General features: G+C 62.8%; 181 protein-coding genes, 4 pseudogenes and 1 riboswitch (2 of these 186 running past the window's edge). Of the genes and pseudogenes, 86 read left to right on the forward strand and 99 right to left on the reverse strand.

The window, feature by feature from the left end; genetic code table 11:
* Positions 1–271 carry the 5' portion of a tRNA (uridine(34)/cytosine(34)/5-carboxymethylaminomethyluridine(34)-2'-O)-methyltransferase TrmL gene (trmL, locus tag LIX93_RS11410; RefSeq protein ID WP_226504142.1) on the reverse strand. 185 nt of this gene lie to the left of the window's left edge, so only the first 271 of its 456 coding nucleotides appear in the window; the start codon lies at positions 269–271; the stop codon falls past the left edge of the window.
* On the opposite strand from trmL, the gene LIX93_RS11415 reads away from it, so the two are divergent.
* A complete protein-coding gene (locus LIX93_RS11415; RefSeq protein WP_226504143.1) occupies positions 270–722 on the forward strand; it encodes a hypothetical protein in 453 nt (150 codons plus the stop codon). The two genes, trmL and LIX93_RS11415, sit on opposite strands and share 2 nt — an antisense overlap.
* A gap of 931 nt (positions 723–1653) precedes the next feature.
* Here LIX93_RS11415 and ntrC read toward each other — a convergent pair.
* The 7 genes from ntrC to glnA all read right to left on the reverse strand — a co-directional run bounded on the left by ntrC (position 1654) and on the right by glnA (position 8487).
* Complete coding sequence (gene ntrC / locus LIX93_RS11420) at positions 1654–3090, reverse strand: nitrogen regulation protein NR(I) (RefSeq protein WP_226504144.1); 1437 nt, start codon at positions 3088–3090, stop codon at positions 1654–1656.
* Entirely contained in the window at positions 3087–4172 is a 1086-nt protein-coding gene (glnL, locus tag LIX93_RS11425; RefSeq protein WP_226504145.1) for a nitrogen regulation protein NR(II), read from the reverse strand. Before glnL ends, ntrC begins: the two co-directional genes overlap by 4 nt.
* 344 nt (positions 4173–4516) lie before the next feature.
* On the reverse strand, positions 4517–4909 hold the full coding sequence (locus LIX93_RS11430; RefSeq protein WP_226504453.1) for a cupin domain-containing protein: 393 nt from the start codon (positions 4907–4909) through the stop codon (positions 4517–4519).
* A 162-nt stretch (positions 4910–5071) separates the two neighbouring features.
* A complete protein-coding gene (locus LIX93_RS11435) occupies positions 5072–5740 on the reverse strand; it encodes a DUF4124 domain-containing protein (protein WP_226504146.1) in 669 nt (222 codons plus the stop codon).
* Positions 5737–6273, reverse strand: coding sequence for a DUF4124 domain-containing protein (locus LIX93_RS11440; protein ID WP_226504147.1), 537 nt, complete (start codon positions 6271–6273; stop codon positions 5737–5739). The genes LIX93_RS11435 and LIX93_RS11440 overlap by 4 nt, the downstream gene beginning before the upstream one ends.
* 97 nt (positions 6274–6370) lie before the next feature.
* The gene (locus LIX93_RS11445) at positions 6371–6922 is read right to left on the reverse strand and encodes a chorismate mutase (protein ID WP_226504148.1); all 552 of its coding nucleotides are present in this window, start codon (positions 6920–6922) and stop codon (positions 6371–6373) included.
* A 158-nt stretch (positions 6923–7080) separates the two neighbouring features.
* Positions 7081–8487 (reverse strand): glutamate--ammonia ligase, encoded by a 1407-nt coding sequence (gene glnA / locus LIX93_RS11450; protein WP_226504149.1) that lies wholly within the window; start codon positions 8485–8487, stop codon positions 7081–7083.
* 331 nt (positions 8488–8818) lie between these two features.
* Here glnA and thiI point away from each other — a divergent pair, with 331 nt between their 5' ends.
* Positions 8819–10273, forward strand: a complete 1455-nt coding sequence (thiI, locus tag LIX93_RS11455; protein WP_226504150.1) for a tRNA uracil 4-sulfurtransferase ThiI — start codon at positions 8819–8821, stop codon at positions 10271–10273.
* 135 nt (positions 10274–10408) lie between these two features.
* A complete protein-coding gene (typA, locus tag LIX93_RS11460; protein WP_226504151.1) occupies positions 10409–12229 on the forward strand; it encodes a translational GTPase TypA in 1821 nt (606 codons plus the stop codon).
* Between the two features lie 168 nt (positions 12230–12397).
* On the opposite strand, the gene LIX93_RS11465 is transcribed toward typA, so the two are convergent.
* The 3 genes from LIX93_RS11465 to LIX93_RS11475 all read right to left on the reverse strand — a co-directional run bounded on the left by LIX93_RS11465 (position 12398) and on the right by LIX93_RS11475 (position 15873).
* Positions 12398–13729, reverse strand: coding sequence for an MFS transporter (locus LIX93_RS11465; protein WP_226504152.1), 1332 nt, complete (start codon positions 13727–13729; stop codon positions 12398–12400).
* Positions 13730–13848: 119 nt separating this feature from the next.
* Complete coding sequence (locus tag LIX93_RS11470) at positions 13849–15189, reverse strand: amidase (protein WP_226504153.1); 1341 nt, start codon at positions 15187–15189, stop codon at positions 13849–13851.
* A gap of 6 nt (positions 15190–15195) precedes the next feature.
* On the reverse strand, positions 15196–15873 hold the full coding sequence (locus tag LIX93_RS11475; RefSeq protein WP_226504154.1) for a DUF2848 domain-containing protein: 678 nt from the start codon (positions 15871–15873) through the stop codon (positions 15196–15198).
* Positions 15874–16183: 310 nt separating this feature from the next.
* Between LIX93_RS11475 and LIX93_RS11480 the strand changes: the two genes are divergently transcribed.
* A complete protein-coding gene (locus tag LIX93_RS11480; RefSeq protein ID WP_226504155.1) occupies positions 16184–16870 on the forward strand; it encodes a GntR family transcriptional regulator in 687 nt (228 codons plus the stop codon).
* A gap of 209 nt (positions 16871–17079) precedes the next feature.
* On the opposite strand, the gene LIX93_RS11485 is transcribed toward LIX93_RS11480, so the two are convergent.
* Positions 17080–17490, reverse strand: a complete 411-nt coding sequence (locus LIX93_RS11485; RefSeq protein ID WP_226504156.1) for a YkgJ family cysteine cluster protein — start codon at positions 17488–17490, stop codon at positions 17080–17082.
* Positions 17491–17689: 199 nt separating this feature from the next.
* Here LIX93_RS11485 and LIX93_RS11490 point away from each other — a divergent pair, with 199 nt between their 5' ends.
* The 4 genes from LIX93_RS11490 (at position 17690) to LIX93_RS11505 (ending at position 26072) form a co-directional block, all read left to right on the forward strand.
* Positions 17690–20140, forward strand: coding sequence for a glycogen/starch/alpha-glucan phosphorylase (locus tag LIX93_RS11490; RefSeq protein ID WP_226504157.1), 2451 nt, complete (start codon positions 17690–17692; stop codon positions 20138–20140).
* 172 nt (positions 20141–20312) lie between these two features.
* Complete coding sequence (locus LIX93_RS11495) at positions 20313–23534, forward strand: DUF2339 domain-containing protein (RefSeq protein ID WP_226504158.1); 3222 nt, start codon at positions 20313–20315, stop codon at positions 23532–23534.
* Between the two features lie 8 nt (positions 23535–23542).
* Complete coding sequence (locus tag LIX93_RS11500; RefSeq protein WP_226504159.1) at positions 23543–24916, forward strand: DUF3999 domain-containing protein; 1374 nt, start codon at positions 23543–23545, stop codon at positions 24914–24916.
* A gap of 142 nt (positions 24917–25058) precedes the next feature.
* The gene (locus tag LIX93_RS11505) at positions 25059–26072 is read left to right on the forward strand and encodes a class 1 fructose-bisphosphatase (protein WP_226504160.1); all 1014 of its coding nucleotides are present in this window, start codon (positions 25059–25061) and stop codon (positions 26070–26072) included.
* A gap of 52 nt (positions 26073–26124) precedes the next feature.
* Here LIX93_RS11505 and LIX93_RS11510 read toward each other — a convergent pair whose 3' ends face one another.
* Complete coding sequence (locus LIX93_RS11510; protein WP_226504161.1) at positions 26125–28017, reverse strand: methyl-accepting chemotaxis protein; 1893 nt, start codon at positions 28015–28017, stop codon at positions 26125–26127.
* A 342-nt stretch (positions 28018–28359) separates the two neighbouring features.
* On the opposite strand from LIX93_RS11510, the gene LIX93_RS11515 reads away from it, so the two are divergent.
* Positions 28360–28614, forward strand: a complete 255-nt coding sequence (locus LIX93_RS11515) for an outer membrane protein assembly factor BamE (protein WP_226504162.1) — start codon at positions 28360–28362, stop codon at positions 28612–28614.
* A gap of 14 nt (positions 28615–28628) precedes the next feature.
* Positions 28629–29195, forward strand: a complete 567-nt coding sequence (locus LIX93_RS11520) for a lipocalin family protein (protein WP_226504454.1) — start codon at positions 28629–28631, stop codon at positions 29193–29195.
* Positions 29196–29241: 46 nt separating this feature from the next.
* Here LIX93_RS11520 and LIX93_RS11525 read toward each other — a convergent pair whose 3' ends face one another.
* Positions 29242–30606, reverse strand: a complete 1365-nt coding sequence (locus LIX93_RS11525) for a formimidoylglutamate deiminase (protein ID WP_226504455.1) — start codon at positions 30604–30606, stop codon at positions 29242–29244.
* A gap of 139 nt (positions 30607–30745) precedes the next feature.
* Here LIX93_RS11525 and hutC point away from each other — a divergent pair, with 139 nt between their 5' ends.
* The 11 genes from hutC to mdoH all read left to right on the forward strand — a co-directional run bounded on the left by hutC (position 30746) and on the right by mdoH (position 44172).
* A complete protein-coding gene (gene hutC / locus LIX93_RS11530) occupies positions 30746–31456 on the forward strand; it encodes a histidine utilization repressor (RefSeq protein WP_226504456.1) in 711 nt (236 codons plus the stop codon).
* On the forward strand, positions 31453–32040 hold the full coding sequence (locus LIX93_RS11535) for a HutD family protein (RefSeq protein ID WP_226504163.1): 588 nt from the start codon (positions 31453–31455) through the stop codon (positions 32038–32040). Before hutC ends, LIX93_RS11535 begins: the two co-directional genes overlap by 4 nt.
* Positions 32041–32367: 327 nt before the next feature.
* Complete coding sequence (gene hutU / locus LIX93_RS11540) at positions 32368–34050, forward strand: urocanate hydratase (protein WP_226504164.1); 1683 nt, start codon at positions 32368–32370, stop codon at positions 34048–34050.
* A 176-nt stretch (positions 34051–34226) separates the two neighbouring features.
* Positions 34227–35078, forward strand: a complete 852-nt coding sequence (locus tag LIX93_RS11545) for a proline/glycine betaine ABC transporter permease (RefSeq protein ID WP_226504165.1) — start codon at positions 34227–34229, stop codon at positions 35076–35078.
* Positions 35075–35896, forward strand: a complete 822-nt coding sequence (locus LIX93_RS11550; RefSeq protein WP_226504166.1) for a glycine betaine/L-proline ABC transporter ATP-binding protein — start codon at positions 35075–35077, stop codon at positions 35894–35896. Before LIX93_RS11545 ends, LIX93_RS11550 begins: the two co-directional genes overlap by 4 nt.
* Before the next feature lie 12 nt (positions 35897–35908).
* The gene (gene hutI, locus LIX93_RS11555; RefSeq protein ID WP_226504167.1) at positions 35909–37117 is read left to right on the forward strand and encodes an imidazolonepropionase; all 1209 of its coding nucleotides are present in this window, start codon (positions 35909–35911) and stop codon (positions 37115–37117) included.
* A 13-nt stretch (positions 37118–37130) separates the two neighbouring features.
* Positions 37131–37931 (forward strand): N-formylglutamate deformylase, encoded by an 801-nt coding sequence (gene hutG / locus LIX93_RS11560; RefSeq protein ID WP_226504168.1) that lies wholly within the window; start codon positions 37131–37133, stop codon positions 37929–37931.
* A gap of 112 nt (positions 37932–38043) precedes the next feature.
* On the forward strand, positions 38044–39015 hold the full coding sequence (pip, locus tag LIX93_RS11565) for a prolyl aminopeptidase (RefSeq protein ID WP_226504169.1): 972 nt from the start codon (positions 38044–38046) through the stop codon (positions 39013–39015).
* Positions 39012–39449: a D-aminoacyl-tRNA deacylase gene (gene dtd, locus LIX93_RS11570; protein WP_226504170.1), complete on the forward strand. Its 438-nt coding sequence runs from the start codon at positions 39012–39014 to the stop codon at positions 39447–39449. Before pip ends, dtd begins: the two co-directional genes overlap by 4 nt.
* Before the next feature lie 264 nt (positions 39450–39713).
* Positions 39714–41609 carry a glucan biosynthesis protein G gene (locus LIX93_RS11575; protein ID WP_346015221.1) on the forward strand — a complete coding sequence of 632 codons (1896 nt, stop codon included), beginning with the start codon at positions 39714–39716 and terminating at the stop codon, positions 41607–41609.
* Positions 41602–44172: a glucans biosynthesis glucosyltransferase MdoH gene (gene mdoH / locus LIX93_RS11580; protein WP_226504171.1), complete on the forward strand. Its 2571-nt coding sequence runs from the start codon at positions 41602–41604 to the stop codon at positions 44170–44172. Before LIX93_RS11575 ends, mdoH begins: the two co-directional genes overlap by 8 nt.
* Positions 44173–44276: 104 nt before the next feature.
* Here mdoH and LIX93_RS11585 read toward each other — a convergent pair whose 3' ends face one another.
* The 10 genes from LIX93_RS11585 to ubiE all read right to left on the reverse strand — a co-directional run bounded on the left by LIX93_RS11585 (position 44277) and on the right by ubiE (position 52393).
* Positions 44277–46193 (reverse strand): methyl-accepting chemotaxis protein, encoded by a 1917-nt coding sequence (locus LIX93_RS11585; RefSeq protein WP_226504172.1) that lies wholly within the window; start codon positions 46191–46193, stop codon positions 44277–44279.
* 107 nt (positions 46194–46300) lie between these two features.
* Entirely contained in the window at positions 46301–47008 is a 708-nt protein-coding gene (locus LIX93_RS11590; protein WP_226504173.1) for a 16S rRNA (uracil(1498)-N(3))-methyltransferase, read from the reverse strand.
* Positions 47005–47796 (reverse strand): twin-arginine translocase subunit TatC, encoded by a 792-nt coding sequence (gene tatC / locus LIX93_RS11595; protein ID WP_226504174.1) that lies wholly within the window; start codon positions 47794–47796, stop codon positions 47005–47007. The genes LIX93_RS11590 and tatC overlap by 4 nt, the downstream gene beginning before the upstream one ends.
* Positions 47793–48320 (reverse strand): Sec-independent protein translocase protein TatB, encoded by a 528-nt coding sequence (tatB, locus tag LIX93_RS11600; protein WP_226504175.1) that lies wholly within the window; start codon positions 48318–48320, stop codon positions 47793–47795. The genes tatC and tatB overlap by 4 nt, the downstream gene beginning before the upstream one ends.
* Positions 48321–48323: 3 nt before the next feature.
* Entirely contained in the window at positions 48324–48590 is a 267-nt protein-coding gene (locus LIX93_RS11605; protein ID WP_226504176.1) for a twin-arginine translocase TatA/TatE family subunit, read from the reverse strand.
* Positions 48591–48614: 24 nt separating this feature from the next.
* A complete protein-coding gene (locus LIX93_RS11610) occupies positions 48615–48950 on the reverse strand; it encodes a phosphoribosyl-ATP diphosphatase (RefSeq protein ID WP_226504177.1) in 336 nt (111 codons plus the stop codon).
* Entirely contained in the window at positions 48943–49344 is a 402-nt protein-coding gene (gene hisI, locus LIX93_RS11615; RefSeq protein ID WP_226504178.1) for a phosphoribosyl-AMP cyclohydrolase, read from the reverse strand. Before hisI ends, LIX93_RS11610 begins: the two co-directional genes overlap by 8 nt.
* A gap of 51 nt (positions 49345–49395) precedes the next feature.
* Positions 49396–51003 carry a ubiquinone biosynthesis regulatory protein kinase UbiB gene (gene ubiB / locus LIX93_RS11620; RefSeq protein ID WP_226504179.1) on the reverse strand — a complete coding sequence of 536 codons (1608 nt, stop codon included), beginning with the start codon at positions 51001–51003 and terminating at the stop codon, positions 49396–49398.
* Entirely contained in the window at positions 51000–51623 is a 624-nt protein-coding gene (locus LIX93_RS11625; RefSeq protein WP_226504180.1) for an SCP2 sterol-binding domain-containing protein, read from the reverse strand. Before LIX93_RS11625 ends, ubiB begins: the two co-directional genes overlap by 4 nt.
* Positions 51623–52393, reverse strand: a complete 771-nt coding sequence (gene ubiE, locus LIX93_RS11630; protein ID WP_226504181.1) for a bifunctional demethylmenaquinone methyltransferase/2-methoxy-6-polyprenyl-1,4-benzoquinol methylase UbiE — start codon at positions 52391–52393, stop codon at positions 51623–51625. Before ubiE ends, LIX93_RS11625 begins: the two co-directional genes overlap by 1 nt.
* 137 nt (positions 52394–52530) lie before the next feature.
* Here ubiE and LIX93_RS11635 point away from each other — a divergent pair, with 137 nt between their 5' ends.
* The 3 genes from LIX93_RS11635 (at position 52531) to LIX93_RS11645 (ending at position 54426) form a co-directional block, all read left to right on the forward strand.
* The gene (locus LIX93_RS11635; RefSeq protein ID WP_226504182.1) at positions 52531–52806 is read left to right on the forward strand and encodes a polyhydroxyalkanoic acid system family protein; all 276 of its coding nucleotides are present in this window, start codon (positions 52531–52533) and stop codon (positions 52804–52806) included.
* Between the two features lie 184 nt (positions 52807–52990).
* Positions 52991–53437 (forward strand): phasin family protein, encoded by a 447-nt coding sequence (locus LIX93_RS11640; RefSeq protein ID WP_226504458.1) that lies wholly within the window; start codon positions 52991–52993, stop codon positions 53435–53437.
* Between the two features lie 11 nt (positions 53438–53448).
* Positions 53449–54426, forward strand: coding sequence for a phasin family protein (locus LIX93_RS11645; RefSeq protein ID WP_226504183.1), 978 nt, complete (start codon positions 53449–53451; stop codon positions 54424–54426).
* Positions 54427–54616: 190 nt separating this feature from the next.
* On the opposite strand, the gene LIX93_RS11650 is transcribed toward LIX93_RS11645, so the two are convergent.
* The 10 genes from LIX93_RS11650 to LIX93_RS11695 form a co-directional block, all read right to left on the reverse strand.
* A complete protein-coding gene (locus LIX93_RS11650) occupies positions 54617–55228 on the reverse strand; it encodes a TetR/AcrR family transcriptional regulator (RefSeq protein WP_226504184.1) in 612 nt (203 codons plus the stop codon).
* 546 nt (positions 55229–55774) lie between these two features.
* The gene (phaC, locus tag LIX93_RS11655; RefSeq protein WP_226504185.1) at positions 55775–57457 is read right to left on the reverse strand and encodes a class II poly(R)-hydroxyalkanoic acid synthase; all 1683 of its coding nucleotides are present in this window, start codon (positions 57455–57457) and stop codon (positions 55775–55777) included.
* Between the two features lie 59 nt (positions 57458–57516).
* Positions 57517–58362 (reverse strand): poly(3-hydroxyalkanoate) depolymerase, encoded by an 846-nt coding sequence (gene phaZ / locus LIX93_RS11660; protein WP_226504186.1) that lies wholly within the window; start codon positions 58360–58362, stop codon positions 57517–57519.
* A gap of 52 nt (positions 58363–58414) precedes the next feature.
* Positions 58415–60094 (reverse strand): class II poly(R)-hydroxyalkanoic acid synthase, encoded by a 1680-nt coding sequence (gene phaC / locus LIX93_RS11665; protein ID WP_226504187.1) that lies wholly within the window; start codon positions 60092–60094, stop codon positions 58415–58417.
* Between the two features lie 235 nt (positions 60095–60329).
* The gene (locus LIX93_RS11670) at positions 60330–60707 is read right to left on the reverse strand and encodes a DUF971 domain-containing protein (RefSeq protein WP_226504188.1); all 378 of its coding nucleotides are present in this window, start codon (positions 60705–60707) and stop codon (positions 60330–60332) included.
* A 74-nt stretch (positions 60708–60781) separates the two neighbouring features.
* Positions 60782–62116 carry an ATP-dependent protease ATPase subunit HslU gene (gene hslU, locus LIX93_RS11675; RefSeq protein ID WP_226504189.1) on the reverse strand — a complete coding sequence of 445 codons (1335 nt, stop codon included), beginning with the start codon at positions 62114–62116 and terminating at the stop codon, positions 60782–60784.
* Positions 62117–62178: 62 nt separating this feature from the next.
* Positions 62179–62709, reverse strand: coding sequence for an ATP-dependent protease subunit HslV (hslV, locus tag LIX93_RS11680; protein ID WP_226504190.1), 531 nt, complete (start codon positions 62707–62709; stop codon positions 62179–62181).
* Between the two features lie 212 nt (positions 62710–62921).
* The gene (locus LIX93_RS11685) at positions 62922–63608 is read right to left on the reverse strand and encodes an SPOR domain-containing protein (protein ID WP_226504191.1); all 687 of its coding nucleotides are present in this window, start codon (positions 63606–63608) and stop codon (positions 62922–62924) included.
* 1 nt (position 63609) lies between these two features.
* On the reverse strand, positions 63610–65346 hold the full coding sequence (gene argS, locus LIX93_RS11690; RefSeq protein ID WP_226504192.1) for an arginine--tRNA ligase: 1737 nt from the start codon (positions 65344–65346) through the stop codon (positions 63610–63612).
* Between the two features lie 273 nt (positions 65347–65619).
* Entirely contained in the window at positions 65620–67839 is a 2220-nt protein-coding gene (locus LIX93_RS11695) for a primosomal protein N' (RefSeq protein WP_226504193.1), read from the reverse strand.
* Between the two features lie 285 nt (positions 67840–68124).
* Between LIX93_RS11695 and rpmE the strand changes: the two genes are divergently transcribed.
* Both rpmE and LIX93_RS11705 read left to right on the forward strand, forming a co-directional pair.
* Positions 68125–68346 carry a 50S ribosomal protein L31 gene (rpmE, locus tag LIX93_RS11700; protein WP_226504194.1) on the forward strand — a complete coding sequence of 74 codons (222 nt, stop codon included), beginning with the start codon at positions 68125–68127 and terminating at the stop codon, positions 68344–68346.
* Between the two features lie 314 nt (positions 68347–68660).
* The gene (locus LIX93_RS11705; RefSeq protein WP_226504195.1) at positions 68661–69929 is read left to right on the forward strand and encodes a malic enzyme-like NAD(P)-binding protein; all 1269 of its coding nucleotides are present in this window, start codon (positions 68661–68663) and stop codon (positions 69927–69929) included.
* Positions 69930–70400: 471 nt separating this feature from the next.
* Here LIX93_RS11705 and LIX93_RS11710 read toward each other — a convergent pair whose 3' ends face one another.
* The gene (locus tag LIX93_RS11710; RefSeq protein ID WP_226504196.1) at positions 70401–72878 is read right to left on the reverse strand and encodes a penicillin-binding protein 1A; all 2478 of its coding nucleotides are present in this window, start codon (positions 72876–72878) and stop codon (positions 70401–70403) included.
* A 182-nt stretch (positions 72879–73060) separates the two neighbouring features.
* Between LIX93_RS11710 and LIX93_RS11715 the strand changes: the two genes are divergently transcribed.
* The 11 genes from LIX93_RS11715 (at position 73061) to hemE (ending at position 88929) form a co-directional block, all read left to right on the forward strand.
* A complete protein-coding gene (locus LIX93_RS11715; RefSeq protein WP_226504197.1) occupies positions 73061–74128 on the forward strand; it encodes a pilus assembly protein PilM in 1068 nt (355 codons plus the stop codon).
* Entirely contained in the window at positions 74128–74697 is a 570-nt protein-coding gene (locus LIX93_RS11720) for a PilN domain-containing protein (protein WP_226504198.1), read from the forward strand. Before LIX93_RS11715 ends, LIX93_RS11720 begins: the two co-directional genes overlap by 1 nt.
* Positions 74694–75317 (forward strand): type 4a pilus biogenesis protein PilO, encoded by a 624-nt coding sequence (gene pilO, locus LIX93_RS11725; protein WP_226504199.1) that lies wholly within the window; start codon positions 74694–74696, stop codon positions 75315–75317. Before LIX93_RS11720 ends, pilO begins: the two co-directional genes overlap by 4 nt.
* Positions 75314–75841 carry a type 4a pilus biogenesis lipoprotein PilP gene (gene pilP / locus LIX93_RS11730; RefSeq protein ID WP_226504200.1) on the forward strand — a complete coding sequence of 176 codons (528 nt, stop codon included), beginning with the start codon at positions 75314–75316 and terminating at the stop codon, positions 75839–75841. Before pilO ends, pilP begins: the two co-directional genes overlap by 4 nt.
* 36 nt (positions 75842–75877) lie before the next feature.
* Positions 75878–77977 (forward strand): type IV pilus secretin PilQ family protein, encoded by a 2100-nt coding sequence (locus LIX93_RS11735; RefSeq protein ID WP_226504201.1) that lies wholly within the window; start codon positions 75878–75880, stop codon positions 77975–77977.
* Between the two features lie 4 nt (positions 77978–77981).
* A complete protein-coding gene (aroK, locus tag LIX93_RS11740; protein ID WP_226504202.1) occupies positions 77982–78500 on the forward strand; it encodes a shikimate kinase AroK in 519 nt (172 codons plus the stop codon).
* Between the two features lie 60 nt (positions 78501–78560).
* The gene (aroB, locus tag LIX93_RS11745) at positions 78561–79658 is read left to right on the forward strand and encodes a 3-dehydroquinate synthase (RefSeq protein WP_226504203.1); all 1098 of its coding nucleotides are present in this window, start codon (positions 78561–78563) and stop codon (positions 79656–79658) included.
* A gap of 16 nt (positions 79659–79674) precedes the next feature.
* A complete protein-coding gene (locus tag LIX93_RS11750; RefSeq protein WP_226504204.1) occupies positions 79675–81300 on the forward strand; it encodes an AAA family ATPase in 1626 nt (541 codons plus the stop codon).
* Positions 81301–81673: 373 nt separating this feature from the next.
* The gene (gene gltB, locus LIX93_RS11755) at positions 81674–86122 is read left to right on the forward strand and encodes a glutamate synthase large subunit (RefSeq protein ID WP_226504205.1); all 4449 of its coding nucleotides are present in this window, start codon (positions 81674–81676) and stop codon (positions 86120–86122) included.
* A 134-nt stretch (positions 86123–86256) separates the two neighbouring features.
* On the forward strand, positions 86257–87675 hold the full coding sequence (locus LIX93_RS11760) for an FAD-dependent oxidoreductase (protein ID WP_226504206.1): 1419 nt from the start codon (positions 86257–86259) through the stop codon (positions 87673–87675).
* 189 nt (positions 87676–87864) lie between these two features.
* Positions 87865–88929, forward strand: coding sequence for a uroporphyrinogen decarboxylase (hemE, locus tag LIX93_RS11765; protein ID WP_226504207.1), 1065 nt, complete (start codon positions 87865–87867; stop codon positions 88927–88929).
* A gap of 99 nt (positions 88930–89028) precedes the next feature.
* Here hemE and LIX93_RS11770 read toward each other — a convergent pair whose 3' ends face one another.
* Positions 89029–90306, reverse strand: a complete 1278-nt coding sequence (locus tag LIX93_RS11770; protein ID WP_226504208.1) for an MFS transporter — start codon at positions 90304–90306, stop codon at positions 89029–89031.
* A 120-nt stretch (positions 90307–90426) separates the two neighbouring features.
* Between LIX93_RS11770 and LIX93_RS11775 the strand changes: the two genes are divergently transcribed.
* Both LIX93_RS11775 and LIX93_RS11780 read left to right on the forward strand, forming a co-directional pair.
* Positions 90427–91314: a LysR family transcriptional regulator gene (locus tag LIX93_RS11775; RefSeq protein ID WP_226504209.1), complete on the forward strand. Its 888-nt coding sequence runs from the start codon at positions 90427–90429 to the stop codon at positions 91312–91314.
* A gap of 120 nt (positions 91315–91434) precedes the next feature.
* On the forward strand, positions 91435–92205 hold the full coding sequence (locus tag LIX93_RS11780; RefSeq protein ID WP_226504210.1) for a ParA family protein: 771 nt from the start codon (positions 91435–91437) through the stop codon (positions 92203–92205).
* Between the two features lie 12 nt (positions 92206–92217).
* Here LIX93_RS11780 and LIX93_RS11785 read toward each other — a convergent pair whose 3' ends face one another.
* The 26 genes and pseudogenes from LIX93_RS11785 to putA form a co-directional block, all read right to left on the reverse strand.
* Entirely contained in the window at positions 92218–92664 is a 447-nt protein-coding gene (locus LIX93_RS11785) for an excinuclease (RefSeq protein ID WP_226504211.1), read from the reverse strand.
* A gap of 32 nt (positions 92665–92696) precedes the next feature.
* Positions 92697–93923: a beta-ketoacyl-ACP synthase gene (locus tag LIX93_RS11790; RefSeq protein ID WP_226504212.1), complete on the reverse strand. Its 1227-nt coding sequence runs from the start codon at positions 93921–93923 to the stop codon at positions 92697–92699.
* A complete protein-coding gene (fabG, locus tag LIX93_RS11795; protein ID WP_226504213.1) occupies positions 93923–94651 on the reverse strand; it encodes a 3-oxoacyl-ACP reductase FabG in 729 nt (242 codons plus the stop codon). The genes LIX93_RS11790 and fabG overlap by 1 nt, the downstream gene beginning before the upstream one ends.
* Positions 94648–95115: a hotdog family protein gene (locus tag LIX93_RS11800; RefSeq protein ID WP_226504214.1), complete on the reverse strand. Its 468-nt coding sequence runs from the start codon at positions 95113–95115 to the stop codon at positions 94648–94650. The genes fabG and LIX93_RS11800 overlap by 4 nt, the downstream gene beginning before the upstream one ends.
* Complete coding sequence (locus LIX93_RS11805) at positions 95112–96296, reverse strand: beta-ketoacyl-[acyl-carrier-protein] synthase family protein (RefSeq protein WP_226504215.1); 1185 nt, start codon at positions 96294–96296, stop codon at positions 95112–95114. Before LIX93_RS11805 ends, LIX93_RS11800 begins: the two co-directional genes overlap by 4 nt.
* A complete protein-coding gene (locus LIX93_RS11810; protein WP_226504216.1) occupies positions 96293–96778 on the reverse strand; it encodes a hypothetical protein in 486 nt (161 codons plus the stop codon). The genes LIX93_RS11805 and LIX93_RS11810 overlap by 4 nt, the downstream gene beginning before the upstream one ends.
* Positions 96778–97515 carry a class I SAM-dependent methyltransferase gene (locus LIX93_RS11815; RefSeq protein ID WP_226504217.1) on the reverse strand — a complete coding sequence of 246 codons (738 nt, stop codon included), beginning with the start codon at positions 97513–97515 and terminating at the stop codon, positions 96778–96780. Before LIX93_RS11815 ends, LIX93_RS11810 begins: the two co-directional genes overlap by 1 nt.
* Positions 97512–98756, reverse strand: coding sequence for a tryptophan 7-halogenase (locus tag LIX93_RS11820; protein ID WP_226504218.1), 1245 nt, complete (start codon positions 98754–98756; stop codon positions 97512–97514). The genes LIX93_RS11815 and LIX93_RS11820 overlap by 4 nt, the downstream gene beginning before the upstream one ends.
* Positions 98743–99078, reverse strand: a pseudogene (locus LIX93_RS11825) (sodium:proton antiporter); the annotation flags it as partial. The pseudogene LIX93_RS11825 and the gene LIX93_RS11820, both read right to left, overlap by 14 nt.
* Entirely contained in the window at positions 99072–101411 is a 2340-nt protein-coding gene (locus tag LIX93_RS11830) for an MMPL family transporter (protein ID WP_226504459.1), read from the reverse strand. The gene LIX93_RS11830 and the pseudogene LIX93_RS11825, both read right to left, overlap by 7 nt.
* A complete protein-coding gene (locus LIX93_RS11835) occupies positions 101401–101994 on the reverse strand; it encodes an outer membrane lipoprotein carrier protein LolA (RefSeq protein ID WP_226504219.1) in 594 nt (197 codons plus the stop codon). Before LIX93_RS11835 ends, LIX93_RS11830 begins: the two co-directional genes overlap by 11 nt.
* Entirely contained in the window at positions 101991–102416 is a 426-nt protein-coding gene (locus tag LIX93_RS11840) for an acyl-CoA thioesterase (protein ID WP_226504220.1), read from the reverse strand. Before LIX93_RS11840 ends, LIX93_RS11835 begins: the two co-directional genes overlap by 4 nt.
* Positions 102409–103956 carry an aromatic amino acid ammonia-lyase gene (locus LIX93_RS11845; RefSeq protein ID WP_226504221.1) on the reverse strand — a complete coding sequence of 516 codons (1548 nt, stop codon included), beginning with the start codon at positions 103954–103956 and terminating at the stop codon, positions 102409–102411. Before LIX93_RS11845 ends, LIX93_RS11840 begins: the two co-directional genes overlap by 8 nt.
* The gene (locus tag LIX93_RS11850; RefSeq protein WP_226504222.1) at positions 103937–104872 is read right to left on the reverse strand and encodes a glycosyl transferase; all 936 of its coding nucleotides are present in this window, start codon (positions 104870–104872) and stop codon (positions 103937–103939) included. The genes LIX93_RS11845 and LIX93_RS11850 overlap by 20 nt, the downstream gene beginning before the upstream one ends.
* Positions 104869–105603 carry a glycosyltransferase family 2 protein gene (locus tag LIX93_RS11855; protein ID WP_226504223.1) on the reverse strand — a complete coding sequence of 245 codons (735 nt, stop codon included), beginning with the start codon at positions 105601–105603 and terminating at the stop codon, positions 104869–104871. The genes LIX93_RS11850 and LIX93_RS11855 overlap by 4 nt, the downstream gene beginning before the upstream one ends.
* On the reverse strand, positions 105596–107269 hold the full coding sequence (locus LIX93_RS11860; RefSeq protein WP_226504224.1) for an AMP-binding protein: 1674 nt from the start codon (positions 107267–107269) through the stop codon (positions 105596–105598). Before LIX93_RS11860 ends, LIX93_RS11855 begins: the two co-directional genes overlap by 8 nt.
* Positions 107266–107811: a hypothetical protein gene (locus LIX93_RS11865; protein ID WP_226504225.1), complete on the reverse strand. Its 546-nt coding sequence runs from the start codon at positions 107809–107811 to the stop codon at positions 107266–107268. Before LIX93_RS11865 ends, LIX93_RS11860 begins: the two co-directional genes overlap by 4 nt.
* Positions 107808–108062 (reverse strand): acyl carrier protein, encoded by a 255-nt coding sequence (locus tag LIX93_RS11870; protein WP_226504226.1) that lies wholly within the window; start codon positions 108060–108062, stop codon positions 107808–107810. The genes LIX93_RS11865 and LIX93_RS11870 overlap by 4 nt, the downstream gene beginning before the upstream one ends.
* A 9-nt stretch (positions 108063–108071) precedes the next feature.
* Entirely contained in the window at positions 108072–108344 is a 273-nt protein-coding gene (locus LIX93_RS11875; RefSeq protein WP_226504227.1) for a phosphopantetheine-binding protein, read from the reverse strand.
* Positions 108341–109138 (reverse strand): lysophospholipid acyltransferase family protein, encoded by a 798-nt coding sequence (locus tag LIX93_RS11880; RefSeq protein WP_226504228.1) that lies wholly within the window; start codon positions 109136–109138, stop codon positions 108341–108343. Before LIX93_RS11880 ends, LIX93_RS11875 begins: the two co-directional genes overlap by 4 nt.
* Positions 109114–109836, reverse strand: a complete 723-nt coding sequence (locus tag LIX93_RS11885; protein ID WP_226504229.1) for a beta-ketoacyl synthase chain length factor — start codon at positions 109834–109836, stop codon at positions 109114–109116. Before LIX93_RS11885 ends, LIX93_RS11880 begins: the two co-directional genes overlap by 25 nt.
* Before the next feature lie 266 nt (positions 109837–110102).
* On the reverse strand, positions 110103–110543 hold the full coding sequence (trxC, locus tag LIX93_RS11890; RefSeq protein ID WP_226504230.1) for a thioredoxin TrxC: 441 nt from the start codon (positions 110541–110543) through the stop codon (positions 110103–110105).
* Between the two features lie 311 nt (positions 110544–110854).
* Positions 110855–112318 carry a protein adenylyltransferase SelO gene (locus tag LIX93_RS11895; RefSeq protein WP_226504231.1) on the reverse strand — a complete coding sequence of 488 codons (1464 nt, stop codon included), beginning with the start codon at positions 112316–112318 and terminating at the stop codon, positions 110855–110857.
* A 104-nt stretch (positions 112319–112422) separates the two neighbouring features.
* Positions 112423–115812, reverse strand: coding sequence for a mechanosensitive channel MscK (gene mscK / locus LIX93_RS11900; RefSeq protein WP_226504232.1), 3390 nt, complete (start codon positions 115810–115812; stop codon positions 112423–112425).
* A gap of 39 nt (positions 115813–115851) precedes the next feature.
* Positions 115852–117594 (reverse strand): potassium/proton antiporter, encoded by a 1743-nt coding sequence (locus tag LIX93_RS11905; RefSeq protein ID WP_226504233.1) that lies wholly within the window; start codon positions 117592–117594, stop codon positions 115852–115854.
* Positions 117595–118153: 559 nt separating this feature from the next.
* Positions 118154–122107, reverse strand: coding sequence for a trifunctional transcriptional regulator/proline dehydrogenase/L-glutamate gamma-semialdehyde dehydrogenase (gene putA, locus LIX93_RS11910; protein ID WP_226504234.1), 3954 nt, complete (start codon positions 122105–122107; stop codon positions 118154–118156).
* A 281-nt stretch (positions 122108–122388) separates the two neighbouring features.
* Here putA and putP point away from each other — a divergent pair, with 281 nt between their 5' ends.
* Together putP and rlmJ are read left to right on the forward strand one after the other, a co-directional pair.
* Positions 122389–123873 (forward strand): sodium/proline symporter PutP, encoded by a 1485-nt coding sequence (gene putP, locus LIX93_RS11915; protein WP_226504235.1) that lies wholly within the window; start codon positions 122389–122391, stop codon positions 123871–123873.
* 75 nt (positions 123874–123948) lie between these two features.
* Entirely contained in the window at positions 123949–124785 is an 837-nt protein-coding gene (rlmJ, locus tag LIX93_RS11920) for a 23S rRNA (adenine(2030)-N(6))-methyltransferase RlmJ (RefSeq protein WP_226504236.1), read from the forward strand.
* A gap of 95 nt (positions 124786–124880) precedes the next feature.
* Here the strand turns inward: rlmJ and msrA are convergent, their stop codons facing one another.
* The 4 genes from msrA to aceE all read right to left on the reverse strand — a co-directional run bounded on the left by msrA (position 124881) and on the right by aceE (position 133915).
* The gene (gene msrA / locus LIX93_RS11925; RefSeq protein WP_226504237.1) at positions 124881–125531 is read right to left on the reverse strand and encodes a peptide-methionine (S)-S-oxide reductase MsrA; all 651 of its coding nucleotides are present in this window, start codon (positions 125529–125531) and stop codon (positions 124881–124883) included.
* A gap of 76 nt (positions 125532–125607) precedes the next feature.
* Complete coding sequence (locus LIX93_RS11930; RefSeq protein ID WP_226504238.1) at positions 125608–128301, reverse strand: GGDEF and EAL domain-containing protein; 2694 nt, start codon at positions 128299–128301, stop codon at positions 125608–125610.
* Between the two features lie 995 nt (positions 128302–129296).
* Complete coding sequence (gene aceF, locus LIX93_RS11935; RefSeq protein WP_226504239.1) at positions 129297–131258, reverse strand: dihydrolipoyllysine-residue acetyltransferase; 1962 nt, start codon at positions 131256–131258, stop codon at positions 129297–129299.
* Positions 131259–131269: 11 nt separating this feature from the next.
* Positions 131270–133915, reverse strand: a complete 2646-nt coding sequence (gene aceE / locus LIX93_RS11940) for a pyruvate dehydrogenase (acetyl-transferring), homodimeric type (RefSeq protein ID WP_226504240.1) — start codon at positions 133913–133915, stop codon at positions 131270–131272.
* A 382-nt stretch (positions 133916–134297) separates the two neighbouring features.
* Between aceE and glnE the strand changes: the two genes are divergently transcribed.
* From glnE to LIX93_RS11970, 6 genes are all read left to right on the forward strand, one after another.
* The gene (glnE, locus tag LIX93_RS11945) at positions 134298–137231 is read left to right on the forward strand and encodes a bifunctional [glutamate--ammonia ligase]-adenylyl-L-tyrosine phosphorylase/[glutamate--ammonia-ligase] adenylyltransferase (protein ID WP_226504241.1); all 2934 of its coding nucleotides are present in this window, start codon (positions 134298–134300) and stop codon (positions 137229–137231) included.
* 28 nt (positions 137232–137259) lie between these two features.
* Positions 137260–138309 (forward strand): lipopolysaccharide heptosyltransferase II, encoded by a 1050-nt coding sequence (gene waaF, locus LIX93_RS11950; protein ID WP_226504242.1) that lies wholly within the window; start codon positions 137260–137262, stop codon positions 138307–138309.
* Position 138310: 1 nt separating this feature from the next.
* A complete protein-coding gene (gene waaC, locus LIX93_RS11955) occupies positions 138311–139372 on the forward strand; it encodes a lipopolysaccharide heptosyltransferase I (protein ID WP_226504460.1) in 1062 nt (353 codons plus the stop codon).
* Positions 139372–140493: a glycosyltransferase family 4 protein gene (locus LIX93_RS11960; RefSeq protein WP_226504243.1), complete on the forward strand. Its 1122-nt coding sequence runs from the start codon at positions 139372–139374 to the stop codon at positions 140491–140493. The genes waaC and LIX93_RS11960 overlap by 1 nt, the downstream gene beginning before the upstream one ends.
* Complete coding sequence (gene rfaP, locus LIX93_RS11965) at positions 140490–141296, forward strand: lipopolysaccharide core heptose(I) kinase RfaP (RefSeq protein ID WP_226504244.1); 807 nt, start codon at positions 140490–140492, stop codon at positions 141294–141296. The genes LIX93_RS11960 and rfaP overlap by 4 nt, the downstream gene beginning before the upstream one ends.
* 63 nt (positions 141297–141359) lie before the next feature.
* Positions 141360–142796: a lipopolysaccharide kinase InaA family protein gene (locus LIX93_RS11970; protein WP_226504245.1), complete on the forward strand. Its 1437-nt coding sequence runs from the start codon at positions 141360–141362 to the stop codon at positions 142794–142796.
* 164 nt (positions 142797–142960) lie between these two features.
* Here LIX93_RS11970 and LIX93_RS11975 read toward each other — a convergent pair whose 3' ends face one another.
* Positions 142961–145009, reverse strand: a complete 2049-nt coding sequence (locus LIX93_RS11975) for a TonB-dependent receptor (RefSeq protein ID WP_226504461.1) — start codon at positions 145007–145009, stop codon at positions 142961–142963.
* A gap of 743 nt (positions 145010–145752) precedes the next feature.
* A complete protein-coding gene (locus LIX93_RS11980) occupies positions 145753–146589 on the reverse strand; it encodes a bacteriocin (protein ID WP_226504246.1) in 837 nt (278 codons plus the stop codon).
* Positions 146590–146985: 396 nt separating this feature from the next.
* On the opposite strand from LIX93_RS11980, the gene LIX93_RS11985 reads away from it, so the two are divergent.
* The 10 genes from LIX93_RS11985 (at position 146986) to LIX93_RS12030 (ending at position 159501) form a co-directional block, all read left to right on the forward strand.
* Positions 146986–148728 (forward strand): carbamoyltransferase, encoded by a 1743-nt coding sequence (locus tag LIX93_RS11985; protein ID WP_226504247.1) that lies wholly within the window; start codon positions 146986–146988, stop codon positions 148726–148728.
* Positions 148725–149633 carry a glycosyltransferase family A protein gene (locus tag LIX93_RS11990; protein WP_226504248.1) on the forward strand — a complete coding sequence of 303 codons (909 nt, stop codon included), beginning with the start codon at positions 148725–148727 and terminating at the stop codon, positions 149631–149633. The genes LIX93_RS11985 and LIX93_RS11990 overlap by 4 nt, the downstream gene beginning before the upstream one ends.
* A gap of 5 nt (positions 149634–149638) precedes the next feature.
* On the forward strand, positions 149639–151117 hold the full coding sequence (locus LIX93_RS11995) for a hypothetical protein (protein ID WP_226504249.1): 1479 nt from the start codon (positions 149639–149641) through the stop codon (positions 151115–151117).
* Between the two features lie 215 nt (positions 151118–151332).
* Positions 151333–153147, forward strand: a complete 1815-nt coding sequence (gene msbA / locus LIX93_RS12000; protein WP_226504250.1) for a lipid A export permease/ATP-binding protein MsbA — start codon at positions 151333–151335, stop codon at positions 153145–153147.
* A complete protein-coding gene (locus LIX93_RS12005) occupies positions 153141–154037 on the forward strand; it encodes a GNAT family N-acetyltransferase (protein WP_226504251.1) in 897 nt (298 codons plus the stop codon). The genes msbA and LIX93_RS12005 overlap by 7 nt, the downstream gene beginning before the upstream one ends.
* A 3-nt stretch (positions 154038–154040) precedes the next feature.
* A complete protein-coding gene (locus LIX93_RS12010; RefSeq protein ID WP_226504252.1) occupies positions 154041–155444 on the forward strand; it encodes a PIG-L family deacetylase in 1404 nt (467 codons plus the stop codon).
* 105 nt (positions 155445–155549) lie between these two features.
* Entirely contained in the window at positions 155550–156971 is a 1422-nt protein-coding gene (gene hldE / locus LIX93_RS12015; RefSeq protein WP_226504253.1) for a bifunctional D-glycero-beta-D-manno-heptose-7-phosphate kinase/D-glycero-beta-D-manno-heptose 1-phosphate adenylyltransferase HldE, read from the forward strand.
* Positions 156972–156996: 25 nt separating this feature from the next.
* A complete protein-coding gene (locus tag LIX93_RS12020; protein WP_226504254.1) occupies positions 156997–157974 on the forward strand; it encodes a glycosyltransferase in 978 nt (325 codons plus the stop codon).
* Between the two features lie 11 nt (positions 157975–157985).
* Entirely contained in the window at positions 157986–158657 is a 672-nt protein-coding gene (locus tag LIX93_RS12025; RefSeq protein WP_226504462.1) for a hypothetical protein, read from the forward strand.
* A gap of 40 nt (positions 158658–158697) precedes the next feature.
* Complete coding sequence (locus LIX93_RS12030; protein ID WP_226504255.1) at positions 158698–159501, forward strand: hypothetical protein; 804 nt, start codon at positions 158698–158700, stop codon at positions 159499–159501.
* An 8-nt stretch (positions 159502–159509) separates the two neighbouring features.
* Here the strand turns inward: LIX93_RS12030 and LIX93_RS12035 are convergent, their stop codons facing one another.
* From LIX93_RS12035 to LIX93_RS12050, 4 genes are all read right to left on the reverse strand, one after another.
* Complete coding sequence (locus tag LIX93_RS12035) at positions 159510–160475, reverse strand: metal ABC transporter ATPase (RefSeq protein ID WP_226504256.1); 966 nt, start codon at positions 160473–160475, stop codon at positions 159510–159512.
* Between the two features lie 41 nt (positions 160476–160516).
* Positions 160517–161329, reverse strand: coding sequence for an aldo/keto reductase (locus LIX93_RS12040; RefSeq protein ID WP_226504257.1), 813 nt, complete (start codon positions 161327–161329; stop codon positions 160517–160519).
* Positions 161326–162501 (reverse strand): FAD-dependent oxidoreductase, encoded by a 1176-nt coding sequence (locus tag LIX93_RS12045; protein ID WP_226504258.1) that lies wholly within the window; start codon positions 162499–162501, stop codon positions 161326–161328. Before LIX93_RS12045 ends, LIX93_RS12040 begins: the two co-directional genes overlap by 4 nt.
* Before the next feature lie 83 nt (positions 162502–162584).
* Positions 162585–162917 carry a multidrug efflux SMR transporter gene (locus tag LIX93_RS12050; protein WP_226504259.1) on the reverse strand — a complete coding sequence of 111 codons (333 nt, stop codon included), beginning with the start codon at positions 162915–162917 and terminating at the stop codon, positions 162585–162587.
* 112 nt (positions 162918–163029) lie between these two features.
* Here LIX93_RS12050 and LIX93_RS12055 point away from each other — a divergent pair, with 112 nt between their 5' ends.
* Positions 163030–163923: a LysR family transcriptional regulator gene (locus LIX93_RS12055; protein WP_226504260.1), complete on the forward strand. Its 894-nt coding sequence runs from the start codon at positions 163030–163032 to the stop codon at positions 163921–163923.
* Positions 163924–164011: 88 nt separating this feature from the next.
* Positions 164012–165283, forward strand: coding sequence for a lipid IV(A) 3-deoxy-D-manno-octulosonic acid transferase (gene waaA, locus LIX93_RS12060; RefSeq protein WP_226504261.1), 1272 nt, complete (start codon positions 164012–164014; stop codon positions 165281–165283).
* Positions 165284–165466: 183 nt separating this feature from the next.
* Here the strand turns inward: waaA and LIX93_RS12065 are convergent, their stop codons facing one another.
* Positions 165467–166912, reverse strand: coding sequence for a TolC family outer membrane protein (locus LIX93_RS12065; protein WP_226504262.1), 1446 nt, complete (start codon positions 166910–166912; stop codon positions 165467–165469).
* Between the two features lie 146 nt (positions 166913–167058).
* A riboswitch (TPP riboswitch) is annotated at positions 167059–167166 on the forward strand.
* Between the two features lie 147 nt (positions 167167–167313).
* On the opposite strand from LIX93_RS12065, the gene thiC reads away from it, so the two are divergent.
* Together thiC and cytX are read left to right on the forward strand one after the other, a co-directional pair.
* The gene (gene thiC / locus LIX93_RS12070; RefSeq protein ID WP_226504263.1) at positions 167314–169203 is read left to right on the forward strand and encodes a phosphomethylpyrimidine synthase ThiC; all 1890 of its coding nucleotides are present in this window, start codon (positions 167314–167316) and stop codon (positions 169201–169203) included.
* Positions 169204–169410: 207 nt separating this feature from the next.
* Complete coding sequence (gene cytX, locus LIX93_RS12075; RefSeq protein ID WP_226504264.1) at positions 169411–170700, forward strand: putative hydroxymethylpyrimidine transporter CytX; 1290 nt, start codon at positions 169411–169413, stop codon at positions 170698–170700.
* On the opposite strand, the gene LIX93_RS12080 is transcribed toward cytX, so the two are convergent.
* Positions 170669–171427, reverse strand: coding sequence for an RsiV family protein (locus LIX93_RS12080; protein ID WP_226504265.1), 759 nt, complete (start codon positions 171425–171427; stop codon positions 170669–170671). The genes cytX and LIX93_RS12080 overlap by 32 nt on opposite strands.
* Before the next feature lie 365 nt (positions 171428–171792).
* Here LIX93_RS12080 and LIX93_RS12085 point away from each other — a divergent pair, with 365 nt between their 5' ends.
* From LIX93_RS12085 to LIX93_RS12125, 9 genes are all read left to right on the forward strand, one after another.
* On the forward strand, positions 171793–172410 hold the full coding sequence (locus LIX93_RS12085; protein WP_226504266.1) for an NUDIX domain-containing protein: 618 nt from the start codon (positions 171793–171795) through the stop codon (positions 172408–172410).
* Positions 172401–172853, forward strand: a complete 453-nt coding sequence (locus LIX93_RS12090; RefSeq protein ID WP_226504267.1) for a DUF1249 domain-containing protein — start codon at positions 172401–172403, stop codon at positions 172851–172853. The genes LIX93_RS12085 and LIX93_RS12090 overlap by 10 nt, the downstream gene beginning before the upstream one ends.
* Positions 172854–172962: 109 nt before the next feature.
* Positions 172963–173775, forward strand: a complete 813-nt coding sequence (cpdA, locus tag LIX93_RS12095; RefSeq protein ID WP_226504268.1) for a 3',5'-cyclic-AMP phosphodiesterase — start codon at positions 172963–172965, stop codon at positions 173773–173775.
* Positions 173776–173878: 103 nt separating this feature from the next.
* On the forward strand, positions 173879–174490 hold the full coding sequence (locus LIX93_RS12100; protein ID WP_226504269.1) for a YqiA/YcfP family alpha/beta fold hydrolase: 612 nt from the start codon (positions 173879–173881) through the stop codon (positions 174488–174490).
* A 76-nt stretch (positions 174491–174566) separates the two neighbouring features.
* The gene (gene parE, locus LIX93_RS12105; protein ID WP_226504270.1) at positions 174567–176471 is read left to right on the forward strand and encodes a DNA topoisomerase IV subunit B; all 1905 of its coding nucleotides are present in this window, start codon (positions 174567–174569) and stop codon (positions 176469–176471) included.
* On the forward strand, positions 176471–177469 hold the full coding sequence (locus LIX93_RS12110) for an esterase-like activity of phytase family protein (protein WP_226504271.1): 999 nt from the start codon (positions 176471–176473) through the stop codon (positions 177467–177469). The genes parE and LIX93_RS12110 overlap by 1 nt, the downstream gene beginning before the upstream one ends.
* A 41-nt stretch (positions 177470–177510) precedes the next feature.
* Complete coding sequence (locus LIX93_RS12115) at positions 177511–177987, forward strand: TIGR02281 family clan AA aspartic protease (RefSeq protein ID WP_226504463.1); 477 nt, start codon at positions 177511–177513, stop codon at positions 177985–177987.
* 10 nt (positions 177988–177997) lie between these two features.
* A complete protein-coding gene (gene parC, locus LIX93_RS12120; RefSeq protein ID WP_226504272.1) occupies positions 177998–180262 on the forward strand; it encodes a DNA topoisomerase IV subunit A in 2265 nt (754 codons plus the stop codon).
* A 172-nt stretch (positions 180263–180434) separates the two neighbouring features.
* Positions 180435–181139 (forward strand): PqiC family protein, encoded by a 705-nt coding sequence (locus LIX93_RS12125; protein ID WP_226504273.1) that lies wholly within the window; start codon positions 180435–180437, stop codon positions 181137–181139.
* A gap of 217 nt (positions 181140–181356) precedes the next feature.
* On the opposite strand, the gene LIX93_RS12130 is transcribed toward LIX93_RS12125, so the two are convergent.
* On the reverse strand, positions 181357–182904 hold the full coding sequence (locus LIX93_RS12130; RefSeq protein WP_226504274.1) for an AhpA/YtjB family protein: 1548 nt from the start codon (positions 182902–182904) through the stop codon (positions 181357–181359).
* A 139-nt stretch (positions 182905–183043) separates the two neighbouring features.
* Between LIX93_RS12130 and serB the strand changes: the two are divergent.
* Positions 183044–183961 (forward strand): annotated as a pseudogene (serB, locus tag LIX93_RS12135) (phosphoserine phosphatase SerB); the annotation flags it as partial.
* A 160-nt stretch (positions 183962–184121) separates the two neighbouring features.
* Here serB and betA read toward each other — a convergent pair.
* The 6 genes from betA to LIX93_RS12165 all read right to left on the reverse strand — a co-directional run bounded on the left by betA (position 184122) and on the right by LIX93_RS12165 (position 191495).
* The gene (gene betA / locus LIX93_RS12140; protein ID WP_226504275.1) at positions 184122–185840 is read right to left on the reverse strand and encodes a choline dehydrogenase; all 1719 of its coding nucleotides are present in this window, start codon (positions 185838–185840) and stop codon (positions 184122–184124) included.
* A 143-nt stretch (positions 185841–185983) separates the two neighbouring features.
* Complete coding sequence (gene betB / locus LIX93_RS12145; RefSeq protein WP_226504276.1) at positions 185984–187456, reverse strand: betaine-aldehyde dehydrogenase; 1473 nt, start codon at positions 187454–187456, stop codon at positions 185984–185986.
* Positions 187457–187551: 95 nt separating this feature from the next.
* The gene (gene betI / locus LIX93_RS12150) at positions 187552–188154 is read right to left on the reverse strand and encodes a transcriptional regulator BetI (protein WP_226504277.1); all 603 of its coding nucleotides are present in this window, start codon (positions 188152–188154) and stop codon (positions 187552–187554) included.
* A gap of 300 nt (positions 188155–188454) precedes the next feature.
* The gene (gene choV / locus LIX93_RS12155; RefSeq protein WP_226504278.1) at positions 188455–189636 is read right to left on the reverse strand and encodes a choline ABC transporter ATP-binding protein; all 1182 of its coding nucleotides are present in this window, start codon (positions 189634–189636) and stop codon (positions 188455–188457) included.
* Positions 189633–190481: a choline ABC transporter permease subunit gene (gene choW, locus LIX93_RS12160; protein ID WP_226504279.1), complete on the reverse strand. Its 849-nt coding sequence runs from the start codon at positions 190479–190481 to the stop codon at positions 189633–189635. The genes choV and choW overlap by 4 nt, the downstream gene beginning before the upstream one ends.
* A 66-nt stretch (positions 190482–190547) precedes the next feature.
* Entirely contained in the window at positions 190548–191495 is a 948-nt protein-coding gene (locus LIX93_RS12165) for a choline ABC transporter substrate-binding protein (protein ID WP_226504280.1), read from the reverse strand.
* A 441-nt stretch (positions 191496–191936) separates the two neighbouring features.
* Here LIX93_RS12165 and LIX93_RS12170 point away from each other — a divergent pair, with 441 nt between their 5' ends.
* Positions 191937–193313 (forward strand): L-serine ammonia-lyase, encoded by a 1377-nt coding sequence (locus LIX93_RS12170; RefSeq protein WP_226504281.1) that lies wholly within the window; start codon positions 191937–191939, stop codon positions 193311–193313.
* 528 nt (positions 193314–193841) lie between these two features.
* Entirely contained in the window at positions 193842–194945 is a 1104-nt protein-coding gene (locus LIX93_RS12175; protein ID WP_226504282.1) for a GlxA family transcriptional regulator, read from the forward strand.
* 120 nt (positions 194946–195065) lie between these two features.
* Here the strand turns inward: LIX93_RS12175 and LIX93_RS12180 are convergent, their stop codons facing one another.
* From LIX93_RS12180 to LIX93_RS29720, 5 genes and pseudogenes are all read right to left on the reverse strand, one after another.
* Positions 195066–195326 (reverse strand): hypothetical protein, encoded by a 261-nt coding sequence (locus LIX93_RS12180; RefSeq protein ID WP_226504283.1) that lies wholly within the window; start codon positions 195324–195326, stop codon positions 195066–195068.
* Positions 195327–196107: 781 nt separating this feature from the next.
* The gene (locus LIX93_RS12185) at positions 196108–197532 is read right to left on the reverse strand and encodes an efflux transporter outer membrane subunit (protein WP_226504284.1); all 1425 of its coding nucleotides are present in this window, start codon (positions 197530–197532) and stop codon (positions 196108–196110) included.
* Positions 197516–198682: an efflux RND transporter periplasmic adaptor subunit gene (locus LIX93_RS12190; protein WP_226504285.1), complete on the reverse strand. Its 1167-nt coding sequence runs from the start codon at positions 198680–198682 to the stop codon at positions 197516–197518. The genes LIX93_RS12185 and LIX93_RS12190 overlap by 17 nt, the downstream gene beginning before the upstream one ends.
* Positions 198672–200339, reverse strand: a pseudogene (locus tag LIX93_RS29715) (efflux RND transporter permease subunit); the annotation flags it as partial. The gene LIX93_RS12190 and the pseudogene LIX93_RS29715, both read right to left, overlap by 11 nt.
* A 324-nt stretch (positions 200340–200663) precedes the next feature.
* Positions 200664–202214 (reverse strand): annotated as a pseudogene (locus LIX93_RS29720) (efflux RND transporter permease subunit); the annotation flags it as partial.
* 189 nt (positions 202215–202403) lie between these two features.
* Between LIX93_RS29720 and LIX93_RS12200 the strand changes: the two are divergent.
* On the forward strand, positions 202404–202814 hold the full coding sequence (locus tag LIX93_RS12200) for a hypothetical protein (protein WP_226504286.1): 411 nt from the start codon (positions 202404–202406) through the stop codon (positions 202812–202814).
* A 234-nt stretch (positions 202815–203048) separates the two neighbouring features.
* On the opposite strand, the gene LIX93_RS12205 is transcribed toward LIX93_RS12200, so the two are convergent.
* From LIX93_RS12205 to choX, 5 genes are all read right to left on the reverse strand, one after another.
* Positions 203049–203504, reverse strand: a complete 456-nt coding sequence (locus LIX93_RS12205; protein WP_226504287.1) for a thioesterase family protein — start codon at positions 203502–203504, stop codon at positions 203049–203051.
* Positions 203501–204466, reverse strand: a complete 966-nt coding sequence (locus LIX93_RS12210; protein WP_226504288.1) for an L-carnitine dehydrogenase — start codon at positions 204464–204466, stop codon at positions 203501–203503. The genes LIX93_RS12205 and LIX93_RS12210 overlap by 4 nt, the downstream gene beginning before the upstream one ends.
* A 165-nt stretch (positions 204467–204631) precedes the next feature.
* Positions 204632–205516: a 3-keto-5-aminohexanoate cleavage protein gene (locus tag LIX93_RS12215; RefSeq protein ID WP_226504289.1), complete on the reverse strand. Its 885-nt coding sequence runs from the start codon at positions 205514–205516 to the stop codon at positions 204632–204634.
* Positions 205517–205681: 165 nt separating this feature from the next.
* Positions 205682–206464, reverse strand: coding sequence for an RHS repeat-associated core domain-containing protein (locus LIX93_RS12220; protein WP_226504290.1), 783 nt, complete (start codon positions 206462–206464; stop codon positions 205682–205684).
* A gap of 188 nt (positions 206465–206652) precedes the next feature.
* A complete protein-coding gene (gene choX, locus LIX93_RS12225) occupies positions 206653–207600 on the reverse strand; it encodes a choline ABC transporter substrate-binding protein (RefSeq protein ID WP_226504291.1) in 948 nt (315 codons plus the stop codon).
* Positions 207601–207828: 228 nt separating this feature from the next.
* Between choX and LIX93_RS12230 the strand changes: the two genes are divergently transcribed.
* Complete coding sequence (locus LIX93_RS12230) at positions 207829–208764, forward strand: GlxA family transcriptional regulator (protein ID WP_226504292.1); 936 nt, start codon at positions 207829–207831, stop codon at positions 208762–208764.
* A gap of 27 nt (positions 208765–208791) precedes the next feature.
* Here LIX93_RS12230 and LIX93_RS12235 read toward each other — a convergent pair whose 3' ends face one another.
* Positions 208792–209208, reverse strand: coding sequence for a DUF3010 family protein (locus tag LIX93_RS12235; RefSeq protein ID WP_226504293.1), 417 nt, complete (start codon positions 209206–209208; stop codon positions 208792–208794).
* Entirely contained in the window at positions 209205–209630 is a 426-nt protein-coding gene (locus LIX93_RS12240; protein WP_226504294.1) for a lysozyme inhibitor LprI family protein, read from the reverse strand. Before LIX93_RS12240 ends, LIX93_RS12235 begins: the two co-directional genes overlap by 4 nt.
* Before the next feature lie 247 nt (positions 209631–209877).
* On the opposite strand from LIX93_RS12240, the gene LIX93_RS12245 reads away from it, so the two are divergent.
* The 7 genes from LIX93_RS12245 (at position 209878) to LIX93_RS12275 (ending at position 219355) form a co-directional block, all read left to right on the forward strand.
* Complete coding sequence (locus tag LIX93_RS12245; protein ID WP_226504295.1) at positions 209878–211377, forward strand: amidase family protein; 1500 nt, start codon at positions 209878–209880, stop codon at positions 211375–211377.
* Positions 211378–211535: 158 nt separating this feature from the next.
* Positions 211536–212513, forward strand: a complete 978-nt coding sequence (locus tag LIX93_RS12250) for a dipeptidase (RefSeq protein ID WP_226504296.1) — start codon at positions 211536–211538, stop codon at positions 212511–212513.
* Between the two features lie 84 nt (positions 212514–212597).
* A complete protein-coding gene (locus LIX93_RS12255) occupies positions 212598–213128 on the forward strand; it encodes a DUF5943 domain-containing protein (RefSeq protein ID WP_226504297.1) in 531 nt (176 codons plus the stop codon).
* Between the two features lie 15 nt (positions 213129–213143).
* A complete protein-coding gene (gene dgcA / locus LIX93_RS12260) occupies positions 213144–215204 on the forward strand; it encodes a dimethylglycine demethylation protein DgcA (RefSeq protein ID WP_226504298.1) in 2061 nt (686 codons plus the stop codon).
* A 179-nt stretch (positions 215205–215383) separates the two neighbouring features.
* Positions 215384–217330, forward strand: a complete 1947-nt coding sequence (gene dgcB, locus LIX93_RS12265; RefSeq protein ID WP_226504299.1) for a dimethylglycine demethylation protein DgcB — start codon at positions 215384–215386, stop codon at positions 217328–217330.
* Positions 217330–218550: an electron transfer flavoprotein subunit alpha/FixB family protein gene (locus tag LIX93_RS12270; RefSeq protein WP_226504300.1), complete on the forward strand. Its 1221-nt coding sequence runs from the start codon at positions 217330–217332 to the stop codon at positions 218548–218550. The genes dgcB and LIX93_RS12270 overlap by 1 nt, the downstream gene beginning before the upstream one ends.
* A gap of 34 nt (positions 218551–218584) precedes the next feature.
* On the forward strand, positions 218585–219355 hold the full coding sequence (locus LIX93_RS12275; RefSeq protein ID WP_226504465.1) for an electron transfer flavoprotein subunit beta: 771 nt from the start codon (positions 218585–218587) through the stop codon (positions 219353–219355).
* Between the two features lie 158 nt (positions 219356–219513).
* Here LIX93_RS12275 and LIX93_RS12280 read toward each other — a convergent pair whose 3' ends face one another.
* Complete coding sequence (locus LIX93_RS12280; RefSeq protein ID WP_226504301.1) at positions 219514–221523, reverse strand: acyltransferase family protein; 2010 nt, start codon at positions 221521–221523, stop codon at positions 219514–219516.
* Positions 221524–221884: 361 nt separating this feature from the next.
* On the opposite strand from LIX93_RS12280, the gene LIX93_RS12285 reads away from it, so the two are divergent.
* Positions 221885–222811 carry an RHS repeat-associated core domain-containing protein gene (locus LIX93_RS12285; protein WP_226504302.1) on the forward strand — a complete coding sequence of 309 codons (927 nt, stop codon included), beginning with the start codon at positions 221885–221887 and terminating at the stop codon, positions 222809–222811.
* A 49-nt stretch (positions 222812–222860) separates the two neighbouring features.
* Here the strand turns inward: LIX93_RS12285 and gbcA are convergent, their stop codons facing one another.
* Positions 222861–224156, reverse strand: coding sequence for a glycine-betaine demethylase subunit GbcA (gbcA, locus tag LIX93_RS12290; protein ID WP_226504303.1), 1296 nt, complete (start codon positions 224154–224156; stop codon positions 222861–222863).
* A 286-nt stretch (positions 224157–224442) separates the two neighbouring features.
* On the opposite strand from gbcA, the gene gbcB reads away from it, so the two are divergent.
* A complete protein-coding gene (gbcB, locus tag LIX93_RS12295; RefSeq protein WP_226504304.1) occupies positions 224443–225543 on the forward strand; it encodes a glycine-betaine demethylase subunit GbcB in 1101 nt (366 codons plus the stop codon).
* A gap of 162 nt (positions 225544–225705) precedes the next feature.
* On the opposite strand, the gene LIX93_RS12300 is transcribed toward gbcB, so the two are convergent.
* Positions 225706–227331 (reverse strand): methyl-accepting chemotaxis protein, encoded by a 1626-nt coding sequence (locus LIX93_RS12300; RefSeq protein ID WP_226504305.1) that lies wholly within the window; start codon positions 227329–227331, stop codon positions 225706–225708.
* A 307-nt stretch (positions 227332–227638) separates the two neighbouring features.
* On the opposite strand from LIX93_RS12300, the gene LIX93_RS12305 reads away from it, so the two are divergent.
* Positions 227639–227863 (forward strand): hypothetical protein, encoded by a 225-nt coding sequence (locus tag LIX93_RS12305; protein ID WP_226504306.1) that lies wholly within the window; start codon positions 227639–227641, stop codon positions 227861–227863.
* Positions 227860–228162: a cell division protein ZapA gene (locus tag LIX93_RS12310; protein WP_226504307.1), complete on the forward strand. Its 303-nt coding sequence runs from the start codon at positions 227860–227862 to the stop codon at positions 228160–228162. The genes LIX93_RS12305 and LIX93_RS12310 overlap by 4 nt, the downstream gene beginning before the upstream one ends.
* Before the next feature lie 174 nt (positions 228163–228336).
* Here the strand turns inward: LIX93_RS12310 and LIX93_RS12315 are convergent, their stop codons facing one another.
* The 3 genes in view from LIX93_RS12315 to LIX93_RS12325 are tightly spaced (at most 30 nt apart) and all read right to left on the reverse strand, a layout consistent with a single transcriptional unit that may run on beyond the window.
* Complete coding sequence (locus LIX93_RS12315; RefSeq protein ID WP_226504308.1) at positions 228337–229074, reverse strand: molecular chaperone; 738 nt, start codon at positions 229072–229074, stop codon at positions 228337–228339.
* A 30-nt stretch (positions 229075–229104) separates the two neighbouring features.
* The gene (locus LIX93_RS12320; protein WP_226504309.1) at positions 229105–229833 is read right to left on the reverse strand and encodes a molecular chaperone; all 729 of its coding nucleotides are present in this window, start codon (positions 229831–229833) and stop codon (positions 229105–229107) included.
* A gap of 30 nt (positions 229834–229863) precedes the next feature.
* Positions 229864–230686 carry the 3' portion of a hypothetical protein gene (locus tag LIX93_RS12325; RefSeq protein WP_226504310.1) on the reverse strand. Its footprint extends 419 nt past the window's final position, so the window shows 823 of its 1242 coding nt (coding positions 420–1242); its start codon lies beyond the right edge, outside the window; the stop codon is at positions 229864–229866.

The raw sequence follows: 230686 nt of genomic DNA on the forward strand, positions 1-230686 counted from the left end.
ACGCCACGTCGTGGAAGGGCTGCGAGCCCTTGGTGGTAAACGCGAACAGGCGCGGCTGGCCGAGGCTTTCGAGGCAGCTGGCCAGGTCGGCATGGCGCTTGAGCGGGGCGTATTCATGGTAATCGAGCCCGGCGCGGCGCAGGCGCTTGTCGTCCAGCTCGAAACCGATCGGCTCGATCAAGTGCAGGTGGCAGCCGCTGTTGGCGCAGAGCCTGATAATGTTGCCGGTATTCGGCGGAATCTCTGGTTGAAAAAGGATGACGTGAAACATGCACGGCTCCGAACTGAAAGACGGGCAGCATTCTACCCCTGATGAGCAAGACCCACGATCAAAACTCTGGCCCAAGTTCCTCGGCGCCATCGCCTTGTTCAGCCTGCTGGTGGGGATGATGATCGGTAAAGTCACTGCGCCCGAGCCGCGGGTGCTGGATCGGATCGAAATACAGCCGGCAGGCCTGGTGTTGTGGTTCAACGAGGAACCCAAGCTGCACGCCGAATTCACCAACGGCACCTTGGCGATCGTCTTCGATGCCCACGGGCGGCCCGGTGCGGGGCAGTTGCCGGTAGACGGGCGGCAAGCCAACTGGAGGGTGCAGCAGGGCGATCAGGGATTGTTGCTGACGGTGATCGCCGCTCGTGCATTGCAGGGCGATTGGTCCGGTGCCAAGGTCGACGGGCGGTGGCGTTTCGAAGTGAAGGTGCGCGAAGCGCTTGCCCCTTGAGGGGGGAGGTCGCGATGGGGGAGTTGACGGATAAAAGAGGGAAGCCCCGGCCTGCCTGTACCAAGGTCCCCGAAAAACGGGAGGAGCGGCGCGGGCTCTGGGCTGTCGCGTACTCGATGTCGATGTAAAGAAGGGTTCTCCGGCCTGCCTGTACCAAAGCCCCCAAAACTGTTGTGCATCCCCGGTGTAGCGGTCCGGCGGCTGCAGTGTTGCGGTGTAAAAGAGGGAATCTCCGGCCTGCCTGTACCAAAGCTCCCAAAAACTGTCGTGCATCGCCGATGTAGCGGTCCGGCGTTTGCGGTGTTGCGGTGTAAAAGAGGGAATCTCCGGCCTGCCTGTACCAAAGCTCCCAAAAACTGTTGTGCATCGCCGGTGCTGCGGTTCGGCGTCTGCGGTGTTGCGGTGTAAAAGAGGGAAGCCCCGGCCTGCCTGTACCAAGGTCCCCAAGAACTGCTGTGCATCGCTGGTGTTGTAGGCCAGCGTCTGCGGTGTAAAGAAGGGAATCTCCGGCCTGCCTGTACCAAAGTCCCTGAAACTGGGTGGAATATCGGGTCTTACCTGGGTGCCCGTACGTTCCGGTGTAAAGAAGGGGATTCCCGGCCTGCCTGTACCAAGACCCCCGAAACTGTGTCTTGCAAGGGTTATTGCAGGCGTCGTGCCAGTTTCGATCAAGGATGTAAAAAATTTTATCCAGATGTCCTGCTAGCCCTTGATTACAGGCCTTCAGCGCTTTCGAAGTGGGTGAATTCCACCTGCGGGGGTATTCGTTTGATACTTTCAGCTTTGTCCGTTTTGGTTCATAACGCCTTGCAGCGGTGCATTCGGGTGCAGGTGTGCACCAAAGCGCGGAGTTTGCGGTGTATCAAAAACAACTGTGGGAGCGAGCGTTGACGCCCGCTCCCACATGGAGTTGCGGTGTAGTCAGGGGTTATCAGGCGTCGTCGCCATCATCCTCATCGCCACCATCGATCTTCATGCCCAGCTCCTTGATCTTGCGCGTCAAGGTGTTGCGGCCCCAGCCCAGCAGCACTGCGGCATCACGGCGACGCCCGGCGGTGTGCTTGAGCGCGGTTTCGATCATGATCCGCTCGAAGCTCGGCACCGCGCTGTCCAGCAGGCTCGACTGCCCACGCGCCAGGGCCTGATCGGCCCACTGACGCAGCGCTTGCTCCCAATTGGTCACCGGCGCGCTGTCCTGCGGCAAGCTCAGCAGCTCTGGAGGCAGGTCGCTGACGTGCACTTCACGGCCAGACGCCATCACCGTGATCCAGCGGCACGTGTTCTCCAGCTGGCGCACGTTGCCGCCCCACGGCAGGTTCTTCAGGTATTCCTCGGTCTCGCTTTTGAGCAGCTTGGGCTCGACCGCCAGTTCTTGCGCGGCGCGGCTGAGGAAGTGCTTGGCCAGCGTCGGGATGTCTTCGCGACGGTCCGACAGGCGCGGGATATGAATGCGGATGACATTGAGGCGGTGGAACAAGTCTTCGCGGAACTTGCCGGCATGCACCAGGGTTTCAAGGTTCTGGTGCGTGGCGGCGATGATGCGCACATCGACCTTGACCGGCGTATGTCCGCCCACTCGATAGAACTCGCCATCGGCCAGCACGCGTAACAGTCGCGTCTGGGTGTCGGCCGGCATGTCGCCGATCTCGTCGAGGAACAGCGTGCCGCCATCGGCCTGTTCGAAGCGGCCACGGCGCAGGTTGGCGGCCCCGGTGAACGCGCCTTTTTCATGGCCGAACAGCTCGGACTCCATCAAGTCCTTGGGGATCGCCGCCATGTTCAAGGCAATGAACGGCGACGCCGCCCGCGGGCTGTGGCGGTGCAGTGCGTGTGCCACCAGCTCTTTACCGGTACCCGACTCGCCGTTGATCAACACGGTGATGTTGGAGTGGCTGAGGCGGCCGATGGCGCGAAAGACTTCCTGCATCGCCGGCGCTTCGCCGATGATTTCCGGGGTGCGTGTCAGGGCCGGCACTTCGGCCAGGCCTTGCTGTTCCTGGGCATGCTGGTTGGCACGCTTGACCAGCGACACTGCCTCGTCGACGTCGAACGGCTTGGGCAGATACTCGAACGCACCGCCCTGGTACGACGCCACGGCGCTGTCGAGGTCCGAATGCGCGGTCATGATGATCACCGGCAGGCGCGGATGCTGCTCGCGGATGCGCGCCAGCAAGTCCAGGCCACTGGCGCCAGGCATGCGGATATCGGAGATGATCACATCAGGTTGCTGGCGAGCCAGGCGACTCATGACGCCGTCGGCACTGTCGAAACTCTGTGTGGTCATGCCTTCTTGCTGCAAGGCTTTTTCCAGCACCCAGCGGATGGAACGGTCGTCATCGACGATCCAGACAGTTTCACTACGGCTCATGACGAAGCGGCTCCTTGTTCCAGCGGCAGGAAGATCGAAAATGTGGTGTGGCCAGGATGGCTTTCACACTCGATCAACCCTTGATGCTGACTGATGATGTTCTGGGTAATGGCCAGCCCGAGACCGGTACCGTCGGGCCTGCCGCTGACCATTGGATAGAAGATTGTTTCCTGTAGTTCGGCAGGAATGCCGGGACCGTTGTCGATGATCTCGATCTTGCTCACCAGGCGGTGGCGCGTATGGCCAATGGTGAACTGACGCATGGCGCGGGTGCGCAGGCTGATGCGGCCCAGGCGCAACTCGTTCTGGCCACTGATGGCTTGCATGGCGTTGCGCACGATGTTGAGCACGGCCTGGATCATCTGTTCACGGTCGATCAATACGTCCGGGATGCTGGGATCATAGTCGCGCACCAAGGTGATGCCACCTTGGGTTTCGGCGTCGACCAGGCTGCAGACGCGCTCCAGCACCTCGTGGATGTTGGTCATCGCCAGCGACGGCAGCTTGTTCGAGCCGAGCATGCGGTCGACCAGATTGCGCAGGCGGTCGGCCTCTTCGATGATGACGTTGGTGTAGTCCTTGAGGCTTTCTTCGGGCAGCTCGCGGGCCAGCAACTGCGCCGCGCCGCGAATGCCGCCCAGTGGATTCTTGATTTCGTGGGCCAGGCCGCGCACCAGCATCTTGGTGGTTTCCTGCTTGGACAGCTGCGCTTCCTCTTTGGTGATGCGCAGCAGCCGGTCGCGCGGGTGGACTTCGAGCAGCAGCAAGGTCGCGCCTTGGCTGAGGATCGGGGTCACGGCGTAGTCGACGGTCAGGGTCTGGCCGGTCAGCGCGGTGAGCATCGCTTCGCGCTTGGTGAAGGGGTGGGCTTTCTCGACCGCCTGGCGCAAGGAGCTCAGGGCTTCGGCCGACTCGGTGAACAGTTCGCTGATGAATTGCCCATGGCTGCGCTGGCCGCTGATGGCCAGCAGCATTTCGGCTGCCGGGTTCATGTACTCAAGGCGCAGATCGGCGTTGAGCAGAATAGTGGCAGTGGTGAGGTTGTCGAGTAACAGTCTGTGCAGTGCATCACTGATGGTCATTAGCTGTCGTTGACCCCTTTTGGCCCATTGCAAAGCCCGGCGTGTCCGGCTTGCGTGCGCGAATAGTCTGCTGATGCACTGAAACTGCAAAAACCAAACCAAGGCTCCGAAAAGAAGCGCTTATTTCTCGAAATAGTGCAAATACGGTCCATTTGGTGCCGCGTGATCGCTGGGAATGGCCTATCGCGAACCAAAATGGGCTAATTGGTGATCTGGCGCACAAAATTATGCACCAAAATGTTTCACTGTCGTTCAGGTTCGGCCGGGAGGAGAGTCATTTTGCGAAGGGCGTGGTGCCAAGGCGACCCGGCAGCATCAGTGCGATGCGCCGGGCGAGGAGAGGGTTACTCGGGTACAGGAACCGACAGCGGCATATCCTTGCTGCCGGCATAGAAGACGATCAGCTCGGTGGGTGTCGCGCCTGAAGTGCCACGGTGATGGCGTTCAACCATCTCTGCCAGTGCTTCGCCTTGGCCCAGTACCTTGCGCTGCTTGCCGTCCTGGGTTTCTACGGTCAATTCTCCGGACAGGACATACGCTGCATTAGGCATCGGATGCTTGTGCCAGGCGAGCGAGGTGTTAGCAGGGATGGTTATTTTGATCACCGAGAGCTCGGGCGCTCCGGCAGGGTAGGCGGCGTAGGACGTGCCCTCCCAAGAGGCCTCGCTCTTGACCAGGACTGAGGATTGCACTCCGGCCGGTTGACCGGCGCTGGCTTGAGAAGCCGCGAAAAGCATTGCAAGGGCTGAAGCGAGGCAGGTGATGGGACGCAACATAGGCTGTTTGCTCGATTGTCATTGTAATGAGCGGCGCAGCTTAGGAGGCGGATGGCGAGCATTTAACCCCCTTTCATTTCCCTTCGTGCGTGCAGCGGCCATCGCTTTGTTACAAGCTTTGACTCAGCTGTCTGTTGGCTTCATCGACAGTGGGCATTGCGGCCGGACGCCGTAGTCGTCCTTCTCGCACGGCTTGGCCGACAGCGGGCATTCGGGGCGCACACCCCAGTCGGCCTCCTCGCAGGGATCGTTGCGGCGTTTTTGCGCCAGGGAGATACGTTGCATGTTGAGCTTCTGAGGCGCCGTGCGCTCGACGGTCTCGCCGTCGCTGTCGATGATTTGCGCGGCCAGTTGGTGCAGGCCGCGGTCTACGGGCTTGATCATGATCACCGGGCTGGTGCCGGGTGAGCCGACAGGATTGCCATCCAGCAGGATCTGGTACTGGTCGCCCTCATACAACGCCGGATCGCTGGTGACCGTCACTACCAGTTCGCCGCTGCTCTGGTTGACCGTTCCATCGGGCTCCGGTGCAAGGATGCGCAGCATGTCGTAGTGCGTCACTACTTTTAATGGGGCTTTTTTGGCAGGCGTTGCCGGGCTCTTTTTTACCGTGAGCGGGGTCTGGTTGAGGTTGTTGCTGGGCGGTAACGGCACACGCTTGGCGTTCTTGCGCGGCTGGTCGGTGAACACCTGATTGCCCTGAGCGTCGGTGTAGGTGTAGACCTCGGCGCTGGCGCCGCTGGCCACGGTCAGCAACAAGCAGAGCAGCGCCGAAAGGGCAGTGCGCATCATGGCTTGGGCCGAGCCGGCGAGTTGACGCTGATGCGCTGCACCGTGAAGGTCTGCGTGGCGCTGGTCTGCAGGACCGTGCCATTGTTGAGCACCTGCACCGCAAGGCTGTGATCGCCGCGGTCGATGTCTACCAACTGCATGAAGGGGACATTGCTGGGTTGGCCATAGGGCTGCCCGTCGAGCACCAGCTGCAGCAGATCGTCGCCGAACAGTTTGGGTTCCAGGTGCACGCCCACCGTGAAGCTGCCGCCGTTGGCGCGCAGGGCTTCTTCGGTGGGCAGGCCGGTCAGCTCCAGCACCGCATAGGGCGGTTGCTGTGGCACGACGGGAAGCGTTTGTCGGGTGGCGCCAGGTGCAGTGCGCGGCTGGCTCTCGATGCTGTTGAGCGGTGGTAGCTCGACGGTCTCGGCCTTGATGCCCTCGGGCTTCTGGCTGCTATAGGCCGTATTGCCGTTGGCATCGGTGTACTTGTAGATCTGCGCCGAGGCCGGGACAGCAACCACCAGCAGCAGACAGATAATGCATGAACGCATGAAGGTTTCCAGGGCAAGAATAGGCGCGATCGCGGGATAGCCTTGACCGGCATCAGCATAGAGTACATCGCGCCCCATCGGTACCGCGTTAATTCCCTCAGGGCCGCGCGCAAAGCTCGGCGGTGGCGCGGATCAGGGCCAGGCGCTGCAGCTCATCGCCAGCGGCCTTGTGCGTCGCTGTCGCCAGCCACTGCGGGCATTGTGGATCGGCGCGCGACACAGCGAATGCCGCGAGTTGCTGCAGCAAGCGCTTTTGCAGGACGTCGAGTTGCGGACGAATGGTGCCGACCAGGTCAGGGCGAGGCGAATCCGGCGCGGCGCCTGCCAGTGTCCAGCGCGACAGCAACGCGTATTGACGCAGTTTGTTGGCTTCTATCTGGGCGGCGAAAAATTGTCCGACCAGTGCACCGTCCAGTTGGTACTGCGGCGCCAGGTCTACAGCAGTGGCGATGACCGTCTGCTCGCGAGGGCGATCTTCGACGGCCTTGCGGCTGTCCCATTTGCTCAGGGCCACTTGATCGGCGATGGCCAGGCGCTGCTCGATGCTCTGCATTAGCGGGTCGAGGCTGGCCGGGGCCGGAGCAGCGTTGGCTTGGGTGCAGGCTGCGATGGCGCACAGGAGCAGCGGCAGGATGTGGAGTCTGGGCATGGGCAGGGCTCGATCTTATTGGTGTGGTGTCGGGCATTGTCGGCAAGTGGCGGGAGAGCGGCAAGCCCTGATCGGCACGAGACTTGTGCAGGATGTGTGCGGGCTGGCGCCCATAAAAAAAGCCACCCGAAGGTGGCCTTTTTCAAATCAAGCTGGGTTTAGACGCTGTAGTACAGGTCGTATTCCAGAGGGTGCACGAAGGTGCGGACCTTGATTTCTTCTTCGCTCTTCAGCTCGATGTAGGCATCGATGAAGTCGTCGCTGAACACGCCGCCCTTGGTCAGGAACGCGCGGCCTTTGTCCAGTTCTTCCAGTGCTTCTTTCAGGCTGCCGCAAACTTGTGGGATCTCTGCTGCTTCTTCTGGCGGCAGGTCATACAGGTTCTTGTCGGCTGCATCGCCAGGGTGAATCTTGTTCTGGATACCGTCCAGGCCGGCCATCAGCAGTGCTGCGAATGCCAGGTACGGGTTGGCAGCCGGATCCGGGAAGCGTGCTTCGATACGACGGCCTTTAGGGCTGGAGACGTAAGGAATGCGGATCGAAGCCGAACGGTTGCGAGCCGAGTAGGCCAGCATCACTGGTGCTTCGAAACCTGGTACCAGACGCTTGTAGGAGTTGGTAGCCGGGTTGGTGAAGCCGTTCAGTGCCTTACCGTGCTTGATGATGCCGCCGATGAAGAACAGGGCGGTGTCGGACAGGCCGGCATAGCCTTCGCCAGCGAAGGTGTTCTTGCCATCTTTGGAGATGGACATGTGAACGTGCATACCCGAACCGTTATCGCCGTACAGAGGCTTGGGCATGAAGGTAGCGGTGCGGCCGTAAGCGTCGGCAACGTTGTGCACGCAGTACTTCAGGGTTTGAACTTCGTCGGCTTTTTTCACCAGGGTGTTGAAGCGCACGCCGATTTCGTTCTGGCCGGCGGTCGCAACTTCGTGGTGGTGAACTTCGACGAACTGGCCCATTTCTTCCAGTGCGTTGCACATGGCAGTACGGATTTCGTGGTCGTGGTCGACCGGTGGCAGCGGGAAGTAGCCGCCTTTGATGCCAGGACGGTGGCCTTTGTTGCCGCCGTCGACGTCGCCGTCGGTCATCCAGGCGGCTTGTTCAGAGAAGATCTTGAACATGGAGCCGGAGATGTCGGACTTGAATTTCACTTCGTCGAAGATGAAGAATTCTGGTTCAGGGCCGACGAATACAGTGTCACCAATACCGGTGGTCTTCAGGTAGGCTTCGGCGCGGTGAGCGATTGCACGCGGGTCGCGGTCGTAGCCTTGCATGGTCGACGGTTCGATAACGTCGCAGACGAGGATCAGAGTCGGTTCTTCGGTGAACGGATCCAGAACGGCAGTTTCGTCGTCCGGCAGCAGGATCATGTCGGACGCTTCGATGCCTTTCCAGCCAGCAATGGAGGAGCCGTCGAACATCTTGCCGACTTCGAAGAAGTCGTCATCCAGTGCATCACGCGCTGGCATGGTGACGTGCTGCTGCTTGCCTTTAGTGTCAGTGAAGCGCAGATCAATCCACTTAACGTCATGATCTTTGATGAGTTGAACCGACTTCGACATGTTGTCCTCCGGGGTGGATTAGGGCTGGTAGTGGTTAGCCCTGTAATTTTGGTGATGCCGGGCGCGAATAGTCCGCCAAGGCAACCTGCCTCACAAGAGAGCAATTTGCATGCCAGTGCCCCGAGATGGGCTTTGACGCCAAAATTCAAGGTTTAAGGGCACTTAGGGTGTTTTTTATACAGTCCATGGCACCTTTATGGTGCGCATTAATTTACGATTGGTCTGTTTTGGTGCGATGAAATCCGTTTGTACGATATCTGGTTAAACCTTGAGCAATTTCCGCTATAATCCGCCCCCCTGTTTTCAGACCGACCCTTCGCGCCCAGTTTTCATGAAACTAATCGTAAAAGTCTTCCCAGAGATCACCATCAAAAGCCCGCCTGTGCGCAAGCGATTCATTCGCCAGCTGGCGCGCAACATCCGGCTGGTTGTCCGCGATCTGGACCCACAGCTGGTGGTCAACGGTGTCTGGGACAATCTCGAAGTCGAGACCCGTGTGGAAGACCCGAAGGTGTTGCGTGAAATTACCGAGCGCCTGAGCTGCACACCGGGCATCGCGCACTTTTTGCACGTCAACGAGTACCCGCTGGGCGATTTCGACGACATCGTCGCCAAGTGCAAGACCCATTTCGGCGACCAGCTGCCTGGCAAGATCTTTTCGATCCGCTGCAAGCGTGCCGGCAAGCATAGTTTCACCTCGATGGATGTCGAGCGTCATGTCGGCAGCCAGCTGCGCCGTGAATGCGGGGCCGCCGGTATCGATCTGAAAAAGCCCGACGTGGTGGTACGCCTCGAAATTCGCGACAAGCGTCTGTTCGTCATCCACGGTCAGCACAATAGCGTCGGCGGTTTTCCGCTGGGCGCGTTGGAGCAGACCATGGTGCTGATGTCCGGTGGCTTCGATTCCACCGTGGCCGCCTATCAGATGATGCGCCGCGGCATGATGACCCACTTCTGTTTCTTCAATCTGGGCGGCAGGGCCCACGAATTGGGGGTCATGGAGGTCGCGCACTTCCTCTGGAAGAAGTACGGCAGCTCCCATCGGGTGCTCTTTATCAGCGTTCCTTTCGAGGAAGTCGTCGGCGAAATCCTCGGAAAAGTCGACAACAGTCACATGGGCGTCATTCTCAAGCGTATGATGTTGCGCGCAGCCACGCATTTCGCCGAGCAATTGCAGATCAATGCGCTGGTGACCGGAGAGGCGATTTCCCAGGTGTCGAGTCAGACCCTGCCCAACCTCTCGGCCATCGATCGGGCGACCGAGATGCTGGTGTTGCGGCCGCTGCTGGCCAGTCACAAGCAGGACATCATCGATCAGGCGGTCGAGATCGGTACTGCAGATTTCGCCCGGCACATGCCGGAATATTGTGGGGTGATTTCGGTCAACCCCACCACCAACGCCAAGCTGCCGCGTGTGGTTCATGAAGAACAGAAGTTCGACATGGCCATCCTGGAGCGGGCGTTGGAGCGCGCCCGGCTGGTGTCGATCGATAACGTGATCGACGAGCTGGGCCAGGACATCGATGTCGAAGAGGTCGCCAACATCACGGCGGGCCAGGTCGTCATCGATATCCGCCACCCCGATGCCCAGGAAGACCAGCCGCTCGAGCTGGACGGCATTGAGGTTCAGGCGCTGCCTTTTTATGCCCTGAACAACCGTTTCAAGGAACTGGATATCACTCGCCAGTACCTGTTGTATTGCGACAAAGGCGTCATGAGTCGCCTGCATGCTCACCATTTGCTCAGTGAGGGGCATGCCAATGTGCGCGTTTATCGACCGAGCTAAGTGCCCGGGGCTGTTTGCCTGTGGCCTGCGTCACCGGCCCCCCGACGCCGCCTTACGGCTGTAACGGCCGTCAGGACTCTACTGTAATCGCTGCCATGACCTGTCAGCACACTGAACACTAAACGAGACACACAAGTGATCGAGAATCTACGTAACATCGCCATCATCGCCCACGTTGACCATGGTAAAACCACCCTGGTCGACAAACTCCTGCGTCAGTCCGGCACTCTGGAGCGCAACGAGCTCAACGACGAGCGCGTGATGGACTCCAACGACCAGGAAAAAGAGCGCGGTATTACCATTCTGGCGAAAAACACCGCCATCAACTGGAACGGCTACCACATCAACATCGTGGACACCCCGGGCCACGCCGACTTCGGTGGTGAAGTAGAGCGCGTGATGTCGATGGTCGACTCCGTGCTGCTGCTGGTCGACGCTCAAGACGGCCCTATGCCGCAAACCCGTTTCGTGACCAAGAAGGCTTTCGAAGCCGGCCTGCGTCCGATCGTGTGCATCAACAAGGTCGACCGTCCAGGCGCGCGTCCTGATTGGGTTCTGGACCAGATCTTCGATCTGTTCGACAACCTCGGTGCCACTGAAGAACAGCTGGACTTCAAAGTCGTCTACGCCTCGGCCCTGAACGGCATTGCCGGTCTGGACCACACCGACATGGCTGAAGACATGACCCCGCTGTACCAGTCGATCGTCGACAACGTACCAGCGCCGAAAGTCGACCGCGATGGTCCGTTCCAGATGCAAATCTCGGCACTGGACTACAACAGCTTCCTGGGCATCATCGGCGTTGGCCGTATTGCTCGTGGCCGCGTCAAGCCGAACACGCCAGTCGTGGCCATCGGTGCCGACGGCAAAAAGCGCAACGGTCGTATCCTCAAGCTGATGGGTCACCACGGTCTGCACCGTATCGACGTCGAAGAAGCTTCGGCCGGCGACATCGTCTGCATCAGCGGTATGGACTCGCTGTTCATCTCCGACACCCTGTGCGATCCGCTGAACGTTGAAGCGATGAAGCCGTTGACCGTCGACGAGCCAACCGTTTCCATGACCTTCCAGGTAAACGACTCGCCTTTCTGCGGTAAAGAAGGCAAGTTCGTCACCAGCCGTAACATCAAGGACCGTCTGGACAAAGAGCTGCTCTACAACGTTGCTCTGCGCGTTGAAGAAGGCGACTCGGCCGACAAGTTCAAGGTCTCGGGCCGTGGTGAGCTGCACCTCTCGGTACTGATCGAAACCATGCGTCGCGAAGGCTTCGAAATGGGTGTCGGTCGTCCGGAAGTGATCATCCGCGTCGTCGACGGCAACAAGCACGAACCGTTCGAAAACGTCACCATCGACACCCCTGAAGATTCCCAGGGCAAGGTCATGGAAGAGATGGGCCTGCGTAAGGGCGACCTGACCAACATGGTGCCGGATGGCAAAGGCCGTGTTCGTCTGGAATACAACATCCCTGCTCGTGGTCTGATCGGTTTCCGTAACCAGTTCCTGACCCTGACCAACGGTGCTGGCATCCTGACCTCGATCTTTGATCGCTACGACGTCATGAAGTCGGGCCACATGTCCGGCCGTCAGAACGGCGTACTGGTTTCGGTAGAGACCGGCAAGGCTCTGACCTACTCCCTGGAAACCCTGCAGGCGCGCGGCAAGCTGTTCGTCGAGCACGGTCAGGAGATCTACAACGGTCAGATCGTTGGCTTGAACAGCCGCGACACCGATATGGGCGTCAACCCTACCAAGGGCAAGAAGCTCGACAACATGCGTGCTTCGGGTAAAGACGAAACCATCGCTCTGGTTCCACCGGTGAAGTTCACCCTGGAACAAGCTCTGGAATTCATCCAGGACGACGAGCTGTGCGAAGTCACGCCTAAGTCGATCCGTCTGCGTAAGAAGATCCTGGACGAAGGCGAGCGTACCCGCGCTGCCAAGAAAGCCAAGAACTGATAAGCAGTCTGGTTGAATGAAAACGCCCCCCGGCAGCGATGCCGGGGGGCGTTTTTTTTGGCCGGGTTTTGGGGTGGTCCTACGCGCCTCTTCGCGTGCAAGCCTTGCACCCAAAGGGGTACGTCGTGCTTTTGTGGGAGCAAGGGTGCGCGTTCGGCGGTTGAGCTTTTAGCGATGGATCGTCTTGCTGCCATCTTTGAGCAAACAGAACACCAGCAGCGCCGCGATGATTTCCAGTGCTGCCACAAAGTACAAGCCAGCTGCCAGGCTGCCGGTCAGGGTGCGCAACCAGCCAATCATGTACGGCGCCACGAAGCCTGCCAGGTTGCCGATGCAGTTGATCAGCGCAATCCCGCCTGCGGCTGCAGTCCCTGCCAGGAAGGCACTGGGGATCGACCAGAATACCGGGAAGGCCGCCAGGATGCCGGCCGCCGCGACGGTCAGAGCCATTAGCGCCAGGGTGGCATTGCCGAGCAGCAGGCCCGTGGCGATCAATCCCAGCCCCGCCAGCAGCGCGGCGCTGGCACAGTGCAGCCGGCGTTCGGCGGTTTTGTCCGAGTGCTGGCCGTTCCAGATCATCGCCAAGGTGCCGACGATGAACGGGATGGCCGAGAGCAGGCCGATGTTGAGGGTGTCGCTGATGCCCAGCGACTTGATCACCGACGGCGTCCAGAACGCGATGGTGGCGTTGCCGGCGACGATGCAGAAGTACACCGCCGTGCACAGCCAGATCCGCGGATTGCGCACCAGCGCCGACAGCTGCGTGTGTTTGCCCGGCGCCGACTCTTCGCGAGCGATTGTGCTGCTGACCAGCTCGCGTTCGCTGGCGCTCAGCCACTTCGCATTGATCGGTTTTTCCGGCAAGTAACGCAAAATGGCCAAGCCCGCCAACACCGAAGGAATACCCTCCAGAATGAACAGCCATTGCCAGTTGGCCAGGCTGCCGACGCCGACCATACGGCTCATGATCAAACCTGCGATCGGCCCACCGACCACACCGGCAATTGCGAACGAAGTCATGAACAGGCCGTTGATCTTTGCCCGTTGCGCTGCCGGGAACCAGTAGGTCAGGTACAGCACGATGCCTGGAAAGAACCCCGCCTCGAACATGCCCAGCAAAAAGCGCAGCAGATAAAACGACCAGGCGCTCTCGACATAGGCCATGGCCATGGACGTCACGCCCCAGAGGATGGTGATGCGGGCGAGGGTCTTGCGCGCACCGATCTTTTCCAGCAGCAGGTTGCTAGGCACTTCGAAGATGAAATAGCCAATGAAGAAGATCCCGGCGCCCACGCCATACACCGCTTCACTGAAGCCCAGGTCGCTGAGCATCGCCAGCTTGGCGAAGCCGACGTTGACCCGGTCGATCCAGGCGAGAATGAACAGGAACACCAGAAACGGCAGCAGGCGCCAGGCGATCTTGCGGTAGGTCGCGAGGGTATCGAGCCCGGCCTCACGTGAGCGTGCCGCCGTGGCGGGCAGCGCTGTGTTGTGGTTCATGAGCAACTCCATCGTTTTTTCAGCGTTACATTGATGGCAGATGTACCCCGTCCGGGGCCGAGTAAAACAGTCAGGCTGGCGGCGAGCTATGGCCCGTCTGTGAGCCAGCCTGTCTTTGATCAGCGACCGCTCAGCAACGCCTCGATGCTGCGCGCCACTTGCAGTACGCGTGCATCCTGGCCGTTCAAGCCGCCGATGCTCAGGCCCACGCTCAATTCGCCGGGTGCCTGACACGGCAGGCTCAGCGCACAGCCATCGAGAAAATTCAGCACGCTGGTGTTGCGCAGTACCAATCCATTGGTCGCGAAGAAATGACTATCGTCCTGCGCAAGTGGCGCCAGACGCGGCGCCACTGTGGCGACGCTGGGCATCAGCCAGGCATCGGCATCACCGAGCCGCGCTTTTGCCACTGCAATCAGGCGCCGACGATGGGCCAGCAAGTCCAGATAGTCGGCCGCGCTGAGTAGCGCACCGCGGCGAATGCGCTGGGCGACTCGGGGGTCATACCGGTTGCCGGTTTCGCCCTCGAGCCAGGTCTTGTGCAGATGCCAGGCCTCGGCCGCGGTCAGGCCCCCTGCGGCATTGATGGCGGGGAGCTCGTGCAGCTCCGGAAAGTCGAACCAGCGCAGGGTCGCACCGGCAGCGCTGAGCCGATCGAGCGCGCGTTCGAAAGCGTTCCCGACCAGAGTGTCGATACCGTCCATGACGAAGTCCCGGGTCACGGCCAGGCGCACACCGGCCAGCGGCGCCGCGCGGGTATCGAGGCGTTGGCCGGACAGCAGCTGATCGAGCAGCGCGCAGTCATCGACGTTGCGGGTCAGGGCGCCGATCGAATCAAGGCTGCCGGCCAGCGGCAGAGCACCGGCCAACGGCACCCGCGAGGCGCTCGGCTTGAAACCGACCAGGCCGCAGAACGCCGCCGGAATACGCAACGAACCACCGGTGTCGGTGCCCAGGCCCGCCACGGCCATGTCCAGTGCGACACTCACCGCCGCGCCCGAGCTCGAGCCTCCGGCGATACGATCCGGGGCCGCAGGGCTGACCGGCGTTCCGTAGTGGGGGTTGAGGCCAAGCCCCGAGAAGGCGAACTCGCTCATGTTGGTGCGGCCCAGCAGCACTGCCCCGGCAGCCCGCAAGCGCGCGACCACGGGGGCATCCTGGCGCGCGGGAGCGCTATCGCCCAGTACCCGGGAGCCCGCAGCGGTGATCTGACCGCTGACGTCGAACAGGTCCTTGATCGACACTGGCAGCCCGGCCAGCGGCGAGGGCACATAGCCGGCAGCGCGGGCCAGGTCACTCGAACGGGCGGCCTTCAATGCCGCTTCGGCGTCGACGCTGATATAGGCACAGCCACCCTGATGGCGATGGTGTTCGATGCGCTCCAGCGCCTCGCTGACCAGATGTTCACTGGTGGTCTTGCCGGTGGCCAGATCGTCGGCCAATGCACTGATCGAGTTCATCCGGGGCTACTCCGCGACGCTCAAGGGCTCAACCTGATAATCGTGACGCAGGCTGCGTTGCAGCACCGGGTCGGCGAGTTCCATCTCGAAAGCTTCGCCATAGCCCAGCTCGCCGATCACCGGTTGGGTACCGCAGAACATCGCCGTACCCGGGGGCAGCGCGCCGTTAGCGTTGAGCTTGCCCAGCAACGTATTGGGCGCCAGCAGGCTGGTCACCGGGCCTTCCTGATACAGCTCGCGCACGCCATCTCGCACCCGCCAGGTGCGCATGACCAGTTGATCCCAATGCGCTTCGACTTCGTCATAGCGCCACGCCTGCGAGGCGATCGGCTTGTCGCACATCTGCTTGGACACGGTGACGTCATAGGCCTCGACCTTGCGGTCGGTATGATCGGAGCCCAGCCCCACCAACAACCCGGCCGGGCTGTTGATCAACACGAACTCGGTCTCGCCGGAAGAATCCTTGCCGGGCACCTGAATGCTCCTGGCCGGATTCAACAACGTGGCGGCCACCCGATAAAAGCACGGGATCTGTGTAGGGCGACGGACGCCAATCGCTTCCAGTTCAGCGATGTGGTGCTCGACCGCGGCACTGTCGCGCCCGGCCCAGCCAGCGATGATCAATTGTTCGATCTCGACCGGCATTTCGCCGTGACCGGCTACCTGGAAAGTCATCGTGGTCATGTTCCGCTCCTGATTCGTGACATGTGGCTGAAAGAGAAAAGCAACTATCTGAAGTTACTCTGATATATCACTGTTTCTTCACAAGCATTTTGGATGCCATAATCGGATGTCTTGAATAAACTGTTTTATTTTCAATACGTTGAAAAGAATCTGTGCGTCCTGGCGGGGCGATCCAGCCGTTACTCCATTACCCAATGCGCCGAAAGGGTGCAAATAATGCCCCCACCCAGGGCGCGAAATGCCGGGCACGAAAAACTCCGGCGTTTGTAGTACCGTGATATATCAGGGCCATCGAAGAGGGTGATTGCGGGTGACTACATTTGAAACCGACGGCGCCGACGGCTACGCAGAGGCACCGCTCAAAAGCGCAGCGAGTCTGCGCGAACTGGCCTACAGGCAAATCAAACAGCGGATCATTTCCTGCGAATTGCGACCGGGCGAAGCGATCAACGAAACACAGCTGATCAACTTGCTTGGATTGGGCCGTACGCCGATTCACCAGGCGCTGCATCGACTCGAAGTCGACGGCATGGTGACGATTCTGCCGCGCAAAGGCGTGATGGTGACGCCCGTGTCACTCAATGACGTGCTGGACATGATTGAGGTGCGCGTCTGCAACGAACAACTGTGCGTCAAGCTGGCCCTTGAGCGCGCGCAGGAGAGCGACTTCAAGGCCATGCGCGCTATTCTCGATCGCACTCCAGCGCTACTGGCAAAGCGTGACGTACCCGGTCTTATGGAGCTTGACCTGCAGTTCCACTTGGCGATCTCGGCGGCCGCGCGCAACCGCGTGCTGGCTGAGCTGCTGCGCAACCTGCACGAAAAGCAGGCACGCTTCTGGTTCCTGACCCTGTCGGAGGCCCATCACAGCGAGCGCATCTATCACGAGCACACGCAGATCCTCAACGCCATGGAGGCACGCGACAGCGCCGCTGCCATCACCGCGATTCACGACCATATCGACGACTTTCGTCGGGCCATCATGCGCACCCTTTAAGCGCCACTGGCATAGCGATTGCGCGGTGAAAGCGACTGTGTGTGGCGTTGGCCGCGACTGGTGTTGCGCTGTTCGCGGCGCGGGAAACCGGCAAGTCGCCGTTGCAGTAATACGTTATCGGAGGGGGCCCCTTCGCGGGCAAGCCTTGCTCCCACAAAAGCGCGGCGCACAGCTGTGGGAGCAAGGCTTGCCCGCGAAGCTTTTGACCTTTAGCGGCGCACAACCGCCGGCTTGGGAACATAAGCGCAATATCCCGGCCGCGGGCCGATCTTCGGGTGATTGCGGCAAGTGTCCGGGCGCTGCTCGTAAACCGTGCAAAAGCGCGTCTTCTTGTCCAGGAACAAGCAGTCGTTGTTGCTCATGCGCTGCAAGGTGAAAATCCCCGACTTCTGATTGAAGCGCTCCACCACCCCATCTTTTTGCAAGCGCTTGGCGATGTTCTTCGGCGGGTCGCCGAGCTCGAACTCGTCCACCAGGCCCAGGCGCACCAGGTCCTTGACCTTGACTTCCACCGGCAGGGTGCAGCAGCTCGAAATACAGCCTCCGCACATATGGCTGGAGTATTTCTGCCAGGTATCCAGGCGGTCCAGCTCGGCGGCGGCGATCAGGTTCGATTTCATCAGGGGTTCTTCAGGTCGGTAACTAAGGCTATCGGGCGCGCGATGATACGCCCGCTGGTGAAAAAGTGAACAACCGCGCCACGAATTATTTCACCTTTAATCTGAAAAAAGAGCCGAACCGGCACCCCCGTGTTCTGTCGAACCGTCTAGTCTCAGGAATCGTCACGTTTAAAACTTTCCATTTGCCGAGGACGTACCAATGTCTCAGGAACCGCTCGCACGAGAGGTCGAGGTAGCCGAGTTTAGGGCTGCTGTACTCGCTAAACTCACATACGCGGTGGGCAAGGATCCCGATCACGCGTTCGACCACGACTGGTTCGAAGCCATTGCACTGGCCGCTCGGGACCACATGGTCGACCATTGGATGGACCACACCCGGCAGATCTACCGCAACAACCAGAAGCGGGTCTATTACCTCTCCCTCGAATTCCTCATCGGCCGCCTGCTGTTCGACAGCCTCAGCAACCTGGGCATCCTCGACATCGCGCGTGAAGCGCTGACCGAACTCGGCGTCGACCTGGAGCGCATCCGCCGCCTGGAGCCGGATGCAGCGCTGGGCAACGGCGGCCTCGGGCGCCTGGCGGCCTGCTTCATGGAAAGCATGTCGACCCTGGGCGTCGCCGCGCACGGTTACGGCATTCGTTACGAGCACGGTTTGTTCCGCCAGGCCATCGTTGACGGCTGGCAGCAGGAGCAGACCGAAAACTGGCTGGATTTCGGCAACCCTTGGGAGTTCGAGCGTCCTGAGGTGATCTACCCGATCAGCTTTGGCGGCCACGTCGAAACCGTGCCGGATGCGGCCGGTCAATCCAAGCAAGTCTGGTGGCCTGGCGAAACCGTGCGCGCCGTTGCCTACGACACCCCGGTGGTCGGCTGGAAGGGCGCCAGCGTCAACACTCTGCGCCTATGGCGGGCGCGGGCGATGGAGGAGTTGCACCTGGAGCGGTTCAACGCCGGTGACCACCTGGGCGCCGTTGCCGAAGTGGCCCGGGCCGAGAGCATCTCCCGCGTACTTTATCCTGCGGACAGCACCGAAGCCGGCCAGGAGCTGCGCCTGCGTCAGGAGTACTTCTTCGTCTCGGCGTCGCTGCAGGACTTGATGCGCCGCCACCTGAACATGCATGACACGCTGCTCAATCTGGCGGATTCCGCGGCCATCCAGCTCAACGATACCCATCCCTCGATCGCGGTGGCCGAGCTGATGCGCCTGCTGGTCGATCAGCACAATGTGCCGTGGGATGCGGCCTGGCGGATCACCGTCGCCACCCTGGCCTACACCAACCACACGCTGCTGCCCGAAGCGCTGGAAACCTGGCCGGTGGGCCTGATGGAGCGCCTGCTGCCGCGCCATATGCAGATCATCTACCTGATCAACGCCTACCATATCGACGACTTGCGGGCCAAAGGCATCGTCGACTTCGACGTGCTGCGCGAGGTCTCGCTGATCCAGGAAGACAACGGCCGTCGCGTGCGCATGGGCAACCTGGCGTTCCTCGGCTCGCACAGCATCAATGGCGTGTCCGGGCTGCACACCGAGCTGATGAAAAGCACGGTGTTCTCCGAACTCCACAAGCTGTACCCCGACCGTATCAACAACAAGACCAACGGCATCACCTTCCGCCGCTGGCTGTACCAGTCCAACCCGCAACTGACGGCCATGCTGATAGAGGCACTGGGCCCGCAGATTCTCGACTCCGCCGAGACCGGCCTGACCGCCCTGGAACCCTTCGCCGAGAAGCCCGAGTTTCGCAAGGCCTTCGCCGAACAGCGCCTGGTCAGCAAGAAAAAACTCGCGCGCATCATCCATGAGCGCCTGGGCATCGCCGTCAATCCCGAGGCGTTGTTCGACGTTCAGGTCAAGCGTATCCATGAGTACAAGCGCCAGTTGCTGAACCTGCTGCACACCGTGGCGCTGTACCAGGCCATCCGTGCCGAGCCGGGCACCAACTGGGTGCCGCGGGTCAAGATCTTCTCCGGCAAGGCGGCGGCCAGCTATCACCAGGCCAAGCTGATCATCAAACTCACCAACGACATCGCCCGGACGGTCAACAACGACCCGACCGTGCGCGGCTTGCTCAAGGTGGTGTTCCTGCCCAACTACAACGTGACCCTGGCCGAGAGCATCATTCCTGCGGCTGACTTGTCCGAGCAGATATCTACCGCCGGTTACGAGGCGTCGGGTACCAGCAACATGAAGTTCGGCCTCAACGGCGCACTGACGATCGGCACCATGGACGGCGCCAACGTGGAGATGTGCGAGTACGTGGGTGCCGAGCACATGTTCATCTTCGGCCTGACTTCGCAGCAGGTCGAAGAGCACAAGCAGCATGGCGACTTCAGTGCGCATTCGGTGGTGAGCGGCTCGCGTCGGTTGGACGATGTGTTGCAAGCGATCCGCGGCGGGGTGTTCTCGCCGGATGATCCGCAGCGCTATGTGGGGTTGGTGGACTCGCTGGTCAATTACGACCGCTTCCTGCTGTGCGCCGATTTCGACTCGTACTGGGATGCGCAGAAGAAGGTCGAAGACCTGTGGCACAACCCGACCCAGTGGTGGCGTTCGGCGGTACTCAACACCGCGCGCATGGGCTGGTTCTCGTCGGACCGCACGATCCGCGAATACGCGACCGAGATCTGGAAAGCGTTGAAGTGAACTGAGTGAAGAGAAGTCTGCCAAGGCCCCGCAATTGCGGGGCCTTGTCTGTATACTGCCCGGCGATTTGTGCGCGGGCTGCAGATGTTGATGGTGACTCTGACGGCGAAGAGGTCGGTGCAGGCGGCGCATCTCGGAAATTCAGATCAAGCAGGCCATTCAGGGATAGCGTATGCAGTTGATCTTGATGTTCATCGGGCTGCTGGTCGGCTTGGGGGTTGAAGCCTCCTTCACTTCGGCGCTGCTGGGGGCATTGACCGGGCTGGCGGCGGGGCAGGCCATACGCTTGGTCAAACTGGGCTATGAAACGCGCACCCAGCGGGCCTTGCTGGCGTCGATGCGCACCGCCCTTGAGGACGTCACGACTCGGCTGCAGCGGCTCGAGGCCCATCCGCAAGTGGCGAGCGAGGCCGTGCAGCAAGCGGTCGTGGCCCCGGTGGTAGCGACTGTAACGCCGCCACCGACGCAGGCGCCGTCATCCTGGTCGCCTACCGACGCCGAGCTGCCGGACGAGCTCAGTGGCAGTGGCTGGTATGCGTCCAGCGCCCCGGCCGAGCCTGCGAAATCCGCCAAGCCTCGCGCTCCCCAGGTTCCAGGCCTGTTCGCCAAGGCCATCGTCAGCGCGCGCCAATGGCTACTGGGCGGCAACACCGTGCTGCGCGTCGGCGTGGTACTGCTGTTCATCGGCCTGGCCTTCCTGTTGCGCTATGCCAGTGAAACTTATTCGATCCCCGTCGAAGCGCGCTACATCGCCGTGGCCCTGGTCGCGCTGCTGTTGCTGATCCTTGGCTGGCGACTCTTCCCGGCGCGCGCTCAATACGGCTTGATCCTGCAAGGTGCCGGCGTGGCGGTGCTGTACCTGACGATCTTCGCTGCGATGACCCTTGATCATCTGCTCGCGCCGTTGCTGGGCATGGCACTGATGGTCGGCATTGTCGTGCTGTCCGGCGTCCTGGCGGTGCTGCAGAACGCCATGTCGCTGGCCTGTGTCGCAGCCCTGGGCGGGTTTGCCGCGCCGATCCTGGCGTCGTCCGGCGGCGGCAGCCATGTCGGCCTGTTCACCTATTTCGCGATCCTCGACTGCGGCATTCTCGGTATCGCCTGGTTCAAGGCCTGGCGGCCGTTGAACCTGATCGGTTTCACCGGCACCTTCGCCATCGGTTTTGCGTGGGGCATGCGCAGTTATCAACCGGCGCTGTTCTGGAGCACCGAGGCCTTCCTGCTGTTGTTCTTCTGCATGTACTTGGCCGTTGGCCTCTTGTTCGCTCGCCAGCGCCTGCTCGAGGGCGCCCGGCAGGGCAGTCGTTTCGATGGTTACTACGTCGATGGCAGCCTGTTGTTCGGGCCGCCCTTGGCCGCATTCGGCTTGCAATGCGTATTGGTCAAGGACTTCGACCTGGCGATCGCATTCAGCGCCTTGGCCCTGGGCGCCTTGTACCTCGGCCTGGGTTGGGTCCTGCGTCGTCGTGACGGCGTGACGCTGCGGCTGTTGATCGACACCTGCCTGGCGATCGGCGTGATCTTCGCCAGCCTGGCCATTCCCTTGGCGGTGGATAACACCTGGACCTCTGCGGCTTGGGCGGTGGAAGGCGGCGGGCTGTTGTGGTTGGGCTTGCGTCAGCAGCGTTTGTTGATGCGCTGCTTCGCGATGTTGCTGCAACTGGGCGCGGCCATCGCCTATTTGCTGACCCTGGATTTCGGCGGGCGAAGCCTGTTCGACGGTTCGGTGCTGGGCGCGCTGCTGCTGGGTTGTGCACTGCTGTTCAATTTCTATCGCTTGCACCGCGCGGCCGACGGGCAGGTGCGCAACGGGGAGCGTTACGCTCTGCCGCTGTGGGCCTGTATGGGGCTGGGCTTTATCTATCTGATCTCGCCGTTGAGCTTCGACTATCAGGGCACTGTGGTCGGATGGGCGTTCAGCGGCCTGCTGACGGTATTGGCAGCCCTGCATCTGGCGCAGCGCCAAATCCCGCTGCCCTCCACAAGCCAGTGGGAGCTTGCTCTGCCCGCGAATGCCAGCCCACGCACCCTCGTTTACGCCACAGGTAGCGTATTGCTGTGCGGATGCCTGATCCAGATGTTTGCCGGCGGCCTGTTGCTGTTGTTCGGCCAAGGTCTGTGGGGGGATGTGATCAGTGATGGCTCGGCACCGTTCGCCCGAGGGGATTTCTGGGCGGCGTCGAGCCTGGCACTGGCCGCGATGCTGGCGGCCTGGGCGGTCCATCGCCAGGCACTGGCTGGCAACGTCGACTGGCGTCGAGTGCGCCACGGTCTGCTGGCCTGGGGGGCGCTGTGGTGGTGGCTGGGGTTCAGCAGCGAGATCCTGCGCACTGCGCCGGTCTGGTGTCAGAGCCTGCTGACGCTGGTAGTCCTGGCGCTCAGCGTGGCCTTGGGCGCGTTGCTGGCGCCGCGCTTGCGGTGGCCGGCGTTGGCGCATGTGTGTCTGGTGTTGATGCCGGTGGCGGCCCTTTACCTGGCAGTCGACGGGGTGTCGTCATCGGGGGCAAGCCCCCTCGTTACAGGGATGTTGGGGCTGGTGGTCTGGGTGTTGGTATTCGGGGCGCATTTTTTCAGCTTGCGGCGTTTGCAGCTTTTATTGCGCGGCTGGGCCGAGCAGGGCGCCCATGTGCTCGGTTGCTGGGTACTGATCGTGGTAGTGGCGTTGCAACTGCGCGGGGCGCTGCTGGTGCTTGCCGATCAACACAATGCTTGGCGCTGGTTGGGCTGGGCGTTGGCGCCGAGCCTGTATCTGCTGGCGATGGCAGCGCTGCGCCCATGGCCATGGCCGGTTTCGGCGTTGCCGCGCACCTATCGCTGGCTGGCGGCCTGGCCCGTGGCCGCGGTGCTGCTGGTGTGGTTCTGGCTGGCCAACCTGTTCAGCGATGGCGCGGCGCAACCGTTGCCGTACGTGCCGATCATCAATCCGCTGGAGTTGGCACTGCTGTTTGCGTTGCTGGCGCTGCTGCGCTGGAGCCGCGCGGGGCAAGCGCAGCAACGCTTGGCACCGCGCTGGCAGTGGTTGCTGGGTGCCTCGGCATTTGCCTTCGCCACTGCGGCTGTCATGCGCGCCGTGCACCATTGGGCCGGGGTGCCCTACGATGCCTCGGCGCTGCTGGAGTCGATGCGCGCGCAGGCTGCGCTGTCGATTCTGTGGACGGTGATCGCACTCGCGCTGATGGTCCATGGCTCGCGACGGCAGCGGCGCAGTATCTGGCTGGTCGGTGCCGCATTGATCGCCGTGGTGGTGGCCAAATTGTTCCTGGTCGAGCTGGGCAACCAGGGCGGCCTGGCGCGGATCATTTCGTTTATCGGTGTAGGCGCTCTGCTGTTGGTGATCGGTTATTTTGCGCCGCCGGTCACGCGTGAGAGTGCACACAAGGGGCAGCAAAATTGAGTGCAGGCATGGGCGTGAAGTGGTGGAGGCTGATGGGCGGCCTGATGGCAGCCTGGATGAGCCTGCAGGCCGTTGCGGATGTGGGCCAGGACAGCCCCAAGGCGGCTGATTTTAGCGTGCAGGTGCCGCTCGGCCTCAGTGGCGAGGGGCCTTGGTACCGGCTTGAATTACCCTTGGCGCTGCAGCTCAGTGCGCGGCGGTCCGACACCGAAGACCTGCGTGTTTTCGATGCGGGCGGCGAGCCGCAGGCCTTTGCGCTGTTCCGCCAGCAGCCGACGGCGCAATCGCGCTCCCAGGAAAACACCGTGCACTGGTTTCCTCTCTACGACAGCCGTGAGGCGCTCGGCAGCGCCCCCAGCGTCAAGGTGCAGATGGGCCAGGCTGGCGCTGTGGTCGATGTGATCTCGGCCAAGCCGGCAGATGCGGGCAAGCAGGTACTACGAGGTTGGTTGATCGACACCAGCGCCATCGCCCAGCCCCTCACGCGCCTGGCCCTGAACTGGGCAGGCGAACAGGATGGCTTTCAGCGTTTCAGTATCGAGGCCAGTGACGATCTGCAGCATTGGCAGCCCTGGGGTGAGGGTCAGGTAGCGCGGTTGTCGTTCGCCAACGAGCGCGTCGAGCAGCACGAGGTGACCTTGCCGGGGCGCCAGGCGCGTTATTTGCGGCTGCTGTGGCAGAGCCCGGTCACTGCACCGACGCTTAGCGTGGTGCAGGTGCTCAGCAGCGAGGTCCGCGCACTGGCGCCCGCCCTCAATTGGAGCGCGCCGCTGGCAGGTAGCGCCACGGGCCATACGGGCGAGTATGTGTGGCGGCTGCCGGCGCAGCTGGCGGTGGAACGGCTGAAACTGGATCTGGTGCAACCCAACACGCTGGCGCCGGTGGTGGTGTCGGGGCGCGGTGGGCCGACCGAGCCTTGGCGGCGGTTGCGCTCGGGGTTGTTCTATCGCCTCAGCCAAGGCGCACAGGAGAGCGTCGAGGACGAAATGCCGATGGCGGGTGAGCCGTTGCGCGAGGTGCAGATCAAGGTCGACGAGCGCGGAGGCGGCCTGGGCACTGATACGCCGACGCTGAGGGTGGCCGTGCGCGCCACCGAAGTGGTATTCCTGGCACGGGGCAAGGCGCCCTTTACCCTGGCGATCGGCAATGCTCTGGCGCAACCGGCCAGTCTGCCGTTGAACATTCTGCTGGCGGCCAACCCCAAGCCCCTGAGCGAGTTGGGCGTGGCGCGGCTGGCAGGTACGCCGATGATCGCCGGCGGCAACGATGTGGCGCCGGCGCCCGCGACCGACTGGAAACGGATCGCGCTGATCGCCGTGCTGCTGCTGGGCGTCGCGGTGCTGGCAGCCATGGCCCGCAGCTTGCTTGCAAAGCCGTCTTAGGACGTACTACAACTGCTGTGACCGGTGAACCTTGCACCCCGTAACCGGTCTCATTGCCGTATCCCTTCTCGACGGCTCGCGTGCGTTTGGCGCACCAGTGTAAACTGCGCGAGTTTTTCACCCCTACCCACCGGAGCCTTCCATGTCCCGCGTTACTTTAAGTCGCTATTTGATTGAGCAGACCCGCAGCAACAATACCCCTGCCGATCTGCGCTTCCTGATCGAAGTGGTGGCGCGTGCTTGCAAGGAAATCAGCCACGCCGTGTCCAAGGGCGCGCTGGGTGGTGTGCTGGGCAGCATGGGCACTGAAAACGTCCAGGGCGAAGTGCAGAAGAAGCTGGACGTGCTGTCCAACGACATCCTGCTCGAAGCCAACGAATGGGGCGGTCACCTGGCCGGCATGGCGTCCGAAGAAATGGACAACGCCTACCAGATCCCGGGCAAATACCCGAAGGGCGCGTACCTGCTGGTGTTCGACCCGCTGGACGGCTCGTCGAACATCGACATCAACGCCCCGGTCGGCACCATTTTCTCGGTGCTGCGTTGCCCCAACGAATACCTGAGCCAGAACGAAGCCCTCAACGAAAAGGCCTTCCTGCAGCCGGGCACCGAGCAGGTCGCCGCCGGTTACGCGATCTACGGCCCGCAGACCATGCTGGTGCTGACGCTGGGCAACGGCGTCAAGGGCTTCACTCTGGACCGCGAGATGGGCAGCTTCGTGCTCACTCACGAAGACATCACCATTCCCGAGTCCACTCAGGAGTTCGCCATCAACTCGTCGAACCAGCGCCATTGGGAAGCGCCGGTGCAGCGTTATGTCGACGAATTGCTGGCAGGCGAAGAAGGGCCGCTGAAAAAGAACTACAACATGCGCTGGGTGGCCGCGATGGTCGCCGACGTGCACCGCATCCTGACCCGCGGTGGCTTGTTCATGTACCCGCGCGACAGCCGCGAGCCGTCCAAACCGGGCAAGCTGCGCTTGATGTACGAAGCCAACCCGATGTCGTTCCTGGTCGAGCAGGCCGGCGGCGCGTCCACTGACGGCCACCGGCGCATTCTCGATATCCAGCCTGAAGGTCTGCACCAGCGCGTGGCGGTGTACCTGGGCTCGAAGGAAGAAGTCGAGCGTGTGACCAGTTACCACAAAGCAGGTTAAGCGATGCCCCTGTAGCGAGGGGGGCTCGCCCACTCGCTACAGGGAGGTTGCTTCAGATCCTGAAGCTGCCCACCAGATGCTTCAAGCGCGTGACCTGGCTTTCCAGGTCATTGCACGCCCGCAGCGTCGACTGCAGGTTTTCCACGCCTTCCTGGTTCAGGGTATTGATCTCGGTAATGTCGACGTTGATCGCCTCCACCACCGCAGTCTGCTCCTCGGTCGCCGTGGCCACCGACTGATTCATCCCGTCGATTTCCCCAATGCGTTGCGTCACGCTGCCCAGCCGTTCGCCGGCCTGGTTGGCGATGGTCATGCTCTGCTCGCTCTGCACCTGGCTCTCGTTCATGGTGCCCACCGCTTCGCGCGCGCCCACTTGCAACTCTTCGATTATCTTTTGCACCTGCTGCGCCGAATCCTGAGTGCGGTGCGCCAGATTGCGTACCTCGTCGGCCACCACGGCAAAGCCGCGCCCGGCTTCACCGGCTCGGGCGGCCTCGATGGCTGCGTTGAGGGCCAGCAGGTTGGTTTGCTGGGAGATCCCGCTGATCACTTCGAGAATCTGGCCGATGTTCACGGTGCTGGCGTTCAATGTCTCGATGTTGGCGCACGAAGCGCTGATGCGGTTGGACAGCTGGCCCATCACCGCGATGGTCTTGTCGACCACCTGTTGCCCTTCGGTGGCCAGGGTGCGCGCATCACTGGAGTGCTGTGAGGCCAGCGCGGCATTTTGCGCGATTTCCTGAGCGGCTGCGCCGAGTTCGTTGATCGCCGCAGCCACGCTGTTGGTGCGGTTGGCCTGCTGGTCGGAGTTGCTCATCGACGCGTTGGACGCGCTCACTACCCGTAGCGCGACTTCGCCGACCTGCACGGTGGCCGACGACACCTCGCGGATCGATTCATGGATACGTTCGACAAAGCGGTTGAACGAGGTCCCCAAGGTGCCGAACTCGTCCTGGGCGTGGATGGTCAGGCGCTTGGTCAGGTCGCCCTGGCCCTCGGCGATGTCATGCATGGCGCGGCCCATCACGTGCAGGGGTTCCATCAACACGCGGATCAACAGCCCCAGCAGGGCGATGATGATCACCATGGCGATCACGGTCGCCACCAACGCTGAAGTGCGAAAATCGCTGAGCATCGAGTAGGCGGCGTCGCGGTCCAGTACCAGCGCCACGTACCAGTTGGCCGAGGGGATGCCCTTGACCGGCGTGAAGGAGATGAACTGCGTCTTGCCGTCGGCCTGCACTTCCTTGAGCCCGGTGCTGATCACGGGGGCGCCGTTGGGGTAGGCGTCGGTCAGGGACTTGAGCACCAGCTTGGCGTCCGGATGGACGAGGATCTTGCCAGCACTGCTGACGATGAACGCGTGGCCGTGACCGTTGAAGTTCAGCGAGTTGATGATGTCGCTGATGCTGGTCAGGTCGATGTCCGCGCCGGCGACGCCGAGGAAGGCGCCATTGTGCTGGACCGGCGAGGCGATGGTGACTACCAGCTTGCCCGACGAGGCAGCGATGTAGGGTTCGGTCACCACGGTCTGTTGGGCAGCGCTGGCGGCCTTGTACCAGCCACGGGCGCGCGGGTCGTAGTCGGCCGGACGATTGCCCGCCGGCACCGAGAACATCACGCCATCCTGGCCGCCGAAGTAGCTGAGCTGGAAGTTGCTGGCATAGGCGGGCAGGCCGACGATGCGCTTGAGGCTGTCGCTACTGTTGCCATCGACCGCGACCTGCTGGCCCATGGACTGCAGCAACTGAATGCGGCTTTCGAGCCAGGTCTGGATGTTGCTGGTGGTCAAGGTGCCGAGCTCTTGCATCGACGACTCGGTGTTGGCGTGCAGGGTCTGGCGTTGCCGGTAGTCGTTGAACAGGATGAAACCGGCAAATGCCAAGGCAACGATCAACGCCGCGGCGATGAGGATTTTGTGGCTGAATTTCAGGGTTCTGGTCATGGGTGCAATCGCAAGGGTTTTGTTCGGAAGTGTCTCTCGGACGGACACCGTGCACGGGATGTCGGCGGCGTTGGGCAAAAGATTAATCGGACTGGGCAGTCAGTCGCCCAACGGTGTGGCCGCTGGCCTCTTCGCGGGCAAGCCTTGCTCCCACAGGTGTACGACTCAAGAACTGCCAACCCTGTGGGAGCAAGGCTTGCCCGAAGAGGCCGGCCCGGCTTGCGATGATTCAGAGGCCCGTCCCACAAAGAAACCCGCACCACGCCGGAACCCGGTCATACTTTGCTCTTCTAACCAGCAGTCTGATCGCTCGGCGATCGTCCCTGTCCAGGAGCACTACCCATGTCCTTGCGTTCCCTCGCGCTGTTGTCGTTGTGCGTGTTGTTGACGGCCTGCAACAAGATCAACCAGGAGAATTACTCGAAGATTCACGCCGGCATGAGCAAGGCCGAGGTCGAACAGTTGCTCGGCACTGCCACCGATTGCTCGGGCGCACTGGGCATGTCCAGCTGCACCTGGGGCAACAAGGACGCCTTTATCAGTGTTCAGTATGCCGGTGACAAAGTAGTGATCTATTCGGGGCAGGGTTTGAAATGAAACGTTTGACACTGATGTGCTCTGCGGCCTTGGCTGCGCTGACCGTCTTGCTCATGGCCGGTTGCGCGCACACCGCTACTACCGACCTGCAGCCTCATACCGTGGGCAATCTTGACCTCAAGCGCTATCAGGGCACCTGGTACGAGATCGCGCGCCTGCCGATGTTCTTTCAGCGTAACTGCGCGCAGTCCGAAGCGCATTACAGCCTCAAGGCCGATGGCAACGTTGGCGTCGTGAACCGTTGTCGGACGGCTTCGGGCGAATGGGAGGAGGCGACCGGCACCGCGTCGCCGCAAGTGCCGGGCAAGACCGACAAGCTGTGGGTCGTGTTCGATAACTGGTTCTCGAAGCTGCTGCCGGGCGTCGCCAAGGGCGATTACTGGGTGCTGTACGTGGGCGACGGCTACAAGACCGCAGTAGTCGGCAACCCGGATCGCAAGTATCTGTGGCTGCTGTCGCGTACGCCGACGGTGTCCGAGCGCGTGCGCGAAGAGCTGCTGGCCAAGGCGCAGCAGCAGGGGTATGACACCACTCGGCTGATCTGGCGTACGGCGGACAAGGATATTGCCAGCAGGCCTTGAATCGTCCTTGTAGCGAGGGGGCAAGCCCCTCGCTACAGTGGGATGTTCACCCCAACAACTCGCGCAGCACCTTGACGAACGCCCGGCTGCTCTCGGCCTCGTCGGCATGCCGACCGTCCTGCACCACCCAGCGGCCGTTGACCATCACATCCCGTACCTGGCGATCACCGCCGGCGAACAGCCAGCGGTTGAGCACGCCATCCCCGCTGGCGGTGGCCAGGTAAGGATCGTCGCCATCCAGCACCAGCCAGTCGGCCCGATGCCTCGGTGCCAGGGCACCGACAGGCTGCCCCATCGCTTGAGCGCCACCCTTGAGCGCCGCGTCGTACAGTGTGCGGCCGACCATCGGTTGCTGCGCGCCATACAGGCGATTACGTCGCTGATCGCGCAAGCGCTGCCCGTACTCCAGCCAGCGCAACTCCTCGACCACGCTCAACGACACGTGGCTGTCCGAGCCGATACCCATGCGCCCGCCTTGGGCCAGGTAGTCCACGGCCGGGAAGATGCCGTCGCCCAGGTTGGCCTCGGTGGTCAGGCATAGCCCCGCAACGGCGCCGCTGCGCGCCATCTGGCTGACTTCGCCGGCATCGGCGTGGGTGGCATGCACCAGGCACCAGCGTGGATCGACGGCGACGTTCTCGTACAGCCACTGCAGCGGTCGGCGCCCACTCCAGGCCAGGCAGTCGTCGACTTCCTTCTGTTGCTCGGCGATGTGGATGTGCACCGGGCACTGTTTGTCGCTGGCTGCCAGCACCTGTTCGATCTGCTGCGGCGTTACCGCGCGCAAGGAGTGAAAGCACAGCCCGAGGGTTTGTGCCGGCTGCTGCGCCAGCAAGGGCGCCAAGCGTTGCTGCAGGCTCAGGTACTGCTCGGTACTGTTGATGAAGCGCCGTTGGCCGTCGTTGGGTGTCTGGCCGCCGAAGCCGGAGTGGCTGTACAGCACCGGCAGCAAGGTCAGGCCGATCCCGGCGGCGCTGGCGGCGTGGCTGATGCGCCCGGCCAGCTCGGTGGGGTCGGCATAGGGGCGGCCATCGGTGTCGTGATGCACATAGTGAAACTCGGCGACGCTGGTATAGCCCGCCTTGAGCATCTCGATGTACAGCTGCCGCGCGATCACGCCCAGTTGCTCGGGGCTGATCTGCCCGACCAGGCGATACATCAAATCGCGCCAGGTCCAGAAGCTGTCGTTGGGGTTGCCCGCCACTTCCGCCAGCCCGGCCATGGCGCGCTGAAAGGCATGGGAGTGCAGGTTGGGCATGCCCGCCAGCAGCGGCCCGCGCAAGCGCTGTGCGCCCTCTGCGCTGGCATCGGCCTGCACCGTGCTCAACATGCCTTGGGTGTCGACTTGCAAGCGGACATTGCTCGCCCAGCCGTCAGGCAAAAGGGCACGTTCGGCGAAGTAAACCGGCATGGTCAGGCGCTCATCGGGGTATTTGTCTATACATATACAGACCTTTGCCTGCTCGGTAAACTCCGGCAAGCTACGCACATTCACTGAGCAGGGATTTCTTGTGCCGACTCCACCCGCCGTTCCCAACCTGGCCTCGCAGATGGGCGACAGTCCCGCGCCGTTGTACGCGCGGGTCAAACACATGATCACCCAGCAGATCCAGAATGGCACCTGGCCGCCGCATCACCGCGTGCCGTCGGAGAGCGAACTGGTCACCCAGTTGGGCTTCAGCCGCATGACCATCAACCGCGCTCTGCGCGAGATGACCGCCGACGGCCTGCTGGTGCGCATGCAGGGTGTAGGCACCTTCGTTGCCGAGCCGAAGAGCCAGTCAGCGCTGTTCGAAGTGCACAACATCGCCGACGAGATCGCAGCCCGCGGCCATCGTCACAGTTGCAAAGTGGTGTTGCTCAACGAAGAGGCCGCCGGTGCCGAGCGTGCCTTGGCGCTGGATTTGCGTGAAGGGCAGCGGGTCTTTCACTCGATCATCGTGCATTACGAGAACGACATCGCTGTGCAGATCGAAGACCGCTACGTCAACGCCCTGGTGGCGCCGAACTATCTGCAGCAAGATTTCCTCGTGCAGACGCCTTACGCCTATCTCAATGCGGTGGCGCCCCTGACCGAGGGCGAGCACGTGGTCGAGGCGATTCTCGCCGAGCCGCAGGAATGCGAGCTGCTGCAGATTCCGGCCAGTGAGCCGTGCCTGATGATCCGCCGGCGTACCTGGTCGGGGCGCCAGGCCGTCACGGCCGCACGCTTGATCCACCCCGGCTCGCGTCATCGCCTGGAGGGGCGTTTCAGCAAATGAGCGACTTGAAGATCCTGCGCGCCACTCACTATCCGCGCATGCCATGGAAGAACGGCGGCGGCAGCACCGAAGAAATCGCCCGCGACGATGCCGCCGCGGGTGCCGCGCTCGATGGTTTCGGCTGGCGGGTGTCGATCGCCGATATCAGCGCTTCGGGGGATTTTTCGCGCTTTGCCGGCTACCAGCGGATCATCACCGTGCTGCAGGGCGATGGCATGGTCTTGCGCGTCGATGGCAAGGACAGTCGCCCGTTGCTGCCTTTCGATGCGTTTGCGTTCAGTGGCGACAGCGAGGTGTCCAGCGAGCTGCTGGGCGGGACGATCCGCGATTTCAATCTGATCTATTCGCCGCAGCGCTTCAGGGCGCGGTTGCAGTGGTTCGACGGCATCCTGCCGGCGACACTGTTCACCTCGGCGGATACGGCGCTGGTGTTCAGCGCATGCGACGACCTGCAAGTGCGAATCGCCGGGCATGGGGCGCAGATGTTGGGGATCTATGACAGTGTGCAACTGAGTATTCAGGGCCAACTGGTGAAGGTAGGACTGGCGGGGCGTTGCTGTGTGATCGAGTTGACTGCGGTTTGAGTTCTGCCTGCTGAATTTGCATGGGCAATGAAGGCGTCTTCGCGGGCAAGCCCTGCTCCCACAGGTGTGCGGCGATCCATTGTGGGAGCAAGGCTTGCCCGCGAAGACGCCGGTACAGTCAACCCAGTTCCCTATGCCCCAACATGTTACCCAACGCCTCATCCTGGGGCGTATTCATCCTCCGGTAACGCTCACCCGTAATCCCGTCTACGCTCTCCAAGCCCCGGTTCTGCTGCGCCGCGCGCAGAAAATCCAAACTTGGCAATTCAATTGCATATGCTTGTACATACAAGTAAATATGTGTCCCTCGAATTGCAGGAGCCCACCATGTCCGACGCCCAACGCCCCACCCGTTTTCGCGATGTCGAAATCCGTGCTGCACGCGGTACCACGCTGACCGCCAAGAGCTGGCTGACCGAAGCGCCGCTACGCATGCTGATGAACAATCTCGACCCGCAAGTGGCCGAAAACCCCAAGGAGCTGGTGGTGTACGGCGGCATCGGGCGGGCGGCGCGCAACTGGGAGTGCTACGACAAGATCGTCGAGAGCCTCACCCATCTGAATGACGACGAGACCCTGCTGGTGCAATCCGGCAAGCCGGTCGGCGTGTTCAAGACCCACACCAACGCACCGCGGGTACTGATCGCCAACTCCAACCTGGTGCCGCACTGGGCCAACTGGGAACACTTCAACGAACTGGATGCCAAGGGCCTGGCCATGTACGGCCAGATGACCGCCGGCAGCTGGATCTACATCGGCAGCCAGGGCATCGTCCAGGGCACCTACGAAACCTTCGTCGAAGCTGGTCGCCAGCATTACGGCGGCGACCTCACCGGCAAGTGGGTGCTGACCGCCGGCCTGGGCGGCATGGGCGGCGCGCAACCGCTGGCCGCTGCCATGGCCGGGGCCAGCTCGCTGAATATCGAATGCCAGCAGAGCCGCATCGACTTCCGCCTGGCCAGCCGTTATGTCGACGAGCAAGCCAGTGACCTGGACGATGCTCTGGCGCGTATCGCCAAGTACACCGCTGAAGGCAAGGCCGTCTCCATCGCGCTGCTCGGCAATGCCGCCGAGATCCTCCCGGAGCTGGTCAAGCGCGGCGTGCGCCCGGACATGGTCACCGACCAGACCAGCGCCCACGATCCGCTCAATGGCTACCTGCCCAAGGGCTGGACCTGGGACGAATACCGTGCCCGCGCACTGACCGAGCCCGCGGCGGTGGTCAAGGCCGCCAAGCAGTCCATGGCCGAGCATGTCGAGGCCATGCTGGCCTTCCAGAAAGCCGGCGTGCCGACCTTCGACTACGGCAACAACATTCGTCAGATGGCGCAGGACGAGGGCGTCACGAATGCCTTCGACTTCCCCGGCTTCGTGCCGGCCTACATCCGCCCGCTGTTCTGCCGCGGCGTCGGCCCGTTCCGTTGGGCGGCGCTGTCGGGCGATGCCGAAGACATCTACAAGACCGACGCCAAGGTCAAGCAGCTGATCGCCGACGACGCGCACCTGCACCATTGGCTGGACATGGCCCGCGAGCGCATCAGCTTTCAGGGCTTGCCGGCGCGTATCTGCTGGGTCGGCCTGGGCCAGCGCGCCAAGCTCGGCCTCGCGTTCAACGAGATGGTGCGCAGCGGCGAGCTGTCGGCGCCGGTGGTGATCGGCCGTGACCACCTCGATTCCGGCTCGGTGTCGAGCCCGAATCGGGAAACCGAATCGATGCAGGATGGCTCCGATGCCGTGTCCGACTGGCCGCTGCTCAACGCCTTGCTCAATACCGCCAGTGGCGCGACCTGGGTGTCGTTGCACCACGGCGGCGGTGTCGGCATGGGCTTCTCTCAGCACTCGGGGATGGTGATCGTCTGCGACGGTACCGACGAGGCCGCCGAGCGCATCGCCCGGGTGCTGCACAACGATCCCGCCACCGGGGTGATGCGCCATGCCGATGCCGGTTACCAGATCGCCATCGACTGCGCCAATGAGCAGGGGCTGAATCTGCCGATGATCACCGGTTGAGATTTGTGCCCGGCATGCCGGCCGCTTTGCGAGCACGCTTTGCGCCACAGAGGTTCACCGTCCTGTGGAGCAAAGCGTGCTCGCGAAGCGGCCATCAGCAACAACGCAGTTCCCACAGTCAGCACAACGGTGTTTCATGAGGTCTGAGCCTATGCCAACCTGATCGAGATCCGCCTATGTTCCCGGACCGCTTCACCTTCTCCATCGCCGACTGGGTCAACGACGCAGTCGACGCCCTGGTCGGCCGCTACGGCGATGTGTTTCGGCACATCTCCGACACCCTGCTGTGGGCGATCGTCAAGCTTGAAGCCGTGCTGCAACAGACGCCCTGGTGGCTGATGCTGATCATCGTCGGCCTGGTCACCTGGCACGCCACGCGCAAGGTATTCACTGCCGTGCTGATGGTCGCGCTGCTGTTCCTGGTGGGCGCAGTGGGGCTTTGGGACAAACTCATGCAGACCCTGGCGCTGATGGTGGTGGCCACCCTGATGTCGGTGATCATCGGCATTCCACTGGGTATTCTGTGCGCGCGCAGCAATCGCCTGCGCGCGGTGTTGATGCCGTTGCTCGACATCATGCAGACGCTGCCCAGCTTCGTGTACCTGATCCCGGTGCTGATGTTGTTCGGCCTGGGCAAGGTGCCGGCGATCTTCGCCACGGTGATCTACGCCGTGCCGCCGCTGATCCGCCTGACCGACCTGGGCATCCGCCAGGTCGATCGCGAGGTCATGGAGGCGGCCAACGCGTTTGGCGCCAACCGCTGGCAACAGTTGTTCGGGGTGCAGTTGCCGCTGGCGTTGCCGAGCATCATGGCCGGCATCAACCAGACCACCATGATGGCCCTGTCGATGGTGGTGATCGCCTCGATGATTGGCGCTCGCGGCTTGGGCGAAGATGTGCTGGTGGGCATTCAGACGTTGAACATCGGCCGAGGGCTGGAGGCCGGGCTGGCCATCGTTATCCTTGCCGTGGTCATCGACCGCATCACCCAGGCCTACGGTCGTCCACGTCGCGGGGGCACGGTATGACTACGCCTAGAATCGAGCTGCGCAACGTCTACAAGATCTTCGGCAACCGTGAGCGTCAGGCGCTGGAGCTGATCCGCAGTGGCCAGAGCAAGGAGCAGGTGCTGGCCGCCACGGGCTGTGTGGTGGGGGTCAACGACTTGTCGCTGACGGTCAACGCCGGGGAGATTTTCGTCATCATGGGGCTGTCGGGTTCCGGCAAGTCGACCCTGGTGCGCCATATCAACCGGCTGATCGACCCCAGCAGCGGCGCCATCCTCATCGATGGCCAGAACGTGCTCGACTTCGATATGGCACAACTGCGCGATCTGCGCCGCCACCGCATCAGCATGGTGTTCCAGAGTTTCGGCCTGCTGCCGCACCGCACCGTGCTCGAGAACGTCGCCTACGGCCTCAAGGTGCGCGGCGAGAGCAAGGCCCATTGCCGCGAGCGTGCCCAGCACTGGGTGGCGGCCGTCGGTCTGCAGGGCTATGAACACAAGTGGCCCGAGCAGTTGTCTGGCGGCATGCGCCAGCGCGTCGGGCTGGCGCGGGCGTTGGCGGCGGATACCGACATCATCCTGATGGACGAGGCCTTCAGCGCCCTCGATCCGTTGATCCGTGCCGAAATGCAGGACCAGTTGCTGACCCTGCAAGGCACCTTGCACAAGACCATCGTATTCATCACTCACGACCTCGACGAGGCCGTGCGCCTGGGCAACCGCATTGCCATCCTCAAGGATGGCCGGTTGATCCAGGTCGGCACGCCGAGGGACATTCTGCAGGCGCCTGCCGACGACTATGTCGATCGCTTCGTGCAGCGCCGGACCGCGACGTTTTGAGGGCTTGCTCAGATGCATAAGAGGATTTGGCAGAACTGCCATGCCGCCACCATGGTGGGCGGCACTTATTCGATCATCGAGGACGCGGCCATCGTTACCGTCGGCGAGCGTATCGACTGGATCGGCCCGCGCAACGAGATCCTGGCCCAGCAGGGCGCCGAGGTTATCGACCTGGGCGGCGCCTGGGTCACTCCGGGGCTGATCGACTGCCACACCCACACGGTGTTCGGCGGTAACCGCAGCGGCGAGTTCGAGCAGCGCCTGCAAGGGGTCAGCTATGCCGAGATCGCTGCGGCAGGTGGCGGCATCGCCAGCACCGTGCGGGCCACCCGTGCGGCCAGCGAGGACCAGTTGTTCGCCAGTGCCCGGCAGCGTCTGGATGCGCTACGCCGCGACGGCGTGACCACGGTGGAGATCAAATCCGGTTACGGCCTTGATCTGGCCAACGAAGCAAAGATGCTGCGCGTGGCGCGGCGCCTGGGCGCTGAATTGCCGGTGACCGTGCGCGCCACCTGCCTGGCGGCACACGCGCTGCCGCCGGAATACCTTGAGCGCGCCGATGACTATATCGCTCATATCTGCGACGAAATGCTGCCCGCGCTGGCCGCCGAAGGGCTGGTGGACGCGGTGGACGCCTTTTGCGAGTACCTGGCGTTTTCGCCCGCGCAGGTCGAGCGGGTGTTCATCAAGGCCCAGGCGCTGGGGCTGCCGGTCAAGTTGCACGCCGAGCAGTTGTCGTCGCTGGCCGGCTCCACGTTGGCGGCGCGCTATCAGGCGCTGTCGGCCGACCACCTGGAGTTCATGACCGAAGCCGACGCCATCGCCATGGCTGCCAGTGGTACGGTGGCTGTGCTGTTGCCAGGAGCCTTCTACTTTTTGCGCGAGACCCAGCTGCCACCCATGGATGCCCTGCGCGCGCACGGCGTTGCAATCGCCATCGCCAGCGATCTCAACCCGGGCACCTCGCCGGGGTTGTCGTTACGGCTGATGCTCAACATGGCCTGCACGCTGTTCCGCATGACCCCGGAGGAGGCCCTGGCCGGGGTCACCGTGCACGCCGCCAACGCCTTAGGCTTGCAGGCCAGTCATGGTTCGCTGGAGGCGGGCAAGGTCGCCGACTTCGTCGCCTGGAACATCGAACGCCCTGCCGACCTGGCCTACTGGCTGGGCGGGGACCTGGGCAAGCGGGTCGTGCGACATGGCCTTGAAGTGACTTTTTGAGCAGGAGAACACTGTGGACAACGTATTCAGCTTCAAGCAGGGCACTGTGCCGCTGCTCATCAGCATGCCCCACGCGGGTCTGCGCCTGACGCCCACGGTAGAGGCCGGGCTGGTGCCCGAGGCCGCCGGGCTGCCGGATACCGATTGGCATATTCCGCGTCTGTACGACTTTGCCGAAGCCATGGGCGCCAGCCTGCTGAGCGCCGAGTATTCGCGTTTCGTCATCGACCTCAATCGGCCGTCTGATAACAAGCCGCTGTACGCCGGGGCCACCACCGGGTTGTTCCCCGAAATCCTGTTCGAGGGCGATCCGCTGTTCAAGGACGGCCAGGCCCCGAGCGACGAAGAGCGCGCCACCTACCTGCAAAAAATCTGGGGCCCTTACCACCGCGCCCTGCAGGCGGAGCTTGAGCGCCTGCGCAGCGAATTCGGCTATGCGCTGTTGTGGGATGCGCATTCCATTCGTGCGCAAATCCCCCATCTGTTCGACGGCCAGTTGCCAGATTTCAACCTGGGCACTTTCAATGGCGCCAGCTGCGACCCGAGCCTTGGTGCTGAACTGGAAGCGGTATGCGCCGGCAACCCAGCCTTCACCCACGTGCTCAACGGGCGGTTCAAGGGAGGCCATATCACCCGCCATTACGGTGATCCAGGCCGCGATATCCATGCGGTGCAGTTGGAGCTGGTGCAACGGGCCTATATGGAAGAGTTCGATCCGTTCAACTACCGCGAGGACCTCGCCGAGCCGACCCGCCAGCAGATCAAGGCGCTGCTGCAGACGATGCTCGACTGGGGCGCCAGGCGCTACGCCTGACCGGCCCGCAGGAGGGACGCGGATATCCCCCTATCTCCAGAAGGGACATGCGCCTGATGGCCTTTCAGGTTTATGATGGCCCCAGGAGCCTATTCCCTTTACGGAGCGCGTGATGCAGACCTTGTACCCGCAGATCAAACCCTACGCCCGGCACGATCTGGCCGTGGAAGAGCCGCATGTGCTGTATGTCGATGAAAGCGGATCGCCTCAGGGTTTGCCGGTGGTGTTCATTCATGGTGGGCCGGGGTCTGGTTGCGATGCCGCCAGTCGCTGCTATTTCGATCCGAATATGTACCGGATCGTGACCTTCGATCAGCGTGGCTGTGGCCGCTCGACCCCCCATGCCAGTCTCGAGAACAACACCACTTGGGACCTGATTGCCGACATGGAGCGCATTCGTGAGCATCTGGGCATCGACAAATGGGTGCTGTTCGGTGGCTCCTGGGGCTCGACCCTGGCGCTGGCCTATGCGCAAAAGCACCCGGAACGCGTCCATGGCCTGATCCTGCGCGGGATTTTCCTCGCCCGCCCGCAGGAAATCGAATGGTTCTACCAGGCTGGCGCCAGCCGCATGTTCCCCGATTACTGGCAGGACTACCTGGCGCCGATCCCTCAGGACGAGCGCGGCGACCTGCTGCAAGCCTTTCACAAGCGCCTGACCGGCAGTGATCAGATCGCTCAGATGCATGCCGCCAAGGCGTGGTCCACCTGGGAAGGCCGCACTGCGACGCTGCGCCCCAACCCGCTGGTGGTCGATCGGTTCTCCGAACCGCAGCGGGCCTTGTCGATTGCGCGCATCGAGTGCCACTACTTCACCCACAAAGCCTTTCTCGAGCCCAACCAGCTTATCCGCGACGTGCCAAAAATCGCTCATCTGCCTGCCGTGATCATTCACGGCCGATACGACGTGATCTGCCCATTGGACAACGCCTGGGAGCTGCATCAGGCCTGGCCCAACAGCGAGCTGAAAGTAATCCGGGATGCTGGCCATGCGGCCTCCGAACCAGGGATCACCGATGCACTGGTGCGCGCGGCGGACCAGATGGCCCGGCGCCTGCTCGACCTGCCGCTCGAAGAAGCATGAAGGGTTTGCTGCAGCGCGTCAGTTCGTCGCGTGTCGAGGTCGCCGGTGAAATCGTCGGCGCCATCGATCAGGGATTGCTGGTATTGGTGGCCGTGGAACCTGGTGATACTCAGGCCGCGGCCGACAAACTCTTGCACAAGCTGCTTAACTATCGGGTGTTCAGCGACGAGCAGGGCAAGATGAATCGCTCGCTCACCGATATAGAAGGTGGTTTGCTGCTGGTCTCGCAATTCACCCTCGCGGCCGACACCCAAAGCGGCCTGCGCCCGAGCTTCTCCACAGCAGCGGCGCCGGCCCTGGCCGCCGAGCTTTTTACCTATTTGCTGGACCAGGCAAGCTCTGTGCATGGCAAGGTGGCGAGCGGCCGATTTGGCGCCGACATGCAAGTCCACCTGGTAAACGATGGGCCTGTGACCTTCCTGTTACAGGTCTGAAAGCGCGGGAATCAGCGAATTGGCAATAAATATCTACATTTGTAGTAAAAAAACCTTATCTGCCCTGATGCGTTGTCTGACCGCGTGCTAGATAATCGCGCGCATCGGGGTCCGTTTCAGCGATCCATTTAGACCTGACTTGAGGGTGCTCCGTCGCCGCGTGGGGAATCATTACGCCCATTCGTAGTCGGAACATTGCTCGCCAACCCGGCAATCGATAGCTGGCCGTTGGTTTTATGATCTGTTTTTCGGCGAGGGTTGCTCGTGATTGTTAGTTCCTGTACTGCACCAAGAACACCAGGCAAGCGCCTGCGCAGCATCATGCTGGCCGGCTCTGCTCTGTTTTGCCTGTTCAGTGCCAGCCAACTCTGGGCTTTCAGCCTCGACGACGTAGCGGACAAGGCCAAGGACCTCGCGGCGAAGAAATACGAAGCGCCAAAAAGTAACCTGCCTGCGGTGTTCCGCGACATGAAGTTCGCGGACTACCAGAAGATCCACTTCCGTGCCGACAAGGCCGAGTGGGTCGACGACAAGACGCCTTTCCGCCTGTCGTTCTATCACCAGGGTATGCACTTCGATACACCGGTGAAAATCAACGAAGTGACCTCCACTTCGGTCAACGAGATCAAGTACGACGCCAATCGTTTCGATTTCGGTGATCTGCAATTCGATCCCAAGGCCACCGAGCAACTGGGCTATGCCGGTTTCCGCGTAACCTACCCGATCAACCGCGGCGACAAGCAGGACGAAGTCATGACCCTGCTGGGCGCGAGTTACTTCCGCGTGATCGGCAAGGGCCAGGTCTATGGCCTCTCGGCCCGTGGCCTGGCGCTCGATACCGCGCTGCCGTCGGGCGAAGAGTTTCCGCGCTTCACCGAGTTCTGGGTCGAAAAACCGAACCCGGACGACAAGCAGCTGATCATCTATGCGCTGATGGATTCGCCGCGCTCCACCGGTGCCTATCGCATGGTGCTGCGCCCGGGTACCGACAGCGTCCTCGACGTGCAATCGCGGGTCTACCTGCGTGACCACGTCAGCCGTCTGGGCATCGCGCCGCTGACCAGCATGTTCCTGTTCGGCTCCAATCAGCCGTCCAAGGTCCTCAACTATCGCCACGAGTTGCACGACTCTACCGGCCTGTCGATCCACGCTGGCAATGGCGAGTGGGTCTGGCGTCCGCTGAACAACCCGAAACATCTGGCTGTGAGCAATTTCATGGTCGAGAACCCGCGTGGTTTCGGTCTGCTGCAGCGTGGCCGCGATTTCAGCCGCTATGAGGATCTCGACGACCGCTACGACAAGCGCCCGAGCGCCTGGGTCGAGCCGCGTGGCGACTGGGGCAAGGGGACCGTCGATCTGGTCGAGATCCCGACTGCCGACGAAACCAACGACAACATCGTTGCCTTCTGGAACCCGGAAAAAATGCCGGAGCCGGGCGAGCCGCTCGACCACAACTACCGTATCCACTGGACCATGGACGAATCCGAGCTGCACTCGCCGGACATCGCCTGGGTCAAGCAGACGCTGCGCTCCACTGGCGACGTCAAGCAATCCAACCTGGTTCGTCAGCCGGACGGCAGTGTCGCGTTCCTGATCGACTTCGAAGGGCCGGTGCTCAAGTCGCTGCTCGACGACGCCAAGGTGCGCAGTCAGGTCAGCGTCGGCGACAACGCCGATCTGCTCGAGAACAGCGTGCGCTACAACCCGGTCACTCAGGGCTGGCGCCTGACCCTGCGGGTCAAGGTCAAGGACACCAGCAAGTCTGTGGAGATGCGTGCAGCGCTGGTCCAGGACGCTTTGCCGGGTGATGCCACCGACGAGTCCGCCAAGACCGAACTGGCCCGCGGCGCGAAAGCCAAGGCCAAGGCCGACGCTGAGGCAGTCAAGGTCACCGAGCCTGCAGCCAATGGTGAAGCTGGCAAGGACAAAGGCGTAGCCAAGTCCGACAAGCCGGCGGATGCCAAGGCCGATGCTAAAGCTGACGCGAAGGCCGATGCCAAAGCAGATGCCAAAGCTACCGACAAGACCGCTGATGCTAGCAAGCCTGGCGATGCAAACGCCCAGCCTGATGCCGCAGCCACTCCGTCCACCCCGGAACCGATCAAGACCGAACAAGTCCTGACCGAGACCTGGAGCTACCAGTTGCCAGCCGATGAGTAATTCCCAAGCACAGCCAGAGTCGCTGCACGAATATCTGGCCCACTTGCCCATGAGTGAGGAGCAGCGCGCCGAGTTGGCGAGCTGCACTTCCTTCGGTGAACTGCACGAGCGCCTGTCGGCCTCCAGTGTTGGCACCGATGGTCAGGCTGCGGCCGGGCATCGCCTGACACTCAACAGTGCGGCCGAGCTCGACGAGCACGGCCTGTTGGTGTTGGACGCCAACGGCCGCGTGCGGATCAAGGCGACCCCGCCGATCAACCGTACCAAGGTGGTCCCGGAGCCTTGGAAAACCAACGTGCTGGTACGCATGTGGCGTCGCCTGACCGGCAAGCCAATCGGCCCCGAACCGACCAGCGACAAGCGTGACCTGCCCAAGGCGCGCTGGCGCTGGGTCGGTTCGACTCGCCGCTACATCCTGCTGATCCTCATGCTGGGCCAGACCATCGTTGCCGGCTACTACATGAAAGGCATCATGCCCTACCAGGGCTGGGCCATGGTCGACCTGCAGGAAATCGCTCATCAGCCTTGGCTGACGTCAGCGCAGCAGGTACTGCCCTATGTGTTGCAGACCAGCATTCTGGTGCTGTTCGGTATCTTGTTCTGTTGGGTGTCGGCGGGTTTCTGGACCGCACTCATGGGCTTCCTCGAGTTGCTGACCGGGCACGACAAGTACCGCATTTCGGGTGCCAGCGCCGGTAACGAGCCGATCGAGCCCGGTGCTCGCACCGCGCTGGTGATGCCGATCTGTAATGAAGACGTGCCGCGGGTGTTCGCCGGTTTGCGCGCGACGTTCGAATCGGTAGCCGCCAGCGGTAACCTCGATCGCTTCGACTTCTTCGTGCTCAGCGACACCTACGACACCGACATCGCCGTCGCCGAGCAGCAGGCCTGGCTCGACGTCTGCCGCGAGACCAAAGGTTTCGGGCGGATCTTCTATCGCCGCCGTCGCCGTCGCGTCAAACGCAAGAGCGGTAACCTCGACGACTTCTGCCGTCGCTGGGGCGGCGATTACCGCTACATGGTGGTGCTCGACGCCGACAGCGTCATGAGTGGCGAATGCCTCTCGGGCCTGGTGCGGCTGATGGAAGCCACACCGGATGCCGGGATCATCCAGACCGCGCCGAAGGCGTCGGGCATGGACACCCTCTATGCGCGCATGCAGCAGTTCGCGACTCGCGTCTACGGCCCGCTGTTCACCGCTGGCTTGCACTTCTGGCAGTTGGGTGAATCCCACTACTGGGGGCACAACGCGATCATTCGCATGAAGCCATTCATCGAGCACTGCGCCTTGGCGCCGCTGCCGGGCAAGGGTGCGTTTGCCGGGGCGATCCTGTCCCACGACTTCGTCGAAGCGGCGTTGATGCGGCGTGCCGGTTGGGGTGTATGGATCGCCTACGACCTGCCAGGCAGCTACGAAGAACTGCCGCCTAACTTGCTCGACGAGCTCAAGCGCGACCGTCGCTGGTGCCACGGCAACCTGATGAACTTCCGCCTGTTCCTGGTCAAGGGCATGCACCCGGTACACCGCGCGGTGTTCCTGACCGGGGTGATGTCCTACCTGTCGGCGCCGTTGTGGTTCTTCTTCCTGGTGCTGTCGACGGCGTTGCTGGCGGTCAATACCCTGATGGAACCGGCGTACTTCCTCGAGCCGCGGCAGCTGTATCCGCTGTGGCCGCAGTGGCATCCGGACAAAGCCATTGCGTTGTTCTCGACCACTATCGTGCTGCTGTTCCTGCCCAAGCTGCTCAGCATCATTCTGATCTGGGCCAAGGGTGCCAAGGAGTACGGTGGGCGCTTCAAGGTCACCCTGTCGATGCTGATGGAGATGCTGTTCTCCATGCTGCTGGCGCCGGTGCGGATGATTTTCCACACCCGTTTCGTGCTGGCGGCCTTCCTGGGCTGGGCAGCGACCTGGAACTCGCCACAGCGCGATGACGACTCGACGCCATGGAGCGAGGCGGTCAAGCGCCATGGTCCGCAGACGCTGCTGGGCTTCCTCTGGGCCGTTCTGGTGGTCTCGTTGAACCCGAGCTTCCTGTGGTGGCTGATTCCGATCGTCGGTTCGCTGATGCTGTCGATTCCGGTGTCGGTGATTTCCAGCCGTACCAACCTCGGCTTGCAGGCCCGTGACGAGAAACTGTTCCTGATCCCCGAGGAATACTCGGTACCCCAGGAATTGGCTTCCACCGATGCCTACACTCACGAAAACCGCTGGCATGCACTCAAGGACGGTTTCGTCCGGGCAGTGGTCGATCCGCGGCAGAATGCCTTGGCCTGTTCACTGGCCACGGCACGTCACGGCCAAGCCGAACCGATCGAGTGGATGCGCGCCGACCGTGTGCGCACTGCGTTGACGGTAGGGCCAGAGAAGCTCGACAGCGCCACGCGCCTGTACTTGCTCAGTGATCCGGTGGCGCTGTCGCGTCTGCACTCACAAGTGTGGAGTGATCAGAACGAAGCCTGGTTGGGCGCCTGGCGCAAGTCGGTCGCCGCTGACCCGCATGCGCCGTTGTTGCCGTTGCAGCCGGACGCAGTGGTGCCGCAGAACATGGTCAATGCCTGATCTGCAGCCGTAATGTAAAAGGCCCGGGATATTCTCCCGGGCCTTTTTTATTGGGCGACGCTGATGGCCTCTAAGCGGGCCTGCCCGCGAAGGTGCCGCCCGGATCAGACCCGGAACCGCCCCACTAGCGACTGCAAATGCGTGCCCAGCCGCGCCAGCTCGACGCTCGACGCCGCAGTCTCCTCACTGGCTGCAGAGGTCTGCTCGGACACATCGCGCACATTGATCACGCTGCGATTGATCTCTTCCGCCACCGCGCTTTGCTGCTCAGCGGCCGTGGCGATCTGCTGGTTCATCGACTGAATCGCTGACACCGTCTGGGTGATGCTCTCCAGGGACACGCCGGCCTTGCGGGTCAGTTCGACACTGCTGCCGGTCAATTCCAGGCTACTGTCCATGGCGCGGGTGACTTCCTGGGTGCCATTCTGCAGGGCGGTGATCAGCGCTTCGATCTCCTGGGTCGAAGTGTGAGTGCGCTGCGCGAGGCTGCGCACTTCGTCCGCCACCACGGCGAAGCCGCGCCCGGCTTCGCCGGCTCGGGCTGCCTCGATGGCGGCGTTGAGCGCCAGCAGGTTGGTCTGCGCGGCCACCGACTTGATCACATCGAGGATGCCGCCGATCTTGTCGCTTTCAAGCTTGAGGTGGTTGACCGCTGTACTGGAGTGGCTGACCTCGGTGGCCAGGCGCTCGATCTGCGCGATCGCCTGGCTGACCACCTTGTCACCCTCACGGGCTTGTTGATCGGCCGCTACAGCGGCTTCAGAGGCCTGCTCGGCATTGCGGGCGACCTCTTGCACCGTGGCCGCCATTTCGTTCATCGCCGTGGCCAGTTGATCGGTCTCGACCTTCTGACTGGTGACCCCGGCGCTGGTCTGCTCGGTAACTGCCGACAGCTCTTCGGCAGCGCTGGCGATCTGCGTGACACCGTCGCTGATACCGCTGACGAGGCCGCGCAAGGCCAAGGTCATGCGCTGCATGCTCTGCTGCAACTGGCCCAGCTCGTCGCGGCGCTGCACATCAAGGTTGTGGGTCAGGTCGCCGTTGGCGACGCGGTCTACTGCCACGAGGGTCTGCTGCAGCGGCACGGTGATTTGCCGAGTGATGAGCCACGCCGCGAGTATCCCGAACAGCAGGGCCAGCACGGCGGCGGTGCTGAGCAGCACCTTGCCTTGCCGGGTGTCGGCATCGCGTTTTTCGGCCTGCGATTTCTCCAGTTCGGTGCTGTATTCCAGCAGTTGGTTGCCTGCCGTTTGCATGCGATTGAGGGCGGTCAGCTGACTGACTTGCGCGGTATGAAATTGGTCAACGGCGGCCCGATAGCCAAGGAACCCGGTGGTGGCTTCCTTGAAGTCTCCCGCGAACTGCTCCGGGAGTTGTTTGGAGAGGACGTCGATAGTGCCAAGCGCTTTGGTGATGGCATCTTGAGCGGGCTGCTCGGCCTCCGGCGCCGCGCTGTAGGTGTATCCGCGTACCTGGAAGCGCGCCTGCTGCAGCTGTTTGCTGAGGTCAACGATGGCGGTGTACAGCGCCAGATCCGCGGACTGCAGCAACGACTGCTCCACCGCATTGATGCTGGCAACGGCGCGATCGGCAGTCGCCCCCAGTTGCGCGCGCGCCGCCTCGCGGGCTTGCACGGCCTGATCCATGGCGGCGAACGCGCTGCGATATTCGTTGGTGGCAGTGGTCTGCTTTTCAAGCAAAACCTGATCGCTGCGCACGGCCATCAGCCCTTGGGCCTTGCGCACGGCGTCGTCCACCCGTGCCAGTGCAGCGGTCACCTCTGGGGCGCCTTTGAGGCCTTTGTTGAACTCGTAGCTGATGCGTGCGATACGCAGATCGCGCGTGGCATTGCTGACCTCGCTGATGGAGGCGAGCTTGTCGCCGCGCGAGATCAGGCTGTCGAGCCCGGTCCAGCCGGTGGCAGCGATTATCACGGTAAGCACCAGCACCAGGCCGAAGCCCAAGGCGAGTTTGGTTTTGACGGGGGTGTTGGCGAGAGAGCGGGCAGCCCAACTTGACATATGAAGCACTCCATTGCGTGGCAGACGCGAGAGGGACGGATAACCCCAAGCGTATCGGCCTGGGGCAGCAATCCTTGACCAACAGAGCTGCTGAGAATCGAATGAGCTTAGTACAAGCGGGCGAGAAGCGCCGTGACTGCAGTTTCGACCCGCAAGATGCGCTCACCCAACTGCACCGGCTGCAGGCCGGCCTTGGCCAGCAACTCGACCTCGTAGGGGATCCAGCCGCCTTCGGGGCCGATGGCCAGGGTCACTGCGGTGTCGACGGCGCGTGGGCAGGGAGGGTAGTCGCCCGGATGGCCGACCAGACCCAAGGTGCCATCAGCAATGGCCGGCAACCTGTCCTCGACGAAGGGCTTGAAGCGCTTTTCGATCACCACCTCGGGCAGGACGGTGTCGCGGGATTGCTCGAGGCCGAGGATCAACTGCTCGCGGATGGCCTCGGGCTCTAGAAAAGGGGTTTGCCAGAAGCTCTTCTCGACCCGATAGCTGTTGACCAGTATCAAGCGCGGCACGCCCATGGCGGCGATGGTCTGGAACACCCGGCGCAGCATCTTCGGCCGGGGCAGGGCCAGTACCATGGTCAGCGGCAGCTTGGCCGGCGCGGGCTGGTCCAGGCTGATCTGCAGTTCGGCTTCGCCAGCCGATAACCTCAGCACCTCCGCGCGGCCCATCAGGCCGCCGATACGGCCGACGCGCAGGCTGTCACCGACCGCCACCCGCTGCACTTGCTGCATGTGGGTCAGCCGGCGATCGCGCAGCACGACTCGGTCAGCCGCGCTGAAGTCGGCCTCTTCGAGCAACAGCAGGTTCATGGGCGCGTCGCGGGCGGCTGGTCGTTGCTGTCGGCTTGTTCGGCGTCTTCATGATCGCTGCGCTTCTTGATCATGCCGGCAAACAGTACGCCGACCTCGAAGAGCATCCACATCGGCACCGCCAACAGGGTCTGCGAGAAGATATCCGGTGGAGTCAGGAGCATGCCGACCACGAAGCAGCCAATGACCACGTAGGGGCGGGCCTTTTTCAGGTACTTGACGTCGACCACGCCGATCCACACCAGCAACACCACCGCCACGGGGATTTCGAACGCTACGCCAAAGGCGAAGAACAGCGTCATCACGAAGTCGAGGTAGTTGGTGATATCGGTGGCCATCATCACCCCGACCGGGGTAGCGCTGGCGAAGAACTTGAAGATCAGCGGAAACACCAGGAAGTACGCGAAGGCCATGCCGGCATAGAACAGGACGATGCTCGATACCAGCAAGGGCACGGCGATGCGCTTTTCGTGCTTGTACAAGCCGGGTGCGATAAAGCCCCAGATCTGATGCAGGATCACCGGAATCGACACGAACAGCGACACCATCATGGTCAGCTTGAACGGCGTCAGGAAGGGCGAAGCGACGTCGGTGGCGATCATCGTCGAGCCCACGGGCAAGAACTCGCGCAGCGGGGCCGAGACGATGGTGTAGATCTGTTGAGCGAAGGAGAACAGCCCGGCAAAGACCAGGAAGATCGCTGCAACGCAACGCAGCAGGCGCGTGCGCAGTTCGGTCAGGTGCGAGACCAGCGGCATGGGCTGGTCGTTTTCCGGGATTTCGCTCATGGGGCTCGTGGGGGCAATGAGGTTTCGGTGGCAGGCTTTTCAGTCTGAGGCTTGGGCGTCGGCACCGTTTCGCTGCTGGCGGCGTCGGCCGAGGTCAACGGCGGCACGGGCAGGGGGTCGCTGACGGCGTGAACCGGCTCGACTGGCGCGGGTGCGGGTTGCTCGAGGGCCAGGTGCGGCTCGCTGGCAGCCACCGGTAGCGGCGCAGCGGCAGGCGGGTGAGCCTCGGTGGCTGGCGCTTCCGCTGCTGGCGGCTGCGCAGGCTTAGGCTGGGCCGCCTGCGGATTGAGGATTTTGCGCGCTTCTTGTTCTAGCGACAAAATATGCTCGTTGTGCAGCTGCCGGCGGATTTCGTCCGCGCCGATTTCGCGCTCTACTTCGTTCTTGATGGCATTGAAGCTGCGCTTGAGGCGACCGATCCACAGGCCCGCCGTGCGTGCTGCACCGGGCAGGCGCTCGGGGCCGAGCACCAGCAGGGCCACCAGACCGACGAGCAGTAGTTCCGTAAAGCTGATGCCAAACATAGATCAGTCTTTCCTGATGGGCTCTTCGACTTTTTGGTGTTGGCCGTCGATGGTGTGTGGCTGATTCAGTGGCGAGGTCGCCTGTGGATGCACTGGCTGTACCGGCTCTACCGTCGGCTCGTGTGGTTTTTCGTCATCGTTCATGGCCTTGCGGAAGCCCTTGATCGATTCGCCGACATCGGTGCCGAGGTTCTTCAGTTTCTTGGTACCGAATATCAGCACGACGACCACCAGAATGACGATCCAGTGTTTCCAGTCAAAAATACCCATAGTGCAGCTCCTCGAGAAAATTCGTTAGGCAGATGGCGTGCGAGCGGCCTTCTCGTCATGGCCCGACAGGCCAAAACGGCGGTCCAGCTCGTCGAGTACCGCCTGCGGATGTTGACCGAGGGCGGCCAGCATCACCAGGCTATGAAACCACAGATCGGCGGTCTCGTAGATGACATCACTGCAGTCGCCACTGACAGCGGCATCCTTGGCGGCAATGATGGTCTCGACGGATTCTTCGCCGACTTTTTCCAGAATCTTGTTCAAGCCCTTGTGGTACAGGCTGGCGACATAGGATGAATCGGCAGCGGCGCCTTTGCGCGCTTCGAGCACCTGGGCCAGGCGCGTCAGGGTGTCAGTCATGGGCAGATCCTGCCTGGTAGATGGCGTGCGGGTCCTTGAGGACAGCGTCGACGGTGTTCCACTGGCCGTCGGCGTACACGCGATAGAAGCAGCTTTCACGGCCGGTGTGGCAAGCGATATGGCCGATCTGCTCGACCATCAGGACGATCACGTCAGCGTCGCAGTCCAGGCGCATTTCGTGAAGGATCTGCACGTGGCCCGACTCTTCGCCTTTGCGCCACAGCTTGCCCCGGGAACGGGACCAATAGATGGCACGGTTTTCGGTGGCCGTCAGGCTCAGTGCTTCGCGGTTCATCCAGGCCATCATCAACACGCGCCCGGTTTTGTGATCCTGGGCGATGGCCGGTACCAGGCCATCTTCATTCCAGCGGATCTCGTCCAGCCAATCTTTCATCTTCGACTCCGGCAACAAGGCCTCTAGTGTGCCAGTGCTAGGCGCCACTGGCTATCGGCGAACGACCAGATACAAGCCGCTGCCCAGCATCAGCCAGCAGGGCCAGGCCTGTATCGAGTCGATGAGCGGCCCGGTCGCCGCCAGCGTAGCGCCGCCCACCAGCAGCAAGGCCCCGGCGATGCGCAGCAGCCAGCCATCCGTATGGTGCCGCCAGTCAGGCTGTTTGTTCTTGCGGTGGGGCTGAGCGTTGCGTTCGAGCAGGTCGCGGGTCATGCCGATCAGGTGCGGGATCTGTTCGAGTTGCGTCTGCGCGCTGTTGAACAGCGATTTGGGGCTCACGCGTTCGCGCATCCAGCGCTCCAGGAAGGGCTGCGCGGTGCTCCACAGGTCGAGTTCCGGGTACAGCTGACGGCCCAGGCCCTCGATGTTGAGCAGGGTTTTTTGCAGCAGCACCAGTTGCGGCTGGATTTCCATGTTGAAGCGCCGCGCCGTCTGGAACAGGCGCATGAGCACCTGGCCGAAGGAAATATCCTTCAGCGGTTTTTCAAAGATCGGCTCGCACACGGTGCGGATGGCCGCTTCGAATTCATTGAGCTTGGTTTCGGCGGGCACCCAGCCGGAGTCGATGTGCAGCTGGGCCACGCGTCGGTAATCGCGCTTGAAGAACGCGAACAGATTGCGTGCCAGGTAATCCTGGTCTTCGGGGGTGAGGCTGCCGACGATCCCGCAGTCGATGGCGATGTACTTCGGGTCCCACGGGCTGACGGTGCTGATGAAAATGTTGCCGGGGTGCATGTCGGCGTGGAAGAAACTGTCGCGAAAGACCTGGGTGAAGAAGATCTCCACGCCGCGTTCGGCGAGCAGTTTCATGTCGGTGCGCTGGTCGGCCAGGGTCGCCATATCGGTGACCTGCACGCCGTAGATGCGCTCCATCACCAGCACTTTCGGCCGGCACCAGTCCCAATAGACCTGCGGCACGTAGAGCAGCGGCGAGCCTTCGAAATTGCGCTTGAGCTGGCTCGAGTTGGCGGCCTCGCGCAGCAGGTCGAGTTCGTCGTAGATGGTTTTTTCGTAATCGCTGACCACGTCCACCGGATGCAGCAGGCGCGCGTCGGCCGACAGACGTTCGGCCCAGCCGGCGAGGATGAACAGCCAGGCCAGGTCCTGGCCGATGATTGGCTTTAGGCCCGGACGCACTACCTTGACGACCACTTCGTCGCCGTTTTTCAGACGGGCGCTGTGAACCTGCGCCACCGAGGCCGACGCCAAAGGCTCGACGTCGAAGCGGCTGAATACCGAGGTGATCTTTTGCCCCAGTTGCGACTCGATCAGGGCCATGGCCTGTTGCGGATCGAAGGGTGGCACGCGGTCCTGCAGCAGCATCAATTCATCGGCGATGTCTTCGGGCAGCAGGTCGCGGCGGGTGGAGAGGATCTGCCCGAACTTGATGAAGATCGGCCCCAGGTCCTGTAGCGCCAGGCGCAGGCGGGCACCACGGGTCAGCTCGAGTGTTTTGCGCGGGAACCAGCGCCAGGGCATGGCGAAGCGGGTGATGCGCAGGAACCAGGGCAGGGGCAGGGCGAAAATCAGGTCATCGAGACGGTAGCGGATCACGACGCGCTGGATGCGCAACAAACGGCGGACGGCAAGCAGCTTCATGCGTTATCGCTGGAGTCGAGGGATCGGGAGAGGCGCTCAATACGCGCCTCGAGGCGTTCGGTGTCGATCTTGAGCTGGTCGAGCTCGGCGAAGCGGGCTTCGGCTTCGCGCTTGCCCACCAGTGTCCGGGATTCTTCGGCCAGGTACTCGCCGAGGTTGTTGCTCAGGCTGTCGAAGCCCTGGCGTGCCCAGCGTGCGCGGCTGTTGAGATGCCCGCTGAGCAGCGGCGTGGCCACCGGGCCGAGCCATTGCGACAGCTCGTATTCCCAGTCGAGCTCCAGGTCCTGCAGCACCTTGACCAGATCGATGAGCACGGCGCTGTCGCCGCTCAGATCGACCTGCGGGCTGTGCAACACGGCGGTCTTGTCCTTGCTCAGGCCCAGCTGGATCAGGCTCGAGGCTGGCGCACGCAGCACGCAATCGGCAGGCGCCGCCCAGTGGCTGGCCAGCAGCAGGCCCTCGTCGCTGGGCAGGATGAACAGCTGCAGCGCCGGGTTGCGGCAATCGATCTCGATCACCTTGCCCTGCAATCGCGCCAACCGTGGCAGGGCGGTGCTGTCCATGCGCAGCACGCGGTTGAGGCCGTGCTCGACGCTGGCGATCAGGCCGCGCAGCAACATCAGGGTTTGATACCGCGGTGCAGCGCGACGATGCCCGAGGTCATGTTGTGGTAGGTGACGCGGTCGAAACCGGCCTGCACCATCATGGCCTTGAGGGTTTCCTGGTCGGGGTGCATGCGGATCGACTCGGCCAGATAGCGATAGCTCTCGGAGTCGTTGGTGATCAGCTTGCCCGCCAGTGGCATGAAGGCGAACGAATAGGCATCGTAGACCTTGGACATCAGCTTGTTGGTCGGCTTGGAGAACTCCAGCACCAGCAGGCGGCCGCCCGGCTTGAGCACGCGCAGCATCGAGGCGATGGCGTCTTCCTTGTGGGTGACGTTGCGCAGGCCGAAGGCGATGGTCACGCAGTCGAAGTGGTTGTCCGGGAAGGGCAGTTTTTCCGCGTCGGCCTGGACGAACTGGACGTTGCCAGCCACGCCGAGGTCGAGCAGGCGGTCGCGGCCGACCTTGAGCATGGAGGCGTTGATGTCGGCCAGTACCACTTCACCGGTCGGGCCGACCAGGTGCGAGAACTTGCGAGCGAGGTCGCCGGTACCGCCCGCGATGTCGAGCACCTTGTTGCCAGTGCGCACGCCGGACAGTTCGATCGCGAAGCGTTTCCACAGGCGATGCATGCCGCCCGACAGCACGTCGTTCATGATGTCGTACTTGGCCGCTACCGAGTGAAACACCTCGGCGACCTTTTCGGCCTTCTGGCTTTCGGGCACATTCTTGTAGCCGAAGTGCGTGGTGGGTTCGGCATCGCTGCCTTTGCGCTGATCATTCATATCGCTGTCACCGGAAAAAATTACTGCCATTCTAATCCTCGGTAGCCGCCTTTGTCTTGGCAAGCCTCAGGCTGATCGCGCATTGCTTGATCCGGGCTACTATAGGCACCGTTATTATTATCGTCCCAGGGGGTTGAATGAGTCGGATCAGCGTGGAGCGCAAACACAGCCTTGGGCGCGAGGTGGCAAAGCAGAAGGCCGAGTTGCTGGTGGAAAAGCTGGTCAGCAAATACGACGTCAAGGCTCAGTGGCAGGGCGATACCGTGGAGGTCAAGCGCAGCGGCGCCAATGGTGTGATCAGCATCGACGACGATGCCATTCGCGTGGATCTCAAGCTCGGCATGATGCTGTCGATGATGAGCGGCACCATCGAGTCGGAAATCGAACGTGTGCTCGACAAGGCGCTGGCTTGAGATCGACTGGCGTTTCGCGGGCAGACCCTGCGCCCACCTGAGCGCGAGTCTGGGCGTGCAGTTAGGGTGAGGATTCTAAATTGGCGGGCTATGGTGATTGCACGCCCTGAAGTGTGTGGGTACGGATATCCCTTCAAGCATGAGGTGCACCATGGCAACCGCCCCACTGAAAAAAGCCGTAGCGCTGAAAAAGACGGCTCTGAAAAAAGACGTCACCCCCCTGGTGCGCAAAGCCCACGCGGTGAAGACCGATACGGTCGTCGAGGTTCGCTCCTATGCCCGCAAGATCTGGCTCGCCGGGCTCGGCGCTTATGCCAAGGCCGGCAAGGAGGGCCTGGATTACGTGAAGGAACTGATCAAGGCCGGCGAGGGCGTCGAGAAGGATGGCAAGAAGGTCATCGACAAGGAGTTGAAGGCCGCCAATTCGCAGATCGATGCCGCCAAGGATGAGGTCGCCGAGGCCAAGGGCAAGGTCGAGGTGCAGCTCGACAAGCTGGAAAAACTCTTCGATGTGCGCGTCGCCAGCGCCCTGAATCGCATTGGCATCCCCTCCCGGCATGACGTCGATACACTCTCTGCTAAGCTCGATAAATTGACGGCATTGGTCGAACGTGCCGCGCGTAAACCATAAAGGAGAGCGGGATGGCTGGTAAGAAGAAGGTCGAGAAAGAAGGCACCTCCTGGATCGGCGGTATTGAAAAATACTCCCGGCAGATCTGGCTCGCCGGTTTGGGCGCTTATTCGAAGATCAGCAACGACGGCACCAAGCTGTTCGACACCCTGGTGAAGGATGGCGAGCATGCAGAGGCGCAGGCCAAGACCGAAGTCGACAAACAGGTCGACACGGTGAAGAGTTCGGCCAAGTCGGCGCGTTCACGGGTCGGCGACGTCAAGGATAAGGCACTGGGCAAGTGGAGCGAATTGGAAGAGGCGTTCGACACCCGCTTGAACAGCGCCATTTCGCGCCTGGGCGTGCCGAGCCGCAACGAGGTGAAAGCCCTGCACAGCAAGGTGGATACCCTGACTCGCCAGCTCGAGAAGCTCACGGGCGAATCGGTACGCGCGCCAGCGGCCAAGCCGGCGACAAAAGCTGCGGCGGCCAATGGTGCGGCCAAGCCAGCGACCAAGGCAACCAAGGGTGCGGCCAAGCCGTCAGCCACGGCGGCTAGCGCGAGCAAGCCGTCGACCAAGACGGCTGCCAACGGCGCCAAGCCCGCGGCAAAAGCCCCGGCCAAGGCGGCGAGCAAACCTGCGGCGAAAACCGCCGCGGCCAAGCCTGCGGCTAAAGCGGTAGCGGGAGCCAAGGCTAAAACTGCTGCCGCCAAGCCGGCCGCCAAGGCAGCAGCGGCCAAGCCCGTAGCCGCGGCCAAAACGGCAGCGGCGAAAACCACTGGGGCAGCCAAGGCCACTGCGGCCACAACCACGGCAAGTGCCAAAGCCGCAGCGCCGAAAACCGTAGCAGCCAAGCCCGCAGCCAAGGCCAGGTCAGCGGTCAAGCCCGCTGCCAAAAAGCCCGAGCCCGCCAAGGCTGAAACCACGGCCGCAGGGGCTTCCTCGACATCACCCTCTACCCCGCCAGCAACGGGCTCGGCGCCAGCGACGCCGGCGGCTCAGTCATAGTGTAGCGAGGGGGCTTTGTCCGATTACGGTGTATCAGCTGCGTTGACGCGGCTGACACCCTTTCGGGGGTAGCGCCCCGTCGCTACAAGGTTTACGGCCAGTGCAGCAAACACCAATCGATAAGTGTTGTCCGGGCGGACCTCTTTGCGTCCATGACCTGCTAGCACAGCGGGAGGCGCCACTGGATTGGTCAATTCAGATACTGCAACGCCAGCCGCTCCGTGGCATGGCGCGATTGCGCATGCAGGTGGGGCGCCACCAGCATCATCACCTGATACACCACCACCCCGGTCTCGCCTGACTGGCCGATGATGCGCTGGTAATCGAGCGAGAACACCAAGGTCAAGGTGATCTGTTCCACCAACTGCCCCAGTGCCTGGGTGTCGCTGGCCAATAATCCCTGGGCCTTCAGGTTGGCCAGCAAGGACGCCAGCGTGCGTTTGATCGCATCCAGCAGGCTGCGCACGCCGCGCGCCAGCTTTGGCAAGCGTCCGGCCAGGTTCGACAAGTCCTGGAACAGAAACCGATAGCGGGCCATGCGCTCGGCGATCAGGTGCAGGAACAGCCAATAGTCCTCGGGCGCCAACTGCACCTCATCGGGAGGGTTCAGCAGCGGCGTCAGTTCCTCTTCGAATCGCTCGAACAGCCCCAGGATCAAAGGCTCCTTGCCATGGAAGTGGTAGTACAGATTGCCCGGGCTGATTTCCAGTTCGTTGGCGATCTGCAGGGTCGTGACGTTGGGTTCGCCCAGTTGATTGAACAGCGCCAGGGTGCATTCCAGTATCCGTTCGCGGGTCTTCATCGCGGGAAGGCGCCCCTGTCCAGTCGTCTAGTCTTGTGCCAGAGCGGCGGGCCTCTTCGCGGGCAAGCCTTGCTCCCACAGGTGTGCGACTCAAGCTTGGCGAGCTCTGTAAGAGGCTCAATGGTTCGAGGCAAGCAGCGCCGGCCTCTTCGCGGGCAAGCCTTGCTCCCACAGGTGTGCGACTCAAGTTTGGCGAGTTCTGTTGGAGGCTCTATGGTTCGAGGCAAGCAGTGCCGGCCTCTTCGCGGGCAAGCCTTGCTCCCACAGGTGTGCGACTCAAGCTTGGCGAGTTCTGTAGGAGGCTCTATGGTTCGAGGCAAGCAGCGCCGGCTTCTTCGCGGGCAAGCCTTGCTCCCACAGGTGTGCGACTCAAGTTTGGCGAGTTCTGTTGGAGGCTCTATGGTTCGAGGCAAGCAGTGCCGGCCTCTTCGCGGGCAAGCCTTGGTCCTACAGGTGTGCGCCTGCGCAACTGAGCACTCTGTGGGAGCGAGGCTTGCCCGCGAAGGGGCCATCCGCAGCACTGAATGGCCCACAGGCAGCACCGGCTCAGTCAGCCAGCACATAAGTACCCGGCGCCGGATCCTTCGGCGGATGCAGTTCGCTCCCCAAGGCCATCTGGGTTTCACGCAATGCCCCGGAGCGCTCCTGCACCCAGGCCAGCCACTGCGGCCACCAGCTGCCATCCACAGGCTTGGCGTCGTAATACCAGGCGCGCGGATCGCTGCTCATCTTAGGGTTTTCGAGGTGGTTGGCCTTAGGATTGCCCGGCGGATTGAGGATGCTCTGGATGTGCCCGCTGTTGGCCAGCACGAAGCGTCGCTCACCCCCCAGCAACAGGCTGGAGCGATACACCGAGTCCCACGGGGTGATGTGATCGTTGCTGCCCGCCACGCTGAAGCTGTTGACGTTGACCTTTTGCAGATCGATCGGCGTGCCGCACACCTCCAGCCCGCCCGGCCGAGTCAACGGGTTGTGCTTGAAAAAGTCCAGCAGATCACCATGCAGAGCCGCAGGCAGACGGGTGTTGTCGTTGTTCCAGAACAGCACGTCGAAGGCTGGCGGCTCCTTGCCCAGCAGGTAATTGTTGACCCAGTAATTCCAGATCAGATCGTTGGGCCGCATCCAGGCGAACACGCGCGCCAGCTCGCTGCCTTCGAGCACGCCCTGCTGGTAGGAGCGGCGCTTGGCCGCTTCGAGCGTTTGCTCGTTGACGAACAACGAGGCCGGGCTGTCGATCTGACTGTCAAGCAGGCTCACCAGGTAGGTCGCGCTGGATACCCGTGCCAGCTGCCGCTTGGCCTGCAAGTGCCCCTGCAACGCCGCGATGCTCAAGCCCCCCGAGCAGGCGCCGACCAGATTCACTTCGCGGCTGCCAGTGATCGCGCGGCAAGCGTTGAGCGCTTCTTCCAGCGCCTGCACGTAGCTCGACAGCCCCCACTCGCGGTGGCGGCCGTCGGGGTTGCGCCAACTGACGACGAACGTCTGCAGATTGTGCTTAAGGGCGTACTGCACGAAGCTGTTGGCGGGCGACAGGTCAAAGATATAGAACTTGTTGATCTGCGGCGGCACGATCAGCAGCGGGCGCCGGTACTGTTTTTCACTCATCGGGCGGTATTGGATCAGCTCCAGCATCTCGTTGCGAAACACCACGGCGCCGGGCGTGGTAGCCACTGTCTTGCCGACCTCGAAAGCCTGCTTGCCGATCTGGCTGGGCAGGCCGTGGTTATGCCGCAAGTCGTCGAGCAGGTGGTTGAGGCCCTTGACCAGGCTGGTGCCGCCGGAATTGAAAATCTCCTTGAGGGCCAGCGGATTGAGCAGCGAATTGGTCGGCGAGAGGGCGTCGTTGACCAAGGCAAAGACAAAATGCGCGCGAGCGCGGTCATCGTCGGACAACTGGCTGTTATCGATCCATTGTCGGGTTTCGGCCTGCCACGCGAGGTAGGCCTGCAGCCCGCGGCGGTAGAAGGGGTTGAGCGACCAGGTCGGATCGCTGAAGCGCTGGTCACCGGGGTTGGGGGCGTGCAGGGTTTCGCCCAGCAGCACGCGGCCCAGCTGGCTGCCCAGATTGAGCGCGTGGCGGGCGCTATGGATCGGATGCTTGATACTGTGGCGGGCGACGCTGCGCAAGGTCGAAACCAGGTCGCGCCCGCCCAGCCCGCTGATCACGCTCTGGGCGTTGATGAAGGCCGCGGTGGTGGACACCGTAGGCGGGGCAGTCTTGTTCTTCATGGCGCTACACTCCTTCGTTCAGCCGTTTGATTGCCCTGGGTTTGGTGGGAGCGGGGTCCCTAACTCGTTGCTCGCGGATGAACCACGGCGCGCTGGCGCTCTTCCTCGAGGAATTTCATGATGATCGGCGCTACCGTGCCGGCGCGGGTCACCAAAAACAGATGGCCGTCATCGATGATATGTAACTGGGCGTTGGGGATGCGCCATGCCAGCAGACGCATGTTCACCAACGGGATCAGCGGATCGTCGTCACCGGCCAGCACCAGGGTCGGCTGATGGATCTTGTGCAGCCAGTGCACGCTGGTCCAACCGAGGCCTGCGAACAGTTGCCAGTAGTAACCCAGCTTGCCGGACGAGCGCACCTTGCTGGCATGGGACATCGCCAGGCCGGCGTCGCGTCGAAAACTGCCGCCGTAGATTTCCGGCGCGATGCGCACCACATGGGACGGCTGCAGATAGCGCCGCGGGCTGGCCATCAACCACAGCACGCGCGGCTTGCCGGGCACCATCACCGCGCCGGCCGAGGTGGCGGCGAGCACCAGCTTCTTGCAGCGCTCGGGGTAAGAGTAGGCGAACTGCTGGGCCAGGGCGCCGCCCCACGACACACCGATGACGTTGACCTGGCCATAGTCGAGGTAGTCGAGCATGCGTGCGGTCAACTGCGCCAGGCCCGGGAAGCGATAAGGGCGGCTGGGCGTGGACGAGCCGCCGACCCCGGGCACGTCGAAGGCGATCACCTCCAGGTCCGGGTCCAGCGCGGCGACGAACGGGAACACCAGCTCCAGGTTGGCGCCGATGCCATTGAAGATCAGCAGCGGCGTCATGTGCGGGCTGCCGGGACGTACCGCCGTGCGGATGGCCTGGCCATCGAGGTCCACGGTACGAAATATGTACGGTTGCGGCATGCACTCGATCCTTTGCAAGCAATGGTGGGGCGGCAGCGGCGATCGCAATCAGTCAGCGTTCATGCACGTAGGTCCCGGGCGCTGCCTCGCCAGCGGCAAAAGCCTTGCTGCCGAGTTCCGAGGGCGCCTTCTTGAGCTTGCCGGAGTGTTTACCCAGCCAGTCTGCCCAGTGTAGCCACCATGAGTCAGTGTGCTTGACGGCGTTGTCCTGCCAGTCGCTTGGCGAGGTGGTGGTTTCATCGTTGGTCATGAAGCGGGCCTTGGGGTTGCCCGGTGGATTGAGGATGCTCTGGATATGGCCGCTGCTCGACAGCACGAACTCGATCTTGCCGCCAAACAGTTGCGCCGAGCGAAAGCACGAGTGCCAAGGGGTGATGTGGTCGGCGGTGCCGGCGACGCTGAAGATGTCGCATTTGACCTGCTTGAGATCGATCGGCGTGCCGCACACCTCCAGGGCGCCGGCGCGGGTCAGCGGGTTGTTCTTGAACATCTCGATCAGGTCGCCGTGGAAGGCTGCGGGCAGGCGCGTGGTGTCGTTATTCCAGAACAGGATGTCGAACACCGGCGGCTCGTTGCCCAGCAGGTAATTGTTGACCCAGTAATTCCAGATCAGGTCGTTGGGGCGCATCCAGGCAAATACCCTGGCCATGTCCCGGCCTTCGAGCACGCCTGACTGATAGGAATGACGCTTGGCGGCCTCCAGAGTCTGCTCGTCGACGAACAGCGCCACTTGGGTGTCGAGGGTAGTGTCGAGCACGCTGACCAGCAGGGTCAGGGAATGCACCTTTGGTTGTTTGAGCGCAGCGTAATGGCCCACCAGCGCGGTGCAGGTGATCCCCCCGGAGCAGGCGCCGAGGATATTGATGTCCTTGCTGCCGGAAATCGCCGTGACCACCTCGACTGCTTCCTTGAGGGCATCGATGTAGGTCGACAGCCCCCATTCGCGCTGGGCCTTGGTGGGGTTGCGCCAACTGATGATGAAGGTCGGCACATTGTTGCGCAGGCAGAAGCGCACCAGGCTCTTGTCGGGGCTCAGGTCGAACACGTAGAACTTGTTGATCTGCGGCGGCACGATGAGCATCGGCCGCTCGTGGTTCTGCTCGGTGATGGGGGCGTACTGGATCAGCTCCAGCACGTCGTTGCGAAACACCACCGCGCCTTCGCTGGTGGCGAGATTCTTGCCGACCTCGAAGGCGTCCATATTGACCTGGCTGGGCATGCCGCCATTCTTGACCAGGTCCTTGGCCAGATGCGAGAGGCCGTCGAGGAGGCTCTTGCCGCCGGTCTCGAAGAAGCGTTTGACCGCTGCCGGGTTGGCAGCGCCGTTGGTCGGGGCCATGGCTTCGGTCATCAGGTTGATGACGAAGTGGCCGCGGCTGATGTCCTGAGCCGAGAGCTCGCTGCCGTCGAGCCAGCTGTGCAGTTCCTTGCGCCAGGCCAGGTAGGTCTGCAGGTAACGGCGGTAGAGGGGGTTCTGACTCCAGGCCGGGTCGACGAAGCGGCGGTCGTCGCTTTCCGGTTGCAGGGTGGACGAGCCCAGCAGGACGTTTTTCAGTTCCAGGCCGAAGTGTGCCACGTGGCGAGCACTCAGCAGCGGTTGGCGCAAGGCCAGGCGCAGGACCATCCGTGCAGAGGTCAGCAGGTCCTTGCGGCGCAGGCCGATCACGGGGTTCAGGCCGAGGGTGTTATGTGAGGCTTGCTGCTTGATGTCATCGGTGTTCTTGCTGCTCATCCACGACGCTCCATTGTCCAGAGGCGTGCGGCGGCGGCTGCTCTGACGGGCCTGCCGCGCACCGCGCTCGGGTAACCAGTGATCGCTATTGCCCCCAAAGTGAAGCACGGAGCCTGCCAGTTACCAGTGGTTACGCGAGTTCGCGCCAATGCGCAAGAAAGCCTATCCCCGCCAGTTGGCAAGGTATTCAAGCAAATAGATTTGGAAAACCGATGCTGGAAAGCCCTGCTGGGGCTCAGAGCATCAGCTTGACCACGGATTGCGCGGGGTCGCGGGTCTTGCCGGCGGCACGCAGTTCGTCCAGATAGTCATTCCACAGATCTTCCTGACGAACGGCGAGCTGGTAGAGGTATTCCCAGGTGAACAGACCGCTGTCGTGGCCATCGTCGAAGGTCAATTTGAGTGCGTATTGCCCGGCAGGTTCGATCTTGGTCAGGCCGACTCCGAGTTTGCCGAACTGCAGGATCGGCTTGCCGTGGCCCTGCACTTCGGCCGAAGGCGAGTGCACTCGCAGGAATTCGGCGGGCAGGGTGTAGGACTCCCCCGTGCCGTATTGCAGGGTGAGGGTTTTCGAGGCTTTGTGCAGGTTGATGGCGGTGGGGAGGTTGGTCATGGCCAGGGGCTCTTGGGCAGCTGCAAGCTGCAAGCTACAAGTATTCAGCTTATAGCTTGCCGCTTGCCGCTGCTCTACAGTATGTAGCGCGACAGATCTTCGTTTTCCGCCAGCTCGCCCAAGTGGCTGTTGACGTAGTCGGCATCAATGCGGATCGGCGTTTCGCTGTGGGCGCTGGCCAGGTCGCCGGCACTGAACGAGACTTCCTCCAGCAAGCGCTCCAGCAGCGTGTGCAAGCGACGGGCACCGATATTCTCGGTCTTCTCGTTGACCTGCCAGGCGATCTGGGCAAGGCGCTTGATGCCTTCCGGGGCGAACTCGATATGCAGGCCTTCGGTCTTGAGCAGTGCCACATATTGCTCGGTCAGCGACGCGTGCGGTTCGCTGAGGATGCGCTCGAAATCTTCCGGGCTCAGGGCCTTGAGCTCGACGCGGATCGGCAGCCGGCCTTGCAGCTCGGGCACCAGGTCGCTCGGCTTGCTCAGGTGGAACGCGCCCGAGGCGATGAACAGGATGTGGTCGGTCTTGACCATGCCCAGCTTGGTATTCACCGTGCAGCCTTCGATCAACGGCAGCAAGTCGCGCTGCACGCCTTCGCGGGACACATCGGCGCCGCCGACATTGCCGCGCTTGGTGACTTTGTCGATCTCGTCGATGAACACGATGCCGTGCTGTTCCACCGCTTCGAGGGCTGCGGCCTTGAGCTCTTCTTCGTTGACCAGGCGCCCGGCTTCTTCTTCACGCACCAGCTTGAGCGCTTCCTTGACCTTGAGCTTGCGGCTCTTGCGTTTGCCCTTGCCCATGTTGGCGAACAGGCTCTGCAGCTGGTTGGTCATCTCTTCCATGCCTGGCGGCGCAGAAATATCGACGCCAGCCATCTCGGCCACTTCGATCTCGATTTCCTTGTCGTCCAGCTGGCCTTCGCGCAGGCGCTTGCGGAACAGCTGGCGCGTGTTTGAATCGCTCGCCGGGGCTTCTTCGCTGAAGCTGCCGCGGGCCTGTGGCAGCAGCGCGTCAAGGATGCGTTCCTCGGCGGCGTCTTCGGCGCGATGGCGGACCTTGACGATTTCCTGCTCGCGCAGCAGCTTGAGGGCGGCATCGGCCAGATCGCGGATGATCGACTCGACATCACGGCCGACGTAGCCGACTTCAGTGAACTTGGTCGCTTCGACCTTGATGAACGGGGCGTTGGCCAGCTTGGCCAGGCGCCGGGCGATTTCGGTCTTGCCGACGCCGGTCGGGCCGATCATCAGGATGTTCTTGGGCGTCACTTCGACGCGCAGCTCTTCAGGCAGCTGCATGCGGCGCCAGCGGTTGCGCAGGGCGATGGCGACGGCGCGCTTGGCATCGTCCTGGCCGATGATATGGCGGTTGAGTTCGTGGACGATTTCGCGGGGGGTCATGGACATGGCGTGTGTCGGTCTCGGCAAGGTTCAGTGTGGTTCGATCCTGAGGGAGCGTCCCTGACTGATCACTCGGCGAGATCCTGCTCCTCGATGGTCAGGTTGTGGTTGGTGAACACGCAGATGTCGCCGGCGATACCGAGGGCGGTTTCGGCGATTTCCCGTGCACCCAGGTCGGTTTTCATCAGCAGGGCGCGAGCAGCCGCCTGGGCGTAGGCGCCGCCGGAGCCCATGGCGATCAGGCCGTCTTCAGGTTCGACGACATCGCCGTTACCGGTAATGATCAGCGAGGCATCCTTGTTGGCCACGGCGAGCATGGCTTCGAGGCGGCTCAGGGAGCGGTCGGTGCGCCATTCCTTGGCCAGTTCGACAGCGGCGCGCACGAGATGGCCCTGGTGTTTTTCGAGCTGGCTTTCGAAGCGCTCGAAGAGGGTGAAGGCGTCGGCGGTGGCGCCAGCGAAACCCGCGATGACTTGACCGTGGTACAGGCGACGGACCTTTTTGGCGTTGCCTTTCATCACGGTATTACCGAGGGAAACCTGGCCGTCGCCGCCCATGACGACTTTGCCGTGACGGCGGACTGAAACGATGGTGGTCAAGGGAGAGTCTCCACGCAGCGGGGCGAAAATGCCCTGATGGAAACTCATATGGGGGTGTGAGGGGGGATTTCAAGCTTTGGCGGTGACGGGTTTCATCCGGGATGTGTGGCGTTCTCACAGGCCTCTTCGCGGGCAAGCCTTGCTCCCACAGGTGTACCACTCGATTCTGTGGGAGCGAGGCTTGCCCGCGAAGGGGCCGTTCGAAGCGCTGACTACTGCCGCGTCTGACGCTGCTGCAGCAACAGATTGTTGAAACCGCTGCCCGCCAGTTGCTTCTGCGCGGTGGTGAGCTGCTCGCGGTTGCTGAACGGCCCGACCAGCACGCGGTACCAGGTATCGTCCTTGACCGTGCCGGACTCGACGTTCACTCCCTGGCCTAGCAGCAGAATCTGCGCCCGCACTTTGTCGGCGTCGGTCTTGTTGCGGAACGAGCCAGCCTGCAGGAAGAACTGCGTGGTCGCAGCCGGCTTGACGATCGCAGGTGCTGGCGGCGGCGTTTGCCCGCTCAGCGCCGCCTGGGCGCGGGCGGTGTCGATCTTCGCCGCTTCAGCCGGAGTGACCGGCGGTTGTGCTGGCACCGGCGGAGTTTTCTCCGGCACGGCATCAGGCGGCACGATGACCTCCGATTCAGGCAGCAGCGTGTAGAAGTCGTACTTGGGCTTGACCGGCACCTGCGGGCTGGGAGGCGTCTTGTTGGCTTCGAGGATTTTCGCCGCCTTGGCTTCTTCGCGGCTGCGCTTGACGTCTTCCTTGCCTGGTTCGAGCTTCATCAGGAAGACGACGAACGCACCCACCGTGAGGCCGATGGCCATCCACAGCCATCCGGGGATGGGCTTCTTCGCTGGAGCGGAATTGCGGCTGGCGCCACGCTTGGGAGCAGGTTTTTTCTTGGCGGCCAACTTACATTCGCTCCAGTGTATCCAGGCCCAGCAGTTGCAGGCCTTGTTTCAGGGTACGACCGGCCAGAGCGGCCAGCAGCAGACGGCTGTTTTGTTGTTCCGGGCTGTCGGCGGTCAGGATCGGGCAGTTTTCGTAGAAGCTCGAGAACAGCTGGGCAATGTCATACAGGTAGGCGCACAGCACGTGTGGCGTGCCTTTTTCGCCGACGTTGTTCAGCACCTCGCCGAACTGTGCCAGCCGCGCGGCCAGTTCCTGCTCGTGCGGGGCATCGAGGTTTATCTGCCCGCCGACTTCGTCGAAACCCTTGCCCAGCTTGCGGAACACCCCGGCCACGCGTGTATAGGCATACAGCAGGTAGGGCGCGGTGTTGCCTTCGAAGTTGAGCATCTGGTCGAAGTTGAAGCTGTAGTCGCTGGTGCGGTGCTTGGACAGGTCGGCGTATTTGACGGCGCCGATGCCCACCACCTTGGCGATGGCGCGCAGGTCGGCTTCGGCGGCCTCGGGGTTCTTTTCCTTGACCAGGCTGTAGGCACGCTCCTGGGCTTCGGTCAGCAGGTCGACCAGCTTCACGGTGCCGCCGTCACGGGTCTTGAACGGGCGGCCGTCGGCGCCGTTCATGGTGCCGAAGCCCATGTGTTCGGCCTGCATGCCGTTGCTGATGAAGTCAGCGCGGCGGGCGACTTCGAACACTTGCTGGAAGTGCAGGGCCTGGCGCTGGTCGACGAAATACAGAGCTCGATCGGCCTTGAGCACGTTGCTGCGATAGCGCACGGCTGCCAGGTCCGTGGTGGCATAGAGATAACCACCGTCGGCCTTGACAATGATCACCGGCAGCGGCTCGTCGTCGGCGGTCTTGAATTCTTCGAGGAACACGCACTGGGCACCATTGCTCTCGACCAGCAGGCCCTTGGCCTTGAGGTCGTTGACCACGTTGATCAGGTCGTCGTTGTAGGCGCTTTCGCCCATTACGTCGGCCATGGTCAATTTGACATTGAGCTGTTCGTAGATCTCCTGACAGTGGGACAGGGATATCTGGCGAAAGCGCCCCCACAGTTCCAGGCATTCGGCATCGCCAGCCTGCAGCTTGACCACCAGGCTGCGGGCGCGATCGGCGAACTCTGGGGATTCGTCGAAGCGCTTCTTGGCGGCGCGGTAGAAGTTTTCAAGGTCCGACAGCTCATTGCTGGTGATCGGATTTTCCTGCAGGTACGCCATCAACATGCCGAACTGAGTGCCCCAGTCGCCCACGTGGTTCTGGCGAATCACCGTGTCGCCGAGGAACTCCAGGACCCGTGCCACGCCGTCACCGATGATGGTGGAGCGCAGGTGGCCGACGTGCATCTCTTTGGCCAGGTTGGGGGCGGAGAGGTCGACCACTACACGTTGCGCAGCACCTGGCTTGCTGACGCCCAGCTTGGGGTCGGCCAGCGCGGCGTCAAGGCGGCCAGCCAGCGCCTGGGTGTTCTGGAAGAAGTTGAGAAAGCCCGGGCCAGCGATTTCAGCCTTGCTGATCTGCGGATCGGCGGGCAACGCCTGGATGATCTTTTCTGCCAGGTCGCGGGGCTTCATGCCGGCGGGTTTGGCCAGCATCATGGCGATGTTGCTGGCGAAGTCGCCGTGGGTCTTGTCGCGCGCGTTCTCCACCTGGATCGCCGGCGTCAGCCCTTCAGGCAAGACACCTTCTTTGACGAGATGGGTCAGGGCTTGTTGGATCAGCTGGCGGATGGTGTCTTTCATGGTTCTCTCAATCGACCGCGGCACGGTCGCGCCCAAAGAGCGCAGGTGGAAAAATCGGCCATTATCCGTTGCCGGGGCGAGCTTGCCAACCTTGGGTTTTAGCGAGAGGTTAATCCCTGTGAGAGCTTGGGTGTTGGGCGGCAAGATTTATGGCAGGGCTTTATGCGGGCGGTGGCGCTGATGGCCCCTCGCGGGCAAGCCTTGCTCCTACAGGACGACTGAGATCTGCCGACTCTGTGGGAGCAAAGCTTGCTCGTGTAGAGGCCGGCCGGATCAATAGAGATCGACAGGGTCCACATCCAGCGACCAGCGCACCTGACGGCCGCTGGGCATCTGCTCCAGTTGCAGCATCCAGGCGTTGAGCAGGCGGTGCAGTTGCGCGCGGGCGCTGGCCTGGACCAGCAATTGCGCGCGATAGCGCCCGGCGCGGCGTTCCATGGGTGCCGGCACCGGGCCCAGCAGCTCGATGCTGTTCGGGCCCATCTGCGCCAGCAGTTGTTCGGCGGCGCTGCAAGCTTCATCGAGGAAGCCTTCGGCTTGGCCCGGCTTGTGTGCCTCGGCCCGCAACAGCGCCAGGTGCGAGAAGGGTGGCAGGCCGGCAGCGCGCCGCTCGCTGATGGCCTGTTCGGCAAAAGCGAAATAGCCTTGCTCGGTCAATTGCACCAATAAAGGATGCTCGGCCAGGTGGGTCTGAATGATCACTTTGCCCGGCTCTTCGGCGCGCCCGGCACGCCCGGCGACCTGCACGATCAACTGGGCCATGCGCTCGCTGGCGCGAAAATCCCCGGAAAAAAGGCCGCCGTCGGCATCCAGGATCGACACCAGCGTTACCCGCGGAAAGTGATGCCCTTTGGCAAGCATCTGCGTGCCGACGAGGATGCACGGCTGGCCGCGCTGGATGGTCGCGAACAGCTGGTTCATTGCGTCCTTGCGCGAGGTGCTGTCACGGTCGACACGCAACACCGGGTAGTCGGGAAACAGCGTGGTCAGGCGCTCTTCGGCCCGCTCGGTACCGGCACCGACCGGGCGCAGGTCCTTGGTGCCGCATTTCGGGCACTGGCGCGGCACGCGCTCGACATGGCCGCAGTGGTGGCAGCGCAGCTCGCCGGAGCGCTGGTGTACCGTGGTGCGGGCGTCGCAGCGCGGGCATTCGGACAGCCAGCCGCAATCGTGGCACAGCAGGGTGGGTGCGAAGCCGCGGCGGTTGAGGAACACCAGTACCTGCTGGCCTCGCTCCAGTGTCTGGCCAATGGCCTGCTGCATGGGGCCACTGATGCCGCTGTCCAGGGGGCGGCTCTTGACGTCCAGGCGCATGAATTTCGGTTGCTGGGCGCCGCCGGCGCGGTGTTCCAGGCGCAGCAGGCCATAGCGGCCGGTGTAGGCGTTGTGCAGGCTTTCGAGCGACGGCGTGGCCGATCCCAGGAGGATCGGGATGTTTTCCTGGCGGGCGCGCACCAGGGCCAGGTCGCGGGCGTGGTAGCGCAGGCCTTCCTGCTGTTTATAGGAGCCGTCGTGTTCTTCATCGATGATGATCAGGCCCGGATTCTTCATCGGCGTGAACAGCGCCGAGCGGGTGCCGATGATGATATCGGCCTCGCCATCGCGGGCGGCCAGCCAGGCGTCCAGACGCTCGCGATCGTTGACGGCCGAGTGCAGCAAGGCGATGCGGGCATTGAAGCGTTGTTCGAAACGCGCGAGGGTCTGTGGCCCGAGGTTGATTTCCGGGATCAGCACCAGCGCTTGCTTGCCGGCCTCCAGGGTCTCGCGGATCAGTTGCAGGTAGACCTCGGTCTTGCCGCTGCCGGTGACCCCGGCCAGGAGGAAGGCGTGGAAACTGTCGAAGCCGGCACGCACCGCTTCGAAGGCGGCGCGTTGTTCGCTGTTGAGGGGCAACTCCGGCTGCGCCAGCCAGCGGTCATGGCGCTCGCCCGGCGCGTGGCGGCGCACTTCGACGGTAACCAGCGCCTTGGCCAGCAGCAGGTCAAGGCTGTCCTTGCTCAGTTGCAGCTTGCTCAATAGTTGATGGGCGACGCCGTGGGGATGCTGGGCCAGGGTGGTCAGGGCTTCACGCTGCCGGGGCGCACGGGCGATGCGCGGGTCATCGAGGCTCGCGCCGGGGGCGATCTGCCAGAAGCGCTCCTGGCGGGTTTCGGCGGGCTCGCCCTGGCGCAGTAGCACGGGCAGCGCCCAACTGAGGGTATCGCCCAGGCCGTGCTGATAGTACTGCGCGGTCCATAGGCACAGCTTGAACATGGACTCGGGGATAGGGCTGACCGGGTCGAGCAGGGCGCTGGCGGGGCGCAATTTGTCCAGCGGCACGTCGGTGTGGTCGGTGACCTCGATCAGCACGCCGATCATCTCCCGACGCCCGAACGGCACCCGCAGGCGCATGCCGGCTTGCAGCTGGGTCGCATCGACCCCGGCCGGCGCGCGATAGTCGAACAGGCGTCGCAGCGGCGAGGGCAGGGCGAGGCGCAGGATGACGTCGGGCACGCGGTAGGTTCTCGGTAAGCGATGCTGCAGGGCTTTTGTGGGAGCGGGCTTTGCCTGCGAAGCTGTGTACCCGGTGTTTGGCCGAATGCGCAGTGGCTGTCAGGCCTCTTCGCGGGCAGCGCCCGCTCCCCCATTGAATGCGGTGGAGGCAGATGCTAGCAGACGACCATCGGTAAGCGCGATAACTTGCGTCCATCGCAATGTCTGGTAATATGCGCGGCCTAATTGCGTGCGGTATTCAACAATAGTGTTGAGTGGCGGCATGCCTAGCCCGAGGAAGTAGCCATGAAAGCTGATATTCATCCAGCGTACGAAGCCATTGACGCCACCTGCTCCTGCGGTAACGTCATCAAGACCCGATCCACTCTGTGCAAGCCACTGAGCCTGGACGTCTGCTCCGAATGCCACCCGTTCTACACCGGTAAGCAGAAGACTCTGGACATCGGCGGCCGCGTCGATCGCTTCAAGCAGCGTTTTGCTGGTTTCGGCGCTCCAAAAGCCAAATAAGGCTTTTGGCACTGGCAAACCCTCGAGGTGTGCCAGGCTGAAAAAAAGGCGTCCTTCGGGGCGCCTTTTTTATGTCTGGGATTCAGGTGTTGGCAGGGTCGACGCCTTCGCGGGCAAGCCTTGCTCCCGCAGCCGATTGGGGGCAAAGCTTGTCCGTAATGGGGCCAGTGGCAGCACCACAAGCCTGGCCAATTAAGCCTAAGGTCTTAGCTCGCGGTCCTTGACACTAAGTGACCGGCCAGTCTTGTCGGGCCTTTCCTTCGCGCGTATCCTCGGCGGTCCGTCAAGATCAACAGCACAAGCGGAACGCCACCATGTCAGATTTGAAAACTGCCGCTCTCGAATACCACGCCACTCCACGTCCAGGTAAGCTGAGCGTCGAAATCACCAAAGCCACTGCCACCGCTCGCGACCTGTCGCTGGCGTACAGCCCTGGTGTAGCCGAGCCTGTCCGTGAAATCGCGCGTGACCCAGAGCTGGCCTACAAATACACCGGCAAGGGCAACCTGGTCGCGGTGATTTCCGATGGCACCGCTATCCTCGGCCTGGGCAACCTCGGCCCGCTGGCGTCCAAGCCAGTCATGGAAGGCAAGGGTGTGCTGTTCAAGCGTTTCGCTGGCATCGACGTTTTCGACATTGAAGTGGATTCCGAAAGCCCGCAAGCCTTCATCGACACCGTCAAGCGTATCTCCATCACCTTCGGTGGCATCAACCTTGAAGACATCAAGGCACCAGAGTGCTTCGAGATCGAGCGCGCCCTGATCGAACAGTGCGACATCCCGGTTTTCCACGATGACCAGCACGGCACCGCGATCGTTACCGCGGCCGGCATGATCAATGCCCTGGAAATCGCCGGCAAGACCCTCGAAGACGCGAAAATCGTCTGCCTGGGTGCTGGTGCAGCTGCCATCTCCTGCATGAAGCTGCTGGTGAGCATGGGCGCGCGCATCGAAAACATCTTCATGATCGATCGCAGCGGCGTGATCCACTCTGGCCGTGACGACCTGAACCAGTACAAGGCTGTGTTCGCTCACGCCACCGACAAGCGCACCCTGGCTGATGCTCTGCAAGGTGCTGACGTGTTCGTCGGCCTGTCCGGTCCGAACCTGTTGAGCGCTGAAGGCCTGAAGACCATGGCTGCCAACCCGATCGTGTTCGCCTGCTCGAACCCTGATCCGGAAATCTCGCCAGAGCTGGCGCATGCCACCCGTGATGACGTGATCATGGCCACTGGTCGTTCGGACTACCCGAACCAGGTCAACAACGTGCTGGGCTTCCCGTTCATCTTCCGTGGTGCGCTGGACGTGCGCGCCAAGCGCATCAACGAGGAAATGAAAGTCGCCGCCGCCAACGCCCTGCGCGAACTGGCCAAGCTGCCGGTGCCTCAGGAAGTGTGCGACGCCTACGGCGGCATCAAGCTGGAATTCGGTCGTGACTACATCATTCCGAAGCCAATGGATGCGCGCCTGATCACCCTGATCTCCGACGCTGTGGCCAAAGCCGCGATCGAGACCGGTGTGGCCACCTTGCCGTACCCGAAAAACTACCCGCTCAAAAGCGTGGATGACGTGTTCAACGGCTAAGCCGTTGTAGCGCTACAACAAAAAGCCCCGGCTCGTGAGAGTCGGGGCTTTTTGTTGTCTGGCGGTGTGCTTTCGGGCCTCTTCGCGAGCAAGCTCTGCTCCCACAGGTAGGAGCAAGGCTTGCCCGCGAAGAGGCCGGCATGCCTTGCACGGATCTTGAAACAGATCGGCCGGCAGCGGGCTGTCTCCCCCAGGTCCAGAGTCGTACAGCTGTGGGAGCAAGGCTTGCCCGCGAAGAGGCCGGCATGCCTTGCAAGGATCTTAAAACAGATTGGCCGGCAGCGGGCTGTCTGTCACAGGTCCAGAGTCGTACAGCTGTGGGAGCAAGGCTTGCCCGCGAAGAGGCCGGCATGCCTTGCACGGATCTTGAAACAGATCGGCCGGCAGCGGGCTGTCTCCCACAGTTCCAGAGTCGTACAGCTGTGGGAGCAAGGCTTGCCCGCGAAGAGGCCGGCATGCCTTGCACGGATCTTAAAACAGATCGATCGGCGCGGACTCGTCGGCCGGCAGTGGGCTGCCTGGCGCCTGGCCGTTGCCCAACTCGCTGTTCGACGGCGGGCTGTCCTCGCTCTTGAACAGTTCGAAGTACGCATCCGGGGTGCCCGGGCTGGCGGCGCGACCGCTGACCGGGTCGACCCGCAGACTGACGATGCCTTCCGGTTCCGGTTGGGTGTGCGCCGGCTTGCCCTTGAGCGCCGCGCCCATGTAGTCCATCCAGATCGGCAGCGCCACGGTGCCGCCGAATTCCCGGCGGCCCAGGGTTTCCGGTTGGTCGAAGCCGGTCCACACGGTGGTCATGTAATCGCCGTTGTAGCCGGAGAACCAGGCGTCCTTGGAGTCGTTGGTGGTGCCCGTCTTGCCGGCGATGTCCGGACGGTTCATCGACAAGGCGCGGCGACCGGTGCCACGCTTGATCACGTCTTCGAGCATGCTGGTGAGGATGTACGTGGTGCGTCCATCGACGATCCGCGGTGCGATGATCGGTGCGCTAGGCGCGGCAGGTACCGCAGGTGCTACGGTCGCCGGGCTGGTATCACTGGTGATCAGCTTGGTGGCGGCTGGGTCCGGAGCCGGGATAGCGTTGGCGTCGGCCAGTTCCGGGTCGGCCTGGCCTTCGTCTGGCGGTACGGTGGCCGGATTGGCGGTGAACAATACGTCGCCGGTGCGGCTTTCGATCTGCTGGATCAGATACGGCGACACCTTGAAGCCACCGTTGGCGAAGCTGCTCCAGCCAGTGGCGATCTCCATCGGCGTCAAGGTGGCGGTGCCCAGAGCCAGCGACAGGTTGCGCGGCAGGTCCTGCTTGTTGAAGCCGAAGCGAGAAATGTAGTTGATCGCGTTCTCGACGCCGAGGCTCTGCAGCACGCGGATCGACACCAGGTTGCGGGACTTGTACAGGGCTTCGCGCAGGCGGATCGGGCCGAGGAAAGTGTTGGTGTCGTTCTTCGGGCGCCAGACCTTGTCTACCGATTCATCGACGAACACGATCGGCGCATCGTTGACCAGGGTCGCTGGTGTATAGCCGCTGTCGAGCGCCGCGCTATAGATGAACGGCTTGAAGCTCGAACCCGGCTGACGCTTGGCCTGCATCGCGCGGTTGTAGTTGCTTTGCTCGAAGGCGAAGCCGCCCACCAACGCGCGGATGGCGCCGTTGTGCGGATCCAGCGAGACCAGCGCGCTCTGGATGGTAGGGACTTGCGAGAAGGCAAGGCTGCCGTTTTCTTGACGCAGCACGCGGATCAGGTCGCCGACCTGTGCGACATCCGAAGGTTGGCTCGGCACGCGCCCGACACTGTTGGTATTAAGGAACGGTCGGGCCCATTTCATGGTGTCCCAGCTCACCTGTTCATCCTTGCCTTCGCGGGTCAGAACGGTGATGCCGGTCTTGTCGACCTGGGTGACGATCGCCGGGTCCAGCGAGTTGAGGGTGCGCTGCTTGCCCAGTTCGGTCAGCCAGGCGTCACGGGTCTTGCCGGGCAGACGCGATTCCGGGCCGCGGTAGCCGTGGCGCTTGTCGTACTCGATCAGGCCGTCGCGTACTGCGTTGTTGGCCGAGTCCTGGAGGTCGCTGGGCACCGTGGTGGTGACCCTGAAACCCTCGGTGTAGGCGTCTGCGCCGTAGCGACCGACCATTTCGGCGCGGGCCATTTCGGCGATGTAGGGGGCGTTCACTTCTGGCGTCGGCACGTGATAGCTGGCGTTGATCGGCTCGGCCAGGGCGCTCTGGTAGCTGGCTTCGTCGATCTTGCCCAGCTTGTACATGCGTCCCAGGATCCAGTCGCGGCGCTCCTTGGCGCGCACCGGGTTGGCCAGCGGATTGAAGCGCGATGGCGCCTTTGGCAAACCGGCGATCATTGCCATCTGCGCCAGACTTACGTCGCGGATCGATTTGCCGTAATACACCTGTGCGGCGGCTTCGATGCCGTAGGCGCGGTTGCCGAGGTAGATTTTGTTGACGTAGAGCTCGAGAATTTCGTCTTTGCTCAGTTGGCGCTCAATTTGCAAGGCGAGAAGAATCTCGTTGCTTTTGCGCGAGAAGCTACGCTCGCTGCTGAGGAAGTAGTTTTTTGCCACCTGCATGGTGATCGTACTGCCGCCGGTCTGAATGTGACCGGTGCGCACCAGTTGTCCCGCGGCACGAACCAGGCCGCTGGGATCGACCCCGTAGTGGTTTTCGAAGTTGTCGTCTTCGGCAGACAGCAGGGCCTGGATGAAGTGGGGCGGAATGTCCGAGAACTTGATGGGAGAACGGCGCATTTCGCCGAATTCAGCGATCAGTTTGCCGTCGCTGCTATAGATACGCAGGGGTATTTGCAATTGGACACTTTTCAGCATCTCGACGGACGGCAGGCCCGGGCTAAGATAGAGGTAGGCGCCGCTCAGACCGAGCGCAAGCCCGCAGAACACACCGAGGAAAGACCAGCATAAAAACTTCAGCAGGCGTATCAAGGCTTTTGGATTTCCAGATAAAAGAATGAGTTAAGCGCAAACGGGTAAAAACGGGCAAAAAGCGCTGCGCATTATAAGCATTTTTCGACACCAAGCGTCATTTGCGCTTCTGTCAAGACTGCTATTAAATGCATCGAATCCACAATGGTCCGTAAGTCACGGATAGTACTAGGGAAACGGTTGTGCTAGGACTCTTCAGCAAGAAAGCTAGTTCGCTTCTGGGGATCGATATCAGCTCCACCTCGGTCAAGCTTCTGGAACTGAGCCGTTCGGGCGGTCGGTACCGGGTCGAGGCGTATGCCGTTGAACCCTTGCCAGCGAACGCTGTGGTGGAAAAAAACATCGCCGAGCTCGAAGGGGTCGGGCAAGCCTTGTCACGGGTGCTGGTAAAGGCGCGCACGGGCACCAAAGGTGTGGCCGTGGCCGTGGCCGGCTCGGCGGTCATCACCAAGACCATCGAGATGGATGCCGGGCTGTCCGACGACGAGATGGAAAACCAGCTCAAGGTCGAGGCCGACCAGTACATTCCCTATCCCCTTGAAGAAGTAGCCATCGATTTCGAAGTGCAGGGCTATTCGGTGCGCAATCCCGAGCGCGTCGAAGTGCTGCTGGCCGCCTGCCGCAAAGAGAACGTCGAGGTGCGTGAAGCGGCCCTGGCGCTGGCGGGCTTGAGCGCCAAGGTGATCGACGTCGAAGCCTACGCGCTGGAGCGCGCCTATGGCCTGTTGGCCGCGCAACTCGGCCAGGGCGACGATACCTCGCTGACCGTGGCGGTGATGGACATCGGCGCCACCATGACCACCCTCAGCGTGCTGCACAACGGCCGCATCATCTATACCCGCGAGCAGCTGTTCGGCGGCCGCCAGTTGACCGAGGAGATCCAGCGCCGCTATGGCCTGACCGTCGAAGAGGCGGGGCTGGCCAAGAAGCAGGGCGGCCTGCCGGACGACTACGTCGCCGAAGTGTTGCAGCCGTTCAAGGACGCCGTGGTGCAGCAGGTATCGCGTTCACTGCAGTTCTTCTTTGCTGCTGGTCAGTTCAATGATGTCGACTACATCATGCTGGCCGGGGGGACTTCTTCGATCGCCGGCCTCGATCAACTGATTCAACAGCGTCTGGGCACACCGACGCTGGTTGCCAATCCGTTCGCCGACATGGCCCTGAGCAGCAAGGTCAATGCCGGTGCGCTGGCCAGTGATGCGCCGGCGCTGATGATCGCCTGCGGGTTGGCGTTGAGGAGCTTTGACTGATGGCGCAGATCAACCTCCTGCCGTGGCGCGAGCAACTTCGCGAAGAGCGTAAAAAGCGTTTCCTGACCATTCTGGCCGTGGTCGTGGTAGCCGGGATCGGCATCATCCTGCTCGCGGCCCAGTACTACAGCGGTGCCATCAGCGCCCAGACTGCCCGCGATGACTATCTGAAGAAAGAAATCGCCGTGCTCGACGCCCGCATCTCGCAGATCAGCGAGCTGCAGAATCGTCGCAAGCAGCTGATCGCGCGGATGAAGACCATCCAGGACCTGCAGGGCAATCGGCCGATCATCGGTCGGGTGTTCGATCAACTGGCCCGTACCTTGCCCGATGGCGTGTATTTCACCGAAGTGAAAATGGGTGGACAGACCATCGCCATTACCGGTTCTGCGGAATCGAACAACAAGGTTTCCGAGCTGATGCGCAATCTGGACGGTTCGCCGTGGCTCGGCAGCGCGGCGCTGACCGAGGTCAAGGCCAAGGCCGCTGGTGATCCTGATCAGAACAACGTCTTCCAGTTGACGGTGCAGCAGATCCATCCCGCTACCGAGGGGGACAACATCAAATGAATACTCCTCAGTGGATCGTCAATCTGCGCAAGGTCGAGCTCAGCGAGCTCGATATCAACAACATCGGCTCCTGGCCGGTGGCGATCAAGACCATCATCGCCTCCGTGCTGATGATTCTGTTGCTGGGGCTGGGTTACAACTTCTATATCCTCGACATGGAAAACCAGCTCGAAGCCAAGGTGGCAGAGGAAGAAACCCTCAAGCAGCAGTACAGTGCCAAGGCATTCAAGGCGGCCAATCTCGAGGCCTACATCGAGCAGATGAAGGAAATGGAAACCTCCTTCGGCGCCATGCTGCGCCAATTGCCCAGCGACACCGAAGTGCCCGGCTTGCTCGAAGACATCACCCGAACCGGCCTGGGGGCGGGGTTGGAATTCGAAGAGATCAAATTGCTGCCGGAAGTCACCCAGCAGTTTTACATCGAGTTGCCGATACAGATTACGGTCACCGGCAACTACCACGACCTGGCGACATTCGTCAGTGGCGTGGCCAGCCTGCCGCGGATCGTCACCCTGCATGACTTCGACGTCAAACCCGCTACCGAAGGCGATACCTCGCAATTGCGCATGAGTATCCTGGCCAAGACTTACCGCTACAACGACCGGGGGCTGGACAAATGAGGGTGTTGTCCGGGCTGTGCCTGGTGCTCTTCACGTTGCTGTTGGCGGGATGCGGTGACTCTGGCGACTTTGCCGACCTGAAGGCCTTCATGGCCCAGGTCAAGGCAAAGCCTCAGGGCAATATCGAGCCGATCCCGCGGTTTGCCCCGTATCAGGCGTTTGCCTATGAGGCGTCGGCGTTGCGCAGTCCGTTCCAGCCACCGGTCAAGGTCGATCTGGTGCATCGAGAAAAGGGCTCCAAACTGCTCAAACCGGACCCTAACCGGGTCAAGCAGTTTCTCGAAGGCTTCAATATCGAACAGTTCGAGATGGTGGGTACGCTGTCCAATGACAGCGGGTCTTTCGCACTGATTTCCGGTGCCGGCGGGGTGCATCGGGTCAAGGTCGGCGACTACCTGGGCCGTAACGACGGAAAGATTGTTTCCATCAGCGATTCACAGATCGACGTGGTCGAGATCGTGCCTGATGGAGAGGGAGGGTGGCTCGAGCGGCCACGTAGCATTTCCCTTAAAGAACGCTCGTAAATGGGCCTGGTCAAGCAAGCACAGTGGAACTCGATAATGAATAGGTTTTTTTCCGCGCTGGGCGTTTCGCTATGGATGGCAGTGTGCGCGCCCGCGCTGATGGCGGCGACCCTGAAGACTCTCGATGTCGCGGCGTTGCCAGGCGATCGCATCGAGCTCAAGCTAGGTTTCGATGCCCCTGTGCCTGCGCCCCGTGGCTACACCACCGACCAGCCGGCGCGCATCGCCCTGGATCTGCCTGGCGTGACCAACCAGGTGGCCAGCCGCAGCCGTGACCTGGGTGTGGGTAACGCTCGCAGCCTGGTGGTGGTCGAGACCAAGGACCGCACCCGTATCATTGTCAACCTCACCACGCTGGCCCCTTACAGTACGCGGGTCGAAGGCAACAACCTGTACGTGCTGGTCGGTCAGGGCGCCGCCGCACTGCAGGGCAAGCAGGGAGGCTCCGCGCCCCTCGCTCCACCCCCGGTGAGCCGCAATGCCGCCGTCACTGCTGCAGCCCCGTCGCGGCCCTTCGTGCCGGCCGTTGCTGGCAGAGCGATTCGCAATGTCGATTTCCAGCGCGGCGAGCTGGGTGAAGGCAATGTGGTCATCGACCTCAGCGACCCGACCATCAGCCCTGACATCCAGGAGCAGGGCGGCAAGATCGTCGTCAGCTTCGCCAAGACCGCCCTGCCTGATCCGCTGCGTGTACGCCTGGACGTGAAGGACTTCGCCACGCCGGTGCAGTTCGTCAACTCCTCGGCGGCAGGCGACAAGGCGCAGATCGCCATCGAGCCGAGCGGTGCCTACGAATATTCCACCTACCAGACCGACAACCGTCTGACCGTCAGTGTGCGGCCGTTGACCAATGACGATCAGCAGCGCCGTAACGCCGAGCGTTTCGTCTACAGCGGCAAGAAGCTGTCGTTGAATTTCCAGGACATTGATGTGCGCTCGGTGCTGCAGCTGATCGCCGACTTCACCGATCTCAATCTGGTCGCCAGCGACACGGTGCAGGGTGGTATCACCCTGCGCCTGCAGAACGTGCCGTGGGATCAGGCGCTGGACTTGGTGCTCAAGACCAAGGGCCTGGACAAGCGCAAGGTGGGCAACGTGCTGCTGGTCGCGCCGGCGGACGAGATCGCCGCTCGCGAGCGTCAGGAGCTTGAATCCCAGCGTCAATTGCAGGAACTGGCACCGCTGCGTCGCGACCTGATCCAGGTCAACTACGCCAAGGCCTCCGACATCGCCAAGCTGTTCCAGTCGGTGACCGGCAGCAAGGACAAGTCCGAGACGGCCCGTGGCTCGATCACCGTGGATGATCGGACCAACAGCATCATTGCCTATCAGACTCAGGAGAGCCTGGACGAGCTGCGCCGCATCGTCGCCCAGCTGGATATTCCGGTGCGTCAGGTGATGATCGAGGCGCGGATCGTCGAGGCCACGGTCAACTATGACAAGTCCCTGGGCGTGACCTGGGGTGGTCAGACCACCAAGGGCAAATCGACTATCTATGGTGGTCAGTCGGCGACGTCGTCCACTACCACGGCCGGGACATCCACGCCGTTCGTCGACCTGGGCGCGAGCAATGCGACCTCGGGCATCGGCATCGGCTTCCTGACCAACAACACCTTGCTCGACCTGGAGTTGAGCGCGATGGAGGCCACCGGCAACGGTGAAATCGTCTCCCAGCCCAAGGTAGTGACCTCCGATAAAGAGACCGCGAAAATCCTCAAAGGCACCGAGGTGCCTTATCAAGAGGCCAGTTCCAGCGGTGCCACCACGGTGTCGTTCAAGGAGGCCTCGCTGTCGCTGGAGGTCACTCCACAGATCACGCCCGACAACCGCATCATCATGGACGTCAAGGTCACCAAGGACGAGCCCGACTACCTCAACGAGGTCCTGGGTGTACCGCCGATCAAGAAAAACGCCGTCAACGCCAAGGTGCTGGTCAACGATGGCGAGACCATCGTGATCGGTGGGGTGTTCTCCAATACGCAAAGTAAAACCACAGCGAAGGTGCCATTTTTAGGCGATGTGCCGTATCTTGGCCGTTTTTTCCGCTCGGATACCGTGTCGGAAGCTAAATCGGAGCTGCTGGTATTCTTGACTCCGCGTATCATGAATAACCAGGCGATTGCCGTGAGTCATTGATTCTGTGCGAAATTTGATACTTGTTGGGCCGATGGGGGCAGGTAAAAGCACCATCGGCCGTTTATTGGCCAAAGAACTCAGGCTGCCATTCAAGGATTCCGACAAGGAAATCGAGCTGCGGTGCGGCGCCAATATCCCGTGGATCTTCGACAAGGAAGGCGAGGCGGGGTTTCGCGACCGCGAGCAGGCGATGCTGGCCGAGCTTTGCGATTTTGACGGCGTGGTCCTTGCGACTGGCGGCGGCGCCGTGTTGCGTCCGGAAAACCGTCAATCGCTGCATAACGGCGGTCGTGTGGTCTACCTGCACGCCTCGGTAGAGCAGCAGGTCGGCCGCACTGCCCGTGATCGCAATCGGCCACTGCTGCGCACGGCTGATCCCGCCGGTACACTGCGTGCCTTGCTCGAGATTCGCGACCCGCTGTATCGCGAAATAGCCGACCTGGTAGTCGAAACCGACGAGCGGCCGCCACGCATGGTGGTCCTGGACATTCTTGAGCGGCTACAACGTTTGCCTCCCCGCTAGCCTGTCAGCGGGGTCCAATAATTCGAGAGAGGGCGCGAGCGCCCGGCATCATGGGGTCACATGCAGACACTTAAGGTTGAACTCGGCGATCGCAGTTACCCGATCCATATTGGCGAGGGGCTGCTCGACCAACCTGAGCTGTTGGCGCCCTATATCGCGGGCCGGTCGGTGGCCATTGTTTCCAATGCCACCGTCGCGCCCCTTTACATCGAGCGCCTGACCCGTTCGCTGGCTGCCTACAAGGTGTTGCCTATCGTCTTGCCGGATGGCGAGGCGTTCAAGAACTGGGAAACCCTGCAAACCATCTTCGACGCACTGCTGACCGCGCGCCATGACCGCCGTACCACCATCATCGCCCTGGGCGGCGGTGTCGTCGGCGACATGGCTGGTTTCGCGGCGGCCTGCTATCAGCGTGGCGTGGATTTCATCCAGGTGCCCACCACATTGTTGTCCCAGGTCGACTCTTCGGTGGGTGGCAAGACCGGCATCAACCACCCGCTGGGCAAGAACATGGTCGGTGCTTTCTATCAGCCCCAGGCCGTGCTGATCGACACCGGTACGCTGCGCAGCCTGCCACCGCGCGAGCTGTCGGCCGGGCTGGCGGAAGTGATCAAGTACGGGCTGATCTGCGACGAGCCGTTCCTGACCTGGCTCGAAGCCAATGTTGATGCGCTGCGCGATATCGATGCCGAGGCGGTCACCGCCGCCATCAGGCGCTCCTGCGAGGCCAAGGCGCTGGTGGTCAACGCCGACGAGCGCGAATCCGGCGTGCGCGCCACGCTCAATCTTGGCCACACCTTTGGTCACGCCATCGAGACGCAGATGGGGTATGGTGTGTGGCTGCATGGCGAGGCCGTGGCGGCAGGTACGGTGATGGCTCTGGAAATGTCCATGCGCCTTGGCTGGATCAGCCAGCAGGATCGCGATCGCGGTATTCGCTTGATGCAGCGCGCCGGCTTGCCAGTGGTGCCGCCAGCTGAAATGACGCCCGAGCACTTCATCGAGCACATGGCAATCGACAAGAAAGTGATCGATGGCCGTTTACGTCTGGTGTTGTTGCGTCGCATCGGCGAAGCCGTAGTGACCGACGACTATCCAAAAGAAGTTCTTCAGGCAACCCTGGCTGCGGATTACCGCGCCATCGTCGCCCCGCTTTGAGGTCAATGAGAGTTCGATGACAAGTCTGCATGCCGATGAGGCCTTTCTCGGCCACTACCAATTGGACCACGATCCCTTTGCCGCCCGCGTCCCCGGCTTCAAATTCTTTCCGGCCCAGCGCAAACCGGTACTGGGGCAGTTGCATCACCTGGCGCGCTACAGCCAGCTGCTGTTGGTCGTCACCGGGCCGCACGGCAGCGGCAAGACCTTGCTGCGCCAGGCGCTGGTGGCCAGCACCAACAAGCAGTCGGTGCAAAGCGTGGTGGTTTCCGCCCGCGGCGCCGGCGATGCAGCCAGTGTCCTCAGTCAAGTCGCCGAAGCGCTCAACGTGCAGCAGGCCGATGTCACCCTGCTCCTGAGTCAGATCGTGCAACTGGCGCTGACCGGGCAGGAAGTCTACCTGCTGGTGGACGACGCGGAACAACTCGACGAATCCGCACTCGAAGCCCTGCTGGCGCTGGCGGCGGGCAACCCCGAGGGGCGTCCGCACGTGTTCCTGTTCGGCGAGCCGTCACTGCTGGCGCGCCTTGATGGCCTGGGTCATGAGCAGGAACGCTTCCACGTCATCGAGCTGGAACCGTACACCGAAGAGGAAACGCGCGAGTATCTCGCCCTGCGCCTCGAAGGGGCCGGGCAGGGGATCGCGCTGTTCACCAATGATCAGATCGCCGATATTCACGAGCAGTCCGAAGGCTGGCCGGGGTTGATCAATCAGGTCGCCCGCGACTCGATGATCGAGGCGATGATAGCCAGCCGCTCGGCGGTCAAGCGTCCATCCATGGGGTTCAAGATGTCGAAAAAACACGTACTGGCGTTCGCTGGGGTCGTTGTGGCCGCAGTCGCGGCGGCAGTCCTGCTTCCAGGTCACAAGGCGTCTACCGACGGCACCGCTCCGGCGCAGCAGGCGCAATTGCCGCTGGGTCAGGGTCAGCCAGGCACCGCCAAATCCAACCAGGACGGCAGCCCGGCGGTCGAGTTTGCCGGTAATTCCCAGCCAATGCCGTTGCCGATGAATGGCCAGCCAGTTGTCCGTGGTCCGCTGTCCGAGGCGACCGGTTCGGGCGATGCCGATGGTGAAGATGGGGCTCCCGCACCCGCAACCGCACCGACTGGGCCGACCAGCAGCTTCACGCCACCGACCGTGACCACCACCGCACCGCCTGTCGGCATTCCGGCTGGCCCGGCCGCTACCCAGGTGCCGGTACCTGCCCAGGCCAAGCCCGCCCCTGCCAAGCCAGCACCTGCGGCCAAGCCGCCCGTGCAGGTGGCCAGTGCCGCCAAGCCTGAGCCCAAGCTGGAACACAAGCCGGAGCCCAAGGCTGTCGAAAAACCGGCAGTTGCCAAGGCTGGCGCCGCCAGTGGCTGGTATGGCAGCCAGGCACCCGGTAATTATGTGGTGCAGATCCTCGGGACCAGCAACGAAGCCGCTGCTCAGAGCTACATTCGCGAGCAAGGCAGCGAGTATCGCTACTTCAAGAAAACCTTGCAGGGCAAGCCCCTCTACGTGATCACCTATGGCAGTTTCGCCAACCGCGCCGCCGCGCTGAGTGCGATCAAGAACTTGCCAGAGAAGGTCCAGGCTGGTAAACCTTGGCCTCGTACCGTTGCCAGTGTCCAACAGGACCTCGCAAGCACCCACTAAAGGCTCGCGGTGGCGCCATCCCTGCCACCCGCCTGACGTATCCATAGCTTACTGAAAAGCCTGCCGCGTTCGCGCGGTGGGCTTTTCTGTCCGCAGCGTTCCAAGGCTCTGGGTCGCCGCTGAGGGCATTGCGTCTGCCGGCAATTACCGGCAGACTCGCAAAAAGCTCGTAACACACAAATCTATAAAAAACGTTCAGAAACACGACATTGATATTCACGGTTTCGTCGCAAATTTGTGAGAGACCGTATCGCTGTGTACAATGACCTCCCTTTTGCCTCTGCAAAGCCCGCGAACGTCGGGCGTGGACGGTAACTGATTGAATTGAAAAGAAAATTGCCTCGGTGAGAGGCAGCCTGGTGAGAAAGTGTCTATGAAAACAGGTCTGTACCGTCCCGATGAATTCAAGGATAACTGTGGTTTTGGCCTGATCGCCCACATGACGGGCGAGCCCAGTCATCACCTGTTGCAGACAGCCATTGAAGCGCTGACCTGCATGACCCACCGTGGCGGTATCAACGCCGACGGCAAGACCGGCGACGGTTGTGGTCTGTTGATCCAGAAGCCTGATCTGTTCCTGCGCACCAAGGCCCAGGAGCACTTTGGCGTCGACTTGCCCAAGCAATATGCCGTGGGCATGGTGTTCCTCAACCAGGATGACGCCAAGGCCAAGGCCGCTCGCGAGAACATGAACCGCGAGATCCTCAAGGCCGGCCTGCAACTGATCGGTTGGCGTCAGGTGCCGATCGACACCAGCGTGCTCGGCCGCCTGGCTCTGGAGCGCCTGCCGAAGATCGAGCAGGTGTTCATCGGTGGCGAAGGCCTGAGCGACCAGGAAATGGCCCTCAAGCTGTTCGGCGCCCGTCGTCGTTCCTCGGTGGCCAACGCCGCCGACAGCGACCACTACATCTGCAGCTTTTCGCACAAGACCATCATCTATAAAGGCCTGATGATGCCCGCGGACCTGGAAGCCTTCTTCCCGGACCTGGGTGACGAGCGCCTGCGCACCGCAATCTGCGTGTTCCACCAGCGCTTCTCCACCAACACCCTGCCGAAATGGCCGCTGGCTCAGCCGTTCCGCTTCCTCGCCCACAACGGCGAGATCAACACCATCACCGGCAACCGCAACTGGGCGCTGGCGCGTCGTACCAAGTTCGCCAACGAACTGATGCCCGACCTCGAAGAACTCGGCCCGCTGGTCAACCGCGTGGGCTCGGATTCCTCGAGCATGGACAACATGCTCGAACTGATGGTCACCGGCGGCATCGACCTGTTCCGCGGCGTGCGGATGATCATTCCGCCTGCGTGGCAGAACGTCGAGACCATGGACTCGGACCTGCGCGCCTTCTACGAATACAACTCCATGCACATGGAGCCGTGGGACGGTCCGGCAGGCGTGGTGATGACCGAAGGTCGTCACGCGGTCTGCCTGCTCGACCGTAACGGCCTGCGCCCGGCGCGCTGGGTCACCACCAAGAACGGCTACATCACCCTCGCGTCGGAAATCGGCGTGTGGAACTACAAGCCGGAAGACGTCATCGCCAAAGGCCGCGTCGGCCCTGGGCAGATCTTCGCCGTGGATACCGAAACCGGCCAGATCCTCGATACCGACGCCATCGACAACCGCCTCAAGTCGCGTCATCCGTACAAGCACTGGCTGCGCAAGAACGCCCTGCGCATCCAGTCGACCATGGAAGACAACGACCACGGTTCGGCTTTCTATAACAGCGACCAGCTCAAGCAGTACATGAAGATGTACCAGGTCACCTTCGAGGAGCGCGATCAGATCTTGCGCCCGCTGGGTGAGCAGGGCTACGAGGCGGTGGGCTCGATGGGCGACGACACGCCAATGGCGGTGCTGTCCCAGCGCGTGCGCACGCCTTACGATTACTTCCGCCAGCAGTTCGCGCAGGTCACCAACCCGCCGATCGACCCGCTGCGTGAAGCCATCGTCATGTCGCTGGAGATCTGCCTCGGTGCCGAGCGCAATATCTTCCAGGAATCGCCAGAGCACGCTTCGCGCGTGATCCTCAGCTCGCCGGTCATTTCCCCGGCCAAGTGGCGCTCGTTGATGAACCTCGATCGCCCAGGCTTCGCCCGGCAGATCATCGATCTCAACTACGACGAGTCCATGGGCCTCGAAGCGGCGATCCGCAACGTCGCCGATCAGGCTGAAGAAGCCGCGCGCTCCGGGATCACCCAACTGGTGCTGACCGACCGCCATATCGGCCCGGGCAAGCTGCCGATCCACGCCGCGCTGGCCACTGGCGCCGTGCACCATCGCCTGACCGAAAAAGGCCTGCGCTGCGACAGTAACATCCTGGTCGAGACCGCCACCGCACGTGATCCGCACCACTTTGCCGTGCTGATCGGTTTCGGCGCCTCGGCGGTCTATCCGTTCCTGGCCTACGAGGTGCTGGGCGACCTGATCCGCACCGGCGAAGTGCTGGGCGATCTGTACGAAGTCTTCAAGAATTACCGCAAAGGCATCACCAAGGGCCTGCTCAAGATCCTCTCGAAAATGGGTATCTCGACCATCGCTTCGTACCGCGGTGCGCAGCTGTTCGAGGCCATCGGCCTGTCCGAGGAAGTCTGCGACCTGAGCTTCCGTGGCGTGCCGAGCCGCATCAAGGGCGCGCGTTTCGTCGATCTCGAAGCCGAGCAGAAAGCCTTGGCCGCCGAAGCCTGGAGCGTGCGCAAGCCGATCCAGCAAGGTGGCCTGTTGAAGTTCGTCTACGGCGGTGAATACCACGCCTACAACCCGGATGTGGTCAGCACCCTGCAAGCCGCCGTGCAGCAGGGCGACTACGCCAAGTTCAAGGAATACACCGCGCTGGTGGACAACCGCCCGGTGTCGATGATCCGTGACTTGCTCAAGGTGCGCGAACTCGACCAGCCGTTGGCCATGGATCAGATCGAACCGCTGGAGGCCATCCTCAAGCGCTTCGACTCGGCGGGTATCTCGCTGGGCGCGCTGTCGCCGGAGGCTCACGAAGCCCTGGCTGAAGCCATGAACCGCATGGGCGCGCGTTCCAACTCTGGCGAGGGCGGGGAAGACCCGGCCCGCTACGGGACTATCCGCAGCTCCAAGATCAAGCAGGTGGCCACCGGCCGCTTTGGCGTGACCCCGGAATACCTGGTCAACGCCGAAGTGCTGCAGATCAAGGTCGCCCAAGGCGCCAAGCCAGGCGAGGGCGGGCAACTGCCAGGCGGCAAGGTCAACGGCCTGATCGCCAAGCTGCGCTATGCCGTGCCCGGCGTGACGCTGATTTCGCCGCCGCCACACCACGACATCTATTCGATCGAAGACTTGTCGCAGCTGATTTTCGACCTCAAGCAGGTCAACCCGGCAGCGCTGGTCTCGGTCAAGCTGGTTGCGGAAGCGGGCGTCGGCACTATCGCCGCCGGTGTGGCCAAGGCCTATGCCGACCTGATCACCATCTCCGGCTACGACGGCGGTACCGGTGCATCGCCACTGAGCTCGATCAAGTACGCCGGTTCGCCTTGGGAGCTTGGTCTTGCCGAAACTCACCAGACCCTGCGCGGCAACGACCTGCGCGGCAAGGTCCGGGTGCAGACCGACGGTGGCCTGAAAACCGGCCTCGACGTGATCAAGGCGGCGATCCTCGGCGCCGAAAGCTTCGGCTTCGGTACCGCGCCGATGATCGCCCTGGGGTGCAAATACCTGCGTATCTGCCACCTGAACAACTGCGCCACGGGCGTTGCGACCCAAAACGAGAAGCTGCGCAAAGACCACTACATCGGCACTGTCGACATGGTCATCAACTTCTTCTCCTACGTCGCCGAAGAAACCCGTGAGTGGCTGGCTCGCCTGGGCGTGCGCTCGCTCGAAGAGTTGATCGGCCGTACCGATCTGCTCGACATCCTGCCGGGCGAATCGTCCAAGCAGCGGCATCTCGACCTGACGCCACTGCTGGGCAGCGATCTCATCCCTGCCGACAAACCGCAGTTCAGCCAGGTCGATCGCAACCCGCCGTTCGACAAGGGCCTGCTGGCCGAGAAGATGGTCGGCATGGCGATCAGTGCGATCACCAACTCCACGGGTGGCGAGTACGAACTGGACATCTGCAACTGCGACCGTTCGATCGGCGCGCGGATTTCCGGCGAAATCGCCAAGCTGCACGGCAACCAGGGCATGAACAAGGCGCCGATCACCTTCCGCTTCAAGGGCACTGCCGGGCAGAGCTTCGGAGTGTGGAACGCCGGCGGCCTGAACATGTACCTCGAAGGCGACGCCAACGACTACGTCGGCAAGGGCATGACGGCCGGCAAGCTGGTGATCGTGCCGCCCAAGGGCAGCCCGTTCAAGACCCAGGACAGCGCCATCATCGGCAACACCTGCCTGTACGGCGCCACGGGCGGCAAGCTGTTCGCCGCTGGCACCGCAGGTGAGCGCTTTGCGGTACGCAACTCCGGTGCGCACACCATCGTCGAAGGCACTGGCGACCACTGCTGCGAATACATGACCGGCGGCTTCGTCTGTGTGCTCGGCAAGACCGGGTACAACTTCGGTTCGGGCATGACCGGCGGTTTCGCCTACGTGCTCGACCTGGACAACACCTTCGTCGACAAGGTCAACCACGAGCTGGTGGAAATCCAACGCATCAGCGGTGAAGCGATGGAAGCCTATCGCACTCACCTCGAGAAAGTGCTGGCCGAATACGTTGAAGAAACCGATAGCGAGTGGGGCCGCAACGTCTGGGAGAACCTCGACGATTACCTGCGCCGCTTCTGGCTGGTCAAGCCCAAGGCCGCCAATCTCAAATCCTTGCTGTCGAGTACCCGCGCGAATCCGCAGTGATGCCTGGCGGCAGCTTCAAGCGTCGAGCTTCAAGCTGCAAGCCACGGCGGTACGCGGTGTCGGGGATAAATTTGATCGCTTCAAGCTTGCAGCTTGAAGCTTGCAGCTCGCAGCTGCTTCTAGAGGTTTGAAACATGGCTGAACGTCTGAGTAATGACTTCCAGTTCATCGAGGTCGGGCGCAAAGATCCGAAGAAGAAACTGTTGCGTCAACGCAAGAAGGAGTTCGTGGAGATCTACGAACCCTTCAAACCCCAGCAGTCCGCTGACCAGGCCCACCGCTGCCTGGGCTGCGGTAACCCGTATTGCGAGTGGAAGTGCCCTGTGCACAACTTCATTCCCAACTGGCTCAAGCTGGTGGCCGAGGGCAACATCCTCGCCGCCGCCGAGCTGTCGCACCAGACCAACACTCTGCCGGAAGTCTGCGGCCGGGTGTGCCCGCAGGATCGTCTGTGCGAGGGCGCTTGCACCCTCAATGACGGTTTTGGCGCGGTGACCATCGGTTCGGTCGAGAAGTACATCACTGACACGGCGTTCGCCATGGGCTGGCGCCCGGACATGTCCAAGGTCAAACCGACCGGCAAGCGCGTCGCCATCATCGGCGCCGGGCCTGCGGGCCTGGGCTGTGCCGATGTGCTGGTGCGCGGCGGCGTGACCCCGGTGGTGTTCGACAAGAACCCTGAGATCGGCGGTCTGCTGACCTTCGGCATCCCCGAGTTCAAGCTGGAAAAGAGCGTGCTGAGCCATCGTCGCGAAGTCTTCACCGGCATGGGCATCGAGTTCCGCCTGAACATCGAAGTGGGCAAGGACATCACCATCGAGCAACTGCTCGAAGAGTACGATGCCGTGTTCATGGGCATGGGTACCTACACCTACATGAAGGGTGGTTTCCCGGGCGAAGACCTGCCGGGCGTGCACGATGCGCTCGACTTTCTGATCGCCAACGTCAATCGCAACCTGGGCTTTGAAAAGTCGCCGGAAGATTTCGTCGACATGAAAGGCAAAAAGGTCGTAGTACTCGGCGGCGGTGACACGGCGATGGACTGCAACCGCACCTCCATTCGCCAAGGCGCGAAGGCGGTGACCTGCGCCTATCGTCGCGACGAAGCGAACATGCCCGGCTCGCGCAAAGAGGTGAAGAACGCCAAGGAAGAAGGCGTGAAGTTCCTCTATAACCGCCAGCCGATCGCCATTGTCGGTGAAGACAAGGTCGAAGGCGTGAAGGTGGTCGAGACCCGTCTCGGCGAGCCGGATGCCCGTGGCCGCCGCAGCCCCGAGCCGATCCCGGGCTCCGAAGAGATCATTCCGGCCGACGCCGTGGTCATCGCCTTCGGTTTCCGCCCGAGCCCGGCGTCGTGGTTCGAGCAGCACAGCATCCAGACCGACAGCCAAGGCCGAGTGATCGCGCCCGAGCAGTCCAAGTTCAAGCACCAGACCAGCAACCCGAAGATCTTCGCGGGTGGCGACATGGTGCGCGGCTCCGATCTGGTGGTGACGGCGATCTTCGAAGGGCGCAATGCCGCCGAAGGGATCCTGGATTACCTCGAGGTCTGAAGCCCGCGTCGATCCTTTCGCGGGCAAGCCTTGCTCCCACAGGTGTACGCCTGTAGGAGCAAGGTTTGCCCGCGAAGAGGCCGGTACTGATTGCACTTAATCGCCCCGATAGATAAAAGGCACGGCTCTCGCCGTGCCTTTTGCGTCCCGGTCTGAGAAAATGCCCGCACTTTTCTGCCGGATGTTGCCATGACTGCCCTGAAGAATGACCGTTTCCTGCGCGCCCTGCTCAAGCAGCCGGTCGATGTCACCCCTGTGTGGATGATGCGCCAGGCGGGCCGTTATCTGCCCGAGTACCGTGCCAGCCGGGCCAAGGCCGGTGATTTCATGAGCTTGTGCATGAATCCGGAATTCGCCTGCGAAGTCACGATGCAGCCGCTCGAGCGCTACCCGCTGGACGCCGCCATTCTGTTCTCGGATATCCTCACCATCCCCGATGCCATGGGCCAAGGTCTGTATTTCGAGACTGGTGAAGGCCCGCGCTTCAAGAAAGTGGTCAGCACGATGGCCGACATCGAGGCACTGCCGATCCCTGATCCGCACAAGGACCTTGGCTACGTGATGGACGCCGTGAGCACCATCCGCCGCGAACTCAACGGCCGCGTGCCGCTGATCGGCTTCTCCGGCAGCCCCTGGACGCTGGCCACCTACATGGTCGAAGGCGGTTCGTCCAGGGACTTTCGCAAGACCAAGGCCATGCTCTACGACAACCCCCAGGCCATGCACCTGCTGCTCGACAAGCTGGCGCAGTCGGTCACGGCCTATCTCAACGGCCAGATCCAGGCCGGTGCCCAGGCGGTGCAGATCTTCGACACCTGGGGCGGCAACCTGTCGGCTGCGGCCTACCAGGAGTTTTCACTGGCCTACATGAAAAAGATCGTCGGCGGCCTTATCCGCGAGCACGATGGTCGCAAGGTGCCGGTGATTCTGTTCACCAAGAACGGCGGCCTGTGGCTCGAGAGCATTGCCGATGCCGGCGCGGACGCGCTGGGCCTGGACTGGACCTGCGATATCGGTGAAGCCCGCCGCCGCGTCGGCAGCAAGGTGGCCCTGCAAGGCAACATGGACCCGACCGTGTTGTACGCCAAGCCCGAAGCGATCCGTGCCGAGGTGGCCCGTATCCTGGGTAGCTACGGCCATGGCACCGGGCATGTGTTCAACCTGGGCCACGGCATCACGCCCGAGGTCGATCCCGAGCACGCCGGCGCGTTTATTCGCGCGGTGCACGAGTTCTCGGCGCAGTACCACCAGTAAAATATAGCGAGGGGGCTTGCCCCTGAAAACTTTCGACCTCCCCCCAGATGTGAGGGAGGCGGAAATTTTCGGGTGCAAGCCTCTTCGCTACAGGGTGAGCTAAGTCTTCACATTCCCCGCCAACGGCTGCAACTTCGCCAGTTTCGCCGCCACCGCCAACGCAATCACCAGCAACGCCCCGATAAAAGCGCCTATGCCGTTCCAGCCCGCATAGTGCCAGGCCACGCCACCCAAGGTGCCGGCCACACTCGACCCCACGTAATAGCAGAACAGATACAGCGACGACGCCTGGCCCTTGGCCTTGATCGCCCGGCGGCCGATCCAGCTGCTGGCGACCGAGTGGGCGCCGAAGAAGCCGAAGCAGAACATCAGCATGCCGACAATGATCAGCGCGATCGGCGTGAACAAGGTCAGCAGCAGGCCCGCGAACATCAGCACCAGTGACATCCAGAACACTTTGCGCCGGCCGTGGCGGTCGGCCAGTGCGCCGATCTTCGCCGAGCTGTAGATGCCGGACAGGTACACCACCGAGAGCATGCCCACCAGCGCCTGGCTCATGAGGTAGGGCGCCGCCAGCAAGCGGTAGCCGATGTAGTTGAACAGGGTCACGAAGGCGCCCATCAACAGGAACCCCTCGATGAACAACAGGGGTAGCCCGGCATCGCGAAAATGCATCGTGAAACCATCAAGCAGGCCGCGCGGTTTGAGCTTGCGCGAGCGAAAGTTGCGCGACGGGGGCAGGAACTTGACGAACAGTGTCGCGGCGCCCAGCGCCAGCACGCCCACCACCATCATCGCCGTGTGCCAGCTCACATAATCGATCAATACCCCGGTAATCAACCGCCCGCTCATGCCGCCGATAGCGTTGCCGCCGATATAAAGGCCCATGGCCAGGCCGATGTGTTCTGGGTGGATCTCTTCACTCAGGTAGGTCATGCCCACCGCCGCCAGCCCGCTCAGGGACAAGCCGATCAGCGCGCGCATTACCAGCACGCCCTCCCAGCTAGGCATGAAGGCGCTGGCAATGGTGCACAGAGCGGCGCTGAACAGCGCCGCGACCATCACCGGTTTGCGGCCGATGCTGTCGGAAATCGGCCCCGTGACCAACAAGCCGATCGCTAGCATGCCGGTGGAAATGGACAGCACCAGGCTGCTTTGCGCGGCGTTGATCGAATACTCGCGGGACAGGATCGGCATCATCGGCTGCACGCAATACAGCAGGGCAAAGGTCGCGAAGCCGCCCGCGAACAAAGCCAGTACGGTGCGCAGGAACAGCGGCGTGCCTTTTTCGATATAGGTCTCGGCCAGCTGTTCGGCAATATTTTCGAGGGGACTGGAGGGGATTTCGTGGAGGGATGCAGCGACAGCAGTTTTCACGTGTACCTCTGGGAGGGGTAGCCTGGGCCGGCGTTTGAAAAAATCATATAGGCTGCTAATGATTCTTTCCAATATATTGTTCGACCTGTTTGATAGGTTTAACGACTCAATAGGGCTGTCATGGAATTACGTCATCTGCGGTACTTCATTGCTGTCGCCGAGGAGCTGCATTTTGGCCGCGCAGCCCTGGCCCTGGGGATCTCCCAACCGCCGCTCAGCCAGCAGATTCAGGCGCTGGAGCAAGAGTTGGGCGCGCGCCTGTTCGAACGCACCAACCGGCGGGTCGAGCTCAGTGAAGCGGGGCGGCTGTTTCTCGACGAAGCGCGGCAGGTACTGGCGCAGGTCGACAAGGCCGCGGATGTGGCCCGTCGCGCGCAGTTGGGGCAGCTGGGCGAACTGAAAGTCGGCTTTACCACGTCGGCGCCGTTCAACTCCAGCATCCCCAAGGCAATCTATGCCTTTCGCCAGGCGTTCCCGGCGGTACATCTCAATCTGGAGGAAATGAGCAGCAAGGAGGTGGCCGATTCGCTGGTGGATGGTTCTATCGACATCGGCCTGATGCGGCCGCTGCCCTTGCCCGATTCGCTGGTCTCTGTGGAGCTGTTTCGCGAACCGCTGGTGGCGGTGCTCAACAGCGCCCATCCGCTGGTGCCGGACAGCAGCTCCGGCCTGCACCTGGCGGACATGGCCAACGAACCGTTCGTGTTCTTCCCGAGGGGTTACGGCAGCGGGCTGTACTCGCAACTGCAAAACCTCGCCCGCGCCGCCGGATTCAGCCCGCACATCGCCCAGGAGGCGGGCGCGGCAATGACCATTATCGGCCTGGTCTCGGCGGGGCTGGGGGTTTCGGTACTCCCGGCGTCTTTCCAGTGGATGCGCATCGACGGCGTGGTCTACCGCCCATTGCTGGACCCCGGCGCGGAGTCGGCGGTGTGGCTGGTACAACGACGGGAAACACCTTCGGCGATGGTCAGTGGTTTCGTGGAGTTGTTGCGTGCGGCGGGGTGAGAGGCGGTGTATTCGTGGCGGCCTCTGGGAGAGATACGGTGATCAAAAGCCCGCCAAGGTAGCGAACATCCCCTCCACGCCACTACACTCGGACATTCCCTGAAACAAGGAGGTCTTCCCATGCGTCGCGTGGTGTTCAATCAGAAAGGTGGCGTCGGCAAATCCAGCATCGCCTGCAACCTGGCGGCGGTGAGTGCGAGCGAGGGTTACCGTACGCTGTTGATCGACCTCGATGCCCAGGCCAATTCCACCCAGTACCTCACGGGCCTGACCGGGGCCGACATCCCGATGGGCATTGCCGAGTTCTTCAAGAACACCCTGTCCAGCGGCTTGCTGACCAAAAAGAATGCGGTCGACATCTACGAAACGCCCTACGACAACCTCCATGTCATCACCGCCACTGCGGAGCTTGCCGACCTGCAGCCCAAGCTGGAGGCAAAGCACAAGATCAACAAGCTGCGCAAACTGCTGGATGATCTGGACGAAGACTACGATCGCATCTATATCGATACGCCACCGGCTCTGAACTTCTATGCGGTATCGGCGCTGATCGCTGCGGATCGAGTGCTGATCCCCTTTGACTGCGATAGTTTTTCCCGTCAGGCGCTGTACGGCCTGCTGGAAGAAATCCAGGAGCTCAAGGACGACCACAACGAGGACCTCAGCGTCGAGGGCATTGTGGTCAACCAGTACCAGGCCCGCGCCAGCCTGCCCCAGCAGATGCTCGACGCGCTGATCGCCGAGGGCCTGCCGGTGTTGCCGGTGTACCTCAGCAGCTCAGTCAAGATGCGTGAATCCCACGAAGCCAGTATGCCGCTGATCCATCTGGACCCGCGGCACAAGCTGACCCGGCAATTCGTCGAACTGCATCACTTGCTGGACACCGACTGAGCGGCGGTCCGCTTACTGCACCTTGGCCAGATCGCCGCGCAGCGCTACACCGGCAATGATCGCACCCGAATGGCACTCATAGGTGACCGGGTCCTTGCGCTCGTTGCTCTTGTAGAAGCTGGCGAGGTTGACCACCGCGTTGGCCCCGACTTTTTTGGCCGCTTCCTGCATGGTCAGCAACGCCGATTGCAGCACCCATTCGCAGGCCTCTGTGTCGGTCTTGTTAAAGGCGTTGGTCTTCTTGTTGGTGACTGCGGCTGGCGAAACCACAGTGACCTTGCCCCGTGGCTGCACGCCGGCGAGGTAAAACTTGACGCTGCCGTCGAGCTTCTTGGCGGCGGTCATTTCGTCGACCACTTTCTGGAACGGCAGGTACAGCGCCGTGTCACGCGCCTGGCTGACGGCAGGCAACAGACCGAGCAGCAGGGCGGCCGAGAGAGTGAGAGCTTTCAATTGCATGCATATCTCCTTGAGGGTGTCGGGGTGTTGATTCAGTGCCAGCGCCGGAAGATCAGCGACGTGTTGACGCCGCCGAAGGCGAAGTTGTTGTTCATGACGTACTCGTTGCTCATGCTGCGAAAGCCATCGCGCAGGTAATCCAGTTCCGCGCAGCGCGGGTCGATCTCGTCGAGGTTGAGCGTGTGCACGTACAGGTCGCGGTTGAGCATCTCGATGCTGAACCACGATTCCAGCGCGCCGCACGCACCCAGGGTGTGGCCCAGGAAGCTCTTCTGCGAACTGATCGTCATGGCGCTGCCGAACAGGCTGGCGGTGGCCAGGGTCTCGGCGATATCGCCCTGTTCAGTGGCAGTGCCGTGGCCATTGACGTAGCCGATGGCGGTGGGCGCGAGGCTGGCGTCTTCGAGGGCCAGCTCCATGGCGCGGCGCATGGTGGTCTGTTCTGGGCGGGTAGTGTGCTGGCCGTCGGCGTTGCTGCCAAAGCCGACGATCTCGGCATGGATAGGCGCGCCGCGGGCCAGCGCATGCTCCAACTCTTCGAGCACCAGCATGCCGCCACCTTCGCCGATCACCAGCCCATCGCGGCCGCTGTCATAGGGGCGCGGGCTGGTGTGCGGGGCGTCGTTCTTCAGGCTGGTGGCGTACAGCGCATCGAACACCATGGCCTCGGTCGGACACAGCTCTTCGGCGCCGCCGGCCAGCATCAACGGCAGGCGCCCGAACTTGATCGCTTCATAGGCATAGCCAATGCCCTGGCTGCCGCTGGTGCAGGCGCTCGAGGTGGGGATCAAACGCCCAGTCAGGCCGAAGAAAATGCTGATATTGGCTGCGGTGGTGTGCGGCATCATGCGCACGTAGGAGTTGGCGTTGAGGCCCTCCGCCACCGAGTTGAGCAGCATGTTGCCGAAGGCCTTGATCTCGTCGGTGCTGCCAGTGGACGAGCCGCAGGCCACGCCCATGCGCCCGTCCTTGATGCACGGATCGCCCAGCAGCCCGGCGTCGCTCAGGGCCTGCTCGGCGGCGCCGACGGCCAGCTTCGAGACCCGGCCCATGCTGCGCAGTTGCTTGCGGGTCCAGTGGCCGGGCACGGCGAAATCATCGATGGGTCCGGCCAGGCGGGTATTGAGTTCCTCGAAGCGATCCCACTCGTCCATGCGCCGAATACCGCTGCGGTTGGCCGCGAAGCGCTCGCTGATGGCCTGCCAGGTGTTGCCCAGCGAGGTGATGCCGGCCATGCCGGTGACGACGACACGTTTCATCAGCACAGCCCTCCGTTGACGGCCAGGACCTGCCGGGTGATGTAGCTGGCTTCGGCGGACATCAAGAAGTTCACCGCCCCGGCGACCTCTTCAGGCGTGCCCATGCGCTGCGCCGGGATCATCTTCAAGAGGTCTTCGACCGGCACATGCTCGTCGAGCATGGCCGTGTCGATCAGCCCGGGGGCTACGCAGTTGACGGTGATCTTGCGCTTGCCCAGCTCGATGGCCAAAGCCTTGGCGGCGCCGATGATGCCGGCCTTGGACGCGCTGTAATTGACCTGCCCGCGATTGCCAATCATGCCCGAGACGGACGTGATGCAGACGATGCGGCCCGCGGCGCGTCGCCGGATCATCGGCATCATCACCGGGTGCAGCACGTTGTAGAAACCATCGAGGTTGGTGCGCATCACCAGGTCCCAGTCCTCTTCGGTCAGCGCCGGAAAAGCCCCGTCGCGGGTCAAGCCGGCGTTGCAGACCACGCCGTAATAGGCGCCATGGGCCTCGACATCGGCCTGCAGAATGGTCGCGCAGGCGGCGCGGTCGGCCACATCGAATTGCAGCACCCGCGCCTGGCGGCCCATGGCCTGGATTTGCGCCTGCACGGCGTCGGCCTCAGTGCGACCGCTACGGCAATGCAGCACCAGATCGTAGCCGGCGCTGGCCAGGCGCAAGGCAATGGCGCGGCCGATGCCACGGCTGGAGCCGGTGACCAGAATGGATTCAGTCATTGGGAAGTTTCCTGTGTCGCCGTTTCAGCCAGATACTGTGCGGCATTGGGCGGACGATAAACATTGAGGCGGGCGCTGGCGTGCACCCCTGGACCGGTGAGATGGCATTCAAAGACACCCATGCCGTTGTCATCTTCCAGGGTGCGCAGCGCGCGAATGCTCAGCTCGGCGCCGAGCGCAAAGCGCTCGACGTTGCATTCGAACTTACGCGTGCCGAGCAAAAAGCCCATGGCCACCGGCAGGCCCTGGCGGCGTGCGTGGCAGCCGGCATAGGCGGCGATGCTCTGGGCCATGAGTTCGACGCCGAGCCAGGCGGGCAGGCTGCCGTCGCCTTGGTTGAAGAGCCCGCCAGCGCGCACGGTCAGGCAGGTGTCGATGCTGTCTTCATCGAAGGCCAGCACCTTGTCGATCAGAATCATGTCGCCGGCGTGGGGCACCAGTTCGGCAAGGGGCCAGGTGATCATCGGGCGTCTCCCAGAATCAGGCTGATATTGCTGCCACCGAAGGCAAACGAGTTGCTCATCAGGCGGCGCGGACCGTGCGAGGGCAGGCGATCGTCGACACCCGCCCAGCGCAGCGCGGGCAATTGCGGATCGGCCTGGCCGTCCCACAGGTGCGGTGGCAGGTGCCCGTCACCGGCCAGGCTCAACCAGCAGAACGCGGCTTCCAGTGCGCCGGCGGCGCCCAGGGTGTGGCCGATCATGGGCTTGGTTGACGAGCAGTGCACGCCCTCGGGGAACACCCGGTGCACGGCGTGGCTCTCCATTGCATCGTTGTGCGGCGTGGCGGTGCCGTGCAGATTCAGGTAGTCGATATCGGTTGCCGCCAGCCCGGCCTGGCGCAGCGCCTTGTTCATCGCCAGCACGGCGCCGTCGCCCTCGGGGTGCGGTGCGGAGATATGGTGGGCATCGGAACTCGCCCCGCAACCCAGCAGCGCGATAGGTGCACCAACGGGCTCGCGGGTCATCATGAACACGGCGGCGCCTTCGCCGATATTGATGCCATCGCGAAGGCGCGAAAACGGATTGCAACGTTGCGCGCTGACCGCTTCGAGCGCCGAGAAGCCATTGAGCGTCAGCCGGCACAGGCTGTCGACCCCGCCACACAGCACAGCATCGCAAACGCCCAGATTCAGCAGCCGCTGAGCGCTGAGCAAGGCCCGGGCGCTGGAGGTGCAGGCGGTGGAGATGACATAGGCCGGGCCGCGCAATTGCAGGAGCTCGACGAGGAACTGCGCTGGCGCCTCCAGCATCTGCTGGCGATATTGGTAGTCGTCAGGGAAGTACTGGTGCTGCAGGTAGTGGCCGATACCCTGGCTGGCCTCGTCGATGCCGGAGGTGCTGGTGCCCAATACCACGCCGATGCGCGTGTGACCGTAGCGCTGGATCGCGGCCTGAATATCGCCCTCGATCTGTTGCACGGCCTGCAGCAGCAAACGGTTGTTGCGGCTGTTGTGACGCGCCAGAGCCGGGGGCACGGCGGGCAGTTGTCCGGTCACCGCCGCCACCCCGACCTGGCGCTCCGGCACCCAGCCGGCCTCGCTGCGCACACCGGAGCAATCGCCGGCGAACAGCCGCCGGGCGACCTCGGCCTGATCCATGCCCAGCGCGCAGTTGATCCCCAGGGCGGTCAGGTAGGCGGTCATGGTGTGCTCTCGGCGGGCAAGGGGCTGACCTGATAACTCAGGCCCTGGGCCAGGGTCAAGGTGAAGTCGTCGGCGCCGCGATAGTGCACCACCCAGCGCTCGCCCAGCTGACGATCGCTACCCATGGCGCGGGCCTGCGGATAACGGCTGGCCAGTTGCTCGGGTGTGGTCAGGGCGAACAGCACTGCCGCGAACAGCTCCCGTGCCTGGGGATTGGGCGGCAACAGGCCGTCGGCGCGCCATTGATTGTCGACCAGCCGCTGGCGAGCCTGGGGGATGCCGAGGAAGTCCAGCAGCGACCAGCGCAGGGCGTTGTCTTCGCGCTGAATCACCAGCATCCAGTCCTGGCGCTGTTCGCCTTGCTGGCGCAATACGTGCAATTGCCGAGGTAGTTGCAGGTCGGGAGCGATGACAGGCAGCGGTGGCTGGCTGGCGCAGCCCCCGAGCAGGAGCAGGCAGCCAAGGAGCAGGGCGCGCAGCATCACGGTGCGGCCTGCAGTGGCTTGCGGGCGACCACGTTGACGAGGGTTTCTTCGCGCTCGCCGAACGGCTTGGGGCGGCGCAGACCGAGGCGTTCGAGCAGGCCGAAGTCAGTCGCCCGGCTCCACCACAGGTACGGGTAGGAGACGTTGCGTTCAGCGAATGCGAAGCCCTGCTCGCGCAGCATCTGCAGATACCCGGCTGCACTCTTTTGCACGTGCATGGGGTGGCGGAACAGCCAGCGGATCACCCAGGTGTCGATATAGGCTTTGGTGGACTCGGCGAACAGCAGGTAACCGCCCGGCTTGAGCACGCGATAGAACTCGGCCAGAGCCTTTTGCTGCTCGACCAGATGGTGGAAGGTCTGGTGGCAGAAGACCATATCGACACTGGCATCGGCCAGCGGCAGCTCGGCGCAGTCGCTGCCCAGCAGCTTGACCTCCAGGCCAAGGCGCTCGGCCTCCTGGCCGCTGAGGGTGAGGCTGTGGGGATCGGCATCGGCGCCCAGCCACTGCGCGGGGGCGAAGGTATCGCGCAGGTAGCGAAACGATTTACCCTGCCCGCAACCTGCGTCCAGCAGCACCGCCTGGGCGGGCGGTTGCTCGCTGAACAGGCGGCGCAGATCGTTGATTGCCACGCGCAGCACGTGGTGCTGCCAGGTGTGACTGCGCAGGAACCAGAAGCCGAAGCGGGTCTCTTCGACATAGGTGTTACTGAAGAACGCGGCGGGCTTGTTCATGCGCGCGGACCCGCACAGACTTCGGCGATCATGCGCAGGCGCCGCGCCGGTTCGGCCACGAAGGGGTTGCGGCTGTCCCAGGCATAGCCGGCAAGGATCGAGCTGATCATGCGGCGGATCTCCGGGGCGCTGCCGGGGTAGAAGATCACGTCTTGAAAACTGCCGTCGTACCAGCCCTCGACATAAGCGCGGAAGGTATCGACGCCACGCTTGAGCGGCGCGGCGAACTGGCTCTGCCAGTCGACAGCGGCGCCGTTCAGCTCGGCATCGAGCAGGCCCGCGGCCATGCTCGCCGAACGCATGGCGATGGTCACCCCGGAGGAGAACACCGGGTCGAGGAATTCGGCGGCGTTGCCGAGCAAGGCGAAGCCCTTGCCGTGCAGGCTTGTGACGTTGGCGGCATAACCGCCGATGGTCCGCGCCGGGGTATCCCAGACGGCGTTCACCAGCACCTTGTGCAGGCTTGGCGTCTGGGCGACGAACTCTTTCAGGCAGGCATCCAGATCGCCCTGGCGGCCAGCGAAATATTCCTTGGCGCCGACCACGCCCACCGAGCAGCGGCCATCGCTGAACGGGATACTCCAGAACCACACGTCGCGATGCTCGGGATGCACGGTGATGAGGATCTTGTTGCGATCGAAACCCTGGTGATCGATGCGGTCTTCGACGTGGGTGAAGATCGCCTGGCGCAGCGGGAAGTCCGAGGGCTTCTCCAGGCCTAGCAGGCGTGGCAGCACGCGGCCGTAACCGCTGGCGTCGAGCACGAACCGCGCCTCGAGCGAATATTCACTGCCGTCTTCGCGGCGCACTTGCAGGCGCGGCGTCGCGCTGAAGTCGGCGGCGATGATTGCTTGCCCATAGCGGATTTCCACGCCCTGCGCGCTGGCCTGGTCGGCGAGCAACTTGTCGAAACTCGCCCGCTGCACCTGGAAGGTGGTGGGCTTGCCGGCGCTGAAGGTGTCGCCGAAATCAAAGGCGCTGTACTGCTCGCCCCAGGCGAACGCGGCGCCGTTCTTCATCTGGAAGCCTGCGGCCTGGACGGCATCGAGCATGCCAGCCTCCTCGACGAAATCGAGGCAGTGAGACAGCAGGCTTTCGCCAATGGAAAACCGCGGGAACTGCTGGCGCTCGACGATCAGCACGTCGTGGCCCTTGCGTTTGAGCAGGGCGGCGGCAATGGCGCCTGCGGGACCGGCGCCGATCACGACGACCGTGCGCTGTTCGGATTCAAGGATTGGCATAGGGCCTCCTGGCAAGGGCTTGCAGAGTAGTGGGCGCGCGATGCAGCCCGGCGACGGCCGGCAGCAGCGTGGCGGTGAGGCTCATGGCCATGAGCGCGAAATACAGCGCCGGGCTGACCAACTGCTGTTGCAACAGCAGGTTGAGAAAAACGATTTCGCTGAGCCCGCGAATATTCAGCAGCAGGCTCTCGCGCCAGCGACTGGCACCGGCGAAGGACGGCGTGGCCCAGTACAGCCCCAGCCAGTTACCGGCGATTTTGCTGAGGATCGGTACGCCGATCAGCGCCAGCACCAGCAGCCAGAACAGGGCGATGATCATGGCAGTGCCTGCTCGTCGCTGCGGGCCTTGGCCGCCCATGGCGCGAGCATGAAGCTGAACGCCAGGCCGAGGCTGACGGACAGGCCGAAGTTGCTCACCGCCGGGGTGGCCGATATCGCCAGCAGGCCGAACGACAGCCAGGTGGTCGCGGCCGCCAGCAAGGTGCCCAGCAGGCTCACGGCGGCGCCGCCGATCTGCTCGCGCATGAGGATGGCGTAGTCGATGCTGATGGCCGTGACCAGCAACAGGCCGAACAGGCTGAACAGCGTCAGCGGTTGCCCCATCCAGCCCAGGCTGGCGAGGCTGCACAGCGCCGCCAGCAATGGCAGGCAGATCATCCGCACGGCGCCGCCCAGGCCGAACGGCAACACCAGCAGCGCCGCGATCAGCACGCAGGACGCCAGCTTGAGTTCGGCGGCGCTGACCTGCGTCGCGGCGAACAGGCGGTTCAGTTCGCCCAGGCGATCGACCCACTGCACGCCCGGCAGGCCGTCGGCCGCCTGTTGCAGCAGCGCCGCATTGCCCAGGCCCTGGAGGCTGACGGTGGCACTCACGCCCAGGCTCGTGGGGCCCAGCCACAGGGTGCGCCACGGCTCACCCAGGGGGCCGGCGAGCACCTGGTCGATGTCTTCGGCCGGCGCGGCTTGCAACTGCGCGAGCTCCATCTGCAACCCTGTCTGCGGCAGGCCGGCGTCGATCAGCGGCTGCCAATGAGCGGGTAATCGGGCCAGTGCCGCGCGGGTCTGCTGTTGCTCACTGACCGGCGCCACCAGTTGGCTCAGAGCCAGGTAGCCTTGCAAATGGCCTTCACCGACCAGTGTGTCGAGGCGCTGGCTCAAGGTGCGCTGGCGTTCGAGCAGTTGCTGTTGATCCTTGCCGCTGACCAGAAAGAACTGGCTGGTGGGCTGGTAGCCAGTGATGCGCGCGATGGCCTGAGCTTCCTGCATCAGCCCTGGCGGCACGCCGATCCACTGGCGGATATCGTTCTTGACCGTCAGTTGCCACAGGCCGGCGCCGCAGAACACCAGCAGCAACCCTAGCAACACCGGGCTGGGCACATGCCGCAGCAGCGCGGCGCGCAGGTCGACCAGGCGCTGGCTCAGGCGCAGTGGCCATTGCGGCGGTTGCAGTTGCAGGCCATTGAGCAGCGCCGGCAGCAGGCACACCGCGCACAGATACGCGCCGAGCAGGCCGGCGGCGGAAAACACCGCGATCTGGGTCAGGGCCGGGAAGGGCGTAAACGCCAGCGCCAGGTAACCGATGGCGCTGGTGGCCAGGCTCAGGCTCAGGCCGGCCAGGGTCACGCGCATCGCCGGCCAGGCTTGCCAGGGGCGCAGGCTCCAGCTTTTGGTCAGATAGTGCAGCGGGTAATCGACCGCCACGCCGATCAGGCTGGAGCCCAGCACCAGCGTCATCACGTGCATCTTGCCGAACAGCGCGACGCAGGCCACGGCACCGAACAGCATGCCCACCAGCACTGGCACGAACGCCAGCAGCGCCCGCCAGCGGCGCAAGGTCAGCAGCAACAGCACAATGATGCCCAAGGTGGCGCCACCGCCGACCCAGGTCATCTCCCGGGTGGCCTCGCGCTGACCGTTGGCGGCGTACAGCAGGCCGCTGGCGGCCAGCAACCGGGCGTCGGCCTGGGTCGCCTGCTGGCGCGCGGCGTCCACCAGGTCGGTGACCTCGAGCGGCAGTTGCATATCGAACGCATCGCCGCGGGTACGCGCCCGCAGCAGTACCCAGTTCAGGCCATCGGCCTCGCTGACCAGGGCGCCACTGGCCATGTCGAGTTGCACCAGGCCGTGCTTGGGTTGGGCGTTCTGGATGCGCGCGGTGAGCCCCAGCCAATCGTCCTGAGCAGGCACCAGGCTGAAGCCGGCGAAGGGGTCGAACAAGCTATGCAGGCGTTGCTGGATAAACGCTGCCGGGTCTTGCTCGAGCAGCTGGCGGTCAGCGACGGGCAGCATCGCCAGGCGCCCTTGCAGCAATTGCCGACGCAGCGCCGGCAAGTCGGATTGCAGTGTCCACTGGACCTTTTCGAACAGCCCGCTGGCCTGCCATTGCTCGCCCAGGTGCTGGGCGAGGGCCACGGCCTTGGTGCGCTCAGCCTGGCCGACCAAAACCAGCAACTCACGGTTGAGCGGCGCTTGCATGCGTTCTTCGGCTTGCTGGCGCACGGCGCTGTCCTGGGCCGAGGCGTTCTGCGCGCCCGGCACCAGCTCCATCAGGTTGGCCGACACCGGCGCGCCATGGCGCCACTGCCAGCCAGCCAGCAAGGCGACCGCCAGCAGCAAAGCCAAAAAGGCGCGAGTCAAAAGCCGCTCACTGGGCAAAATCGGCACGCTCCGCTGCGCTTAAATTGCTGCTGCTGGTGCTGTTGGTCATGCGCAGCACGGTGCTGTCGCCCTGAGTCTCGGCCAGTTGAATGCGCTCGACGTACTCGCCACCGCTGATGTCGATGCGGGTAAAGATCTGCTTGAGCAGCAACGAGCGCGGGGTCAATTGCAGCGTCCAGTGCTGGGCATCGCCTTGCAGGGCCAGCTCGAAGTCCTTCTGCAACTGGCGGCTGTCGCCTTGCAGCACGGCGAAGAACAGCTGGTTCTGCTCGGCACCGCCACCGCGGCTGGGCAGTACTTGCCAGCCGCCGGGGTCGCGACGGGCGATCCCGCGGGCGTCGATGCGGTAATCCTGCTGCACCGGGCTGCTCAGCAACCACAGCAGGCCGTTGGCCTTGGCGAGCACGAAGTTGCCCTTGCTGGTCAGCGGTACCGGCAGCGCACGCAGGTGTTTTTCCTGGATGAACGGGCCGCGCACTACGGTGGGCTTGCCCAGTTGCTGGCTCAGTTCGTCGATGCTGAATGCCTGGGCCAGGCCGGTCACGGCGAGCAGGGTGATGAGGGTCAACAGGCGGATCATGGCAGGGCGCGCTCCACGGCATCGATAAAGACTTGCGGCGAGGCCAGCTGCATTTCGCGGCTGTCGATGGCCACGGCGACCTGTACGGTGGTGGCGCGGGTCATGCGCTCTGCGGTCTGGGCGTCGCTGATCAGATAATTGATTTTCAGGCGGTTCTCCCATTCGACCAGTTCGGCGCGCACGTTCAGGCGCTGACCGAACACCGCGCCGCGCACGTAGCGCAGTTGCATGTCGATGATCGGCCAGGCGTAGCCCGAAGCGCGCATGTCCACGTAGTTGTGGCCCAGGTGGTCGAGCAGCGCGCAGCGCGCCACTTCAAGGTATTTGACGTAGTGGCCGTGCCAGACCACGTCCATGCTGTCGACGTCGAAGAACGGCACGAGGATTTCGCTATCGACCTGCAACACGCCGCGGCTACGCATCGAACAGGCTCCAGTGCTGATCGGCGATGCGCTGCAGGCACAGGCGCAGCTCGCCCTCCAGCGCGCGGTCTTCGATCACTGGCGCGAAGTCTTCGGCCAGTTGCCCGTGCATCTGCGCCAGGGCGGGTGGCAACGGGCGCGCTTGCGGGTCACGACCGCGCAGCCATACGCCTTGATGGGCGGCCAGCAGCGCGGCGGCGGCGACCTGTTCGGTGAGTTCGAGGCTGCGCAGGGCATCGCGGGCGGCGATAGTGCCCATGCTGACTTTGTCCTGGTTGTGGCATTCGGTGGAGCGCGAAAACACACTGGCCGGCATCGTGTTTTTCAGCGCTTCGGCGGTCCAGGCGCTGGCGCCGATCTGCACCGCCTTGAAGCCGTGGTTGAGCATCGCGCGCTCCGTCGGGGCCCCGGACAGGTTGCTCGGCAGGCCATGGTTGTAACGCACGTCTACCAGCAGGGCCAGTTGCCGGTCGAGCAGGTCGGCGACGTTGCCGACCAGGTTTTTCAGGCTGTCCATGGCAAAGGCGATATGGCCGCCATAGAAGTGCCCGCCATGCAGCACGCGCTCGGCTTCGGCGTCGATGATCGGGTTGTCGTTGGCACTGTTGAGTTCGGTCTCGATGAATCCGCGCAGCCAGCCCAGGCTGTCGGCCAGCACCCCGAGGACGTGAGGCGCGCAACGCAGCGAATAGCGATCCTGCAAACGGTGCAGGGGCGGCGTCGGCGCCTCGATGGCCAGGTCCTGGCGTAACCAGCGCGCCACCTGCATCTGCCCGGGGTGGGGCTTGGCGGCGAACAGACGCTCGTCGAAATGCTCGGGGTTGCCTTGCAGGGCGACCACGTTGAGGGCGGTGATGCGGGTGGCCAGCTTGAGCAGGTAGTCGGCGCGGGCGAACGCCAGGCAAGCGAGGCCAGTCATCACCGCAGTGCCGTTCATGATCGCCAGCGCCTCTTTGGGACGCAGCACCAATGGCTGCCAGCCTAGCTCGCGATGCACATCGGCGGCGCTGCGGCGCTCACCGTCGAACAGTACGTCGCGCTCGCCGGACAGGGTCGCGGCCACGTAGGAGAGTGGCGTCAGGTCGCCGCTGGCACCTACCGAGCCCTCTTCGGGAATGATCGGCAGCACGTCGTGTTCGAGAAAGGCGTGCAGACGTTCGAGCAACTCGATGCGCACGCCCGATACGCCGTGGCACAGCGACTGCAAACGCGCGGCGAGCACCGCGCGGGTGGCGCTGGCGTCGAGGGTTTTGCCCAGCCCGCAACCGTGGAAGGTATACAGATGCCGCGGCAGCGCCTCGACATGCTCCAGGGGCACCGCCACCACGCACGAGTCGCCATAGCCGGTGGTGACGCCGTAGATCACGCCTTCCTTGTCCAGCAACGAATCGAGGAAGCGCGCGCCTTTGGCGATACGTTCACGGTACGGCGCATCGTTTTGCAAGGCGCTAGGGGCCTGCTGTTTGGCGACGGCGAGGATGGCTTCGATCGCCAAAGGGGCCTGGCCGAACAGGATCGGCTCATGCTTGGGAGTGGTCATCGGCTTTCCAGAAAGGGTAGAAGTTGAACCATTGCTGCGGTGCCTGCTGGCAATAGTGCTCCAGGCGCTTGGCGTACTGGCCGACCCACTGGGCGATCACCTGATCGCGGTCGTTACGTTTCCACTGCACCTGCTCGGCGAAGGGTTCGAGAATGACGTGGTAGCGGCCCTGCTGCTTGAGACAGAAAAACAGATTGAGCGGACACTTGAGCAGCCCGGCCAGCAGCCAGGGCCCCTGCGGGAAGGCGGCTGGCGCGCCAAGGAAGTCGACGCGCACGTGACGGCCGCCATGCAGCGGCACGCGATCGCCGGCGATGGCCAGCCATTCGCCGCGATCCAGGCGCTCGCTCAGTTGCAGCATCACTGCCGGGTTCAACTCGCTGACCTGGACGAGTCGCAGGTTGGTGGCGCCCGCTTCGCCCAGCAGGCGGTTGAAGCGCTCGGCGTGGCGGGTATGCACCAACACGTTCATGGTGACCTTTTCACCCAGCTCGGCCAGCGCTCGGCACACCTCCAGATTGCCCAGATGCGCGCCCACCAGCAGTTGCCCGCGGGCGCCGCGCATGGCCGGACGCAGGTTGGCCGGATCGACGATCTGGATCTGCTCCAGGCGCAGGCGACCGTTCCACACGTCGAGTTTGTCGAGCAGCGCGTCGGCGAAGGCCATGAATTGCCCGAACACCGAGCGCAGGCTTGGCTGCAGACTCGCCAGCCCGCTACTGACGGCGAGTCGGCGCTGATACTCCCAGATGCTCTGGCGCGCACGTTTACCGAAGACGAAGAAATACAGGACGATGCCGTACAGAATCGGGCTCAGCAGCCGTCGGCCCAGGAGCTTGACGGCCAGTGCAGTGAGTTTCATCAGCCAGAAACTGCCGCGCTCCTGATGATCGGCCCAGTGCTTTTGCTCGCTCATGCCCGTACTCGCCGCCAGAGGATAACCGGCAAGCGTACGAGCATGCCGAAGAACAGCTTGGCGTGCATCTTGGAGATCAGCGCGTTGTCGTGGAACAGCCGAAAGTGCGACAGGCCGTCGGTGGGGTAATGCACCTTGGTCGGCAGCCATTGCATCGGCTGGTTGCGCCAGGCCAGGCGCACGAGGATTTCGGGGTCGAAGTCCATGCGCTTGCCCAGCCGGGTGTTGCTGATCAGCGGAATCATCACCGCCAGCGGGTACACACGAAAACCACACATCGAATCGAGAATGCGCAGCGACAGGCTGTTGATCCACACCCACACGTGGGTCAGGTAGCGCGCATACAGGCGGCCCTTGGGCACGCTGGCGTCGTACTGTGGATAACCGCACACCAGCGCGTGCGGATGCTGGCGCGAGGTGTCGAGGAAGCGTTGGATGTCCTGCAGGTCGTGTTGGCCGTCGGCGTCCACTTGCAGCGCATGGCTGAAGCCCAGGCGTTGCGCTTCATGCAGGCCGGCCATGACCGCGCCACCCTTGCCTTGGTTGGCGGCAAGGCTCACCAGCCAGGTGTCGGGCTGCTCGGCCAACGCCTGCAGGACCTCGGCACAGCGCGGGCTGCTGGCGTCGTCGACCAGCACGCAGGGCAGGCCGGCGCGCAGCAGTTCGGCGACCACCGCGCCGACAGCCTCTTCATGGTTGTACACCGGGATCACTGCGCAGGGCTTATGCATGCTCGGCCTCGAGGAGGATGCGGCCGCTGGAGCAGGCCGCGCCACCGCTGCGGAAGGTGAAGTAGAGCTTGCCGCGCTCGGCGTCGAATTCCAGTGTCAGGTCCAGCAGGTCGCCGGGGCGTACCAGTTGCTGGAACTTCAGCACTTCCATGCCGGCAAAACGCGGCGGTATCTGCAGTGCCTGGGCCGCCAGCGCCTGGGCCCACTGCACTTGCACCACGCCAGGAAGGACAGGCGTACTGGGGAAGTGCCCGCTGAAGTACGCCAGATCCACGGGTACGCGCAGTTGCAGCAGCAGTTGCTGGCCTGCTTCAACCTGGCTCAGCACCAGCGGCAGTTTTCGCCGCTCCTGGCTGAGCAAGTCATCGATCAGCGCCTGAGGCAGCTTGCCTTGGCTGGTGAAGGGCAGTTGTTCGAGCAAACGCCAGCGCCGCGGCAGCGCCACGGCTTCGCAATGTTGCGCCAGATGTTCGCGCAGCGCCTGGGTGAGGGCGCGCCGGCCGTGATTACGCAGGGCTGCAAGACCTTGCGGGCTGAGGACCAGCAACGCGCCGAGCGCGGCGCGGTTGATGTGCACCACGCCCAGGCGCGCGTCCTCGACCCAGGGATGGTCGATCAGCGCGTGTTCGAGCATCGGCAGGGAGAGGCGTTTTTCTTCCAGCTTGACGATGCGATCCAGGCGCCCGAGCAGCTGGAAACGCCCATCCGCCTGGAACTGCACGGCGTCGGCACTGTGCTCTACGTGGCCGACCGGCAGGTACGGGGAGGCGATGCACAGGGCGCCGTCGGCATCCTGGCTCAATTCGATATCGGCGAAGGCTTGCCACAAGGCATCACGCTGGCGCCAGGCAATACCGCCGGTTTCCGAGCTGCCGAGGATCTCCGTCGGCCGCTGGCCGAGGCGTTGTTCCAGCACGTCGGCGGTGTCTGCGGCCAAGGCTCCACCTGAAGAGAACACCTGCTTGACCGCGCTCAGGGCTGGCCAGTCGAGGTTGTCACCCATGCGTTTGAGCAAGGCCGGGCTGGTGACCCAGGCGAACTCGCGATGCTCGCGGCTGGCGCGTTGCAGGTCCTCGGGGAAGGGCAGTTGGGCGCGCCAGAAGGGCCGGCCGCTGCACAGCGGCCATAACACTCGGAACAGCAGGCCGTAGATGTGCTGAGTGGCGACGCTGCCGATCAGGCAGGCCTGGCCCAGGGTGGGCGCCCATAACTGTTCGAGGGCCTGCACTTCGTTGGCCAGTTGGCGCAGGGTTTTGTCGATGCGTTTGGGCTCGCCGCTGGAGCCGGAGGTGCACAGGCTCAGCAGGCACAGGTCGAGGTCCAGCGCGGCCGGCGCTAGCGTCTCATCGGCGTGCACGCTAAGCGCGGGGTCGCTGTCGGTCAGCCACAGGTCGACCGCACTTGCCCAGCGGTGGCGGGTCTGCGGTTGCAGGTCGGCGGGCAGCAGCACGCTGACACCGGCACGCCAGGCGCCGAGCAGCGTTACGGCCAGCTCCCCCGCATCGGCCAGGTGCACGGCCAGGCGCTTGATGCCCCGGCGTTGCAAGGCCGCTGCCAGGCTCAGAGCGCGGCGCTGCAAGGTCGGTTGATCCAGTGCCGGGTCGAAGGTGACGGTTCGCCCGGGTAGCGCCTCGAGCAGCAGGTGCTCGAGTTTTATCCATGTCATGCGCGGCCTCTTACGCGTTGTCGGACCCACCATTCGCCAGCGAACAGCAAGCCCATCAGTCCATAGGCGATCAAGCCGGTATACAGCGTCCACCAGCTCAGTGGCGCCCAGAGAGTCAGGCCTGCGGCGATGAGGCCGTTGACCAGAAAAAAACCGCTCCACACTTGCGTCACAAGGCGCGTGTAGGCGATGGCCACGGCGGGCAGTTCCGGCTCGCGCAGGCGCGCCAGACGTTCAACCACCGGTGGACCGTAGATCAGGCTGGAGCCGAACAGCCCGAGCATGAAGGTGCTGATCAGCACCGGGTACCAGCGCAGCAATTGGGCGTTGCCGACCACCATTACCAGTACACAGAACGCGATGGCCGCACCGGCCATCCAGCGATTGCCCACTCGAGCCGGGCTGGTCAGCACTCGCGCCAGCCACAGGGCGCCGAGCAGCAGGCCAAGTTGCCAGGGCTTGAAGTGTTCCAGCCCGAAATACACCACGAAGGGGTACGACAAACCGGCCAACAGCAGGGTGAGGCCGATCAGTCGACTCATGCGGCGGTGCTGACCAGACGATGCACGGCATCGACGACGTCGCCCACGGTGCGTACGGTCTTGAAGTCCTCGGCGGCGATTTTCTTGCCGGTCTGGCGCTTGATGTGGTCGATCAGGTCGACGGCATCGATGCTGTCGATCTCCAGGTCCTCATAGAGGTTGGCGTCCATCGTGACCTGGGATGGCTCCAGTTCGAAGAGCTCCACCAAGGCGTCGCGCAGGGTGTCGAAGATGTCATCACGGGTTTGCATGGTACGGTCTCAGGCTGCCTGTTTGGCCGTGACAAAAGCCGCGAGGCTGGCCACATTATTGAAGTGATTGCGGGTGTCCTTGGCGTCGGCATCGATCTTGATGCCATAACGTTTCTGGATCGCCAGACCGAGTTCAAGGGCGTCTACCGAGTCCAGGCCCAGGCCTTCGCCGAAGAGGGGTTGGTCGTCGCCGATGTCCTGCGCGCTGATGTCTTCGAGGCCCAGGGCGTCGATGATCAGCAGCTTGATCTGCAGGGCGAGGTCCGTGTTCAAATCGCTCATTTGGCGGCGAGTTCCTTGGTGAAATAGTGGTGCAGATGATCGTTGAGCTTGCGCGACGCTTGGGGCGCCGAGCTTGCCGCGGTGAAGCTCACAGGGTCTATATCGGCACCGACGTGAAAACTGAAGTGCGGACGTGTGGCTGGAATGCGGTACCAGGGTTCGGCTTTGGTCAGGGTGGTGGGGCTGACCTTGATGGTGACCGGGGTGATCACGCTGGCGCCGCGCAGGGCGATGGCCGCGCCACCCCGATGGAATACCGGTGGCTGGCCGGGTGTGGTGCGTGTGCCCTCGGGAAAAATGATCAGCGTCTGACCGCTGCGCAACGCTTGCGCGGCGTCTTCGAGCATGTCCATGCTGCCGTCGTTGCTGATGTATTGCGCCGAGCGCACCGGGCCGCGTGTCGAGGGGTGGCGCCATAGGCTCTGCTTGACCACGCAGTTGGCGTTGCGCACCAGGCCGATCAGGAACACCACGTCGATCAGCGACGGGTGATTGGCGATGATCATCTGCCCCGGGCGGCCGAGCCGTTCTGCGCCGTGCACCTCGAAGGTCAGCACGCCGCAGCGGCGCATCACTTGAATGAACATCCAGAACAGCCAGCTGATGGTCTGCCGGGCGCGGCGGCGCAAGGCGTCGGGCTCGCGGGAAAGGCGGCCGAGCAGCGGGAAGACGATCAAGCGCAGGCTCAGGCCACCCAGGCCGAACAGCACAAAGCACGCGGCGGTGGCCAGCAGGCGCCAGTAGTAGGCGTTGCCACGTCGGGCTTTGGTTACAGGGTGCGTTGCCAATTCCATGTGCGGTGTTCCCAGTGGTGTTGGCAGGCGGGATGGTTGCCGAGCAGGGTCCCTAGCAGGTTCAGGGCATGCGGGCGTGGGGTGCGCTGTTTTTGGTGGAGGTTGGGCTCAAGTGTCAGCGTCCATTGCTCACCTGGGGTCAGCAGCAGGGCGACGGCATAGGCGAAGGGCACGTCGTCGATCCATTGCGCATAGTCCACGGGAGGCTCTTCTTCGCTGAGAATCAGCAACACGGCCGGAGCGCCTTCGCTCAAAAGCGCGGCGGCCTCCAGCACGCCGTGCTCAAGGCCGTCACCGGCGGCTGCCAGCGCGGTCATCTCGCTGGTCTCGCCACGCATGATCGACCACAGGCCGATCACCGCGTTATGCACCGACAGGCTGAACTGGGTCGGCGACAGCGGTTGCTCGGCGGCCAGCTCCTTGAGGATTTCCAGGGTGCGCGGGGTTTCGCCGTGACGGGACACGAACACCAATGGCAGATCGTTCAGGCCTTCGGCCAGCGGCCAGCCGACCGCGAACGCCATGCGCGCCATCCGGCTCAGGCGCCGACGTTGCATGGCGGGCAGGAAGGACACGTCGGGGGCCTGGTCTGCCGATGGCGTGAATACGCTCGGGTCCTGGCTCCATTGGCGCCAGTCTGCTTGCGAGGTAAGACCGGGAGCCCAGGCTCGCCATTGCGCGATATTGAATGTGGTCACGAGCTTCTGTTCCCACCCTTTCCAGGGCATGCAATCCATGGCGCCGAGCAGACAACAGTCCACCCAGACTCGGTGCCGCGTCGCGGTGGCGGCATTATCCTGATGGCGGTGGGAAGGTGCAAATGTTGCTTCCATTTGCACGGCAGCAGTGCTCCCGGCGGATTGCGGGGAGCTCTGATGCATATGCTTCAAGCGCCCGCTACCGTTCGTCTGAGGGCGCTTTGATGCTGTACGGCCGGGTCTGTGACCCTGGTGTTAAAGATCATTCATGCAGCGACACCCTGGCTCTTGAGCCAGCTCTGCAATTGTATCAACGGCAATGCTCCGCTTTGCCGCGCCACTTCACGCCCGTCCTTGAACAAGATCAGGCTGGGGATCGAGCGAATCCCCAGTTGCGCCGACAGTTGCGGGTTGGCCTCACTGTCAAGTTTGGCCAGCCGGCACTTGCCCGTCAGTTGCGCCGCCGCCTGCTCGAACACCGGCGCAAACGACCGGCATGGCCCGCACCACTCGGCCCAGACATCCACCAGCAACGGCAGATCGCCTTTGATCTGGCTGCTGTAGTCGCCTTGCCTCAGCTCGAAGGGCACGTTCAGCAGCACTCCCTGTTTGCAGCGCCCGCACTTGGGCTGATCGCTCAAACGCTCGGCGGGGATGCGGTTCAGGCCGTTGCAGTGCGGGCAGGGGATGATCAATGGTTCGGACATGGCGGGGTTACCGGGTGAGGGCAGATGTTGCCTATGTGGAGCCGCCAGGCTGGATTATCAAGGTAGGAAGAGATTTGAGAAACGTCCTACGCCGTTATCGGAATTATCGCTATTTGCGATAATTTGGCAGACGCATACAGGCCTGTAGTCAGGCCAATGACGTCGTTGATCTCTCAGGCAGCGGCGTATTGGTCGTTTATCGCGTTTCTGCTGACTCGTCCCGGCAGTGACGCCGAATACGACTCGCTGCCACATCGACGGTGTAGGCCCTCGCGTCAGGCGGCGAGGGGGCTTTCAGTGGCACCTTCACCTCAGGACGAACAACTGATCTCCAGATGCTTGCCCCACTCCGGTGGCCGTTCGGCATACTGCTCCATGCCGGGCTGCTGTTCGAACGGGCGGGTCAGCACGGCGTGTAGCTGGCGCACCTCTGAGTAGTCCCCGCGCTCGGCGGCGTCGATGGCTTTTTGCGCGAGGTAGTTGCGCAGCACGTACAGCGGATTGACGGCATGCATGCGAGCTTGCCGTTCGCTGTCGCTGCCTTGTTCTTCGCGGCCGATGCGGGCCAGGTAGTCGGCAGCCCAGCCGTCGAAGCCGAGCATGTCGACGAAGTCGTCGCGCAACGTGGCTACCGCTAGCGCAGCAGGCTGATCACCCAGGCGGCGGAAGAACAGGTTGTAGTCCACGGCGCTGTTCTGCATCAGGTTGAGCAAGCGCTCCACCAGGGTCATGTCGCCGTCCTCGGCACTGGTCAGGCCCAGGCGGCGGCGCATGCGGTCCAGGTACTGGGCCTGGTACAGCGGCAGGAACAACCCCAGTGCCTGGCGCAGCGGTTCGAGCGCGATCAGTGGCGTCAGGGCCTGGGCCAGCGCACTGAGGTTCCAGTGGGCGATGGGCACCTGATTGCTGAAGGAATAGCGGCCTTCATGATCGGAATGATTGCAGATGAAATTGGCGTCGAAGTCATCGAGAAACGCAAACGGCCCGAAATCGAAGGTGATACCCAGGATCGACATGTTGTCGGTGTTCATGACCCCGTGGCAGAACCCGTAGGCCTGCCACAACGCGATGAGCTCGGCGTTGCGCTCGACGATGGTGGTGAACATCGCCAGATACGGCTGGGGTTGCTCCAGGCATTCGGCAAAGTGCATGGCCAGCACGTGGTCGGCGAGGATCTTCTGCTGTTCCGGCTGTTTGATGTAATAGAAGTACTCGAAGTGCCCGAAGCGCACGTGGCTGGGCGCCAGGCGCAGGACCATCGCGCCGCTCTCCTGAGTTTCGCGCCACACCGGGGTGTCGGAACCGATCACGCACAGCGCACGGGAGCTGGGGATGCCCAAGGCGTGGAGGGCTTCGGAGGCCAGGAACTCGCGTATCGACGAGCGCAGCACCGCGCGCCCGTCGCCCATGCGCGAGAACGGCGTCTGCCCGGCGCCCTTGAGATGCAGGTCCCAATGCTCGCCGGCAGCGTTGTAGACCTCGCCGAGCAGCAACCCGCGGCCGTCGCCCAGTTGCGGGTTGTAGTGGCCGAACTGATGCCCGGAGTAGATCATCGCCCGCGGCTCGGTCTCGGCCCACAACTTGTGGCCGCTGAACACTTCGGCGAACAATGGGGTCTGGGCTTCGCCGGGCGCCAGGTCGAGCAGCGCCATGGCGGCATCGCTGGCCACCACCAGGCGTGGCGAGTCCAGCGGCGCCGGTAGCACGTGGATCGAGAACACATCGCCCAAGCGGGCGAAGCGGTTGTCGAAAGTCAGTTCGTCGAGGGCTTTCACGGCCGTCTCCCAGTGATATGGATGTTTCGCCGCCGCACGCGCTAGCTCGCTGCCACAGGGGGGAAGTGTACACCTTGTGGCAGCGGACTCTGCCCGCGAAGGGCTCAGTCCAGTTTGGACGGCGGTGGGTTCGGTGCTTCGATCGACTGCGCCGGCGTAGGCGGTTCGGGCTCATCGGTTTGCGGCTGCAGCGTCCCGGCCGGGCCACCTTCGCCGGGCTTTTGCGGCACCAGCTTGTATTCCTCGCCCTGGGTGTTCTTCAGGTAGATCTCCATCTGCCGGAACGAGATGTTGATCTTTTGCGCCTTGAACTCCTTGTTGATGAACCGGTTGATCTCGTCGAGCACCGGGTTGCGGTCGCCGAGGTCGCGCACGTGCATGCGCAGTTCGTGGTCCAGGGTGCTTTCGCCGAAGTTGAGGAAGTACACGTGGGGCTGCGGGTCCTTGAGCACGCGTGGATTGTCGGCGGCGGCCTTGAGCAGCAGGCTGCGCACCAGGTCGAGGTCGGAGCCATAATCCACGCCCAGCTTGAGGGTTACCCGGGTGATAGTGTCGGTCAGTGACCAGTTGATCAACTGGCCGGTGATAAAGGTCTTGTTGGGGACGATGATGTCCTTGCGATCGAAATCCGTGATGGTGGTGGCGCGGATGCGGATCTTGCTGACCGTGCCCGACAGATTGCCGATGGTGATGGTGTCGCCGATGCGCACCGGGCGCTCGAAAAGGATCATGATGCCGGAGATGAAGTTGGCGAAGATCTCCTGCATGCCGAACCCGAGGCCCACCGACAGCGCGGCCACCAGCCACTGCAGCTTGTCCCAGCTGACCCCCAGGGTCGACAGCGCCGAGACGAAACCGACCCCGGCGATCACATAGGACAGCAGCGTGGTCGTCGCGTAGGCACTGCCCTGAGCCAGGTTCAAACGCGACAGGACCAGTACTTCCAGCAGGCCCGGCAAGTTGCCGGCGAGGATGAAGGTGATGCCGATGATCACCGCCGCTCCGATCATGTCGCCCAGGCTAATGGGCACCATGCTCATGGTGGCGCCGGTGCCGCTGGTGTATTCGTACAGGGTGATGTTGTCCAGGTACGAGAACACGCTGATCAGGTCCGACCACACCCAGTACAGCGCCGCGATAAAGCCGCCCAGCAGCGCCAGGCGGATCAGACGCAGGGACTGCTGGTTGACCTGTTCGATGTCCAAAGTCGGCTCTTCGCCCACGCCTTCGCCATCACCGTTGTCCTTCGCGGCCTGGCGCTTGGCCAGCGCGCGGTTGTAGGCCAGGCGCCGCGCGGCGACGCTGAGGCCACGCACGAACGCGGCTTCGATCACCAGCCAGAGCATCAGCAGATACAGGGTGTTGATCAGCCGGTCGGTGAGCTTGAGCGCGGTGTAGTAGTAGCCGAAGCACACCGCCAGGAAGAGCGCGATCGGCAAGGCGGTGAACGCCATGCCCACTGCGCGGCGGAACAGCGAGGCGGTCTGATGGGTCGGACTGCCGAGCAACAGGCGGCCCAGCAGGCTGGCCATCAAGGCGTAGCAGGCCAGCACCACGAGGATGCCGATCACGTCTTCGGCCAGCGCCGAGGGCTGCAGCTCCGCCACGGCCACCACAGTGACTAGCGCCAGCACCACGAAGCCCAGTTTGCGCACCCATTTCTGCAGGAACTCGACCTGGCGCTTCTCCCAGCGGAAATGCAGTTCAGCCACGCCCGCCGGGGCGAGGATCCGGTACGCGGTATAGAACACCAGCCAGGCCTGGGCGATCTGCAGCAGCGCCGAGCCGAGGCTGGCGTTCTGCCCGCGGGCGTCGATCTGCAACGCCAGCCCGCACAGCCCGAACGCCAGCGCCACCGGCAGGGCGAGGAGGATGTTGATCAACAGCGCCAGCGGCGTGTGCCACTGGTTGTCACGCTTGAAGTGGCCAATGTCGTGATGCAGTTGCGCCAGCTTGCGGTACAGGTAGTCACGGCGCCACAACAGGGCACCGATCACCAGCAGCAACGGCAGGAACAGCAGCGGCCGCTGCAGCAGACCGTCGCTCAGTTCGCTCACACTGGAGGCCCAGGGCAAGGTCGCGACCTGCTTGACCAGGCGCTTGGGCATGCCCATGAACCAGTCGCCGTCGAGCGGCTTGTTGCTGGGGATCCAGAACATCTGCTCGTCGAGGGTCTTGCGCAGGCTCTGGGCGGTGCTGACCAGTTGCTTCTGATTGAGCTGCAGGGTGATGGACTCGTTGAGCAGGGCGCTCAGCTCGCGGTTCAGGCGCTCCAGCAGGTCGCTGCGGGTGACGGCCAGATCCAGCAGGCCTTTGCGCAGCTGTGGAGTGACATCTGCGGGCGGCTGCGCGGCGATCAGGTTCTCGACATAGGCGGTCGGGCTGCTGAGGGCCTCGCGCTGTTGATTGACCTCGAATTGGTACAGGCGAATGTCGGCGATCTGGTCCGCCAGGTTGCGGTTGACCTTGAGGTGCGGCAGCGCCTGTTTCTGCTTGTAGAGGATTTTGGACAGCAGCAGGCTGCCTTGCAGCACGCTGATCTGCTCATCCAGCGCCTGGTCGGTCTGAGTGATGCTATCGAGCTGCTGTTTGGTCTTGAGGTTTTCCTGGGTCAGCTCATTGAGCTCGTCGGTGCTCTTGAGCAGGTAGTCGGAGAGCTTGACGTTGGTCGCGCTCTCGGTGGCGAGCACGCTGCTGCCGCCGGCCTTCTGCGCTTCCAGCGATTGCTCGGTAACGGTCTTCTGCGACTGCGCCAGGCGCTTCTGGTTGATCAGCGTCTGCAGGTCCTGGATTTCCTGTTCGAGCAGGCCGGTCTTGGCCATCAGTACGTCATGCTGGCTGTTGCCCAGGTCCTGCAGCAGGGTGTTGCCGGCCAGTTCCTGGCGGCGCAGCGCGATCAACGAGTTGATCGCGGCCAGCTCGGCGTTCAGTTCGTTGCGCTGGTCGGCATTGATCGACTTGCCGTTATCGCGGCCGCTCTTGAGGATGCCGTTGATCTGCTGGATGCGATTCTGCTTGTCGCTGATCTCGGTTTGCGCGCGTTCGGGGCGGGTCTGGGCGGCGATGGTCATCGAGTTGGCATCGGACAGGGCCTTCTGCAGGCCGCCTTGTTCGTTGCTGCGATCGGTGAGCAGCTGCTCGAGCTGCGTAACGCTCTGGTTGGCATAGCGCTGCTCGACCGGCACCACCTTGGTGGCCTTGATGCGCGCGAGTTCGCGCTGGTTGGCGATGGTGTCCTTGGGCGCGTCGAGCAACTGCTGCTTGAGATCTACCAGTTGACGCTGGTTGTCCTCGTCATTGGTGAGATACGTCAGGGTGCCTTGCAGTATTTCCTGCAGGGCTTTCTGGTCGGCATCGGCCAGTTTGCGATCACCGATGCGGTCGAGGCTTTGCTGCACGGAGTCGCGGGAGGGCGCATCGGCGGCGTGGACGGCAGAAATCGTCAGGCACAGCCCCAACAGGGCTGTGGTGAGCAGAGAACGCAGGCTAGGCATAGGTAAAAAGTCGGGTAACTCGAAGATTGGATCGGCAGTTTAGAGGAACAACCCGGGGCCCGGGCGACTTCCTTCGGGGAATCTGACGCCGACTTTGCCAATCTTGTTCCCGTCCATGACCGCAACCGTCCAGATAGTGCTGTTCCATTCGACATGGTCGCCGACCACCGGTGCACCGCCGACCTTCTGGGCAATGAAGCGGCTGAGCGGCATGTGCGGGTCGACACCGTCGAGTTGCAGGCCATAGAGCGCCGACACCGCACCCAGCTCGGCGTCGCCTTCGAGCACGAAGTCGCCGAAAAAGCGCAGGTCGAGGCCACGTTGCGGGGCCTGGCTGAACAGTTTGCCGAGTGCTGGCAGGTTGTGCTCGTGACCGATCACACACAGCAGGTCGCCCACTTCCAGCACCGTACTACCGGACGGGTGGAGCAATTGCTGGCCTCGGAACAGCGCGGCGATGCGGGTGCCCTCGGGCATTTTCAGTTCCCGTAGCGCAGCGCCGATGCACCATTTTTCGGCGCCCAGGCGGTAGACGAACAGCTCCCACTCGCTGGTGACGTGGACTTCCAGCGCCGACCGGGAGATGGGGGCCGGGTCCGGCGGTACCGTGACTTTGAGCAGCTTGGCGACCCACGGCAGGCTGGTGCCCTGCACCAGCAGCGACACGAGCACGATGAAGAACGCCAGGTTGAAATACAGCTGCGCGTGGGGCAGGCCGGCCATCAGCGGAAACACCGCCAGAATGATCGGGACCGCGCCGCGCAGGCCGACCCAGGCGATAAAGCCCTTCTCGCGGCCATGGAAGGCCTTGAACGGTAGCAGTCCGACGAACACCGACAGCGGCCGTGCGATGAGGATCATCCACAGCGCCAACGCCAGCGCCGGGATGGCGATAGGCAGCAGGTCGTGGGGGGTAACCAGCAGGCCCAGCACCAGGAACATGCCAATCTGCGCCAGCCAGGCCATGCCGTCGAGCATGTGCAGGATGCCGTGCCGGCTGCGGATCGGCTTGTTGCCCAGCACCAATCCGCACAGGTACACCGCCAGAAAGCCGCTGCCATGCAGGGCGTTGGTCAGGGCGAACACCACCAGGCCGCCGCTGATCACCAGGATCGGGTACAGACCGTTGGCCAGATTGATGCGATTGACCAGCTGCAGCATCAGCCAGCCGCCGCCCAGGCCGATGGCGCCGCCGATGCCGAATTCGCGAATCAGATGGAACAGCAGGCTCCAGTGCAGGCCTGTCTGGCCGCTGGCGAGCATGTCGATCAGGGTCACGGTGAGGAACACCGCCATGGGGTCGTTGCTGCCGGATTCGATCTCGAGGCTGGCGCTGACCCGCTCGTTCAGGCCCTTGCCGCCCAGCAACGAAAACACCGCCGCGGCGTCGGTGGAGCCGACGATCGCGCCGATCAGCAGGCCCTGGATGATGTTCAGGTCGAACAGCCAGGCCGCCATCATGCCGGTCAGCCCGGTGGTGATCAGCACGCCCACGGTGGCCAGCGACAAGGCCGGCCAGAGCGCCACGCGGAAACTCGCCACCCGTGTGCGCAAGCCACCGTCGAGGAGGATCACCGCCAGTGCCAGGTTGCCGACCAGATAGGCCGTGGGGTAGTTGTCGAAGATGATACCGCCACCATCGACCCCGGCCGACATGCCGACCGCGAGGATGATGACCAGAATGGGGATGCCCAGCCGCGAGGACAACGAGCTCACCAGGATGCTCGCACCTACCAGCAACGCGCCGATCAAGAACAGGCTGTTGATGGTCGTCGCATTCAAGGGCAGTACTCCAGTCCGAGGCAAAGCGTGCATCATGCAGGCTGCGTGCCAAGGATAATAACCTGTGTAAATGCATATATGTCAAAGGGCTACGGATAAAAGCCTCAGGCGTCGGCCTGGTAGATAGATACCGCGCCGCCGCCCTGCGGCTCTCTTGACGTGCCAGACCTCTCATCTGCCAAGAGGGTTCTTGCATTGGACGACGGGCAGTTCATCAGCCATGCGATCTTGGCCTATACCAGCTTTGGCAATTTGATCAACGCGGTCTTTCGCCTGGTCGAGCTGGAGACATTGGCGGGTGGGGAGTTTCGGCGAGGAAAGTGGCGAAGCCTTTTACTTCATGCGTGTGGACCTGACAGAGGTCGCGGCGATACAGCCCGAGGACAGGGTGTTCGATATGCGCACCGGTGAACTTTTCAGTCATGCGTCCTATGCCGCCAGGATGCACCCCGGCGCAGAGTTGCTCGTCCGGAGTTTCTTGGCGCACTGAGGGATAAGCAAAAAAAACCGGCCTGACGACGCGAGGTCGGCAGGCCGGCTGGTCGGCTGGCGGGGTGGGTCAGCCGATGGTCATCAGGCTGGCGTTACCGCCCGCGGCTGCGGTATTGACGCTCAACGCCCGCTCGATCACCAGGCGCTCCAGGGCGATATTGCTTTCACCCTGAGACAGCCCCTGCACGCCGACAATGGCCCCGGCGCGTTTGGCGATCTGCTGGCACACGCCGCGCAGTTGGTCCGAATCACCGTGATGGATCACGGCATCGAATGGCACGTCATCCTTGTTCCACTCCGCTACCAGGCGAATTTTCCCCTGCACGTCCTTCGGCAAGCGATTGCGCACAGCCTTGCCCAGTTCGTTCTCCACCCACACCGCATGGCTGCCCACCGACAGCGTGGCGGCCAGTTGCACCAGCAGGTCGGCCTCGGTTTCGGCCAGGCACAGCACGTGCTCGCGGGCCAGGATGGTGTAGCTGTTGCGCTCTCCGGTCGGGCCGCTCAGCAGGCGTGTGACGCCGCTTTGCGATTGCGCGGCGAACTGCTCGCAGACCTCTGCCAGCTCGGCGTGCTGATTGCTCGCAGCCCAGGCTTGCAGGGCGCGCAACGGCTTGAGCTGGACATCGCGCAGGCGCACATCCGGAGCGGTCGGGCCGTCCTGACGGTGCAGCGACGCGCTGATGGCATCTGCCGGGCAGGTCGACAGCAAGCGGTACAGGTACAGCGGGCCGCCGGCTTTTGGACCGGTGCCGGACAGGCCTTCACCACCGAACGGCTGCACCCCGACCACGGCCCCGACGATGTTGCGGTTGACGTAGACGTTACCCGCGTTGACGTTGTCGAGGACCTTGGCGATGGTTTCGTCGATACGGGTGTGCACGCCCAGGGTCAAGCCATAGCCCGACGCGTTGATCTGCTCGATCAGGCGGTCGATGTCCTTGCGCTGGTAGCGGACCACGTGCAACACCGGGCCGAAGATCTCGCGTTGCAGCTCGTCAAAGCTTTCGAGTTCGATCAGGGTTGGCGTCACGTAGGTGCCGCGCTTGATTTCGGCGCTGTCGGCGATGGCCATCTGGAACACATTGCGGCCTTTGTCGCGCATCGCCTGCACGTGTTTGTCGATGTTGGCCTTGGCTTCAGCGTCGATCACCGGGCCGATGTCCACGCTCAGGCGCTCCGGGTTGCCCAGGCGGGCTTCGGCCATGGCGCCCTTGAGCATTTCGATCACACGGTCGGCGGAGTCTTCCTGCAGGCACAGTACGCGCAGGGCCGAGCAGCGTTGACCGGCGCTGTCGAAGGCCGAAGAGACGACGTCGATGACCACTTGTTCGGTAAGCGCCGAGGAGTCGACGATCATGGCGTTCTGGCCGCCGGTTTCGGCGATCAGCGGGATCGGCCGGCCCTGGTTGTCCAGGCGCCCGGCAATGTTGCGTTGCAGCAGGCGCGCTACCTCGGTGGAGCCGGTGAACATCACGCCTTTGACGCGCTCGTCGCCCACCAGGCGGGCACCAACGGTTTCACCGCGGCCGGGCAGCAGTTGCAGCACGCCTTCAGGGATGCCGGCTTCGAGCAGCAGGCGCACGGCCTGAGCGGCGACCAGTGGGGTCTGTTCGGCCGGCTTGGCCAGCACCGGGTTGCCGGCCGCCAGTGCCGCAGCCACCTGACCGGTGAAGATCGCCAGCGGGAAGTTCCACGGGCTGATGCACACCACCGGGCCCAGTGGGCGGTGGGCGTCGTTGCTCAGGTCGTGGCGAGCCTGCACCGCGTAGTAGCGCAAGAAGTCCACGGCCTCGCGCACTTCGGCGATGGCGTTGGCGAAGGTCTTGCCGGCTTCGCGGGCCAGCAGGCCCATCAGCGGCTGGATCTCGGCTTCCATCAAGTCGGCGGCGCGTTCCAGTACGGCGGCGCGCTCGTCCGGGGGGGTGGCCTGCCAGATCGGGCCGTTGCCCAGCGCGCAGAGCAGGGCGTTGTCGACGTCTTCGACGGTCGCTTCCTGGACGTGACCGACCACATCGCGGTGGTCGGCCGGGTTCAGCAACGGCTGGGGCGTGCCCGCGCTGATCGGGCAGCCGAGCATCGGCGCCGCTTGCCAGTCGTTATGGGCGGTGGCCAGCAAGGCGCTGGACAACGACGCCAGGCGATGTTCGTTGGCCAGGTCGATACCGGCGGAGTTGTTGCGCTCGCTGCCATAGAGGTCGACCGGCAGCGGAATGCGCGGGTGCGGCAGGCCGAAACCGCCTTCCTGAGCCGCCATGCGCTCGATGCTGCTCACCGGATCGGCCACCAGCTCGTGGATCGAGATGGAGTGGTCGGCGATGCGGTTGACGAACGAGGTGTTGGCGCCGTTTTCCAGCAGGCGGCGGACCAGGTAGGCCAGCAGTGTTTCGTGGGTGCCGACCGGCGCATACACGCGGCACGGACGGTTCAGCTTGCCATCGGCGACCTTGCCCACCACTTGCTCGTACAACGGCTCGCCCATGCCGTGCAGGCACTGGAACTCGTACTGGCCGGGGTAGTAGTTCTGCCCGGCGATGTGGTAGATGGCCGCCAGGGTGTGGGCGTTGTGGGTGGCGAACTGCGGGTAGATGACTTCTGGCACCGACAGCAGTTTTTTCGCACAGGCGATGTAGGAAACGTCGGTGTACACCTTGCGGGTGTACACCGGATAGCCTTCCAGGCCTTCGACCTGGGCGCGCTTGATCTCGCTATCCCAGTAGGCGCCCTTGACCAGGCGAATCATCAGGCGATGGCGGCTGCGGCGCGCCAGGTCGATGACGTAGTCGATCACATACGGGCAGCGCTTCTGATAGGCCTGGATGACGAAGCCGATGCCGTTCCAGCCGGTCAGTTGCGGCTCGAAGCACAGCCGTTCGAGCAGGTCGAGGGACAGCTCCAGGCGGTCGGCTTCCTCGGCGTCGATATTCAGGCCGATGTCGTAATGCTTGGCCAGCAGGGTCAGCGACAGCAGGCGCGGGTACAGCTCATCCATGACGCGCTCGTACTGGGCGCGGCTGTAGCGCGGGTGCAGCGCCGAGAGCTTGATGGAAATGCCCGGGCCTTCGTAGATGCCGCGGCCGTGGGAGGCTTTGCCGATCGAGTGGATGGCCTGCTCGTAGGACGCCAGGTATTTTTGCGCGTCGTGTTCGGTGAGGGCCGCTTCGCCCAGCATGTCGTAGGAATAGCGGAAGCCCTTGGCTTCGAAACGCGTGGCGTTGGCCAAGGCTTCAGCGATGGTTTCGCCGGTGACGAACTGCTCGCCCATCAGGCGCATGGCCATGTCGACGCCCTTGCGAATCATTGGCTCGCCGCTTTTGCCGATGATGCGGCTCAAGGACGACGTCAGCCCGGATTCGTTGTGGGTCGAGACCAGCTTGCCGGTCAGCAGCAGGCCCCAGGTGGCGGCATTGACGAACAACGACGGGCTGTTACCCAGGTGCGGCTGCCAGTTGCCGTTGCTGATCTTGTCGCGGATCAGCGCGTCGCGGGTGCCCTTGTCGGGAATCCGCAGCAGGGCCTCGGCCAGGCACATCAGGGCCACGCCCTCCTGGGACGACAGCGAGAACTCCTGCAGCAGGCCCTGGACGATACCGGCGCGGCCACTGGCGCTTTTTTGATTGCGCAGTTTTTCGGCGATGCCGGCGGCGACCTTGTGCGTGGCCTCGGCCATGGCGGCGGGCAGGCGCGCCTGCTCCAGCAGCATCGGCACGACTTCCTGCTCGGGGCGACGATAGGCGCCGGTGATGGCGGCGCGTAGCACCGACTGCGGGAGGATGCTTTCGGCGAACTCGAGGAAGCACTGATGGCTGTGCTCGATCTGTACTTCACCGACGTCGTCACCGAGGGCGCCACCCAGACCGCTGAGCTCGTTGAGGGTTGCGCCCGCTTCGAGTTTCTCGAGGTAATTGAAGATCGCCTGTTTGATCAGCCAGTGCGGAGTGCGGTCGATCGACTGGGCTGCCGCCTTCAATCGCTCACGGGTCGGGTCGTCGAGTTTGACCCCAAGGGTGGTCGTCGCCATTACAAATCCTCATCAAGGCCGCTGGACCCGCGGCATCAGGTGGCGTGCAGATTAGCTCGGCGCAAGGCTGGGTGCAACCGGGTGCAACCCACTTTTTGAAAGGATTGGTAACACTGTTGTGGATATGCGGCCACGGTTGACTGGGTATGCTTCCCGATGGTGCGCTAACCCCCATGAAATCAGCGGTCTGCTCCTTTTCGGGGCATTTATTTCATTCGGCTATCTGGGTGCAACTCCGGTTGCACTCATAGGCCGCAACCATAACAAGAAGGCATTAACTCATGACCCTTGGTAACCCTACTCTGATCACCTTTGTGATCTATATCGCCGCCATGGTGCTGATCGGACTGATCGCCTGGCACCGGACCCACAACCTTGCCGATTACATTCTGGGCGGGCGGCGCCTGGGCAGTTTCGTCACGGCGCTGTCGGCCGGCGCCTCGGACATGAGCGGCTGGCTGCTCATGGGTTTGCCTGGCGCCATCTATCTATCGGGGTTGTCCGAAGGCTGGATCGCAGTCGGGCTGATCACCGGCGCCTACCTCAACTGGCTGTTCGTCGCCGGACGCTTGCGGGTACAGACCGAGCACAATGGCGATGCGCTGACCTTGCCCGACTACTTCGCCAGCCGTTTCGATGATCGCAGCGGCCTGCTGCGGGTCATCGCGGCGCTGGTGATTCTGCTGTTCTTCACTATCTATTGTGCATCCGGCATCGTCGCCGGGGCGCGCCTGTTCGAGAGTACCTTTGCCTTGACCTACGAGCAGGCGCTCTGGGCCGGGGCGGCGGCAACGATCGCCTATACCCTGATCGGCGGCTTTCTGGCTGTCAGCTGGACCGATACCGTGCAAGCGACGCTGATGATCTTCGCGTTGATCCTCACCCCGGTGATGGTCATGCTGGCGAGCGGCGGCGTCGACAGCGCGATGTTGGCCATCGAGGCGCAGGCGCCGGAGCATTTCGATGTGTTGCGCGGTACCACCTTCATCGGCATTGTCTCGCTGCTTGGCTGGGGGTTGGGCTATTTCGGCCAGCCGCATATCCTGGCGCGGTTCATGGCGGCCGACTCGGTCAAGTCGATCGACAAGGCCCGGCGTATTTCCATGGTCTGGATGATTCTGTGCCTGGGCGGCGCCCTGGGCGTGGGCTTCTTTGGTGTGGCGTATTTCTCCACCCATCCGCAGGTGGCCGGGGCGGTCGCCGAGAACCCCGAGCGGGTGTTCATCGAGCTGGCGCGCCTGTTGTTCAATCCGTGGATTGCCGGTGTGTTGCTCTCGGCGATTCTGGCGGCGGTCATGAGCACCCTCAGCTGCCAGTTGCTGGTCTGCTCCAGCGCGCTGACCGAGGATTTCTACAAGGCCTTCCTGCGCCAGCATGCCACTCAGCGTGAATTGGTATGGGTGGGGCGTGCGATGGTGCTGTTGGTGGCGCTGGTGGCGATCTGGTTGGCCAGCAACCCGGAAAATCGCGTGCTGGGGCTGGTCAGCTATGCCTGGGCGGGTTTCGGCGCGGCGTTCGGGCCAGTCGTACTGATCTCGGTATTGTGGAAAGGCATGACCCGTGACGGCGCGCTGGCGGGTATCGTGGTGGGGGCGGTGACGGTGATCGTCTGGAAGCAGTTCGCGCTGCTGGGAATGTACGAAATCATTCCGGGCTTCGTGTTTGCCAGCCTGGCCATCTGGCTGGTCAGCTCGGTGGGCGCGCCGACGGCGGCCATGCTCGAACGCTTCGATGGCGCCGAGCGCGCGTATCGGCGCGAGCGCTGAGGCGACCGTCCGGCCTCGCCGATTTTGGCGGCGAGGCCGGCACAGGGTAAACTCCTGCGCATTGCAGGAGTTGCCATGAATTATCGTCACGCTTTCCACGCCGGCAACCACGCCGACGTCTTCAAACACCTTGTCCTTACTCGTCTGATCGCCTTGCTGTCGCGCAAGGAGCAGCCGTTTGCCTCCATTGATACCCACGCAGGCCTAGGGCTCTACGATTTGCGTGGCGATCAGGCGACGCGCACCGGCGAATGGTTGCAAGGCGTCGCGCGCCTCTGGGAGGCGCAGGATGTGCCGCCTTTGGTCGCGGACTATCTGCGCGTGCTGCATGACATGAACCCAGATGGCGAGTTGCGCTACTACCCCGGTTCGCCGGAGTTGGCGCGGCGCCTGACCCGCCCGCAGGATCGCGTGTTGCTGAACGAAAAACATCCCCAGGACGGCCAGTTGCTCCGGGACAACATGAAGGGCGATCGCCGCGTGGCGGTGCATCTGGGTGAGGGCTGGCATGTGCCTCGGGCGCTGCTGCCGGTGCCGGAAAAGCGCGCTTTGATGCTGATCGATCCGCCGTTCGAGCAACTGGACGAGATGCAGCGTTGCGCCAAAGCCCTTAAAGAAGCCATTGGCCGCATGCGCCAGACGGTGGCCGCCATCTGGTATCCGGTCAAGGATCAGCGAGCGCTCAAGCGTTTCTACCAGGATCTGGCCGGCAGCGGCGCACCCAAGTTGCTGCGGGTGGAATTGCTGGTGCACCCGATCGAAACCGAGCAGAGCCTGAATGGCTCAGGGCTGGCGATCGCCAATCCGCCATGGGGGTTGGAAGAGGAGCTGAACCAGCTGCTGCCGTGGCTGGCGCAGTTGCTGGGGCAGACCCAAGGTGGTTGGAAGATGGATTGGCTGATTGCCGAGTGATAGCTGATGGCCCCTTCGCGGGCAAGCCTTGCTCCCACAGTGTGCGCAGTTAGAGCGGCGTACACCTGTGGGAGCAAGGCTTGCCCGCGAAGCTTTCAAGCCGCAGGCGGCATGCACACCCCGGTGCCACCCAGCCCGCAATACCCGCTTGGGTTCTTGGCCAGATACTGCTGGTGATACGCCTCGGCATAATAGAAAGTCGGCGCCAAGGCGATCTCGGTCGTGATCGCGCCCATGCCGGCCTCGCTCAGCTGGCTCTGAAACACCTCCTGACTGGCCCTGGCCGCCTGCAATTGCACCTCGCTGGTGCAATAGATGGCCGAGCGATACTGAGTGCCCAGATCATTACCCTGACGCATGCCCTGCGTGGGGTTGTGCGCTTCCCAGAACACTTTCAGTAGCGTCTCGTAGCTCACCTTGGCAGGGTCGAACACCACCAGCACCACTTCGCTGTGGCCGGTCAGCCCAGAGCAGGTTTCTTCGTAGGTCGGGTTGGGCGTGTAGCCCCCTGCGTAGCCGGCGGCTGTGGTCCACACGCCTGGTTCGTTCCACAAGCGACGCTCCGCTCCCCAGAAGCAGCCCAGGCCGAAGATTGCGGTTTCGAGCCCGGCAGGGAAGTCCGTCAGCGAATGTCCGTTGACGAAGTGCTCGGCGGGCACCGTCATCGGTGACTCACGGCCTGGCAGCGCTTGCTGCGGTGAGGGCAATTCGTTTTTGTTGACCAGGATTTCCGAGCGCAAGACCATGGGTCTTCTCCTCTGCAGGGAATGGGAAGTGGCAACAAGGATAGACCGACAGTTTGCTCAAGCGTTGCGTGGCGGGTCAGGCCGCTGGTCCGCGAGGGTAGCGTTTGAGGGCCTGGACGAGCTGGCTGCCGGGAATCGGCCGGTCGAACAGATAGCCCTGGCCGACATCGCAGCGGTGGCGGCGCAGGAACGCCAGCTGTTCGGCGGTCTCGATACCTTCGGCCACGACCTTGAGCTTGAGGTTGTGGGCCATTGCGATCACCGCCGAGGTGATTTCCATGTCGTCCTGGTTGGCCGGGATTTCATGGATGAAGCTGCGATCGATCTTGATGATGTCGATCGGGAATTTTTTCAGGTAGCTGAGCGACGAGTAACCGGTCCCGAAGTCGTCCATGGCCAGGGTCAGGCCCAGGCTTTTCAGCTCGGCGAGCTGCAGGCGGGTCTCTTCTGTGGCTTCGAGCAGCAGGCCCTCGGTCAGTTCGAGCTCCAGCAGGTGCGGGGGCAGGGCCTCTTCTTCAAGGATATGGCGGATCGACGACACCAGGTCGGGATCGGAGAACTGCTTGGGTGACAGGTTGATCGCCACCTGCAGGGAGCCGATACCATTGGCGGTCAGTTCCTTGCTCATGCGGCACGCCTGGCGTGCGACCCATTTGCCGATCGGGATGATCAGGCCGGTTTCTTCCGCCACGCTGATGAATTGATCCGGGCGGATCATGCCGCGTTCCGGATGGTTCCAGCGCAGCAACGCTTCGAGGCCGAGCAGGCGGCCGCTGCGCAGGCACAGCTTGGGCTGGTAGAACACCTCGAGCTCGTTCTGGGTCAGGGCGCGGCGCAGGTTGTTCTCGACGAACAGTTTGTAGCTGGCCTCGGCGTTCAGCGCCTCGGTGAACACTTGCACTTGGTGCTTGCCGTTGGCCTTGGCCTTGTGCAGCGCCAGGCCGGCGTTCTTCATCAGCGTTTGTGGGTCGCGGCCATGCAGCGGCGCGCAGGCGAAGCCTACCGAGGCAGTGACGTTGATCAATTGATTGTCGACGAACATCGGCTTGTCGAGGGTGCGCAACACCTGCTGGGCGATCAATTGCCCGGCCTCGGGATCGACATCGTCAAGCAGCACCGCGAATTCGTTACTGGCAAAGCGCGCCAGGCTGCCGCTGCTGCTCAGGCTGTTGCGCAGGCGCCGCGCCAGGCTGATCAACAATTTGTCGCCGGTCTGGTGGCCGAGGCTGTCGTTGATCCGCTTGAAGTTGTCGATGTCCACCAGCATCAGGCTGACCGGGGCTTCGCTGTTGCGGGCGAAGCGTTCGTCGAGGCTGCGAATGAATGCCGGGCGGTTGCCCAGGTTGGTCAGGTTGTCCGTATACGCCAGGCGTTCGATGCGCTGCTGGGCGAGCTTGCTTTGGGTGATGTCTTCATAGATGCCGATGTAGTGCGTTAGCTCGCGCTGGTCGTTGTAGACCTTGGAGATCGACAGCTGCCCCCAGTAGGGTTCAAGGTTTTTGCGGCGGCTCTTGAATTCGCCCTGCCAGCTGTTGCTGCTGACCAGGGCCGAGGGCGCGTCGAACAGCAGTTCGCTGAGGTTTTCCAGCGCGGGCAGTTCCGCCAGCCGGTGGCCGTGGACTTCATCGGGGCTGTACTGGGTGATGGCGGTGAAGCTGGGGTTGACGTATTCCACCACGCCTTCGCAATTGACCAGCAAAAACGCATTGGCGCTCTGCTCGACGGCGCGCTGAAACAGGTGCAGGGCGCTGGTGGCGGCGCGGCGATTCTGGTTGTTGATGACTTGGGCGACCTGGTCGGCCAGCTCGCCGGCGAAGGTGATTTCGTCCGCCTGCCAGGCCCGGGGCTTGCCTCGTTGCTGCAGGCAGAGCACGCCGACCACCTGGCCATCGACGCGGATACCGGCGTCCAGCACCGCATGGATATCACGGGCGCGCAGCCACTCTGCCATCTCCGACAGGCGCGGATCGGCCACGGCGTCGTGGGCATCGATGGCGCGGCTGGTATGCAGGGCGTCGAGGTAGTTTGGATAGGCAGAGGTGTCGATGGCCGCTTCGGTGTGATGCACCTGCGTGTAGGCATCGTAGGAGATCAGGGGCTCCAGGCTGTTGCCCTCAAGCATCCACAGGCTGGCAAACTCGACTTCGTAGATCTCGCAGGCACTGCGGGTGATCAGCTCGGCGGCTTCAAGCAGCGGGTTGTGCGCGGTGTAGCGCTGGCGTGCGAGGCTGAGGATCAGCTCTTGCTGCGCGCGCACGCGATCCAGATGCTGCAATTGCTCAAGCTGGGCCTGCTGGTTGAGCTCCAAAGCGACCTGCAGCCGGCTGTTCTGGTTTTCCAGTTCCGCAGCCGAACCTTCCAGCAAGGGCTCGGTGATGTCGTCCACCGCCAGCAGATAGCCGCGCAGCAGTTGGCGATTGTGCTGTTTGTAGGGTTCGCCCAGTTCCAGCAATTGCAGGGGGCCTTGAGCGGTGTGCAGGGTATAGCGAATGAGGTAGTTGGACTGAGTGGCCAGTTGCTGCTGAATGACATCGTGCAGCTCGTAACGCGCCTCGGGCTCCATCAGGCTCGCATACGGCGAGCCGATCAACGCGCACAGCTCTGCCGCCGGGATACCGAAGGGGCGTTCGCAGTTGGGGTCGAGATAAAGCAGGGCCCAGCTCGCCTCGTTCAGCCGTTCGAAGCGCAGCATGCCAAGGCGCGAGGGCACCGGCAGTTGCGTCACGACCTCGGCCACCATTCGGCTGGCGGCATCGGGTTGGCTTTTCATGGAGAGCTCACTTCAAGAGTTCAATCGCACGCGACCGGCAGGCCCGTGTTCTAGTGCGTCCAACAAGATTGCATGATGCGGCTCAGGCTGACAAGGGACGCAATGGCTCTGTGCCTTCATCCTATCGGCAGTAAAGCATTTTTCTTCAGCGGGGACTGTTTAAAAAACGATAAGAGGTTGGATATTTTCGTATGTGAACGGTTTCATCTGCGTCGAAGATCAGTTTCCTGGCTTGCACGCTCGGTGCTCTGGGGCGGTGGCGGGGGCGTGCGATGCGCTAGGGCTGCGGCGGTTAGGCTGGTCGGGGGGATGGGATCGGGGTGGTTCTGCTTTCGAGCCGGCCTTGGGGTCGCGGCCCCCGCCATTGGCCCTTCGCTTTGGCTCAGGGTGCCCGCGCTTCGACGCACTGACGAGGGGCACGCCCCGATGGGCCTTCCATGGCCCAACGGGGCTTAGCCGGCATCCATGCCGGCTATCCCCTCGCCAGTGCGTCGAAGCGCGGCCTGCTGGAAGGGGGCCGCGACCCCAAGGCCGGCTCGAAAGCAGAACAGTGATATTTGTGGTGTCTGCTCTTTCATGACATCGCTCAAATTTCGGCTGGTGCTTTGCTGCGGGCCTGTGCGGCCGCCCCTCCAGCAGGCCGCGTGGAGGCGCCTGAAGAGGTGGACACCCGACAGGATGTCGGGTGAGCCGTATTGGGCCATGGATGGCCCGTATGCGGCGTGCCACCTCTTCAGGTGCCGGAGCGCGGGTACCCTGAGCCTAGGCGAAGGGCCAATGGGCAGGGCGAGCCGCACAGGCCCGCAGCAAAGGACCACACCCCAATCTCCAATCCAACCCAACCCAACCCAACCCAACCCAACCCAACCCAACCCAACCCAACCCAACCCAAAAAAGCCAAAAAAAAGCCCCGCCACAAAGGACGGGGTTGAGGCTCCGAGCGTGGCAGCTCGAAAATCGATCGCCCCCGATTGGCAGGGGCGATGTGCAGCGAGTTACAGCAGGATCGTACGAATATCACCCAGCAGATCGCTCAGGCGCTTGGTGAATCGCGCTGCGGCGGCGCCGTTGATCACACGGTGATCGTAGGACAACGACAGAGGCAGCATCAGCTTCGGCTGGAAGGCTTTACCGTCCCAGACCGGCTGGATGGTGGCCTTGGACACGCCGAGGATCGCCACTTCAGGTGCGTTGACGATCGGCGTGAAGCCGGTGCCGCCAATGTGCCCGAGGCTGGAGATGGTGAAGCAGGCGCCTTGCATGTCGTCCGAAGAGAGCTTTTTGGTCCGCGCTTTTTCAGCCAGGGCCGCCGCTTCGCCAGCCAGTTGCAGCAGGCTCTTCTGATCGACGTTCTTGATCACGGGTACCAGCAAGCCATCCGGGGTGTCTACGGCGAAACCGACGTTGACGTATTTCTTGCGGATGATCGCTTTGCCGCTCGGTGCCAGCGAACTGTTGAAGTCCGGCAGTTCCTTGAGCAGGTGGGCGCAAGCCTTGAGCAGCAGCGGCAGCACGGTCAGCTTGACGCCGGCCTTTTCGGCTACCGCTTTTTGCGCGACGCGGAAGGCTTCGAGCTCGGTGATGTCAGCCTGGTCGAACTGCGTCACGTGCGGCACGTTGAGCCAGCTGCGGTGCAGGTTGGCAGCGCCGACCTGCATCAGGCGAGTCATCGGTACTTCTTCGATTTCGCCAAAACGGCTGAAGTCGACGGTCGGAATCGGCGGGATGCCGGCGCCACCGGTAGCGCCAGCAGCTGCAGCGGCCGGCGCTTCCTTGGCCTTCTGCATCATTGTCTTGACGTACGCCTGCACGTCTTCCTTGAGGATGCGACCGTGTGGGCCGGAGGCACCGACGGCGCTCAGCTCGACGCCGAACTCGCGCGCCAACTGGCGTACGGCTGGGCCGGCGTGAACCTTGGCTCCCGACGCAGCAGCCGGGGCCGCAGCAGGTGCAGTAGGCGCAGCGGCAGGCTTGGCGGTTTCAGCGGCGGGCGCGGCCGCAGCCGGTGCAGCGGCTTGCGCCGGAGCGGCAGCCGGCGCAGCGCCGGCCACTTTCAGCTTGAGAATCAGGTCGCCGGTACCGACTTCGTCGTCCAGCTTGACGCTGATGCTTTCGACCACGCCGGCAGCAGGGGATGGAATCTCCATGCTGGCCTTGTCCGATTCCAGAGTGATCAGCGATTGATCAACCTCGACGCTGTCGCCGACCTTGATCGATAGCTCGATGATCTTGGCTTTGCCTGACGAACCGATATCTGGGACATGGATGTCCTGGACGCTGGCAGCAGCAGGGGCAGCGGCCTGAGCAGGCGCGGCGGCAGGCGCTGCAGCAGCTGCGGCAGGTGCTTCAGCCTTGGCAGGCGCAGCAGCCGGTGCAGCACCGGCCACCTTCAATACCAGGATCAGGTCGCCAGTGCCGACTTCGTCGCTGAGCTTGACGCTGATGCTCTCGACCACACCGGCAGCAGGGGATGGAATCTCCATGCTGGCCTTGTCTGACTCGAGGGTGATCAAGGATTGATCAGCTTCGACGGTATCGCCGACCTTGACCGAAATCTCGATGATCTGTGCCTTGCCCGACGAACCGATGTCCGGCACGTGGATGTCCTGGCTCGATGCCGCGGCAGCCGACGCCGGAGCGCTGGCGGCAGGGGCGGGCGCAGCGGCAGGCGCTTCGGCCTTGGCAGCGGGTGCAGGGGCGGCGGCCGCAGGGGCTTGCGCAGCGCCTTCGACTTCCAGCTCCAGGACTTCGTCGCCTTCTTTCAGGCGATCGCCCAGCTTGACCTTGAGGCTCTTGACGACGCCGGCCTTGGGGGCCGGAATCTCCATGCTGGCTTTGTCCGACTCGAGGGTCAGCAGGCTCTGGTCGGCTTCGATGCGATCACCGACCTTGACCAGCAGTTCGATGACTTCACCTTCACCGCTGCCGATGTCGGGTACGCGAATGACTTCACTCACGGTGTTTCTCCTCAGCAGTCCAGTGGGTTGCGTTTTTCAGGGTCGATACCGAATTTGACGATGGCCTCGGCCACCACCTTCGGTTCGATTTCACCCCGATCAGCCAAGGCTTCCAGCGCGGCCAGCACGACGAAGTGGCGGTCGACTTCGAAGAAGTGACGCAGCTTCTTGCGGCTGTCGCTACGGCCGAAGCCGTCGGTGCCCAGAACCTTGAATTCCTTGGAAGGAACCCACTGACGGATCTGCTCGGCGAACAGCTTCATGTAGTCGGTAGAGGCCACGACGGGACCCTTGCGACCGGTCAGGCACTGTTCGACGTAAGTCTGCGCTGGCTTCTGGCCAGGGTGCAGGCGGTTGCTGCGCTCCACGGCAAGGCCGTCACGACGCAGTTCGTTGAAGCTGGTGACGCTCCACACATCGGCGCCGACGTTGAACTGCTCGCGCAGGATCTTCGCCGCTTCACGCACTTCGCGCAGGATGGTGCCGGAACCCAGCAGCTGCACGTGATGGGCTGCTTCCTTGGTGTCTTCTTCGAGCAGGTACATGCCCTTGATGATGCCTTCCTCGACACCGGCCGGCATGGCGGGCTGCTGGTAGGACTCGTTCATCACGGTGATGTAGTAGAAGACGTCCTGTTGCTCTTCGGTCATCTTCTTCATGCCGTCCTGGATGATCACCGCCAGCTCGTAGCCGTAGGTTGGATCGAAGGTGCGGCAGTTCGGGATGGTGCCCGCCAGGATGTGGCTGTGGCCGTCTTCGTGTTGCAGGCCTTCACCGTTGAGCGTGGTGCGCCCGGCGGTGCCGCCGATCAGGAAGCCGCGGGTGCGGCTGTCGCCGGCAGCCCAGGCCAGGTCGCCGATACGCTGGAAGCCGAACATCGAATAGAAGATGTAGAACGGCAGCATCGGCTGGTTGTGGCTCGAGTACGAAGTACCGGCAGCGATGAACGAGCTCATGGCGCCCGCTTCGTTGATGCCTTCTTCGAGGATCTGGCCCTTTTTGTCTTCCTTGTAGAACATCACCTGATCTTTATCGACGGGCTCGTAGAGCTGGCCGACCGAGGAGTAGATGCCCAACTGGCGGAACATGCCTTCCATGCCGAAGGTACGGGCTTCGTCCGGGATGATCGGGACGATGCGCGGGCCGATTTCCTTGTCCTTGACCAGCTGGGCGAGGATCCGCACGAAGGCCATGGTGGTGGAAATCTCACGGTCGCCCGAGCCATCCAGGATCGACTTGAGGGTATCGAGCGGCGGGGTCGGAATATTGAAGCTCTGCGCGCGGCGCTGTGGCACGAAACCGCCCAGTGCGGCGCGGCGCTCGCTCAGGTAGCGGGCCTCGGCACTGCCTTCTTCAGGTTTGAAGAATGGCAGGTCGGCCAGTTGTTCGTCCTTGACCGGGATGTCGAAACGGTCGCGGAACAACTTCAAGCTGTCGACATCGACCTTCTTGGTGTTGTGCGCGGTGTTTTTCGCTTCGCCGGCACCGGTGCCATAACCTTTGATGGTCTTGGCCAGGATGACGGTGGGTTGTTCTTTGTGGTTGACCGCTTCGTGGTAAGCCGCATAGACCTTGTACGGGTCGTGGCCGCCACGGTTGAGTTTCCAGATCTCGTCGTCGGACAGATCAGCAACCATCGCCTTGAGTTCTGGCGAGTTGAAGAAGTGTTCACGCACGAACGCGCCGTCTTTGGCTTTGTAGTTCTGGTACTCGCCGTCGATGACTTCGTCCATGCGACGTTGCAGGATGCCGTCGACGTCCTTGGCCAGCAGCGGGTCCCAGAAGCGGCCCCAGATGACTTTGGTCACGTTCCAGTGAGCGCCGCGGAACACGCCTTCGAGTTCCTGGATGATCTTGCCGTTGCCGCGAACCGGGCCGTCGAGGCGCTGCAGGTTGCAGTTGATGACGAAGATCAGGTTGTCGAGCTTCTCGCGGCCGGCCAGGGAGATGGCGCCCAGGGATTCCGGCTCGTCACACTCGCCGTCACCCAGGAAGCACCAGACCTTCTGCTTGCCCTCGGGGATGAAGCCGCGGGCCTCAAGGTATTTCATGAAACGTGCCTGGTAGATCGCCTGGATCGGCCCCAGACCCATGGACACGGTCGGGAACTGCCAGAAATCAGGCATCAGCCAAGGATGCGGATAGGACGACAGGCCCTGACCGTCGACTTCCTGGCGGAAGTTGTTCATTTGCTCTTCGGTGATCCGGCCTTCCATGAACGCGCGGGCGTAGACGCCTGGCGAGGTGTGGCCTTGGTAGTAGATCAAGTCGCCGCCGTGCTCTTCGGTCGGCGCCTGGAAGAAGTAGTTGAAGCCAATGTCGTACAAGGTTGCGCTGGAAGCGAAGCTCGAGATGTGACCGCCCAGGTCAGAATCTTTCAGGTTCGTGCGCATAACCATGGCCATCGCGTTCCAGCGCACCAACGAGCGAATGCGGCGTTCCATGAACAGGTCGCCAGGCATGCGTGCTTCGTGGGTAACGGGGATCGTGTTGCGATACGGCGTGGTGATGGCGTAGGGGAGTTGGGAACCACTGCGGGTTGCCAGTTCGCCCATGCGGGTCATCAGGTAGTGAGCGCGGTCTTCGCCTTCTTTGTCGAGAACCGACTCCAGGGCGTCCAGCCATTCCTGGGTTTCGACGGGATCGAGGTCTTGCATGGCTTGCTCCAGGGCGGAAAGGCTTCCAGAATCGAAGCCTGAGTTTGCGACGGCCTTGTGGGCAGACGATATTGAATTCTTGGATGGCCGGTAGGGTTGGCCGGCGGCGTGTAGTTTTACTACAAATTGATCTTCATTTCATGCTTTCGAGGTGAAGGTGCGGTAGCGGAACTACGGTGCGGCGACTTGTCGCCCCCTGCCGGGTTGTGAGAATAATCGATACGGCGACCAAAACATAAGCAATCAAGGGGCTGCGTTTGATGAAATCTGCCAAAAATAGCCAGGTTTCAGCTATTTGCAACTTTTGTTCGACAGTCTGGCCATCGCCCTCCGCTCAACTTGCCTCTCTTTCTGCCACCGCTACGACGATCTAGGATAGACCATGAGCCTGCCTTCGCTGGTTGAAATCCCCGCCATTCTTGTCCCTTTGATCAGCCGTAATCGGCAGTCGTTCAAAGACGCTATCGCCGCCGCGCAATCGCCTGCAGGCCTTGATAAATGGAGCGTTGAACGCTGGGCAGAGTTCGATCGCGTGTGCGCGGCCAGCGACTTCGTCCTCGAGCAGGCGGTGCGCGAACCGAGCCTGCTGCTGGAGCTGGTCGACAGCGGCGATCTGGACCGCGGGTTCGCGCCAGGTGAGCTGTGTGCCCAGCTCAGCGCCGCCGTTCGTCAGGCCGACAGTGAAGATGCCCTCGGCAAGACCTTGCGCCGCCAACGCAGCCGTCATCAAGTGCGGATCGTCTGGCGCGACCTGACCCGCCAGGCCGACCTGGTGCAGACCTGCCGCGACCTGTCGGACCTGGCCGATGCCTGCATCGATCAAGCCTACCAGTGGCTGTACCCGCGCCATTGCCTGCAGTTCGGCACGCCGATGGGCCGGCGCAGCGGCGACGTGCAGCACATGGTGATCCTTGGCATGGGCAAGCTGGGGGCAGTTGAACTCAACCTGTCGTCGGATATCGACCTGATCTTCGCCTATCCCGAAGGTGGCGAGACCGAAGGGGTCAAGCGTGCCCTCGACAACCAGGAATTTTTCATTCGCCTCGGTCAGCGGCTGATCAAGGCGCTCGACCCGGTCACCGTCGACGGCTTCGTGTTCCGCGTCGACATGCGCCTGCGCCCCTATGGTTCCTCGGGTGCGCTGGTGCTCAGCTTCAACGCGTTGGAGCAGTACTACCAGGATCAGGGCCGTGACTGGGAACGCTACGCCATGATCAAGGCCCGCGTGGTGGCCGGCGATCAAGCAGCGGGCGCACAGTTGCTGGAGATGCTGCGCCCGTTCGTGTATCGCCGTTACCTGGACTTTTCCGCCATCGAAGCGCTGCGCACCATGAAGCAGTTGATCCAGCAGGAGGTCCGGCGCAAGGGCATGGCCGAGAACATCAAGCTCGGCTCAGGTGGCATCCGCGAGGTGGAGTTCATCGCCCAGGCGTTCCAGTTGATCCACGGCGGCCGTGACCTGAGCCTGCAGCAGCGACCATTGCTGCGTGTGCTGGCGACACTTGAAGGGCAGGGCTACCTGCCGGCCGCGGTGGTTGATGAATTGCGCGATGGGTATCTGTTTTTGCGCTACACCGAGCACGCCATCCAGGCCATCGCCGACCGCCAGACGCAGATGCTGCCCGAGGGCGATCAGGATCGCGCACGTATCGCCTTCATGCTCGGCTTCGCCGATTGGACCGCCTTTCATGAGCGGCTGATGTTCTGGCGCGGTCGTGTGGATTGGCATTTCCGCCAAGTGATCGCCGACCCGGACGAAGAAGAGGACCACACCACGATGGTCGGCGGCGAGTGGCTGCCGTTATGGGAAGACAGTCAGGACGAAGAAGCCGCCTGTCGGCAGCTCGAAGACGCCGGCTTTCGCGATGCGCCACAGTCCTTGAAACGCCTCACCGACCTGCGTGGCAGCCCGCAACTGCGCGCCATGCAGCGCCTTGGTCGCGAGCGGCTCGATGCCTTTATTCCACGGTTGCTGGCCCAGGCCACCGAACATGCGCATCCGGATCTGGTACTCGAACGCGTATTGCCGCTGGTCGAAGCGGTGGCGCGGCGCTCGGCCTACCTGGTGTTGCTGACCGAGAACCCCGACGCCTTGCGCCGCTTGCTGACCCTGTGCGCGGCCAGCCCGTGGATCGCCGAACAGATCACCCGCTTCCCGCTGTTGCTCGATGAACTGCTCAATGCAAGCCGCCTGTTCAACCCGCCCCAGGCGCTGGAGCTGGCGGCCGAACTGCGCGAGCGTCTGACCCGCATCCCCGAGGATGATCTCGAGCAGCAGATGGAAGCGCTGCGCCATTTCAAACTGGCGCACCGCCTGCGCGTTGCCGCCTCGGAGATCACCGGCAGCCTGCCGTTGATGAAAGTCAGCGATTACCTGACCTGGCTCGCCGAGGCGATCCTCGAGCAAGTGCTGGCCCTGGCCTGGCGTCAGACCGTGGCCCGGCACGGTGTGCCGATGCGCAACGATGGCAGCCTGTGCGAGCCGGGCTTCGTGATCATCGGCTACGGCAAGGTGGGCGGCATCGAGCTGGGTCATGGTTCGGACCTCGACCTGGTATTCATCCACGACGGCGATCCGCAGGCCGAAACCGACGGTGCCAAGCCTATCGATGGTGCGCAGTTCTTCACCCGCCTGGGCCAGCGCATCATTCACCTGCTGACCGCGCAGACCAACTCCGGCCAGCTCTATGAAGTCGATATGCGCCTGCGGCCCTCGGGCGCCGCCGGGTTGCTGGTGAGCTCGCTGGGCGCCTTCTCCCGCTATCAGGAGGGTGAGGCCTGGACCTGGGAGCATCAGGCGCTGGTCCGGGCGCGGGTGTTGGTGGGCGCGGCGGATGTCGGCGCCGCGTTCGAGCAGGTGCGCGCCCATGTGCTGGGGCGCCGACGCGACGAAGCGAGCCTGCGCCAGGAGGTCAGCGAGATGCGCGCGAAGATGCGCGACAATCTGGGAACCCGTGCCACCCAGGCCGGAATGGGCGCCAACGCCTTCGACGCCAGCGCCTCGTTCGACCTCAAGCAAGACGCCGGAGGTATCGTCGATATCGAATTTATGGTGCAATACGCCGCTTTGGCGTGGTCCAGGGCGCATCCTGAGCTGCTGCGCTACACCGACAACATCCGCATTCTGGAAGGGCTGGAAGAGGCCGGGCTAATGCCCCAGGCCGATGCCGTGCTGCTGCGTGAAGCCTACAAGGCCTACCGCTCGGTCGCGCACCGCCAGGCCTTGCAGAATCAGACCGGGGTCATTGCCGCAGACCAGTTCGGCACCGAGCGACGCGAGGTGATGCGTATCTGGGCGCAGCTGGGGCTCGGTTGATGCCTGCCCGATCGTTTCTGGAAAGAACATGAACATTCTGATCATTGGACCCAGCTGGGTTGGCGACATGGTGATGGCGCAGACACTGTTCCAGTGCCTCAAGCAACGCCATCCGGAGTGCGCCATCGACGTGCTGGCCCCCGAGTGGAGCCGGCCGATCCTCGAGCGCATGCCCGAGGTCCGGCGTGCCCTGAGCTTCCCGCTCGGCCATGGCGCGCTGGAGCTGGCCACCCGCAGGCGCATCGGCAAGTCGCTCAAGGGCCAGTACGATCAGGCGATCCTGCTGCCCAATTCGCTCAAGTCCGCGCTGGTGCCGTTTTTCGCCGGTATTCCCAAGCGCACCGGCTGGCGTGGCGAGTTTCGCTACGGCCTGCTCAATGATGTGCGCACCCTGGACAAGGCCCGCTATCCGTTGATGATCGAGCGCTTCATGGCCCTGGCTTACGCGCCGGGCGCGCAGTTGGCGCAACCTTATCCACAGCCGCGCTTGCAGATCGATGCCGATAGCCGCGCCGCAGCGCTCGCCAAGTTCGGCCTGGTGCTCGACCGCCCGGTGCTGGTGCTGTGCCCCGGTGCCGAGTTCGGCGAGGCCAAGCGCTGGCCCTCCGAGCACTATGCCCAAGTCGCCGAGAACCGTATCCGTGAAGGCTGGCAGGTGTGGCTGTTCGGTTCGAAGAAGGATCACCCGGTCGGTGAGGCGATCCGCGAGCGGCTGATTCCGGGGCTGCGAGAAGAGTCGGTGAACCTCAGTGGCGAGACTTCGCTGGCCGAGGCGATCGACCTGATGTCGTGCGCCGAGGCGGTGGTGTCCAACGACTCTGGCCTGATGCACGTCGCCGCAGCGCTCAACCGCCCGCTGGTCGCCGTGTATGGCTCGACCTCGCCGGGGTTCACGCCGCCGCTGGCCGATCAGGTCGAAGTGGTGCGCCTGGGGCTCGATTGCAGCCCGTGCTTCGATCGCACCTGCCGATTTGGCCACTACAATTGCCTGCGACTGCTGGAGCCGCAGCGCGTGGTCTCAGCCCTGGAAACCCTGCAAGGCCCGGAACGGGTCGATGCGCTGGTCGAGGTCGACTGAAGTGCGGGTACTGCTGATCAAGACGTCATCGCTGGGCGATGTCATTCATACCCTGCCGGCCCTGACCGATGCCGCACGGGCCATCCCCGGCATTCGCTTCGACTGGGTGGTGGAAGAAGGCTTCGTCGAGTTGCCGAGCTGGCACCCTGCGGTGGATAAAGTCATCCCGGTGGCCATCCGCCGCTGGCGCAAGAACCTGTGGCAGACCCACAAGTCCGGCGAGTGGAAGCTGTTCAAGCAGCGTGTTCGCGAGCGCCATTACGATCTGGTGATCGACGCCCAGGGCCTGCTCAAAAGCGCCTGGCTGACGCGCTACGTGAAGGCCCCAGTGGCCGGCCTTGACCCAAAATCGGTACGCGAACCAATAGCCAGCCGCTTCTATGATCGGCGCCTGGCGGTAAGCCGCAATCAGCACGCGGTCGAGCGTTTGCGCCAGTTGTTCGCTCTGGCGCTGGGCTACGACCTGCCCGCCAGCCTTGGCGACTACGGTCTCGATCATTCGCAATTGTTCACCGGGCCTGCACTGCGGCCGTTCGTGATGTTCCTGCATGGCACCACCTGGGACACCAAGTTCTGGCCCGAGGCCTACTGGCGCGAACTGGCCGAACGCCTGGGCCTGGCGGGTATCGATGTGCGCCTGCCGTGGGGCAACCAGGCCGAGCAGGCGCGCGCCTATCGCATCGCCACGGGCTTGAATAACGTCCATGTACTGCCCAAATTGAACCTGGCGGGGGTGGCCAAGGTGCTGGCCTCGGCCAAGGCCTGCGTGGCGGTCGATACCGGTCTCGGGCACTTGGCGGCGGCGCTGGATGTGCCCACGCTGTCGTTGTTCGGCCCTACCAATCCGGGGTTGACCGGTGCCTACGGCAAGGGCCAGGTGCACTTGGCGAGCGACTTCGCCTGCGCGCCCTGCCTGCAGAAAAAATGCACGTATCAACCGACGCCAGACGACCTGGTGAAATTCAATATCAAGCGCGAGTGGCCTTTATGCTTCACGCGCGTCAATCCCGAGCGTGTGGCAGGCCGACTGAGCGCGTTGTTACTGGCTGAGGATCTTCGTTGATGCAACTGGCATTCGTGCTCTACAAATACTTTCCATTTGGCGGCTTGCAGCGTGATTTCATGCGCATCGCCCTGGAATGCCAGCAGCGTGGGCATCAGATTCGCGTGTACACCTTGATCTGGGAGGGCGACGTGCCCCCCGGTTTCGAAGTGCTGGTTGCGCCGGTCAAGGCCCTCTTCAATCATCGGCGCAACGAAAAGCTGCTGGCGTGGATGCAGGCCGACCTGGCCAAGCGCCCGGTCGATCGAGTGATCGGCTTCAACAAGATGCCCGGCCTCGACGTTTACTACGCCGCCGACGGCTGCTTCGAGGACAAGGCGCAGACCCTGCGCAATGGCCTCTATCGCCGTTGGGGTCGGTATCGCCACTTTGCCGAATACGAGCGGGCGGTGTTTGCCCCCGAAGCGAAAACCGACGTGTTGATGATTTCCGAGGTGCAGCAGCCGCTGTTTATCAAGCATTACCACACGCCGTTGCAGCGCTTCCATCTGCTGCCGCCAGGCATTGCGCTGGATCGCCGCGCGCCGGCCAATGCGGCCGAGATTCGCGCCGAGTTTCGTGGCGAGTTCATGCTCGAAGACGATGAACTGCTGATCGTGCAGATCGGTTCGGGGTTCAAGACCAAGGGTGTCGATCGCAGCCTCAAGGCGTTGGCGGGGTTGCCGTCGGCGCTGCGCAAGCGCGTACGCATGTTGGTCATCGGCCAGGATGACCCCAAGGTGTTCCAACTGCAAAGCGTAGCGCTGGGCCTTGGTGATCGGGTGCAGTTCCTCAAGGGCCGCAGTGATATTCCGCGTTTCCTGCTGGGGGCCGACCTGTTGATTCATCCGGCCTATAACGAGAACACCGGCACGGTGCTGCTCGAAGCCCAAGTGGCTGGTTTGCCGGTGCTGGTGTCCGCCGTGTGCGGCTATGCCCATTACATTGCCGAGGCCGACAGTGGCCTGGTGCTCGACGAGCCGTTCGAGCAGGTGCAGCTCAATCGTTATCTCGAGACCATGCTCAGTGACGACGAGGCGCGTGCGACCTGGTCGCGCAATGGCCTGGCGTTCGCCGACACGGCCGACCTCTACAGCATGCCGCAGCACGCGGCCGATGTGATTCTGGCGGAGCGCCCATGAAGCTGAAACTGGCCGAGCCGTTCCAGCGCCTGTGGGCCGGGCGCGATCCCTTTGTTGAAGTCGAGGGCTTACAGGGGGTGGTCTACCGCGAACTCGAGGCGCGACGCACCTTGCGCACCGAGGTGGCAGGGCGCGGCTATTTCGTCAAGATCCATCGCGGCATCGGCTGGGGCGAGATCTTCAAGAATCTGCTGACCGCCAAACTGCCCGTGTTGGGCGCCGGCCAGGAGTGGCAGGCCATCCAGCGCCTGCAAGAGGTCGGGGTGCCGACCATGACCGCCGTGGCCTACGGCGAGCGCGGCAGCAATCCGGCCGATCAGCATTCGTTCATCGTCACCGAAGAGCTGGCGCCGACCGTCAGTCTTGAGGACTACAGCCTCGACTGGGAGAAAAACCCGCCAGCCCCGGCCCTCAAACATGCACTGATCGCCGAGGTGGCGCGCATGACCGGCATGATGCACCGCGCCGGGGTCAATCATCGCGACTGCTATATCTGTCATTTTTTGCTGCACACCGACACCGAAGTCACCCCTGAGCATTTCAAGCTTTCGGTGATCGACCTGCACCGTGCCCAGACCCGCTCGCGCATCAGCCGCCGCTGGCGCGACAAGGACTTGGCCGCGCTGTATTTTTCGGCATTGGGCATCGGCCTGACGCAGCGCGACAAGCTGCGTTTTCTGCAAGGCTATTTCCAGCAGCCACTGCGCCAGATCCTGCGCGACGAGGCGTCGTTGCTGGGCTGGCTGGACGGCAAGGCGAACAAGCTGCTCGATCGAAAGCAGCGTTATGGTGATGCCCTTTGACCGTGTCGATGTCCCCGCTTCATGGGCGCCTGATGCCCACAGTCCTTGCCGGGAGGCATGCTGATGCGTTTGTCTGAACTCAAATCGCTGGGCCGTACGCCAGCGCTGCCGATCGATATCCAGCTGGCCGATGCCGCAGGCGCCGGGACCTTGCAATTGCTCAGCCTGCTGCGTGTGCTGCCAGGGCAACGTTACGTAGGCGCCGCCGTGTGGCGCGGGCGCCCGGTGCTGGCCAAATTGCTGGTGGGTAGCCGCGCGGCGCGGCATTTCCAGCGCGAGGTCGCTGGCGTCAAGGTGCTGGCCGCCCAAGGCCTGCCGACCCCGACGCTGCTTGCCGAGGGCTTGCAGGAAGGCGAGGGCGGCTGGTTGCTGTTCGAGTTTTTACCGCAGGCGCAGAGCCTGGCGCAGGCCTGGGCCGAGGTCGAAGCGCTGCCGATGCTGGCCGATGAGCAACAAGCGGTGCTGGCCGAGGCATTGACCGCGGTGGCGCAGATGCATGCCAAGGGCCTGTGGCAGGAGGACCTGCACCTCGACAACCTGCTGCGCGCCAACGGGCAGCTGTATTTGATCGACGGCGCCGGCATTCAAGTCGAGCAGGCCGGGCAGCCGTTGTCGCGCCCCAAAGTGCTGGAAAATCTGGGGGTGTTGTTCGCCCAGCTGCCCAAGACGCTGGAACCTTTTATCGAAGAATTGCTGGTGCACTATCTGCTGGCCAACGGCGAGCACGGCTTGCCGCTGGAGGCGCTGCTCAAGCAGATCGACAAGGTCCGCCAGTGGCGCCTGCGCGACTTCATTGCCAAGGTCGGCCGTGAATGCAGTCTCTTCTCTGTGCATCGAGGTGCTTTCGCATTGCAGGCTGTTCGACGCCGCGAGGTGGCGGCGATGCAGCCGGTGCTGGAGCAGGCCGATGCCTTGCTCGATCAGGGCCTGCTGTACAAGACCGGCGGCGCGGCCACCGTGGGCAAGGTGGACGTCGGTGGGCGGCTGCTGGTGATCAAGCGTTACAACATCAAGGGTGTGGGGCACTGGTTCAAGCGTTTCTGGCGTCCGAGCCGGGCCTGGCATTCGTGGGTCGAGGGCAATCGCCTGGCGTTCCTCGGGATTGCTACCCCTACGCCACTGGCCGTGCTGGAGCATCGATTCCTGTGGTTGCGCCGGCGCGCCTATCTGGTGACCGAATACTGTGCCGGGACCGATGCCATCCGCCATCTCGAGCCATACCGCGACAGCGGCGAGATTCCCGAGGCCGAGCTGTCGGGGTTGCAGCAGTTGTTCAGTGATTTGATTCGCCAGCGCATCAGCCATGGTGACATGAAGGGCTACAACCTGTTCTGGCAGGATGGGCGCTGGGCGTTGATCGATCTCGATGCGGTTTGTCAGCACGGCAGTGCGGGGAGTTTCGCCCCGGCGTTCGAGCGGGATCGGGCGCGGTTTTTGCGTAATTGGCCACAAGGATCGGCACTGCATTGCGTGCTCGACGAGCAGTTACCGCGGATGTGACACCACCCTCCACCTGTAGCAAGGGGGGCTTGCCCCCGCAGATAACGCAGGAAACGTCGAGGGTTGCCCCGAGGGCTTACACTGAAACACTTTATCCGCAGCACTTAGGGCCCGCTAATCAGCAAGAATGCAGACCTCTTTAGCGCCTCGCAAATCTGGACCGATTATTCAAACTGATACTGCACCCCAGCCCCCGCATACCACGAGCGGCCGGGGGCGGCTTCGTAATAACGGTTGTTGCTGTCACCCACGATCACCGAACCCACATATTGCCGATCCAGCAAATTATCCAGCCGCAGCGTCTGGTGAAAAGTCCAGTGCTCGACCTTCTGCTCGAAGCGCGCGCGCCAGTTGAACACCGCATAGGCCGGTGCAGGCTTTTGATCGTTGGTGTCCTCGACATAGACCTTGCTGCGGTACATCCCCTCTAGCGCAGTGCTGATCCAGTCGCGGGGCTTCCAGTCGAGTTCGCCGAACAGGGTATCTTTCGGTACGCCAGGCAGGTTGTTGCCCTTGTCGATGAGGGTTGCGCCACTGGTGAAGTCGCTGTCGTATTGCGCCACCAAATGAGTGTAGGCAATCTGCGTGCTCCACTGCTCGCCGAGCTGGCTGTCGATGCCCAGTTCCAGGCCGCGGCGCAGGGTGCGACCGGCGTTCTGGTAGCTGGTGCGGCCGTTGTTCGAACCAGCCACCACCAGCTCGTCGTCAGTGGTGATCTGGAAGACCGCCAGATTGATACGGGTATCGTTCAATACCTTGGCCTTCAGGCCGATTTCATATTGCTTGCTGGTGGAAGGCTTGAGGCCGAAGTTGAAGCCTTCGGTGGCGCCCGGCGCGTAGGCCATCTCCGCTTGCGTTGGGGTCTCGAAGCCTTTGCCGGCGCTGATATACCCGTGCAGTTTCTCGGTGAAAGCGTACATGGCGCTGACCGAGGGGCTGTTCTGCTGGTAGTCCTTGCTGCCGCTGGCGTCGCCGTTGCTCAAATAATGATCGCTGACGTCCATCTTCATGGTGCTGTGGCGCACGCCAGCCTGGAAGGTCCAGTCGCCCAGGGCCCAGTTGGTTTGCACGAAGGGATCCAGGCTGGTGGCGGTGTCGACTTCGTCGCGGGCCAGGGCGCCTTTGACACCCAGCTCGGTGGCGGTGTAGTTCTGGTAGCCGGTGCGGTCGTCCTGGCTGCGGTCGTAATCCAGGCCGGCGATGATGGTCAGGTCGCCGGGCGCCTTGCTGATGGGTTGCAGCCAGTGCACGCTGCCGCCGTAGAACTTGCGGTCGAAATCGACCACGCCGCCGCCGCGGATGTTGGCCGGCGTTTTTTGCGGGATCGACAGATATTGCAGCACGCTGCGGGTGCCGGTGTAGGCGTTGACCTGCAGCGTCGCATCGCCGAAATAACGCTCGTAGTTCATGCCCAGCTGCTGGTGGTCGATGCTCTTGCGCGTGTTGTAGGTCAGCGCGCCAGCCGTCACCGAGCGCGGATCGGCCTTGTACGCGGCCCAGGTCTGCCCTAGCGGGTCCTGGGTGCCGTTCTGCTCCAGGCTGCTGTAGATCAGCGCCATCTTGCTGTCGTCGTCGGGCTTGAAGTTGACCTTGGCGAAGGTCTGGTCGCGGCGTGCGGCACTGTGGTCGCGGTAGCCATCGGTGTCCATGCGCGAAGCGTCCAGCACGAAGCCGACGCCATCCGCTGCGCCCTCGGCGGTCAGGTGGTTCTTGCTCAGGCCATCGCTGCCCACCAGCGTTTCGGCACCAATTCGCGGCGCGCCTTCGCCATCCCTGGAAAACATCTGGATCACCCCGCCGGCATTGCTGCCGTACTGCGTCGCTGCCGGGCCGCGCAGCACTTCGATGCGGTCAGCGGTATCGAGGTTGAAAGTCGCCGCCTGACCCTGGCCATCCGGGGTGCTGGCGGGGATGCCATCGGCGATCAGCTTCAGGCCACGCACCCCAAAAGCCGAGCGCGCACCGAAGCCGCGCGACGAGATCTGCAGATCCTGCGCGTAATTCTGACGATTTTGCACCACCAGCCCCGGCACCCGGCTGAGCACTTCCGAGGCGTTGATGCGCAACTGCCCGTCGTTGATCTGCTCGCGGCTGACACTGTCGACCGAATACGGCAGGTCGAAACTGCTGCTGGCGCTGCGCGACCCGGTTACTACGGTGGAATCGAGGACGATCTCTGGCGTATCGGCGTGGCTCAGCGTCGGGCAGGCCATGCCGCCGAGGATCAGGCAGCGCAGGAGGCGAGAGGCCTGAAGGGCAGGCAGCAGGGTTTTCATGGGGCGCAGTACCGGAGTGGGAGTCGAGCGTGGTGGGTATTTTAGCGGGTGTTGCAGGCATCGGCGCGGATAATGATGCTTGGGTTTGAGGGGGGGGCACTCACTACGATTTCGGACATTTCCTACGCGCTATTCGGAATCTGCCGACTGCGAAGCTTTGAGCGGTTTCGGTAACGTTCAGCGCGACGGCTTCCGCTATCGCTCAAAGGGAAGTCACCATGTGGAACTTGGATTGTGAGGGTGGTAGTGAAACTTTCAGTGTTGATTATCGGTGTTTGGATGCTCTCGGGTTGCTCTGCGTGGTCGACCGGGGCTAATCAGGGCGCTTCTGGGTATGAATGCGATATCAATCCGTTGTTGTACGGGTGCCCTTATGGAAAGAGGTAAGGATGCAAAATGCACGGTTGTTAATGTTTGGCTAAATTGATGTTCGGAGTGTGTATGAAAAGCATTGCAATGATGGTGTTGGGGCTTCTATTTTTAAGTGGTTGCACAAATGAATATACAGAAAAGCTGTGGTCCGGCCACTGGGATATGAGAACGGACTCCCAGCGTCATGCGTGTGATATGAACCCGCTGGGTTACGGATGTCCTTATAAAGGTGAATAGTCACTCGCCTGTCGTAATCATGGTGAGGCATGGCTCACCATGATCCAGTCACGCTATTTTGATTCGGGGAATTACCATTCAAAAATGGTAAAAGGGTAGCCCTTTCCGAATTCTCCCAGAGTTGGATAGAATTTTTTTCTGGGCTTACGCTCAGGTGTAAATCCAAATCGCGCCCAGACAGGGAATACATTCATCAGCATCAGTTGCCCATCGGGCTGAATATAAGGCCAGGCGTCAACCTTGCCTGCTGTATCCGTCTGCCACAGCACGACATCGGCATGGTTGGCGATGACGAATCTGCCATCGCTTTGGAAGCTGGCTTTCGTACCGCCTTCGACAACCGTGCCGCTTTGCCATGTCAGTTCATTGGCAGCTGTGTAGATCGCCAGATTGCCGTCTGCTTGCAGGATAAGATAGTGGTCTCCGGTGGAGTATTGATGGCCGACGCTCAGTAATTCTGCTTCAGGAATGGGTATGGGTGCCAACAAGCTTGGCTGGAACGGGTAGTTGGTCTTGGGCCAAACTCTGCGCATGTCCTGAATGACCAGATTGCCGTCAGGCTGCAATGCCATATGGGTATTGGACCAACGGCTTTTGTCTTTGGAGTGGCTGGCCTCGGCAACCCACATGGACTCTCTGCGCGGGTCATATAAGAAACCAGAGTTTGAAATATAGAAAAACGCTGGTCCTTTCTCGTTAGGTCGCTTCAATGCGAGGCTGAAAGGCTGCTGTTTATCTGCGGTCCAGATGTGAGCGCCATTATCGAGTAGCACGAGTTGGCTGTCCTCATTCATGGTCAGCTTGAATCTTCCATCTTGTGACAAGAGGAAGTCGCCAGCTTGAAATTTTTGATTGTTGGGGAGTATCCAGTCGCCGTTATTGGTGAAACGTACAGTTGGATCAGCCATGGTCGTTCCTTGTTTTGATGAGAGTTCATCCTCTGCCTTGGCTGTCAGTTCCTCAATCGGGAAGCCTTTCCCTGATGGCGATGCGCAATACCCGATGCTGTGAGCCCCGCAGAAACCTCCCGAAGCATTTTCCCGGACTAATCCGATTGCCTCTCCCCTGCTTTTTTGCGTCAATGCGCGGCTCCGGTTGCTGGGTAAAAATTTCTCTGCGCACAGTGAACCGTCAGCCCGCTGGCGAATCCGATATGACGCTGTGCTAGGGTGTCGAGCGCGACCAGGTACAAGGGTTTTCGAGCGGCTACAGGTGGTGTTGTTTGGGGTATAATCGGCCCCTTTAGCCGCCAGCAGCCCAGATTGGCTGCGGTGCATCATTTCAGATTAATAGAGGCTCGACCCTTGGCATTGACGATTCTTGGCCTGTCCGGCGCCCTAAGCCATGATCCATCCGCTGCGCTGTACATCGACGGCAAGTTGATCGCGGCCGCCGAAGAAGAGCGCTTCGTGCGTGACAAGCATGCAAAGAACCGCATGCCTTACGAGTCCGCCAAGTTCTGCCTGGAGCAGGCCGGCATCAAACCGTCCGACGTCGATGTCGTGGCCATTCCTTTCGCGCCGATCAGCCTGTTCGGCGAAGCCCGCTGGCATTACGCCAAGCGCTACTGGTATGCGCCGGATCGTGCCCTTGACGCTATCCTCATGGGCAACCGTCGCTACAAGCGCTATCGCAACAAGATCGTCTGGTGCCTTGAACAGCTGGGCTTCGATCCGAAGAAAATCAAGATCGAACCCGTCGAGCATCACCTGGCTCACGCCTCCAGTGCCTACCACTGCTCGGGTTTCCAGGAAAAGACCGCGATCCTCGGCATCGACGGCAAGGGCGAGTACGCCACCACGTTCTTCGGCTATGGCGAAAACGGCAAGATCCACAAGATCAAGGAATTCTTCGACCCGGACTCCCTCGGCGGCCTCTATGGCGCGATCACCGAGTTCCTCGGTTTCGAGATGCTCGACGGCGAATTCAAAGTCATGGGCATGGCGCCGTACGGCGATGCCAGCAAGTACGATTTCTCGCGTCTGGCCAGTTTCGAGAATGGCGAACTGGTGATCAACACCGACTACGCCAACGTCATCGGCCTGCGCCGCTATAAAGAGAAGGGCAAGGGCTTCTACTTTTCGCCCAAGCTTATCGAATGGCTGGGCCCCAAGCGTGAAGGCGATATCGCCGACGAGCCCTACATCCATTACGCCGCGAGCATGCAAGCGCTGTTCGAGAAGCTGGCCCTGCAGATGATCGACCACTACCTGGGCGACATCCTCAAGGAGACCGGCAAGCTGGCTTTCGCAGGTGGTTGCGCGTTGAACGTCAAGCTCAACCAGAAAATCATCGCCCGCGACGACGTCAAGGAGCTGTTCGTGCAACCTGCTTCGGGCGACGCCGGTACTGCGGTGGGCGCTGCGGCCTATGTCTCCCACGCACGCGGTGTGCCGGTGGAGAAGATGGAGCACGTGTACCTCGGCCCGTCCTACAGCAACGAAGATGTGATCGCGGCCTGTGCGCGGCATCCGAGCAAGCCGAACTGGACGCAAATCACCGACACCCCCGAGCGTATCGCCAAGATCATGGTCGAGGGCAATCCGGTCGCCTGGTTCCAGGGGCGCATGGAATTCGGCCCGCGGGCCCTGGGCGGTCGTTCCATCATCGGCTGTCCGAGCATTGCAGGCGTGGCTGACCGCATCAATCACCAGATCAAGTTCCGCGAGCGCTGGAGGCCTTTCTGCCCGTCCATGCTCGACACCGTCGCGCCGCAGATGATCAAGATCGATCACCCGGCGCCGTTCATGACCTTCACCTTCGAGGTGTCCGAGGAGTGGAAGGCCCGCGTGCCGGAAGTCGTGCACGAAGACGGCACGTCTCGTGCTCAGGTGCTCAAGCGTGAATACAACCCGCGCTATTACGACATGATGAAGGCCCTGGAGGTGCTGACCGGCAACGGCGTATCGCTGAATACCTCGTTGAACCGTCGTGGCGAGCCGATGATCTGCTCGCCTACCGATGCGTTGAACATGTTCTTCGGGTCTGACCTGCAGTACTTGATCATGGAAGATATTCTGGTCATCAAGGACACAGTAACTGCATGACAACATCGCCTACATTGATCAGCGTGGTTGTACCGACCTACAACTACGCGCGTTATCTACATCGCGCCCTGGACTCTATCCTCGGCCAATGGGCGGATGACCTTGAACTGATCATTGTCGACGATGGTTCCACAGACAACACCGCGCAGATCGCACAGGGTTATGTGTCGCGCTTCGCCTCGGTGCGTTATGTCTATCAGGACAACGCCGGGCCGGCTGCGGCGCGCAACCATGGCGTCAGCCTGGCGCAGGGGCGGTTCGTCCTGCCGGTGGACTCCGATGACGAGCTGATCAATGGTGCGATCGCCGTGCTGCGTGCGATGGTGCAAGCCACGCCCCACGCGCAGGTGATTGTCGGCGCACATATATCGGTTTACCCAGACGGGCGCGAGCGTACGCGCCTGCCGGTGCCAGTGCCGGCCATGGCGCCCAGGGCCATTACCTGCCGCTATCTGCTCGAAAAACGCATCTCCTTCGCCCCCAGCAGCATCCTGATTTGCCGCGATCTGCTGTTGCAGCGGCCTTATCCGGAACAACTGCGTACGGGCGAAGATATCCCGGTTTTTGCCTATCTGCTGGTCACGGCCGAACAGATCATGGTCACCGACCAGGTGATAGCGCGTATTCACAAGCACCCCGACAGCCTGCGCAACGATCGCCGGGACGAAGAGGCGTTGGCCTTGGCGATGGTGCAGGAAGTATTTACCGGGCTGCCGCCTGAATGCCAATCGTTGCGTACCCGCTATGAGGCGCAGCGCTATCTGTCGCTGTTCCGCGCCGCTGTACGGGACGATGATCGTTCGACCGCACGGCGCTTCTATCGCCGCGCCTTGTACCTGAGTGCGAAGCAGGCATTGCGCTGGGTGTACGTTCGTAAAGCCATTCGCTTGTTCTTCAAGGATTAGTCTGCATGCGGTCAGTGGTTTCGGTGGCGAGTCACAACTCGTTCGTCACAGTGTTGAAAAGCCTTTCGCCCCTTTGGTTGACGTTCATTGCCAGCTTGCTGCTGTCGCTGATCGCTATCGCAGGTACCGATATCCTTGCTCGCGACGCCGCGTTCTACATGGACATCGCCAATCAGGTGAACATCCAGGGGCCGCGGGTCGCGCTGAAGATGTTCGATTGGCCGTGGTTCGCCATGCTGATCGCCGGCACCCACGCGCTGACCCATCTACCGCTCGAGACCTGCGCTCATCTTTACTGCGCGCTGTTCATGGCGGGCACCTGCACCCTGCTGGTCGACTGCATTCGCCAACGAGTTCCTGAAGCAACCTGGTGGGGCTGTCTGGTGGTGCTGGCCATGCCGGCGATCAACCAGTTTCGCTGGGATATCATTCGCGAAGAGGGCTTCTGGTTTTTCTGCACCCTGGCCCTTTGGCTGGCGCTGCGCTGGGAAACCCGTGGTGGCTGGCTGCGCGCCGCGGCGATCTACGCGGCCGTGGCGGCGGCGGCGCTGTTCCGGCTCGAGGCCCTGACCGTGCTGGTCGCCTTGGGTGCATGGCAGTTGCCGAACCTGTTCATCAAAGGGCGCAGACGCACCTTCCTGGAGTTTTTCTGGCTGCCGCTGGTGTTGCTGATCCCCGCGCTGCTGCTGGTGATACCGCGTATCGATTGGCACTCCAGCCGCGTCGCCTACATGCTGGCCTTGATCGAGCCGCGGTCGGTGTTTGCCAGCTTCAACAAGCTGGCGGATCAGTTTGGCAGTTCGCTGGTCAACAAATATTCGGTCGATGAGGCCGGGCGCATCATCTTCATCGGATTGCTAGGCTCGTTGCTGATCAAGTTCGTCAATCTGATGGGTCCCTTCGCATTGCCGTTTCTTTGGCCGCGCGCATGGCGCAGCTGGCAGCTCTACTGGCAGGCATTCCGGCCATTTGCCTGGGTGGCGGCAGCCTATTTCGTCGTGATGATGCTGTTTTTCATCAATGCGCAGTTCATGATCGGGCGGTACCTGAGCTTCCTTGATGTGATGGTGCTGCCGCTGCTGGCGATCGCGCTGAGTCAATTTGCCCAGGCCTGGCCGCGGTTGGCCAGAGTCGTGTTGGTGCTGGGGCTGTTGATGATGCTGGCCAATGTGGTTTCGCTGGGCACGAAGAAAACCAATTTCGTTGCCGCTGGGCAGTGGGTTGCCGCTAATATCGACGCGAAGGCCCCGGTTTTCTACGAAGATGGCCGCATTTCCTACTACGCTGGGCGCGGTTATCCACAGCCAACCATCCCTCGTGAAATCGCCACGGCCCCTGGCAACGCGCAGCAGTATGGATATTTCATCTTCGAGGCTGACCCAGGCGAGCCTTGGCTGCAGGCCTGGATGGCAGAGCATCAATTGCGGGTGCTGGCGCAATTCGCTCAGCGCAAGGGCAAGACGGTCACGGTGGTCGGGCATTGATTGTGTATTAGCTGTGCTGGCCCCTTCGCGGGCAAGCCTTGCTCCCACAGGCATACAGTTGTGGGAGCAAGGCTTGCCCGCGAAAGGGCCGGTCGCAGCACCGCAGTTCCAGTAGCCTGCCCACGCACTGATACCCTCCTGATCTAGGCCGGCGCCCTGCATTCAGTGTTTGCAGGGTTGTGATAGGATTCGTTTTTTTTCGCCAACGGATACTCATGAGCAGTCCTGACCCTCGCGCCCAGTCCACGCTGAAGATCTACCTGCGCCTCCTCGGCTACGTGCGCCCTTATGCGGGCATGTTCGTGATGAGTATCGTGGGGTTCCTGATCTTCGCTTCCGCGCAACCGATCCTGGCCTATATCCTCAAGTACTTCGTCGACGGGCTTTCAAATCCCGAGGCCAGCCTGTTTCCAAACAACCCCTATCTGGGCCATCTGCAATTGCTGCAAGCCGTGCCGCTGATGATCGTGATCATCGCCGTGTGGCAGGGCATCGGATCGTTCATCGGCAACTATTTGCTGGCCAAGGTTTCCCTGGGGCTGATCCACGACCTGCGCGTGGCACTGTTCAACAAGCTCCTTGCCCTGCCCAGTCGTTACTACGATAACCACAATTCGGGTCATATCATTTCGCGTATCACCTTCAACGTCACCATGGTGACCGGTGCTGCCACCGATGCCATCAAGGTGGTGTTTCGCGAAGGCCTGACCGTCGTGTTCCTGTTCATTTCGTTGGTATGGATGAACTGGAAGCTGACCCTGGTGATGCTGGCGATCCTGCCGTTGATCGCGCTCATGGTCAGCAGTAGCAGCAAGAAATTCCGCAAGCAGAGCAAGCGTATTCAGTCGGCCATGGGGGATGTCACCCACGTCGCCTCCGAGACCGTGCAAGGCTTTCGCGTGGTGCGCAGCTTTGGCGGTGAAGAGTACGAAGAAAACCGCTTTCGCGTCGCCAGCCAGAGCAATACCGATCGCCAACTGAAGATGAACCGTACCGGCTCCGTATATACGCCGATGCTGCAACTGGTGACCTACACCGGCATGGCCATCGTGATGTTTCTGGTCTTGTATCTGCGCGGCGATTCGTCGGCCGGTGAACTAGTGGCGTATATCACCATGGCGGGCCTGCTGCCCAAGCCGATCCGCCAGTTGTCGGAAGTCAGCTCGACCATCCAGAAAGGTGTGGCGGGTGCCGAGAGCATTTTCGAGCAGCTGGACGAAGATAACGAAGTGGACGAAGGCACGGTCAACATCGCCAAAGTCAGCGGCCGCCTCGAAGTGCAGCACCTGAGCTTCACCTATCCGGGGACCGAGCAACCCGTGCTCGATGACATCAGTTTTGTCGTCGAAGCCGGGCAGATGGTGGCGCTGGTCGGGCGTTCCGGCAGCGGCAAGTCGACCTTGGCTGCCTTGGTGCCGCGCTTCTATCAGCATTCCCATGGCCAGATCCTGCTCGACGATACGCCGATCCAGGACTTTACCCTGCGCAACCTGCGCCAGCACATCGCCTTGGTCAACCAGCAGGTGACTCTGTTCAACGACACCGTGGCCAACAACATTGCTTACGGCGACCTGGCCGGCGCGCCACTGGAAGATATCCAGGCGGCGGCGCAGCAAGCCTATGCGGACGAGTTCATCGTCAAAATGCCCAACGGCTACCACACCTTGGTGGGCGAGAACGGCGTGCTGCTGTCCGGCGGCCAACGTCAGCGTCTGGCGATCGCCCGGGCATTGCTCAAGAACGCGCCGGTGCTGATCCTGGACGAGGCCACGTCGGCGCTCGATACCGAGTCCGAACGGCACATTCAGGATGCCCTCGACAGCGTCATGAACAACCGCACCACCTTGGTGATCGCCCACCGTTTGAGCACGATCGAGAAAGCCGACCTGATCCTTGTCATGGATCAAGGCCGTATCGTCGAGCGCGGCACCCACGCGCAGTTGCTGGAAATGAACGGTTACTACGCGCGTCTGCATGCCCGCCAGTTCAAGGATGACGACGCCGTGCCTCATTCGGTCGAAGTATGCTGAGGGCGTTGCGCGCCTGGCGTGAGCGTGGCTGGACCGTCATCGACAGCAATGCCTATGCGCAGGCCTGGGAGCGCTTCGGCGGCAGCGTCGCCACCCACCCGCAAGTGGTCGAACGGCTTGCCGGGCTGGCTGCTATCCCGGTGCGCTACTTGGGTTGGGAGCGCGACGGCGAGTTGCTCGCTGCGGTGCCTTGCTGGGGCCAGCACCTGGCGCTGTCCAAGGACGTGCTCAAGCGCGCCGGCAAGCGCGGACTGTTCGATCTGGGCAACGCCGAGGTCATCCTGCCGGTGGCCGATGATGCTCAGGTAGAGGTGCGCCAGCGCATGCGCTATGTGTCCGAACTCAATGTCGGCAAGGTGCGCTCGCTCAAGCCGTTGCCTCAGGGCCTGGCCTTGGCCCGCGCCCCTGAAGATTATTCCAAGAAGTTTCGTTACAACCAGCGCCGCGAACAGCGTCTGCTGGAAGAGGCGGGTGGTCGGCTGAGCCCGATGACGCAGTTGTCGGCCGTCGAACAGGCGGCTATCTATGCCGATCTGTTCCAGCGTCGCTGGGGCTTCGAGGCACCGGGCAAGGCCCGGCTCGCCGAGGTGTTCGAGTTGTTGCGCGAGTTCATGACCGGCGCCGTGGTGTGGCTCGACGACGCACCGGTGGCGATCCAGATTCTTTACCGCGTCGAGGCGCCCAAGTGGGTGTCGCTGGAGTACATCAATGGTGGCGTCGATCCGCAAAGTCGTGATTTCAGCCCCGGCAGCGTGCTCAGCTTCGTCAACACCCAGCAGGCCTGGGAGCATGCACGGGCACTGGGCAAGCCGTTGCGCTACTCCTTCGGACGCGCCGACCGCGAATACAAGGGGCGCTGGTGCCACACCGTGCCGGCCTACCAGGTGTAATGCATGAGCGAACGCAAGCAACGGCTGCTCAAGGCCCATCGACGCAACAAGCGCATCGCCCTGCTGGTGGCGCTGCTGGTGCTCATCCTGATTGGCGTGCTGGTGGCCTGGTGGTGGGTGCCGGTGCTCCTGGTGCTGGGCTGGGTCGCCCATGAAGCCTGGTTCGCCGACCATCTGTTTTATCGCTCCAACGACGATTACCAGTACGAGTTCGCCTTTGGCACTTCGATACAGGACGCGCGCATCGACGCTCAGGGGCTGTTGACCCTGGACCGACCTGCCGCAGCGGGTGACACCCTGGTGCTGGAAGTACGGCTGCGTGCGACCTGGTTTGGGCGCTGGGTCGACCCCGCCGTGCTGATGGGCGACGACCGCCAGGAGTTCGAGCGCGGTGTGCGCGGGCGGCGCTACCTGAATCTGTCCGGCCAGGCCGATGCGCTGTCCGCCGGCAATCTGAAGGTACGAGGGTATCTGTGCCGGGTAGCGCCCGAGGCGCGGTTGTTCGTGCAAGCAAACGAGGATTTCGCCCAGCGCCGGGTGATGATCGTCGCCCCCCATGCCGACGATGCCGAGCTGGCCGCATTCGGGCTCTACAGCCGGTGCGCGCAGGCCAGTATCGTCACCCTGACTCAGGGCGAGATCGAGGCCGAGGAGTATCAGCGTCTGGGGCTGAGCCTCAGCCAGGCCGCCGAGCTCAAGGGCCGACTGCGCAGCTGGGACAGCCTCGCGGTGCCGCTGTGGGGTGGGGTCGACGCCAGCCGTTGCGTGCAGTTGGGTTACTACTGCCTGCAGCTCAAGCCGATGGCTGCCCAACCTGCGCAGGCCTTCGGCTCGCGGGAGTCGCAGCAGTCCGATATCCGCACCGTGCGCCAGCACAATCCACTGACGCTGCCCGCTGACGTCGACGGTCAACCGACCTGGCACAACCTGGTGGCGGACCTCAAGGCGCTGCTTGAGCACTATCGCCCCGAGGTGGTGGTCACACCGCATCCGCAGCTCGACCCACACGCCGACCATATTGCCAGCACCCAGGCTCTGTTTGCGGCCATCGCCATCAGCAGCTGGAAGCCCCGGCAGGCGCTGTTCTACGCCAACCACCTGCACGATAACGACCGCTGGCCCATGGGCCGTGCGGGCGCGGGCGTGGCCCTGCCGCCGGCCATCGAGGCGTTGCCTGCCGACCGCCTGTGGAGCCCGATGCTGTCCACGGCCACGCAGCTGAACAAGGCCATGGCGCTGGGTATGCAGCACGACCTGCAAGGCCGGCCCGCGCTGAAAAAGCGCTTGCGCCGTTGCATCCAGTATTGGCTGGCAGGGCGCCGCTGGCCGGCCACCGGCGAGGACGAATTTTTCCGCAAGGCGGTACGCCGTCACGAGCTGTTCTGGGTGCGTGACTTGAACGACTGATCACGCCGCGCCGGGGCAGTTTGTCAACGGGCACGACTGCCCATAAAAGCGCCGGCGAGGCTGTGTTAATATCGCCGCCCTGTTCATTTTGTATGTGGGTTGCCCATGAAATTGTCCATGCCGCGATTTGGCCAGGCCCCTGTGTTGGTAGTCGGCGATGTGATGCTCGATCGTTACTGGCATGGCGGGACCTCGCGCATCTCCCCTGAGGCACCGGTGCCGGTGGTCAAGGTCGAGCAGATCGAGGATCGTCCGGGCGGCGCGGCCAACGTCGCCCTCAATATCGCCGCGCTCGGTGCCCCTGCCTCTCTGGTCGGCGTGACCGGCGACGACGAGGCTGCCGAGAGCTTGACCAATAGCCTCAAGGCGGCCGGTGTCCATGCCGTGTTCCAGCGCATCCCCCAGCAGCCGACCATCGTCAAGCTGCGGGTCATGAGCCGGCACCAGCAATTGCTGCGCATCGATTTCGAAGAACCCTTCGCTACCGACGCCTTGGCGCTGGGCGCCGACGTCGACACGTTGCTTGCAGGCGTCAAGGTGCTGGTGCTGTCGGACTACGGCAAAGGCGCGTTGAAGAATCATCAAAGCCTGATCCAGGCAGCGCGTGCACTTAATATTCCGGTACTGGCCGACCCCAAGGGCAAGGACTTCACCATTTATCGCGGTGCCAGCCTGATCACCCCCAACCTCAGCGAATTCGAAGCCATCGTCGGCGGCTGCCGCGATGAAGCCGAGCTGGTGGCCAAAGGCGCCCAGTTGATGCAGGACCTCGACCTCGGGGCCTTGCTGGTTACCCGTGGCGAGCACGGCATGACCTTGCTGCGCCCCGATCATCCAGCGCTGCACTTGCCGGCGCGCGCCCGTGAAGTGTTCGACGTGACCGGTGCCGGCGACACGGTGATTTCCACCTTGGCCGCCTCCATCGCCGCAGGTGAAGAGCTGCCGCAAGCCGTGGCACTGGCCAACCTGGCCGCTGGCATCGTGGTCGGCAAGCTTGGTACCGCTGCCATCAGCGCCCCGGAACTGCGCCGTGCCATTCAGCGTGAAGAAGGTTCGGAGCGGGGCGTGCTGAGCCTCGATCAGTTGTTGCTGGCCATCGACGACGCCCGTGCGCACAACGAACGCATTGTCTTCACCAACGGCTGTTTCGATATTCTGCACGCCGGCCATGTGACCTATCTGGAGCAGGCGCGCGCCCAGGGCGATCGGCTGATCGTGGCCGTCAACGACGATGCCTCGGTCTCGCGCCTCAAGGGCCCCGGCCGGCCGATCAACAGCGTCGACCGGCGCATGGCGGTACTGGCCGGGCTCGGCGCGGTGGATTGGGTCATCAGCTTCAGTGAAGACACCCCCGAGAACCTCCTGACTCATGTGCGTCCGGATGTACTGGTCAAGGGCGGCGACTATTCGGTCGAGCAGGTCGTCGGCGCTTCCATCGTCTCGGCCTACGGCGGCACCGTGAAGGTACTCGGGCTGGTGGAAAACAGCTCCACGACCGCCATCGTCGATAAAATTCGCAGTCGGTGAGCGCAGGAATGAGGGACGCGCAGGTATGAGGGTCATGTTGTTGGTCATGGACGAGCAGCGCGTGCTGCTCGACCGCCTGTATGACATCGTTCGCCAGCATTGTGACGAGTGTGTGATCCAGCGCCTGAGCAAAGCGCAGCAGATGAACCTGGGGGCGTTTCTGGCCTCAGTGCATCATCAGGACTTCGATCGGGTGGTGATCTTTTCCCGCGTCAAGCGCCTGGCTCGGCAACGGCGGGTGCTGCAATGCGTACCGGGGCTGGTGTTCCTCGAGCACGACGCCTACCAGAACTACATGCCCGACAGTAAATATCAGCACACGTACTCGCGCCTCTACAGCCAGTTGCCCGCGTGTCGTGCGTTGCTGTCCGGTGCCGTCGTGGTGCAGCGGATGCAGGCCGAAGGCATCGATGCGGTGTTCGTGTCCAAGGGCTATGACGAACAGATGCTGCACGACCTGGGGCGCGAGCGGGATATCCCGGTGGGCTTCCTCGGTAGCCTGAAAAGCAAGGAATACGCGCAGCGCAAGGCGCTCCTCGAGTCGCTGGCGAGCAAGACCGGGATGCTGGTCACGCGTACCCAGTCGGGCGACGAGTATTTGCAGACGCTCAACCGGATCAAGGTATTCGTCAGTGCCGACATCGGCATGGGCGAGTTCATGATCAAGAATTTCGAAGCCATGGCCTGTGGCTGCGTGTTGCTGGCCTGGAGCCAGGGTGAGGAAGATCACTTGCTGGGCTTCGAGGACATGCACAACGTGGTGTTCTACCGCTCCGAGGCCGAGGCGCTGGAAAAACTCGCGTTGCTGCAAAGCGATCCGTTGCTGGCCGAGCGCATCGCCGCCAATGGCGAGGCCTTTGCCCGCGAGCACTACAGTTTCGCCCGGGTCGGCCGCGACCTGGCCACGGCCATTCAGGCCCCGATGCGCGCCTGGCAAGCGCCGGGTTGGTTGACGCGGCAGTGGGTCCGGTGGCGCTACGGGCTGCAGGTGCCGGGGCAGTGACGGGTGAGGAGATGGACCTCGACGCGCTGCCCGGCGGCGACCAGGACATTCTTGGCGCCGTGGCCGAACGCTTGTTGGGTTGCTTGCGCGATGCCGAGCGGGTGGTGCTGGTGGCCAATAACCCGGCTATCGAAGCGGTAGACTTCGAGGCCCTCGAGCTCGGGCCGCGCGATGTGGTGGTGAGCTTCAATCTTTGCATCAAATGGCCGTTGCTGAGCAATCGTTGGACCAACGTCTTCGTGCACGGCTTCAATGCGCCCGACCACTATTTTTTCGGCCTGCCCTATTCGCCTGAAGTCCAAGCCCTGTGGCAGAACCCCCAAGGGCGCTGCTTCACTGTACTGGTGGGCGTCGCCGATGCCATGTCAGCGCTGCCTGACGTCACCCTGTTGCGCGAGCGCATGCCGCTGCCGGTTTTGTGGAATTACCCACTGGCCCGCGCCGATGGCAAGCGCTTCGTCGGCCCGACCACAGGCTTCAATGCACTGGTGCTGTTCGATTGGCTGCGGCGCGAGCAAGGGCTGAACTACAAGTTGCTCACCCTGGGCTACTCGAATGAGGCCGGCAAGTTGTGGAGCGGTCATGCCTGGGATTATGAGCGCGCCTGGCTGGCGGCGGCGAACGTCGAGACGATCGCCCTGCACAAGCGCCGTTGGTGGCAACGTATGTTGAAGCGTCGCTGAGACGGCGACTTTCTTTATTTCGGGTTCAAGGTGCAATGCAGTGTTGAAAGTGGCCGTCGCGTTTTTCGGAATTCCCAGGAATTCGGCAATCTGTTTCCCTTCCATCCGCCAGCAGGTGCTGGCACAGATCCCCTCCGGCGCACAGGTGCAGTGCTTCTATCATATGTACCAGGTCGACAGCGTGCAGAACCTGCGCTCCGGCGAGCAGGGTGCATTGATGGCCGACAACTACCAGCCGTTCGCGGCCATGACCGGCGTGCTCGAAAGCAATGACGGTGTGCTGGAACGCTGGGATTTCGAGCGCATCAAGGCGCTGGGAGATACCTGGGCCGACGAGCATGCTTCGGTGCGCAACCTCATTCTGCAACTCAACTCGTTGCATGCCGTCACGGCGATGGTGGAGGCATTCGAGCCTGACTTCGTGGTCTTCGTGCGACCCGACATCGAATACCACAGCCCGCTGCCCAGCTACGTGTTCAAGCATGCCGAGGCTCGGCATTTGAATGCCTATATTCCCGACTGGCAGTGGTGGGGTGGGCTCAATGACCGTTTTGCCATCTGCGGGCGAGACGTTTATCGGGCCTATGGTCGCCGCGTCGAGCAGATTTTCGAATTCTGTGCTGCCACGGGCCGCAAGTTGCATTCCGAGCGTTTGCTGAAATTCGTGTTGCAGGGCGCCGGGGCCAAGGTGTGCCTGTTGCCGACCACGGCGTCACGAGTGCGGATCAACGGAGCCTACGCCGAGGAGGATTTCTCTGGCAAGCACGGCATGGGCAAGCGCGAAAACCGCTATTTCCATCTGTTTGCGCGCCTGCGCACCTGGGCCGACAAGCGTCGGGGGTGACATCCGCGTCACCCTGGCAAATGCCCCCGCACCATGCGCACCAGCTTGCGCGCCTTGACCCGCAGGCGCACCAGGCCGGTCCGCTGGTTCTTGGGCAGCACCAGGCCTTGCTGCTCGACCCAATCCTTCCAGCGAATGCGCTCATCGCGCACCACCCAGCCTTCCTGGGCGGCGAAGCTTTCAGCCAGGAACACCCCGCGAGTGCTGGCCGGGATCAGCTTGTCGCGCTTGAGGGTATAGAGCTTGGGCACCGGCTTGCCGTCCAGCAGGGGCAGCAGATAGAGGTCGGGGCGACGGCGGTCGAGGTGCGTCTCGAGCTGGCCCTTGTCGAGTTTTTCGTCGACATGGAACAGGCTCAGCACCTTCGCTTCGCGGGGGATCTCCAGGCGCAGATCGTAGACCAGCTGCAGGGATGCGGTGGGGAGGTGCACGTAGGCCCGCGGGCGCTCGATCAGGTTGAGGCTGCCACAGCGCACCGGCTTGGCTGCACCCATGCGCGGGCTGAGGGTGAAGGGTGCGGATTCTCGGTAGCGCAGAGTGGGCTCGTAGGGTGCCGGTAGCCAGGTGTCCTTGAAGCGGCCGTTGAGCCAGCCGTCGGGGGTTTCCAGCAGGCACTCTTCGGCCACTTCCTGCACGGCGGTGTGCAGCGGCAGGTTGAGTTCGTGGGCGGGCACGTAGCCGGAGATCAGCTTGAGCACCACATCGCCACGGTCCACGCGGCGCTGGCGCACCAGCACCCAATAGTCGCGGTTCTGCCAGTTGAGGGTCAGGCGCACCGACACGCCGAGGTTGGCCAGTTCGATGGAAAAACGTTGCGGATCGTCGATGGCGACCGGCTTGCGGCGCTCGAGCGTCTGGGCGAAATTCAGCGGCATACCGACCCCTTCGTAGCTCAGGGAGTCGGCAGTGGCTTCGACGAACAGGGGCAGTGTCTTGAAGTTGCTGGGGTTCTTCTTTTTAAGCAATCGCGGCATGTCGGCTCCTTCTGGCGTCGGGGTCGGCCGCGACGGCGGCGCTAAGGGCGGCGTAGCACGGACGCCGCCGTATTGACGTTGTGGGCAAGGTGCAGCGGGTTGATCGTCCCGACAATAGCACTGGCGATGCCAGGGCGGTCAAACAACAATTCGAAGCTGGCGCGCACTGGGTCGACGCCTGGGGTCAGGCAGACGTGGCCGCTGGCCAGGGCCTTTTTCACCAGAATGCCCTTGCCATGTTGCTGCGCGTGGTCGATGACTGGCGCCTCCGATTGCTCGCTCAGGTTATAAGTGACCATGGCGCAATCGCCGCGTTCCAGGGCCTTGAGGCCGCCGGCCACGGTTTTGCCGGAAAAGCCGAACGCCAGTAGCTTGCCTTCGCGCTTGAGTTGCTCGAGGGTGTCATAGACGCCGGTCTGTTCGAGTATGAACAGGTCGTTGCCATCGGAGTGCACCAGAACCATTTCCAGATGATCTGTTTCGAGACGTTTCAGGCTGCGCTCAACCGAAAGGCGGGTGTGCTCGGCGCTGAAGTCGAAGTGCGATTGGCCGCCTGCGAATTCTTCACCGACCTTGCTGACGATCACCCAGTCATTGCGTTGCCCGCGCAGCAGCGGGCCCACGCGTTCTTCACTGATGCCATAGGCGGGCGCGGTGTCGATCAGGTTGATGCCCAGGCCGCGTGCCTGGTTGAGCAGGGCGCGGGCTTGATAATCGTCGGGGATGGTGAAGCCGTTGGGGTATTTGACCCCTTGGTCGCGGCCCAGCTTGACAGTGCCCAGGCCTAACGGCGAAACCATCAGGCCGGTGCTGCCCAGCGGGCGATGCAGGTCGTGCAGGGTGGCGATAGTCATGGCAGCAGTTGCTCCCAAGGGGTCTGCCCGAGCGCCGGACGCGGCAGCTCGGGCAAGGTAGCAGAGGCAGCGGGGACGATGGCATCGCGTTGCAGCGCGCTGATCACCCGTTCGGCGAAGTCCGGCGCCAGTGCCAGTTTGGTCGGCCAGCCCACCAGCAGGCGCCCTTGCTCAGCGAGGAAGGCGTTGTCCGGGCGCACCAATCCGGATTGAGCGGGCTCGGCGCGGTTGACCCGCAGGGTGGCCCACTGCACCTGGCTGAGGTCGATCCAGGGCAGCAACTGACCGAGTTCCTTGCGCGCGGCGGCGATCTGCGCGGCGGGCTCACGGGCCACGCCGTCGGCTTCGGCGATATCGCCGCCCAGGTACCAGACCCACTGGCCATCGGCTGCCGGGTGGCTGGTCACGGTGATACGCGGTTTCGGCCCACCCCCCAGGCAGTGGGCGTACAGCGGCTTGAGGCTGGCACCTTTGGCAAGGATCATGTGCAGCGGGCGGGTCTGCATCTTCGGCTGCTGGATATCCAGCGCCTGGAGCAGATCGGCGGTGCCTTCGCCGGCGCTGAGCACGATACGCTGCGCGCGAATTTCCCGGCCGTCGACCATCAGGCCGCAGAGCTGATCGCCGTCATGCAGCGGGACGATGTGCTCGCCGGCCATGAGGCTGTCACCGCCGAGTTCGGCCAGACGGGTGATCACGCTTGGCACATCCACCACCAGCTCGGCCAGGCGATAGACCTTGCCCTTGAAAGCTTTGTCCTGCAGCGCCGGCGGCAACTGATCGCCTTTGACCTGGTCGACACGGCCGCGCACCGCCTTGCTGGCGAAGAAGCTGGTGAGGTTGCCGGCCAGGGTCCCCGGCGACCACAGGTAGTGCGCCTCGGACAACAGCCGGGCGCCGCGCAGATCCACTTCCCCAGCGCCGGCAAAGGCGTCGCGCCAGCGCTGCGGCATTTCGGCGATGGCTTCCGAGGCCCCGGTGAGCGCGCCATGCAGCGCATATTTGGCGCCGCCATGGATGATCCCCTGGGACTTGAGACTCTGCCCGCCACCCAGACCTGCACGCTCCACCAGCACGGTCGAGTAGCCCAGGCGGCGCAAGCGCGCATTGAGCCACAGCCCGGCGACGCCGGCGCCGACGATCAGGACGTCAGTGTTGAGAGCGGATGGCATGCTGGGGACCTCGATGGCAGAGACAGGGCGGCAGTATACAGGCACGAGTGATTCGGTGATCTCTTCGCGGGCACAGGCAGCGATCAATGCCCCGCCGTATTCGAAAACAACTGAATGACCACCACCCCGCAGACGATCAGCCCCATCCCTAGCATCGCCGGCACATCGAGCTTCTGCCCATAGATGAACAACGCCGCGATGCTGACCATGACGATGCCCATGCCCGCCCACACCGCGTAGGCGACGCCCACCGGAATGCTGCGCACCACCAGCGTGAGCATCCAGAACGCCGTGGCATAGCCGAGGATGACCAGGATCAGCGGCAGCGGTGTGCTGAAACCCTTGACGGCTTTCATCGAGACGGTAGCGATCACTTCGGCGCAGATGGCGATCGCAAGATAGTAGTAGGCAGTCATGGTAAATCTCCCAGATTGGATGCCAGCCCTTCGCTGCAGGCAATGGCGGTATTTTCGCGTCTTCGCCAAGTGCGGTACAGTCATTACCTATCTGTACAGGAGATAGGTCGTCATGGCCCAAACTCAATGGAATCTCGAACAGATCCGCCTGTTCGTCAAAGTCGCTGAACAGCGTTCGTTTTCAGCGGTGTCACGGGATCTGCACCGTGCCCAATCGGCGGTCAGCAGCGCCATCGCCTTGCTGGAAGCGGACCTTGGGGTGGTGCTGTTCGAGCGCAGCAGTGGCCGTCAGCCGCAACTCACCGAGGCGGGCAGGGCGCTGCTCGACGAGGCCCGCGAGGTACTGCGCCAATGCGAGCGCCTCGATGGCCGGGCGCTGGCGTTGATGCGCGGGCAGGAGGCGCAATTGCGCCTGGCGCAGGATGAGGCAATGCCCTATCAGCCGGTGATCGACGGGCTGCAAGCCTTTGCCGGGGCCTTCCCGGCGGTGCAGGTGCACATCGCCAATGCCGCCCAGGGCGACGTTGCCAGGCGCCTGGTGGATCGTCATGCCGACCTGGGCTTGCTGTTTCGCCACGAGCAGATTCCTGCCGAGTTGGAGAGGCGCGCGCTAGGCCGGGTCGAGATGGTCACCGTGTGCCCCAGCGGGCATCCGCTGGCGGGGGAGCCACGGGTCAGCCGCCAGCAGTTGGCGCGCCACCGGCAGTTGCTGATCGCAGTGCAGAGCAGCGGATTCCCCGGCGGCGAGGCGATCAGCCCGCACATCTGGCGCGCCGACAGTTTCTACATGATCGCCGAATTGCTGCGTTGCGGCCTGGGCTGGGCCTGGCTGCCGCGTCATGTGGTGCAATACCCGGCCTACCAGGGCTCGATGGTCGAGCTGGTCAGCGATTGGACGCCGCCGCCCTTGGTGGTTGAGTTGGCGTGGCGGCGTGATGCGCCGCTGGGGCCGGCGGGGCAGTGGTTGGCGGAGCGCTTTGCGCTGGAGTTGCAGGCGATCGGTTGAGGGTAATTGCGGGCCTCTTCGGCGGCGAAAGGGCCCTCAGATTCGCCATAGGTGCCAAGCACCTGACGCCAAGGTAAACTCCGCCGCCATGAACAGAACTCTCTACACCCTGCTGTTTCACCTCGGCCTGCCGATCCTGGCGATACGCCTGTGGCTGCGCGCGCGCAAAGCGCCGGCCTATGCACGGCGCATCCGCGAACGTTTCGGTTTCGGTCTGCCACCGATGCAGCAGGGTGGCATCTGGGTCCACGCGGTCTCGGTGGGCGAGAGCATCGCCGCCGCGCCGATGATCCGCGAGCTGCTCAAGCGCTATCCGCAGCAGGCCATCACCGTGACCTGCATGACGCCCACTGGCAGCGAGCGCATCCTCGCGCTGTTCGCCCACGAGCCGCGCATCCAGCACTGCTACCTGCCCTATGACTTGCCATGGGCATCGGCGCGTTTCCTCGATCACCTGCAGCCTCGGCTGGCGGTGATCATGGAGACCGAACTGTGGCCCAATCATATTCATCAATGCGCCCGTCGCGGCATTCCCGTTGCCTTGGCTAACGGTCGCCTGTCGCAACGTTCCGCTCGGGGCTACGCGCGCTTTGCCGGCCTGACCCGGCCGATGCTGGCCGAGCTGAGCCTGCTGGCGATCCAGACCGAAGCCGAGGCCGAACGCTTTCGGCAATTGGGCGCGCGGCCTGAATGCGTACAGGTGACCGGCTCGATCAAGTTCGACCTGACCATCGATCCCGCCCTGGTCGCGCGTGCCGGCGCATTGCGCAGTCAGTGGCAGGCCGGCAGCCGCCCGATCTGGATCGCCGCCAGCACCCACGAAGGCGAAGATGAGGTCATCCTCAACGCGCATCGACAGTTGCTCGCGACCCACTCCGATGCGCTGCTGATACTGGTTCCGCGCCACCCTGAGCGTTTCAATAGTGTTTTCAGCCTGTGCGCGCAGCAGGGCTTCGCCACGGCCCGGCGCTCCCTTGAGCAGCCCGTCGATGCGCAGGTCTCGGTGCTGCTGGGCGATACCATGGGCGAGCTGCTGTTCCTCTATGCCTTGGCCGACATCACCTTCGTCGGCGGCAGCCTGGTGGCCAACGGCGGTCACAATCTGCTCGAACCGGCGGCGCTGGCCAAGCCGGTGCTCAGCGGCCCGCACCTGTTCAACTTCCTCGAAATCGCCGCCATGCTGCGCAGTGCCGGTGCCTTGCAAGAGGTCGACGACGCCGACGGCCTGGCCACCGCCGTACAACGCCTCATCGAACTGCCCCGCGACGCCGCAAAAATGGGCACGGCGGGCGTGGCGGTGATGAAGGCCAATCAGGGGGCGCTGGAACGGTTGCTCGCGGGGTTGGCGCGGTTGGTGTGACGCTGAGTGGCGTGTCTGAACCCCGTCTCAGAAATCTCTTACAGGTGCTTGGGAAATAGCCCTCTCTGATTCTGGTTATTCCGTCGCCGTGTGCTGAATACGCTGACATCGTTGCCCTCTCGCTGTTGCAGAGTGAGTTGAGTCAATTCGAGGAGGCGTTGCTTCGGGCAATGGTGAAGGCGGTTATTTCTTTTTCTTCGCCGGCGTCAATAATGCCTGCGCCGCAGCGGCCAGATCCGGCGGCAGGAAGTCCTTGTCCGGGTTGTAATCCGGCTTGAGATAACGCGCCAGGTCTTGCAGGTCCTGCGGGCTCAAGGTCCCGGCGGCTTGCTTGAGACGCAGATTGTCGAGGATGTAGTCGTAGCGCGAATTGTTGTAATCGCGCACCGAGGCGTACAGCTGGCGCTGGGCGTCGAGCACGTCGACGATGTTGCGGGTGCCGACCTGATAGCCGATCTCGGTGGCTTCGACGGCGCTCTGGTTGGAGATGATCGACTGCTTGCGGGCCGCCACCTCTTCCACGTCGGTGTTCACTGCGCGGTGCAGATTGCGGGTGTTCTCGACCACCTGGCGGCGCAGGCTTTCACGCTGTTGCTCGCTTTGCACCAAGCGCTGATAGGCCTGGCGGACCTGGGAGCTGACCATGCCGCCGCTGTAGAGCGGGATGTTGACCTGCACACCGATCGAGCGCCGGGACACGTCGCTGCCGTACACCAGGCCCGGGGTCTCGGTCGGGTTGCTGAGCTGGAAGTTGTCGTTGTCGCCTTTCTCGTATTGCGCCACCAGATCCACCGTGGGCGCGTGCCCGGCCTTGCGCTGGCGCAGGGTTTCTTCGGCGGCGGTGACGGCGTAGTTGCTCGCCAGCAGGTTGAGGTTCTGCTGCGAAGCGGTGTCGACCCAGGCCTTGGCGTCGTTGGGGCTCGGCGTCAGGATCGGCAAGGTATGCACGATGCCCTGCAAGGCGATGTACTCGCGGTTGGTCAGGGTCACCAAAGCCTGCAAGGCGTCGTCGACCTGGCGTTGTGCGGTCAGCCGCGAAGCGCGGGCGGTGTCGTAGCTGGCCTGGGACTGCAGCACATCGGTCTTGTCCGACAGGCCGACATCGAAGCGGCCGTTGGATTGGTCGAGCTGGCGCTTGAAGGCCGCTTCTTCGGCCTTGGTCGCGGCCAGGGTGTCCTCGGCACGCAGCACCGCGAAATAACTCTCGGCGCTTTGCAGGATCAGGTTCTGCTCGGTGGCCGACAGCTGCAACGCCGCCTGTTCATCCTGGGATTTCGCGGCCTTTAGCTGGAACCAGCGGTCGGCGCGAAAGATCGGCTGATTCAGGGTCGCTCGATAAGAGTTGCCGCTGCGATTGAGCACCTGTTCAGGTTGGTCCAGCGCAGTGCGCGTGTTGTTGATATCGCTGCCCAGTGACAGGTTCGGCAACAGCCCGGCGCGGGCCTGGGGGACGTTCTCGCGTGTTGCGGCATAGTCGGCGCGGGAGGCCGCCAGGTCGGCGTTGTTGCTGACCGCTTCTTGATAAACGCTCACCAGATCGGTATTGCTCGCCAGGGACGGTTCGGCCGCCCATGCGCTGGCATGTGAGGCACAGGACACGGCAAGCGCCAGTGAGAATTTGCGCAACATTGATTCAGTCCTTGAGGGCGAAGTCTTGTTAGAGGGGGCGCTGCGAGTGTAGTTGCGTGGCCGTCCGGCAACAATCGGCTATTTGCGCCAAATACCGTTCATGCACAATGGATTGGCAAAGTGCAGCGCGCTTGACTAGACTGGCCGGGTTCTTGTCGGGGTGCCTTGCGTTAAGAGGCTGAGATCGGATAATTCCGGATCCCGTTGAACCTGATCAGGTTGATGCCTGCGTAGGGAACAAGATTTCTCGTCACCCGGCGAGTCCTCTTGTGTCGCGTTCGGGTTGTCGTTCGAGCATTCGAGCGGCTGCACGAGACTCGGCACAGCACCGCTCCAGGTGCATCCGTGCCATTCAGGTTCGCTCCGACATTCCGCCGCTGGATGCTGTCTGGAGAGCCGTGATGAGTAAACAAGAAAAATCCACCGTGCACCTGAGCGAGTCGGCCAAAGTCGATTCCGGATCAGTGCAACCCTTCACCCGTTCGCAAAAAATCTACGTTCAGGGCTCACGCCCGGATATCCGCGTGCCCATGCGCGAAATCAGCCTTGACGTTACTCCAACTGACTTCGGTGGCGAGATCAACGCCCCCGTCACCGTCTACGACACCTCCGGCCCCTATACCGATCCGACCGTCACCATCGACGTGCGCAAGGGCCTGGGCGATGTGCGCTCGGCATGGATTGATGACCGTGGCGATACCGAGCGTCTCTCGGGCCTGAGCTCGCACTTCGGTCAGCAGCGCCTGGACGACGCCGAGCTGACCAAGCTGCGTTTCGCCCACGTGCGCAACCCGCGCCGGGCCAAGGCCGGTGCCAACGTCAGCCAGATGCACTACGCGCGCCAGGGCATCATCACCGCCGAGATGGAGTACGTGGCCATCCGCGAAAACATGAAGCTGGCCGAAGCGCACGCCGCCGGCCTGCTCAAGGCCCAGCACGCGGGCCACAGCTTCGGCGCGAGCATCCCGAAAGAGATCACGGCCGAGTTCGTGCGCGAAGAAATCGCTCGCGGCCGCGCGATCATCCCGGCCAACATCAACCACACCGAGCTGGAGCCGATGATCATCGGCCGCAACTTCCTGGTGAAAATCAACGGCAACATCGGCAACAGTGCGCTGGGCTCGTCGATCGAAGAAGAAGTCGCCAAGCTCACCTGGGGCATTCGCTGGGGTTCGGACACGGTCATGGACCTGTCCACCGGCAAGCACATCCACGAGACCCGCGAGTGGATCATCCGCAATTCGCCGGTGCCGATCGGCACAGTGCCTATTTATCAGGCCCTGGAAAAAGTCGGCGGCGCCGCTGAAGACCTGACCTGGGAGCTGTTCCGCGACACCCTGATCGAACAGGCCGAACAAGGCGTCGACTACTTCACCATCCACGCCGGCGTGCTGTTGCGCTATGTGCCACTGACCGCCAAGCGCGTCACCGGTATCGTCAGTCGTGGCGGTTCGATCATGGCCAAGTGGTGCCTGGCGCATCACAAGGAAAACTTCCTCTATACGCATTTCGACGAGATCTGCGAAATCATGAAGGCCTACGACGTCAGCTTCTCGCTGGGTGACGGCCTGCGCCCAGGCTCGATCGCCGATGCCAACGACGAAGCGCAGTTCGGCGAGCTGGAGACCCTCGGCGAGCTGACCAAGATCGCCTGGAAGCACGACGTGCAATGCATGATCGAAGGCCCCGGCCACGTGCCGATGCAGTTGATCAAAGAGAACATGGACAAGCAGCTCGAGTGCTGCGACGAGGCGCCGTTCTACACACTGGGGCCGCTGACCACTGACATCGCACCGGGCTACGACCACATCACTTCGGGCATCGGCGCGGCGATGATCGGCTGGTTCGGCTGCGCCATGCTCTGCTACGTGACGCCCAAGGAACACCTGGGGTTGCCGAACAAGGATGACGTCAAGACCGGCATCATCACCTACAAGATCGCCGCCCACGCAGCGGACTTGGCCAAGGGGCACCCGGGCGCGCAGATCCGCGACAACGCCTTGAGCAAGGCGCGCTTCGAATTTCGTTGGGAGGACCAGTTCAACCTCGGCCTCGACCCGGATACCGCGCGGGCCTACCACGACGAAACCCTGCCGAAGGACTCGGCCAAGGTGGCGCATTTCTGCTCGATGTGCGGGCCGAAGTTCTGCTCGATGAAGATCACCCAGGAAGTGCGCGAATACGCTGCCAATCAGAAGATCGCGGCGGTGGACCTGGAGGTCGAAGAGGGCATGCGCGAGCAGGCTGCACGCTTCAAGCAGGAAGGTAGCCAGCTCTACCAGAAAGTCTGATCGCGATGCCGCAGATACCGGTGCTGACACCGGTATCTTCAGTGTTTCGGCGGGCCTTTTCGCGAGCAAGCTTTGCTCCCACAGTGCCGTTCACCGGCAGATCCAGCGTCGTACGCGTGTGGGAGCAAGGCTTGCCCGCGAAGGGGTCGGCCAGTCTGGCATCGATTCGACCCCATTAAATCCATCTCTCCCGAGATCCCCAATCAATTGAACACACCCAGCACCTATTCCCCCGATATCGCCGTCCCCGCCAGTCAGCGGGTGTTCGGCGCGCGTGATCTGTTTTCCCTGTGGTTCTCCCTCGGCATCGGCCTGATGGTCTTGCAGACCGGCGCCTTGCTGGCACCGGGGCTGGGCCTGAGCGGTTCGCTGCTGGCCATCTTCCTCGGTACGGCGGTCGGCGTGTTGCTGCTGGCCGCCGTGGGCGTGATCGGCACCGACACCGGCCTGTCGGCCATGGCTACCCTCAAGTTGAGCCTGGGCCGCCACGGTGCCACGCTGCCGGCGCTGCTCAATCTGCTGCAACTGATCGGCTGGGGTTCGTTCGAGATCATCGTCATGCGCGATGCCGCCAGCCTGTTGAGCGCCGGGCATTTCGGCGAAGCCAGCGCTTTGGCCAATCCGCTGTTGTGGACCTTGATATTCGGCGCACTGGCGACCCTGCTCGCGGTGAGCGGGCCCTTGACCTTCGTGCGTCGCGTGCTGCGCAAGTGGGGCATCTGGCTGCTGCTGGCGGCGTGCCTGTGGCTGACCTGGAACCTCTTCGCCAAGGCTGACTTGGGCATGCTGTGGGCGCAGGCCGGGGATGGCAGCATGCCGCTGGCAGTGGGCTTTGACATTGCAATCGCCATGCCGCTGTCATGGCTGCCGCTGATTGCCGACTATTCGCGATTCGGTCGCCGCGCCAAAAGCGTCTTCGGCGGCACCGCGCTGGGGTTTTTCATCGGCAACTTTTGGCTGATGAGCCTGGGCGTCGCCTACACCCTGGCGTTCGCCCCGAGCGGCGACACCAACGCCTTGTTGCTGGCTCTGGCCGGTGCTGGCTTGGGTATCCCGCTGCTGTTGATTCTGCTGGACGAGTCCGAGAACGCTTTCGCCGACATCCATTCGGCGGCGGTGTCCACGGGCATGCTGACCCGACTCAAGGTCGAGCATCTGGCGCTGGCCATCGGCGTGCTCTGTACGCTGATCGCCTGCTTCGCGCCGCTGGCGCAGTACCAGAACTTCCTGCTGTTGATCGGCTCGGTGTTCGCGCCGCTGTTCGGCGTGGTGCTGGTCGACCACTTCGTGCTGCGCCAGCGCCGCGCACCGGATGCCTCATCAGGATGGCGCTGGCCGGCACTGCTAGCCTGGCTGGGCGGGGTCAGCACCTACCATCTGCTGGCCAACCTGTATCCGGACGTGGGTGCGACCCTGCCGTCACTGGTACTCGCTGGCCTGTTGCACGGGCTGCTGGGCCGGGCTTTCAGCCGCGGCCGGGGAACAGTTCGGGCTTGAGGATGCCGTTGAGGCGCGGGTAAGGGATCTTCAGTTCGATGTGGCCCATGGCATAGGGCGCGATGGTGTTCACATCGTACTTGAGGATCAACGCGCCGTAGGTCAGGGCGATGTTCGGGGTCTTGCGAAATGGCCACGTCTTGGCGAAGTTCGGGTCCTGGTCGGTGACTTTGGTCGCGGCCATCCAGCCCTGTTGTGCCAGCTCGGCGTTCTTCCAGAAGGCATCCTCCTGGCCTGGCACCAGCATGTCATCCAGACGCAAGGCCTTGCTCTGGGCCCGCGAATAGTTGATGAATCCACGCCCTGGGGTCGGCATGTTGCGAGTGTCGCCGGTGTCGACATAGCTCGACAGCTCGACGATCACCAGACCGTCATGCTGCTCCCGTACCTTGGCCTGCAGATAGCTGCTGGTGTGCGCGGGCGCCTGGGCCAGATACTGCTGCTCGTATTCCTGCAGTGAATTGGTGTTGGCGGCGACTGGCGAGGTGCGGGTCAGGTCCAGCAGGCGGCGCTGGACCATCATGTCCAGCTGCGGCTCGTCGGGGAAATGCACGGTGTCGATATTCACCAGCGGGCAGTCGGCACCCGCGCAGCCCGGCTTGAGGTGTTCAAAGGCGTCACGCTTGACCTCCAGCGGCTTGTGCAGATTGGGCGTGAACAGGCTTTGGCACGCGCCCAGGCTGAGCGCCACAGCGGTGATGGCAGAAAGTTTGAGAAGCGGTGACATGCTGATCCTTCGTGTTGATTCGCGCGTGTTGGTTGTGGCTCAAGGGCCCTTTGCGGGCAGAGCCCGTTCCCACAATGGCGCAGCGTATGTCTGTGGGAGATTCTATGGTTTGGGCCCATTGCAGCGGCACTGATAGTCGGCTTTGCACAAATTTGCTGATTCGACTCTGTGCAACGCAGTCAGTTCGCCACTAAGCTCGATGAGAGTGTGGCGCCATAGTAGGGGAGCGCTGCTCGGGAGGCCAGTCGACGGGCCGTGGCTGAGCATATTTTCACCGAAACTGCAAATGGACGAAGGGGGCTGCACCGCAGCGGTGGGCGCGTTAGGATGGTGCGTTGCTGCAAGGTCTGACGACGAGGAAACCCATGACTGACGCGAATCACTCCGTACCCAAGGCTGTCGAGATCGAGCAGCGCGAGAATTGCTACAAGGGCTTCTACAAGCTCGACAAGGTGCTGCTCAAACACGAGCTGTTCGCTGGTGGCATGAGCCGCACCATCTCGCGCGAGCTGTTCGTGCGCCACGATGCGGTGTGCGTGCTGCCCTACGATCCGCAGCGTGACGAAGTGGTGCTGATCGAGCAGTTTCGCGTCGGCGCCTTGGACAAGGCCGCTAACCCTTGGCTGATCGAGATGGTCGCTGGTCTGATTGATACCGATGAACAGCCAGAAGAAATTGCACACCGCGAGGCACAGGAGGAAGCTGGGCTGTCGCTGGCGGCGCTGTGGCCCATCTCGCGGTATTTCCCTTCGCCGGGGGGCAGCGACGAATTCGTGCATCTGTATCTGGGGCGCTGCAGCACCCAAGGCGTGAGCGGCATTCACGGGCTGGAAGCAGAGGCCGAGGATATTCGTGTCCGCGTCTGGTCCTTCAGCGACGCCTTGCAGGCGGTCAAAGACGGCAAGATCAACAATGCGGCAACGATCATCGCCATTCAATGGCTGGCGTTGAACCGCGAGGAAGTCAGGGGGTTGTGGAAGTGAATAGGTTGCGCGAACGCTACCGGGTCGATCTGATCGGGTTGCAGGCGGCCTGCGAGGCCAACTATGCACGCTTGATGCGCCTGTTACCGGACATGCGCAACCAGCAGCATTCGCGCCGTATTGCCGTGAGCCAGGGTGACCAGATGCTGGGCATCCTTGCCCTGAACGTGCTGCAGGCCTGCCCGTACACCACCACCTTGCAGGTGCGCCAGGAGCTCAGCCTGCCTTGGCTGCCGGTGCCCAGCCTGGAGGTGCAGGTGTACCACGATGCGCGCATGGCCGAGGTGATCAGCGCCGAACACGCGCGGCGTTTCCGTAGTATTTATCCGTACCCGAATGCACACATGCACCAGCCTGACGAGAAGGCCCAGCTCAACCTGTTCCTGGGCGAATGGCTGAGCCACTGCCTGGCCTGCGGTCACGAGCATGAACATGTTCGCTAAAGGCGTTTGTGCATTAGATGCAGTGCGCTAAACACTTGTTTGCCGCTCGATTTGCCCCCTTGCCTCATCCCTACCATAATCCCAGCTGAATCCGTTCAAGGAGACGGCCTTGCCGAACCCCTCTGCAGCATCCGTTGCGCCGTTGATCGTGCAGATTACCGATCCACACCTGTTTGCCGATGCAGACGGTCGCCTGCTGGGCATGAATACCCGCGACAGCCTGGAAAAGGTCATCGACAAAGTGCTGCTGGAGCAGCCACAGATCGACCTGTTGTTGATTTCTGGCGACTTGACCCAGGACGGCACGGTGGCCTCTTACAACGCGTTCAAGGACATGAGCGCGCGTATCCCGGCAACCAGGACGCGCTGGTTCGCCGGCAACCATGACGAGCCATTGGTCATGGAAGAGGTCGCTCAGGGCACGGACCTGCTGGACCCAGTGGTCGATATCGGCGCCTGGCGCATCACTCTGCTCAATTCGGCGGTGCCGGGTTCCGTGCCAGGGCGCCTGGCCCCCAGCGAGCTGGAGTTGCTGGAGCGATCGCTGAAAGAGGCGCCCGACCGTCATCATCTGGTCTGCCTGCACCATCATCCGATATCGATCGACTGCAAGTGGATGGAACCGATCGGCCTGCGCAACGCCGATGCGCTGTTCGCGATCATCGACCGCTACCCGCAGACCAGAGCGCTGCTGTGGGGGCATATTCATCAGGAAATCGATCAGCCTCGGGGCAACCTGCGGCTGATGGCGACGCCCTCTACCTGCATCCAGTTCAAGCCACGCAGCGATGATTTCGCCCTGGATGATTTGCCGCCTGGCTATCGCTGGTTGCGTTTGCAACCGAGCGGCGAGATTGAAACCGGGGTGTCCCGAGTCGAGGGCTATGTCTTCAAGCCCGATTTTTCGAGCGATGGTTACTGATCCTTCGTCAGACACCGCCCGCTCCCACAGGGCTGAATAGGGCAGAACTCCGGGCATTTCCTGTAGACTGCCCACCTTTGCCACATGACCCAGGGGGCCTCGGGTGTCCGCTTCCATTCTTTATATCCATGGCCTCAACAGTTCGCCGGCATCGCTCAAGGCGCGGCAACTCTCCGCCGCCCTGCAGCGCATGGGCCTGGCCGATCAATTGCGGGTGCCAGAGCTGCATCACCACCCGCGCCAGGCCATCGCCCAATTGCACGCCGATATCAAAGCGCTCGGCGGCACGCCACTACTGGTCGGCAGCTCCCTCGGCGGCTACTATGCAACCCACCTGGCCGAGCGCCTGGGCCTCAAGGCCCTGCTGATCAATCCGGCGGTCAACCCCCACAAGCTGTTCAAAGGTGTTCTGGGCCCCCAGACCAACTTCTACAATGGCCAGACCTGGGATCTGACCCTGGACCACATCGAGGCGCTCAAAGCGCTGGAGGTCCCGCCGCCGCACAGCGCCGAGCGCTACCAGGTGTGGCTGCAGACGGGCGACGAGACCCTCGACTATCGCCACGCCGAACGCTTCTATGACGGCTGCGATCTGCGCATCGAAGTCGGGGGCGACCACGGCTTCCAGGGCTTCGCCGAGCACCTGCCACAACTGTTCGCATACGCGGGCATTGCTGCAAAGGCTTGGGAAGGGATAGATTTCGCTGCGCTTTGAGCTTTTGCAAGGGCACCCGGCCCAGCGCCCGGCGCCCGGCTCACTTTTGATTACCCCACTTTGACGACGAGACCCCATGGCCAATCCCAGCGCTAGCTCTTATAACGCAGACGCCATCGAAGTCCTCTCGGGCCTCGACCCGGTGCGCAAACGCCCGGGCATGTACACCGACACCAGCCGGCCGAACCACCTCGCCCAGGAAGTCATCGACAACAGCGTCGACGAAGCCATGGCTGGTCACGCCAAGAGCATCCAGGTCATCCTTCACGCCGACCACTCGCTCGAAGTCAGCGACGACGGCCGCGGCATGCCGGTGGACATCCACCCGGAAGAGGGCGTCTCGGGGGTCGAACTGATCCTCACCAAGCTGCATGCGGGCGGTAAGTTCTCCAACAAGAACTACCAGTTTTCGGGCGGCTTGCACGGTGTGGGTATCTCGGTGGTCAACGCCCTGTCCAATCAGGTGCGAGTCAAGGTCAAGCGTGACGGCAACGAATATCAGATGACCTTCGCCGACGGCTTCAAGGCCAGCGAGCTGGAGATAGTCGGTACTGTCGGCAAGCGCAACACCGGCACCAGCGTGTATTTCGCCCCGGACCCGAAGTACTTCGATTCGCCCAAGTTCTCCATCAGCCGCCTCAAGCACGTGCTCAAGGCCAAGGCCGTGTTGTGCCCGGGGCTGCTGGTCAGCTTCGAAGACAAAAGCAGCGGCGAGAAGGTCGAATGGCACTACGAAGACGGCCTGCGCTCGTACCTGATCGACGCCGTCAGCGACTTCATCCGCCTGCCCGAGGAGCCGTTCTGCGGCAGCCTGGCCGGTAACAAGGAGGCCGTCGACTGGGCGCTGCTGTGGCTGCCCGAAGGCGGCGACGTGGTGCAGGAAAGCTACGTCAACCTGATCCCCACGGCTCAGGGCGGCACCCACGTCAACGGCCTGCGCCAGGGTCTGCTGGATGCGATGCGCGAGTTCTGCGAGTTCCGCAACCTGCTGCCGCGCGGCCTCAAGCTGGCCCCGGAAGACGTCTGGGAGCGCATCGCCTTCGTGCTCTCGACCAAGATGCAGGACGCGCAGTTCTCGGGCCAGACCAAGGAGCGCCTGTCGTCCCGTGAAGCCGCCGCGTTCGTGTCCGGGGTGGTCAAGGACGCCTTCAGCCTGTGGCTCAACGCTCACCCCGAACTGGGCCTGCAACTGGCCGAGCTGGCCATCAGCAACGCTGGCCGCCGCCTCAAGGCCAGCAAGAAGGTCGAGCGCAAGCGCATCACCCAAGGCCCGGCATTGCCCGGCAAGCTGGCCGATTGCGCCGGCCAGGACCTGGCCCGCACCGAGCTGTTCCTGGTCGAGGGTGACTCCGCCGGCGGTTCGGCCAAGCAGGCGCGAGACAAGGAATTCCAGGCCATCCTGCCGCTGCGCGGGAAGATCCTCAACACCTGGGAAGTCGACGGCAGCGAAGTGCTGGCCAGCCAGGAAGTGCATAACATCGCCGTGGCCATCGGTGTCGATCCGGGCGCCGCGGACATCAGCCAGCTGCGCTACGGCAAGATCTGCATCCTCGCCGACGCCGACTCCGACGGTCTGCACATCGCGACCCTGTTGTGCGCATTGTTCGTCCAGCATTTCCGCCCGCTGGTGGATGCCGGCCACGTGTACGTCGCCATGCCGCCGCTGTACCGCATCGACCTCGGCAAAGAGATCTACTACGCCCTCGACGAAGCCGAGCGCGACGGCATCCTCGATCGCCTAGTGGCCGAGAAGAAGCGGGGCAAACCGCAGGTCACCCGCTTCAAAGGCCTGGGTGAAATGAACCCGCCACAGTTGCGCGAAACCACCATGGACCCGAACACCCGGCGCCTGGTGCAATTGACCCTGGAGGACTACCCCAAGGCCTCGGAGATGATGGACATGCTGCTGGCGAAAAAACGCGCCGGCGACCGCAAGACCTGGCTGGAGACCAAGGGCAACCTGGCCGAGGTGCTGACCTGATGCGTGCGGCGTTGGCAGCCTGGCTGCTGATGACGCTGTGTTTGGCCACGACGCTGGCAACCGCCGCTCCGGTGGAGGAGCTGCGGCTGCTCGGCGAACACCCGGTCGAAGGCATGCGTGACGGCAATCTGTCGGGCCTGGCGATCTGTGGCGGCGAGCTCTATACCGAGTCGGACCGCGACGATGATCGTATCTATCGCCTGGATACCCGCCAGCCGGTGTGGCAGGCCGAGGCGCAACGTTTCGACGTGCCGACGCCTGCGCCCAGCGGCCTGAGCTGGGGCATGAACGTGCGCACCTGGGCCGCGGGCTTCGTGCGCGGTGGCACCCTCGACTTCGAGGGCATCAGCTGCGACGCCGCCGGTAATCGCTATCTGGTCAGCGAGGCGCGCGCGCAAGTGCTCAAGATCAGCCCCGAGGGCGAGGCGCAGTGGCTGAACATCAGCCCGGCGCTGGTCCGTGAAGCCCGTGCGGCAGGGTTGCTGGCGCATTTCAATGCGATTTTCGAAGGGCTGGCGATCAATCCGGCGGGCGATCAGCTGTGGTTGGCCGCCGAGCGCTCGCGCCGCGGCTTGCTCAAGGTCAACTTGCACGGGAGCGAGTGGACCTGCGACGGCGCCTGCGTGCTGCTCAGCGAAGACGGCGTGCAAGCACGACCGGACGCCGCCATGCCTAGCGACATGCCGCTGGTGATCGATTTCTCCGACCTGGCCTGGTTCAACGGCAAGCTCTACACCCTTGAGCGCAACGCCTATCAGATCTGCCGGCGTGACACCCGCACCGTGGCCGTCGAGCGCTGCTGGTCGTTCGCCGACGCGGCCCTGACCCCGGCCCGGCGCTACGCCAAACCCTATGGTGTGGCCGAGGCGCTGGTGGTCGACGCCCAAGGCGCCTGGATCGGCAACGACAACAACGACTGGGCTCGTGGCGATGGCGATGTCCGCCCCATCGTCTGGCGCTTTGCCGCCCCGGTCGACGGCTGGGAGGCACGCCCTTGAGCGCGGCGCCACCGGGGCGGCGCGCCGGTCGGATCTTGCTGATGGTGGCGTGGATTGCCGGGCTGTTCCTGGCCACGCGCTATTTTGCCGGCCGTGAAGAGCACGAAGCCAACCCCAACACTCAGGTCAGCTCCGCGCACGGCCAGGGTTATATCGAGGTGCAACTGGCCGGCAATCGCCAGGGGCATTTCGTCGCCAGCGGCATGATCAACCAGTTGCCCGTGCAGTTCATGCTCGACACCGGCGCCACCGACGTGGCGATTCCGGCCAGTGTCGCCAGCCAGCTGACCTTGCAGCGCGGCATGCCGGTGCAGATCAACACCGCCAACGGCCGCAGCGAGGGCTATCGCACCCAGCTCGATCGGGTGAAACTGGGCGATATCGTCCTGCGTGACGTGCGCGCGGTGGTCACCCCGGGGCTGGACGGCGACCAGGTATTGCTGGGCATGAGCGCCCTGAGACAACTTGAATTTACCCAGCGCGGTGGCAACATGCTGCTGCGCCAGACCACACAATGATGAGGCCCGCATGAGCGACTCCCTTGATCTCAGCCTGGACGGTGTAGAACGCCGGTCGCTGGCTGACTTCACCGAACAGGCCTACCTCAACTACTCCATGTACGTGATCATGGACCGCGCCCTGCCGCATATCGGCGATGGCCTCAAGCCGGTGCAAAGGCGCATCGTCTACGCCATGAGCGAGTTGGGGCTGGACGCCGATTCCAAGCACAAGAAATCCGCCCGTACCGTGGGTGATGTGCTGGGTAAATTCCACCCCCACGGCGACTCTGCCTGTTACGAAGCCATGGTGTTGATGGCGCAGCCGTTCAGCTATCGCTACACCCTGGTCGACGGCCAGGGCAACTGGGGTGCGCCGGACGATCCCAAGTCGTTCGCCGCCATGCGCTATACCGAGGCGCGGCTGTCGCGTTATTCCGAAGTGCTGCTCAGCGAGCTGGGCCAGGGCACCGCGACCTGGGGGCCGAACTTTGACGGCACCCTGCAGGAGCCGCTGGTGCTGCCGGCGCGCCTGCCCAACATCTTGCTCAACGGCACCACCGGTATTGCCGTGGGCATGGCCACCGACGTACCGCCGCACAACCTGCGCGAAGTGGCTGCGGCCTGTGTGCGCCTGCTCGATGAGCCCAAGGCCACCGTCGCGCAACTGTGCGAGCACATCCAGGGCCCGGATTATCCGACCGAAGCGGAAATCATCACCCCGCGTGCCGACCTGCTGAAAATCTACGAGACCGGCCGTGGCTCGGTGCGCATGCGCGCCGTGTATCACGTCGAGGACGGTGACATCATCGTCACCGCCTTGCCGCATCAGGTCTCCGGCGCCAAAGTGCTCGAGCAGATCGCCGCGCTGATGCAGGCCAAGCCCTCCAAGCTGCCGCAAGTGGCCGACCTGCGTGACGAGTCGGACCACGAGAACCCGTGCCGCATCGTCATCATTCCGGTCAACAGCCGCGTCGACCATGAAGTGCTGATGCAGCACCTGTTCGCCAGCACCGAGCTCGAATCCAGCTACCGGGTCAACGTCAATATCATCGGCCTCGACGGCAAGCCGCAACTCAAGAACCTGCGGGCCTTGTTGCTGGAATGGCTGGAGTTCCGCGTCGAAACCGTGCGCCGACGCCTGCGTTTTCGCCTCGACAAGGTCGAAAAGCGCCTGCACCTGTTGGACGGTTTGCTGATCGCCTACCTCAACCTCGACGAAGTGATCCACATCATTCGTACCGAGGAGCATCCGCGGGCCAAGCTGATCGAACGCTTTGCCCTCAGCGAGGTGCAGGCCGACTACATCCTCGATACCCGCCTGCGACAACTGGCGCGCCTCGAAGAAATGAAGCTGCGTGCCGAGCAGGATGAACTGCGCAAGGAGCAGGCCAAGTTGCAGGCCTTGCTGGGCAGCGAAGCCAAGCTCAAGAAGCTGGTGCGCAGCGAGATCATCAAGGACGCCGAAACCTACGGCGACGAACGTCGTTCGCCGATCGTCGAGCGTGCCGAAGCCAAGGCCCTGTCGGAAAACGAGCTGTTGCCCAACGAGAAAGTCACCGTGGTGCTTTCGGAAAAAGGCTGGGTGCGCTCGGCCAAGGGACACGACATCGACGCGACGGGGCTGTCCTACAAAGCCGGCGATGGCTTCAAGGTCGCGGCAGCGGGGCGTTCCAACCAGTTTGCGGTGTTCATCGACACCACCGGGCGCAGCTACTCGGTACCGGCGCACACCTTGCCGTCGGCCCGGGGCCAGGGCGAGCCGCTGACAGGGCGCCTGACGCCACCGCCGGGGGCCAGCTTCGAATGCGTGCTGATGCCGGAGGACGATGCGTTGTACGTCGTGGCCTCCGACGCCGGCTATGGCTTTGTGGTCAAGGGCGAAGACCTGCAGGCCAAGAACAAGGCCGGCAAGGCGCTGCTCAGCCTGCCCAATGGGGCCAAGGTGATGGCGCCACGACCGGTGGTCGACCGCGAGCAGGATTATCTGGCCGCCGTCACGACGGAAGGTCGTCTGCTGGTGTTCAAGGTCAGCGACCTGCCACAACTCGGTAAAGGAAAGGGCAATAAGATCATTGGCGTGCCCGGTGATCGGGTGGCCAGTCGTGAAGAATACGTCACCGATCTGGCGGTGCTCGGCGAGGGTTCGACCCTTGTATTGCAGGCCGGCAAGCGTACTCTATCGCTCAAGGCCGACGATCTGGAGCACTACAAGGGCGAGCGTGGGCGGCGTGGCAACAAGCTGCCGCGGGGCTTCCAGCGGGTCGATGCGTTGTTGGTCGAAAACGCTGGTTAACGTTCGGTACTCGGGCCGATCATGTCCATTCGGTCAGATCGGCAGAGAAGCACTGGAGTCACGGCGAATATTCACGGATGATATGGCCCCTTGAGGTGTCGGCGTGGCCGAGCACCCAGACGAATTTCGACAGTATCACTGCGGCAAGCCTTGAGGCGGCCGCCTGGATGGGATGATGACTTTTCTGCGCCTTCCGCTCGTTTTATTGCTGACTGGTGTGCTTGGCCTGGCGGGTTGCAGCGTGCATCAGCCGGTGGCGTTGTATCAACTCGATAGCGGCAATCCGGGGCAGCCAAAGGCGACCAGCGGTATGTCGGTGCTGCTTGGGCCGGTGTCGGTGGCCGATTACCTGCAACGTGAAACCCTGTTGCAGCGCCATAAGGACGGCAGCCTCACGGCTTCCACCGATGGTCGCTGGGCTGGCAGCCTGGCCTCGGATATCGATCAGTTGCTGGTGCGCCAACTGGCCTGGCGGCTCGACAGCCCTAAGGTGATGCTGGCGCCGAAGCCGGCCAATTTCAGCCCGGATGTCCAGGTTTTGCTGTCCATCACCCGTCTGGATTCGGGCGATGGCCAGCCAGCGGTGCTGGACGCGCAATGGCGGGTGCTCGATCGCCGTGGCCTGGTGCGTGACAACCGCATCGTGCATCTGGAAGAGAAGCACACCGATGGCACCGCCGCGCAGGTGCAGGCCCAGGGCGTATTGTTGCAGCGTCTGGCCGAGCAATTGACGGCAGCGGTCAAGCCGTTGGCCAATCAGCCGGCGCTGGCGCAGGAGCCGCGCAAGGCAGCCCCTGAACCCGCTGCCCGGGAAGACAAACCGAAGATGCCGCTGGCGACGCCGATTCGTACCGATATGGAAATCTATCGGTTCTGATAAAAGCACCGCTCACAAAAAACCCGCATTGCAGAATGCGGGTTTTTTTGTACTGGTCGGCGCGTCAGGGCTGGTCTGTTCGCGAGCAAGCTTTGCTCCCACAGTGTCGTATTCAACTGCGTTGTACACCTGTGAGAGCAAGCTTTGCTCCCACAGTGTCGTACTCACCTGCGTCGTACACCTGTGGGAGCATGGCTTGCCCGCGAAGCTTTTGATCTTAGCCTTTGACCCTGCGATCACTCATGCGCGCCAACTGACGTTCCAGCATCGATGGATAAGGCTCCAGCAACCGCTCCACGCACGACGCACCTTCGGGGCTGGCGATCGGGCGGATCCGCGCGCGCTGCTTGATCAACGCGTTGTCGTTGATGCTGCGCTCCACCAGCAGCAGATTGCGACTGTGCTGGGACAACGCCAGGGCATCCTGAGCGGTGTCGGTCAGCAGCAGGTCGATCTGGCTGATCCCGAACAAGCCTTCACCCAGCACCAGGCCCAGCTGCAGTTGCAGGGTGATGCCGCTGTCCGCCACTTCGATCTGCAACTGATGCCCCAGGGCACGCAGCAGCTCGCCGCAACAGATGGCATTGGTCAGGTAATCTTCGCCGCTGTCATCGCTATGGAACAGCAGCAACGAGCTGCCATCGCTCAACGTGTGCAGCTCGGCCTGATACAGCGATGCAGCCTGATCCAGGCAGTCGCGATAACGGTCCAGCAACTCCAGCAAGCGCGTGCGCGGCAGGCGGCGCAGCTGCTCTTGCGAGCCCAGTTGCACCGCCAGTACCGCACTGTGGGAGGGCTGCGAGGGCGCCGCGGGTGCCTGCACGGTCTTTACCGCCGGCAGCGGGGCATGGCTCGTCTCGTTGAAATTCGGCTCGTGCAGATCGGCGAAGGCGTCATCGTCCTCGTCGTCTTCCACCGCGCTGATGCGCCGCGGTGCGGCCTTGCCGGCAGCAGGCACGGCGGCCATTTCGTCGAAGCGTGGATCGCGCAGGTTGCGCAATTGATAGGCGTCCTGCGGCTCTTCGTCTTCATCTTCTTCGTAGATTTCTTCTACGTATTCAGGCTCGGCCGGCTCCGGGGCGTACTGCGCGTGCAATTGCCGGGCGAGGTCGCCGATCTCGTCCTGGCGGGTAATGGCCGGGGTGTGTTCGTCGATATGGCGCAGCCACACGCGCAGTTGCAGCAGCGGCGTCGACAGATTGCGCCCCAGGCGCAGACTGAACGCCAAGGCCAGGGCCAGCAGGATACCGGCCAGGATGCCCATGCTTTGCAGGCTGATCAGCATCGGCTGCATGAACTGCGACATGTCGAGGCTGACACGCAAGGTGCCTTCGTTGACGTTCTGGAAGGTGATCTTGGTCTCGTACTGGCCGCCCGAGGCGTCCAGCAACCCGCTTTTCGGCCGTTGCCCGGATTCCGCCACCAGGCGGTTATCGGCGCTGAAGATGGCCGCGTGGGCCACCAGCGGGTTTTTCGCCAAGGTGCTGAGCAGCACGTTGAGGCTGAGGATGTCGTTGGACACCAGCAACTCGGTGGCCGAGACAGCCGTCTGCTGTACCAGACTGTTGCCCAGCGCGTCGGCTTGCTCGTGCATTGCCTGCTTGAACTGCAACCCCATCACGCAGGCATAGATAATCAAGGCCACGGCGACCAGGAAAACGTTATGGCTGGCGATGCGCAGGGCGATCGGTGCGCGGCGGTGACGCAGGGCCCGAAAGATCAGCAGGAAGAAATTATCGTTTTTGACTGGCGTGGGCCGGTTCACTGAGCGCGGCTCTTTTGGCTGAGAAGTTGTTGCGCAGTATAACGAGCGACCCATGGGTGGCAAAGCGCTGCCTGCACCCGATGGTCACTGAAAGTAGGTAGAATGCGATTTTTTTACTCTCTGGGGGTGCGCCTTGAGCGAAAAGCAACAGATCATTACCCTGATGGGCCGCCAATTGCCATCGGCGGTCATCGCTCGTGTGGTCGAGTTGGCTCAGCAGGCGGGCTTGCGGCTGGAGAGCACCAAAACGCTTTCGGCGCCCCTGTTGCAGGCTTCGGCGACCAGCAAAGCCTGTGTCGAGTTGACCCTGCATGGCGAGCTGGCCGATGCGCCGGCCCTGCGCGCGGCGTTCCTGGCACTGGCCGATGAGCTGAGCGTCGATATCGCCCTGCAGCAAGACTCACCCTATCGCTGCCACCGGCGCCTGGCCGTGTTCGACATGGACTCGACGCTGATCGAGGCCGAGGTCATCGATGAACTGGCCAAGGCTCACGGCATTGGCGATCGCGTTTCTGAGATCACCGAGCGAGCGATGCGCGGCGAGCTGGATTTCAAGGCCAGCTTTCGTGAGCGCCTGGCGCTGCTCAAAGGTCTCGATATCGGTGTGCTGGATGCCATCGGCGCGCAGCTACGCCTGACCGAAGGCACCGAGCTGCTGTTCGCCGAACTCAAGCGCCTGGGCTACAAGACCGCGATTCTGTCGGGCGGGTTTACCTATTTCGCCAAGCAGTTGCAGGCGAAGCTGGGGATTGATTACGTGTTCGCCAACGAGCTCGAAGTGGTCGACGGGCAATGCACCGGTGTCGCGGTGGAGCCGATCGTCGATGCACAGCGCAAGGCCGATTTGCTGCAGGAATTGGCGGCGAAGGAAGGTTTGACGCTGGAGCAGACAGTGGCCGTGGGCGACGGCGCCAACGACCTGCCGATGCTGGCGCTGGCGGGCCTGGGCGTGGCGTTCCGGGCCAAACCGCTGGTACGCCAGTCGGCCCAGCACGCCATCTCGACCTTGGGCCTGGATGGCGTGCTCTATCTGTTGGGCCAGCCGGATCGCACATAACACCCTGTAGCGCTGGGCCTGCCAGTGATAGCGGCAGTGTGTCAGTCAGGGCCTCTTCGCGAGCAAGCTATGCTCCCACCGTGTTGTACTCACCTGAGTCGAGCACTTGTGGGAGCAAAGCGCGCTCGCGAACGGGGCCAGCCACGGCCCCCCATGATTGTCAGGCAGAAGCCTGAGTAATCACCGCCACATCGCGCAGTGGCTTGCCGCGCACCGGGGCATCCCCGGCCACATAGTAGTCAGCCGTACTGCGGGGCAGTGGCGCGCGTCCGCGAATCATGTCGGCGATCTTCTCGGCGATCATGATGGTCGGGGCATTCAGGTTGCCGGTGGTGATGATCGGCATGATCGACGCATCCACCACTCGCAGCCCCTGCATCCCGTGCACGCGGCCTTGATGGTCGACCACCGCCATCTCGTCGGTGCCCATCTTGCACGAGCACGAAGGGTGGAACGCGGTCTCGGCATGCTCGCGAATGAACTGATTCAGTTGCTCATCCGACTGCACTTCCACGCCAGGGCTGATCTCGCGGCCGCGGTAAGCGTCCAGCGCGGGCTGCTGCATGATTTCGCGGGTCAGGCGGATGCCGTCACGGAATTCCTGCCAGTCCTGCTCGGTGGCCATGTAGTTGAAAAGAATGCTCGGATAGTCCCGCGGATTCTTCGACTTCAGCTGCACGCGGCCGCGGCTCGGCGAGCGCATCGAACCGACGTGAGCCTGGAAGCCATGCTCCTTGACGCCATTGCTGCCGTTGTAATTGATCGCCACCGGAAGGAAGTGATACTGGATGTTCGGCCATTCGAACTCCGGCCGCGAACGGATGAAACCGCCGGCCTCGAACTGATTGCTGGCGCCGATGCCGGTGCCGTTGAACATCCACTCGGCGCCGATGGCCGGCTGGTTATGCAGCAGCAACGAGGGATACAGCGACACCGGTTGGGTGCAGGCGTATTGCAGATACATCTCCAGGTGATCCTGCAGGTTCTGGCCGACGCCAGGCAGGTCGTGCACCAAGGGAATATCCAGCGCTTCGAGCAGAGCGGCCGGGCCGACGCCGGAGCGCTGGAGCACCTGAGGCGAGGCGATGGCGCCGCTGCACAGCAGCACTTCCTTGCGGGCGCGGGCTTCGATGCGCTTGTCGCTGTCGCCGTCGCCTTCCAGATAGGTCACGCCCACGGCGCGCTTGCCGTCGAACAGAATCCGATCGGTCAGGGCGTGGGTGACGATGGTCAGGGTCGAACGCTGCTTGGCAATGTCCAGGTAACCGCGCGCGGTGCTGGCGCGACGGCCGTTGGGCGTCACCGTGCGGTCCATCGGGCCGAAGCCTTCCTGCTGGTAGCCGTTGAGGTCTTCGGTGCGCGGATAACCGGCTTGCACGCCGGCCTCGACCATGGCGTGAAACAACGGATTGTTGCCGGCCTTGGGGGTCGTCACGCTGACCGGGCCGTCGCCGCCGTGGTAATCATTGGGGCCGATGTCGCGGGTTTCGGCTTTCTTGAAGTAGGGCAGGCAGTCCAGGTACGACCAGTCTTCGAGGCCTGGCAGTTTCGCCCAGCCGTCGTAGTCCATGGCGTTGCCGCGGATATAGCACATGCCGTTGATCAAGGAAGAACCGCCCAGGCCCTTGCCGCGCCCGCATTCCATGCGACGGTTGTCCATGTGCGGCTCGGGGTCGGTCTCGTAGGCCCAGTTGTAGCGACGGCCCTGCAGTGGGAAGGCGAGGGCGGCGGGCATCTGGGTGCGGAAGTCGAGGCGGTAGTCAGGCCCGCCGGCTTCAAGCAGCAGCACGGTGACGCCGGCGTCTTCGGTCAGGCGCGCGGCCAGGGTGTTACCGGCCGAGCCGGCGCCAATGATGATGTAATCGAATTCTTGGGACATGGGATGTTCCCTCTTGGTGAGTCAGGTTTAAGCGCGGTGCTCTCAGGGGCCTCTTCGCGAGCAAGCTTCGCTCCCACAGGAGCGAGGCTTGCCTGCGAAGAGGCCAGCCCGGTCACCGCACCTCTATCGGCAAGCTACGGTGTTCAGAACACCGACGCGTAATCGCCCAGCTCGACCTGCACGGACTTGATGCGGGTGTACTGCGCCAGCGAGCTGATGCCGTTCTCGCGGCCCACGCCGGACTGCTTGTAGCCGCCCACCGGCATCTTCGCGTCGGATTCGCCCCAGGCGTTGATCCAGCAGATACCGGCTTCGAGCTGATGAATCACGCGGTGCGCGCGGTTCAGGTCCTTGGTCACCAGGCCGGCGGCCAGACCGAACTCGGTGTCGTTGGCGCGGCGGATTACTTCTTCCTCACTTTCATAGGTGAGGATGCTCATCACCGGGCCGAAGATTTCTTCGCGCACGATGGTCATCTCGTCTGTGCAATCGGTGAACACCGTGGGCGCCACATAGGCCCCCTCAGCAAAGGCGCCGTCGGTCAGGCGATCGCCGCCGCACAGCAGGCGTGCGCCTTGTTCCTTGCCCTTGGCGATGTAGCCGAGCACGCTTTCCATGTGGGCGAAGCTGACCAGCGGGCCGAAGTTGGTGTTCTCATCCTGCGGGTCACCAATGCGAATACGCTTCACGCGCTCGGCGATCTTGGCTTCGAAGGCGCCTTGCAAGGCCTTGGGCACGAACACGCGAGTACCGTTGGTGCACACCTGACCCGAGCTGTAGAAGTTGGCCATCATGGCGATGTCGGCGGCGCGGTCGAGGTCGGCGTCGTCGAAAATGATCAGCGGGCTCTTGCCGCCCAGCTCCATGGTCACTTCCTTGAGCGAACTGCTCGAGGCGCTGGCCATGACTTTCTTGCCAGTGTCGGTACCGCCGGTGAAGGAGATCTTCTCGATGCGCGGGTGCTCGGTCAGCCAGCTGCCGACTTCGCGGCCGCTGCCGGTCAGCACGTTGAACACGCCATCGGGCAGGCCGGCGGCGGTGTAGATTTCCGCCAGCTTGAGGGTGGTCAGCGAGGTGACTTCGCTGGGCTTGAAGATCATCGCGTTGCCGGCGGCCAGAGCCGGTGCGGATTTCCACAGGGCGATCTGGATCGGGTAGTTCCAGGCGCCGATGCCGACGGTCACGCCCAGCGGCTCGCGGCGGGTATAGACGAACGAGCTGTCGCGCAGCGGGATCTGCTCGCCTTCGATGGCAGGCACCAGGCCGGCGTAATACTCCAGTACGTCGGCACCGGTGACGATGTCGACATAACGGGTTTCGGAGTAGGCCTTGCCGGTATCGAGGGTTTCGAGTTGGGCGAGTTCGTCGTTGCGTTCACGAAGGATATCGACGGCGCGACGCAGGATGCGCGAACGCTCCATGGCGGTCATGGCGGCCCAGACCTTCTGGCCTTTCTCGGCGCTGACCACGGCGCGTTCGACGTCCGCTTCGGTCGCGCGCTGGACCTTGGCGAGGACTTCCCCGGTGGCCGGGTTGATGGCGTCGAAAGTGGCGCTGCCGCTGGCGTCGACGTAACCACCATCGATGTAGAGTTTTTGCAGTTCGAAACGGGCCATAAAATCCTCGCTAAAGCTGAGTGAGTGGCGCTATCCCCCTGGGCCGCGGCCCATTCCGGCAGCCTGGCTGCCGGGAGGTCCAGGAGGCAGGGTCGTCATGCGCCCGTGCCCACCTGTTTCGCCAATTGCGTATCCATGTATTCGAAGGCGATCTGCTGCGCCTGCTCGGTGTCGAAGGCATCCCCCGACAGCGCGCCGCGCAACCACAGACCGTCGATCAAAGCGGCCAGTCCGCGGGCGGCGCTGCGTGCGTCTTCAAGCACGAGCACGCGGCGGAACTGGCAGCACAGGTTGGAATACAGGCGGTGGTCGTTGATCCGCTGCAACCTGTGCAATGACGGTTGATGCATGCTGGCGGCCCAGAAGGCCAGCCAGGTTTTCATTGCCGGGCCGTTGACCTGACTGGCGTCGAAGTTGCCTTCGATGATCAGTTGCAGGTGCGCCCTGGGCGAGTCGTCGACCAGCGCTTGGCGGCGGGCGGCGACGTTTTCGATGAGCGCGTTCATCAGGTACCGCATGGTCGCTGCGATCAGGCCGTTCTTGTCCTGAAAGTAGTGACTGATGATCCCGTTCGAGACCCCCGCCAAGCGGGCGATCAACGCAATGCTGGCATCGGCCATGCCGACCTGATCGACGGCCTGAAGCGTGGCTTCGATCAATTGCTGGCGGCGTATGGGCTGCATACCGACCTTTGGCATCTGTAACTCTCCTTAAGCCTTGGGCCCTGCCGCGGACGTGATACGGCCGTCGAAACCAAGACCAGTGTATTTTATTTAGATTGAACGTTCAATCAATAAAAAATCGGGCGCAAAATCGAGGTGCTTTATATCACCCCGCCGCCGGGCTGGTCTGTGTGGCGTGAATCTGAAATTGCCAGGGTATGAAGATGAGATTCGCGTCGCTCCCTTCGCGGGCAAGCCTTAGTCCCACAGAAGCGAGTCATACACCTGTGGGAGCAAGGCTTGCCTGCGAAAGGGCCGGTGTGGTCAACGCAAGACTCAGCCGTGATTCTTGCCCAGCAACGCGTGATACAACTCGCTGTCGCCCAGAATCCCCACCACTTGGTTGTTGTCCTGCAGCACCAGCTTGTGGCCAGTCTGGTAGCGGATCTGCAGGGCATCGCGCATGCTGATGTCGGCGCTGACCACGGTAGGGCGGCGGTCCAGGCCATCGAAGCCCTGGCCGCTGGCCCAGTTCTGCGAATCCATTGTCGCGCCGCCCTGGCTGATGCCGGCGAAGCTGTTGTCGCTGCCCAGGTTGATCCACGAATCGCTGCCCGGATCGAGGCACACCTTGGCGCCGTTGATGCGGTTGCACTGGTCCAGCGTGCGCATCAGGCTGCGCCCGCACAGCACATTGAGCGGGTTGGTGTGAGCGACGAAGGTGCGCACGTATTCGTCGGCCGGGTTGAGCACGATCTCTTCCGGCACGCTGTACTGCACGATGCGCCCGTCTTTCATGATGGCGATACGCGAACCCAGTTTGAGGGCTTCGTCGAGGTCGTGGCTGACGAACACAATGGTCTTCTGCAGTTTGCTCTGCAGCGCCAGCAGTTCGTCCTGCAGGCCTTGGCGGATCAGCGGATCGAGGGCCGAGAAGGGTTCATCCATCAGCAAGATATCGGCATCCATGGCCAGCGCCCGGGCCAGGCCGACACGCTGCTGCATGCCGCCGGACAGCTCGTCGGGCTTCTTGTTGCGCCACTGCCCCAGGCCCACGAGTTCGAGTTTTTCGTCGACCAGCTTGTTGCGTTCCTTCTCCGGGCGACCCTGCATCTCGAGGCCGAAGCTGATGTTCTCGCGCACCGTCAGCCACGGCATCAGGGCGAATTTCTGGAACACCATGGCGATACGCTTGGTGCGCATCAGCTTGAGTTCGGCCGGGGTGCAGTTGGCGATGTTGATCTGCGAGCCTTCGTGCTCGACGAACAGCGAGCCGCGGCTCACGGTATTGAGACCATTGATGCAACGCAGCAGGCTCGACTTGCCCGAACCGGACAGCCCCATCAGCACGCAGATTTCGCCTTTTTCGACTTCGAGGCTGGCCTTTTCGACGCCGACGATCTGGCCGATCTTCTTCAGGATCTGGTCGCGGGTCATGCCTTGATCGAGCAGCTTCAGGGCTTCACGCGGGTCCTTGGAGAAGATGACGTCTACGTTGTCGAATTTAATGATGCTCATTGGTCGGCCCTCACCTTGGCGTCAGGTTGCTTGCAGATACGGTCGAGCATGATCGCCAGTAATACGATCGCCAGCCCGGCTTCGAAGCCCAGGGCGATATCAGCGGTGTTCAGAGCGTTGACCACGGGTTTGCCCAGGCCGTCGGCACCGACGAGGGCGGCGACCACCACCATCGACAGCGACAGCATGATGCATTGAGTGATGCCTGCCGCGATGCTGGGCATGGCGTGGGGCAGTTCGATACGCGACAGCAACTGGCGGCGCGAGCAGCCGAAGGCCTTGCCGGCGTCGAGCAGTTCATGGGGCACGTCGAGGATGCCCAGATAGGTCAGGCGGATCGGTGCGGCGATGGCGAACACCACCGTTGAAATCAGCCCCGGCACGACGCCCAGGCCGAACAGCGTCAGGGTAGGGATCAGGTACACGAAGGTCGGTACGGTCTGCATCAGATCGAGCACCGGCCGCATCACGGTATAGAACATCGGTTTGTGCGCGGCGATGATGCCCAGTGGCACGCCGATGATGACGCACACGAGCGTGGCGAATACCACCTGAGACAGGGTCTCCATGGTCTCTTGCCAGTAGCCCAGGTTGAGAATGAGCAGGAATGAGGCGACGACGAAAACGGTCAGGCCCCATTTGCGCTGGATGAAATGCGCCAGTGCCGCGATCAATGCCGTGAGGACCAGCGGGTTGAACCACGTAAGGCCAAAGGTGAGGCCGTGGATCATGCCTTCGAGGGTGGAGGAAATGGCGTCGAAGGTGCTAGCGCCGTGGCGGGTCAACCAGTCGACGAATGCCGCGATGTATTCGCCGAGTGGAAGTTTATGATCTGTCAGCAACATAGTGAATGTCCGCATGCAGGGGAATCGGAGCAGGACCGGGCGGCCAGCGCCGCCCGGTCGTTGCGATTACTTCGTGAGCTGAGCCTTGGCGGCCTCCAGGCCTGGTTTGCCATCAACGGTGGTCACGCCGGCAAGCCAGGTGTCGAGCACTTGCGGGTTGTTCTTCAGCCAGGCCTTGGCAGCCACGTCCGGCTTCATCTTGTCGTCGAGCACATTGCCCATCAGCGAGCTTTCCATCGTCAGCGTGAAGCTGAGATTTTTCAGCAGTTGCCCAACGTTGCTGCACTCCTGGGTGTAACCCTTGCGCACGTTGGTGTAGATGGTGGCCTGGCCGAAGTTCGGGCCGAAGTAGTCGTCGCCACCGGTCAGGTACTTCATCTTGAAGCGGGTGTTCATCGGGTGCGGTTCCCAGCCCAGGAACACCACGTCGGTGTTGCGACGCTCGGCGCGGTCGACTTGCGAGAGCATGCCGGCTTCGCTCGACTCGACCACCTTGAACCCTGCATCTTTCAGGCCGAAAGCGTTTTTATCGATCATGCTCTGGATCAGGCGGTTGCCGTCGTTGCCGGGCTCGATGCCGTAGATCTTGCCGTCGAGCTCTTTCTTGAATTTGACGATGTCGGCGAAGTCATGCAGGCCCTTGTCGTACAGCGCCTGAGGCACGGCCAGGGTGTACTTGGCGTTCTCCAGGTTGGCGCGCACGGTTTCCACGGTGCCGGCATCGCGATAAGGCTTGATGTCGTTTTCCATGGTCGGCATCCAGTTACCCAGGAACACGTCCATGTTCTTGCCATCGGCCAGCGACTTGTAGGTCACGGGTACGGAGATCATGGTGGTCTTGGTCTTGTAGCCCAAGGACTGCAGCACGGCGCTGGTGACCGCGGTGGTGACGGTAATGTCGGTCCAGCCGACATCCGAGAAATTGACCGTGCCGCATTGCGCAGGCTCTGCGGCGTGGGCCATAACGGGTAGACACAGCATGGCGGCCAACAACAGCGAGGGTGAACCTTTCATGGGTGAGCTCCTGAGGTGTTTTCTCGTCGACCCCCTGGCGAGGGTCGCTTGTAGGTGTTGCGGCTGACGGGCAGCGCTGGGGTCTGCAAACGCTCTGGCCGAGTGCCTGATAATCGAATCTGTATTGATCATGCCCCCGTCGATAATCAATCGCCTACAGGGGGCGTCGTATCCAGTACAGAGCGAGTCGTATCCAGTATCGATGACGTCGCTTACAGATTTTCGGGCCCCGCAAATCAAGCAAAAGTGTCGGATGGGCCCCTGAAAACGGCCTCTGCCGCGCACTGACGTTGATGGGCAAGCGTTTGTCGGTTGCAGACGCTGCGCCCCGCCGCAAAAGCCCGATGATGCCAGGCAATCGGCGGATTGCTTCTCCATCCTAGCAGCTCCGCCCCCCGGCACCCGGAGTTTGACGGGGCTCAGCCTCAGGAGTTCGCGGCAATGGCTATCAGTGTGTTCGACTTGTTCAAGATCGGTATCGGGCCTTCCAGCTCGCACACCGTCGGCCCCATGCGGGCCGCTGCCTTGTTCGTCCAAGGGCTGCGTGAGCGCGACGAGCTCAACCATGTGCGGCGCGTCGAAGTACGTCTGTATGGCTCGCTGTCAGCCACCGGTATCGGCCATGGCAGCGACAACGCCGTGGTCATGGGCCTGATGGGCGAGTGGCCCGATGCAATCGACCCTGCCTGCATCGGCCTGCGCATCGCCAGCCTGCGCGAGACCGACACGCTGATGCTCAACGGCCAGCTGCCGATCCCGTTCGTGTGGCAGCGCGACATGCTGTTGCTGGACGAAAACCTGCCCTACCACCCCAACGCCATGACCCTGATCGCCGAAGGCGAGCAGGGCGAGCTGCACCGCGACACTTACTATTCAGTGGGCGGCGGCTTTGTGGTGGATGCGGCGCAGGCAGCCAGCGGCGTGCTGGATGCCGACAACACCGTGCTGCCTTATGACTTCAACAGCGCGGTTGAGCTGTTGGAATTATGCGAACGGCATCAGTTGCGGATTTCCGAATTGATGATGGCCAACGAGAAGGTCTGGCGTCACGAAGCAGAAATCCGTGCCGGGCTGATGACGCTCTGGCGTGCCATGCAGGCCTGCGTCGAGCAGGGCCTGTTGCACGAGGGCATCCTGCCGGGCGGCCTGAATGTGCGTCGGCGTGCGGCCAAGCTGCACCGCAGCCTGCTGGAGCTGAACAAGCCCAACGTGATTGGCTCAACCCTGAGCGCCATGGAGTGGGTCAACCTGTTCGCCTTGGCGGTCAACGAAGAAAACGCCGCCGGCGGGCGCATGGTCACCGCGCCCACCAACGGCGCGGCGGGGATCATTCCAGCGGTGCTGCATTACTACATGAAGTTCAGCGACGAGGTCAGCGAGGCCAACGTGGTGGACTTCTTCCTCGGCGCGGCGGCAGTGGGCATTCTGTGCAAGAAGAACGCCTCGATCTCGGGCGCCGAAGTCGGCTGCCAGGGCGAGGTCGGCTCGGCCTGCGCCATGGCGGCGGCCGGGCTGGCGGAGATTCTGGGCGCCACCCCGGCGCAGGTCGAGAATGCCGCGGAAATCGGCCTGGAACACAACCTCGGACTGACCTGCGACCCGGTCGGCGGGTTGGTGCAGGTGCCGTGCATCGAGCGCAACGCGATCGCTGCGGTCAAGGCCATCAACGCCGCGCAGATGGCCTTGCGTGGGGATGGCCAGCATTTTATTTCGCTCGATCGGGTGATCCGCACCATGCGCGATACCGGGGCGGATATGCACTCCAAATACAAGGAAACATCGCGCGGTGGATTGGCAGTGAATACGATCGAGTGTTGATTCAGATCTGTATCGCCTAAGACGCCCTTTCGCGGGAAAGCCTCGCTCCCACAGTTCGGCCCAAGACCGTCCAACGCTGTGAGAGCAAGGTCGCGCGTTCGGCGGCAAAGAGGCCGGCCCCGCCTGTCGACTGACCCGCCGCCACATTAATGCTCACTTCGCACCCGCCGCGCCACGTTTTGGCGCGCGTTCCCTGATGGCCTGGTGATGCCAGCGACCCTTACATGCTCGCTACCGGCGTAGCGTGCTTGCGGGAACACTTCTTTCATCTTCGGGCCTGCGTCTTGCACAGCGTTGCTACCGAAGTGCTCAGAGACCGCGACCCGCCGTGGCGTTGCCCGTCCTCACGCGCCACTTCCCAAGACCGACCTAGACGCATTGCGACGTCGTTTTCAGGTTTTATTGAATAGCCATTCAATTTACGGCATGGCATTTGCGTTGTGTTCGTCATGCCCATCAGCGTCACCGATGGCAAGAACAAGAGCCCACGCCTGGGGCCACCCTATAGCTACGTGAGGAGATACCGCGATGACGTCTTTTACTTCAGGGGCCCAACCCCAGACCCGCACGCCTCAATCCATCGGCTTTCTGCTGCTGGATAATTTCACGCTGATTTCCCTGGCCTCCGCAGTCGAGCCCCTGCGCATGGCCAACCAGCTGTCGGGTCGCGAGCTGTATCGTTGGGTCACCCTGAGCGTCGACGGTAACCAGGTATGGGCCAGCGATGGCCTGCAGATCACCCCCGATGCCTCCATGCACAAGGCGCCGGCACTCGACACCGTCATCGTCTGCGGTGGCGTCGGCATCCAGCGCACCGTTACCCGTGAGCACGTGTCCTGGCTGCAGAGCCAGGCTCGCCAGTCACGCCGCCTTGGCGCGGTGTGCACCGGCAGCTGGGCGCTGGCCTGCGCCGGCCTGCTCGATGGTTTTGATTGCAGCGTGCACTGGGAATGCCTGGCCTCGATGCAGGAAGCCTTCCCGCGTGTGGCCATGAGCACGCGTCTGTTTACCCTCGACCGCAACCGCTTCACCAGCTCGGGCGGCACCGCGCCGCTGGACATGATGCTGCACCTGATCAGCCGCGATCATGGCCGTGAATTATCGGCGGCCATCTCAGAGATGTTCGTCTACGAGCGCATCCGCAACGAACAGGACCACCAGCGCGTGCCCCTCAAGCACATGCTCGGCACCAACCAGCCTAAATTGCAGGAAATCGTCGCGCTGATGGAAGCCAATCTCGAGGAGCCTATCGACCTCGACGAGCTTGCCGTTTATGTCGCGGTGTCGCGTCGGCAGTTGGAGCGGTTGTTCCAGAAGTACCTGCATTGTTCGCCGTCACGCTACTACCTCAAGCTGCGGTTGATTCGTGCGCGGCAACTGCTCAAGCAGACGCCGATGTCGATCATCGAAGTGGCGTCGGTGTGCGGGTTTGTCTCCACGCCGCACTTCTCCAAGTGCTACCGCGAGTACTTCGGCATTCCGCCGCGCGATGAGCGCGTAGGGTCGAATAACTCCCAGCAAGTGGCGATGATCCCGATTCCGCAGTCCATGGTATTGGCGCCGTTGTCCGGGCCGTTGTCGGCCTTGAGTCAGGCGCGCAACGAGTCGACGTTCGCCAGCGTACGGCTGTAACGCGTCGCCCGACTTTCGGGCCTCTTCGCGGGCAAGCCTTGCTCCTGCACGGGCGGTGTGATGTACACCTGTGGGAGCAAGGCTTGCCCGCGAAGGGGCCGGCCCCGACAAATCATTGCCTCAGGCCGTAGCCTTCTTGAACTGCGCCAATGCCGGCAGCAACTGCTTGTCGATCGCCTCGCGCACCGCTGGCAAGATCGTTGCGCTGCCGGTCAGGATCTCCTCCACCATCTTGCGCAACGCCTTGAACCGCGCTTCATCCAGTCCCCTCACCGCACACTGACACGCCTGTTCGGCAGTGGCGCCGGGCGGTGTTTCGAAACCCAGCGCCCTGAGGTGGCTGAGCAGGTCTTCCTGGTCAATCAAATCCGCGTGCATCATGGCGCTTGTCCTTTATGGCAGAAGGGAGGATTGATCGGATTCTGGTTGCAGGCGCGCAGCTGGGCAAGTCCCGAGTGACGGCTTGGCAGGGATAGCTAACAGCGTGTCGTTTTTGGACGCGAGGCGCGCTTGCTGAATCGGCACACTGCACCCGGCCAGGATGGCGCCTGGGGTTTGGTCACCTTCCAGGCAATGGTTGGTCGATAACGAAAAACCCCGGTGTCGCGCACGGCTTTACCGGGGGTTTTTCTGTTGCCAGCCGACTCGATGTGAACGCTCGCTACGCTCTCAGCGCCATAGCTTTCAGCTTAGTGGCCCCCTGTCCGATCTCAGCATTCAAGATGCTGCATTGCTCCTCGGCCAGATACTGCACGACTGCTGCCAAGTCCTTCGCGACATGTCCCTTCCCGGTAGATAGATCATCCTGAATAGCCCGACCCAAAGCTGACAGCCACCGCAGACACTCGTGGCTGGCCCGCATTGTATCGAGGGATTCACTGGCTATTTTTTGTACAGTCGCTGGCGTATTCATTGGCGAGCCTCCTGCACCACAGGGTTGGCAAGATCGCCCTGGCGGGAAATACCAGGCGCCAAACAGCAAATGCGGGGAATACGGATTTCAAGCGGATTGGTACGGATCATTTATGTAGCTCCTGTTGTTGAGGAACTATTGTTTTTTCGGGTCGCCAAACCCGTTCGCTGATGTGCAGCGACCTCGGCACGATACCGGGCATCACCGGCGCTAGCAACAGCAATACCAGGGACGAAAGGACCAGGCCTGCTAGCCCTTGGGCACCTGCCAACCCCCACCCAACGCAACCACCAACCCCACGCTGGCTTCGACCTGCCGCGTCTCCAGACTCTGCAATTGCCGCTGCGCCAACAACGCCGCCGTCTGCGCGGTCACCACTTCCAGATAGCTCGCCGCTCCCGCCTGATAGCTGCTCATCGCAATTTGTTCCGAGGCATTAGCGGCATCCACCGCAGCCTTCTCGTCCACCGCTTCGCGCTGCAAATCACGCAACTGGCCGAGGTTGTCCTCGACCTCGCGCACGGCGTGCAGCACCTTGCTGTGATACTGCGCGGCGGCTTCGTCAAACTCGGCTTTTGCCTGGCGATCCGCCGCGCTGCGCCGGCCGCCATCGAACAGCGGCAGATTCAGCACCGGACCGATCGCCCAATAGCGATTGGCGGCGCTGAGCAGATTGCCGACGCCTTGAGTTTGCCCGCCGATCAACCCGCTGAGGCTGAAATCCGGATACCAGGCCGCCCGCGCCACACCGATATTGGCGTTGGCAGCGAACACTCGGCGCTCGGCCGCGGCCACATCCGGACGACGTTGCAGCAGGCGGCTCGGCAACTGCGCCGGTAACTCAGGTATGGCCATCAGCGGCTGGTCGGCCGCCAGGGAGAACTCGCTCGGCAATTGACCCACCAGCTCGGCAATCGCATGCTCGGCGAGATTGCGCTGCGCACGGACATCATCCAGCTGTGATTGGGCTTCGGCCAGTTGGCTCTGGGCACGTGTGAGGTCCAGCTCGGAGGAGATCTTGCCCTCGTAGCGATCCTTGGTCAGCTGCAGCGCCTGGCTGTAATCGTCGAGCGAGTGGCTCAGCGTCCCGGCTTGGGCATCCAGGCCGCGAGCCTGCACGTAGAGCGTGGCCAGTTGCTGTTGCAGGCTCAATTGCGCGGCGGCCAGGTCGTCACCGCTGGCCTGCGCCTGGGCATCACCGGCGGCGACCTGGTTGCGGATGCGCCCCCACAGGTCGAGGTCGAAATTCAGGCTGACGGTAGCCGTATTGCTGTTGTACACCGACGGCTGAGTATCACCGCGCAACGGTCGGCTATCCGATTGACGCTGGCGCACGGGGGATGCCGAAGCGCCGATCTGCGGCCACAGACCGCCATGCAAACCGCTGGCATAGGCGGTGGCGGCATCGAAGTGCGCCACGGCGGCGGCCAGGTCCGGGTTGGCCTTGAGCAACTGCTGTTGCAGGCTGTTCAAGCGCTCATCGTGGTACAGCAGCCACCACTGTGTCGGCAGTTGATCGTCGGCGGCGACAGCATGCCAGGGTCCGACCTGTTCGCCGTAGTGCTCGGGCAGCGCCACGCTCGGCGCCTTGTAGGTGGGCGCCAGCGAGCAGCCCTGCAGCGCGAGGGCCAACAGCAGGGCGGCAAAGCGTGCGCAATCAAGCCTTGGGCGCATGGGCAACTCCTGTTTCGGCCAGCTTCACGGGGTCGTTCTCGCGCAGGGCATCCGGCGGGTTGTCGACCACCCGGTCCTTGGTCGCCAGGCCTTGGTCGATCACCAACCGCGCGCCGAGGTCCAGACCGATATGAATGTCGCGCATATGCACATGGTTGCTGGCATCCAGCACCGCCACCTGGGTGCCTTGGGCGCGGAAGATCAGCGCGCTGGACGGGATACTGACTGCGTGCAGATCGGCAGCGACCTTGACCGTGGTGTCGGCGTAGTCACCGGGCATCAGCGCGCCGTCCGGGTTGTCGGCGACGAATTGCGCCAGCAATGTGCCGGAGCGCGGGTCCACCGAAGTGGAGTCGCCCAGGAGGGTGGCGGTATAGGTCTTGCCGGGGTGTTCGGGCACCGTCAGCTGCACTTGCAGGCCGGGGTGCACGGCGCTGGCGTAGTTCTGCGGCACCGGAATGTACAGGCGCAGGCGGCGGGTGTCGGCGATGGTGAACAAGGATGTGGTCCCGCCGTCGTCGGCCTTGATCAACTGGCCGATGTCGGTGTTGCGCGCGGTGATGGTGCCGGTGAATGGCGCGCGAATGGTCTTGTACGCTTCAAGGTCCTTGAGCCGAGCGTAGTCGGCCTCGGCGGCTTGCACATCGGCCTTGGCCACGGCGGCGCTGGAGACTTTTTCGTCCACCTCTTGTTGCGACACCGAATGGGTATCGAGCAGATGCTGCCAGCGTTGCGCGGTGCTGCTGGCCAGTTGCGCACTGGCCTTTTGTTGCAGCAGGTGCGCATAGGCCTGGGCCATCTGCTGGTCGAGCTCGGGGCTGTCGATATCGGCCAGCACCTGGCCGGCCTGGACCTGGGTGCCGATGTCGGCTTTCCAGTCCTTGAGGTAGCCGCTCACCCGGGCGTTGATCGGCGCCATGTTCCAGGCCTGCAGATGCGCGGGCAGGCTCAGGGTGTCGCCTTGGGCATTGACGCTCGGGGCGAAGGTGCTGACCACCGGTATCGCCTGGCTTTCGGTCCAGGCCTGCACGGCGTGGGCATCGCGGCTGCGGGCCGAGAGGCCGACGCCGACCAGCACGGCTGCCAGGGTCAGGCCGCTGATGCCGGCCACCATCAAGCGTTTGCGCGAAGGGGTAGGGTTAGATGACATGAGCGGTTTCTCCAACGACAGCGCGAGGGGTTGAGCGACGGTGCGCCAGGCTGAACACCACGGGCACGAACAACAAAGTAGCGGTAGTGGCGAGGATCAGGCCGCCGATCACGGCGCGCCCCAGCGGTGCGTTCTGCTCTTGCGAGATGGCCAGCGGCAACATGCCGATGATCATCGCCAGCGCAGTCATGCACACCGGGCGAAAGCGCGTGTAGCCGGCCTCCATGGCGGCCTTGAGGGCGTCGCCGTGTTCGGCCAGGCGCTCGCGGCAGAAACTCACCACCAGGATCGAGTTCGCCGTGGCCACGCCCATGCACAGAATGGCCCCGGTGAGTGCCGGCACCGACAGCGAGGTACCGCTGAGGAACAGCATCCACACGATCCCGGCCAGCGCCGCCGGCAGGGCGGTGATGATCACGAACGGGTCGACCCATGACTGGAAGTTGATGACGATCAGCAAGTAGATCAGTACCACCGCCCCCAGCAGGCCGACGCTCAAACCGTTGAAGGCTTCATGCAGCGCGTCGATCTGCCCGTGCAGGCTGATGATCGCGCCTTTGGGCCGCAGGCTGGCGGTGTCGTCGATGGCCTTTTGAATGTCCTTGGCCACGCCGCCCAGATCGCGGCCTTGCACGTTGGCGTAGATGTCCAGCGTCGGGGTGACGTTGTAGTGGGTGATCACATCGGCGCTGTTGACCCGCTTCAAGGTGGCGATACCGCCGAGCACGGTGCTCTGGCCATTGCTGCCGGTGATCGGCAGGGACTCGAGCTCCGGCAGGGTGTCCATGCGGTACTGCGGGGTCGCGCCGACCACCGAGTACGACACGCCGTTGGCCGGGTTCAGCCAGTAAGTCGGCGCGGTCTGCGAGGTGCCGGCCAGTGAGGCACCGAGGCTGGTGGTCACGTCACGCTCGGTAATGCCTAGCTGGTTGGCGCGCTGACGGTCGACGTTGACCTGCAACGATGGGTAGCCCAGCGATTGCTGCAGGCGCAGGTCGGCTATACCGGACACATGCTCCAGGCGGCGTTGCAGCTCGGCGGCATACGCACGGTTGGCGGCGTCGTTGGGCCCAGAGATTTTCACGTCCAGCGGCGCCGGTGCACCAAAGTTGAGGATCTGGCTGCTGATATCTGCGGGCATAAAGGCGAAGCCGGTGCCGGGGAAGCTTTGCGGCAGCACTTCACGCAGGCGCTTGACGTAGTCGGCAGTCGGCGCATGGCCTGGCTTGAGCGACACCTGGATGTCACCGTCCTGCGGGCCGACCGTGCCGCTGGCGCTGTAGGCCATGTCGATACCGCTGAGTGGGATGCCGATATTGTCGATGACGGTGTCGAGCTGATCCGGCGGCACGACCTCGCGGATCTTCGATTCGATGCGATCGAAGGCCGCCGCGCTTTCTTCGATACGCGTACCCAACGGCAGGCGCACGTGCATGGCCATGGCGCCGGCATCGGTGTTGGGGAAGAAGTCTTCACCCAGGCTCGGCAACAGCAGGAAGCTGGCCAATATGCAGGCCAGGAAGCCGATCAGGAAGCGCTTGCGGTTGCCCAGGGCCAGCAACAGCAGGCCATGATAGGCATCGCGCAGCGCCGAGAAGCCGCGCTCGAAACCGGCCTGAAAGCGGATCAGGCCGCTGACCAGAGGATTGCGGCGAGGGTGTGAGGTGGCAGTGAGATCGCTTTCGCGAGCAAGCTTTGCTCCCACAGTGTCAACCGCCCCAGCGTCGTGCGCTTGGGATCTTGAAGTGTCCACCGCTCCAGCATCGTGCGCTTGGGATCTTGAAGTGTCCACCGCTCCAGCATCGTGCGCTTGGGATCTTGAAGTGTCCACCGCTCCAGCATCGTGCGCTTGGGATCTTGAAGTGTCCACCGCTCCAGCGTCGTGCGCTTGGGATCTTGAAGTGTCAGCTGCTCCAGCGTCGTGCGCTTGTGGGAGCAAGGCTTGCCCGCGAAGAGGCCCGTCCTGCTGACCCGTTTCCCCATGCTGATCCCCTTCATGATGATTGATATAGGCATCCTCCGGATGATGCCCCTCACCGCCCTCGACCTTGTGCGGCTTGAGCAGGTACATCGCCAAGGTCGGCACCAGGGTCCGCGACAGCAAAAACGAACTGGCCATGGCGAAGATCACCGCCAGCGCCATCGGCCGGAACAGATAACCGGCGATGCCTTGCAGCATGAACATCGGCACGAACACGATGCAGATACACAGCAAGGACACGAACGCCGGCCCGACGATCTGCCTGGCGCCATCGAGGATCGCGTCCTTGACCGCCTTGCCTTGTTCCAGGTGCCAGTTGATGTTTTCGATGGTCACCGTGGCGTCATCCACCAGGATGCCAACGGCCAGCGCCAGCCCCCCGAGCGTCATGACGTTGAGGGTCTGCCCGGACACCGCCAGCAAGGCGATGGCCGACATCACCGCCAGCGGAATCGAAGCGGCGATGATCAGCGTCGAACGCCAGCTGCCGAGGAACAGCAGGATCATCACGCTGGTCAGCAAAGCGGCGATGATGCCTTCACGAGCAACGCTGCCGACCGACTCCTTGACGAACACCGAGGCATCGCCCAGCAACGTGGTCTTGAGCTCCGGCGGCAGGGTTTCGTTGATGCGCGGGAGCATGTCGCGAATGCTGTCGACGATTGACAGGGTCGAGATGTTGCCGTTCTTCAGCGCCGGCATCAGCACCGCGCGACGGCCGTCGACGCGCACGATATTGGTTTGCGGCGGCGAGCCGTCGCGCACGTGGGCGACCTGGCCGAGGGTGATTTCGGCGCCGTCGACCGTCTTGATCGGCAGGTCGTTGAGGGCGTCGATGGCGGTCGGGCTGTTGTTCAACAGAATGGTGTATTCGTCACCGCCGAGTTTGGCGGTGCCCACCGGGATGATCTGGTTCTGCGCCGCCAGGGCGTTGGCCACATCCTGCGCCGACAGGCCCTTGGCGGCCAGCGCTTGCGGGTCGAGGTCGAGGGTAATCTGGCGTTGCTTGCCGCCCATGGGCGTCGGCATGGCCAGGCCCGGTACCGAGGTCAGTGGCAAGCGGACGCTGTTCTGCACCAGGTCACGAATCCGCGCTTCCGACAGCGTTGGGCTGGAGAACGCCATCTGCAGGATCGGCACCGTTGACGCGCTGTAGTTGAGGATCAATGGTGGGGTGATACCGGCCGGCATCTGCTTGAGCACGGTTTGCGACACCGCGGTCACTTGAGCGTTGGCCGTGCGGATATCGACACCCGGCTGGAAGAAGATCTTGACGATCCCCATGCCCGGCAAGGACTGCGACTCGATGTGCTCGATGTCGTTGACCGTGGTGCTCAGCGAGCGTTCGTAGGTGTAGATCACGCGTCCGGCCATGGCGTCTGGCGCCAGGCCGGCGTATTGCCAGACCACCGCGACCACTGGAATGCCGATGTCAGGGAATACATCGGTGGGTGTTCGCACGGCAGCGAGCGGCCCCACGATGCAGATGAAAATCGCCATCACGAGAAACGTATATGGCTTGGAAAGTGCGGTCTTGACCAGCCCGAGCATGCTAAGCCCCCCAATGTTGAATCGGCGCAGTCTTCCATGGAACACGCCAGACACTTCCTTAACTCGTATGAAGATTGCGTTAGGGCCTTGTTCATGGGGATTCATTTGTTTAGAGCGGTCGCGCTGCCCAAGCTTGTCGGCAAACAACACTGACTTCCTCTTTCTCGACTACGAATACAGGTACTGCTCATGAACGCAAAATGGCGTGTGTTGATCCCTCTGCTGGGTATGGTCGGGCTGCTTGCCGGCTGTGCCGGGCCGATGCCCAAGCCCGATCCGAATGATGCCTGGGTCGGCCTGCACGAAGAGCCGGACGCGGTGCTGATGGCCGCCGACCTGGACGGCAAGCGCTTGAACGACGGGCGTTACTTTGAAGTACCACCGGGCAAGCACCGGTTGGACATGACCTTGATCGTCGATGGCGTGGGCGACAACGACGAGCAGAACTGCTCGGCGCGGGTGGATTTCGGCCAGTTCAAGGCGGGCGGGCATTACAGCCTGGTGGAGAGCAGCCTGGGTGAGGATTACACGGTCAAGCTTGAAGACAGCAAGGGCAAGCAGATCGGGCATGCGTCTGATGTGACGTGCCTGCCGGGCTAACGGATTTGTGCTGATACGACCGGCCCCTTCGCGGCCCGACGTGCACCCTTGCTCCGATAGTGTAAGCCGGCCCTGAGTCCTGCACCTGTGGGAGCACAGCTCACTGGCGAAGGGGCCGGTACAGCTCGCCAAAAACCATGGAATCTCCCGCAGAATCGACGGAACTGGAGCCGTACGCCTGCGCGAGCAAGGTTGCGTGTTTGGCGGCGAAGCGGCCATCCATGGCCACCCTAGTCAAAGCGCGATCTTGCGGCCTGCATACTCCGGTGCAGGCCAGTCTTGCTGGGCAGCCGTTATTCGCTCCAGTGCTGCCTTCGTTTGCGGCGTAAACGCCGCCGACTTCGGCCCCTCCAGATTCACTTGCAACAACATCTGCTCACTCGCCGCCATCACTTGCGCTTCTCCTTCGGGGTGGAGTGTCAGGTAGAGCTGCAAGCGCTTGCGATCCATCGCCATGATCTGGATCCGCGCCTCAACTGCTGCGCCCAGCTTCACTTCATGCAGATAATTGATGTGCGCCTCCAGGGTAAACAGCGTCAACCCGGTACGCTCACGGCTCCGTGCATCCAGGCCGATCTCGTCCATCAAGCCATCCACTGCATAGCTGAAAATCAGCAGGTAAAAGGCATCGCGCAGATGCCCGTTGTAGTCCACCCATTCCGGCGGGATCGCCCCACGCCAGCCGATCATTCTGCGAACGCCATGCCGTGCTTGGCCTTGGTCACCCGCACCGCGTCAAGTACTGCCAGCAGGCAGTCGTCGCGGTAGCGTTCCAGTGCGCTGATGCTGCGTTCGCCGAGTTGCTCCGTGGTGCCGTCGACCACGTCATCGATCAGCTTGTTGGTCAGTTCCGGCGCGGGCAGGTAGGTCCAGGGCAGTTGCAGCGCCGGGCCGAACTGGTTCATGAAGTGGCGCATGCCGGCATCGCCGCCGGCCAGGGTGTAGGTCAGGAAGGTGCCCATGAACGACCAGCGCAAGCCGGCGCCGAAGCGGATCGCGTCGTCGATTTCGCCGGTGGTGGCAACGCCGTCGTTGACCAGGTGCAGGGCCTCGCGCCACAAAGCTTCGAGCAGGCGATCGGCGATGAATCCGGGGACTTCCTTGCGTACGTGCAGCGGCCGCATGCCCAGCGATTGGTAGACCTTGATCGCCGCTTGCACGGCCTCGGGATCGGTCTGTTTGCCGCCGACTACTTCCACCAGCGGCAGCAGGTACACCGGGTTGAAAGGATGGCCTACCACGCAACGCTCGGGGTGCGTCGCGCCCTCGTAGAATTCGCTGGGCAGCAGGCCCGAGGTGCTGGAGCCGATCAAGGCGTTCGGTTTGGCGGCGGCGCTGATCCGGCTGTGCAATTGCAGCTTGAGATCGAGGCGCTCGGGGGCGCTTTCCTGGATGAAATCGGCATCGCGCACGCATTCCTCGACGGTTGCCACAAAGCGCAGGCGCTCCTGGGAGGCGCTGGCGCTGAGGCCTTGCTTGACCAGTGCTGGCCAGGCATTGGCGATTCGTTGGCGCAAGGCGGCTTCGGCGCCGGGGGCTGGGTCCCAGGCGACCACGTCAAGGCCGTGGGCGAGGGCGCGGGCGACCCAGCCGCTGCCGATCACGCCGCTGCCGAGGGCGGCGAACGTCTTGATGTTGGTGATGTACGTCATGTGCGGTCCTCGTGTGTCGGATTCCGGCTGGGGAAATCCTTTAGATGTTTTTGCATGCCTGGATGGCCCCTTCGCGAGCAAGCTTTGCTCCCGCAGAGTTGCCAGAGTCGTACGCCTGTGGGAACAAGGCTTGCCGCGAAGAGGGCAGAGGCCTGAGTCAAGGCATCAACGCCGGGTGAGGTTCATTTTTGCCCGGCCTTCGGCCGGCGTAAGGATGCGCGCGCCCAGGCGGGTGAGGATTTCACTCACGCGCTCGACCAGTTGGCCGTTGGTCGCGAGCACGCCTTTTTCGAGCCACAGGTTGTCTTCCAGACCGACCCGCACATTGCCGCCCAGCAACACCGATTGCGCGGCCATGGGCATCTGCATGCGGCCGATGCCGAAACCGGACCACACCGCATCGCTGGGCAGGTTGTCGACCATGGCCTTCATGGTGGTGGTATCCGCCGGCGCGCCCCAAGGGATGCCCAGGCACAGCTGGAACAGCGGGTCGACCAGCAGCCCTTCCTTGATCATCTGCTTGGCGAACCAAAGGTGGCCGGTGTCGAAAATCTCCAGCTCGGCCTTCACGCCCAACTCGGTGATGCGCTGGGCGCCTGCGCGCAGTTGCTGCGGGGTAGAGACGTAAATGGTGTTGCCGTCGCCGAAGTTGAGGGTGCCGCAATCCAGCGTGCAGATCTCCGGCAGCAACTCTTCGACATGGGCCAGGCGCGTCAGCGGGCCGACCAGATCGGTGCCGGGGCCGAAGTCGGTGGGCGATTCGCCCGCGCCGATCTCCAGGTCGCCGCCCATGCCTGCGGTGAGATTGACGATGATGTCGATGTCCGCCTCGCGGATGCGCTCCATGACTTCACGGTACAGCGCTACGTCACGGCTGAATTGCCCGGTCTGCGGGTCGCGCACATGGCAGTGGACCACGGTGGCGCCGGCCTTGGCGGCTTCGACGGCAGCGGCGGCGATCTGCTTGGGGGTAATGGGCACGAGGTGGCTCTTGCCGGTGGTGTCGCCCGCGCCGGTGAGGGCACAGGTGATGATGACGTCGTGGTTCATGGAGCTGATTCCTTTGGCCGGTTGGCGCTAACGGTGTTGACCGATACCTGCATCGGTGTGGCGCCCAGATTACGGTTTAGTCGCAAAGGAAAGGCGAACCACGGCGACGTGGACTTGTACACAGACGACTTGGGCGAGGAATACACGTAGTGGGCGGGAAGACATTTACGCCCTGATCCGTTTGACCAGGTTTTCAAATAGAGAGTTATTTTTATAGCCCGCCAATAATTCGGGATTTTGAAGTAAGTGTTTAAACTGCTGGTCGTATTCTGCAGCTTTAAGATAGTTGAAGGTTTCAGATACATCACCCGTCATGGCCGAGGCTTTCAGGTAGGCGTCTTGAAGTTTAGCTCGCGCTTTATCTGGATTCTGGCCTGCACCATCCGTCGCCATTGAGAATAGGCGCGAGTGAGTGGTCTCTGCTGCTTTTTTTGATGCGGGGATTGGAATGGCCGAACTTGAAGGTCTATTGATGGCTACAGGTCTCGTTTTTAATCGCGGAGTATTAATGTGTGTTCCTAGTAGCTTTCCTACGTCAGGGTCTGTCTCTAGGAGGTGGTGAATTGTCCAAAGTTTTTTGAGCTGGAGATCATCTATAGGAATTGCCGTCCTTGCAGCACCCCATGCAGGCATATGCCCGGTAGGATCGAGATAGTTGACCGGGTCACTTTTCCCATAGGCATAGCAGTTCAACCCTCCTTTGCCAAAAGGACTGATACTATCCGGGCTATTGAACCGCATCAGTAAAGGGTTGTAGTTGCGGTAGCCGCTACCGAGCAAGTAATGGCACGATGGCGCCTCTTTGTACTGGCCGTTGAATGCCAATCGCGAGCGGACAGTTTGACTTTCTCGATGCAGGCCAAACGGAAGGTAACTCACAAAAGAGTGCCGCGATTGAGTCCTCAGGACGGAGTTATGCTGGTCAGTTGCTATCAGTTGAACACTCATTTTTTAATCTCCTGGTTTTGATGTCAGAGAGATTGCGCCGTGGGGTCTACAGTCGCTAGCTATCAGATCTGGTAGGTAGCACCTCGCCGAATCGTTCAGTTACCCTCAATCCTAGGCGTTCATTACCGTTAAAGGGCTTGGTACCAAGCAGGATGAAAGTATTATCCAGAACGCCAGAGGTATTGATATCAAGGATTGGTCGTCAATTTGAGATTCCCACCCGCCGGCTTGCCATCGAACGTGGTCACCCCTTCAAGCCAGCGTTGCTGATCCGCCGGATGGGCCTTGAGCCAGGCCTTGGCCGACTCCAGCGCGTCCTTGTGATCGAGCAGCGGTTGCATCATCCGGCTCTCATCCTCGGCGCTGAAGGTCAGGTTGCTGACCAGCCGCTCCACGTTCGGGCAGCGGCTGGCGTAGTCCGGTGCGGTAACGGTCCATACCGTAGCCTTGCCTTCGTCCGGGCCCAGGGCGCCGTCGCTGCCGGTGAGGTAGGTCATCTTGATGTTGACGTTCATGGGGTGCGGGGCCCAGCCGAAGAATACGATGGCTTCATTGCGATTCACCGCGCGGCCCACCGCCGAGAGCATGCCGGCCTCGCTGGACTCCACCAGCTGGAAGCCGCCCAGGCCGAACTGGTTTTTGGCGATCATCGCCTTGATCTGGGTGTTGGCGCCCGAACCGGGCTCGATGCCGTAGATCTTGCCGCCCAGTTCGGTCTTGAACTTGGCGATGTCGGCGAAATTTTTCAGGCCCTTGTCGGCCAGATAGCTGGGTACTGCCAGGGTGGCGCGGGCGTCTTCCAGGCTGGGTTTGTCCAGTACGCGCACCTGCTTGGCCTCGACGAACGGCGTGATGGTCTGGGTCATCAGCGGGTTCCAGTAGCCGAGGAACAAGTCCAGACGCTGGTCGCGGATGCCGGCGAAAATGATCTGCTGTGAAGCGCTGGTCTGCTTGGTCTCGTAGCCCAGGCCATCGAGCAGTACCTGAGTCATGGCGCTGGTGGCGATGACGTCGGTCCAGTTGACCACGCCCAGGCGTACGTTCTTGCAGCTGGGGGCTTCGGCGGCGTTGGCGCCGGGGGTGAATAGCACGCTGGCGGTCAGGCTCAGCAAACAGCAACTCATCGATTTGTTCATGATGGCTCCTCGGGCTGGCGGCAGTTTCTCGTTGTTATGGGGCGTCGGTGTCTGGGCACCGTGGGCCTGTCTAAGGTACGCAGCTGCCCGAGGGAAAAATCGCACTGCGGCGACGGGGACTTGCACGCTGGCGACCTGCCACGGTATTAACGTGCAGGTAGTGGTGTTGCTTAAATCGCGTTCGCGGGCAAGTCATGCTCGTGGTCCCAGCCCGTGAAGAAGATCCCCATGCCCCAGTGTTTTCATTTCCTGTTGTTACCCGGCTTTTCGGCGATGGGGTTCATCTCGGCCATCGAGCCGTTGCGCGTGGCCAATCGCTTCAAGGGCGAGCTGTATCGCTGGCAGGTGTTGAGCCTGGATGGCGGGCCGGTGACTGCCAGCAACGGCATGTCGGTGAACGCCGATGACGGCTTGATCGCGTTGAGCAAGGGCGCAACGCTTATGGTGGTGGCAGGCTTCGATCCATTACAGGCGTTTTGCGCGCCGTTGCAACATTGGCTGCGTCGCCATGATGGGGAAGGGGTGACGCTGGGTGGCATCGACACCGGCAGCTTCGTCCTGGCCGAGGCCGGGTTGCTGAGCGGTCATCGCGTGGCTTTGCACTGGGAGGCGCTGGACGCCTTTCGCGAGTCCTATCCCGCGCTCGAGGCCAGCCAGGAACTCTTCGAAGTCGATGGCCGTCGTATCACCTGCGCTGGCGGCACGGCGAGCATCGACCTGATGCTCGACCTGATCGCCCAGGCCCACGGCAGCGAACTCGCCATCCGGGTCTCCGAGCAGTTCGTGCTCAGCCGCATCCGCCCGCGCAAGGACCACCAGCGCATGCAGGTCGCCACGCGCTACGGCATCAACAACAAGAAGCTGGTGCAGGTGATCGGTGAGATGGAGCAGCACATGGAGCCGCCGCTCAGCACCCTGGAGCTGGCCGAACTGGCCAAGATCACCCGGCGGCAATTGGAGCGGCTGTTCAAGCTGTACCTCAACGACACGCCGAGCAACTTCTACCTGCGCCTGCGGCTGGATAAGGGCCGCCAGCTGCTGCGCCAGACGGACATGAGTGTGCTGGAGGTGAGTATTGCCTGCGGGTTTGAATCGGCGTCGTATTTCACCCGCAGCTACCGGGTGAAGTTCGGCAAGAGCCCGCGGGAGGATCGGCGGGTTTAGGGGGAGGCCCGTGCAGACAGCGCAGAATCAGCGCTTGAGCAATACGGCGCAGGCGGCCTTGAAGGCGTCGTGCTGATATTTGTTCAGAGACGAAGGTAGTTCGGCGCTAGACTTCTTGGCCTGAGCGCTGATGGTTTGCGGGGAGACGAGCACGGTTTCGCATCCTTCGAGCAACTGCAGGATGCCCTCGATCTTGAACGTCGTCGGGCCGCCGGCAAACTCGCCTTTTTTGCCGCGCTTCTTGATCGCCAACCGCTGGATGCCATTTTCAGCGACGAAGGCAGCAGCTTGTGCCGCAAATGCCCGTACATTCGCCGCTTGGTCATCATCGTCCAACGCCAGCTTCTTGAGCGTCAACGGCAAATGATTCACCGCGCCACCCTCTATAACGGCCAGGGCGAAGATCGCCTCGCTTGCCTTGATTTCCACACCACAGGTCTTCATTCGTCAGGAGCGTCCGATTCGCCGCCTTGGGTCGCCAAGGTCTGCAGGTATTCCGACCGCTCGTCGCTGCGCTGGGCCAGGCAGTTATTCTTGGTGGTTTCGGCGTCGCTGTCGTCGCTGCTGGACTCGAGGATTTCTACCGCGCAATCGGCGTCGCGCAGTTTTATCCACAGGTCGTTGGCGGCTTTGACCTTGTCCTGGTAGGTCTTGAGCAGTTCTTTCTGATCGCTGAACTGCGCGGAGATACGCGCCATCAGCTGGTTGTAGGCTTCATCCAGGCCACTTTGCGCGGTGTCCTTGTTGTAGACCGAGCACTTCAGGCTCTGGGCGCTGGTTTCTACCTTGTCGCAGGGTGTCGGGCCGTCTTCGTCCTTGTCTGCGGCATGTGCGCCGACGGCCAGCACGGCCAATACCCAAAGCATTGATCTCATCGGTGACGCCCTCATCAGTCTACGAAACATTTTGTGGCTGGATTTTGGCTCAGGTTGGCCGTAAAGAACAGCCGGCGATTTTGGATTGACGGACGGCACAGGGTTGTCCGTGCCTCGGCAAGGAATTTTGAGCAGGTGGGGCGGCAGCTTTCGCACGCTTGGCGTTGGCAGAAGGGCGTTTTCGTCCGCGCGCTCTGCGATAGATTGGCTTTGCAATCCCTCACTTCTGGAGTAAGAAATGGACTTCTCTGCAAAACTATTCACTGTGGTTGCCGGCGCTGTGCTGGCGATGTCTACCGCAGTTTCCGTCGCCAATGCGGCGCCGACCCCTGTCGCGGCGTGCGGTATCGAGGCGGGCCTGGAGTACGCGACGGTCGCCGAACTGATCGCGGCCATGGAAAGTGGCGATCTGACTTCCGAACGCCTGGTCACGCATCTGCTGGCGCGAATCGAGCGCCTCAACGAGCAAGGGCCGCAGTTGCGCGCTGTGATAGAAACCAACGCCGAAGCCCTGGAGCTGGCGCGCGCACTGGATGCCGAGCGCGCCGAAGGCAATGTGCGCGGGGCGCTGCACGGTATTCCGGTGTTGCTCAAGGACAGTATCGAGACCGCCGACACCCTCAAGACCGCCGCCGGCTCGCTGGCGATGGTAGCGGCATCGGCCTCCCGTGATGCGCCGCTGGTCGCCAATCTGCGCGCGTCGGGCGCGCTGATCCTCGGCAAGGCCAATATGAGTGAATGGGCGAACTTTCGTGGTACCAATATCCCCAATGGTTGGAGCGGGAGAGGTGGGCAAACGCTCAGCGTCTATGGTGCGGATTATGAAGCCTGCGGCTCCAGCAGCGGTTCGGCGGTGGCTGTCGCCGCTGGCTTCGCGCCGCTGGCGGTCGGCACCGAGACGCTCGGCTCGATCATCTGTCCGGCGCTCCATGCCGGCGTCGTGGGCCTCAAGCCGACCCAGGGACTGATCGTCAACGAGGGCATCGTGCCGCTGTCGGTGCGTCAGGACACCGCCGGGCCTATGGCCCGGACCGTCGCCGACAGCGCACTGTTGCTGGCGATCCTGCAGGGCGATGAATCACTGGCTGAGCAGTACCAGCAAACGCTAGGTTCCGCCAGCCTGGACGGCAAGCGCATCGGATTTCCCGTGGAATACGCCGAGGGCCCGGCGCAGCGCAGCGACCAGCCACTGTTCTTGAAGGCGCTGGCGGCCATGCGCGAGGCCGGTGCGCAACTGGTGCCGATTTCCGCGCAGGTGGCCCCTGATTTCGACGTACTGTACCTGCTGCTGCAAGACTTCAAGACCGCCATCCCCGCCTACCTGCAAAGTCGTGAAGGCCTGGGCCTCAGTACCCTCGAAGAGCTGATCGAGTTCAATCGCACCCAGCCGGGCAACGCCGAGTACAACCAGGCGTGGATGCTGATGGCCAGCAACTGGGAAATGACGCCTGATCAGTACACCGCCATGCTCGAACGCGTAGTCGCTGTTAACCAGGCGGCGCTGGATGCCCCCCTTGAGGCGCACACGCTGGATGCGCTGGTATTTCCGACGGCGCAGCCGTCCTGGGCGATGGCCGCCAGCGCGGGCTATCCGAGCCTGAACGTGCCCACCGGGCACGGTGACGACGGCCTGCCGGGCGGTATGACCTTTATCGGCAAGGCCAAGGCCGAAACCGACCTGCTGGCGCTTGCCGCCGCCTATGAGGGGCTCGTCCCCGCCAACTGCCCGACCCTGTAAGCCGCAAAGGAGGTCTGCGGGCCTCCTTTGTCGCCCTTTGACGCTTTCGGCAATTCCCTTGTCGTTTTTGCATCCGGGCCGTCTGGCGCCTAGGCATATGCTGGCCTCAATAGCGCCGGCAGACGATTCGGCGTACTACGCCTATAGGGGACAGCCTGATGAGCCCAGCCGAATTGCACGCCGACAGCATCGTTATCGATGGCCTGATCATCGCCAAGTGGAACCGTGAACTGTTCGAAGACATGCGCAAAGGCGGCCTGACCATGGCCAACTGCACCGTGTCGGTGTGGGAAGGTTTCCAGGCGACCATCAACAGCATCTGCTCCAGCCAGAAGCTGATGCGCGAGAACAGTGACCTGGTCATGCCGGTGCGCACCACCGCCGACATCCGCAAAGCCAAGGAAACCGGCAAGACCGGCATCATGTTCGGCTTCCAGAACGCCCACGCCTTTGAAGACCAGATCGGCTATGTCGAGATCTTCAAGCAGCTGGGCGTCGGTATCGTACAGATGTGCTACAACACCCAGAACCTGGTCGGCACCGGCTGCTACGAGCGCGACGGCGGCCTGTCGGGCTTCGGGCGCGAGATCGTCGCCGAGATGAACCGCGTCGGGGTGATGTGCGACCTGTCCCACGTCGGCTCGAAAACATCCGAAGAAGTCATCCTCGAATCGAAAAAACCGGTGTGCTACTCCCACTGCCTGCCGTCGGGCCTCAAGGAGCACCCGCGCAACAAATCCGACGCCGAGCTCAAATTCATCGCCGACCACGGCGGTTTCGTCGGTGTGACCATGTTCGCGCCATTCCTGGCCAAGGGCATCGAGTCGACCATCGACGACTATGCCGAAGCCATCGAATACACCATGAACATTGTCGGTGAAGACGCCATCGGCATCGGTACCGACTTCACCCAGGGCCACGGCCAGGACTTCTTCGAATACCTGACCCACGACAAGGGCTACGCTCGCCGCCTGACCAGCTTCGGCAAGATCATCAACCCGCTGGGCATCCGCACCGTGGGCGAGTTCCCCAATTTGACCGAGACCCTGCTCAAGCGCGGCCACAGCGAGCGCACGGTGCGCAAGATCATGGGCGAGAACTGGGTGAACGTCCTCAAGGATGTGTGGGGAGAATAAGTAGTCCCCACCCTTTCAATCTCTCTTTTCCAACCTCCGCCCCAGGGCGGAGGGCCGACATCCCCTTTCCGGAGTTCAAGCACCATGGCCAAAATCGCCCCGCAACTGCCCATCGAAGTCGACAGCGAAACCGGCGTCTGGACCTCCGATGCCCTGCCGATGCTCTACGTGCCGCGGCACTTTTTCGTCAACAACCACATGGGTATCGAAGAAGTCCTGGGCGCTGATGCCTACGCCGAGATCCTCTACAAGGCCGGCTACAAATCTGCCTGGCACTGGTGCGAAAAAGAAGCCGAATGCCATGGCATCGAAGGCGTCGCGGTGTTCGAGCACTACATGAAACGCCTGTCGCAGCGCGGCTGGGGCCTGTTCAAGATCCAGGACATCGACCTCGACAAAGGCACCGCCAGCGTCAAGCTCGAGCACTCTTGCTTCGTGTACGTGTACGGCAAGGTCGGGCGCAAGGTCGACTACATGTTCACCGGCTGGTTCGCGGGTGCCATGGACCAGATCCTCGCCGCCAAGGGCAGCAGTGTGCGTACCGTCGCCGAGCAAGTGTATGGCGGCTCCGAAGAAGGCCACGAAGATGGCCTGTTCACCGTCAAACCGTTGTAAGCCGAGGACCGTGCCATGGCTTTCGAAGCGATGTTCCAGCCGATCCAGATCGGCAAACTGACGATCCGCAACCGCGTGCTCAGTACTGCGCACGCCGAGGTCTATGCCACCGATGGCGGGATGACCACCGACAGATACGTCAAGTATTACGAAGAGAAAGCCAAGGGCGGTATCGGCCTGGCCATTTGCGGCGGCTCCTCCAGCGTGGCCATCGACAGCCCTCAGGGCTGGTGGAAATCCGTCAACCTGGCCACCGACAAGATCATCCCGCACTTCCAGAATCTCGCCGACGCCATGCACAAGCACGGCGCCAAGATCATGATCCAGATCACCCACATGGGCCGTCGCTCGCGCTGGGACGGCGACCACTGGCCGACCCTGATGTCGCCGTCGGGCATCCGCGAGCCGGTGCACCGCGCCACCTGCAAGACCATCGAGCCTGAAGAGATCTGGCGCGTGATCGGCAACTACGCCAGCGCTGCGGCGCGGGCCAAGGCCGGGGGCCTGGACGGCGTCGAGCTGTCTGCCGTGCACCAGCACATGATCGACCAGTTCTGGAGCCCGCGGGTCAACAAGCGTACCGACGAATGGGGCGGCAGCTTCGAGAACCGCATGCGCTTCGGCATGGAAGTGCTCAAGGCCGTGCGCAAAGAGGTCGGCGACGATTTCTGCGTGGGCCTGCGCATCTGCGGCGATGAATTCCACCCCGACGGCCTCAGCCACGAGGACATGAAGGAGATCGCCAAGTACTACGCCGACACCGGCATGATCGACTTCCTCGGCGTGGTCGGCTCGGGGTGCGACACCCACAACACCCTGGCCAACGTCATCCCCAACATGAGCTACCCGCCGGAGCCGTTCCTGCACCTGGCAGCCGGCATCAAGGAAGTGGTCAAGGTCCCGGTGCTGCACGCGCAGAACATCAAGGACCCGAACCAGGCTACGCGGATTCTGGAAGGCGGCTACGTCGACATGGTCGGCATGACCCGCGCGCACATCGCCGACCCGCACCTGATCGCCAAGATCAAGATGGGCCAGATCGACCAGATCAAGCAGTGTGTGGGCGCCAACTACTGCATCGACCGCCAGTATCAGGGGCTGGACGTGCTGTGCATCCAGAACGCCGCCACCTCCCGTGAGTACATGGGCGTGCCGCACATCATCGAGAAAACCACCGGCATCAAGCGCAAGGTGGTGATCGTCGGTGCAGGGCCGGCCGGGATGGAAGCCGCCCGCGTGTCGGCCGAACGCGGCCACGACGTGACGTTGTTCGAGAAGAAGGAATCTATCGGCGGGCAGATCACCACGGCCTCCAAGGCGCCGCAGCGTGACCAGATCGCCGGTATCACCCGCTGGTTCCAGCTGGAGCTGGCGCGCTTGAAGGTCGACCTGCGCCTGGGCACCGCTGCCGATATCGCCACCATCATGGACTTGCGTCCGGACGTGATCGTGCTGGCGGTGGGCGGGCACCCGTTCCTCGAGCAGAACGAACACTGGGGTGCGGCCGAGGGGCTGGTGGTCAGCAGCTGGGACGTGCTCGACGGCAAGGTCGCGCCAGGCAAGAACGTGCTGGTGTACGACACCATCTGCGAGTTCACCGGCATGTCGGTGGCGGACTTTCTGGCCGACAAGGGTAGCCAGGTGGAGATCGTCACCGATGATATCAAGCCCGGCGTGGCCATCGGCGGTACGTCGTTCCCGACCTACTACCGCAGCATGTACCCCAAGGAAGTGATCATGACCGGCGACCTGATGCTGGAAAAGGTCTACCGCGAGGGCGACAAGCTGGTGGCGGTGCTGGAGAACGAATACACCGGCGCCAAAGAGGAGCGGGTGGTCGACCAGGTGGTGGTCGAGAACGGCGTGCGGCCTGACGAAGTCCTCTACTACGGGCTCAAGGAAGGCTCGCGCAACAAGGGCCAGATCGATATCGACGCCTTGTTCGCGATCCAGCCGCAGCCTTCGCTGAGTACCACGGGTGACGGCTATTTGCTGTTCCGTATCGGCGACTGCGTGGCTCAGCGCAACACCCACGCGGCGATCTACGACGCGCTGCGGTTGTGCAAGGATTTCTAAGGCTGCTCTAACGGCTTGCCCATGACCTGTGGGAGCAAGGCTTGCCCGCGAAGGGCGCGACGCGCAGCAACGGATGCACCGCGGCGTCTACTTCGCGAGCAAGCTCTGCTCCCACAGGTAATGCGCAAGGCATCCGCAATTTTCGCCTGCAAGACCCGTGGTCTTTGGGAGCCCGCATCATGTTGAACACCCTTCTCCCGATCCTGCTGTTCGCGGCGCTGGGGCTTGCTGCTCTGGGCGCGGTGCGCCGGGTGCGCATGTGGCGCCGGGGGCGTGCCGCGCAGGTCGACCTGCTCGGTGGCCTGCTGGCCATGCCCAAGCGCTACATGGTCGACCTGCACCATGTGGTGGCCCGCGACAAATACATCGCCAACACTCACGTGGCCACGGCTGGCGGTGCGGTGCTGGCAGCCGTACTGGCGATCCTGGTGCATGGTTTTGGTCTGCACAACCGCTTCCTCGGCTACGCGCTGCTGTTGGCCACCGCTCTGATGTTCGTCGGTGCCTGCTTCGTCTATGCGCGCCGTCGCCATCCACCGGCGCGGCTGTCCAAGGGGCCGTGGATGCGGCTGCCGAAGAGCCTGCTGATGTTTTCGGCAAGCTTTTTTATCGCCACCTTGCCGGTGGCCGGCATCCTCCCAGCCGACTTTGGTGGCTGGGTCGTGGCCGTGATCCTTGGTATCGGCGTGCTCTGGGGCGTGTCGGAACTGTTTTTCGGCATGACCTGGGGCGGGCCGATGAAGCACGCCTTCGCCGGTGCCCTGCACCTGGCCTGGCACCGGCGCGCCGAACGTTTCAATGGCGGCCGCTCCACTGGCCTCAAGCCGCTGGACTTCGCCGACAAGGGCGCGCCGCTGGGCGTCGAAAAACCCAAGGACTTCACCTGGAACCAACTGCTCGGTTTCGACGCCTGCGTGCAGTGCGGCAAGTGCGAAGCCGCGTGCCCGGCGTTCGCCGCCGGCCAGCCGTTAAACCCGAAAAAGCTCATTCAGGACATGGTCGTCGGCCTGGCGGGCGGTACCGACGCCAAGTTCGCCGGTAGCCCGTATCCAGGCAAGCCTGTTGGCGAACACAGCGGCAATCCGCACCAGCCGATCGTCAACGGCCTGGTGGACGCCGACACTCTGTGGTCGTGCACCACCTGCCGCGCCTGCGTCGAGGAATGCCCGATGATGATCGAGCACGTCGATGCCATCGTCGACATGCGCCGCCATCTCACCCTCGAGAAGGGCGCCACGCCCAACAAGGGCGCCGAAGTGCTCGACAATTTGATCGCCACCGATAACCCCGGCGGCTTCAACCCGGGTGGGCGAATGAACTGGGCGGCCGACCTCAACCTCAGCCTGATGGCCGACAAGCCTGATGCCCAGGTGTTGTTCTGGGTCGGCGACGGTGCTTTCGACATGCGCAACCAGCGCACCCTGCGCGCCTTCGTCAAAGTGCTCAAAGCCGCCAAGATCGACTTCGCCGTGCTCGGGCTCGAAGAGCGTGACAGCGGTGACGTCGCCCGTCGCCTGGGTGACGAAGCGACCTTTCAACTGCTGGCCAAACGCAATATCAAGACCCTCGACCAGTACCGTTTCAAGCGCATCGTCACCTGCGATCCGCACAGCTTTCACGTGCTGAAGAACGAATACGGCGCCCTCGGCGGCCACTATGAGGTGCTGCACCACAGCACCTTCATGGCCGAACTGGTGACCGCCGGCCAACTCAGCCTCGGTCAGCACAAAGGCGGCAGCGTCACCTATCACGACCCGTGCTACCTGGGCCGCTACAACGGCGAATACCAGGCGCCGCGCGACGTGCTCAAGGCGCTGGGTATCGAGGTCAAGGAGATGCAGCGCTCGGGTTTCCGTTCGCGTTGCTGCGGCGGCGGCGGCGGTGCGCCGATCACCGATATCCCTGGCAAACAGCGCATCCCTGACATGCGCATGGACGACATTCGCGAGACCCAGGCCGAACTGGTCGCCGTCGGTTGCCCGCAATGCACGGCCATGCTTGAAGGGGTGGTCGAGCCACGGCCGTTGATCAAGGACATCGCCGAGCTGGTCGCCGATGCCCTGATCGAAGAAGCGGCCGCCGCCAAGCCGGTAGTGGTCAAACGCGAACCCGCGGAGGTCAACTGATGAGCGACATCATCCGCCGCGATCCCCGTGCCGAGTGGATCGCCCGCAATCGCTTGCACCCGCTGCATGCCGCCCTGCAGCCGGTGCAAGGCAGCTGGATGGGGCCCCAGGGCGTCATCCGTAAAAACCCGCATGTGGGCGGTTTTATCGGCCCCAACGGCGTCAAGCGTATCGACCGCAGCGGCGCGCAGCAGGGTGGCAGTAGCAAACGTGGCGCCGCCCCGCAAGTGCAGTTGCCGCTGCATCGGATTGCCGAGCCAGCGTTTTATATCAGTGTGGTGCCCGACATGGTCGGCGGCCGCCTGAGCAGCCATGACCGCGACGTGCTGGGCCTGGCACATCGCTTGGCCGGTAGCGACGGCGCGGTGCTGGCGATCGTGTTCGGCGAGCATAAGGAGAGCGCCTTCGATACCGCCGGCGTCGACCGCCTGTTGATACTCGACGGCAGCGAATTCGACGGCTATGCGCCTGAGCAGCGGGTGCAGGGCCTGCGCGCTGTGGATAGCCAGTTGCGCCCGCGGCACTGGTTGCTGCCCGACAGCCGTACCGGCGGTGGTGAATTGGGCAGGCGCTTTGCCGCCAGCCTCGGCGAGCGACCGGCGACACGGGTGTGGCAGATCAAGGATCAACAGTGCATCGGCCGCGCCGGTGCGGGGCTGCAAGACCTCGCCCGCGATTTGCCACGGTTGATTCTGGCCGCTGCCGAATGCGCCGAGCCTGTGGATGAAACCCGTCATGAAGCGCTGGCCGTGGAGTTATCCACAAGGGCTGCGCGCAGCTTGCCGCGCATCGAGGACCTGGGTGCGGTGGCGGTCGACCCGGCAGCGATTCCCATGGCCGAGGCGGAGTTCATCTTCTCGGGCGGTAACGGCGTCAAGGACTGGGATTTGTTTCACCGTACCGCCGCGGCCCTGGGCGCCACTGAAGGTGCCTCGCGGGTGGCCGTGGACGATGGCTTCATGGGGCGCGATCGGCAAGTGGGTGCCAGTGGCACCTGGGTCACGGCGCGGGTCTATGTGGCGGTCGGCATCAGCGGTGCGATCCAGCATCTGCAAGGGATTGGCGCGTGCGACAAGGTCATTGCCATCAACCTCGATGCCAGTTGCGACATGATCAAACGCGCGGACTTGTCGGTGATCGGCGAGAGCGCCGCGATCCTCCAGGCACTGATCGCCGCCATGGCGGCCTACCGTAACCAAGCCACGCGCGATGCGGCCTGAGGAGACTGTTGTGAATGCACCTTTCAAGCACCCACTGAGCACCAAGGTCATCAGCCTGGTGTCCATCGGCGCCCACCCGACCTCGGGCCGCGCGCGACGCGCCGAGCAGGATGCCCGCGCCGTGGAGCTGGGCCTGCAGTTGGTCGGCACGCAGTTGCAGGTGCTGCACGCCGGCGACGCCAACGAGCCGGCCTTGCGCGCCTACATGGGCATGGGCCTGGAGTGCCTGCACGTACTGGAAACCCCGGCCGGTGGCGATGCGCTACCGGCGCTGGCTGACTACCTGCGCGATGCCGGAGCCCAGTTGGTGCTCACCGGCGCCCAGGCGGAAACCGGCGAAGGCTCCGGCATGCTGCCTTTTTTGCTCGCCGAGCAATTGGGCTGGCCGGTGATCGTCGGGCTGGCCGAGGTCGAGTCCATCGAGCACGGCGTGGCCTTGGTGCTGCAAGCCTTGCCGCGCGGGCAACGGCGGCGCCTCAAGGTGCGCTTGCCGATGCTCGCCACGGTTGATAACGCCGCCCCGAAGCCTCGGCAAAGCGCCTACGGCCCGGCCCAGCGCGGGACCTTCGAGGTCGATGAAGTGGAGATCGTCGACGACCAGCTGCTCGCCAGCGCCGAGCTGCAACCGGCCAAGCCGCGGCCCAAGCGCTTGAAGGTGATCAAGGCCAAGAGCGGCGCAGATCGCATGAAAGCCGCCACGGCCAAGGCCAGTGGCGGCGGCGGGCAAGTGCTCAAGGGGGTGAGCGCCGAGGAGGGTGCGGCGGCGATACTCAAATTGCTGGTGGAGGAGGGGGTGGTGCGCTGACACGGTCTGGAGTCCTCTACCCTATTCCAGGATTATCTACGTCACGGGGTGTTGGCTCGTCCAGTACGCCGACGATGACTCCTCCCTTTGAAAAAAGTCGTCAGCTTCGCCGCCTGATATAGTTTGCCAACCCGCCATTCATCTAGTAGCAAGGCAAATTATATATCCCGCCAGATACTTATCAGCGCCTCGGTCAAGCTGCGCTCCAGAGTCCGGTTGCCATGCCCGCTGAGATGATCCGAATCGTTGTACAGCGGCCTGCCCTCTCTGTCGTACGCCGAACAGGCCGAATACGGGCAGAGCAGTGGTAGCGGGTCCCAGACATGCAGGCTGGGGTAGTCCCGTTGCAACTGCGCCAGTAGTTGCAACTGCGGCGCGCGCAGTTTCGCAATCTGGGCGCGCTCGACCGTCAGGCCGGGAGCGCATACCGGGTTCATGTGGTTGAACCCGTCCGAGCAGCGGTTGGGCGGTGCCTTGAACAGCGGCTTGGGCGCATCGATGAGGATTTGCGCCTGGGTTGCTGCAAGCCGCGTCAGCATGGCCCGCGCGGAGATATCCGCCTGTGTTGTATCCACCTCGGCCAATGCCTGCGCCCAGGCAGCCTGCTCCCCGGCCTGCCAATCACGCCCGGCAAGTTCGGGCATGCGCAGCGAGGCCAGCCACACGATATCCCCCGGGTTGGCCCGCGCTTCGATGTCCGCCAGCGCCGCTTCACGCTCTGCGTCGCAGTCTTCGGGATCGGCACCGATCAGGCTCACCACAGCACAGCCGCCGTGCTCGTATTCCCGGACTTGCACCCCTAGGCGCAGCTCCACCAGCTTGAGCAGGGTGCGATAGGCCGCAGTATGGGAGTCGCCCAGCACGAACAGCTGCCGGCCCTCGATCTCGGGGTCGTCCACGGGCTCGACGGTCTCGCGAGGATAGTGCTTGTAGGCGTGCCACAGGTAGCTGTCGCGGGTCTGGCTGAGCGATATCGCCGCGGTATTGTCGGTGATCCACAGAGCCGCCAGCCACGTCATGCCCACTGCCACGAGGCTGGCGCTGATCGTGACCCAAGCGTTGCGCTGCAGCATTGAACGCCCTGCGCGAATCGGGGTTTCGATCCAGTGATAGGAGCCTGCCGCCATCGCCAGTACGATAAAGGGATAGAGCACCTGCGCCTCCAGCAGCTCCAGGCCGGTAGTCCAGCGCAGGAACACCGCCACCGGCCAGTGCCACAGGTACAGCGAATAGGACAGCCGACCGACGTACACCAGGGGCGGCGATTGCAGCAGTGTATGCAGCGGCGACCGGCAGCTCGCGGGTTGGAGGGTTACGGCGGCGATCAGCAGCAAGGTGCCACTGACGGTCACCAACGCCCACGGGAAGGGGAACAACTTGCGCTCGGCGTATACGAAGCCCAGCGTCACCAGCCCCATGCCGGCCATCAATAGCACCTGTGCCAGCCAGCCGCCGCGAACGGTGAGCGTTTTGTTGCCCAGCGCCTGAAACAGCAGCGCTCCGGCGGCCAGCTCCCAGAACCGACTGGGCAACAGGTAGAACGCCGACAGCGGATCGGTAGCGGTTTGCACGCCACTGACGATCAACGATGCCAGCGCAAGGGCCGGCAGCAGCGCCCAGGCAAACTTCAGATGCGTCCTACAACGGCGGTACAAAAAATAAATCGCCGGAAGCAGCAGGTAGAACTGTTCTTCCACCCCCAGCGACCAGGTATGCAAGAAGGGGTTGAGCTCGGCGCGGGGCGAAAAGTACGGGTTGGCGTTCCCCGCCAGGGTGAAATTGCTCAAGCCAATGATGGCCGCCAGTCCGGTCTGGTCGTTTTGATTGCTCAGCCACACCTGCGGCACGAACACCGCCGCCACTACGAAGCTGACCAGCAGCACCACCAGCAACGCCGGCAGGATGCGCAGCAGGCGACGGCGGTAGAAATCCAGCAGATACGCGCCAAACCCGAGGTGCGTGCGCTCGGCGAGGGCGCGGGTGATCACGTAGCCGGAGATGACGAAGAACATGTCGACCCCGGTAAAGCCGCCCGGTAGCAGGTCGAGGAAGTCGAGATGGAACACGATCACACTCAGCACCGCGATGGCGCGCAGGCCGTCGATGCCGGGCAGGTAGTGAGCGGCGCGCGCCGGCGACGATGGGATCTGGAGCGAGGGGGAATACATGGGCGGCCCGTCTCTTGTGCTTGGAGGGGCAACGACGTTAAAGCAAGAGGCGCGAAGGCGGCAGAGCTATTGGATTGCGGAGTATTTCAACTTTGCTGGCGCAGAGCCGGCCTATGGGAGGGCATGCACTCTGCGCCGCGGCGAGGCTTAGTCGCGGTTCTGCATCCCTGCGTCACGTCGTCTTGGTCGGACGGTCAAATCCGGCCGCTGAATTGGCAGCGGCTGGCGAACGATACCTAGGCAGCCGCAGCCCGACCGCCGATAACTCGTCCCCGCCGCGTATGCATTGCAACCTGTCAGAAGTATCAGGTTCGCCTTCTCTGGCGCTGGTCCACAATGGCGCTCAAAAGGAGGACGACACGTGGATACCTCAAAGAGCTGTTTGCTGCTGGGCGATGCGCGCCAAACCGTAATGGGCACCGCTGGCCCGACAGCCCGGCCGCTTATTGCCCACAGCGCTTACGGATGGCGGCGACCAGCGGCCGGTCTGCCGGCACTAGGGTTCACCGGCCAGCGGGCCGAGGTGTACACGCAGTGGTATCACCTGGGGCACGGGCACCGAGAATACAATCCGGTACTGCGCCGGTTTCATTCGCCGGACAGGGCGTCGCCGTTCGGGGCGGGCGGGGTCAATGCCTATGCTTACTGCCTGGGCGACCCGGTCAACTACCGTGACCCGAGCGGTGCCAGGGTGGATCTTCCAGACTGGATGGCAGACAGCTACGGGCCGTCCATGGCGATAGCCATTAATCTGGTTGGCACAACCACCGTTATATTGAGCGCGCTGACAGCCGAAACACTCACGCCTCTGGCGATAGGCGGCGCATGGGGCGCGGCGATAGGCGGAATTTTAGCGGTGACTGCACTCAGTGTAGGAATGGCCAGGAAAAATGACGGAATCTTGTTACTGGGATATATAGCGTCAGGCGTGAGCCTTGCAGGAGGGGTGGCTCGATTGGGCGTGGCGATCAATCGTTACAGGAAGCTACCCGATCCGGGCCCGAGGGTCCGGCGCAACGCCAGACGGTTGTTCGGCCTGGCGGAAAAGGCAGTGCCGGCATCACCTGTGCCGATACCACGCGCCTCTGATGTTTTACCGGCGACGCCAGCACCATCCGTGCAGACGCCACGCCCGAGCGAATTACCGTATCTAAGCATCTACCCCGATCTGCAAGGAATGAAGCTGCAACTTGAGCGGATGTCAGCTTCTAGCTGGCGCAAGTCTGTTCCAGCGCCACGCCCCCGTACACCTTTACCTGCGGATATGCTCGCCATTCGGGGAAGCTAGAAAATATCGCGCCTACTGCAACGAGTAGGCGCCCTATCTCGTTTTGAACCTACTCGTGCACCGCCACCCCTTTCAAATACGCCGCAGGCTCAGCCCCCAGATTCGCCAGCAGCCGCTCGCTGTACCAATCGATAAAATTCACCACCCCAAACTCATAGGTCTTCGAATATGGCCCCGGCTGATAAGCCGTCGAGTTGATGCCCTGCTGGTTCACTTCCGCCAGGCGGCGGTCCTGGTCGTTGGTCGCATCCCACACCTGGCGCATACGCTCTACGTCGTAGTCCACGCCTTCTACAGCATCCTTGTGCACCAGCCACTTGGTGGTGACGATGGTTTCCTGAGCGCTGATCGGCCACACCGTGAAAACGATGATGTGGTCGCCCATGCAGTGGTTCCACGAGTGCGGCAGGTGCAGGATGCGCATCGAGCCCAGGTCGGGGTTCTTGATGCGGCCCATGAGTTTTTTGCAGCCGACCTGGCCGTCGAGGGTCATGGACACGGTGCCCTTGAGCAGTGGCATGCGCACGATCCGGTTGCGCAGGCCGAAGCTGGCGTGAGCGTAAGGGATCTTCTCGGCTTCCCAGGCGGCGGCGGAAGCGGCTACGTGGTCCTTGAAGGCCTGGTCGGCGCGCGGGTCGGTGACGTCGTCCCATTCGAGCAGGGTTTTCAGCAGCTCGGGGTGCGAGCCGCCGCAGTGGTAGCACTCGCGGTTGTTCTCGAGCACCAGCTTCCAGTTGGCTTTTTCGACCAGGGTGGTTTGCACCGCCACCTTGGTGTTTTCCATGTCGTACGGTTCCATGTAATGGTCGAGGGTACTGAGGAAGTTATCGATGGCTGGCGGGTTTTCGGCCAGGCTGATGAAGATGTAACCCCCGGCAGTCTTCACGTTGACCGGCTTGAGGCCGTATTGCTTCATGTCGAAGTCGGCGCCCATTTCGGTGCCGGCGAACAGCAGGCGGCCGTCGAGCTCGTAGGTCCACTGGTGGTAGCCGCACACCAGCTTGGCGACCTTGCCCTTTTCGGCGGTGCACAGGCGCGAGCCGCGGTGGCGGCAGACGTTGTGGAATGCATGGACTTTGCCTTCGGCACCGCGCACTACGATGATCGGGTTCTTGCCGATCTGCAGGGTGAGGAAATTACCCTTGGTCGGGATTTCGCTGGTCATGCCAGCGATCAGCCATTCCTTGTGGAAGATCTCCTGCATGTCGATCTCGAACAGCCGCTCGTCGTTATAGAACGGTTGCGGCAGCGAGAAGGTGCGCTCGCGGTTCTGCAGCATTTCGGCGGTAGCCTTGCGTGCGGGTTCCAGCGGGTCGCCCAGGCTCAGGGTTGCGGTGACGTCCATCGATCGATCCTCATGGCCATGCGGTGTGGCCGTCGAAAAAAGTGGCTATTACGGTGTACTGCGCAAGGCTGTTGAATGCTGATTGGCTTGCGGTGGAGTGTGCGACTGGTCGCATCATGATCCTTATCCATGGGCGACATGGCCAAATCTGTTCCCGACGCCCTAACCCATGCCTGATGGGGCTGGTCGCCATAAGCATGTGAATGTCGCAGATAGAAAAGTCATTCGTGTGCGGCGCCCCCATTATCGCTTCCATGAAGGCCGACCGTCGGCCGTGGAGATGAGCATGTCCAATCCGTTCCTGAACCCGGTAACTACCCAGACCTGGGCCAATGGTCGACACATTGTCCGTTGCGTCAAAGTCATCCAGGAAACCTGGGACGTGCGCACCTTCTGCTTCATGGCCGACCAGCCGATCATGTTCTTTTTCAAGCCGGGGCAGTTCGTCACCCTGGAGCTGGAAATCGAAGGCCAGCCGATCATGCGCTCGTACACCATCTCGAGCGCGCCGTCGGTGCCTTACAGTTTTTCGGTGACCATCAAGCGTGTGCCGGGCGGCAAGGTCTCCAACTGGCTGCACGACAATCTGCACGAGGGCCAGGAGCTGGCGGTGCACGGGCCGGTGGGCTTGTTCAACGCCATCGACTTTCCGAGCCCGAAGGTGCTGTACCTCAGCGGCGGGGTCGGGATCACGCCGGTGATGTCGATGGCGCGCTGGTTCTACGACACCAACGCCAACGTCGACATGGTGTTCGTGCACAGCGCCCGCTCACCCAAGGACATCATCTACCACCGCGAACTGGAGCACATGGCGTCGCGGATCGATAACTTCAGCCTGCACCTCATTTGCGAGAAGCACGGGCTGGGCGAGCCTTGGGCGGGGTATCGCGGGTATCTGAATCACAAGCTGCTGGAGTTGATCGCGTCGGACTTCATGGAGCGCGAGATCTACTGCTGCGGACCGACGCCCTACATGAATGCGGTGAAGAACCTGCTGCAGAACTGCGGCTACGACATGACCCGCTATCACGAGGAGTCGTTCGGGGCGACGCCGCCCGAAGCCCGTGCCGATGCGGTCGAGCAAGCGGAGCAGGCGGCCGATGCACCGGAGGTGGCACAGGGCGAGTTGCACCAGGTGGAGTTCACCGCCTCGGGCAAGAGCATCCGCGTGGCGCCCGGCGAGACCGTGCATGCGGCGGCGGCCAAGCTCGGGATGATGATCCCCAAGGCCTGCGGCATGGGTATCTGCGGGACCTGCAAGGTACTCAAGCTGGGCGGCGAGGTGGTGATGGACCACAACGGCGGGATCACCGAGGAAGACGAAGCCGAAGGCTACATCCTGTCGTGCTGCAGCGTGCCGAAGGGGGATGTGAGGATCGAGTATTGATCCGGGTCGGTGGTGGGCCCTTCGCGAGCAAGCTTTGCTCCCACAGGGCCAGCCGCGCCGACGAAAGCAGCCGGCGAGCCTGGCACCTGTGGGAGCAAGGCTTGCCTGCGAAGAGGCCGGCAAGCACGGCGATGATCTTCGAGGCTCACCGTCGACTCTCGATTACACCTTGAACCGCGCCACCATCCCGTTCAAGTCCACTGCCAGGCGCGCCAGCTCATTGCTGGCGGCGGTGGTCTGATTGGCACCCGCTGCCGATTGCACCGACAAGTCCCGAATGTTCACCAGGTTGCGGTCCACTTCGCGGGCGACCTGCGCCTGCTCTTCGGCAGCGCTGGCGATCACCAGGTTGCGCTCGTTGATCTGCTGCACCGCACCATTGATGGTATCCAGCGCCAGGCCCGCGCCCTTGGCGATGTTGAGGGTCGATTCGGCCCGCTCGGTGCTGTTGCGCATCGAGCCGACGGCCTTCTCGGTGCCGCCCTGGATGCTGCCGATCATGCGTTCGATCTCGCTGGTCGACTGCTGAGTGCGATGGGCCAGGGCCCGCACTTCATCGGCGACCACGGCGAAACCACGACCGGCTTCACCGGCGCGGGCGGCTTCGATGGCGGCGTTGAGGGCCAGCAGGTTGGTCTGGTCGGCCAAGCCGCGGATCACGTCGAGGACCTTGCCGATATCGCGAGATTCTTCCGCCAGGTTGCCGATCAGCTCCGAAGTGCTCTGCACGTCAGCGCTCATGCGCTCGATGGCACCCACGGTTTCCATGACCAGGTCGCGACCGTCGCCTACCGAATTGGTGGCTTCGCGGGAGGCTTCGGAAGTGCTCACGGCGTTGCGTGCAACTTCTTCCACGGCGCTGGTCATCTCGTTGACCGCCGTGGCGGCCTGTTCGATTTCGTTGTTCTGCTGCACCAGGCCGCGGGCGCTTTCGTCGGTCACGCTGTTCAGCTCTTCGGCGGCCGAGGCCAACTGGGTGGCCGAGCCGGAAATCCGCTGCAGGGTGTCACGCAGCTTGCCCTGCATCTTTTGCATGGCGGTCAGCAGGCGCGCGGCCTCGTCGTTGCCGGTGATGTGGATCGGCCGAGTCAGGTCGCCTTCGGCGATCTCTTCGGCGGCGTTCACGGCCTGATTGATCGGCTGCGTGATGCTGCGGGTCAGCAGCCAGGCGAACAGGAAGGTCATGAACGTGGCGATGGCCAGCATCACCAGCACCAGGGTGAAGGCCGAGGAATATTGGTCGCCGGCGGCCTTGTTGGTATCCGCGGTCTGCTGGGTGTTGATCTTCACCAGCTTGTCGAGCACCACGTTGACCTGCTCGGAGTTGGCAAGCATGTCGGTGTTGAGCATGTTGCGCAGCTCTTCGACCTGTCCGGCGGCGGACAGCGCCTTCATCTTGCTTTCAAGCTGGCGGTACTGGCCCAGCAGGCGCTTGTACTCTTCATAGGTGGCTTGCTCTTCAGGGCCGCCGATCAGTTTTTCATATTTGGCCTGGGCCTTGGCGATCTGCTCGTTGCGCAGGTCGAAAAGCTGTACGGTCTTTTGCTGGATATCCGGCTCGCGGTTGAGCAGCAAGCGGTAGGACAGCACGCGCAGGCGCAGGGTCAGTTGGGTGAAGTCATCCAGGCTGGTAATGCTGGGCAAGCTGTTGGCTTCGATTTCCACACCGGCTGAGCGGATCTTGCTCATCTGGCTGAGGGCGAATACGCCGAGGATGATCATCAGGATGCCGATCAGGGCGAAGCCGAGCAGCGAACGGGCTGCGATATTCATGGAACGTAGAGACATGGGGTAATACCGGGGGGAGAGGCGATCCGTGCGAAGTAAGAGAAAGCAATGACAGGGCTATCGTCAGGAAGGGGCAACTCTTGAGGCGTGTCAGCTGAACGGCGCCATTATTTTGCAATTACCCATTGGTCTGACGTTGACGCCCTTGGGGAACCCAAAGGGCACAGTCGAGTCCATGGGGCGGCTTCTTATTTCGGTGTCGCTGAAATTACCTGTCACTAAATTCATCAGTAAAACGGTGGTTTGCCTGGCCTGAAAAGGCCTTTTTCCTTATCGTGTGCCACCCATTAATTCTAGAGAAATCAAAATGTTGGAATCATCTCTCAGTCAACTCGAAACCTTGGTCGGCGAACTCGTCGAGCAAAACCGCCAACTCCAAGCGAGCAACAGCCAATTGGCCACTGAACTGCGTTCCAGCCAGGACGAAAACGAGACGCTGCAGCTTAATCTGCTCGAACAGGAAGAGAAGCACGGCAGCACTGCGGCGCGTATCCAGGCGCTGGTCGAGCGGGCGAGCGCGGTCAACGCATGAGTGGCGCGGCAGAGACGGTCAAGGTTGTTTCAATCCTCGGCAACGACTACTCGATCAAGGCGCCCGCCGTTGAGGCCCAGGCGATCGTCGATGCCGCCGAACTGCTCAAGGCCACCCTGGCCGACACCAAGCGTAAATACCCAACGCTGGTGGGCGATAAATTGCTGGTGCTGACGGCGATGAACCTGTGCTCCAGGCAACTGGAGCTGCAGCGGGATCACGCCGCGGCGTTGTTGCGCTATCAGGCGCAGGTGGATGCCACCGTCGAGGCCGTGGCGCGCACGCTGGAACGGGACTGATGCGCCGGGCATTCGCGCTTGCCCTGCTTGATACAAGCCTGTACGGCTGATCCGGCTCCTGCCGGGTCTCCCCTGCGCCCTCACGCGGCGTTCGATCTGATCACTCCTGCTCGCCGCTCTTGAGGCAGGCGCCTGGATGATGCATACGGTGCGACTCCCGCTGCGCGTGTTCAACTAATCAACATGCATCTCCCGCTGTTCGCTACCCTCCGTCACATTGAACCGATACACCCGCCCCGGCACTTTATCGAACGCGAATGTCTTGCCGGGCATCACATGATGCAGGCGGGTGGCCTCGCAGTTGCGTTCATCGCTGGCCGAACAATCACGAAAATGATCGAGCATCAGGGTGCTGTTGCCCGCGTTGTGGACGCTGTAGCGCGTTGCGGTTTGCTCGATGCGCGTGTCGAACTGGGTGTTGGTGGGGCGCACGAAAAAGATCGCACCGTAGCTGGCCATGACGTTGACGCCGGCGCTCATGCTGGCCTTGTAGGCTTCGCGCTCTTCGGCCGATACCGCGAACTGATCTTCCTTCTCCGGGATCACCGGCACATACCTCACTCGAAAATAGCGCTCGCGATCGCGCTCGCCCATGTACAGCAGGCGGGTCGCCTGCATGCCGTTGACCGGGATGATCAACCGCGCCGGGCTGGCGACCAGGCCTTTGCGTTGTTGGGCGGGGCCATCGATGGTGAGGGGCACCTCTGTGCGGGAGCCATCGGCGGCGTAGTGGATCTCGGCGATGTTGACCCTGACGAACGCCGTGCTGTCACCGCTGTTGTAGATACGCTTGAGGTAGGTGGATTGCGCGCCATCGAGATAATCGAAAATGTTCCCGATGTTGATATTGGGTGCAGCTTGGGTGGTGACCGCCAAGGCGCTCAGGAGCGCGGCGAAAGCGAACTTGTACATGATCGAATGCTCTGGATGGGTGCAGGGGGGTCAAACCTGGGTGGGGTGGCTGGCATCGCCTTCGATGCGCTTGAAGTGCAGGACGCGCCCGGGGGTTCTCTCGAAACGGGTGGTCTTGCCCGGCATCACATGTTGCAAGCGGCTGGGGTCGCAGACCGGCTCGTCGCCCGCCGAGCACTCCTTCAAGTCCTCCAGCACGACGGTGCTGTTGCCCGCATTGGTCAGGCTGTAGTGCGTGTCGGTTTGCTCGATGCGTGTGTCGAAGCGGGTATGCGTGGGCCGCACGATGAAGATCGCGCCGTAGCCTGTGAGGACGTTGATGCCAGTCTCCACAGCCGCTTTGTAGGCCTGTCGCTCATCCTCGGGCACCGCGAACTGGTCGTCCTTTTCGGGCACCACCGGGATGTAGCGCACGCGGTAGTAACGTTCCCGATCACGCTCGCCCTGAAACAACAGCCGTGTGGCTTGCATGCCCTTGGGCGGGATGATCAACCGCGAGGGGGTGGCGATCAGGCCCCGGCGCTGGCCATCAGGCGCGCTGTGCAGGGGTGTTTCCAGGGGGCCGTCTGCGCCGTAGGTGATTTCATACAGGTCGACCCGTACGAAGGCGGTGCTGTCGCCACTGTTGCTGATGCGCTTGCGGTAGCTGGACTGGGCGCCGTCCAGGTAGTCATAGACCGTGCCGATATAAATGTCGGGCGCGGCGGTGGCCGACAGGCTGAGGGCTCCCAGCAGGGCGGCGAGGATGAATTTATACATGGCACGGATCCATTGTTTGACTGGCGAGCATCAGGGTATGAGGAACGAATCCCACACTACCGTGACGTTGCCGGAGTAGGTGGTGTCGGGGTACGTCAGCATGTCGTTGACATCGCTGCGGGCGACTTCGAAGTGCAGATTGCCGGTCTGGTCAGCCACGTAACGGCTCGCCAGGGCAGTGACGTCATCGATGGTGGAGAGCAGCTTCCTGCTGACCGGGCCTCCGGTCAGTTCGTGCATGCCGGCGGGGAGGGTGATGCGCGTTTCCACGGGGACCCGGTGGCCGGCCGGATTGGCGATGGCGCAGTTGCCGCCCATCAGGTACTGGCACTCGATACGCATTTTCACCGGCCCGGAGCTGGTGAACTGGAACGGTTGGTCGCGAATGATCCGTTCGGGGCGTCGGCCACCGTTAAGCCAGGGGATCCAGCCGCCCTCGGGTTCGAGGGCCAGGCGGTCGGCGCCGGGCGGGAATACGGCGCGCAGGTGGTGGGAAACGGTGAGGGTTATTTTGATATTGAGGTTGGGGTCGTATGGGAGCAAGTTGTCGCCGAAATCGAAGTCAGCCCCTGGGCCGAGGGTGTACAAATAATCGGCTTCCCAGATACCCGCTGCCATGTTCAGCGGCGTCGGAGTGCGTATTTCATACATCAGCTCCAAAGCGTAGATGTGGAGTTGGTCCAAATCGAACGCAGTCTGTTTCGCACATTCAGCGACTACGGGCATTTGCCAGAAGAATCGGATGGTAGTGTCTCCGTCGACGCGGTGCAGTCGGCTGGTGCAGGGCGAGGGCGGGACTTCCAGCCCCCCACCGTTCCATAAAGCGCTGTGAGCAGCCGTCACGTCAGGAATA

It is taken from the genome of Pseudomonas sp. MWU16-30317, assembly GCF_020515695.1.
Taxonomy (GTDB): Bacteria; Pseudomonadota; Gammaproteobacteria; order Pseudomonadales; family Pseudomonadaceae; genus Aquipseudomonas.

Bases quoted from the DNA above. Each gene is read 5' to 3' on its own strand.
- LIX93_RS11415 (WP_226504143.1), top strand. From the start codon at position 270: ATGCACGGCTCCGAACTGAAAGACGGGCAGCATTCTACCCCTGATGAG.
- ntrC (WP_226504144.1), bottom strand. From the start codon at position 3,090: ATGAGCCGTAGTGAAACTGTCTGGATCGTCGATGACGACCGTTCCATC.
- glnL (WP_226504145.1), bottom strand. From the start codon at position 4,172: ATGACCATCAGTGATGCACTGCACAGACTGTTACTCGACAACCTCACC.
- LIX93_RS11430 (WP_226504453.1), bottom strand. From the start codon at position 4,909: ATGCTTTTCGCGGCTTCTCAAGCCAGCGCCGGTCAACCGGCCGGAGTG.
- LIX93_RS11435 (WP_226504146.1), bottom strand. From the start codon at position 5,740: ATGATGCGCACTGCCCTTTCGGCGCTGCTCTGCTTGTTGCTGACCGTG.
- LIX93_RS11440 (WP_226504147.1), bottom strand. From the start codon at position 6,273: ATGCGTTCATGCATTATCTGTCTGCTGCTGGTGGTTGCTGTCCCGGCC.
- LIX93_RS11445 (WP_226504148.1), bottom strand. From the start codon at position 6,922: ATGCCCAGACTCCACATCCTGCCGCTGCTCCTGTGCGCCATCGCAGCC.
- glnA (WP_226504149.1), bottom strand. From the start codon at position 8,487: ATGTCGAAGTCGGTTCAACTCATCAAAGATCATGACGTTAAGTGGATT.
- thiI (WP_226504150.1), top strand. From the start codon at position 8,819: ATGAAACTAATCGTAAAAGTCTTCCCAGAGATCACCATCAAAAGCCCG.
- LIX93_RS11465 (WP_226504152.1), bottom strand. From the start codon at position 13,729: ATGAACCACAACACAGCGCTGCCCGCCACGGCGGCACGCTCACGTGAG.
- LIX93_RS11470 (WP_226504153.1), bottom strand. From the start codon at position 15,189: ATGAACTCGATCAGTGCATTGGCCGACGATCTGGCCACCGGCAAGACC.
- LIX93_RS11475 (WP_226504154.1), bottom strand. From the start codon at position 15,873: ATGACCACGATGACTTTCCAGGTAGCCGGTCACGGCGAAATGCCGGTC.
- LIX93_RS11485 (WP_226504156.1), bottom strand. From the start codon at position 17,490: ATGAAATCGAACCTGATCGCCGCCGCCGAGCTGGACCGCCTGGATACC.
- LIX93_RS11490 (WP_226504157.1), top strand. From the start codon at position 17,690: ATGTCTCAGGAACCGCTCGCACGAGAGGTCGAGGTAGCCGAGTTTAGG.
- LIX93_RS11495 (WP_226504158.1), top strand. From the start codon at position 20,313: ATGCAGTTGATCTTGATGTTCATCGGGCTGCTGGTCGGCTTGGGGGTT.
- LIX93_RS11500 (WP_226504159.1), top strand. From the start codon at position 23,543: ATGGGCGTGAAGTGGTGGAGGCTGATGGGCGGCCTGATGGCAGCCTGG.
- LIX93_RS11505 (WP_226504160.1), top strand. From the start codon at position 25,059: ATGTCCCGCGTTACTTTAAGTCGCTATTTGATTGAGCAGACCCGCAGC.
- LIX93_RS11510 (WP_226504161.1), bottom strand. From the start codon at position 28,017: ATGACCAGAACCCTGAAATTCAGCCACAAAATCCTCATCGCCGCGGCG.
- LIX93_RS11515 (WP_226504162.1), top strand. From the start codon at position 28,360: ATGTCCTTGCGTTCCCTCGCGCTGTTGTCGTTGTGCGTGTTGTTGACG.
- LIX93_RS11520 (WP_226504454.1), top strand. From the start codon at position 28,629: ATGTGCTCTGCGGCCTTGGCTGCGCTGACCGTCTTGCTCATGGCCGGT.
- LIX93_RS11525 (WP_226504455.1), bottom strand. From the start codon at position 30,606: ATGCCGGTTTACTTCGCCGAACGTGCCCTTTTGCCTGACGGCTGGGCG.
- hutC (WP_226504456.1), top strand. From the start codon at position 30,746: ATGGGCGACAGTCCCGCGCCGTTGTACGCGCGGGTCAAACACATGATC.
- LIX93_RS11535 (WP_226504163.1), top strand. From the start codon at position 31,453: ATGAGCGACTTGAAGATCCTGCGCGCCACTCACTATCCGCGCATGCCA.
- hutU (WP_226504164.1), top strand. From the start codon at position 32,368: ATGTCCGACGCCCAACGCCCCACCCGTTTTCGCGATGTCGAAATCCGT.
- LIX93_RS11545 (WP_226504165.1), top strand. From the start codon at position 34,227: ATGTTCCCGGACCGCTTCACCTTCTCCATCGCCGACTGGGTCAACGAC.
- LIX93_RS11550 (WP_226504166.1), top strand. From the start codon at position 35,075: ATGACTACGCCTAGAATCGAGCTGCGCAACGTCTACAAGATCTTCGGC.
- hutI (WP_226504167.1), top strand. From the start codon at position 35,909: ATGCATAAGAGGATTTGGCAGAACTGCCATGCCGCCACCATGGTGGGC.
- pip (WP_226504169.1), top strand. From the start codon at position 38,044: ATGCAGACCTTGTACCCGCAGATCAAACCCTACGCCCGGCACGATCTG.
- dtd (WP_226504170.1), top strand. From the start codon at position 39,012: ATGAAGGGTTTGCTGCAGCGCGTCAGTTCGTCGCGTGTCGAGGTCGCC.
- mdoH (WP_226504171.1), top strand. From the start codon at position 41,602: ATGAGTAATTCCCAAGCACAGCCAGAGTCGCTGCACGAATATCTGGCC.
- LIX93_RS11585 (WP_226504172.1), bottom strand. From the start codon at position 46,193: ATGTCAAGTTGGGCTGCCCGCTCTCTCGCCAACACCCCCGTCAAAACC.
- LIX93_RS11590 (WP_226504173.1), bottom strand. From the start codon at position 47,008: ATGAACCTGCTGTTGCTCGAAGAGGCCGACTTCAGCGCGGCTGACCGA.
- tatC (WP_226504174.1), bottom strand. From the start codon at position 47,796: ATGAGCGAAATCCCGGAAAACGACCAGCCCATGCCGCTGGTCTCGCAC.
- tatB (WP_226504175.1), bottom strand. From the start codon at position 48,320: ATGTTTGGCATCAGCTTTACGGAACTACTGCTCGTCGGTCTGGTGGCC.
- LIX93_RS11605 (WP_226504176.1), bottom strand. From the start codon at position 48,590: ATGGGTATTTTTGACTGGAAACACTGGATCGTCATTCTGGTGGTCGTC.
- LIX93_RS11610 (WP_226504177.1), bottom strand. From the start codon at position 48,950: ATGACTGACACCCTGACGCGCCTGGCCCAGGTGCTCGAAGCGCGCAAA.
- hisI (WP_226504178.1), bottom strand. From the start codon at position 49,344: ATGAAAGATTGGCTGGACGAGATCCGCTGGAATGAAGATGGCCTGGTA.
- ubiB (WP_226504179.1), bottom strand. From the start codon at position 51,003: ATGAAGCTGCTTGCCGTCCGCCGTTTGTTGCGCATCCAGCGCGTCGTG.
- LIX93_RS11625 (WP_226504180.1), bottom strand. From the start codon at position 51,623: ATGTTGCTGCGCGGCCTGATCGCCAGCGTCGAGCACGGCCTCAACCGC.
- ubiE (WP_226504181.1), bottom strand. From the start codon at position 52,393: ATGAATGATCAGCGCAAAGGCAGCGATGCCGAACCCACCACGCACTTC.
- LIX93_RS11635 (WP_226504182.1), top strand. From the start codon at position 52,531: ATGAGTCGGATCAGCGTGGAGCGCAAACACAGCCTTGGGCGCGAGGTG.
- LIX93_RS11645 (WP_226504183.1), top strand. From the start codon at position 53,449: ATGGCTGGTAAGAAGAAGGTCGAGAAAGAAGGCACCTCCTGGATCGGC.
- LIX93_RS11650 (WP_226504184.1), bottom strand. From the start codon at position 55,228: ATGAAGACCCGCGAACGGATACTGGAATGCACCCTGGCGCTGTTCAAT.
- phaC (WP_226504185.1), bottom strand. From the start codon at position 57,457: ATGAAGAACAAGACTGCCCCGCCTACGGTGTCCACCACCGCGGCCTTC.
- phaZ (WP_226504186.1), bottom strand. From the start codon at position 58,362: ATGCCGCAACCGTACATATTTCGTACCGTGGACCTCGATGGCCAGGCC.
- phaC (WP_226504187.1), bottom strand. From the start codon at position 60,094: ATGAGCAGCAAGAACACCGATGACATCAAGCAGCAAGCCTCACATAAC.
- LIX93_RS11670 (WP_226504188.1), bottom strand. From the start codon at position 60,707: ATGACCAACCTCCCCACCGCCATCAACCTGCACAAAGCCTCGAAAACC.
- hslU (WP_226504189.1), bottom strand. From the start codon at position 62,116: ATGTCCATGACCCCCCGCGAAATCGTCCACGAACTCAACCGCCATATC.
- argS (WP_226504192.1), bottom strand. From the start codon at position 65,346: ATGAAAGACACCATCCGCCAGCTGATCCAACAAGCCCTGACCCATCTC.
- rpmE (WP_226504194.1), top strand. From the start codon at position 68,125: ATGAAAGCTGATATTCATCCAGCGTACGAAGCCATTGACGCCACCTGC.
- LIX93_RS11705 (WP_226504195.1), top strand. From the start codon at position 68,661: ATGTCAGATTTGAAAACTGCCGCTCTCGAATACCACGCCACTCCACGT.
- LIX93_RS11720 (WP_226504198.1), top strand. From the start codon at position 74,128: ATGGCGCAGATCAACCTCCTGCCGTGGCGCGAGCAACTTCGCGAAGAG.
- pilO (WP_226504199.1), top strand. From the start codon at position 74,694: ATGAATACTCCTCAGTGGATCGTCAATCTGCGCAAGGTCGAGCTCAGC.
- pilP (WP_226504200.1), top strand. From the start codon at position 75,314: ATGAGGGTGTTGTCCGGGCTGTGCCTGGTGCTCTTCACGTTGCTGTTG.
- LIX93_RS11735 (WP_226504201.1), top strand. From the start codon at position 75,878: ATGAATAGGTTTTTTTCCGCGCTGGGCGTTTCGCTATGGATGGCAGTG.
- aroB (WP_226504203.1), top strand. From the start codon at position 78,561: ATGCAGACACTTAAGGTTGAACTCGGCGATCGCAGTTACCCGATCCAT.
- LIX93_RS11750 (WP_226504204.1), top strand. From the start codon at position 79,675: ATGACAAGTCTGCATGCCGATGAGGCCTTTCTCGGCCACTACCAATTG.
- gltB (WP_226504205.1), top strand. From the start codon at position 81,674: ATGAAAACAGGTCTGTACCGTCCCGATGAATTCAAGGATAACTGTGGT.
- LIX93_RS11760 (WP_226504206.1), top strand. From the start codon at position 86,257: ATGGCTGAACGTCTGAGTAATGACTTCCAGTTCATCGAGGTCGGGCGC.
- hemE (WP_226504207.1), top strand. From the start codon at position 87,865: ATGACTGCCCTGAAGAATGACCGTTTCCTGCGCGCCCTGCTCAAGCAG.
- LIX93_RS11775 (WP_226504209.1), top strand. From the start codon at position 90,427: ATGGAATTACGTCATCTGCGGTACTTCATTGCTGTCGCCGAGGAGCTG.
- LIX93_RS11780 (WP_226504210.1), top strand. From the start codon at position 91,435: ATGCGTCGCGTGGTGTTCAATCAGAAAGGTGGCGTCGGCAAATCCAGC.
- LIX93_RS11785 (WP_226504211.1), bottom strand. From the start codon at position 92,664: ATGCAATTGAAAGCTCTCACTCTCTCGGCCGCCCTGCTGCTCGGTCTG.
- LIX93_RS11790 (WP_226504212.1), bottom strand. From the start codon at position 93,923: ATGAAACGTGTCGTCGTCACCGGCATGGCCGGCATCACCTCGCTGGGC.
- fabG (WP_226504213.1), bottom strand. From the start codon at position 94,651: ATGACTGAATCCATTCTGGTCACCGGCTCCAGCCGTGGCATCGGCCGC.
- LIX93_RS11800 (WP_226504214.1), bottom strand. From the start codon at position 95,115: ATGATCACCTGGCCCCTTGCCGAACTGGTGCCCCACGCCGGCGACATG.
- LIX93_RS11805 (WP_226504215.1), bottom strand. From the start codon at position 96,296: ATGACCGCCTACCTGACCGCCCTGGGGATCAACTGCGCGCTGGGCATG.
- LIX93_RS11810 (WP_226504216.1), bottom strand. From the start codon at position 96,778: ATGCTGCGCGCCCTGCTCCTTGGCTGCCTGCTCCTGCTCGGGGGCTGC.
- LIX93_RS11815 (WP_226504217.1), bottom strand. From the start codon at position 97,515: ATGAACAAGCCCGCCGCGTTCTTCAGTAACACCTATGTCGAAGAGACC.
- LIX93_RS11820 (WP_226504218.1), bottom strand. From the start codon at position 98,756: ATGCCAATCCTTGAATCCGAACAGCGCACGGTCGTCGTGATCGGCGCC.
- LIX93_RS11835 (WP_226504219.1), bottom strand. From the start codon at position 101,994: ATGATCCGCCTGTTGACCCTCATCACCCTGCTCGCCGTGACCGGCCTG.
- LIX93_RS11840 (WP_226504220.1), bottom strand. From the start codon at position 102,416: ATGCGTAGCCGCGGCGTGTTGCAGGTCGATAGCGAAATCCTCGTGCCG.
- LIX93_RS11845 (WP_226504221.1), bottom strand. From the start codon at position 103,956: ATGACCACTCCCAAGCATGAGCCGATCCTGTTCGGCCAGGCCCCTTTG.
- LIX93_RS11850 (WP_226504222.1), bottom strand. From the start codon at position 104,872: ATGAGCGAGCAAAAGCACTGGGCCGATCATCAGGAGCGCGGCAGTTTC.
- LIX93_RS11855 (WP_226504223.1), bottom strand. From the start codon at position 105,603: ATGCATAAGCCCTGCGCAGTGATCCCGGTGTACAACCATGAAGAGGCT.
- LIX93_RS11860 (WP_226504224.1), bottom strand. From the start codon at position 107,269: ATGACATGGATAAAACTCGAGCACCTGCTGCTCGAGGCGCTACCCGGG.
- LIX93_RS11865 (WP_226504225.1), bottom strand. From the start codon at position 107,811: ATGAGTCGACTGATCGGCCTCACCCTGCTGTTGGCCGGTTTGTCGTAC.
- LIX93_RS11870 (WP_226504226.1), bottom strand. From the start codon at position 108,062: ATGCAAACCCGTGATGACATCTTCGACACCCTGCGCGACGCCTTGGTG.
- LIX93_RS11875 (WP_226504227.1), bottom strand. From the start codon at position 108,344: ATGAGCGATTTGAACACGGACCTCGCCCTGCAGATCAAGCTGCTGATC.
- LIX93_RS11880 (WP_226504228.1), bottom strand. From the start codon at position 109,138: ATGGAATTGGCAACGCACCCTGTAACCAAAGCCCGACGTGGCAACGCC.
- trxC (WP_226504230.1), bottom strand. From the start codon at position 110,543: ATGTCCGAACCATTGATCATCCCCTGCCCGCACTGCAACGGCCTGAAC.
- mscK (WP_226504232.1), bottom strand. From the start codon at position 115,812: ATGCCTAGCCTGCGTTCTCTGCTCACCACAGCCCTGTTGGGGCTGTGC.
- putA (WP_226504234.1), bottom strand. From the start codon at position 122,107: ATGGCGACGACCACCCTTGGGGTCAAACTCGACGACCCGACCCGTGAG.
- putP (WP_226504235.1), top strand. From the start codon at position 122,389: ATGACCCTTGGTAACCCTACTCTGATCACCTTTGTGATCTATATCGCC.
- rlmJ (WP_226504236.1), top strand. From the start codon at position 123,949: ATGAATTATCGTCACGCTTTCCACGCCGGCAACCACGCCGACGTCTTC.
- msrA (WP_226504237.1), bottom strand. From the start codon at position 125,531: ATGGTCTTGCGCTCGGAAATCCTGGTCAACAAAAACGAATTGCCCTCA.
- LIX93_RS11930 (WP_226504238.1), bottom strand. From the start codon at position 128,301: ATGAAAAGCCAACCCGATGCCGCCAGCCGAATGGTGGCCGAGGTCGTG.
- aceE (WP_226504240.1), bottom strand. From the start codon at position 133,915: ATGCAAGACCTCGATCCCGTCGAAACCCAGGAATGGCTGGACGCCCTG.
- glnE (WP_226504241.1), top strand. From the start codon at position 134,298: ATGAGCCTGCCTTCGCTGGTTGAAATCCCCGCCATTCTTGTCCCTTTG.
- waaF (WP_226504242.1), top strand. From the start codon at position 137,260: ATGAACATTCTGATCATTGGACCCAGCTGGGTTGGCGACATGGTGATG.
- LIX93_RS11960 (WP_226504243.1), top strand. From the start codon at position 139,372: ATGCAACTGGCATTCGTGCTCTACAAATACTTTCCATTTGGCGGCTTG.
- rfaP (WP_226504244.1), top strand. From the start codon at position 140,490: ATGAAGCTGAAACTGGCCGAGCCGTTCCAGCGCCTGTGGGCCGGGCGC.
- LIX93_RS11970 (WP_226504245.1), top strand. From the start codon at position 141,360: ATGCGTTTGTCTGAACTCAAATCGCTGGGCCGTACGCCAGCGCTGCCG.
- LIX93_RS11975 (WP_226504461.1), bottom strand. From the start codon at position 145,009: ATGGCCTGCCCGACGCTGAGCCACGCCGATACGCCAGAGATCGTCCTC.
- LIX93_RS11980 (WP_226504246.1), bottom strand. From the start codon at position 146,589: ATGGCTGATCCAACTGTACGTTTCACCAATAACGGCGACTGGATACTC.
- LIX93_RS11990 (WP_226504248.1), top strand. From the start codon at position 148,725: ATGACAACATCGCCTACATTGATCAGCGTGGTTGTACCGACCTACAAC.
- LIX93_RS11995 (WP_226504249.1), top strand. From the start codon at position 149,639: ATGCGGTCAGTGGTTTCGGTGGCGAGTCACAACTCGTTCGTCACAGTG.
- msbA (WP_226504250.1), top strand. From the start codon at position 151,333: ATGAGCAGTCCTGACCCTCGCGCCCAGTCCACGCTGAAGATCTACCTG.
- LIX93_RS12005 (WP_226504251.1), top strand. From the start codon at position 153,141: ATGCTGAGGGCGTTGCGCGCCTGGCGTGAGCGTGGCTGGACCGTCATC.
- LIX93_RS12010 (WP_226504252.1), top strand. From the start codon at position 154,041: ATGAGCGAACGCAAGCAACGGCTGCTCAAGGCCCATCGACGCAACAAG.
- hldE (WP_226504253.1), top strand. From the start codon at position 155,550: ATGAAATTGTCCATGCCGCGATTTGGCCAGGCCCCTGTGTTGGTAGTC.
- LIX93_RS12020 (WP_226504254.1), top strand. From the start codon at position 156,997: ATGAGGGTCATGTTGTTGGTCATGGACGAGCAGCGCGTGCTGCTCGAC.
- LIX93_RS12025 (WP_226504462.1), top strand. From the start codon at position 157,986: ATGGACCTCGACGCGCTGCCCGGCGGCGACCAGGACATTCTTGGCGCC.
- LIX93_RS12035 (WP_226504256.1), bottom strand. From the start codon at position 160,475: ATGCCGCGATTGCTTAAAAAGAAGAACCCCAGCAACTTCAAGACACTG.
- LIX93_RS12040 (WP_226504257.1), bottom strand. From the start codon at position 161,329: ATGACTATCGCCACCCTGCACGACCTGCATCGCCCGCTGGGCAGCACC.
- LIX93_RS12045 (WP_226504258.1), bottom strand. From the start codon at position 162,501: ATGCCATCCGCTCTCAACACTGACGTCCTGATCGTCGGCGCCGGCGTC.
- LIX93_RS12050 (WP_226504259.1), bottom strand. From the start codon at position 162,917: ATGACTGCCTACTACTATCTTGCGATCGCCATCTGCGCCGAAGTGATC.
- LIX93_RS12055 (WP_226504260.1), top strand. From the start codon at position 163,030: ATGGCCCAAACTCAATGGAATCTCGAACAGATCCGCCTGTTCGTCAAA.
- waaA (WP_226504261.1), top strand. From the start codon at position 164,012: ATGAACAGAACTCTCTACACCCTGCTGTTTCACCTCGGCCTGCCGATC.
- LIX93_RS12065 (WP_226504262.1), bottom strand. From the start codon at position 166,912: ATGTTGCGCAAATTCTCACTGGCGCTTGCCGTGTCCTGTGCCTCACAT.
- thiC (WP_226504263.1), top strand. From the start codon at position 167,314: ATGAGTAAACAAGAAAAATCCACCGTGCACCTGAGCGAGTCGGCCAAA.
- LIX93_RS12080 (WP_226504265.1), bottom strand. From the start codon at position 171,427: ATGTCACCGCTTCTCAAACTTTCTGCCATCACCGCTGTGGCGCTCAGC.
- LIX93_RS12085 (WP_226504266.1), top strand. From the start codon at position 171,793: ATGACTGACGCGAATCACTCCGTACCCAAGGCTGTCGAGATCGAGCAG.
- parE (WP_226504270.1), top strand. From the start codon at position 174,567: ATGGCCAATCCCAGCGCTAGCTCTTATAACGCAGACGCCATCGAAGTC.
- LIX93_RS12110 (WP_226504271.1), top strand. From the start codon at position 176,471: ATGCGTGCGGCGTTGGCAGCCTGGCTGCTGATGACGCTGTGTTTGGCC.
- LIX93_RS12115 (WP_226504463.1), top strand. From the start codon at position 177,511: ATGGTGGCGTGGATTGCCGGGCTGTTCCTGGCCACGCGCTATTTTGCC.
- parC (WP_226504272.1), top strand. From the start codon at position 177,998: ATGAGCGACTCCCTTGATCTCAGCCTGGACGGTGTAGAACGCCGGTCG.
- LIX93_RS12125 (WP_226504273.1), top strand. From the start codon at position 180,435: ATGATGACTTTTCTGCGCCTTCCGCTCGTTTTATTGCTGACTGGTGTG.
- betA (WP_226504275.1), bottom strand. From the start codon at position 185,840: ATGTCCCAAGAATTCGATTACATCATCATTGGCGCCGGCTCGGCCGGT.
- betB (WP_226504276.1), bottom strand. From the start codon at position 187,456: ATGGCCCGTTTCGAACTGCAAAAACTCTACATCGATGGTGGTTACGTC.
- betI (WP_226504277.1), bottom strand. From the start codon at position 188,154: ATGCCAAAGGTCGGTATGCAGCCCATACGCCGCCAGCAATTGATCGAA.
- choV (WP_226504278.1), bottom strand. From the start codon at position 189,636: ATGAGCATCATTAAATTCGACAACGTAGACGTCATCTTCTCCAAGGAC.
- choW (WP_226504279.1), bottom strand. From the start codon at position 190,481: ATGTTGCTGACAGATCATAAACTTCCACTCGGCGAATACATCGCGGCA.
- LIX93_RS12165 (WP_226504280.1), bottom strand. From the start codon at position 191,495: ATGAAAGGTTCACCCTCGCTGTTGTTGGCCGCCATGCTGTGTCTACCC.
- LIX93_RS12170 (WP_226504281.1), top strand. From the start codon at position 191,937: ATGGCTATCAGTGTGTTCGACTTGTTCAAGATCGGTATCGGGCCTTCC.
- LIX93_RS12175 (WP_226504282.1), top strand. From the start codon at position 193,842: ATGACGTCTTTTACTTCAGGGGCCCAACCCCAGACCCGCACGCCTCAA.
- LIX93_RS12180 (WP_226504283.1), bottom strand. From the start codon at position 195,326: ATGATGCACGCGGATTTGATTGACCAGGAAGACCTGCTCAGCCACCTC.
- LIX93_RS12185 (WP_226504284.1), bottom strand. From the start codon at position 197,532: ATGCGCCCAAGGCTTGATTGCGCACGCTTTGCCGCCCTGCTGTTGGCC.
- LIX93_RS12190 (WP_226504285.1), bottom strand. From the start codon at position 198,682: ATGTCATCTAACCCTACCCCTTCGCGCAAACGCTTGATGGTGGCCGGC.
- LIX93_RS12200 (WP_226504286.1), top strand. From the start codon at position 202,404: ATGAACGCAAAATGGCGTGTGTTGATCCCTCTGCTGGGTATGGTCGGG.
- LIX93_RS12205 (WP_226504287.1), bottom strand. From the start codon at position 203,504: ATGATCGGCTGGCGTGGGGCGATCCCGCCGGAATGGGTGGACTACAAC.
- LIX93_RS12210 (WP_226504288.1), bottom strand. From the start codon at position 204,466: ATGACGTACATCACCAACATCAAGACGTTCGCCGCCCTCGGCAGCGGC.
- LIX93_RS12215 (WP_226504289.1), bottom strand. From the start codon at position 205,516: ATGAACCACGACGTCATCATCACCTGTGCCCTCACCGGCGCGGGCGAC.
- LIX93_RS12220 (WP_226504290.1), bottom strand. From the start codon at position 206,464: ATGAGTGTTCAACTGATAGCAACTGACCAGCATAACTCCGTCCTGAGG.
- choX (WP_226504291.1), bottom strand. From the start codon at position 207,600: ATGAACAAATCGATGAGTTGCTGTTTGCTGAGCCTGACCGCCAGCGTG.
- LIX93_RS12230 (WP_226504292.1), top strand. From the start codon at position 207,829: ATGCCCCAGTGTTTTCATTTCCTGTTGTTACCCGGCTTTTCGGCGATG.
- LIX93_RS12235 (WP_226504293.1), bottom strand. From the start codon at position 209,208: ATGAAGACCTGTGGTGTGGAAATCAAGGCAAGCGAGGCGATCTTCGCC.
- LIX93_RS12240 (WP_226504294.1), bottom strand. From the start codon at position 209,630: ATGCTTTGGGTATTGGCCGTGCTGGCCGTCGGCGCACATGCCGCAGAC.
- LIX93_RS12245 (WP_226504295.1), top strand. From the start codon at position 209,878: ATGGACTTCTCTGCAAAACTATTCACTGTGGTTGCCGGCGCTGTGCTG.
- LIX93_RS12250 (WP_226504296.1), top strand. From the start codon at position 211,536: ATGAGCCCAGCCGAATTGCACGCCGACAGCATCGTTATCGATGGCCTG.
- LIX93_RS12255 (WP_226504297.1), top strand. From the start codon at position 212,598: ATGGCCAAAATCGCCCCGCAACTGCCCATCGAAGTCGACAGCGAAACC.
- dgcA (WP_226504298.1), top strand. From the start codon at position 213,144: ATGGCTTTCGAAGCGATGTTCCAGCCGATCCAGATCGGCAAACTGACG.
- dgcB (WP_226504299.1), top strand. From the start codon at position 215,384: ATGTTGAACACCCTTCTCCCGATCCTGCTGTTCGCGGCGCTGGGGCTT.
- LIX93_RS12270 (WP_226504300.1), top strand. From the start codon at position 217,330: ATGAGCGACATCATCCGCCGCGATCCCCGTGCCGAGTGGATCGCCCGC.
- LIX93_RS12280 (WP_226504301.1), bottom strand. From the start codon at position 221,523: ATGTATTCCCCCTCGCTCCAGATCCCATCGTCGCCGGCGCGCGCCGCT.
- gbcA (WP_226504303.1), bottom strand. From the start codon at position 224,156: ATGGACGTCACCGCAACCCTGAGCCTGGGCGACCCGCTGGAACCCGCA.
- gbcB (WP_226504304.1), top strand. From the start codon at position 224,443: ATGTCCAATCCGTTCCTGAACCCGGTAACTACCCAGACCTGGGCCAAT.
- LIX93_RS12300 (WP_226504305.1), bottom strand. From the start codon at position 227,331: ATGTCTCTACGTTCCATGAATATCGCAGCCCGTTCGCTGCTCGGCTTC.
- LIX93_RS12305 (WP_226504306.1), top strand. From the start codon at position 227,639: ATGTTGGAATCATCTCTCAGTCAACTCGAAACCTTGGTCGGCGAACTC.
- LIX93_RS12310 (WP_226504307.1), top strand. From the start codon at position 227,860: ATGAGTGGCGCGGCAGAGACGGTCAAGGTTGTTTCAATCCTCGGCAAC.
- LIX93_RS12315 (WP_226504308.1), bottom strand. From the start codon at position 229,074: ATGTACAAGTTCGCTTTCGCCGCGCTCCTGAGCGCCTTGGCGGTCACC.
- LIX93_RS12320 (WP_226504309.1), bottom strand. From the start codon at position 229,833: ATGTATAAATTCATCCTCGCCGCCCTGCTGGGAGCCCTCAGCCTGTCG.